The organism is Sphingomonas bacterium (assembly GCF_903642285.1).
In the GTDB taxonomy this organism is placed as follows: domain Bacteria; phylum Pseudomonadota; class Alphaproteobacteria; order Sphingomonadales; family Sphingomonadaceae; genus Sphingomonas.
On sequence record NZ_CAHJWJ010000001.1, the window covers coordinates 57,672 to 237,860 of the forward strand.

At 66.4% G+C, this 180,189-nt stretch carries 179 protein-coding genes, 3 tRNA genes and 1 other RNA gene (1 of these 183 cut by a window edge); 81 read left to right on the top strand and 102 right to left on the bottom strand.

Annotated elements, in window-relative coordinates:
* A protein-coding gene (locus HUU99_RS00280) for an MFS transporter (RefSeq protein WP_254602828.1) crosses the window boundary here: on the top strand, positions 1 to 590 show its end. 601 nt of this gene lie to the left of the window's left edge; the window shows 590 of its 1,191 coding nt (coding positions 602–1,191); the start codon falls outside the window, past its left edge; its stop codon occupies positions 588 to 590.
* A 54-nt stretch (positions 591 to 644) separates the two neighbouring features.
* Here HUU99_RS00280 and HUU99_RS00285 read toward each other — a convergent pair whose 3' ends face one another.
* The 8 genes from HUU99_RS00285 to HUU99_RS00320 form a co-directional block, all read right to left on the bottom strand.
* Positions 645 to 1,181: a YcnI family copper-binding membrane protein gene (locus HUU99_RS00285; RefSeq protein WP_174284573.1), complete on the bottom strand. Its 537-nt coding sequence runs from the start codon at positions 1,179 to 1,181 to the stop codon at positions 645 to 647.
* A gap of 254 nt (positions 1,182 to 1,435) precedes the next feature.
* Positions 1,436 to 2,209 (bottom strand): EAL domain-containing protein, encoded by a 774-nt coding sequence (locus tag HUU99_RS00290; protein ID WP_254602848.1) that lies wholly within the window; start codon positions 2,207 to 2,209, stop codon positions 1,436 to 1,438.
* Between the two features lie 125 nt (positions 2,210 to 2,334).
* Entirely contained in the window at positions 2,335 to 3,213 is an 879-nt protein-coding gene (yghU, locus tag HUU99_RS00295) for a glutathione-dependent disulfide-bond oxidoreductase (RefSeq protein WP_174284574.1), read from the bottom strand.
* Positions 3,214 to 3,277: 64 nt separating this feature from the next.
* Positions 3,278 to 4,276, bottom strand: coding sequence for an NAD-dependent epimerase/dehydratase family protein (locus HUU99_RS00300; protein ID WP_174284575.1), 999 nt, complete (start codon positions 4,274 to 4,276; stop codon positions 3,278 to 3,280).
* A 122-nt stretch (positions 4,277 to 4,398) separates the two neighbouring features.
* On the bottom strand, positions 4,399 to 4,557 hold the full coding sequence (locus HUU99_RS15340) for a hypothetical protein (RefSeq protein WP_217430722.1): 159 nt from the start codon (positions 4,555 to 4,557) through the stop codon (positions 4,399 to 4,401).
* A gap of 137 nt (positions 4,558 to 4,694) precedes the next feature.
* Complete coding sequence (locus tag HUU99_RS00310; protein WP_174284577.1) at positions 4,695 to 6,137, bottom strand: efflux transporter outer membrane subunit; 1,443 nt, start codon at positions 6,135 to 6,137, stop codon at positions 4,695 to 4,697.
* Positions 6,134 to 9,307 (bottom strand): efflux RND transporter permease subunit, encoded by a 3,174-nt coding sequence (locus HUU99_RS00315; RefSeq protein WP_174284578.1) that lies wholly within the window; start codon positions 9,305 to 9,307, stop codon positions 6,134 to 6,136. Before HUU99_RS00315 ends, HUU99_RS00310 begins: the two co-directional genes overlap by 4 nt.
* Before the next feature lie 28 nt (positions 9,308 to 9,335).
* Positions 9,336 to 10,598 (bottom strand): efflux RND transporter periplasmic adaptor subunit, encoded by a 1,263-nt coding sequence (locus HUU99_RS00320; protein ID WP_174284579.1) that lies wholly within the window; start codon positions 10,596 to 10,598, stop codon positions 9,336 to 9,338.
* A gap of 108 nt (positions 10,599 to 10,706) precedes the next feature.
* Between HUU99_RS00320 and HUU99_RS00325 the strand changes: the two genes are divergently transcribed.
* Positions 10,707 to 11,381: a response regulator gene (locus tag HUU99_RS00325; protein WP_174284580.1), complete on the top strand. Its 675-nt coding sequence runs from the start codon at positions 10,707 to 10,709 to the stop codon at positions 11,379 to 11,381.
* Positions 11,378 to 12,748, top strand: coding sequence for a sensor histidine kinase (locus HUU99_RS00330; RefSeq protein WP_254602829.1), 1,371 nt, complete (start codon positions 11,378 to 11,380; stop codon positions 12,746 to 12,748). The genes HUU99_RS00325 and HUU99_RS00330 overlap by 4 nt, the downstream gene beginning before the upstream one ends.
* Here the strand turns inward: HUU99_RS00330 and HUU99_RS00335 are convergent, their stop codons facing one another.
* The 5 genes from HUU99_RS00335 to HUU99_RS00355 form a co-directional block, all read right to left on the bottom strand.
* Complete coding sequence (locus tag HUU99_RS00335) at positions 12,749 to 14,080, bottom strand: sensor histidine kinase (protein ID WP_254602830.1); 1,332 nt, start codon at positions 14,078 to 14,080, stop codon at positions 12,749 to 12,751.
* Positions 14,081 to 14,091: 11 nt separating this feature from the next.
* Positions 14,092 to 14,811 carry a response regulator gene (locus HUU99_RS00340; RefSeq protein ID WP_174284581.1) on the bottom strand — a complete coding sequence of 240 codons (720 nt, stop codon included), beginning with the start codon at positions 14,809 to 14,811 and terminating at the stop codon, positions 14,092 to 14,094.
* An 80-nt stretch (positions 14,812 to 14,891) separates the two neighbouring features.
* On the bottom strand, positions 14,892 to 15,410 hold the full coding sequence (locus HUU99_RS00345; RefSeq protein ID WP_254602831.1) for an EF-hand domain-containing protein: 519 nt from the start codon (positions 15,408 to 15,410) through the stop codon (positions 14,892 to 14,894).
* 107 nt (positions 15,411 to 15,517) lie between these two features.
* Entirely contained in the window at positions 15,518 to 16,291 is a 774-nt protein-coding gene (locus HUU99_RS00350) for a thioesterase family protein (protein ID WP_174284582.1), read from the bottom strand.
* Complete coding sequence (locus HUU99_RS00355; protein ID WP_174284583.1) at positions 16,288 to 17,823, bottom strand: class I adenylate-forming enzyme family protein; 1,536 nt, start codon at positions 17,821 to 17,823, stop codon at positions 16,288 to 16,290. The genes HUU99_RS00350 and HUU99_RS00355 overlap by 4 nt, the downstream gene beginning before the upstream one ends.
* 169 nt (positions 17,824 to 17,992) lie before the next feature.
* On the opposite strand from HUU99_RS00355, the gene HUU99_RS00360 reads away from it, so the two are divergent.
* The 3 genes from HUU99_RS00360 to HUU99_RS00370 all read left to right on the top strand — a co-directional run bounded on the left by HUU99_RS00360 (position 17,993) and on the right by HUU99_RS00370 (position 20,783).
* Positions 17,993 to 18,244 (top strand): SDR family oxidoreductase, encoded by a 252-nt coding sequence (locus HUU99_RS00360; RefSeq protein ID WP_217430723.1) that lies wholly within the window; start codon positions 17,993 to 17,995, stop codon positions 18,242 to 18,244.
* A 196-nt stretch (positions 18,245 to 18,440) separates the two neighbouring features.
* A complete protein-coding gene (locus tag HUU99_RS00365) occupies positions 18,441 to 19,661 on the top strand; it encodes an acyl-CoA dehydrogenase family protein (RefSeq protein WP_174284584.1) in 1,221 nt (406 codons plus the stop codon).
* A 60-nt stretch (positions 19,662 to 19,721) separates the two neighbouring features.
* Entirely contained in the window at positions 19,722 to 20,783 is a 1,062-nt protein-coding gene (locus tag HUU99_RS00370) for an acyl-CoA dehydrogenase family protein (RefSeq protein ID WP_174284585.1), read from the top strand.
* 96 nt (positions 20,784 to 20,879) lie between these two features.
* Here the strand turns inward: HUU99_RS00370 and HUU99_RS00375 are convergent, their stop codons facing one another.
* The 5 genes from HUU99_RS00375 to rfbB form a co-directional block, all read right to left on the bottom strand.
* The gene (locus HUU99_RS00375; protein WP_174284586.1) at positions 20,880 to 23,051 is read right to left on the bottom strand and encodes a sodium-translocating pyrophosphatase; all 2,172 of its coding nucleotides are present in this window, start codon (positions 23,049 to 23,051) and stop codon (positions 20,880 to 20,882) included.
* Between the two features lie 57 nt (positions 23,052 to 23,108).
* On the bottom strand, positions 23,109 to 24,038 hold the full coding sequence (gene thiL, locus HUU99_RS00380; protein ID WP_174284587.1) for a thiamine-phosphate kinase: 930 nt from the start codon (positions 24,036 to 24,038) through the stop codon (positions 23,109 to 23,111).
* A gap of 10 nt (positions 24,039 to 24,048) precedes the next feature.
* The gene (locus HUU99_RS00385) at positions 24,049 to 24,528 is read right to left on the bottom strand and encodes a peroxiredoxin (protein WP_174284588.1); all 480 of its coding nucleotides are present in this window, start codon (positions 24,526 to 24,528) and stop codon (positions 24,049 to 24,051) included.
* Between the two features lie 160 nt (positions 24,529 to 24,688).
* Positions 24,689 to 25,555, bottom strand: coding sequence for a glucose-1-phosphate thymidylyltransferase RfbA (gene rfbA / locus HUU99_RS00390; RefSeq protein ID WP_174284589.1), 867 nt, complete (start codon positions 25,553 to 25,555; stop codon positions 24,689 to 24,691).
* Positions 25,552 to 26,610, bottom strand: a complete 1,059-nt coding sequence (rfbB, locus tag HUU99_RS00395; RefSeq protein ID WP_174284590.1) for a dTDP-glucose 4,6-dehydratase — start codon at positions 26,608 to 26,610, stop codon at positions 25,552 to 25,554. Before rfbB ends, rfbA begins: the two co-directional genes overlap by 4 nt.
* A 190-nt stretch (positions 26,611 to 26,800) precedes the next feature.
* On the opposite strand from rfbB, the gene HUU99_RS00400 reads away from it, so the two are divergent.
* On the top strand, positions 26,801 to 27,760 hold the full coding sequence (locus HUU99_RS00400) for a M48 family metallopeptidase (RefSeq protein ID WP_254602832.1): 960 nt from the start codon (positions 26,801 to 26,803) through the stop codon (positions 27,758 to 27,760).
* Here the strand turns inward: HUU99_RS00400 and cysS are convergent.
* Positions 27,753 to 29,180, bottom strand: coding sequence for a cysteine--tRNA ligase (gene cysS / locus HUU99_RS00405; RefSeq protein ID WP_174284591.1), 1,428 nt, complete (start codon positions 29,178 to 29,180; stop codon positions 27,753 to 27,755). The two genes, HUU99_RS00400 and cysS, sit on opposite strands and share 8 nt — an antisense overlap.
* A 216-nt stretch (positions 29,181 to 29,396) precedes the next feature.
* Here cysS and rpsU point away from each other — a divergent pair, with 216 nt between their 5' ends.
* Together rpsU and HUU99_RS00415 are read left to right on the top strand one after the other, a co-directional pair.
* Positions 29,397 to 29,603 (top strand): 30S ribosomal protein S21, encoded by a 207-nt coding sequence (gene rpsU / locus HUU99_RS00410; RefSeq protein WP_088331195.1) that lies wholly within the window; start codon positions 29,397 to 29,399, stop codon positions 29,601 to 29,603.
* Between the two features lie 101 nt (positions 29,604 to 29,704).
* Positions 29,705 to 30,295, top strand: coding sequence for an FKBP-type peptidyl-prolyl cis-trans isomerase (locus tag HUU99_RS00415; protein ID WP_174284592.1), 591 nt, complete (start codon positions 29,705 to 29,707; stop codon positions 30,293 to 30,295).
* A 221-nt stretch (positions 30,296 to 30,516) separates the two neighbouring features.
* Here HUU99_RS00415 and HUU99_RS00420 read toward each other — a convergent pair whose 3' ends face one another.
* The 4 genes from HUU99_RS00420 to wecB all read right to left on the bottom strand — a co-directional run bounded on the left by HUU99_RS00420 (position 30,517) and on the right by wecB (position 34,255).
* Positions 30,517 to 30,762, bottom strand: a complete 246-nt coding sequence (locus HUU99_RS00420) for a hypothetical protein (protein ID WP_254602833.1) — start codon at positions 30,760 to 30,762, stop codon at positions 30,517 to 30,519.
* Between the two features lie 201 nt (positions 30,763 to 30,963).
* A complete protein-coding gene (locus HUU99_RS00425) occupies positions 30,964 to 31,725 on the bottom strand; it encodes a metallophosphoesterase family protein (protein ID WP_174284593.1) in 762 nt (253 codons plus the stop codon).
* A 71-nt stretch (positions 31,726 to 31,796) separates the two neighbouring features.
* The gene (gene wecC / locus HUU99_RS00430; RefSeq protein ID WP_174284594.1) at positions 31,797 to 33,113 is read right to left on the bottom strand and encodes a UDP-N-acetyl-D-mannosamine dehydrogenase; all 1,317 of its coding nucleotides are present in this window, start codon (positions 33,111 to 33,113) and stop codon (positions 31,797 to 31,799) included.
* Positions 33,110 to 34,255, bottom strand: a complete 1,146-nt coding sequence (gene wecB, locus HUU99_RS00435; RefSeq protein ID WP_174284595.1) for a non-hydrolyzing UDP-N-acetylglucosamine 2-epimerase — start codon at positions 34,253 to 34,255, stop codon at positions 33,110 to 33,112. The genes wecC and wecB overlap by 4 nt, the downstream gene beginning before the upstream one ends.
* A 117-nt stretch (positions 34,256 to 34,372) precedes the next feature.
* Here wecB and galU point away from each other — a divergent pair, with 117 nt between their 5' ends.
* Complete coding sequence (gene galU, locus HUU99_RS00440; protein WP_174284596.1) at positions 34,373 to 35,239, top strand: UTP--glucose-1-phosphate uridylyltransferase GalU; 867 nt, start codon at positions 34,373 to 34,375, stop codon at positions 35,237 to 35,239.
* A 9-nt stretch (positions 35,240 to 35,248) separates the two neighbouring features.
* Here galU and HUU99_RS15445 read toward each other — a convergent pair whose 3' ends face one another.
* The 8 genes from HUU99_RS15445 to HUU99_RS00475 form a co-directional block, all read right to left on the bottom strand.
* Entirely contained in the window at positions 35,249 to 36,691 is a 1,443-nt protein-coding gene (locus HUU99_RS15445; RefSeq protein WP_254602834.1) for a sugar transferase, read from the bottom strand.
* A 90-nt stretch (positions 36,692 to 36,781) separates the two neighbouring features.
* Complete coding sequence (locus tag HUU99_RS00450) at positions 36,782 to 37,537, bottom strand: HesA/MoeB/ThiF family protein (RefSeq protein WP_174284734.1); 756 nt, start codon at positions 37,535 to 37,537, stop codon at positions 36,782 to 36,784.
* Positions 37,538 to 37,548: 11 nt separating this feature from the next.
* Complete coding sequence (locus HUU99_RS00455; RefSeq protein WP_174284597.1) at positions 37,549 to 37,956, bottom strand: hypothetical protein; 408 nt, start codon at positions 37,954 to 37,956, stop codon at positions 37,549 to 37,551.
* Complete coding sequence (gene dut / locus HUU99_RS00460; RefSeq protein WP_174284598.1) at positions 37,953 to 38,396, bottom strand: dUTP diphosphatase; 444 nt, start codon at positions 38,394 to 38,396, stop codon at positions 37,953 to 37,955. Before dut ends, HUU99_RS00455 begins: the two co-directional genes overlap by 4 nt.
* Positions 38,393 to 39,586, bottom strand: a complete 1,194-nt coding sequence (gene coaBC, locus HUU99_RS00465; RefSeq protein ID WP_217430724.1) for a bifunctional phosphopantothenoylcysteine decarboxylase/phosphopantothenate--cysteine ligase CoaBC — start codon at positions 39,584 to 39,586, stop codon at positions 38,393 to 38,395. The genes dut and coaBC overlap by 4 nt, the downstream gene beginning before the upstream one ends.
* The gene (locus HUU99_RS15345; RefSeq protein ID WP_217430725.1) at positions 39,583 to 40,704 is read right to left on the bottom strand and encodes a hypothetical protein; all 1,122 of its coding nucleotides are present in this window, start codon (positions 40,702 to 40,704) and stop codon (positions 39,583 to 39,585) included. The genes coaBC and HUU99_RS15345 overlap by 4 nt, the downstream gene beginning before the upstream one ends.
* Positions 40,705 to 40,715: 11 nt before the next feature.
* Positions 40,716 to 42,251 (bottom strand): 2-polyprenylphenol 6-hydroxylase, encoded by a 1,536-nt coding sequence (ubiB, locus tag HUU99_RS00470; RefSeq protein ID WP_174284600.1) that lies wholly within the window; start codon positions 42,249 to 42,251, stop codon positions 40,716 to 40,718.
* A gap of 19 nt (positions 42,252 to 42,270) precedes the next feature.
* Complete coding sequence (locus HUU99_RS00475) at positions 42,271 to 43,002, bottom strand: class I SAM-dependent methyltransferase (protein ID WP_174284601.1); 732 nt, start codon at positions 43,000 to 43,002, stop codon at positions 42,271 to 42,273.
* Positions 43,003 to 43,061: 59 nt separating this feature from the next.
* Here HUU99_RS00475 and mutM point away from each other — a divergent pair, with 59 nt between their 5' ends.
* From mutM to dnaA, 3 genes are all read left to right on the top strand, one after another.
* Positions 43,062 to 43,877, top strand: coding sequence for a bifunctional DNA-formamidopyrimidine glycosylase/DNA-(apurinic or apyrimidinic site) lyase (gene mutM / locus HUU99_RS00480; RefSeq protein ID WP_174284602.1), 816 nt, complete (start codon positions 43,062 to 43,064; stop codon positions 43,875 to 43,877).
* A 94-nt stretch (positions 43,878 to 43,971) separates the two neighbouring features.
* Positions 43,972 to 44,235, top strand: a complete 264-nt coding sequence (gene rpsT / locus HUU99_RS00485) for a 30S ribosomal protein S20 (protein WP_174284603.1) — start codon at positions 43,972 to 43,974, stop codon at positions 44,233 to 44,235.
* A gap of 445 nt (positions 44,236 to 44,680) precedes the next feature.
* Positions 44,681 to 46,042, top strand: a complete 1,362-nt coding sequence (gene dnaA / locus HUU99_RS00490; protein ID WP_174284735.1) for a chromosomal replication initiator protein DnaA — start codon at positions 44,681 to 44,683, stop codon at positions 46,040 to 46,042.
* Between the two features lie 63 nt (positions 46,043 to 46,105).
* Here dnaA and trpS read toward each other — a convergent pair whose 3' ends face one another.
* From trpS to secB, 3 genes are read right to left on the bottom strand one after another with little or no spacing between them, the layout of a single operon-like run.
* The gene (gene trpS / locus HUU99_RS00495) at positions 46,106 to 47,125 is read right to left on the bottom strand and encodes a tryptophan--tRNA ligase (RefSeq protein ID WP_174284604.1); all 1,020 of its coding nucleotides are present in this window, start codon (positions 47,123 to 47,125) and stop codon (positions 46,106 to 46,108) included.
* Positions 47,122 to 48,711 (bottom strand): murein biosynthesis integral membrane protein MurJ, encoded by a 1,590-nt coding sequence (gene murJ, locus HUU99_RS00500; RefSeq protein ID WP_174284605.1) that lies wholly within the window; start codon positions 48,709 to 48,711, stop codon positions 47,122 to 47,124. The genes trpS and murJ overlap by 4 nt, the downstream gene beginning before the upstream one ends.
* Before the next feature lie 22 nt (positions 48,712 to 48,733).
* Complete coding sequence (secB, locus tag HUU99_RS00505; protein WP_174284606.1) at positions 48,734 to 49,237, bottom strand: protein-export chaperone SecB; 504 nt, start codon at positions 49,235 to 49,237, stop codon at positions 48,734 to 48,736.
* Positions 49,238 to 49,400: 163 nt separating this feature from the next.
* Here secB and HUU99_RS00510 point away from each other — a divergent pair, with 163 nt between their 5' ends.
* From HUU99_RS00510 to HUU99_RS00520, 3 genes are all read left to right on the top strand, one after another.
* Positions 49,401 to 50,045, top strand: a complete 645-nt coding sequence (locus HUU99_RS00510) for a Tim44/TimA family putative adaptor protein (RefSeq protein WP_174284607.1) — start codon at positions 49,401 to 49,403, stop codon at positions 50,043 to 50,045.
* Positions 50,046 to 50,220: 175 nt separating this feature from the next.
* On the top strand, positions 50,221 to 51,486 hold the full coding sequence (gene mltA, locus HUU99_RS00515; RefSeq protein WP_174284736.1) for a murein transglycosylase A: 1,266 nt from the start codon (positions 50,221 to 50,223) through the stop codon (positions 51,484 to 51,486).
* A complete protein-coding gene (locus HUU99_RS00520) occupies positions 51,461 to 51,997 on the top strand; it encodes a Smr/MutS family protein (RefSeq protein WP_254602835.1) in 537 nt (178 codons plus the stop codon). Before mltA ends, HUU99_RS00520 begins: the two co-directional genes overlap by 26 nt.
* Here the strand turns inward: HUU99_RS00520 and dapE are convergent.
* From dapE to HUU99_RS00555, 7 genes are all read right to left on the bottom strand, one after another.
* Positions 51,975 to 53,096 (bottom strand): succinyl-diaminopimelate desuccinylase, encoded by a 1,122-nt coding sequence (gene dapE / locus HUU99_RS00525; protein WP_174284608.1) that lies wholly within the window; start codon positions 53,094 to 53,096, stop codon positions 51,975 to 51,977. The two genes, HUU99_RS00520 and dapE, sit on opposite strands and share 23 nt — an antisense overlap.
* Entirely contained in the window at positions 53,097 to 53,762 is a 666-nt protein-coding gene (locus HUU99_RS00530; protein ID WP_174284609.1) for a glutathione S-transferase family protein, read from the bottom strand.
* 54 nt (positions 53,763 to 53,816) lie between these two features.
* On the bottom strand, positions 53,817 to 54,002 hold the full coding sequence (locus HUU99_RS00535; RefSeq protein WP_174284610.1) for a hypothetical protein: 186 nt from the start codon (positions 54,000 to 54,002) through the stop codon (positions 53,817 to 53,819).
* The gene (locus HUU99_RS00540) at positions 54,002 to 54,442 is read right to left on the bottom strand and encodes an MAPEG family protein (protein ID WP_174284611.1); all 441 of its coding nucleotides are present in this window, start codon (positions 54,440 to 54,442) and stop codon (positions 54,002 to 54,004) included. The genes HUU99_RS00535 and HUU99_RS00540 overlap by 1 nt, the downstream gene beginning before the upstream one ends.
* Positions 54,439 to 55,002 carry an NMCC_0638 family (lipo)protein gene (locus HUU99_RS00545; RefSeq protein ID WP_174284612.1) on the bottom strand — a complete coding sequence of 188 codons (564 nt, stop codon included), beginning with the start codon at positions 55,000 to 55,002 and terminating at the stop codon, positions 54,439 to 54,441. Before HUU99_RS00545 ends, HUU99_RS00540 begins: the two co-directional genes overlap by 4 nt.
* Before the next feature lie 72 nt (positions 55,003 to 55,074).
* Complete coding sequence (locus HUU99_RS00550; protein WP_174284613.1) at positions 55,075 to 56,124, bottom strand: 1,9-bis(guanidino)-5-aza-nonane synthase; 1,050 nt, start codon at positions 56,122 to 56,124, stop codon at positions 55,075 to 55,077.
* Between the two features lie 123 nt (positions 56,125 to 56,247).
* Positions 56,248 to 57,468: a type III PLP-dependent enzyme gene (locus tag HUU99_RS00555; RefSeq protein ID WP_174284614.1), complete on the bottom strand. Its 1,221-nt coding sequence runs from the start codon at positions 57,466 to 57,468 to the stop codon at positions 56,248 to 56,250.
* Positions 57,469 to 57,605: 137 nt separating this feature from the next.
* Here HUU99_RS00555 and HUU99_RS00560 point away from each other — a divergent pair, with 137 nt between their 5' ends.
* From HUU99_RS00560 to HUU99_RS00570, 3 genes are all read left to right on the top strand, one after another.
* The gene (locus HUU99_RS00560; protein ID WP_174284615.1) at positions 57,606 to 58,568 is read left to right on the top strand and encodes a threonine ammonia-lyase; all 963 of its coding nucleotides are present in this window, start codon (positions 57,606 to 57,608) and stop codon (positions 58,566 to 58,568) included.
* Between the two features lie 91 nt (positions 58,569 to 58,659).
* Positions 58,660 to 58,842, top strand: a complete 183-nt coding sequence (locus tag HUU99_RS00565) for a hypothetical protein (RefSeq protein ID WP_174284616.1) — start codon at positions 58,660 to 58,662, stop codon at positions 58,840 to 58,842.
* Position 58,843: 1 nt separating this feature from the next.
* Positions 58,844 to 59,365 carry a DUF5946 family protein gene (locus HUU99_RS00570; RefSeq protein ID WP_174284617.1) on the top strand — a complete coding sequence of 174 codons (522 nt, stop codon included), beginning with the start codon at positions 58,844 to 58,846 and terminating at the stop codon, positions 59,363 to 59,365.
* A gap of 120 nt (positions 59,366 to 59,485) precedes the next feature.
* On the opposite strand, the gene HUU99_RS00575 is transcribed toward HUU99_RS00570, so the two are convergent.
* A complete protein-coding gene (locus HUU99_RS00575; protein WP_174284618.1) occupies positions 59,486 to 60,142 on the bottom strand; it encodes an alpha/beta hydrolase in 657 nt (218 codons plus the stop codon).
* A 99-nt stretch (positions 60,143 to 60,241) separates the two neighbouring features.
* On the opposite strand from HUU99_RS00575, the gene HUU99_RS00580 reads away from it, so the two are divergent.
* The 7 genes from HUU99_RS00580 to HUU99_RS00610 all read left to right on the top strand — a co-directional run bounded on the left by HUU99_RS00580 (position 60,242) and on the right by HUU99_RS00610 (position 65,503).
* On the top strand, positions 60,242 to 61,360 hold the full coding sequence (locus tag HUU99_RS00580) for a cysteine desulfurase family protein (protein ID WP_174284619.1): 1,119 nt from the start codon (positions 60,242 to 60,244) through the stop codon (positions 61,358 to 61,360).
* Positions 61,357 to 62,448 carry a cysteine desulfurase family protein gene (locus HUU99_RS00585; protein WP_174284620.1) on the top strand — a complete coding sequence of 364 codons (1,092 nt, stop codon included), beginning with the start codon at positions 61,357 to 61,359 and terminating at the stop codon, positions 62,446 to 62,448. Before HUU99_RS00580 ends, HUU99_RS00585 begins: the two co-directional genes overlap by 4 nt.
* Positions 62,445 to 62,753, top strand: a complete 309-nt coding sequence (locus HUU99_RS00590; protein ID WP_174284621.1) for a 2Fe-2S iron-sulfur cluster-binding protein — start codon at positions 62,445 to 62,447, stop codon at positions 62,751 to 62,753. The genes HUU99_RS00585 and HUU99_RS00590 overlap by 4 nt, the downstream gene beginning before the upstream one ends.
* Before the next feature lie 107 nt (positions 62,754 to 62,860).
* Positions 62,861 to 63,100, top strand: a complete 240-nt coding sequence (locus tag HUU99_RS00595; protein ID WP_174284622.1) for a hypothetical protein — start codon at positions 62,861 to 62,863, stop codon at positions 63,098 to 63,100.
* A gap of 99 nt (positions 63,101 to 63,199) precedes the next feature.
* Positions 63,200 to 63,294: signal recognition particle sRNA small type (gene ffs, locus HUU99_RS00600), an RNA gene on the top strand.
* Positions 63,295 to 63,548: 254 nt separating this feature from the next.
* Positions 63,549 to 65,183: a DNA polymerase III subunit gamma/tau gene (locus tag HUU99_RS00605; RefSeq protein ID WP_174284623.1), complete on the top strand. Its 1,635-nt coding sequence runs from the start codon at positions 63,549 to 63,551 to the stop codon at positions 65,181 to 65,183.
* Positions 65,180 to 65,503 (top strand): YbaB/EbfC family nucleoid-associated protein, encoded by a 324-nt coding sequence (locus HUU99_RS00610; RefSeq protein ID WP_174284624.1) that lies wholly within the window; start codon positions 65,180 to 65,182, stop codon positions 65,501 to 65,503. Before HUU99_RS00605 ends, HUU99_RS00610 begins: the two co-directional genes overlap by 4 nt.
* A 97-nt stretch (positions 65,504 to 65,600) precedes the next feature.
* Here the strand turns inward: HUU99_RS00610 and tyrS are convergent, their stop codons facing one another.
* From tyrS to serS, 4 genes are all read right to left on the bottom strand, one after another.
* Positions 65,601 to 66,818 carry a tyrosine--tRNA ligase gene (tyrS, locus tag HUU99_RS00615; protein WP_174284625.1) on the bottom strand — a complete coding sequence of 406 codons (1,218 nt, stop codon included), beginning with the start codon at positions 66,816 to 66,818 and terminating at the stop codon, positions 65,601 to 65,603.
* A 65-nt stretch (positions 66,819 to 66,883) separates the two neighbouring features.
* A complete protein-coding gene (locus HUU99_RS00620) occupies positions 66,884 to 68,032 on the bottom strand; it encodes a M23 family metallopeptidase (RefSeq protein WP_254602836.1) in 1,149 nt (382 codons plus the stop codon).
* Between the two features lie 11 nt (positions 68,033 to 68,043).
* Complete coding sequence (surE, locus tag HUU99_RS00625; protein WP_174284626.1) at positions 68,044 to 68,805, bottom strand: 5'/3'-nucleotidase SurE; 762 nt, start codon at positions 68,803 to 68,805, stop codon at positions 68,044 to 68,046.
* The gene (gene serS, locus HUU99_RS00630; protein WP_174284627.1) at positions 68,805 to 70,082 is read right to left on the bottom strand and encodes a serine--tRNA ligase; all 1,278 of its coding nucleotides are present in this window, start codon (positions 70,080 to 70,082) and stop codon (positions 68,805 to 68,807) included. The genes surE and serS overlap by 1 nt, the downstream gene beginning before the upstream one ends.
* A gap of 148 nt (positions 70,083 to 70,230) precedes the next feature.
* Between serS and HUU99_RS00635 the strand changes: the two genes are divergently transcribed.
* From HUU99_RS00635 to HUU99_RS00650, 4 genes are all read left to right on the top strand, one after another.
* Positions 70,231 to 70,422 (top strand): hypothetical protein, encoded by a 192-nt coding sequence (locus tag HUU99_RS00635; RefSeq protein ID WP_174284628.1) that lies wholly within the window; start codon positions 70,231 to 70,233, stop codon positions 70,420 to 70,422.
* Between the two features lie 21 nt (positions 70,423 to 70,443).
* A complete protein-coding gene (locus HUU99_RS00640; protein ID WP_254602837.1) occupies positions 70,444 to 71,136 on the top strand; it encodes a hypothetical protein in 693 nt (230 codons plus the stop codon).
* Positions 71,137 to 71,727: 591 nt separating this feature from the next.
* Entirely contained in the window at positions 71,728 to 72,195 is a 468-nt protein-coding gene (dksA, locus tag HUU99_RS00645; protein ID WP_174284630.1) for an RNA polymerase-binding protein DksA, read from the top strand.
* An 89-nt stretch (positions 72,196 to 72,284) separates the two neighbouring features.
* Entirely contained in the window at positions 72,285 to 72,659 is a 375-nt protein-coding gene (locus HUU99_RS00650; protein ID WP_174284631.1) for a PilZ domain-containing protein, read from the top strand.
* Between the two features lie 81 nt (positions 72,660 to 72,740).
* Here HUU99_RS00650 and HUU99_RS00655 read toward each other — a convergent pair whose 3' ends face one another.
* Positions 72,741 to 72,899: a YdcH family protein gene (locus tag HUU99_RS00655; RefSeq protein ID WP_174284632.1), complete on the bottom strand. Its 159-nt coding sequence runs from the start codon at positions 72,897 to 72,899 to the stop codon at positions 72,741 to 72,743.
* 208 nt (positions 72,900 to 73,107) lie between these two features.
* Between HUU99_RS00655 and HUU99_RS00660 the strand changes: the two genes are divergently transcribed.
* Together HUU99_RS00660 and HUU99_RS00665 are read left to right on the top strand one after the other, a co-directional pair.
* Entirely contained in the window at positions 73,108 to 73,305 is a 198-nt protein-coding gene (locus HUU99_RS00660; RefSeq protein WP_174284739.1) for a YdcH family protein, read from the top strand.
* A gap of 120 nt (positions 73,306 to 73,425) precedes the next feature.
* Positions 73,426 to 73,887, top strand: a complete 462-nt coding sequence (locus HUU99_RS00665) for a DUF1465 family protein (protein ID WP_174284633.1) — start codon at positions 73,426 to 73,428, stop codon at positions 73,885 to 73,887.
* Between the two features lie 22 nt (positions 73,888 to 73,909).
* Here HUU99_RS00665 and HUU99_RS00670 read toward each other — a convergent pair whose 3' ends face one another.
* Positions 73,910 to 74,869: an NAD(P)H-dependent flavin oxidoreductase gene (locus tag HUU99_RS00670; RefSeq protein ID WP_174284634.1), complete on the bottom strand. Its 960-nt coding sequence runs from the start codon at positions 74,867 to 74,869 to the stop codon at positions 73,910 to 73,912.
* 116 nt (positions 74,870 to 74,985) lie between these two features.
* On the opposite strand from HUU99_RS00670, the gene HUU99_RS00675 reads away from it, so the two are divergent.
* The gene (locus HUU99_RS00675) at positions 74,986 to 77,580 is read left to right on the top strand and encodes a M1 family metallopeptidase (RefSeq protein ID WP_174284635.1); all 2,595 of its coding nucleotides are present in this window, start codon (positions 74,986 to 74,988) and stop codon (positions 77,578 to 77,580) included.
* A gap of 91 nt (positions 77,581 to 77,671) precedes the next feature.
* Here the strand turns inward: HUU99_RS00675 and HUU99_RS00680 are convergent, their stop codons facing one another.
* The 6 genes from HUU99_RS00680 to HUU99_RS00705 form a co-directional block, all read right to left on the bottom strand.
* Positions 77,672 to 78,196, bottom strand: coding sequence for a gamma carbonic anhydrase family protein (locus HUU99_RS00680; RefSeq protein WP_174284636.1), 525 nt, complete (start codon positions 78,194 to 78,196; stop codon positions 77,672 to 77,674).
* Positions 78,197 to 78,330: 134 nt separating this feature from the next.
* The gene (locus HUU99_RS00685; RefSeq protein WP_174284637.1) at positions 78,331 to 79,191 is read right to left on the bottom strand and encodes a phosphate ABC transporter ATP-binding protein; all 861 of its coding nucleotides are present in this window, start codon (positions 79,189 to 79,191) and stop codon (positions 78,331 to 78,333) included.
* An 11-nt stretch (positions 79,192 to 79,202) separates the two neighbouring features.
* The gene (pstA, locus tag HUU99_RS00690) at positions 79,203 to 80,060 is read right to left on the bottom strand and encodes a phosphate ABC transporter permease PstA (protein WP_174284638.1); all 858 of its coding nucleotides are present in this window, start codon (positions 80,058 to 80,060) and stop codon (positions 79,203 to 79,205) included.
* 10 nt (positions 80,061 to 80,070) lie between these two features.
* Positions 80,071 to 81,036 carry a phosphate ABC transporter permease subunit PstC gene (gene pstC, locus HUU99_RS00695; RefSeq protein WP_174284639.1) on the bottom strand — a complete coding sequence of 322 codons (966 nt, stop codon included), beginning with the start codon at positions 81,034 to 81,036 and terminating at the stop codon, positions 80,071 to 80,073.
* Positions 81,037 to 81,103: 67 nt separating this feature from the next.
* Positions 81,104 to 82,138 (bottom strand): phosphate ABC transporter substrate-binding protein PstS, encoded by a 1,035-nt coding sequence (gene pstS, locus HUU99_RS00700; RefSeq protein ID WP_174284640.1) that lies wholly within the window; start codon positions 82,136 to 82,138, stop codon positions 81,104 to 81,106.
* A gap of 125 nt (positions 82,139 to 82,263) precedes the next feature.
* Complete coding sequence (locus HUU99_RS00705; protein WP_174284641.1) at positions 82,264 to 83,775, bottom strand: hypothetical protein; 1,512 nt, start codon at positions 83,773 to 83,775, stop codon at positions 82,264 to 82,266.
* Positions 83,776 to 83,973: 198 nt separating this feature from the next.
* Between HUU99_RS00705 and HUU99_RS00710 the strand changes: the two genes are divergently transcribed.
* Entirely contained in the window at positions 83,974 to 86,013 is a 2,040-nt protein-coding gene (locus HUU99_RS00710; protein WP_174284642.1) for a M3 family metallopeptidase, read from the top strand.
* Positions 86,014 to 86,113: 100 nt separating this feature from the next.
* Here the strand turns inward: HUU99_RS00710 and HUU99_RS00715 are convergent, their stop codons facing one another.
* From HUU99_RS00715 to HUU99_RS00750, 8 genes are all read right to left on the bottom strand, one after another.
* Positions 86,114 to 86,845, bottom strand: coding sequence for a 3'(2'),5'-bisphosphate nucleotidase CysQ (locus HUU99_RS00715; protein WP_174284740.1), 732 nt, complete (start codon positions 86,843 to 86,845; stop codon positions 86,114 to 86,116).
* Between the two features lie 41 nt (positions 86,846 to 86,886).
* Positions 86,887 to 87,105 carry a hypothetical protein gene (locus tag HUU99_RS00720; protein ID WP_174284643.1) on the bottom strand — a complete coding sequence of 73 codons (219 nt, stop codon included), beginning with the start codon at positions 87,103 to 87,105 and terminating at the stop codon, positions 86,887 to 86,889.
* Between the two features lie 65 nt (positions 87,106 to 87,170).
* The gene (locus tag HUU99_RS00725; protein ID WP_174284644.1) at positions 87,171 to 88,415 is read right to left on the bottom strand and encodes an N-succinylarginine dihydrolase; all 1,245 of its coding nucleotides are present in this window, start codon (positions 88,413 to 88,415) and stop codon (positions 87,171 to 87,173) included.
* Positions 88,415 to 89,431 (bottom strand): arginine N-succinyltransferase, encoded by a 1,017-nt coding sequence (locus HUU99_RS00730; protein WP_174284645.1) that lies wholly within the window; start codon positions 89,429 to 89,431, stop codon positions 88,415 to 88,417. The genes HUU99_RS00725 and HUU99_RS00730 overlap by 1 nt, the downstream gene beginning before the upstream one ends.
* Positions 89,428 to 90,633, bottom strand: a complete 1,206-nt coding sequence (locus tag HUU99_RS00735) for a hydrolase (RefSeq protein WP_174284646.1) — start codon at positions 90,631 to 90,633, stop codon at positions 89,428 to 89,430. Before HUU99_RS00735 ends, HUU99_RS00730 begins: the two co-directional genes overlap by 4 nt.
* 39 nt (positions 90,634 to 90,672) lie before the next feature.
* Positions 90,673 to 91,605, bottom strand: coding sequence for a DUF481 domain-containing protein (locus tag HUU99_RS00740; protein WP_174284647.1), 933 nt, complete (start codon positions 91,603 to 91,605; stop codon positions 90,673 to 90,675).
* Between the two features lie 15 nt (positions 91,606 to 91,620).
* Positions 91,621 to 92,136, bottom strand: coding sequence for an RNA pyrophosphohydrolase (locus HUU99_RS00745; protein WP_174284648.1), 516 nt, complete (start codon positions 92,134 to 92,136; stop codon positions 91,621 to 91,623).
* Positions 92,133 to 93,161 carry an alpha/beta hydrolase gene (locus HUU99_RS00750; RefSeq protein WP_174284649.1) on the bottom strand — a complete coding sequence of 343 codons (1,029 nt, stop codon included), beginning with the start codon at positions 93,159 to 93,161 and terminating at the stop codon, positions 92,133 to 92,135. Before HUU99_RS00750 ends, HUU99_RS00745 begins: the two co-directional genes overlap by 4 nt.
* A 74-nt stretch (positions 93,162 to 93,235) precedes the next feature.
* Between HUU99_RS00750 and HUU99_RS00755 the strand changes: the two genes are divergently transcribed.
* From HUU99_RS00755 to HUU99_RS00775, 5 genes are all read left to right on the top strand, one after another.
* A complete protein-coding gene (locus tag HUU99_RS00755; protein ID WP_174284650.1) occupies positions 93,236 to 94,240 on the top strand; it encodes a histone deacetylase family protein in 1,005 nt (334 codons plus the stop codon).
* A 2-nt stretch (positions 94,241 to 94,242) separates the two neighbouring features.
* A complete protein-coding gene (locus tag HUU99_RS00760; protein ID WP_174284651.1) occupies positions 94,243 to 96,126 on the top strand; it encodes a 2-oxoacid:acceptor oxidoreductase subunit alpha in 1,884 nt (627 codons plus the stop codon).
* A gap of 59 nt (positions 96,127 to 96,185) precedes the next feature.
* Complete coding sequence (locus HUU99_RS00765; RefSeq protein WP_174284652.1) at positions 96,186 to 97,211, top strand: 2-oxoacid:ferredoxin oxidoreductase subunit beta; 1,026 nt, start codon at positions 96,186 to 96,188, stop codon at positions 97,209 to 97,211.
* A 394-nt stretch (positions 97,212 to 97,605) separates the two neighbouring features.
* A complete protein-coding gene (locus tag HUU99_RS00770) occupies positions 97,606 to 98,958 on the top strand; it encodes a cryptochrome/photolyase family protein (protein WP_254602838.1) in 1,353 nt (450 codons plus the stop codon).
* A 57-nt stretch (positions 98,959 to 99,015) separates the two neighbouring features.
* Positions 99,016 to 100,212, top strand: coding sequence for an SAM-dependent methyltransferase (locus tag HUU99_RS00775; protein WP_174284741.1), 1,197 nt, complete (start codon positions 99,016 to 99,018; stop codon positions 100,210 to 100,212).
* 86 nt (positions 100,213 to 100,298) lie between these two features.
* Here the strand turns inward: HUU99_RS00775 and HUU99_RS00780 are convergent, their stop codons facing one another.
* Complete coding sequence (locus HUU99_RS00780; protein WP_174284654.1) at positions 100,299 to 101,006, bottom strand: SDR family NAD(P)-dependent oxidoreductase; 708 nt, start codon at positions 101,004 to 101,006, stop codon at positions 100,299 to 100,301.
* 7 nt (positions 101,007 to 101,013) lie between these two features.
* Positions 101,014 to 102,471 (bottom strand): amidophosphoribosyltransferase, encoded by a 1,458-nt coding sequence (gene purF, locus HUU99_RS00785; RefSeq protein WP_174284655.1) that lies wholly within the window; start codon positions 102,469 to 102,471, stop codon positions 101,014 to 101,016.
* Between the two features lie 129 nt (positions 102,472 to 102,600).
* Here purF and HUU99_RS00790 point away from each other — a divergent pair, with 129 nt between their 5' ends.
* From HUU99_RS00790 to HUU99_RS00810, 5 genes are all read left to right on the top strand, one after another.
* Positions 102,601 to 102,849 carry a DUF7218 family protein gene (locus HUU99_RS00790; protein WP_174284656.1) on the top strand — a complete coding sequence of 83 codons (249 nt, stop codon included), beginning with the start codon at positions 102,601 to 102,603 and terminating at the stop codon, positions 102,847 to 102,849.
* 79 nt (positions 102,850 to 102,928) lie between these two features.
* Positions 102,929 to 103,285 carry a phosphoribosyl-AMP cyclohydrolase gene (gene hisI / locus HUU99_RS00795; RefSeq protein WP_174284657.1) on the top strand — a complete coding sequence of 119 codons (357 nt, stop codon included), beginning with the start codon at positions 102,929 to 102,931 and terminating at the stop codon, positions 103,283 to 103,285.
* Entirely contained in the window at positions 103,282 to 103,776 is a 495-nt protein-coding gene (locus HUU99_RS00800) for a hypothetical protein (RefSeq protein WP_254602839.1), read from the top strand. The genes hisI and HUU99_RS00800 overlap by 4 nt, the downstream gene beginning before the upstream one ends.
* Before the next feature lie 60 nt (positions 103,777 to 103,836).
* Positions 103,837 to 104,259, top strand: coding sequence for a MerR family transcriptional regulator (locus tag HUU99_RS00805; RefSeq protein ID WP_174284658.1), 423 nt, complete (start codon positions 103,837 to 103,839; stop codon positions 104,257 to 104,259).
* Between the two features lie 4 nt (positions 104,260 to 104,263).
* Positions 104,264 to 106,066, top strand: coding sequence for an acyl-CoA dehydrogenase C-terminal domain-containing protein (locus HUU99_RS00810; RefSeq protein ID WP_174284659.1), 1,803 nt, complete (start codon positions 104,264 to 104,266; stop codon positions 106,064 to 106,066).
* A 79-nt stretch (positions 106,067 to 106,145) separates the two neighbouring features.
* Here the strand turns inward: HUU99_RS00810 and HUU99_RS00815 are convergent, their stop codons facing one another.
* From HUU99_RS00815 to HUU99_RS00825, 3 genes are read right to left on the bottom strand one after another with little or no spacing between them, the layout of a single operon-like run.
* Positions 106,146 to 107,432 carry a cell wall hydrolase gene (locus HUU99_RS00815; protein ID WP_174284660.1) on the bottom strand — a complete coding sequence of 429 codons (1,287 nt, stop codon included), beginning with the start codon at positions 107,430 to 107,432 and terminating at the stop codon, positions 106,146 to 106,148.
* A complete protein-coding gene (cysK, locus tag HUU99_RS00820) occupies positions 107,432 to 108,352 on the bottom strand; it encodes a cysteine synthase A (protein ID WP_174284661.1) in 921 nt (306 codons plus the stop codon). The genes HUU99_RS00815 and cysK overlap by 1 nt, the downstream gene beginning before the upstream one ends.
* Entirely contained in the window at positions 108,352 to 109,626 is a 1,275-nt protein-coding gene (locus HUU99_RS00825; RefSeq protein WP_174284662.1) for an MFS transporter, read from the bottom strand. The genes cysK and HUU99_RS00825 overlap by 1 nt, the downstream gene beginning before the upstream one ends.
* Positions 109,627 to 109,748: 122 nt before the next feature.
* Here HUU99_RS00825 and pdhA point away from each other — a divergent pair, with 122 nt between their 5' ends.
* Both pdhA and HUU99_RS00835 read left to right on the top strand, forming a co-directional pair.
* Complete coding sequence (gene pdhA, locus HUU99_RS00830) at positions 109,749 to 110,789, top strand: pyruvate dehydrogenase (acetyl-transferring) E1 component subunit alpha (RefSeq protein ID WP_174284663.1); 1,041 nt, start codon at positions 109,749 to 109,751, stop codon at positions 110,787 to 110,789.
* Positions 110,789 to 112,207, top strand: coding sequence for a pyruvate dehydrogenase complex E1 component subunit beta (locus HUU99_RS00835; RefSeq protein ID WP_174284664.1), 1,419 nt, complete (start codon positions 110,789 to 110,791; stop codon positions 112,205 to 112,207). The genes pdhA and HUU99_RS00835 overlap by 1 nt, the downstream gene beginning before the upstream one ends.
* Before the next feature lie 34 nt (positions 112,208 to 112,241).
* Here HUU99_RS00835 and HUU99_RS00840 read toward each other — a convergent pair whose 3' ends face one another.
* The 3 genes from HUU99_RS00840 to HUU99_RS00850 are packed head-to-tail and all read right to left on the bottom strand — an operon-like array spanning position 112,242 to position 114,755.
* Positions 112,242 to 113,657 (bottom strand): pilus assembly protein TadG-related protein, encoded by a 1,416-nt coding sequence (locus HUU99_RS00840; RefSeq protein WP_174284665.1) that lies wholly within the window; start codon positions 113,655 to 113,657, stop codon positions 112,242 to 112,244.
* 7 nt (positions 113,658 to 113,664) lie between these two features.
* Positions 113,665 to 114,213, bottom strand: coding sequence for a TadE/TadG family type IV pilus assembly protein (locus tag HUU99_RS00845; RefSeq protein WP_174284666.1), 549 nt, complete (start codon positions 114,211 to 114,213; stop codon positions 113,665 to 113,667).
* A complete protein-coding gene (locus HUU99_RS00850) occupies positions 114,210 to 114,755 on the bottom strand; it encodes a TadE/TadG family type IV pilus assembly protein (protein ID WP_174284667.1) in 546 nt (181 codons plus the stop codon). Before HUU99_RS00850 ends, HUU99_RS00845 begins: the two co-directional genes overlap by 4 nt.
* Positions 114,756 to 114,922: 167 nt before the next feature.
* Here HUU99_RS00850 and HUU99_RS00855 point away from each other — a divergent pair, with 167 nt between their 5' ends.
* The 3 genes from HUU99_RS00855 to HUU99_RS00865 all read left to right on the top strand — a co-directional run bounded on the left by HUU99_RS00855 (position 114,923) and on the right by HUU99_RS00865 (position 117,464).
* Complete coding sequence (locus HUU99_RS00855) at positions 114,923 to 115,615, top strand: squalene/phytoene synthase family protein (protein WP_174284668.1); 693 nt, start codon at positions 114,923 to 114,925, stop codon at positions 115,613 to 115,615.
* A 59-nt stretch (positions 115,616 to 115,674) separates the two neighbouring features.
* The gene (locus tag HUU99_RS00860; RefSeq protein ID WP_174284669.1) at positions 115,675 to 116,157 is read left to right on the top strand and encodes an EF-hand domain-containing protein; all 483 of its coding nucleotides are present in this window, start codon (positions 115,675 to 115,677) and stop codon (positions 116,155 to 116,157) included.
* Positions 116,158 to 116,435: 278 nt separating this feature from the next.
* Positions 116,436 to 117,464 (top strand): heme-binding protein, encoded by a 1,029-nt coding sequence (locus HUU99_RS00865; protein ID WP_174284670.1) that lies wholly within the window; start codon positions 116,436 to 116,438, stop codon positions 117,462 to 117,464.
* A 43-nt stretch (positions 117,465 to 117,507) separates the two neighbouring features.
* Here HUU99_RS00865 and trmFO read toward each other — a convergent pair whose 3' ends face one another.
* Both trmFO and HUU99_RS00875 read right to left on the bottom strand, forming a co-directional pair.
* Entirely contained in the window at positions 117,508 to 118,887 is a 1,380-nt protein-coding gene (trmFO, locus tag HUU99_RS00870) for a methylenetetrahydrofolate--tRNA-(uracil(54)-C(5))-methyltransferase (FADH(2)-oxidizing) TrmFO (RefSeq protein ID WP_174284671.1), read from the bottom strand.
* Positions 118,888 to 118,950: 63 nt separating this feature from the next.
* Positions 118,951 to 119,331, bottom strand: coding sequence for a hypothetical protein (locus tag HUU99_RS00875; protein WP_174284672.1), 381 nt, complete (start codon positions 119,329 to 119,331; stop codon positions 118,951 to 118,953).
* Between the two features lie 113 nt (positions 119,332 to 119,444).
* Here HUU99_RS00875 and HUU99_RS00880 point away from each other — a divergent pair, with 113 nt between their 5' ends.
* Entirely contained in the window at positions 119,445 to 119,888 is a 444-nt protein-coding gene (locus HUU99_RS00880) for a DUF488 domain-containing protein (protein WP_174284673.1), read from the top strand.
* Between the two features lie 62 nt (positions 119,889 to 119,950).
* Here the strand turns inward: HUU99_RS00880 and HUU99_RS00885 are convergent, their stop codons facing one another.
* From HUU99_RS00885 to yaaA, 7 genes are all read right to left on the bottom strand, one after another.
* Positions 119,951 to 120,541: a DUF1989 domain-containing protein gene (locus tag HUU99_RS00885; RefSeq protein ID WP_174284674.1), complete on the bottom strand. Its 591-nt coding sequence runs from the start codon at positions 120,539 to 120,541 to the stop codon at positions 119,951 to 119,953.
* Positions 120,538 to 121,248 carry a guanitoxin biosynthesis heme-dependent pre-guanitoxin N-hydroxylase GntA gene (gntA, locus tag HUU99_RS00890; RefSeq protein WP_174284675.1) on the bottom strand — a complete coding sequence of 237 codons (711 nt, stop codon included), beginning with the start codon at positions 121,246 to 121,248 and terminating at the stop codon, positions 120,538 to 120,540. The genes HUU99_RS00885 and gntA overlap by 4 nt, the downstream gene beginning before the upstream one ends.
* Before the next feature lie 84 nt (positions 121,249 to 121,332).
* A complete protein-coding gene (locus tag HUU99_RS00895) occupies positions 121,333 to 121,701 on the bottom strand; it encodes a DUF952 domain-containing protein (RefSeq protein WP_368039889.1) in 369 nt (122 codons plus the stop codon).
* Positions 121,698 to 124,478 carry a DNA gyrase subunit A gene (gene gyrA, locus HUU99_RS00900; protein WP_174284676.1) on the bottom strand — a complete coding sequence of 927 codons (2,781 nt, stop codon included), beginning with the start codon at positions 124,476 to 124,478 and terminating at the stop codon, positions 121,698 to 121,700. The genes HUU99_RS00895 and gyrA overlap by 4 nt, the downstream gene beginning before the upstream one ends.
* 105 nt (positions 124,479 to 124,583) lie before the next feature.
* Positions 124,584 to 124,991, bottom strand: coding sequence for a hypothetical protein (locus HUU99_RS00905; RefSeq protein ID WP_174284677.1), 408 nt, complete (start codon positions 124,989 to 124,991; stop codon positions 124,584 to 124,586).
* A 95-nt stretch (positions 124,992 to 125,086) separates the two neighbouring features.
* Positions 125,087 to 125,848, bottom strand: a complete 762-nt coding sequence (locus HUU99_RS00910; protein ID WP_174284678.1) for an SDR family oxidoreductase — start codon at positions 125,846 to 125,848, stop codon at positions 125,087 to 125,089.
* On the bottom strand, positions 125,802 to 126,557 hold the full coding sequence (gene yaaA / locus HUU99_RS00915; RefSeq protein WP_174284679.1) for a peroxide stress protein YaaA: 756 nt from the start codon (positions 126,555 to 126,557) through the stop codon (positions 125,802 to 125,804). Before yaaA ends, HUU99_RS00910 begins: the two co-directional genes overlap by 47 nt.
* Before the next feature lie 132 nt (positions 126,558 to 126,689).
* Here yaaA and HUU99_RS00920 point away from each other — a divergent pair, with 132 nt between their 5' ends.
* The gene (locus HUU99_RS00920; RefSeq protein ID WP_174284680.1) at positions 126,690 to 127,979 is read left to right on the top strand and encodes a hypothetical protein; all 1,290 of its coding nucleotides are present in this window, start codon (positions 126,690 to 126,692) and stop codon (positions 127,977 to 127,979) included.
* Positions 127,980 to 128,047: 68 nt separating this feature from the next.
* On the opposite strand, the gene HUU99_RS00925 is transcribed toward HUU99_RS00920, so the two are convergent.
* Entirely contained in the window at positions 128,048 to 128,515 is a 468-nt protein-coding gene (locus tag HUU99_RS00925; RefSeq protein WP_174284681.1) for an Lrp/AsnC family transcriptional regulator, read from the bottom strand.
* Between the two features lie 184 nt (positions 128,516 to 128,699).
* Between HUU99_RS00925 and HUU99_RS00930 the strand changes: the two genes are divergently transcribed.
* Positions 128,700 to 130,454: a HAMP domain-containing histidine kinase gene (locus tag HUU99_RS00930; RefSeq protein WP_174284682.1), complete on the top strand. Its 1,755-nt coding sequence runs from the start codon at positions 128,700 to 128,702 to the stop codon at positions 130,452 to 130,454.
* 1 nt (position 130,455) lies between these two features.
* On the top strand, positions 130,456 to 131,457 hold the full coding sequence (locus HUU99_RS00935; protein ID WP_254602840.1) for a polysaccharide deacetylase family protein: 1,002 nt from the start codon (positions 130,456 to 130,458) through the stop codon (positions 131,455 to 131,457).
* 4 nt (positions 131,458 to 131,461) lie between these two features.
* On the opposite strand, the gene HUU99_RS00940 is transcribed toward HUU99_RS00935, so the two are convergent.
* Complete coding sequence (locus HUU99_RS00940; protein WP_174284683.1) at positions 131,462 to 132,154, bottom strand: hypothetical protein; 693 nt, start codon at positions 132,152 to 132,154, stop codon at positions 131,462 to 131,464.
* A gap of 243 nt (positions 132,155 to 132,397) precedes the next feature.
* On the opposite strand from HUU99_RS00940, the gene HUU99_RS00945 reads away from it, so the two are divergent.
* Positions 132,398 to 132,643, top strand: coding sequence for a hypothetical protein (locus HUU99_RS00945; RefSeq protein ID WP_254602841.1), 246 nt, complete (start codon positions 132,398 to 132,400; stop codon positions 132,641 to 132,643).
* 90 nt (positions 132,644 to 132,733) lie between these two features.
* On the opposite strand, the gene HUU99_RS00950 is transcribed toward HUU99_RS00945, so the two are convergent.
* The 4 genes from HUU99_RS00950 to HUU99_RS00965 form a co-directional block, all read right to left on the bottom strand.
* Positions 132,734 to 132,810, bottom strand: a tRNA-Pro gene (locus HUU99_RS00950).
* A 222-nt stretch (positions 132,811 to 133,032) separates the two neighbouring features.
* Positions 133,033 to 133,109: transfer RNA gene (locus HUU99_RS00955), tRNA-Ile, on the bottom strand.
* A gap of 110 nt (positions 133,110 to 133,219) precedes the next feature.
* Entirely contained in the window at positions 133,220 to 133,486 is a 267-nt protein-coding gene (locus tag HUU99_RS00960; RefSeq protein ID WP_174284684.1) for a hypothetical protein, read from the bottom strand.
* Between the two features lie 130 nt (positions 133,487 to 133,616).
* On the bottom strand, positions 133,617 to 135,029 hold the full coding sequence (locus HUU99_RS00965) for a M20/M25/M40 family metallo-hydrolase (protein ID WP_174284685.1): 1,413 nt from the start codon (positions 135,027 to 135,029) through the stop codon (positions 133,617 to 133,619).
* 159 nt (positions 135,030 to 135,188) lie between these two features.
* Here HUU99_RS00965 and ettA point away from each other — a divergent pair, with 159 nt between their 5' ends.
* Both ettA and HUU99_RS00975 read left to right on the top strand, forming a co-directional pair.
* Positions 135,189 to 136,868: an energy-dependent translational throttle protein EttA gene (gene ettA / locus HUU99_RS00970; protein WP_174284686.1), complete on the top strand. Its 1,680-nt coding sequence runs from the start codon at positions 135,189 to 135,191 to the stop codon at positions 136,866 to 136,868.
* Positions 136,865 to 137,290: a ribose-phosphate pyrophosphokinase gene (locus tag HUU99_RS00975; protein ID WP_254602842.1), complete on the top strand. Its 426-nt coding sequence runs from the start codon at positions 136,865 to 136,867 to the stop codon at positions 137,288 to 137,290. Before ettA ends, HUU99_RS00975 begins: the two co-directional genes overlap by 4 nt.
* Before the next feature lies 1 nt (position 137,291).
* On the opposite strand, the gene HUU99_RS00980 is transcribed toward HUU99_RS00975, so the two are convergent.
* The 4 genes from HUU99_RS00980 to HUU99_RS00995 are packed head-to-tail and all read right to left on the bottom strand — an operon-like array spanning position 137,292 to position 141,155.
* Positions 137,292 to 137,882, bottom strand: a complete 591-nt coding sequence (locus tag HUU99_RS00980; protein ID WP_254602843.1) for a Uma2 family endonuclease — start codon at positions 137,880 to 137,882, stop codon at positions 137,292 to 137,294.
* Positions 137,879 to 138,646: an NYN domain-containing protein gene (locus HUU99_RS00985; protein WP_174284687.1), complete on the bottom strand. Its 768-nt coding sequence runs from the start codon at positions 138,644 to 138,646 to the stop codon at positions 137,879 to 137,881. The genes HUU99_RS00980 and HUU99_RS00985 overlap by 4 nt, the downstream gene beginning before the upstream one ends.
* The gene (locus HUU99_RS00990; protein ID WP_174284748.1) at positions 138,643 to 139,134 is read right to left on the bottom strand and encodes a GreA/GreB family elongation factor; all 492 of its coding nucleotides are present in this window, start codon (positions 139,132 to 139,134) and stop codon (positions 138,643 to 138,645) included. The genes HUU99_RS00985 and HUU99_RS00990 overlap by 4 nt, the downstream gene beginning before the upstream one ends.
* Entirely contained in the window at positions 139,134 to 141,155 is a 2,022-nt protein-coding gene (locus HUU99_RS00995; protein ID WP_174284688.1) for a lytic transglycosylase domain-containing protein, read from the bottom strand. Before HUU99_RS00995 ends, HUU99_RS00990 begins: the two co-directional genes overlap by 1 nt.
* A 76-nt stretch (positions 141,156 to 141,231) precedes the next feature.
* Between HUU99_RS00995 and dapA the strand changes: the two genes are divergently transcribed.
* The 12 genes from dapA to HUU99_RS01055 all read left to right on the top strand — a co-directional run bounded on the left by dapA (position 141,232) and on the right by HUU99_RS01055 (position 155,493).
* Positions 141,232 to 142,116, top strand: coding sequence for a 4-hydroxy-tetrahydrodipicolinate synthase (gene dapA, locus HUU99_RS01000; RefSeq protein WP_174284749.1), 885 nt, complete (start codon positions 141,232 to 141,234; stop codon positions 142,114 to 142,116).
* A 3-nt stretch (positions 142,117 to 142,119) separates the two neighbouring features.
* The gene (locus HUU99_RS01005; protein ID WP_174284689.1) at positions 142,120 to 142,578 is read left to right on the top strand and encodes a hypothetical protein; all 459 of its coding nucleotides are present in this window, start codon (positions 142,120 to 142,122) and stop codon (positions 142,576 to 142,578) included.
* A 205-nt stretch (positions 142,579 to 142,783) separates the two neighbouring features.
* Positions 142,784 to 143,266, top strand: a complete 483-nt coding sequence (gene smpB / locus HUU99_RS01010) for an SsrA-binding protein SmpB (protein ID WP_174284690.1) — start codon at positions 142,784 to 142,786, stop codon at positions 143,264 to 143,266.
* Positions 143,259 to 143,816 carry a DUF2062 domain-containing protein gene (locus tag HUU99_RS01015; protein WP_254602844.1) on the top strand — a complete coding sequence of 186 codons (558 nt, stop codon included), beginning with the start codon at positions 143,259 to 143,261 and terminating at the stop codon, positions 143,814 to 143,816. The genes smpB and HUU99_RS01015 overlap by 8 nt, the downstream gene beginning before the upstream one ends.
* Before the next feature lie 56 nt (positions 143,817 to 143,872).
* On the top strand, positions 143,873 to 145,951 hold the full coding sequence (locus HUU99_RS01020; RefSeq protein WP_174284692.1) for a M13 family metallopeptidase: 2,079 nt from the start codon (positions 143,873 to 143,875) through the stop codon (positions 145,949 to 145,951).
* A 29-nt stretch (positions 145,952 to 145,980) separates the two neighbouring features.
* Positions 145,981 to 147,987, top strand: a complete 2,007-nt coding sequence (locus HUU99_RS01025; protein ID WP_174284693.1) for a M13 family metallopeptidase — start codon at positions 145,981 to 145,983, stop codon at positions 147,985 to 147,987.
* 23 nt (positions 147,988 to 148,010) lie between these two features.
* Positions 148,011 to 150,404, top strand: a complete 2,394-nt coding sequence (locus HUU99_RS01030; protein WP_174284694.1) for a hybrid sensor histidine kinase/response regulator — start codon at positions 148,011 to 148,013, stop codon at positions 150,402 to 150,404.
* Positions 150,405 to 150,465: 61 nt separating this feature from the next.
* Positions 150,466 to 150,822, top strand: coding sequence for a response regulator (locus tag HUU99_RS01035; protein ID WP_174284695.1), 357 nt, complete (start codon positions 150,466 to 150,468; stop codon positions 150,820 to 150,822).
* Positions 150,823 to 150,865: 43 nt separating this feature from the next.
* Positions 150,866 to 152,587: a dihydroxy-acid dehydratase gene (ilvD, locus tag HUU99_RS01040; RefSeq protein WP_174284696.1), complete on the top strand. Its 1,722-nt coding sequence runs from the start codon at positions 150,866 to 150,868 to the stop codon at positions 152,585 to 152,587.
* Positions 152,574 to 152,945 (top strand): hypothetical protein, encoded by a 372-nt coding sequence (locus HUU99_RS01045; RefSeq protein ID WP_375380150.1) that lies wholly within the window; start codon positions 152,574 to 152,576, stop codon positions 152,943 to 152,945. Before ilvD ends, HUU99_RS01045 begins: the two co-directional genes overlap by 14 nt.
* Positions 152,942 to 154,318, top strand: coding sequence for an NAD(P)H-hydrate dehydratase (locus tag HUU99_RS01050; protein WP_174284698.1), 1,377 nt, complete (start codon positions 152,942 to 152,944; stop codon positions 154,316 to 154,318). Before HUU99_RS01045 ends, HUU99_RS01050 begins: the two co-directional genes overlap by 4 nt.
* A complete protein-coding gene (locus tag HUU99_RS01055; protein ID WP_254602845.1) occupies positions 154,315 to 155,493 on the top strand; it encodes a class I SAM-dependent RNA methyltransferase in 1,179 nt (392 codons plus the stop codon). The genes HUU99_RS01050 and HUU99_RS01055 overlap by 4 nt, the downstream gene beginning before the upstream one ends.
* Here the strand turns inward: HUU99_RS01055 and truA are convergent.
* Positions 155,483 to 156,220 carry a tRNA pseudouridine(38-40) synthase TruA gene (truA, locus tag HUU99_RS01060; RefSeq protein WP_174284699.1) on the bottom strand — a complete coding sequence of 246 codons (738 nt, stop codon included), beginning with the start codon at positions 156,218 to 156,220 and terminating at the stop codon, positions 155,483 to 155,485. The genes HUU99_RS01055 and truA overlap by 11 nt on opposite strands.
* On the bottom strand, positions 156,217 to 157,149 hold the full coding sequence (fmt, locus tag HUU99_RS01065; RefSeq protein WP_174284700.1) for a methionyl-tRNA formyltransferase: 933 nt from the start codon (positions 157,147 to 157,149) through the stop codon (positions 156,217 to 156,219). The genes truA and fmt overlap by 4 nt, the downstream gene beginning before the upstream one ends.
* A 77-nt stretch (positions 157,150 to 157,226) precedes the next feature.
* Between fmt and recR the strand changes: the two genes are divergently transcribed.
* From recR to HUU99_RS01090, 5 genes are all read left to right on the top strand, one after another.
* Positions 157,227 to 157,823: a recombination mediator RecR gene (gene recR, locus HUU99_RS01070; RefSeq protein ID WP_174284751.1), complete on the top strand. Its 597-nt coding sequence runs from the start codon at positions 157,227 to 157,229 to the stop codon at positions 157,821 to 157,823.
* A gap of 13 nt (positions 157,824 to 157,836) precedes the next feature.
* A complete protein-coding gene (locus tag HUU99_RS01075; RefSeq protein WP_174284701.1) occupies positions 157,837 to 158,193 on the top strand; it encodes a VOC family protein in 357 nt (118 codons plus the stop codon).
* Between the two features lie 32 nt (positions 158,194 to 158,225).
* A complete protein-coding gene (gene def / locus HUU99_RS01080; RefSeq protein WP_174284702.1) occupies positions 158,226 to 158,747 on the top strand; it encodes a peptide deformylase in 522 nt (173 codons plus the stop codon).
* 57 nt (positions 158,748 to 158,804) lie between these two features.
* On the top strand, positions 158,805 to 160,166 hold the full coding sequence (locus HUU99_RS01085; protein WP_174284703.1) for a DNA recombination protein RmuC: 1,362 nt from the start codon (positions 158,805 to 158,807) through the stop codon (positions 160,164 to 160,166).
* A gap of 71 nt (positions 160,167 to 160,237) precedes the next feature.
* A complete protein-coding gene (locus HUU99_RS01090; protein ID WP_174284704.1) occupies positions 160,238 to 160,939 on the top strand; it encodes a hypothetical protein in 702 nt (233 codons plus the stop codon).
* 20 nt (positions 160,940 to 160,959) lie between these two features.
* On the opposite strand, the gene HUU99_RS01095 is transcribed toward HUU99_RS01090, so the two are convergent.
* From HUU99_RS01095 to HUU99_RS01125, 7 genes are all read right to left on the bottom strand, one after another.
* Positions 160,960 to 161,763 carry a TrmH family RNA methyltransferase gene (locus HUU99_RS01095; protein ID WP_174284705.1) on the bottom strand — a complete coding sequence of 268 codons (804 nt, stop codon included), beginning with the start codon at positions 161,761 to 161,763 and terminating at the stop codon, positions 160,960 to 160,962.
* A 218-nt stretch (positions 161,764 to 161,981) separates the two neighbouring features.
* A complete protein-coding gene (locus HUU99_RS01100; protein WP_174284706.1) occupies positions 161,982 to 162,254 on the bottom strand; it encodes an HPr family phosphocarrier protein in 273 nt (90 codons plus the stop codon).
* The gene (locus HUU99_RS01105; protein WP_174284707.1) at positions 162,251 to 162,658 is read right to left on the bottom strand and encodes a PTS sugar transporter subunit IIA; all 408 of its coding nucleotides are present in this window, start codon (positions 162,656 to 162,658) and stop codon (positions 162,251 to 162,253) included. Before HUU99_RS01105 ends, HUU99_RS01100 begins: the two co-directional genes overlap by 4 nt.
* Positions 162,655 to 163,608 (bottom strand): RNase adapter RapZ, encoded by a 954-nt coding sequence (rapZ, locus tag HUU99_RS01110; protein WP_174284708.1) that lies wholly within the window; start codon positions 163,606 to 163,608, stop codon positions 162,655 to 162,657. Before rapZ ends, HUU99_RS01105 begins: the two co-directional genes overlap by 4 nt.
* Positions 163,605 to 164,036 carry an HPr kinase/phosphorylase gene (locus tag HUU99_RS01115; protein WP_174284709.1) on the bottom strand — a complete coding sequence of 144 codons (432 nt, stop codon included), beginning with the start codon at positions 164,034 to 164,036 and terminating at the stop codon, positions 163,605 to 163,607. The genes rapZ and HUU99_RS01115 overlap by 4 nt, the downstream gene beginning before the upstream one ends.
* 12 nt (positions 164,037 to 164,048) lie before the next feature.
* Positions 164,049 to 165,617, bottom strand: coding sequence for a sensor histidine kinase (locus HUU99_RS01120; RefSeq protein WP_174284710.1), 1,569 nt, complete (start codon positions 165,615 to 165,617; stop codon positions 164,049 to 164,051).
* Positions 165,586 to 166,296 carry a response regulator transcription factor gene (locus HUU99_RS01125; RefSeq protein ID WP_174284711.1) on the bottom strand — a complete coding sequence of 237 codons (711 nt, stop codon included), beginning with the start codon at positions 166,294 to 166,296 and terminating at the stop codon, positions 165,586 to 165,588. Before HUU99_RS01125 ends, HUU99_RS01120 begins: the two co-directional genes overlap by 32 nt.
* 176 nt (positions 166,297 to 166,472) lie before the next feature.
* Here HUU99_RS01125 and HUU99_RS01130 point away from each other — a divergent pair, with 176 nt between their 5' ends.
* Positions 166,473 to 168,080: a phosphoenolpyruvate carboxykinase gene (locus HUU99_RS01130; RefSeq protein WP_174284752.1), complete on the top strand. Its 1,608-nt coding sequence runs from the start codon at positions 166,473 to 166,475 to the stop codon at positions 168,078 to 168,080.
* A gap of 197 nt (positions 168,081 to 168,277) precedes the next feature.
* A tRNA-Pro gene (locus tag HUU99_RS01135) sits at positions 168,278 to 168,354 on the top strand.
* A 24-nt stretch (positions 168,355 to 168,378) separates the two neighbouring features.
* Here HUU99_RS01135 and HUU99_RS01140 read toward each other — a convergent pair.
* Positions 168,379 to 169,677 (bottom strand): FAD-dependent oxidoreductase, encoded by a 1,299-nt coding sequence (locus tag HUU99_RS01140; protein ID WP_174284712.1) that lies wholly within the window; start codon positions 169,675 to 169,677, stop codon positions 168,379 to 168,381.
* Between the two features lie 286 nt (positions 169,678 to 169,963).
* Here HUU99_RS01140 and lepA point away from each other — a divergent pair, with 286 nt between their 5' ends.
* The 3 genes from lepA (at position 169,964) to HUU99_RS01155 (ending at position 175,934) form a co-directional block, all read left to right on the top strand.
* Positions 169,964 to 171,772 carry a translation elongation factor 4 gene (gene lepA, locus HUU99_RS01145; RefSeq protein WP_174284713.1) on the top strand — a complete coding sequence of 603 codons (1,809 nt, stop codon included), beginning with the start codon at positions 169,964 to 169,966 and terminating at the stop codon, positions 171,770 to 171,772.
* Between the two features lie 122 nt (positions 171,773 to 171,894).
* A complete protein-coding gene (locus tag HUU99_RS01150) occupies positions 171,895 to 175,299 on the top strand; it encodes a polysaccharide deacetylase family protein (protein ID WP_174284714.1) in 3,405 nt (1,134 codons plus the stop codon).
* Between the two features lie 98 nt (positions 175,300 to 175,397).
* Complete coding sequence (locus HUU99_RS01155; RefSeq protein ID WP_174284715.1) at positions 175,398 to 175,934, top strand: adenine phosphoribosyltransferase; 537 nt, start codon at positions 175,398 to 175,400, stop codon at positions 175,932 to 175,934.
* Positions 175,935 to 176,196: 262 nt separating this feature from the next.
* Here HUU99_RS01155 and rpsI read toward each other — a convergent pair whose 3' ends face one another.
* The 3 genes from rpsI to HUU99_RS01170 all read right to left on the bottom strand — a co-directional run bounded on the left by rpsI (position 176,197) and on the right by HUU99_RS01170 (position 178,397).
* On the bottom strand, positions 176,197 to 176,751 hold the full coding sequence (gene rpsI / locus HUU99_RS01160) for a 30S ribosomal protein S9 (protein ID WP_174284716.1): 555 nt from the start codon (positions 176,749 to 176,751) through the stop codon (positions 176,197 to 176,199).
* A complete protein-coding gene (gene rplM, locus HUU99_RS01165) occupies positions 176,751 to 177,230 on the bottom strand; it encodes a 50S ribosomal protein L13 (protein WP_174284717.1) in 480 nt (159 codons plus the stop codon). The genes rpsI and rplM overlap by 1 nt, the downstream gene beginning before the upstream one ends.
* Positions 177,231 to 177,320: 90 nt before the next feature.
* A complete protein-coding gene (locus HUU99_RS01170; RefSeq protein ID WP_174284718.1) occupies positions 177,321 to 178,397 on the bottom strand; it encodes a COX15/CtaA family protein in 1,077 nt (358 codons plus the stop codon).
* A 117-nt stretch (positions 178,398 to 178,514) separates the two neighbouring features.
* On the opposite strand from HUU99_RS01170, the gene HUU99_RS01175 reads away from it, so the two are divergent.
* From HUU99_RS01175 to HUU99_RS01185, 3 genes are all read left to right on the top strand, one after another.
* Positions 178,515 to 178,904: a MerC domain-containing protein gene (locus tag HUU99_RS01175; protein ID WP_174284719.1), complete on the top strand. Its 390-nt coding sequence runs from the start codon at positions 178,515 to 178,517 to the stop codon at positions 178,902 to 178,904.
* Between the two features lie 51 nt (positions 178,905 to 178,955).
* Positions 178,956 to 179,426 carry a Fur family transcriptional regulator gene (locus HUU99_RS01180; RefSeq protein ID WP_174284720.1) on the top strand — a complete coding sequence of 157 codons (471 nt, stop codon included), beginning with the start codon at positions 178,956 to 178,958 and terminating at the stop codon, positions 179,424 to 179,426.
* Positions 179,427 to 179,476: 50 nt separating this feature from the next.
* Positions 179,477 to 180,189: 1-deoxy-D-xylulose-5-phosphate synthase N-terminal domain-containing protein (locus tag HUU99_RS01185; RefSeq protein ID WP_254602846.1), on the top strand; the 713-nt coding region annotated here is incomplete at its 3' end.

Here is a 180,189-nt window from a genome sequence, read left to right on the forward strand (position 1 = left end):
CCTTGGCCTCCAGCCTGTCGCTTCTCGTTCGAACGCCGATGGTACGACGGCGCACCGCCTATCAGACGCTGATCTTCGCGACCTTCAACCTGTTCTGGACCGCCGTTCCGCTGCTCCTCGCAAGGCGGTTCGGCCTCGGTCAATTCGGCATCGCGCTGTTCGCGCTGGCCGGTGCGGGCGGGGCGCTTGCCGCGCCGCTGGCCGGGCGGCTTGGGGACCGGGGCTATGTCCGGTTGGGGACGGCCGGCGCGTTGCTCGCCGCGGTGGCCGCGCTGCTGACCAGCCTTTGGGCGGTCGACATGCACATGCTGTTGCTGCTCGGCCTCGCGGCCGTGCTGCTGGATGCGGCGACGCAGTTCAATCAGGTGCTGGGCCAGCGCGTCCTCTTTTCCGTGGTGCCGAAGGCGCGCGGGCGGATCAACGCGAGCTATATGACCGTCGTATTCATCGGGGCAGCCTGCGGCTCGACGCTTGCGTCCTATACATTCTACGAAGGCGGCTGGCCGGCGACGGCCTGGACGGGCGTGGCGATCGCAAGTTCCGCATTCCTGCTCTTCCTTACCGAACCGCGTGAGGCGGTAGCAGGCTGACGGTCGCGTCGATGGGTCCGACCGGCGACATCGGGCTGCCGCCCCGGGCAGGGCCTACATCTTCATCGCATCCGGATGCGGCGTGGCAGGCGTTATCTCCAGGACGGGGGCCGGCGACTTGACCGAATGCCAGGGCTGGCCGGCGGCGGGTATCATGGTCCACGCGTTGCGCCCCGTCGCGCATTGCTGGAGGGTCGGAAAGTACAGCGGACCCGGTGCGGCAGGAAGTTTCAGCATGATCCCGAACTGATCGAACTGATCCGGGTCCAACCGCCCTGACCATGTGATCGCGGCCACCCGTTCGCGCACCTCGCCGTCTTCGCTCCGGACCGGCGCGGGCAGCGGGGCCTTCTCGATCGACAGCGTCCATCCCGGCTTGGGCTGCGGCCGCGCGACGGTGACGCCGACGGGTATCTCGACGCGGATCGCCGTGGTCGGCGAACCGGCACAGCCGTGCGAAACGCGCAGGAAGCCTGCATAATAGCTGCCGGCCATACCCGCCGGGTCGGCGAAGACGATGTGCGCATGCGCCATCGTCGTAGTCAGCGTCGCCGCCAGAGCGGCGCAGTGGCGGGCGATTCTCGAAATCATCTTCGATGCTCCGAAGGAATGGTCGGAGCATCGCTACTCCGGCGTGCGCGCTATGAACAGCGCGACCCCGCCGCAGCAAAGAAAGAAAGGCCTGGATCAATCGTTTTCGAGAAAGCGGTCACGCTGCGTGCGGTGCGAGCGCTGGCGCAGCACGATACCGGTATTGCAAAAGCACCTGGCCACGGCCCAAGCGCTTCAGGCCAGGGGGGCCCTGCACGACCGGTGATGATACGCCGGATGACTGCGGTATCGGATCAGGCGCGGAGCGCCATGGTCGACGGTGGGATTGCGATCGCGGGCAGCCGTCTCAACTGCGGCCGAGCGAAGATATACCCCTGGACATAGCGAACGCCGATGTCCCGCACCGCGCGAAGTTCGGCATCGGTCTCGATCCCTTCCGCGATGACGGTCATGCCCATCGCCGAAGCCAGTTGTACCATCGCGCTCACGATCATCCGCCGAGGCATGCTGGTGTCGATGTCGCGGGTCAGCTCCATATCGAGCTTGATATAATCCGTCTGAAAACGAGCCAGCCGGTTGAGGCCGGCGTGCCCCGCACCGAAATCGTCGAGGGCCGTGCCGAATCCCATCTGCCGGTAACTGGCGACGATATTGGCGGTGTGCGCAGGATCGGCGATCTCTTCGTTTTCGGTGAATTCGAAGATCAGGCGCGATGCCGGTAGACCTACCGTTTTCGCCGTCGCGAGCGTGAGCGCGATACAGGCGGCGGGCGAATAGACCGCGTTCGGCAGGAAGTTGATCGACAGCTTGGCGTCGCCGTCGAGCAGCCCCGCCGCAGTCGCGGTTTCGATCGCCTTGACGCGGCATTTCTGATCGAACGCGTACCGGTTGCCGTCGGTGACCTGCGACAGGATGCTGTGCGCGGGTTCACCGTTCGTGCCCCTTACCAGCGCTTCATAGGCGAATGGCAGATGCGTATCGAGATCGACGATCGGCTGGAACGCCATCGATATCGCGAAGTCGAGCGCGTCACCGTTCCGGCACCCACTGCATTTCACTGGCGACATGGTCATTCGCGGCTGCCCTAAGCGAGCCGCGTCAATGCCAGACGAACGTTAAAAAACAGCAACTTATCGTCTCATGCAAGATTACGGCATTCCGACCGGCGACCGGTCGTATTGCGATCGATGTCTCAGTCGGCATCGTTCGGCGGCGATACCTTGTCCTGCGTGCTGGTATCGAAATCCGACGCGTCGTGGCGTTCGTGCAACTGGCTCGCGGGATCGCCCATGGCGCGGTTGACCATCCGCCCCCGCTTCACCGCCGGCCGCTCGGCGATCGCGTCGGTCCAGCGCCGGACATGCGTGTAACCGTCCACCTGAAGGAACTCGGCGGCATCATAGACCAGCCCCTGTACCAGCGCGCCGTACCAGGGCCACACCGCCATGTCGGCGATCGTATAATCATCGCCGCCGAGATATGCATTGTCGGCCAGCCGGTGGTCGAGGACGTCGAGCTGCCGCTTCACCTCCATCGCGTAACGATCGATCGCATATTCGATCTTCACCGGCGCATAGGCGTAGAAATGGCCGAACCCGCCGCCCAGAAGCGGCCCCGCGCCCATCTGCCAGAACAGCCAGGACAGGCATTCCGCCCGCGCCGGCTGTTCGATCGGCAGGAATGCACCGAATTTCTCCGCGAGGTACAGCAGGATCGATCCCGACTCGAAGACCCGGGCCGGTGCCGGACCGCCATGATCGACGAGCGCGGGAATCTTCGAGTTGGGATTGGCCGCGACGAAGCCGCTTCCGAACTGGTCGCCCTCGTTGATGCGGATGAGCCAGGCATCATATTCCGCGCCGTCATGACCGGCGGCAAGCAGTTCCTCCAGCATCACGGTCACCTTCACGCCGTTGGGGGTGGCGAGAGAATATAGCTGCAGAGGGTGCTTGCCGACCGGCAAGGCCTTGTCGTGAGTCGCCCCGGCGATCGGGCGATTGATGTTGGCGAAGCGGCCGCCGCTTTCCCTGTTCCATTCCCAGATTTTGGGAGGGGTATAGCCGTCGCTCATCGGGGCGCTCCTGTCGTTCGTGCGGGCGATGCGCTCGCCCGCCGGTCGCGTCAACGCCTGCTGGTCAGCGGCGATGATAGGCGCGATACCATTCGACGAACCGCGGCACGCCGACATCGATCGCGGTCGTCGGTGCAAAGCCGAGCGCATCGCGGATCGGATCGATATCCGCGAAGGTCCGCTCGACGTCGCCCGGCTGCATCGGCAGATTGTCGCGCACCGCCGTCCGTCCGATGGCCGCCTCGAGCAGGTCGATGACCGCGCCGAGCCGTTCCGAACGGTTGTTGCCGATGTTGAACAGCCGGTGCGGCGCGCGGCTGCCCCCGGGTTTCTCCGTACCGTCGTCGGCAGGCGGGGTATCGAGACAGGCGACGACCCCGGATACGATGTCGTCGATATAGGTGAAATCGCGCTCCATCCGGCCGTGATTGAACAGCGGGATCGGCTCGCCGGCCAGGATCGCCTTGGTGAAGATCCACATCGCCATGTCGGGGCGACCCCATGGGCCATAGACGGTGAAGAAGCGCAGTCCCGTCATCGGCACGCGGTAGAGATGCGCATAGCTTTCGCTGATCAACTCGTCCGCGCGCTTGGTCGCGGCGTAGAGCGACAGGGGACGCTCGACGCGGTCTTCGACCCGGAAGGGCAGCGACGTGTTGCCGCCATAGACCGACGAGGAGGAGGCATAGACCATCTGTGCGACCCCGGCGTGGCGCGCGATCTCCAGCATGTTGACATGTCCGACGAGGTTCGACTGCGCATAGGCCGCCGGGTTCTCGATCGAATAGCGCACGCCCGCCTGTGCGCCGAGATGGACGATGCGATCGAAGCGCGCGCCATGCAGCACGATGCCGAGCGCCGCCATATCGGCGAAATCGACCGCGGCGAAGACGAAGGCGTCGCCGTATCGCTCGGACAATTGCGTCAGACGGGCATGTTTGAGCGCCGGGTCGTAATAATTGTTGAGATTGTCGATCCCGAATATGTGGTCGCCCCGTGCCAGCAGGCGGTCAGCAACGTGCATGCCGATAAATCCGGCGACGCCGGTGATGAGCGTGGTCATCCGTGATATGTTCGTCTTGCGTTCATTTCGTCATCAAGGACGGCTGGCGTTCCGCTTGTCAACGTGCGGACCGTCCGTGCCGCTCCATATTAGCGACTTCCGCCGATGGCGGTGATGCCGGATCATCGATCGATAATTCGTGAACGAAAATGCATTTTTCGACGATGGCAGGTGCGGCTCGCATTCATCGGCGGCGTCATGTAGGCACGGAGCGCGTTAGGGCGATCAGCGGGGGCGATCATGAAGCTTTTATATGCGATGGCGGCATCGGCCACTTTCACGGTCTTCGCACTCAGCTCCGCGCATGCGGGCCATCATGGCGGTGGCGTGCGCGTGTCGCATCCGGGTCATCCGATCGGATCGTGGAAGGGTAATCACAGCCACTTCCGTTGATGGGACTCGCGGTCGATCGGGGGATCTACCGCGCGCCCGAAGCGGCCGGCGTCGCATCGATGCCGCCGCCGACCGCCTGATACAGCGCGACCGTATCCGTCAGTCGCGCCGCTTGCGCCTGGATCAGGGCGGCGGTGGCCTGCGCGTCGGCCGCGCTGGCGTTCAGCAGTGTCAGCGTCCCGATCCCGCCAAGCGCCAATTGCCGCCGACCATAGATAAGACTGAGATCCGCGGCCTTGCCGGCGCGCGTCGCGGCGTCGAGCACGTCCGCATCGGTCCGCAACCCGGTCAGCGCATCCGACACGTCGGCGAACGCCTGAAGCACGGCGGACCGGTATTGCGCCTTCGCGCCGTCCAATGCGGCAGCGGCGGCGCGCTGCTGATGACGTAGCGTCCCGCCATGGAAGATCGGCTGCGTGATCCCCCCGATCAGCGTCCAGAACGGATTGCCGCTGGCGAACATGTCGGCGAAGTTCGGCGACGCGCCGCCGGCCTGCCCGCTGAGCACGAGATTGGGCAGGCGCGCAGCGATCGCCGCGCCCAGGTCCGCCCCGGCCCCGCGCATCTGCGCATCTGCGGCGCGGATATCGGGGCGGTTGGCGACAATCGCCGCGGGCAGCGCGACGGGCAGGGTCGCGGGAAGCGACAGTTCCGCGAAGGCGGGTAGCGGCGGCAGCGTGCTTCCCGGTGCGATCCCCAGCAATGCGGCGATGACGGTGCGCTGATGCTCGCCCTGGCGGACCAGCGGTGGCAGGCTGCTTTCCGCCGTCGCGAGCGCAGCCTGTTGTGCCGCTATGTCGGCATTACCGATATCGCCCAGCGCCTGCCGCTTCAACAGCATCGCCAGCAAATCCCGGTTGCTCGCGACGGCGGCGTTCGTCGCATCGATCTGGCCGCCGAGCGCGGCAAACTGGATGACCGCGGTGACGAGATTGGCGACGACGGTCTTTCGCGCGGCGCGTAGCCGCTCGCTGGCGACCTCCGCCTGTGCGCGTGCCGAGCGGCTCCGGTTGCGCTGCAGGCCGAACAGGTCGAGCGGATAGGTGACCGACAGCTGCGCGGTGTGCAGCGTGTAGAGCGTTTCGTTTGGGTCGACGAGCGGGGTGGCCAGCGCGTTCGATACGCGGGCATGTTCGACGTTATAATTGACATCGGCCTGCGGCAGAGCGGCCCCGGCGGTCGCGCCCGCCGTCTCGCGCGCCTGGCGTAGCGTCGTTTCGGCGAGCGCCAGATCCTCGTTCTTCGCAAGCGCCAGGTCCACGAGCGCGTCGAGCTTGGCGCTGCCGAACGCGGTCCACCAGTCGGCCTTCGGCGACGCGCCCGCGACGATGTCCTGCGCGGGCCCCGAAATCGGCGCGATCCGTTCGGATGCGGTGGCGGGGGCCAGCGACGGCGTCGTCGTCGGATGCTGCGGGCCGACCGCGCAGCCGGCGAGCGCCAGCGGTGCGAAGGCGATGAGCCGCTTCATTCCGCGGGGGCCGGATGCGCGTGCCCGACATCGCGCCCGTGCGCACCCCGATCGTGCACGCCCACATGCCGGGAGAAGCGGTCGATGAGGACCGGCAGCACCAGCAGGATCAGCAGCGGAGCCAGCGTCATTCCGCCGACGACGACCAACGCGAGCGGTCGCTGGACCTGGCTGCCGATCCCGCTCGATACCGCGGCGGGCAGCAGCCCGATCGCGGCGGCGAGGCAGGTCATGACGACCGGGCGCAGGCTTGTCCGCACCATATGTGCGATCGCATCCTGCCGGTCGTGTCCCTCGTCGATCCGCTGGTTGAAGCTGGTCACCATCAGGATGCCGTCCATGACCGCGATCCCGAACAAGGCGACGAACCCGATCGCCGCCGAAATGCTGAACGCCGTTCCGGTCAGCGCCAGCGCCAGCACGCCGCCGACGACCGCCATCGGGATGACGCTGAACGCCAGCAGCGTGTCCGTCATCGACGAGAAATTGGCGTAGAGCAGGATCACGATCAGCCCGAGGCTGATCGGCACGACGACCTCCAGCCGCGACACCGCACTGGTCAGGTTCGCGAGTTCCCCCGCCCATTCGAGGTGATAGCCCGGCGGCAGCACGACGTCATGCGCGATCCCGCCCTGTGCCTCCGCGATCGCCCCGCCCAGATCGCGATCGCGGACGCTGAACTTGATCGGGACGTAGCGTTCCTGATGCTCGCGGTAGATGAACGACGCGCCGGTGGTCAGCTTGACCGTTGCGACTTCGGCAAGCGGTACCGGGATCGTACCGGTGCCGGTGGGCGAAGGGGCCCCGATCGAAATCCGCCGGATCGCCTCGAGGCTGTCGCGCTGCGTATTCTGCAGCCTTACGATGATCGGGAAATGTCGATCGGTCTTGCGTTCGTACAGATCGCCGCTGCTTTGTCCCCCGATCGCGGCGGCGACGGTGGTGTTGATGTCGTCGGGCGTCAGGCCGTAGCGCGCGGCGGCGGCGCGATCGATGTCGATCCGGACGGTCGGTTGGCCCAGCGAGTCGGATATACCGAGGTCAGCGATCCCGCGAACCTTGGCCATCCGGTCGCGGATCTTGGCGGCCAGCGTTTCCAGCGTGGCGAGATCGGGGCCGAACACCTTCACGGAATTCGCGCCCTTCACGCCCGACGACGCTTCCTCGACATTATCCTCGATATATTGCGAGAATTCGAAATCGACGCCGGGATAACGGGCGTGCAGCCGGCCTTGTATCTCTGCCGTCAAACTGTCCTTGGTGACGCCCGCCGGCCACTGCGACGCGGGCTTCAGCGGCGAATAGAATTCGGCGTTGAAGAACCCGGTGGCGTCGGTGCCGTCGTCGGGGCGACCATGCGTCGAAATGACGCGTTCGAACTCCGGGTAGCTCTGGATGACGTTCCGAATGCCGTTGACCGTCGGCTGCCCCGCCTCGAGCGATATCGATCCCGGCAATGTCGCGCGGATATAGAGGTTGCCCTCCTCCAGATGCGGCAGGAATTCGACGCCGAGCGAGCGCACCGCGACGAACGCGGTCAGAAGCAATATCGCGGTCAGGCCAAGGGTCAGCAACCGGTTGGCGAGCGCGAAAGCGGCGCCGGGTTCATAGGCGCGGCGCAGCTTGCGGACGATCCAGGTCTCCACCTCGTCGAGATCGTCGGGCAGCAGCATCGCCGACAGCACGGGGGAAATCAGGAAGGTGGCGATCAGCCCGCCGCCGATCGCATAGGCATAGGTCTTCGCCATCGGGCCGAAGATGTGTCCCTCGACGCCGGTCAGCGTGAAGAGCGGCAGGAAGCTGGCGATGATGATCGCGGCGGCGAAGAAGATGCCGCGGCTGACATCGCTCGACGCGTGCAGGATCGCGGAGAAGCGGCTGGCATGGTTGGCATGACCGTGTCCCGCCGCGATCCGCTGTCCGCGTTCGACCATATGGCGGAAGATCGCCTCCACCATGATGACGCTGGCGTCCACCACCAGCCCGAAATCCAGCGCGCCGACCGACAGCAGGTTCGCACTTTCGCCCTGGATCGTCAGGATCAGCACCGCGAAGGCGAGCGCGAACGGGATGGTCAGCGAAACGATGACCGCGCTGCGCAGATTGCCGAGGAATATCCACTGGAGGAGAAAGATGAGGCCGATGCCGACGACGAGGTTTTCCATGACGGTATGCGTCGTCAGGTCGATCAGGTTCGACCGGTCGTAGATCGGCGTCAGCTGCACCCCCGGGGGCAGGATGCCGGTCGTGTTGATCGTCTCGATCTCCGCCTTCACCGCCTCGATCGTCGGCATCGACTTCGCACCGCGCTGCATCAGGACGATGCCCATCACGATGTCGTTGTCCTTGCCCTCGCCGGCGATGCCGAGCCGCGGCAGATTGCCGATGCCGATCGTCGCGACGTCCTTGACGAGCACGGGGTTGCCGGCGTTCGTCGCGACCAGCACGTTCTGGATCGCATCGGCCGACTGGATCAGACCCACCCCTCGGACGATCGCCGCCTGCGGCCCGAAATTGATGGTCTGCGCGCCGACATTGCCGTCGCCCTTGCCGATCGCGGACAGCACCTGGCCGACGGTGACGCCGTGCGCGAGCAGCCGGTCCTCGTCGATCACGACCGAATAGTCGCGCAGTTTCCCGCCCCAGCCGGTCACGTCGACGACGCCCGGGATCCGCTTGAACCGGCGTTGCAGGACCCAGTCCTGGATCGTCTTCAGGTCCATCACCGAATAGCCCGGCGGGGCGGTCATCCGGTACCGGAAGATCTCGCCGATCGGGCTGGTAGGGGAGATCGTCGGCTGCGCCCCGCCGGGCAGATTGCCGAGCGTGCTCAACCGCCCGAGAACGCGCTGTTCCGCCTCGCGGAAACCGACATCGTAACTGAACTGGATCTTCACGTCGGACAGCCCGAACAGCGATATCGTGCGTACCGCGGTGATGTTCGGTACGCCGGCGATGGCGACCTCGATCGGGATGGTGACGCCCCGTTCCATCTCCTCCGCGGAAATGCCGTTCGATTGGGTGATGACCTCGACCATCGGCGGGACCGGATCGGGATAGGCCTCGATATTCAGGATCGCGAAGGCAACGCCGCCGGCCAGCACCATGCCGACCAGCACGACCAGCATCAGCACCCGCTGGCGCAGCGCGAATTCGACGACCTTGTTCATGCGCGCCGGCCCGGCGTTCCAGGACGGCTCACTGGCCCGCGCCCGCTTCGTTCACGAACAGCGCCCCGGCGGTCACGATCCGGTCGCCGCGCTTCAGTCCGCCGGCGATCACGGCCATGCCGTCGCTGTCGCCCGAGACGACGACGGTCCGGGCACGCAGCAGCCGATCCGGGCCGAGCACCCAGACCCGCGCGCTGTCGCCTTCGTGGATTACCGCCGCGGCGGGCACGAGGAGAGCCGCGCCGGGCCCGGCGCGTGCGATCTGGAAGCTCGCGAACATCTGCGGCTTCAGCGCCTCGCCAGGATTGACGACCGTCGCGCGCACCGGCAGCCGGTGGGTCGCCGGGTCGAGCGCGGCGGCGACATTGTCGACGACGGCATGGAATGTCCGTCCGGGATAGGCGGGCGTCGTCACCTCCACGGCATCGCCGACATGCACCGAAGCGGCGTCACCCTCGGGCAATTGCGCGATCAGCCAGACATGCCCGAAATCGGCGATCGTCATCACCGGCTTGTCGCCGCCGGCACCGACATATTGGCCGGGTGCGACACCGCGGCTCGCGACGACGCCGGCGACCGGCGATCGATAGGTCGTCTGCGTCGACGTACCGTTGCCGTCGCCGGCCGTCTGCAAACGGGCGACCTCGGCGGGGTCCTTGCCGAACAAGGCGAGCTTGTCGCGTGCCGCGGTCAGCGCGGCGTCGGCGCTGCGTAACGTGGCCCCGGCGGTCACCACGTCGCTTTGCGCCTGGCGATAATCCTTCAGCGCACCACCCGCGGTCTGGTAGATCGCCTGTTGCCGCGCGGCATTGTCGCTCGCGATCTTGAGTTGTGCCGCAGCGGTGGCGCGGGCCGCCGCGGTCGAGGCCAGCGTACCCCGCGCCTCGACGAAATCCGGCGAGGCGATCTTCAGCAGGGGCTGGCCGCGTACGACATGCTGCCCCGCCTGTACGAACACCTCGGTGACCTGCCCCGAATACGGGAGCAGCACGGGCGTGCTGTGATCCTCGTCGACCGAGATCGTCCCGGTCGCATCGACATGGCTGTCCGCGACGCCGTTGCCGACGACGGCGATCTTCATCTGCGCCAGCTGCTCGGGCGTTGCCCGGAAGGTGCCGGCGGGAAGCGGCGGGGCCGGGGTGTCGACCGGTGTCGCGATCCGACGCCACACCATCGTCACCACGAAGACCGCAACGACGACCGCCGCGGCGATCAGCAACCATCGTCCTTGCCCTGCGGTGCCGAGGCGACGCGCCGTCGGCAATGGCGGCTCATGATCGAAATCTATCATGGTGTCCAACCTTGCCTCGGTCCAGATGCGACTTGCGAACGCCTATGGTGCAGCGCAATAGGACTGCGGGCTTACACCAGACTTACGGGGGGAGGGCGCAAGGCAGACATGCGATTGCTGCTGGTCGAGGACGACACCGCGCTCGCCGACGCGTTGCGCAATGCACTCGAACGCCGCGGGATCGCCAGCGACCATGCCGCGAACGCCAGCGACGCCGGTCAGATGCTGACCGTGGCGCGCTATGCTGCCGTCGTCCTCGATATCGGGCTGCCCGACCGAAGCGGGATCGAGGTCTTGCGTGCATTGCGCGGCCGCGACGATCCGATCCCCGTCGTCCTGCTGACCGCGCGCGGCGAGCTTGGCGACCGGATCGAGGGATTGAACGCCGGTGCCGACGATTATCTCGTCAAGCCGTTCGCCGTGGAGGAACTCGTCGCTCGGCTGAAAGCGGTGCGCCGGCGGCAGGGCGCGTTCCAGGGCAGCGTGCTTCGCTTCGCCAATGTCCGGTTCGATACGGACTCACGCGACGTACTGGCCGACGATCGGCCGGTGGCGCTGTCCGCGCGCGAAATGGAACTGCTCGCGCTGCTGATGCGGCGTGGCGGGCAAGTCGTTGCGAAGCGACTGGTCGAGGATCAGCTCTACGGCCTGACCGGGAAACTCGGGTCGAACGCGGTCGAGGTCTACGTCCACCGCCTGCGCCGCAAGATCGAGGACGCGGGCGCGACGGTCAGGATCGAGACGATCCGGGGCGTCGGTTACATGCTGCGCGCTACGTCGTGAAGCCGGGCCTCATCAAACGGTATCTGCCGCGGTCGCTGATCCTGCGGATCTTGCTGGTGGAATTCGTGGCGATCGCCGGGGTCGTGGTGATCGTCGCGGTGCTGCTCGTGTCGATACTCCATCAAACCACCGCGCTGTACCAGGATCGTGCATTGCTGGACCAGGCGCGGACGATCGCGCTTGGCCTGAGCGAAGGGCTTGCCGAACACCGGATCGAGGAGTCGAGCGCGATCCTGCCCGCCTATTCCAGCACCTATGACGGCCGCGCCTTCGTGGTCGTCGATGGTGCCGGACGGGCGGCGATCGCGAGCCGCTACGCCGAACGCGTGCCCTGGCGGCAGGCCCCGCGACGCCCGACCCCGCAGCCGTTCCGCGCTGGGACGTTCGTGGGTGTCAGCCTGCCGGTGTCGATCGGCGGAGAAGCCTTCTGGGTCGTGGTGTCCCAGGACGAGGCACGGCCGGGCGCGATCCTCGACGATGTCGAACGCGCGCTCCTGCTCCGTTATGTCGCGCTGCTGGTACCGATCCTGTTGCTCCTGCCGCTCGTCAACAGCCTGTTGATCCGGCGACTGGTCGCGGCGGTCCGGACCGTATCCGCCCACGCGACGCAGATCGATGCGCGCACGCTCGACATCCGGCTGGACGACACGGATCTGCCCGCCGAGGTGTTGCCGCTGGTCCAGGCCACCAACGCACTGATCGCGCGGCTGGAGGAAAGCTTTGCACAGCAATCGCAATTCATCGCCAATGTCGTTCACGAACTCCGCACGCCGCTGGCGACCTTGCGCATCCGCCTCGACGGGGTGGGCGATGCCGATGTGCGGGAGGCAGCGGTGCGGCAGGTGGATCGGCTGTCGCATGTCGTCGGCCAGCTGAGCGACCTCGCCGCACTGGAACGCGTGCCCGATGGTGCCGTCGAGCGCTTCGATCTCGCCCTGCTGGCGGTCGAGACGATCGCTGCCGTGGTCGAGCAGGAAATGGCGCGGGACCATGAGATCGGGCTGGATGCGCCCGACGAAGCGGTCTTCGTGACCGCGAACCGCGTGCTGATCGGGCTCGCGCTGTCGAATCTGGTCACCAACGCGTTTCGTCATACGCCGGCGGGAACGACGGTCGGCGTTTCGGTCGCGGTCGACGGCACCCTGACCGTCGTCGACGATGGTCCGGGGATAACCGCCAAAAGCCCCGACTTGCTCACGCGCCGTTTCTGGCGCGCCGATCACGGTCGATCGGACAGCGCGGGGCTGGGACTGGCGATCGTCGACCGTGTGGCGCGGGCGCACGGCGCGGCGTTATCGATCCGCAACCGGCCCGGGGGTGGGGCGGCGTTTTCGATCCTTCTGTCGGGTGCGGAACAGCGAGGCTGACTATCGCGGCAGGATGATCGTCGCGTCCAGTCCGCCACCCTCGCGGTTCGTCAGCACGATCCCGCCGCCGGCGTCCTGGACGATGCTGCGCGCGAGGGCCAGGCCGAGCCCGATCCCGCCGGTCTCGCGGTTGCGCGATTGCTCCAGCCGGGTGAACGGATCGAAGACGTCCGCCAGTCGGTCGGGCGGAATGCCCGGCCCCTCGTCGGCAACGACGATCCGGATATCGGTCGACGAGGTTTCGATGCGGACATCCGCACGCTGCCCGTATTTGACGGCATTCTCGATCAGGTTTCGCACCGCGCGCCGCATCAGCGACGGCCGCAACCGGGTGCGCAGCCGGTCGGTGTCGGCGAATTGCACGTCGCAGCCGAGATCGCGGAAGTCCTCGACCACCGCATCGACCAGCGCGGCGAGGTCGACCTCGGTCGGGGCCTCGCTCGGCCGACCGATCCGTGCGAGCGACAGGATATCGTCCAGCGTGCCGTTCATTTCCGCGATCGTCTCCGCCATGCGCGTCCGGTCGGTTTCGTCCTCGACCGATTCGATCCGCACGCGCAGTGCCGCCAACGGCGTCCGCAGGTCATGCCCGATCGCGCCGAGCATCCGGTTCTTTTCGTCGAGCATCGCGGTGACGCGCAACGTCAGTGCGTTGAACGCCGCGATCAGGTGCGCGATGTCGTGCGGGCCGCGCTGCGTCAGCAGCGGTCCCTCCTCGCCGGGCGCGAACCGATCGGCGGCCATCGTCAGGTCGCGTAGCGGACGCGAGATGCGGCGACCGATCCAGATCACCGGCAGCAATACGATGACGTAGAGGATCAGCGTCTGCCCGATCAGCCGCCACAACAGGAACCAGTCGTTTCCCGGCCAAGGCACACGCTGGACCAGCCAGCCCATTCCCGGCTGCTCGACGGCGATGACGAGTTCGCTGCGGATGTGCGTGCGGCGTTCGATGCGCTGTTGCCACGGCGGCGCATCGCGGGGGTCGGCCGGGCGCACGGCCGACGCGATGACGCCCGGCCTGAACCCGCCTTCGATCAAGACGGCACGCAGACGTTCGTCGACATCGGCCTGCGATTTCTCCTGCGCCGTGACGGGGTTCGCGGGCAGGCGGCGGATTCGTCCACGATCGGCGACGGGGCCGCGGCCCTGCGTCGTACGTTCGACGGCGTCCAGCACACGCGCGGCGACGGGGCCGGCGATCTGTTCGAGCCGTGCATGGCCGCGCTCGTGGAGCAGCATGGCGAAGTTGATCGCCTGCGCCACGAACAATGCGATGGCGATCAGCAGCACCATCTGCCCCGCCAGGCTTTGCGGCCAGAACCACCGCATCATGCGGCTCCTCACAACCGCGTCACCTCGGCGGAAAGCGTGTAGCCGCCGCCCCAGACGGTCTTGATGATCTCGGGGGTTTTGGCATCCGCCTCGATCTTGCGGCGCAGGCGGCTGACCTGGTTGTCGATCGCGCGATCGAACGCCGCCGCCTCGCGTCCCTGCGTCAGGTCCAGCAGCTGGTCGCGCGTCAGGACTTGCCGCGGGCGGGTAACGAGCGCGAGCAGCAGGTTGTATTCGCCCGTCGACAGCGGCAGCGACACGCCTTCGCGGTCGACCAGCGCGCGCTCGCCGGTCTTCAATACCCAGCCGGCAAAGGCGTAGGATCCGCTTTCGGGCGCGTGCTGACGCGTGCCGCCCGCCGTCACGCGGCGCAGTACCACCTTTACCCGGGTCGCGAGTTCGCGCGGCGAGAAGGGTTTGACGACATAGTCGTCCGCGCCCATCTCGAGACCGACGATCCGGTCGGTCTCCTCGGTTCGCGCGGTCAGCAGGATGACGGGGATATCGCTCGTCGCCGCGATATGACGGCACAGGCTGAGCCCGTCCTCGCCCGGCATCATCACGTCGAGGATGACCAGATCGATCGCATAGGCCGCCAGCCGCATCCGCGCGCTTTCCGCATCGCCCGCCTGGGTCACGCGGAACCCCTGCTTGGTGAGATATTGCGCAAGCGGTTCGCGGATCGATCGCTCGTCGTCGACGAGCAGGAGGTGGGGACCGTCGGCCATCGGCAGGGCGTACACCAAGAACGGGGAACGGCAAGGACCGGCCGGGCGGGCAGGGGATGCGCGCCCGGCGTCGGCGACGCTTATTGCTGGCCGGAAGGCGGCGGCGGGGTCCCGCCGCTGTTCTGCTCGCGCCGATCGCCCTGCCGCATCTCGCGCATGTTCGCCATTTCGGTACGATCGATCTTGCCGTCGTGGTTCGTATCCATCCGGTCGAACCGTTCGATCTGACGCGCGCGATACTCGTCGCGAGTGACGGTCCGGCCGCCACCGCGGCGTGGCCCGCCTGGCGGGGGCGTCGCTCCGCCGCCGCGTCGTGCCATCGCGGCGTCGCGGTACGCGGTCATCTCGTCGGGCGTGATCGTGCCGTCATGGTTCGCGTCCATCTCGTCGAAGCGGCGGTCCGCCGCCGCCAACGCCTCCTCACGCGTGACGATGCCGTCATGGTTGGCGTCCGCCGCCATCATACCGCCGCCCTGTCCGCCGCCGCGTTGAGGCGGGGGTGGCGGCATCTGACCGGATGGCGGGGCATCGGACTGGCCGTAAGCCGCGCCGCCGATCGCGGTGCTGGCCAGGGCGATGGCGATGAGGACGTTGCGCATGAGCTTCTCCGATATTGGGGACGGGGGCTGATCGGTTGCTTATCGCCGGCCGCTGTCGCCCGAATATGCCGCGGCGCGCGGCGATTGTCGCAATATGTAGCGCCGCCCTATCCGAAGATCGCGACGCTCTGCATCCCTTCCGCCAGCAATAGTCCATCCGCATTCCATACCCGCATCGTCTGGCTGGAACAGCCGTTGGCGGCATAGTCGGCGGTCGCGCCGAGCAGCCACCAGCCATCGGTCGTCGCTGGCCGTGGTTCGAGCATGTTGATCTGCCACGTCAGCGAACTGATCGGCACGAAGTCCTTGCCGAGCAGCTTGAACGCCGCGGGTGGCAACGCATCCGCCATCGTGATCAGTTCGACCAGCGGATCGAGCCCGGCGCGGTCGCGAAGCCGGCCCCAGCGCCGCCATTCCGCAGGCCCGGTGCCGTCCTTGATGTCGAGGAATTCGAAATTGCCGGTGAAGAAATCCGTGGGGCCGACATACAGCGTCGCGTCCGCGGCGGGCGGGGTGTGCCGTTCGGCCACGCGTCCATCATGCGCGATCCGCGAGACCTGGTCCGCCATGAAGACGAAGGTGGCGCGAAAGCCCAGCCCCTTGTCCGACACGATGTCGGCCTGCACGAACGCCGCGTTCCGCCCCCGCCGAAGCAGCGTCGCGGTAACCGCCACTCGCCCCGAAAGCGGGCCGACGAACGACACGATCGCCGATCGAAGCGGGGGCAAGTCGACATCCGAGCTTTGCGCTGCATGAAGCGCCAACGCGGACGACAGACCGCCATAGGCGGTACGCCCCTGCAACCAGTTTGCCGGGATGTCGACTGCGAACCCACCCTCGATCGGCTCGGCGACGGCCAGGATTTGGGGGAGTGACCTCATGCGACCGTTCCCAGCAACCAGTCGCGCAAATCGCGTTTCAGTACCTTGCCGATCGCACTGCGCGGCAGTTCGTCGATCGCGTGGAGTTCCGCGATCCGCTGCGTCTTGCCCAATTGCGCGTTGACCCAAGCACGGATCGCCTCGGGGTCGTCGGTCATGCCGGGCTCGGGCACGTAGAAGCCCACCGGCGTCTCGCCCCAGGCCTGGCTCGGCATGCCGACGACGGTGCAGTCCGCGACCGCGGGGTGGCGCGCCAGCACCGCCTCGAGATCGACCGGATAGATATTGAAGCCGCCCGAAATGATGAGGTCCTTCTTCCGGTCCATCAGCGTCAGGAACCCGTCCGCGTCGAACCGCCCGATATCGCCGTGGCGGATGAAGCGGTTGCCGTCGGCGTCACGCCATTCCGCTTCGCGCGTCGCGCCGTCGCGGCCGAAATAGCCCGTCATCATTGCCGGCGATCTGCCGACGACTTCACCCGTCTGCCCGTGCGCCACCTCGCGGCCCTCGTCGTCGATCAGGCGGATGTCATGGCCCGGCATCGGTTGGCCGACGGTGTGAAGCTTGTCGGGATGGGCGGAGCAGTTCAGCGCGCACGAGCCGCCGCCCTCGGTCATGCCGTAATATTCGACGAGAATGCCGGGCCAACGCGCCAGGACATCGGCTTTCAGCGCGGCGGCGAACGGCGCGCTGGTCGATGTCTTGAAGCGGAATGCGGACAGATCGAACGCCCCGAAATCGGGGAGCGCCATGATCCGCTGATACTGCACCGGTACCAGCATGGTGTGAGTCGCGCGGTGTTCGACGGCGAGTTCCAGGTAACGGCGCGCATCGAACTTCGCCATCAGTACCGCAGTGCCCCCCCAACCAAGGGTCGGCAGGAAACAAACCAGTGTCGTATTCGAATAGAGCGGCGTTGCGACGATGGTCACTGCGCAGTCGAACCCGGCGGCCGCGTTGCGCGATAGATGCTGCCATCGCATCGCATGACTTTGGACGATCCCTTTCGGCTTGCCGGTGGTGCCGGAAGAATAGATGATGTTGAAGCCGTCCGATGGCGCGATCGCGACCGGCATCGGTACCGCCCCTGCCGGAAGCAGCCACCCCTCGAATGCCGCGGGCTCAAGCGCTACCCGGGTCGCGGCGATGCCCGCATCGGTCAGCACGGCCGCATTGACGGTATCGAGGAACGCGATCGGTGCTCCGCAATCCGCGATCATGCCAGCGATCGCATCGGGCGTGGCCGACGGCGCGATCGGCGCGGCGAGTGCGCCGATACGAAGCGCCGCCATGAACACCGCGGCATAATCGACCGACGCGGCGGCGACGATCGCAACCGCCTGGCCCGGACGGACGCCGTGATGCTGGAGCGTCGCGGCGATCCGGTCGATCCGCGCGTCGAACGGACCATAGGCTATCGATTCGGCATCATCCGCCACCGCGGTCTTGTCGGGCTGCCTTGCGGCATGTGCTCGGACAAGATCGGGCAACGTCGCGAAATCGCCGGCGAGCAAGTCGGATGCAGTCTGCATATCGTGCCAAGCGCTAGGCGAAGCCGCCCGCCAATGCCATACGCGTTGTTCGAAAAAGGACGATTGATAGGGCGGATCGAGACTTGACGGGGCGCGTGGCGATCATGACGGGCGGGGGCACGGGGATCGGTGCCGCGGCGGTTCGCCGGCTGGCCGCGCGCGGCGTAGCGTGCGTCATCAACTATGCCAACAGCCGGAACGAGGCGGAAGCGCTGGCGATCGAGGTCGGGGAGGGGGCATCGCGGTCCAGGCGGATGTCTCCGACGATGCAGGCTGCCGCATACTGGCGAAGGCGGCGGCCGATGCGTTCGGGCGGATCGATTTTCTGGTCAACAATGCGGGCACCGGGGAGACGCTGCTGGTGGACGCGGGCGCGCACCTGGATGTCGGTCTGTCGCGACTGCCCGGGCGGGAGGGGTAATTTCGTCATGCCGGGCTCGTCCCGGCATCCAGGGCGTCGAGCGACCATCGACGATGTATGCCGCTACCCTGGATCCCGGCACGAGGCCGGGATGATGAAGGTTGTTCGCAGGCCAACCCGCCTTTGCATCCTGCCGCAGAACATGCGATTGCAAACCCATACCCGATCTTCAGATATCCCACCCGGAGAGACCGATATGGCGACTGCCGCCGAAATCGAAGCACCTGCAGGCTCGCTCGACTCGTTCCGCGCCGAAGCACGCGATTGGCTGGCGGCAAACTTTCCGCCGTCGCTTGCCAACCAGGCGATGACCCTCTCGTCGCTGGAGGCACCCGGCGACGCCTCCGCTGACGAAGCGGCGTGGACGAAGGCGATGGGCGACAAGGGCTGGGGCGTGCCGACCTGGCCCGCGCAATATGGCGGCGGCGGACTCAGCCGGACCCAGACGCGCGTCCTGCAGGAGGAAATGCAGAAGATCGGCGCCTGGAATCCGATCGGCGGCATGGGTGTGATGATGTTCGGGCCGACGCTGCTGGAATATGGCACCGAAGCGCAGAAGCACGAGCATATCCCGAACATCGCCAAGGGCTTGGTGCGCTGGTGCCAGGGCTATTCCGAGCCGGGCGCCGGTTCCGATCTCGCGAGCCTGCAGATGGCCGCGGAGGACAAGGGGGATCACTATCTCGTCAACGGGCAGAAGACCTGGACCTCGGGCGGCCAATGGGCCGACAAATGTTTTGCCCTGGTCCGCACCGACCGGACGAAGAAGCACGAGGGCATCAGCTTCCTGTTGATCGACATGGACGCGCCGGGCGTCGAGGTGAAGCCGATCCGCATGATCTCGGGCGCATCGCCGTTCTGCGAGACGTTCTTCACCAACGTGAAGGTGCCAAAGGAGAACCTCGTCGGCGTCGAGGGGCAGGGGTGGACGATCGGCAAGCGGTTGCTCCAGCACGAACGCTCCAGCCTGTCGGGTGGCGGCGGCAGCGCGGGGCGGATGATGGCGGGCAAGACCGTCAGCGCGCTCGCCAGGGACTATCGCGGCACCGACGACCAGGGCCGGATCGCCGATGCCGATCTGCGGATGCGGATCGTCCGCCACGAAATGGACAGTCGGGCCTTCATGCTGACGCTCCGCCGGGCCGCGCTTGAGTCGAAATCGAACCAGGGGCCATCCGCGGCCAGTTCGATCATGAAGAACGTCGGCGCCCGGGTAACGCAGGATCGCGCCGAGCTCGGTATCGAGATCATGGGGATGAACGGTCTTGGCTGGGAAGGCGAAGGCTTTACCGAGGACGAGACCGCGCAGACCCGCACGTGGCTGTGGGGCAAGGCGGTGTCGATCTATGGCGGGTCGAGCGAGATCCAGAACAACGTCATCGCCAAACAGATCCTGGGCATGCTGGACCACCAGTAACGATCCAATCCGCTACCCCGGCCCGGGCCGGGCGACGTATCTCTACCGAGGACCCGACCGATGGCCGTGCTGAACGACGAACAGACGATGCTGCGCGACATGGCGCGCGAATGGGCAGATAACGAATCGCCGGTGACCGCATTTCGCCGACTGCGCGATTCCGGGGACGCGCTCGACGACGCAGCGTGGCAGGAAATGGGCCAGATGGGGTGGGCCGGTATCGTCGTGCCCGAGGCGCATGGCGGATCGGCGTTCGGCTACCTTTCGCTTGGCCTCGTGATCGAGCAGATGGGACGCAATCTGGCCGCTTCGCCGTTGGCGTCGACCGGTCCGGCGGCGACCGCGATCGACATGGGGTCCGACGACGCGGCGAAGCGCGAATGGCTGCCTAGGATCGCGACCGGCGAAGCGATCGTGACGCTCGCGATCGACGAGGGTCCGGTGCATGATCCGGCGACGTCGGCGACCATGGTCGAGGACGGCATGCTGACCGGCACCAAGCTCTTCGTTGCCGAAGGCGATGTCGCCGTCGCTTTCGTGGTTTCGGCGGTCGACGGTCTGTATCTTGTGGCCGCCGGCGAAGGCGTGACGGTCGCCGCGCGTCATATGGCGGACGGACGCAGCCATGCGCAGGTTACCTTCGCGCGCGCTCCGGCGATCCGTCTTGGTGGCCCGGACCTGACCATAGCGATCGTCGACCGCGCGACCGCGCTCGTCGCCGCCGAGATGCTCGGCCTTGCCGAACAGGCGTTCGCGACGACCAACGATTATCTGAAGACGCGCGTTCAGTTCGGGCAGCCGCTGTCGACCTTCCAGGCGCTGCAGCACCGGATGGCGAAGATGTTCACCGAACTGGAGCTGATGCGCTCCGTCGTCGAGGCGGCGCTGGAGGCGATCGACGCGCGGCGCTCCGACATCGACCAGGCCGTGAGCCTGGCCAAGGCGGTCGGCAGCGAGACGTCGAAGCTGGTTAGCCGCGAGATGGTGCAGCTGCACGGCGGCATCGGCATGACCGACGAACATGACGCGGGGCTGTACCTGAAACGCGCCGCGACGTTGGAGACGATGTGGGGGAACGCCGCGTATCATCGCGAGCGGTTCGCGCGGTTGAACGGGTATTGACTGCTCTGTCCCCTCGGCGGGGGGGGGGCGATTAGAGGCGTTGGTGGTGCCGTCGTAACAGGCGATCCCGATGATGGAGCCACGCGTCGCGCAAACCTACCCCCCGTGCGCCGCCAGTGCCGCCAGCAGCAGCAACGCCACGATGTTGGTGATCTTTATCATCGGGTTGACCGCAGGACCTGCGGTGTCCTTGTAGGGATCGCCGACCGTGTCACCGGTCACCGCGGCCTTGTGCGCTTCGCTTCCCTTGCCGCCGTGGTTGCCGTCCTCGATATATTTCTTCGCATTGTCCCATGCGCCGCCGCCGCTGGTCATCGAGATCGCGACGAACAGTCCCGACACGATCACGCCGAGCAGCATCGCGCCGACCGCGGCGAAGGCGCTGCCCTGGCCGTCCACCGCGCGGATCACGAAATACAGGACGATCGGCGACAACACCGGCAGGAGCGACGGGACGATCATCTCACGGATCGCGGCACGCGTGACGAGATCGACGGTGCGCCCGTAATCAGGCCGGGTCGTGCCAAGCATGATACCCGGATTGTCCCGGAACTGCGCGCGGACTTCCTCGACGACCGCCCCCGCCGCACGGCCCACCGCGGTCATGCCAAACGCGCCGAACAGATAGGGCAGCAGCGCACCGAGCAGCAGTCCGACGATGACATACGGGTTCGACAGCGAGAAATCGACCGGCACGCCGGGGAAGAACTCGCGCAGGTCGGTGGTGTAAGCGCCGAACAGCACGAGTGCGGCGAGCGCGGCGGAGCCGATCGCATAGCCCTTGGTCACCGCCTTCGTCGTATTGCCCACCGCGTCGAGCGCATCGGTGCGGTGGCGGACATCGTCGGGCAAGCCCGCCATCTCCGCAATCCCGCCGGCATTGTCGGTGACGGGGCCGTACGCGTCGAGCGCCACGACCATCCCCGCGAGCGCCAGCATTGCGGTCGCGCCGAACGCGACGCCGATGATCCCGGCGATCTTGAACGCGGCGATGACCGCGATCACGATGACGATCGTGGGCGCGGCGGTCGACTCGAGGCTGATCGCCAGGCCCTGGATGACGTTGGTGCCATGGCCCGTCTCCGATGCCTTCGCGATCGATTTGACCGGGCGGTAGTTGGTGCCGGTGTAATATTCGGTGATCCATACCAGCGCGCCGGTCAGCGCCAGGCCGATCAACATGCACCAGAACAGCCCCATGCCGGTAAACGTCATACCCACCGGGCCGGCCGCGACGAACTGATCGGCGGGAAGCGCCAGCGCCTCGGCGGGATTGATCGACTTCACCGCGATTGGTGCGGTCATGTCGCCCAGCACATATTGCGTAGCGAAATAGATCGCGGGGACGGCGAGGATCGCGGAGGTCCAGAACCCCTTGTAGAGTGCGCCCATGATCGATCCGCCGCCGAGGCGGACCATGTAGGTGCCGATGATCGAGGTAATAATGCACGCCCCGCCGACGATCAGCGGCAGGCTCATCAGCTTCGTCAGCCCAACCGTATCCGCGCTGACGGTCAGCGCGATCGACACCATGGTCAGACCCAGCGTCACGACATAGGTTTCGAACAGATCTGCGGCCATCCCCGCGCAGTCGCCGACGTTATCGCCGACATTGTCCGCGATCGTGGCGGGATTGCGGGGGTCGTCCTCGGGGATACCGGCCTCGACCTTGCCGACCAGATCCGCGCCGACATCCGCTGCCTTGGTGAATATGCCGCCACCGAGCCGCGCGAAGATCGAGATGAGGCTCGCCCCGAACGCCAGCGCGGTCAGCGCCTGGACAACGGTTCGATCCTGGATGTTGGCGACGTCATGCCCCGCGGGTCCGATCAGGTACCAGAACACCACGCTGATCGCGAGCAACCCAAGCCCGGCGACCAGCATGCCCGTCACCGCGCCCGACCGGAACGCGGTCGTGAGGCCGCCCTGCAGCGAGGTCCGCGCGGCCTCCGCGGTACGGACGTTGGCACGAACCGAGATGTTCATCCCCGCGAACCCGGCCGCGCCCGACAGCACCGCGCCGACGACGAAGCCGACGGTGGAAACGAGACCCAGTGTCAGCGCGAGGATGATGGCGACCACGACGCCGACGATCCCGATCGCGGTATATTGGCGGGTCAGGTACGCCCTCGCGCCCTCCTGGATGGCGGCGGCGATGTCCTGCATCCTCGCGTCGCCCGCGGGTAAAGCCAGCAGCTGGCGGCTCGTTACGATGCAATAGACCACCGCGATCACGCCGCAGACCATCGCGATATAGATCGTCGTCATCCGGATCCTTCCCATGCTGGCGTCCGTTCGTGCGGGCCGCCTTTGATGGGCAAGGTATCAGCGTCGCGGCGGAGCGCAACCCGGCGTGACGGCGGCATGTTCGAAGCCGAGCGGGTCGGGCAGGGGTACCGGTTCCCCCGCCGCCTCGATCGATAGCCCGGCACCTGCCGCGAAAGTACCGATGCGGACGGCGGCCAGTGGCGGCACGGTGCCGGGGGCGGCCGCGAACAGCAGCGCATAATCGTCGCCGGCAGTCGCCGCGGCCAGCTTGGCGGCGCGGTCTTCGCCGACGAAACGGCGGTAATCCGGCGACAATGGCACTGCGGCGAGATCGACCGTCACCGCCATCCCGCTGGCCGCCGCCATCCGCCCCGCATCGATCAGCAGCCCGTCGGAGACGTCCATCATCGCATGGACGATCGGGGCCAGCGTGCGGCCTTCCGCCAATAGCGGCTGCGGCCGGCGATAGGCGGCGAGCAGCAAGCGGGGACCCGGTTCGCCGCGCGCGATCCGCAATCCCGCGCCGGCATCGCCGATCGGGCCGACGACCCAAAGCGAATCGCCGGTCTGCGCGCCGCTACGGGGTGGGGCTGGCGAATCCTCGCCGATCGCGGTTAGGGTCAGGAACCGCGGCGCGCCAGCGGGTAGCGAGACGGTATCGCCGCCGATCAGCGGACAGGCGAAAGCCGCGATCGCGGCGGCAAGCCCGGCCAGGAACGCGCGGTCCCAAACATCGTCGGACAGGGGGTAGTTGAGCAGTATCCCCGTCGGTCGCGCGCCCTTGGCAGCCAGATCGGACAAGTTGGTCGCGACCAGCTTCCACGCGACATCGCCGGGGGGATCGCCGGGCAGGAAATGCACGCCCTCGACGATCGTATCGGTCGTCAGGACATGGTCGCCGAGCAAGGCGGTGTCGTCGAGCAGCCCGCGCGCCGCCGCATGAAGCGGCAGCGCGCGCAGCGACTCGAGGAACTCACGCTCGGTCACCGTTCGCGGATCACAATTCGCCGAGCAGATGCTCCGCGGAACTCACCTCGAACGCGCCGGGGGCCTCGACATTGAGTTCCTTGACCACGCCGTCCTCGACCAGCATCGAATACCGCTGACTGCGCGTGCCCAAGCCGAATTTCGAGCCGTCCATGGTCAGCCCCAGCGCCTCCGCGAAGCCGCCATTGCCGTCGGCCAGCATCGTGATGCCGTCCGCATCGTTCGCCTTGCTCCACGCGCCCATCACGAAGGCGTCGTTGACCGAAGTGCAGGCGATTTCATCGACGCCCTTCGCCTTCAAGGCGTCGGCGTTATTGATATAGCCCGGCAGGTGCTTCGCCGAGCAGGTCGGCGTGAACGCCCCCGGCACCGCGAAGAGTGCGACCGTACGGCCAGCGAAATAGTCCGCGGAGTCGACCGCATCGGGACCCTCGGAGGTCACCTTGAGCAGGGTTGCGGAGGGCAGGCGATCGCCTACGCTGATGGTCATTGGAAAGCTCCTCGGGTTCGGATGGCAACGCTTCGCCCATTCCGGCAATGCCGGGCGATTGGCAAGGGCAACGATCTATCGAAAACAAGACGTGCGGCGGTGCGCCGCCGTCGTCATATCGGCCGGGACGGGCAAAACGGATGATCGACCCGGAAGCGCCTCAGTTCTCGATGGCGGATAATATCGCGCGGCCATACGCTGTCTTGGCGAACAACCTTCCCCGCACCGCCGCCTGTTCGCGTGTTATGAAACCCTGGAGATACGCGATCTCTTCCAGGCATGCGATCTGGATACCCTGGCGATGCTGGATCGTGCGGACGAACTCCGAGGCTTCCAACAGCGAGTCATGCGTACCCGTATCGAGCCAGGCATAGCCGCGACCCATTTGCTCGACATGGAGTTCGCCGAGGTCGAGATAGCGGCGCGCCAGATCGACGATTTCCGTCTCTCCGCGCGACGACGGCGTAAGAGCGGCCGCGAAATCGCACACGCGGTGGTCGAAAACGTAAAACCCGGTCACAGCATAATTCGAGGGTGCCACGACGGGCTTTTCGACGATATCGATGACGCGACGTCGATCACCAAACGCGATGACCCCGTAGCGTTCCGGATCCTCCACCCGGTACGCGAAGACGGTCGCGCCGTAGGGCCGCATGACGGCGCGCCGCAACAGGTCGACCAGGCCGTTGCCGAAGAAGATGTTGTCGCCCAGCACCATGGCGACTTTGCCGCCAGCGATGAAATCGCGTCCAATCGTGAATGCCTGCGGTAATCCTTCGGGACGCGCCTGCTCCGCATATTCGATCGAAAGGCCCAGCGTCGATCCATCGCCGAATAGCGCGCGATACTGCGGCAGGAATTCGGGGGTGGAAATGATCAGGACCTCCCGAATCCCCGCCAGCATGAGCGTGGACAGCGGATAATAGACCATCGGCTTGTCGTAGACCGGCAGCAATTGCTTGTTCACGACGAGCGTCGCGGGGTGCAGCCTCGTGCCACTGCCCCCCGCCAGAATGATCCCCTTCATGTGGCGCTTCCCAGACCAAGCCGACGTGTCGCGTTTGCACCAACCAACGGCCGCCACCAGCGCTCGTTTTCCAGATACCAGCGGACCGTTCTTTCGATCCCGGTTTCGAAAGTCTCGTGCGGATGCCAACCGAGTTCGGTGTAGATCCGGTTCGGATCAATCGCGTAGCGCAGGTCGTGGCCGGGTCGGTCCTCGACGAAGCCGATCGCACCGGCATGAGGGCCACGATCTTCGCGCGGCCGTTCGCGGTCGAGAACGGCGCAAAGCGTCCGAACGACGTCGATATTGCGGCGCTCTGCCTCGCCCCCGATATTATATCGCCGTCCCGGCTCGCCGCGTTCGAACACGCAACGAAGCGCTCGAACATGGTCGTGGACATGTAACCAGTCGCGAATATTCTCGCCGCGCCCGTACACGGGAAGCGACTCGCCATTCAGCGCCCGTGCGATCGTCAGCGGAATCAGTTTTTCGGGAAATTGATGGGGGCCGTAATTGTTCGAGCAGTTGGTGAGAAGGATGGGTAGCGCGTAGGTATGCCCCCATGCGCTCACGAGGTGATCCGAACCGGCCTTGGACGCCGAATAAGGCGAGCGCGGATCATAAGGCGTCGCTTCGGTAAAGCGACCTGATGCTCCAAGCGAGCCATAGACCTCGTCGGTCGAGATATGGTGAAAGCGGAACGCATCGCGCCGCGTGCCCGGCAACGCGCGCCAATAGGCCAGCGTCTCGGCCAGCATCGTGTACGTCCCGACGAGATTGGTGCGAATGAAATCGCCCGGTTCGTCGATCGACCGATCGACGTGACTTTCCGCTGCAAGGTGCGTGACGATGTCGGGTCGGAACGCCGTCAGCGCGTCGCGTACCGCTGTCGCGTCGGCGATATCGCCCCGGACAAACCTGTATCGCGGATTGTCCGACACGGTCGCAAGCGTCGAGAGGCTGCCCGCATAGGTCAGCGAGTCGAAGACCAATATCTCGTAATCGCTCTCCGCGATGAGATACCGCACGAGAGCCGAGCCGATGAAGCCCGCACCGCCGGTGACGAATATACGCATGGGAAGCCTTTTGCGGGACGGTCCGTAGGCAGCGATAGTATCAATTGGTTAAAATCAGCCAATCCATGGACGCTTGCGTGCTTTGCGAGCGGCGGTAGGACGGCGGTGCTGGGTCGGCGACCCGTTGAGAGGCTTGTCGATGCCGCCGTTGCTGCAAATACCGTGGTTGGCCGCCGTTGCGGCGTTCGTTGTGACGGTAGCTCAGGGAGCGGAGCCGGTCTCCCCCAGTCAAATTACCCAGTTTGAATCGCTACGCGCCGTCGACCTGCGGCTGGCGACGATCGCCTATCGCCTGACCACCGCCAACGCTGCGCTATGCCGGGATTTGTCGCCGACACCTGGATGGGCAATCCAGTCTCTCGGCCAATATGCACCGGCATCGCGCGCGGCGGCCAGACAGGTGTTCGGCTTCGAGCGGCCCATCGCGGTCGAGGCGGTGGTGTCCGGGGGCCCGGCGGAAAAGGCCGGGATCAGGTCGAACGACTCGCTGGTGTCGGTCGACGGAGCCGCGTTGCCAAGCGGCGATCCGGTGGCGGGACCGGCCAACAGCATCACTCGCGATGTCGCGCTCGCATTGATCGCGGGGAAGCCCATAGATCGGCCGTTGGCGGTGGAACTGGTGCGTGGCGGGACCGCCCGCAAGGTCGCGATCGACGCGCCGGCCGGGTGCCGAAGCAATTTCGAAATCCTCCTGACCCCCGGCATGGACGCGTCGTCGGATGGTGTCGTCGTACAGATCGGCGTTCGTTTCTTCGAACGCTATGGGGATGAGGCCGTCGCCGCCATCGTCGCGCATGAATTGTCGCATACGATACTCCGGCACCGCCAGCGGCTCGACGCGGCGAAGGTCGATCGTGGGTTGTTCGCGGAACTGGGCCGCAACGGGCGCCTGTTCCGGGCAACCGAGGGGGCGGCCGATCAGTTGTCGGTCTCGCTCTTGTACAACGCAGGTTATGACCCGCTGAACGCCGTGCGTTTCTGGCGCGAGCATGGCGGCGATGTCGATGGCGGGCTGTTCCGTAGCCGGACCCATCCATCCGCGAATGCGCGGGCAGCGGCGATCGCGGACGAGGTCGCGCGGATCCCGGCGGGGGCACCGCGGCCTTATGTGCCGGCGGTGCTTGCCACGCGAGACCAGCCGCTCAACTGATCCGCCAGTCCCAGCCGAGCGGATCGCCGTCCATCACCTCCACGCCCACGCCGGCGAGATCGTCGCGGATCGCGTCCGACCGGGGGAAATCCCTTGCCGCGCGCGCTTCGCGGCGTTCGGCCAGACGGGCAGCGACCATCGCCTCGTCGATCGTCGCCGTCGCCGGGCGAACGCGCAGGTCCTCGCGGTGAAGGGTCGTCAGGTCGAGGCCGAGCACCGCGTCGAAATCGACGAGGGCGGCAATGCGATCGGCTGGCGCGATCCGCTTGTCGGCCAGCATCGCATCAAGCACGGGGAGTGACCGCGATGTGTTCAAATCATCCGACATCGCCGCGTCCAGCTGCTCGCGGTAGGACGAGGCGTCGGCGGCCGGTGGGGCAGGGGGGCGATCGCGCAGTGCCGTCACCGTCTGTACCAGACGCTTGAGCCGCGTCGTCGCCGCCGCCAGCCCGTCCCAGCTGAACTCCATCTCCGACCGATAATGTGCCTGAAGGCACATCAGCCGATACGCCAGCGGATGAAAGCCGCGATCCGTCAGGGTTTGCAGGATAATGGAACCGCCACCGGATTTCGACATCTTTCCCGTACGTTCGACGAGGAAGTTGTTGTGCATCCAGAAGGTCGCACCGGTATCGCCGCAGCCGCAATGGGCCTGGTTCTGAGCGATCTCGTTCGGGTGGTGGATCTCGCGGTGATCGATCCCGCCGGTATGAATATCGAACCGCGGCCCTAGATATTTCGCGCTCATGACCGAGCATTCGAGATGCCATCCCGGCGCGCCGCGACCCCATGGCGAGTCCCACTCCATCTGCCGATGCTCGTCCGGACCACTGTTGCGCCAGATCGCGAAATCCGCCGGATTGCGCTTGCCCGCGACCGGATCGATCCGGCTTTCGCCGTCGTCGGCGACCTGCCTGGCGAGCGATCCGTAGTTCGGGACGGTCGTCGTATCGAAATACAGGCCGTCGGGCAGGCGGTAGCAATGCTCGACCTCGATCGCTTTTCCCCAGGCGATCATCTCCGCGATGTGATCGGTCGCGAGGGGGAAGAGACTGGGGGGATGGATGTTGAGGTCGGTCAGATTTTGTTTGAAGGCTTTGGTATAGTATCGCGAGATATCCCAGATATCGCGCCCCGTCGCCTTGGCAGCCGCTTCCATCTTGTCGTCGCCGGCATCGGCGTCGGAGGTCAGGTGGCCGACGTCGGTGATGTTGACGATGTGCGTGACCGGCCACCCCTTCCATGTTAGCGTACGGGAAAGCGTATCGGTGAAAACATAGGCGCGCAGGTTGCCGATATGCGCATAGTTGTAGACCGTAGGACCGCACGAATAGACGCGGACGTCGGTGGGATCGATCGGCGCGAAGGTTTCCGGCGTCCGGGTCAGGCTGTTGTATAGAATGAGCGGTGCCGTGGTCATGGCTTGCCTTTAGCCGGGTGGCCGGTTTCTCGCAAAGAGCGCAAATCGCAGGCGGAGGGCGTCGTGCCTGCGACGCGCGCCGACGATCGGCGGGGGGCCTTCGTTCCAATGGAGCCACGGTCCTTGAAATCTCCGTCGCAGGCTGATAGGCCGCCGGAATACCGTCGCGAAGCGCTTCGCGGCGCCATAGCTATTACGCCGGAGTTTTACGGGTTTATGCAAATCATCGTCCGCGACAACAATGTCGACCAGGCCCTGCGCGCGCTGAAGAAGAAACTGCAGCGCGAGGGTGTGTATCGCGAGATGAAGCTGCGCCGCCATTATGAAAAGCCCAGCGAAAAGCGTGCGCGCGAACGGGCGGCGGCAGTCCGCCGCGCGCGCAAGATGGATCGCAAGCGCGCCGAGCGCGATGGTGCGCGGTAAGACCATGATGTCCGGCTCGGCTCGACCGAGCGCGTTGCCGTAAATATCGTCGAACACGAAGCGGGGGCGGTGTTGGCTGCCACGCAGCGAGGCTACCGATCATGTCGACCGTCACCGCCGTTCCGCTTCGTGCGACCAAGCGGAGTTACCTGATCTATTTGTGGGCCGGCGTGGTTTTGGCCTGCCTCGCTGCGTTCGCGCTGGCGCGGCAGGGCGACGACTTTCTTATGCGCAATTCACGTGCGAGCGGTATCGTGACGACTGCGACGGGGTTGGAATACAAGATCGTTACGCCCGGTCAGCCCGGCGCCCCTCGCCCGACCGATACCGATGTCGCACTCGTGAACTATGAAGGCAAGTTGCTCGACGGCAAGACCTTCGACAAGTCGCAGCAGCCGACGCCGATGCCTGTCGGCAGCGTCGTTCCAGGCTTTTCCGAAGCGCTGAAATTGATGCAGAAGGGCGCGAAATATCGCGTCTGGATCCCGTCCAAGCTGGGATACGGCGCAGCGGGTGCCGGGCCGATCCCGGCGAATGCGACTTTGATGTTCGACATCGAGCTAGTCGATTTCCTCCCGGCGAGCGTCGTCCAGCAGATGCAGGCGCGCGCCGCAATGGCTCGGGGCAATGGTCTCGGCGCTTCGGGACCGGGGATGCAAATGCCGCCGGGCGCGGGCTCTCCGCCGCAGTGATTTGCCGTTGGCTTGGCCTCCTCGCGCCAAGCTTTCGCCGAGATTTTACGTCAGCAGACTGTCTATGCCAGCAGATCGTCTGTGTTCGGCGCGTTAGTCGGTGTAGCACATTCGCGATGCGCTTCACGAAGGCGTCCTAGTCCTGGTTCACGCGATCCGCCGAGCTATGAACAAAAAAATAGCGGCCCGAAGACCGCTATTTCTCTAACGATATCATCAGCTCAGTTGCTGGACGACTTATCGTTGTTCGTCGCGACAACCACGACACCGGCGATAACGCCTGCCGCCGCGATCAAAGCGATAATCAAGCCGGTACCAGCAAGCTTGTTCTTGTGCGACACCGACGTGCCGGCACGAGCCGGTGCCGAGATCGAGAGGCTAGCCGCCGGGTTTGCCGGAGCGGCCATTGCCGGAGCAACCGCCATCGTAGCGACTGCAGCAGCCATGAAATAGTTTCCGAGACGCATATCGAACTCCCTCTTCGTTCGTCGATGAATGCCCTGGCATCGAATACGGACCAAAGCAATCATCAAACGGACCCAGCGTAAAAGCGTTTCACGCTGTTGCGGCGCTGCAACATTTAGCCACCACGATCGTCCTTTATCATTCAGAAAATTGAGCGATAGTTTATAATTAGCCGACCAAGGAGATTTTCGGCGACGCAGCGGTCAGCCGGTCTGCAGACGCCATGAATCGTTCCCCTGGAGACCGACGGCGCTCAGCCGCCCGGTCGCATAGGCCCCGGTATCGACGCCGATGCGGCGCGCGCTTATCTCGATATCGTCTGCGATGGTATGACCGTGGACAATGATCTTCTCGAGCGAGTGGGGATGATCCAGAAAGACATCGCGGATCCACCGGAGGTCGGCCTTTCGCTGGTCGGCCAACGGACGATCAGGACGGACGCCGGCATGAACAAAGGCGTAATCGCCAATTTCGATCAGGTCTTCGAAACCTGCGAGGAATGACCGATGATCGGCGGGGACAACCGATCGCAACGTGGCACATAGCTCGTCGTGATCGGACCGCTCATACGCCTCAGGCGTGACGCCATAGCTAAGCACGGTCTCGCGACCGCCGATCCGGCAGAACAAACGCACAGCCTTTTCGTCCCCGTCGATCGATCCCAGAAAAATTTCCTCATGATTACCCAAAATAAAGCGGGTGGTCGGCCGATCCGCCTTGAGGGCGATCAATCGGTCGATCACCGCCGCCGATTCGGGACCGCGGTCGATCACATCGCCAAGGAAGATAAGGGTGGTTCGCGCCGGGCCGCGCGCATGGTCATCGATGTCGATCTTGCCGAGCAATTGATCGAGAAGGTCGAGGCAACCGTGAATATCGCCGATCGCGTAAACCCGCTCGCCCGCTGGAATCGACCCAGGTGCCTTCGACGGTTTAACCCGCGTTTTGAACATTTTGCGAAGCATGATTGGTGCGGTTCCGGAAGGGCCGCGAATATAGGCACGCGCCGCGCGGTCGGCAACGGCAGATGCAACGGTCAGCTGGCGAGCCGAAGCGACTGCGGGGCAATGCTACGTGTCGGTTGATCGGGCCAGATGCCGCGCGTGTCCAACACCGCCTTGTCGACCCGCTCCGCCAGAGGAACCGATCGGAAGAGATCGTGATCGACCAGCACGACCATTCCGGCACAGGTTTCGATCGCTTCATCGATGTCGATCAGCGTCGCGTCGCGGGCGACGAGCGCGGGGGGCAGCGTGTCCGCATAAGGTTCGACGATTCGAACCCGCCGACCGAATCGGGCGGCAAGTGCAGTCGCGACCTTCAGTGCAGGGCTTTCACGGAAATCGTCGATGTTCGCCTTGAACGCCAGGCCGAGGCACGCGACCGGCGCGCCGTTCGGCAACAAGTCGATCATCGCTGCGGCCTGGGCGATCACATGATCGGTCTTGCCGTCGTTCACTTCGCGGGCGGTGCGGATCAACGGGGTGTTCGCCGGGTCGGCATGAACCAGAAACCATGGATCGACCGCGATGCAATGCCCGCCGACGCCGGGGCCGGGCGACAGGATGTTAACGCGCGGATGCCGATTGGCGAGGCGTATCACTTCCCAGACATCGACGCCCATCGTGTCCGCGACCAGGCTGAGCTCGTTCGCGAAGGCGATGTTGACGTCCCGGAACGCGTTCTCGGTCAGCTTCGTCATCTCGGCGGCGCGCGCAGTCGTCGTGACGCACGCGCCGCGAACGAAACGGCGATAGAAAGTGAGCGCCTTGCGCGCGCATCGTGGCGTGATTCCACCGATGACGCGATCGTTGTCGATCAACTCGACGAGGATCCGGCCGGGCAGGACGCGTTCGGGGCAATAGGCGATGGCGATATCCGCCTGCTCGCCCGCCCCCGGTGCTCTCAGGTGGCCGGGAACGCGCAGATCGGGCCGAAGTTTGGCGATCAGATCGCGAACCTGTTCGGTCGTACCGACGGGCGAGGTCGACTCGAGGATGATGGTGTCGCCGGCCTTCAATACGGTCGCGATCGTCGTCGCGGCCTTCAGGACATAGCCGATATTGGGCGCGTGATCGTCCGCGAACGGGGTCGGTACCGCGATGACGAAGACATCGGCCAGCGCGATCTGCATCGACGCACGCAGCGAACCGCGCGCGACGACGCCGGACACGAGTCCGTCGAGATCGACTTCCTCGATATGCACCTTGCCCGAGTTGATCGTGTCGACGACGCTTTGCGTCACATCCACGCCGAGCACGCTGGCCCCCGTCCGCGCGATCACTGCCGCCGTTGGCAGGCCGATATAGCCAAGGCCCAGAACGACGACTTTCAGTTCCGAGTCCGATATCATCGCGCCATCCTGTCATTTATGATGCGGGCGATTCGTGCGCTCGCCCGGCCGTCGCCGAACGGGTTGTGCGCACGCGCCATCCGCGCATGAGCGGCATTGTCGTCGAGAAGCGTAAAGACTTCCGAAACGATGCGATCCGGGTCGGTGCCGACGAGACGTGCGGTGCCCGCTGCGATCCCTTCGGGCCGCTCGGTCGTTTCGCGCATCACCAACACGGGCTTGCCGAGCGACGGTGCCTCTTCCTGCACGCCCCCCGAATCCGTGAGCGCAAGGTCACACATGCCCAGCGCGCGGATGAAATGCGGATAATCGAGCGGTGCGATCCGCGCGACATTGGCGCGTTCGCCTAGTATCGCGTCCATGACCGCGCCGACATTGGGGTTGGGATGCATTGGAAATATCACCGCGACATCGTCCCGGTCCGCGATCCGCCCGATCGCGCGCGCGATGCCTGCCATGCCGTCGCCGAAATTCTCGCGGCGGTGCGTCGTGACCAGGACTATGCGCTTGTCCGCGAACCGTTTGGCGACCGGGTCCAGTTCCGCGGCGAGCGCGGGCACTGCCGCGATTCGTTCGCGAGTCCAGAGCAGCGCGTCGATGACCGTATTGCCCGTGACATGGACGCCTGCGGTCACGTTCTCACGCGCCAGCGCGGTCGCGGCGGTATCGGTCGGCGCGAAGTGCAGGTCGGCGATCGGCGCGACGATCCGCCGGTTCACCTCCTCGGGCCAGGGGTGGTAGATATCGCCGGAGCGCAGCCCCGCCTCGACATGAGCAACAGGGATCTTGCGGTAATAGGCGGCGAGAGCACCCGTCATTGCGGTCGCCGTGTCGCCTTGCACGATCACCCGGTCGGGCCTGTGCGCGTCCATAACCTCGCCTAGCCCGGTCAGCAGCCGCGCGGTCAGCCGGTCGAGCGTCTGCCCCGGTTCCATCAGGTCGAGGTCGACGTCCGGTACGATCCCCGCGATCGCGAGCACTTGATCGAGCAGCCCGCGGTGCTGCGCGGTCACGCACGTTACGACCTGCATTCCGCCCGCGGCCTGTAGCGCGCGGACGACCGGGAACAGCTTGATCGCTTCGGGCCGCGTGCCGAATATGAGCAGGACCTTGGGCGGCGACGGGGGGGCGTGGTCGGTCATCGCGCGAATACTAGCCGCGGCGACGTTAAACTCACGCTAACCCGCCTGGATGCAACCCGATTGCCGGGTCGTCCGGCGGCGGTTAGGACTTCGTGTTGAACGGGAGCAGGGTGTCGAATGGTGAAGCGGGTGCGCAAGGCGGTGTTTCCGGTGGCGGGGCTTGGAACGCGGTTCCTGCCCGCGACCAAGGCGATGCCCAAGGAAATGCTGACCGTGGTCGACAAGCCTTTGATCCAATATGCGGTCGAGGAGGCGATAGAGGCGGGGATCGAGCAGATCATCTTCGTCACCGGCCGCGGCAAGTCCGCGATCGAGGACCATTTCGACATATCCTATGAACTGGAAGCCACGATGAAGGCGCGCGGCAAGTCGCTCGACCTCATCGCCGGCATTCGCCAGCGTCCGGGTTCGCCCGTTTATATTCGCCAGCAAGAGCCGCTCGGGCTCGGCCACGCGGTCTGGTGCGCGAGAGACGTCGTCGGCGACGAACCGTTCGCGGTGTTGCTTCCCGACGAGCTGATGGTCGGCGAACCCGGTTTCCTGTCGCAGATGATCGAGGCATATGGCCGCGTCGGCGGCAACGTCATCGGCGCGCTTGAGGTTTCGGAAACCGAGACCGATAAATACGGCATCATCGCACCCGGCAAACGCGACGGCCGTTTGACGGAAGTCGTCGCTTTGGTGGAAAAGCCTTCAAGGGGTTCGGCCCCGTCGAACCTGATGATCCCCGGCCGCTACATCCTGCAGCCCGAGGTCATGCGGATACTCGAGCGTGGCGACGCCGGCGCGGGCGGCGAAATCCAGCTGACGGATGCGATGGCAAAGCTGATCGGTACGCAGCCCTTCCACGGGTTCACCTTCAACGGCCAACGCTATGATTGCGGCGACAAGGCGGGGTATATCCAGGCAAATCTGGCGCTGGCGCTGGCACGTGAAGATATCGGTGGCGCGGTACGGAAGTTTGCCCGGAATCTGCTTGATTGAGGCGACGGCTCAGAAGGCGTTCCGGTGCAGCAGCACCCGCGCGGTCAGGAAGATGATCTTCATATCCCGCCAGATCGACCATTTTTCAAGATATTCCAGGTCCGCCTGAAGCCGATTGCGCAAATCGTCCTCCAGGACCGTGGCACCGCGAAACCCGCGGATCTGCGCAAGACCCGTCAGACCGGGCTTGGTTGCGTGGCGGTCCCAGTAACGGTGGTCGACTTCCCAGAACAGCTTGTCCGCGGCACGCGATCCGAGCGCATGCGGGCGGGGGCCGACGATGCTCATCTCGCCGCGAAGTACGTTGAGAAGCTGAGGCAACTCGTCGATGCTCGTGCGGCGAATGAATGCACCGCAGCGGGTGATCCGGTCGTCATCGCGCGCGGTCGATCGGCCTCCATGGTGATCGCCGCTCTTGTCGCGCATGCTACGGAATTTCAGCATCTGGAACATCTGGTTTCCGCGGCCGATCCGGACCTGCCGGAAAAATACCGGGCCGGCGCTGTCGAGCTTCACCCATAAAGCGGTACCTATGAGGATCGGCGACGTGAGCAGAAGACCGATCAGCGCTACGACGACGTCGAACAGGCGCTTGACGCTCCTGTCGAAGAGGTTGAGCGGACCGGTGGCGACGATTACCGAGGGATTGGCGCGATCCGGACCGAGCCCGAGCGGATTGAGCGTCGCCAGTTCGGGAATCGCAATCTCGCCCTGGATATTGGCACCGCGCAACAGCCGTGCCCACGCCTCCCGCCGGTCGGCGGGGCAGCATACCACGACACGGTCTGCTGGTGCGAGCGCGGTGGCGAGCCGATCGTACATGACCGGATCATGATGGTCCGGATCGAGATCGGCTCCCGCGGTCATCACCAGCGAATAGCGACCCGGCGGTACGGGCTGATCGCGATCGTTTATCAGGACGACGCTGAATGGATTGCCGCCGATGATCGCAACCATGTGTCGCGCGAACGAATACCGTGCGACGGCGATCAGCAGGAGCGCGAAGACCGAACCGACCGCGATCGTCAGCCGCTGGAACGTGTCGCTGCTCCTGGAATAGAAGGCGATAAGGATCAGAAATGCAACGGAAGAAAGGAACGCTTGCGCGCCGCGCCGAACCGACCGGAACGGATCCTGCATTTCGCCGGACGCATAGGCGCGAAAGTTGAGCGCTACGACGATATATATCGGCAGCAGCACCAGCGCGAAGATCAGCCAGTTCGTGTCGACGAGGAACGAGCGACGAAAGCTGGCGGCCGCAGCGAAGCCGGCGAGGATCGCGGCGACATCGAATATCAACTGGTAAGTGTAGGCCCTGATCCGCAGCGTCGAGCTACTCGGCCGCCAAACCGTTCGCCGGTTCCGCCGTGACCGTACCGTCGCCGGCTGATGGACGACCGGCGCGTCGCGATCGGAAGCAATGGGATCGTCGCCCTGAAGCCCGTCGGCCATGTCAATCATACTCGCATGGCGTCGTTCGCCGGTTTCGGATCGTGGCGGCCATATTATAATCTCGTGACGGTATAATTTTCAAATCCGCGCTCAATGCTCGCGGCAAGAACGGCACCCCGGGTCTTTCGGCAAGCGAATTGTTCGGAAACGCAGAGACAGCAGGTCGGTCAGAAAAAGCTTGCCCGCCGGATCGGTGCCGAAAGGGTAGACCGCGCGTAGCACTTCCAGCGCGGCCAGGCCGCCGATGACGCCGCTGACGGGACCGAGGATGCCATCCTCGGCGCAGCTCGTCTCCGCCGCATCGGGGGCGTCGCCGACGAAGCAGCGATAGCAGGGCAAATTCGGTTCCCAGCCGCGATAGACGCCCAATTGCCCCTCGAACTGCCCGACCGCGGCGGAGATCAGCGGGATGCGCGCGACGAGGGCGGCATCGGCCACCGCGAAGCGAGTCGCGAAATTGTCGCAGCCATCGAGAACGACATCCGCACCCGCGATCATCGCGGCGGCGTTGGCGCGATCGATACGCACCGATCGTGCTTCCACGACCACATGCGGGTTCAGTCGGTGCGCCGCTTCCGCGGCGGCATCCACCTTCGAACGGCCGGTGTCGTCGCTCGTGAAGATCGTCTGCCGCTGGAGGTTGGACGGTTCGACCCGATCGTCGTCGATCAGGATCAAACGGCCGATCCCGGCAGCAGCGAGATACTGGATCGCAGGCGATCCGATCCCGCCTGCGCCGACGATTACGACCGTCGCGGACTTGAACCGCGCCTGGCCCGCGCCGCCGACTTCTTTCAGAACGATGTGGCGGGCGTAGCGTTCGAGTTCGGCGTCCGCCAGCGCGATCGGAGCGGCAGTCACGGGTCCCAAGCGAAGATCAGTCGCGTCCTGTACCAGCGATCGCCGACGCTGGCCGGCAGATCGACATTGTCGCGCGCGCCACTGAAGACGAGACCGGCAGCATATTGTTCGACGGTCGGGCAATGGATCGCGCGGGGGACGACACGGCGTATCGCGCCGTCCGCGCTCGCCAGCACCGCGATATCGACCGGCAGCGTCCAGCCCGCCGGGGTGCGCGTTGCCGAAGCGCACCGACCCCGCAACACCTCCTGGTGCACATAGGCGGACATCGCCGCCGTCGGATCCGCCGGTCGGCGCAAGGCCAGCTGGGGAAGCGCGGACCAGTCCTGCGGCGGCAGCGCCTCCTGGGGCGCACGTTCGGGCATTGCGACGGCGAGCGTGAACGGCAGGAGAAACGTCATCATCGTCCGGTCGATCCGAAGCCGTCGGCACCGCGTTCCGTATCGTCCAACATTGCGACCGCGTCGAGCGTCGCGCGCTGGACGGAGGCTGGGACGAGTTGGGCAATGCGGTCGCCGCGCGCGATCACGAAGGGTTCGCTACCCAGATTGGCCAGAATAACCTTTATCTCGCCGCGATAGTCGCTGTCGATCGTGCCTGGGGTATTGAGACAGGTGATGCCGTGCTTCAGCGCCAGCCCGGACCGGGGGCGGACTTGCACCTCATATCCTTCCGGAATCGCGATCGCGAAACCGCTCGCGACGGCAGCGCGTGCGCCGGGTGCGAGCGTCAGCGTTTCGGCAGCCACGATGTCCATGCCGGCGGCCCCGGCGGTTGCATAGGCGGGGAGGGGCAAGCCGGCACCATGCGGCAGGCGGCGAAGCGCGATCCGGATCGGGGTCATGACGGCTCCAGCGCGGCTGCGATTCGATCGGCGAGCAGGACCGCGATGTCCGACTTGGCCGCGGCCGGCCATTCCTCGACGCCGTTCGCGGTCACCAGGCGGACGTGGTTTGCATCCGCGCCGAAGACGCCCGCGGAAACGTCGTTGGCGACGATCCAGTCGGCATCCTTGCGCGTCCGTTTCGCGACGGCATTCGCGACGACATTCTCGGTCTCGGCCGCGAAGCCGACGAGGAGGGCCGGGCGCTGCGGACTTTTTGCGACGATCGCGAGGATGTCAGGGTTCTCGATAAGCGTCAGTGCGGGCGGTGCGCCGACCTTCTTCACTTTCTGCGTCACCGCCTCGACTCGCCAGTCGGCGACGGCGGCGACCATGACCGCGATGTGGGCGGGTAGCGCGGCGGTGACCGCCGCCGCCATCTCGCACGCGCTTTCGACGTCGATCCGGTCGACGCCCGCGGGAGTGGGCAGATCGACCGGCCCCGCCACGAGCGTCACGCGGGTGCCCAGCGCGGCGAGCGCGGCTGCGACGGCAAAACCCTGACGGCCCGAGGAGCGATTGGCGATGTACCGGACCGGGTCGATCGGTTCGTGCGTCGGGCCGGCGGTGACGATCGCATGACGGCCGGCGAGCTTTCCGATCGTTTCGAGCGAAGCGCGGGAGAGGGCCGAGTCGATCGCTTCAACGATCACCGCGGGTTCCGGCAGCCGCCCGGGCCCGTATTCGCCGCACGCCATCGCGCCCTCGTCGGGTTCAAGCACGGTGATCCCATCGGCTCGCAGCCGCGCGACGTTGCGCTTCGTCGCGGCGTGTCGCCACATCCGTACGTTCATCGCAGGTGCCGCGAGGACGGGCTTGTCGGTCGCCAGCAGCACAGTCGTCGCCAGATCATTCGCCTGGCCGCCCGCCATACGTGCCAGCAAATCCGCGGTCGCCGGAACGACGACGACGAGATCGGCTTCGCGGCTCAGTTGGATGTGTCCCATCTCGGCCTCATCCTTCAGGTCCCACAGGCTGGTATGGACGTGCTCCTCGCTCAGCGCGGCGAGTGTCATCGGCGTGATGAAATGGCTGCCCCCCTCGGTCAGTACGCACCGTACCGCGTGGCCGCGCTTCTTCAGCAGGCGGATCACCTCGCACGCCTTGTACGCCGCAATGCCGCCGCCGACGATGAGAAGGATGCGCTTCACCGAACGATCCTCTTCACCGTGACCCGCCTCTTGTCGAGCGCGGCGGTGAACAGGTCGCGCAAACCGTCCGGCGCGAATGCCAGGCCGACGAGGATCGTCGGCGCGGCGATCAGCCCCCAATAGAATGTGTCCGTACGTCCGAAAATGCCGAGGATGGCTGCATACGCCGCAAACAGTGCGAGCGCGCGAAGCGCCAGCGCTTCGTTCCAGGCGCTCCAGCCGAACAGCGCGAGGCCGACCAGCGGCGCGGCCAGCCATATCGGCGCGATGCCGAGTACGGTCAGGATCGACATGGTGCGCACGAAATGGCCGAACCCCAAAAGTCCCAGCCAGCCGGGCGAACTCGGGTCGAGTGGTCGGACGACGCGCGCGACAGCGTCCGCATGCAGTGTCAGCGCAATCGCGAGGATTGCCATCGTCACGAACCAAAGCAACGCCTCACGCCGCTGCCCCTCCAGCAGGGCCAGACCGGCCATGATCGCCAGATATGGCGCGGCGGTCTCGCGGATCAGGACCGCGACCAGGCCGAGCGACACCGATTCGACCCAGCGTCCGCGCTGCCGCATCGCGAGGCTGAGCGCGACGAACAATCCTGCCCAGATTTCATGGAAATAGGAAAGATCCGCTTGCGCGTACACAACCAGTCCGCCCGCGAGCAGCGCCATCGCGATGATTAGCGGCGGTCCACGTGCGAAGGCCGGCTTCAGCCTCTGCCACCACGCGATCGCCACCAGCGCGACCAGAAGATATAGTAGCAGCGGCATCGCCCATGGCGGCAGGATCGCCAACGCCATCGCCAGCGTCGGCAGGCGGAACGTGACGAAAGGTTTCAGGGGATAGTCGCCGTGGCGAAGCGCCTCTGCGGCGACGGTGTAGTAGTTGCCGCCGTGGCGGACGCCATCGACGATCGTTTCGTACAGTATCACATCCGCTTGATCCTGCGCGCGTTTGGCGGGGTCGTGGCTGGCGGGCGGCGGGCCCGGGGTCCCGAGGGCCAGGAAGCAGGCGAGGATGAGGGCGGTCAGAAGGACGAGAGCGAGACGGGCGGCGCGAGTCGGCAGCTCGGCGTAGCGCGAGGGTCGGGACAGCCAAAGGGGGGCTAGGGGGCGGCGGATCATCGTCATGCCCCTCACCGCACCGCGAGCCAGACCATGAGCGCGCCCATAGCCGCCGCAAGCACCGCGACCGCTGCATAGCGCCAGCCACCGCCAAGCCGAACGATCTGCACTTCGCGCAGCGGCGGGCTGGGCGGTGCGCCCTCGGGTGCGGGAAATTGCGCCTCGATCCGGCGGACCAGATCGGGCAGCCGCGACAGCGTGCGGAAATCGTTGATGAGCCGATCCGCCAGCGCCGCCTCCGGCCCGAGTTCGTCGCGCAGCCAGCCGCGAACGAACGGTGCCGCGGTGTCCCACATATTGATATCGGGATCGAGCGCGGTCGCGACCCCCTCCACCATCACCATCGTCTTCTGCAGCAGCAGCAGATGCGGCTGTGTCGCCATGTCGAAATCGCGCGTGATCGAGAACAGCCCCTCCAGCATCATGCCGATCGACATGTCCTTGACCGGCAGCCCGCGCATCGGTTCGCCGACCGCGCGGAGCGCGGTCGCGAACTCGGCCACATTATGGTGCGCCGGGACATAGCCCGCCTCGAAATGGATCTCCGCGACCCGTTTGTAGTTGCCGGTGATGAGCCCGTAGAGGATTTCCGCCAGCCACACCCGCGCGCGCCGGTCGATCCGACCCATGATTCCGAAATCGATCGCCGCAATGCGGTTGCCGGGCAGGGCGAACAGATTGCCCTGATGCATGTCGGCGTGGAAGAAGCCTTCCGCGATCGCCTGGCGCAAAAACGCGCCGACCAACGTATCCGCCAGCTTGCGCGTATCGTATCCCGCTGCGATCAGCGCGTCGCGGTTCGACAGCTTGATGCCGTCGATCCACTCCAGCGTCATGACCTTCGTCGCGGATCGTTGCCAATCGATAGCCGGAACGACGTAATCCGGTTCGGCGGTCATCGCCTCGGCGAGTTCGGATGCGGACGCCGCCTCGCGCCGCAGGTTCAGTTCGCGCAGCGTCCAGCGTTTGAACGTCTCGATCACCAGCCGCGGACGAAGCCGCATCGCCTCGCCGCCCATTCCTTCGATCTGCGCCGCGGCCCATTCATAAGTCGCGATCGCGCGGACGAAATCGTCCTCGACACCGGGGCGAAGCACTTTCACCGCGACCTGGCGGCCGTCGGTGGTGATCGCGCGGTGGACTTGCGCGATCGATGCTGCACCCACGGGGATTTGATCGAACCGGGTGAAGAATTTGGCGATCGGAGCACCGAGCCCGGCCTCGACCGCAGCCTCGATCGCGGCGAACGGCACGGGGGGCAGCGCATCCTGCAACCGCATCAGGTCGTGCGCCGCCTGTTCGCCGACGAGATCGGGGCGAGTCGCCAATGTCTGGCCGAGCTTGATCGCGGCTGGGCCGATCGCTTGGAACGCATCGGCGTAGCGCGGCACTTTTGGCACCCGCGCGCCGGTCCGCGCGATCCGTGCGATCCGTCGCACGGCGGTCGGCGTGTTCGGATCACGCTCGATCCCCGTCAGCGCGCCGTGCCGCGCGAGGATGCGGCCCCATTTCAGGAGCCGCCAGAGGTGGGTGGCGGAGGTGGTCATCCCGCCGCGGACCCCCGCATCAAATCTTCCAGCCGCTGTGGATCGCCACCAGCCCGCCAAGCATCGGCTCGACGTTCGTCCGTACGAACCCCGCCTCGCCGATCATCGCGCGGAAGGTCGGCATATCGGGGAAGCGCCGGATCGACTCGATCAAATAGCGATAGCTATCCGCATCCTGCGCGAGCAGTTGGCCAAGCTTCGGGACGAGGCGGTGCGAATAGGCATCGTAGATGTCCCTGAACCCCGGCCACAACGTCGTCGAAAATTCGAGGCAGAAGAACCGCCCGCCCCGGCGCAGCACGCGGTGCGCCTCGCCCAGGGCGGCAGGGATGTCGGTCACGTTCCGGATGCCGAACGCGATCGTATACGCATCGAAGAACTTGTCCGGGAACGTCAGCGTTTCCGCATTGGCTTCCGACCAGACGAGCCCGTCGATGCCGCGCTTCTGCGCACGCTCCATCCCGACTTCCAGCATCGCGGGATTGATGTCCGCCACCGTCACCGCGGCGCCGGATCTCGCCAAACGGAACGCGATATCGCCGGTGCCGCCCGCCATATCGAGGACCTGCTCACCGGCGCGCGGAGCCACCCGGCGGACGAAGCGATCCTTCCATAGTCGATGCATACCGCCCGACATCGCATCGTTCATCAAATCATAGCTGCCCGCCACGCTGGTGAAGACGCCGCCCACGCGTGCGGTCTTGTCGGTGGCGGGGATGTCTTCGTAACCGAAGGAGACGGTATCGTTCATACCCCGCGCTCTAGCCGCGGCTTGTGGCGCGGGCAAACGCAACCTAGCTGGCGGGGAGGATGCCCGAACTCCCCGAAGTGGAAACCACCGTTCGCGGGCTGGCACCCGTACTCGAGGGCCAGTGCCTGACGCGCGTAGAACCGCGACGAGCGGACCTGCGAAAGGCGATTCCCGTCGATCTGCGACAGCGGCTGACGGGTGCGGTCGTGACCCGGCTTCATCGGCGCGCGAAATACGGCCTCGTCGATACCGATCGCGGCGATACGATGGTCTTCCATCTTGGCATGTCGGGGCGTTGGCGGGTCGATCCGAGCGAGATACTGACGCACGATCATTTGCTGCTGGAGACGGCCGCGCGCCGAACGCTGGCACTGAACGATCCGCGGCGGTTCGGTTTTCTCGATTTGTGGAAGACCGAGTCGATCGATGCCTATCCCCCCTTCGTCGCGATGGGCCCCGAGCCGCTGGGGCCGGCCTTAACCGCGGACTATCTGGCGGTGGCGGTCGCGGGTCGTGCCGCACCGATCAAGGCGATGCTGCTCGACCAGCGAATCGTCGCTGGCCTTGGCAATATCTATGTCTGCGAAGCGCTGAACCTCGCCAGGATCGCGCCGAATCGGGCGGCCGGTCGGATCGCGTTGTATCGGCTGGAAAACCTCGTCGAGGCGATCCGTGCGGTGCTGGTCGCTGCCATCGCCGCCGGCGGCTCGACGTTACGAGACTATGCGCGACCTGATGGCGAGCTAGGCTATTTTTCCAAGCAGTGGCGGGTCTATGGTCGCGAGGGGGAAGCATGCAATTGCGGCGCGATCGTCCGCCGCCGGGCCGAGCATGGCCGATCCACCTTCTGGTGCCCGCGGTGCCAGCGCGATTGACGATTCGCTCTATGCGCAGTAGTGACCGCCGCTTCGCGGGCGTAGGACTATTCCGACGCCCCTTTTTATCGACCCGAGATTCCAAGAGGACTTCATGGCGAACACGCCGCAGGCGAAAAAGCGTATCCGTCGCAACGAGCGTCGCGCGGAAGTGAACGGCAATCGCGTTGGCCGCATCCGGACCTTCGTGAAGCGTGTGGAAGCCGCGCTCGCGTCGGGTGACAAGGCGGCCGCGACCACCGCATTGGCGGCGGTGCAGCCCGAGTTGCAGCGCGGCGTGTCCAAGGGCGTACTCCACAAGAACACCGCGAGCCGAAAGTTCGCGCGCCTGACGAAGGCGCTGACCGGGCTCGCCTGAGCCGCGGCCCTTCACCGGTTTAAAAACGCCCGTCGGGACCATCGTCTCGGCGGGCTTTTTGCTGTCGAAATGGGTCGAGAATGTTCCACGGGTACCGCGCTGCGGCAACTGGCTTGATTGCGCGATTCGCGTGTCATCGGGGGCGAGGAAGACGTGAAAAACGCCTGCGAACAGTGATTTATGAGATAATCGACGGGAATGCGCGGCTGGTGGCGAGTCAATCGGAATATTTCGGATTTGTGACTTGCTCGACTCGCCCGCTGGTCCATAACCGAGGCTCTGACGGAGCGACGCGTTCGCTGCCTCACGAAGCATTTGAATGACGAAGGTCGGACGTTCCGGCCTGGGGAAAGCCGTGTCATTGGTATCGGACGGGCCGGCGGATCGACCGCGCGGCCCGAGCGAAGAGGTGTGCGTGGTCGGTTTGCAGGGTTTTGGGACGACAATGGGCGAGGCCGAACGGGCCTGGGCACGCGTGCGTCAGAACCTGCGCGAGTCGGCAGGCGCGCGATTGTTCGACCAATGGCTGAAGCCAATCACGCTGGTGGCGCATGACGACCCCGATACGGTCCGGCTCGCGCTGCCGTCCGCGTTTGTCACCAACTGGGTGCGAAGCCATTACGCCGACCGGCTGACGCTGGAATTCAAGGCGCTCATGCCGCGCGTTCGCAGCGTGTCGATCGAGACGCGCGCGGCGGGCGACGCACCGGTCACGATTGCCGCGCCAGTCGCCGATCCCTCCCCTGCAACGGTCGCGGACGCACCGCGCGCGACGGCGGCGGAGCGGCCGTCGCTCGATCCGCGCTTCACGTTCGACCGGTTCGTGGTCGATTCGTCGAACATGGTGGCGTTCAACGCGGCGCGGGCGCTGGCCGAACCCGGCGCGCCGCGGTTCAGTCCGTTGTTCCTCCATGCCGGCACGGGGCAGGGCAAGACGCACCTGATGCACGCGATCGGCCATGCCTATCTGGCACGGCACCCGCAGGCGCACGTCATCTGCATGTCCGCCGAGCGCTTCATGTACGACTTCGTCCAGGCGATGCGCGCGCGCGATACCTTCGCGTTCAAGCAAAGGTTGCGCGGGGCGGACCTGTTGCTGATCGACGACCTGCAATTCATCGCCGGCAAGGATTCCACACAGGAGGAATTCTTCCACACGATCAACGAGGTCATGGGCGCGAACAAGCGGCTGGTGATCTCCGCCGATCGCTGTCCGCAGGCGCTGGACGGGGTGGAAGCGCGGATCGTCGGGCGGATGGCCGCCGGGCTGGTCGCGGACATCAAGGCCCCCGCGCTGCCGCTGCGCCGCGCGATCCTCGACCGCAAGCTGATAGACGTGCCGGGCGCGCGGGTACCCCCCGATGTGCTCGACCTGCTCGCGCACCGGATCCATGCCAATATCCGCGAGCTGGAAGGCGCGCTGAACCGCGTCATCGCCTATGCGCAGCTGACGGGTCAGGCGATCGACATGGATTTCGCGGTCGCGACGCTGGGCGATGTGCTGCGCGGTGCCCAGCGTCGGGTGACGATCGACGAGATCCAGAAGCTGGTGTCGCAGCATTTCGAACTGAAGCCGCTCGACCTGGTGTCCGCCCGCCGCGCGCGCGCGGTGGCCCGGCCGCGGCAGATCGCGATGTATCTGGCGAAACGCCTGACGACGCGGTCGCTGCCCGAGATCGGACGCAAATTCGGGGGGCGGGATCATTCGACCGTGATCCACGCGGTCAAGCGGATCGAGGAATTGCGCGATACGGACCGGGATGTGGACGATGCGGTTCGGGTGTTGATGCGGGAACTGGAAGGGTAGGGTTCCTTAGGACCCACCATCAATCTTGCCCTCCGCGGCCTTAGCCGGGGAGGGGCTCAAGGCTCAGACCTGCAACCCCACCGCAGCCTGTGCCGCGCGCAACGTCGGCCCGCTCAGCGCCCGCGCCTTCGCGGCACCGTCCTCCAGCGCCTGCGACACCGCGCCACGGTCGGCGAGCAACGCGGTCATCCGGTCGCGGATCGGAGACAATGTCGCGACCGCGAGATCGGCAAGCGCCGGCTTGAACGCGCCGAACCCCTTGCCCGCGAACTCGCCCAGCACCGCGTCCACGCTGGTGTCCGCCAGCGCCGCATAGATCGTCGCCAGGTTGCGCGCCTCCGCTCGCCCCTCCAGACCGTCGGCCGTCTCCGGCAGCGGTTCCGGGTCGGTCTTCGCCTTGCGCAATTTCTGCGCGATCAGGTCGTCGTCATCGATCAGATTGATCCGCGACGCGTCGGACGGATCGCTCTTCGACATCTTCGCCGCACCGTCGCGCAGGCTCATGATCCGGGGCGCAGCCTTGCTGACCAGCGGTTCGGGCAGCGTGAACAGATCGACCGCGAAATCGGTATTGAACTTCGTCGCGATGTCGCGTGCGAGTTCCAGATGCTGTTTCTGATCGTCACCGACGGGGACATGCGTCGCCTGATAAGCAAGCATGTCCGCGGCCTGCAAGACCGGATAGGCAAACAGCCCGACGCTCGCGCCCTCGCGGTTCTTGCCGGCCTTGTCCTTCCACTGCGTCATCCGGTTCAGCCAGCCGATCCGCGCGGTGCCGTTCAATATCCATGCGAGTTCGCTATGCGCCGGCACGCGCGCCTGATTGAACAGGATCGACCGCGCCGGGTCGATTCCGCAGGCGAGCAATGTCGCCGCCATCTCGATCGTGTTCGCCGCCAGTTCGCCGGCGACGACCGGCTGCGTCAGCGCGTGGAGATCGGCGAGGAAGAACAGGCATTGATCGCCGGCAGCCATCGAATCCTGCAACGCCACCCACTGCCGTATCGCTCCCAGATAATTGCCGAGATGCAGATTGCCCGTCGGCTGGATGCCCGAGACGACGCGCTTGTTGGGGGAGGTCATGCGGTTTGCGCCCTGCGTTGGAGGATGGCCCTGACATCGGCGACACCGAAGGCGCCGGTGACGAAACAGGCGAGCGCATAGACCGCCGCACCGCTGCCGACGAGAACGACCAGCGCCGACCCGCGCCTGACGAGCGAGCGGGTGAGATAGGGATCGACCCACGGCGTCACGACGACCAGCGCCGCGCCCATCACCAGCGCCGCCACCGCCAGCCGCGGCGCGCGCCGGCGCAATTGGTCGTCGACCGCGAAATGCCCGCGCTGGCGTAGCGTCCGGTACAGCATCGCGACGTTGACCGTGGAGGCGATCGCGGTCGCGAGCGGTGGTCCGACATGGCCATAGCCGAAATGGCCGAGGGTGGGGATCAGGATGAGATTGCCGATCAGGTTCACCCCCACCGAATATACCGCCAGCCGCAGCGGCGTCCTGGTATCGGCACGGGCGTAGAAGCCGGGGGTGAGGACCTTCACCAGCACATAGGAGGGCAGCCCGATCGAAAACGCGCTGAGCGCCCAGGCGCAGGCGACGCTGTCCGCGGCGCTGAACGCCCCGTGCTGAAACAGCCCGCGCACGATCGGTTCGCTGGCGAAGATGAAGGCGGCGGTGGCCGGCAGGGTCAGAAACAGCGCGAGTTCCATGCCGCGATTCTGCAACTTCATCGCTTCTGCGTCCTTGCCCGAACTTAGCAGGCGGGAGACGACGGGGAGCAGCACGGTTCCGAGACCGATCCCGATCATCCCGAGCGGTAATTGGTTCAGCCGATCGGCATAATAGATGAACGAGATCGACCCGGCGGACAGGAGGTAGCCAGCGAGCGCGGTCGAAATGGCGAGATTGATCTGTGCCGCCCCCGCGCCGGCCGCGGCGGGAACGATGAGCTTCATCAGTCGGCGCACATCGTCGTCCATCCGTGGCCGGCGCAGCTTCAGGCTCGCGCCCGACCGGTGGCAGGCGAACATCAGCCAGCCGAGCTGCAACACCCCGCCGACCGTCACCGAAATCGCCTGCGCACGCGCGGTCTGGTAGGCGTCGTGGCCGTGGAAGAACCACAAGGCGGCGATCATCGCGATGTTGAGCAGTACGGGCGCGGCGGCGTTGACCCAGAACTTCTGCAGCGAATTCAGAATACCGCCGAGCAGCGATGCCAGCGAGATCAGCATCAAATAGGGGATGGTGAAGCGCGACAACGTGACCGCGAAGGCGAACTGCGCCGGCGTCGGGTGCTGACGGTGGAATCCGCCCGACAACCCCCAGGTCAACGGCCATGCCGCCACGATCATCGCGATCGTCAAGACCAGCAGCACCGGGAACAGCACCGCGAGCGTCCGCCCGGCGAAATCCAGCCCGGCGTCAAGATCGTCGTCCGGCCCGACCTTGCGGTTGAACATCGGAATGAACGCCGCCGAAAACGCACCTTCCGCGAATAGCGCGCGAAACATGTTGGGCAGGCGGAATGCGACGAAGAACGCGTCCGACGCGAAACCCGCCCCGACATAGGTCGCCTGCAAGGTATCGCGGACGAGCGCGAGTATCCGGCTGACGAGCGTCAGCCCGCCGACCGATCCAAGCGCCTTGGCGAGGTTCATGCCCGCCCCCCTGGTCGGCCGATCAGGCGTGGCCGACGTCTCCCACGTTCGCCTGCGTGCCCGCCTCGGTCTGCTGCAGGTAAAGCTGCCCGAAATCGATCGGCTCGAGCAGCAGCGGCGGGAAGCCGCCGTCGCGCACGCAATCCGCGAGCACCCGCCGGGCGAACGGGAACAGCAGCCGCGGTGCCTCGCCCAGCAGGAACGGCTGTACGTGCTCGGCGGGGATATTGCGCAGGCCGAACAGCCCGGCATAGGACAGGTCGACGATGAACGCGGTCGTCCCCTCGCTTTCCGCGCGCACCTCGATCTTCAGCACGACCTCATGGACTTCCTCGCCGACCTGCGCGGCGGCGATGTTGAACTGGACGTCGATCCCGGGCGCGGTCTCCTTCTGGTAGATCGCGGGAGCGTTCGGGTTCTCGAACGACAGGTCTTTCACATATTGCGAGATGAGGCCGGCGGCCGGCGTCGTGTCCTCGCCGTTCGCGACCGGCTGGTTCATGTCGCCGCTGATCTGGTCGGCCATATCGGAGGGTCCTTCGTATCAATGGTGGGGGGCCGCGACGCGCCGAGCGGCGGCTGGTCCGGATGATCGTCGCGCCTAGCAGCGGGTTCGGTGCGTTTCAACGGTTTCACGGGTTTGAAACATGACGGTTTTGGCCTATGTTACGACGAAGATCGGAGGCACGGTGTTTTTTCTAGTCCTTCTTGCGATGGTTGCGGGGTTCCTCGGGCTTCGCCTGTACGGCGTGCTCGGCAAACGGACCGGGCACGAGCAGCCTTTGCCGCGCACCGCGGAAGAGCGCCCGGCACCGATATCGGTGCCGCGCACGGTCGATGCGATCCCCGAGGTGCGGGAGCCTGCGAACCGAAACATCGATCCGCGTGCGGAGGCCGGTCTGCGCCAGATCGTGGCGGGCGAGGCGGGATTCGATGTCCCACGTTTCCTGGAAGGTGCGCAGGCTGCGTACCGGATGACGCTCGAGGCGTTCTGGAAGGGCGACGAATCGGCGCTTTCCGATCTCGCGGTGCCCGACGTCGCGCAGGCGTTCATCGACGCGATCGCGGCGCGTACGACTGCGGGTCATGTCCTCGACAACCGGCTGGTGCGGATCGAGAAGGCGATGATCGTCGACGCATCGCTGTCGGGACGCGAGGCGCGGATTACGATGCGGTTCGATGCCGACATCGCCGCGGTGACTCGCGACGCGGAGGGCGTGATGGTCGCCGGATCGATGACCGACGCGGTCGAGACGCACGACGTCTGGACGTTTGCACGGACGTTGAAGAGCAGCGACCCGAACTGGAAACTTGCCGACACCGACGAAGCCTGACGCGGTGGCGGGGCGTGTTGTCGAGGCTGCTCTATTAGATAGCCATGCTGTTCTCCTGCGAAAGTGGGAGCCCAGGGTTATGCCGGACATCGCATGCGGCTCCTGGACCCCCGCGTTCGCGGGGGAACGACAGAAGAAGCATTGGAGAACCGCCCTCGCCCTCGCCGGCGGGCTGATGCTCGCCGCCTGTGGCGGTCGCATCGTGCCCCCCGATGACGCCGCGCGCGCGCCGGTACGAAGCAACCCGGCCTATCCGTCGCAGCCTACCCGCCCGCCGCGGATCGGCTCGATCGTTCCCGCCACCCCGATCCAGGCCACCCCGGCCGCCCCGATCATCGGCGCGACCACCGCCGCGACGATCGGCCTCGTCGCCGGGCCGCCGATCGACACGCTACCGATCGACGAGCGGCAGGCGGAACAGGCGGTCGCCGCCTTTGCGCGCTCCTGTCCGGGACTGATGCGCCGTACCGATACCTCCGGCCTGACGATCGGCACCGACTGGCAAGGCGCGTGCGCAGCGGCCGCGTCGGTACCGCCCGGCGGCGCGACGACGTTCCTGCAGCGCTGGTTCGAGGCGGATCAGGTCGGCGACGGCCGCGCGTTCGCGACCGGATATTACATCCCCGAAATAGCGGCGTCGCGCGACCGTCGGTCGGGGTACGATACACCGATCTATGGCCGGCCCGACGATCTGGTCGATGTCGATCTCGGCCAATTCGCCGTCGATCTCAAGGGTCGCAAGATCCGCGGGCGGGTCGATCGGACGAATTTTGTTCCCTATTACGATCGCACGCAGATCGTCGGCGGCGCGATCGACACGCGCGCGCCCGTCCTTGCCTGGGCCGCCGACCCGGTGGAATTCTTCTTCCTGCAGATACAGGGGTCGGGCGTCCTCCGGCTGACCGACGGGTCGGAGATGCGGATCGGCTACACCACGCAGAACGGCCGCGATTACACCGGCATCGGTGCGTTGATGAAGGCGCGGGGACTGCTCGTTCCTGGTCAGACATCGATGCAGGGGATCGTCGCGTATCTCCATTCGCACCCCGCCGAGGCGGTCGGGTTGATGAACGAGAACAGGAGCTTCGTGTTCTTCCGCGTGCTCGACGGCGATCCGCCGGGCGCGCTCGGCTATCCGGTGATCGGCGGCGTCAGTGCGGCGGTCGATGCGAAGTTCGTACCGCTCGGCGCGCCGATCTTCCTGTCGGGCGACCGCGCGGACGCGACTCGCCTGTGGATCGCGCAGGACACCGGCGGTGCGATCAAGGGCGCGAACCGGATCGACACCTTCTGGGGATCGGGCGCGGAAGCGGGAGGGATCGCAGGCGGCATGGCGGCGCGCGGTACCGCATTCGTCTTGCTGCCGATCGGGACACTGGCGCGGATCGGCGGGAGCCGCGCGAATGGGGGCAATAATGCCGGGACCTACCCTCGACGCTGACTATGCGCAGCTATGGGCACGCGTAATGGCGACGGTCCGGCCGCTCCACGCGGTCGCGGCGGTCGCGGCGAGGCCCATGCCGACCGTCGTCACCGTCACCGCTCTCGCCAAGCCGCGCCCCGCAACCCCGCCGAACATCGTCCCCGCGCCTAAACGGGTAGCGCCGGGCATCACGCTGGACGGCGGCTGGGACCGGCGGATCGCGAAGGGCGGCGTCGCACCCGACGTTTCGATCGACCTGCACGGGCATACGCTCGCCTCGGCACACGCACTGCTCGATACCGGGCTCGACCGCGCGATTCGCCGCGGTGATCGCGTCGTGCTGCTGGTGACGGGCAAACCGCCGCGCCCCGAAAGCGAGCGTCCGCACGCGCGCGGCGCGATCAGGGCAAGCGTCGCGGACTGGCTGGCGTCGTCGCGCCATGCCGGGGCGATCGCGGCGGTCCGCGGCGCGCATCCGCGACATGGCGGGGCCGGCGCGCTCTACATCATCCTGCGACGCGCGCGATGATGTCCGCATAGATATCGGTCAGCGTCAGCAGGTCGGCGACCGCGACCGCCTCGTCCGCCTTGTGCATCGTCGCGTTGACGAGGCCGAATTCGACCGTCGGGCAGAGTTTCGACAGGAAACGAGCGTCCGACGTGCCGCCGGTGGTCGACAATTCGGGCTCGACCCCCGTCCGCGCGCGGATCGCAGCGGCGACGAGCGAGGAGAAATCCCCCGGCGGCGTCAGGAACGCCTCGCCCGACACGCGTCCGACGACCTTCGCGCCGGGCGCATGCCGCGCGGCGATCACGGCAATCCGCGCCACCAGCGCATCGCCCGATTGGTCGTCGTTGAACCGGATCGACAGCCTCGCCGATGCCCGCGCCGGGATGACGTTGGTCGCGCCGCCCGTGACGGACAGATCGGTGATCTCGATATTCGACGGCTGGAACCAGGCATTGCCCGTGTCCAGCGCCAGCGCGTCGATCTCGGCCAGCATCGCGACCAGCTTCGGTGCCGGATTGTCGGCAAGGTGCGGGTAGGCGACATGGCCTTCGCGTCCCGACACTTCGATCCAGATATTGACCGACCCGCGCCGCCCGATCTTGATCATGTCGCCGAGCCGGTGCGCAGAGGTCGGTTCGCCGACGAGGCATAGATCGGGCGCGATCCCGCGTTCGGCCATGCGATCGATTATGGCCCGCGTTCCGTAGGTTGCCGGACCTTCCTCGTCCCCGGTGATCAGCAGCGACAGCGCGCCGCGACTGTGCCCCGCCGCCGCGACGAAAGCCGCGACCGCGCCTTTCATGTCCACCGCGCCGCGTCCGTAGAGCAGCCCGCCACGTATATCAGCCGACCATGGCGAATCGCTCCAGCCCTCGCCCGCGGGCACGACATCGACATGCCCCGCAAAGGCCAGATGCCGTCCCTCACCGCCGCGCGTCGCCAGCAGATTCTCGACCGGCCCATCGGGTGTCTCGCCGATCACGAACCGGTCGACCGTGAACCCGCTACCGGTCAGTGCCGTCTCCAGCACGTCGAACACGGCTCCGCGCGCGGGCGTGACGCTTTCCGCGCGGATCAGCGCCTGCGCCAGCGCCACGGGGTCGACGTCGCGCGTCACCTATCGCGCGACCGGTTGCTCATATTGCTCGATCACCCATTCTTCTTCCTGCGCGCCCGCGATCCAGTCCTGCATGAAGGGGTGGCTCAACACCGCGTCCATATAGGGTGCCGCGAAGCGCGCGATCGGCAATTGATAGGTAACGAAGCGGGTGACCACCGGCGCGAACATGATGTCCGCCGCGCCGAAATCACCGAACAGGAAATGCCCCGCGCCGCCAAACCGCGCGCGCGCCTGCGCCCATAATTCCATGATCCGCAGCAGTTCGCCGCGGACGTCCTCGTCGGGCGCGACCGCCGGGAATATTTGGCGCACGTTCATGCTGTGCTTGCGGCGGAGCGCCGCGAAGCTGGAATGCATCTCCGCCGCCATCGATCGCGCCATCGCGCGCGCGGCATCGTCCTCGGGCCAGAATGTCGCGCGACCGACCTTGTCGGCAAGATAATCGACGATCGCCAGGCTGTCCCATACGACCACGTCGCCGTCCCACAGGATCGGCACCTTGCCCGAAGACGGCGCGAACTCGTCGCCCGCGCGCCGCTTTTCCCAGTCGGCGTCGTACATCGGCACGACCACCTCCTCGAACGGCAGTCCAGACTGCTTGCACGCGAGCCAGCCGCGCAGCGACCAGGAGGAATAGGCCTTGTTGCCGATGATGAGTTTCATGAGGTCGTGCGTAGCGGGCTGAACTAGGGGCCGCAACGCCTCCCCTGCAGCGGGCTATCGCAGCTTCGCGATGTTCAGCCCGTCTTCCTTCGCACGGTCCTTCGTCGACTCCTCGCTGCGTTTCAGCGCCTTCGCGATCGCCTTCAGTGCCATGCCTTTCCTAGCAAACTGGTGCAGCTTCTGGATCTCGTCCGTCGTCCAGGGTTGCCGGTGGCGCTCGAATACCTCGCCCTTCGCCATCAGAACACCATCAGTGCGGCATGGAAGGTCAGCACCACCAGCGCCGCGCTGGACGCGATGAACAGGACGAAGCGCCATAGTACGCGGTTGATCGTCGCCTGAACGATGCTGTGAGCGATCCGCAGGCCGACATAGATCCAGGCGACTCCGGCGTTGATCCCGCTCCCCCAACCGCCGATCGCGAGCACCAGCGCGACGGCGTAGAACAGCGTCGGCTGCTCCATCAGATGATTGTAATTATGCGCCTTCCACTGCGCCGTCGCGGGCAGGCTCCGATCGGCGTCGCTCGCCTTGCTGCCGACCAGCGTGGCGAGATCGGCACCTGCCCGGCGCATTGCGGGCAAGCGGGTCGCAAGCATCCAAGCGAGCATGACGAGCGTCCAGGCGATCAGGACGATAACGGGTTTCGGGATGTCGGCATGCGCGACGGCGGGGATCATTGACTGGTCCTGATCTGATGGACGAAGCGCATGTTCACGCGCGTCGAGCCCGCGGCGCGCTTGGCCGGATCGGTAATATGCTGGTCGAACACGAACAGCGATTCCTCGCCGCCGCCGGGCAGGTCGCGTCGCTCGCCGATGGCATGCACGTGGATCTCGCCGCGGTCGGCGTCATAGGGATTGATCGCGGTGAAATCGGAGTGCGCCTTCTCGAAAGGGTCGGCCACCGCGTGGTAAGCGGACAGGTCGGCAAACCCGGCCACCATGAACCGCCGGACCGAACAGGCATGGAAAGGCGGCAGTTCGAGGAACACCAGCATCTCTTCGTCGCCGTCCTTGACGCTCCAGCCCCGGCCCGGATCGTCGACGAGCGTTACCTTTACTTGCGCTGGGGTCAGCGGCGTCGCGCCGCGCGCGGCCATCGCCTTGTCGACCGCCGCGTCGATCGGGAAGGCCTGCAGGCAGACCTCGTCGTAGAGCGCGACCATGCGCTGTTCGACGGGGTCGGGGGCAGGGGCCATTTGCGCGGCCAGCAACGCGGCGAACGTCAGCATCGGCATGTCGTCATCCTCCCCATCACGGGCAGAACATGCGCGACGGGAGGCAACGCGTCCAGCGCCTCCCGCATTCGGTCAGTCGAACATCTTGCCCCAGGCGCGCTTGGCGCGGTCCTTCCAGTGGCCGCGGTGATAGGCGTCGCTCGCCAGCAGCGGCATCACCGATCCGGCCTCGGCGAACACCATCTGCTCGATACCGGTGTTGACCTTGCCCCAGCTTGCCGCCTCCTGCAGCGTCGAGGACGAGCAGGCGCCGTCGCGGACGTCGGCGACGGTGATCTGCACCGCATATTTGTGCACCTGCACATCGTCGTGACCAAGGATTTCCGCGCAGACGACGGTGTCCTGGATGAAGTTCTTCGGCACGCCGCCGCCGATCATCAGCAGGCCGGTCGTGCCCGCCTTGATCTTGATGTCGGTCAGTTCGCGGAAATCGGCGATCGCGTCGAGGACCATATAGGGCTTGCCCTCTTTCGCGCGGTCGACCTGGTGCTTTACCAGCCCGAACCCTGCCGACGAATCGACGAACGCCGGGCAGAAGATCGGCACGTCGTGCTCATACGCCAGCTTGACGAGGCTGTTGTCCTTCTTGCCGTGCTCGACCAGATATCTGCCCATCTCGCGAATGAAGGCACGGCTCGAATAGGGCTTTGGTTCGAGGGAATTGGCGATCTCGTAGATCGTGTGGTCGCAGTCCTGCAACTGCTCCTCGTCGATATAGGTGTCGTAGATGCGGTCTATGAGCAGCGAGCGCAGCGTGTCGTCGTCGGGCACTTCGAGCGCCTGATAATGTTTGTGGCCGAGCCCTTCGAAGAAATCCATGTCGACGATCGATGCGCCCGTGGCGACGATGCCGTCGACCATGTTGTTGCGCAGCAGCTCGGCATACAGGTCCATGCATCCGCCCGCGGACGTGCTGCCCGCGATGACCAGGAAGATCGTGCAATCGGGATCCGCCAGCATCTGGTTGTAGATCGCGGTCGCGCGGCCGAGGTCGCGGCTGGTGAACGACATCTTCTTCATGGCGTCCACGATCGGCCGCGCATCGAAGCTGGTGATATCGATATGCTCGACCGTGGTGGAGAGTAATTCCGCCTTGCGGTTGGAGAGGGTCGTGTCGGTCATGTCTAACTCCTAAAGCGCAGCCGTTCCCCGGCGAACGCCGGGGTCCAGGGTCGCAAGCGATGCGCTGCGTGGCTCTTGGTTCCGGCTTTCGTCGGAACACGGGTTATGAATTGCGCGCGTCTATTACAGCGTGACGACGTTCGTCGCGACTTCCCGGAAGACATCGCCGTACAACGACACCATCGGCTCGTCTGCGACCACGACGGTCTCGTCGCAGCCGAAGCCGTTGAATGCGGTACGCATCGCCGTGCCGTACGCGCCGAGCATGCCGATCTCGATATAGTCGCCCGCCTGAACGTCCGCGGGTAGCAGGAACGGTCCCGCCATATGGTCCATATCGTCGCATGTCGGGCCGTAGAAGCTGAACGCCATGTCGCGTGCCCGGCTGTCGGGTTCGCGCATCAGTTCGACGGGAAAGCGCCAGCCGAGATGCGCCGCGTCGAACAATGCGCCGTACGCGCCGTCGTTGATGTACAGCTCCGCCCCGCGGCGACGCTCCACGCGCACCACGATCGAGCTGTATTCCGCGCACAGCGCCCGGCCCGGCTCGCACCACAGTTCGGACGAATAGCTGACGGGCAGCGATTCGAACGCGCGGTGGATCGCGTCGAAATAGCGCTCCAGCGGCGGCGGCTCCATGCCGGGATAGCTCGACGGGAAGCCGCCGCCGACATCGATCACGTCGACCATGACCGCCGCCTCGACGATCGCCGCACGGACCCGCTCCAGCGCGCCGGTATAGGCCTCGGGCGTCATCGCCTGCGATCCGACATGGAAGCAGATGCCGAGCGCATCCGCCGCCTGCCGGGCCGCGAAGAGCAATGCCTTGGTCTCGCCCGGAGCCGCACCGAATTTCGAGGCGAGGCTGAGCTTGGAATGTTCGGACGACACGCGCAGGCGCACGCACAATGTCAGGTCGGTCGCTTCGCCGGTCGCGCGGACGATCTTCTTCAGCTCTTCCATGCTGTCGAGACTGAACGTGCGCACGCCGTGCGTGAAATACGCCTCGGCGATCGCTTCCTCGGCCTTGACCGGGTGCATGAAGCAGAGCGTAGCCTCGGGCAGCGTGCGCGCGACGAGCCGCACCTCGGCGATCGAGGCGACGTCGTAATGCGTGATGCCGCTGTCCCACAGGATCCGCAGCAGGTCCGGCGAGGGATTCGCCTTCACCGCATACATCGACCGGCCCGGGAACTTCTCCGCGAAGAACCGGGCGGCCCTGGCGGCCGCATGCGGACGAACCAGCGTCACCGGATTGACCGGACGCTGCCGAGCGATATCGAAACCCGTGAAGGCGTTCGAAGGGGTGCTTGCTAACCCCAGCGCGCGATGATGGTTGTGCAATTCAAGGGACCTCCAATGTCCGTAGACAAGTTCACGAAACACTGCCTTGCGGTTGGAAGTCCCATGGGGCAGCGAGGGTGTGATTTAGGGTCGCATGCCCCCCCTGTAAAGTGATTGATTGCGCAAGGAGACGGGATGTGACGATTTTGCGACAACCGACGCGCGCCGGGGTGCGCGACGCCGCCGCCAAAGTGGCTGCGATCCTGCCGCCGACGCCGGTTTTCGTGCACGACTTCAAGGGGATACCGGTCGCGTTCAAGGCCGAATCGCTGCAACCGATCGGAGCGTTCAAGATCAGGGGCGCATGGCACCGGTTGACCGCGCTGGACGCCGCGGCACAAGCGCGAGGCGTGGTCGCGTTTTCATCGGGCAATCATGCGCAAGGCGTGGCGTGGGCGGCGAAACGGCTTGGGATCGCGGCGACGATCGTGATGCCGACCGACGCGCCGAAGGCGAAGCGCGACGCGACGCTGGCGCTGGGCGCGGAGGTGGTCGATTACGACCGCGCGACGCAGAGCCGCGAGGCGATCGCCGGACAGTTGGCGGAGGCACGCGGGGCGACGCTGGTGCCGAGCTTCGACGATGCCTGGGTGATCGAGGGGCAGGGGACCGTCGGGATCGAGGCGGCGGCGCAGATGCCGGCGCTGGGGCTGGGGACGCCGCTGCGAGTCGTGGTGCCGTGCGGCGGCGGCGGGCTGGCGGCGGGGATCGCGCTCGCGGTGCCGGATGCGCAGATGTTCGTCGTGGAGCCGGAGGGGTGGGACGACATGCGGCGTTCTCTGGAGGCGTCGTGGATCGAACCCGTCGGCCCCAACCCGCCGCCGACCGCCTGCGATTCGCTCCAGACGACCCGGGTGTCGCAGCTGACCTTCGACGTGCTGTCGCGGCGGGATGCGCGCGGCGTCGCGGTCAGCGAGGCGGAGACCGCGGCGGCGCAGCGCTGGGCTGCGACGCATCTGCGGCTGGTGGTCGAGCCGGGCGGCGCGGTCGGTCTGGCGGCACTGCTGGCGGGGAAGGTCGTGGTCGAGGCGGGGACTTTGGTGGTGCTGTCGGGGGGGAATGTAGATTTGGCGGGCTATGCGCGGGCGATGGCAGGCTGACCTCCTCTTTTTCCACCCCCGCGAAGGCCGGGGCCTAGTTGCGAGCGGCCCGGTGCTGGGCCCCCGCCTTCGCGGGGGTGGAGCAGGGAGTATGAACCGCGCGCTGGCTTCCATCGCCGCCGCTGCCCCAGCCATCGCGATACTCGGCGTGTTCGCCTGCCTGATCGGCGGCGGCGCGATGGTCGCGCGGCCGCAGGGGGATACGAAAAAGTGCGTGCTGCTGCTGGTGATGGCGGTGGTATTGCTGGGCAATGTGGTGATTTGGATAGCCTAGGATGTCGACTTTGAACGGGTCAGGCGTTGAGATTTGTCCGGACTGCGGGGTGGCGCTGCCGTTTTGTGATGGCTCGCCCCATCCCTACTTGGGCGCGTCCGCATCGTGCTGGGCCTTGTATGGCCATGTGCTGGCGCGCGAGTACCAGCAGGCGGCGTTGATGACGATTCATCGGCTGACGGTCGATGCATATGCCGCTCAGCATCCGGGTAAACCCGAGCGACGGTCCATTCAGTCGGTGTGGGTTCACCTTGCAGGGTTGTACCTCGTCGTGGACCGAAGCTTGGCACCCGAATTTGCACGGCGAGTGATCGGCGCGCTGGCGACACAGTCTGAACAATTGACATGGTTAACGCCGCCGGCGCAATTAGGTGCGATTACGGTCGCTCATGTCGCTGCTGCCGAGCAGCCCGCAGATCACATTAACATCGTGCAGAATTGGGCTGGAAGCGTCTGGGCAGCATGGAAGATCCATCATCCGGCGATCATTACACTTGTCGATCGTATGGTCAGGCACCTCTAGGCGGAGCAAATATCGGAACCCGCCGCGGCGAAGCCGCGTCGTCGGTCGGCGCGTGCGCGCCGCTGACCGGGCCCGGCGCCGAGACGCGGATTAGCTGCCAATCCGCTGCGCCCGCCCAACTCACCTGATCGGTGAGTTAGGATCGAGCCGCATGTCGAGGTATTTATCGACCGACCCCATCAACTGCGGCATCTCGTGTTCGAAGAAATGGTTCGCCTTCGGGATCGTGTCGTGGTGGATCGTGATGTGCCGCTGGGTGCGGAGCTTGTCGACCAGCTTCTGAGTCGCCGCCGGGGTCACGACCTCGTCGTGCTCGCCCTGGATGATGATCCCGCTCGACGGGCACGGCGCGAGGAAGGTGAAGTCGAACATGTTGGCGGGCGGCGCGATCGAGATGAAGCCGCGCACTTCGGGGCGCCGCATCAGCAACTGCATCCCGATCCACGCGCCGAAGCCGAAGCCGGCGACCCAGGTCGTCGACGCCTCGGGGTGGAAGCTCTGCACCCAGTCGAGCGCGGACGCCGCGTCGGATAGTTCGCCGATGCCGTTGTCGAACACGCCCTGGCTCTTGCCGACCCCGCGGAAATTGAAGCGCAATGTCGCGAAGCCGCGGCGCTGGAACGTCTTGTAGAGTTCCTGCACGATCCTGTTGTTCATCGTGCCGCCCGAAGAGGGATGCGGATGCAGGATCATCGCCACGGGTGCGCGGGGGCGCGGCGCAGGGGCGAAACGGCCTTCGAGACGGCCTTCGGGGCCGGGAAAGATGACTTCGGGCATGGAGAACCTTAAACGAGCGGGCTTGGACGAAATGGGGCGGGGGCTGAACCCGACGCGGTTGCGCGCTATATAGGCAAGGCCCGCCCGATTGGAACATTTTTGACCCCGCGCATCTACCTCGACCACGCCGCGACCACGCCGATGCGGCCCGAGGCGATCGTCGCGGTCGCCGAAGGAATGGCGCGCTGGGCCAATCCCTCCTCGCCGCATGGCGAGGGCCGCGCCGCGCGGCGCGCGCTGGAGGATGCGCGCGCGCGGATCGCGGCGGCGCTGGGCTGGGACGGCGAGGTGATCCTCACGAGCGGGGCGAGCGAGGCGATCCGGCTGGCGATTCGTGGCCGTGCGGGCGCGTATGTCGCAGCGACCGAGCATGACGCGGTCTTGCGGGCGGCGGTGCGGCCGACGATGCTGGCGGTCGATGCGCGGGGGCGCGTAATTTTCCCCCCGTTCGTTCCGCTCGAAACGAACGGACTATGGGCGGTTCAGACGGCCAACAGCGAGACGGGAGTCGTCCAGTCCGCCGACGCGGTTGCGAGGGCTATCCGCGCCGCGAACGGCCGATGGATCGCCGACGCATCGCAGACCGCGGGCAAGCTGCCCTTGCCCGATGCCGACATGATCGTGGTGTCCGCGCACAAGCTGGGCGGCCCGATCGGCATCGGCGCGTTGCTGGTGCGCGATCTTGCGCTGTTGACGCCGACCGGCGGGCAGGAGCGCGGCTATCGCGACGGGACGGAGAACCTGCCCGGCGCGCTGGGCTTCGCCGCCGCGCTTGAGGCACCGCGCGACTGGTTCGACGCCATGACGCCGCTCCGGGCGCGGCTCGATGCGGCGATCGTGGATGCCGGCGGCGAGATCATCGGTTTTCCTGCGAACGCGCGAACCCGGGATCACGAGCGGTACGCCCGGGACCCTGAGCCCCCGCGTCCGCAGGAGCACGGGCATATCCCGACGATCGCGTCCTACCGCATGCCCGGCGTCTCCGCGGGCGCGCAACTGATCCGTTTCGACATGGCGGGCTTCGCGGTATCGGCGGGGAGCGCGTGTTCCTCGGGCAGCATGAAGCCGAGCCATGTCCTGGCCGCGATGGGTATCTCACCCGGTGAGGCAGCAGAAGTGATCCGCGTCAGCTTCGGCTGGCCCACGACCGCGGACGAGGTCGATGCCTTCGCATTGCTGTGGTGCCGGACCGCTGATGCCGCGCGCGTCGCGGCATGACCTATCTGGACTATCAGGCGACGACGCCGCTCGCGCCCGAAGCGCTGGAGGCGATGTTGCCCTGGCTTCGCGACGGCCATGCGAACCCGCATTCCGCGCACCGCGAGGGGCGGCGGGCGCGTGCGGCGGTGGAAGTGACGCGCGCGCGGGTCGCGGCGCTGCTGCCGCATGGCGGCCAGACCGCGTTCACCAGCGGCGCGACCGAGGCGCTGAACTGGGCGATCAAGGGCACGACCGGCCCGATCGTCACGATCGCGACCGAACATGCCGCGGTCCTCGATACCGTCGCCGCCGAGGCGGCGCGGGGGCGGCCGGTCACCGTGCTGCCGGTCGGCGCGGACGGGCTGGTCGATCCGGAGGCCGCGCGCACCGCGATCGTGCCGGGTACCGGGCTGGTCGCGGCGATGCTGGTCAACAACGAGATCGGGGTCGTCCAACCCATCGCCGCGCTGGCGGACCTGGCGCATGCGGCCGGCGCGTCGATGCTGTGCGATGCGGTGCAGGGCTATGGCCGGATGCCCGTTCCCGAAGGCTGCGACCTGGTCGCGATCTCGGCGCACAAGGTCTATGGGCCGAAGGGCATCGGCGCGCTGTGGGTCCGCGACGGCGTCGCGCTTGCACCATTGATGCACGGCGGCGGGCAGGAGGCACCGGGGCGATCGGGGACGCTGTCGCCCGCCCTGTGCGCCGGCTTCGGCGTCGCGGCGGCGCTGATGCGCGACCGGCGATCGGCTGACATGTCTGCGGTCGACCGGATGTGGCGGGCCGCGCTCGACCGGCTCGGGCCGATCTGGAAGGTCAACGGATCGATCGCGGCGCGCTATCACGGCAACCTCAACGTCCGCCGCGACGGGCTCGACGTGAACCGGCTGATGTCGCAATGCCGCGACATCGCCTTTTCCGCGGGTTCGGCCTGTGCGAGCGGATCGGGCCGGTCGAGCCACGTCCTTCGCGCGATCGGATTGACGGAGGCGGCGGTGCGGACCTCGGTTCGGATCGGCTTCGGGCGCTATACGACCGAGGCGGAACTGATCGCCGCGATCGATACCATCGTCGCGGCGGCAGATGCGCAACGGAACGGGATATGAGGATCGTCTTCACCGGGCACGACGGATCGATCGGGGAGGCGGAGGGTCGGCCCGGCCAGCGATTGCTCGACGTGGCGCAGGCGGCCGGCCAGCCGCTGGAAGGCACCTGCGACGGCGATATGGCCTGTGCGACCTGTCACGTGATCGTCGATCCCGCGGATTTCGCGCGACTTCCGGCGGCGAGTGCGGACGAGGAGGATATGCTCGACCTCGCCCCGGGTGCGACGCGGACCAGCCGGCTCGCGTGTCAGATCCGGCTCGAACCGGCGCTCGACGGGTTGCGCGTCCGCATTCCGTCCGGCTGACGAAGCGAGGCTGTCGGTTCGACAACGGCGCATTCAGGCGACGGCCATTGGGACAGGATCATTGTCATGTCCATGCCCGGTTCCCCGGGCGACGAAGAGGAGCATGTATGAAGATGATCGCATTGCTTGGCGCAGCGGCGCTGGCCATCGGCGGGATCGCGGCGACCCCCGCCGCGGCAAAGGAGTATCACGGCGATCGCGGCCACCATGGTTATCACGATCGCGGGTATCGCGGCCATATCGGCTATCGCCATCGTGGATATTGGGGTGGCTATCGCGGCCGGTGGCACGGCTATCATCATCGCCGTGTCGTCTGCAATCGGTTCGGTCGCTGCCACCGTATCTGACGCCCGTCGATACCCGTGACCGGCTGCCCCGCCGGCACCGCCGTCCGCACCGGCGGGTGACGCGGCTTGACCCGCCCCGCGCGTCTGCTCATAGGGCGCGCGGGAGTCGGGCGGGCGTGGTCGTCGCCAACTCGGTCAGGTCCGGAAGGAAGCAGCCGCAACGATTCCGCCACGGGTCGTCCGGCTCCCACCGCGAGGCTTTGCGAAGCAAAGGCGAGCGCGGCCGACGGGCAAAGCCCGTTCGACGACGCGGCTTCGCCGCGGCGCGCCTCGACCGACCCCCCAAACCCCCTGTCCTACACATCAGCGATAGCCCATCTTCGCCAGATGCACCCCGCTCGCACCCCAACCGGACCCTCTTCGCTTTCCGCCCCGAACCCCCTATCTGAAGCGATGATGGCACGCCTCCACTTCCTCCACTTCCACGCTTGCAGAAGCGCGAATCGCGGTGGCTGACGGCCTCGATCTCGGCGAACCGTCCCAACCCGCTGCGAAAGCCGGCGCGTACCGTGTCCTCGCGCGCAAATACCGGCCGCAGACATTTTCCGAACTCATCGGGCAGGACGCGATGGTGCAGACGCTCGGCAATGCGATCAAGCGCGATCGGCTCGCGCATGCGTTCCTGATGACCGGGGTGCGCGGGGTGGGCAAGACGAGCACCGCGCGGCTGATCGCGAAGGCGCTGAACTGCATCGGCGCGGACGGGCAGGGCGGCCCGACGATCGACCCGTGCGGCACCTGCGAACCCTGCCGCGCGATCGCGGAGGGGCGGCATATCGACGTGATCGAGATGGACGCCGCCAGCCATACCGGCGTCGACGACGTCCGCGAGATCATCGATGCGTCGCGCTACGCAGCGGTCAGCGCGCGATTCAAGATCTATATCGTGGACGAGGTCCATATGCTGTCGAAGAACGCGTTCAACGCGCTTCTGAAGACGCTGGAGGAACCGCCGCCGCACGTGAAGTTCCTGTTCGCCACGACCGAGGTGAACAAGGTGCCCGTGACGGTCCTGTCGCGCTGCCAGCGGTTCGACCTGCGGCGCATCCCCGCGGAGACGCTCGCCGAGCATTTCGCGATGGTGGCGGAACAGGAGGGCGTGACCGCCGATCCCGAAGCGCTGATGCTGATCGCGCGCGCCGCGGAAGGGTCTGCGCGCGACGGACTGTCGATCCTCGACCAGGCGATCGCGCATGCCGGGATCGAGGGCGGCAGGGTAAGCGCCGACGCGGTGCGACAGATGCTCGGCCTGTCCGATCGCGGCGCGGTGCGCGATCTGCTCGGCCATGTGCTGGCCGGCGACGGCGTGGGGTCGCTCACGGCGCTCAGGCGGCAATATGATTACGGCGTCGATCCGCTGTCGGTGTTCCAGTCGCTGATGGAGACGGTGCACGGCATCACGCTTGCCAAGCTCGGCACCGCGGCGGACGCCGCGCAAGCGGAGGAGGAACGTGCTGCGCTGGGCGAATGGGCGGGGTCGCTGTCCTATCCCGTGCTGCACCGGCTGTGGCAGCTGTTCCTGAAAGGGCATGACGAGATTGCGCGGGCCGCGCTGCCGATCGAGGCGGCGGAGATGGCGCTGCTCCGCGCGATCCATGCGTCCACCTTGCCCGACCCGGGCGAACTGGTGCGGGCGATCGCGAACGGTACCCCGCCGGTGGCTGTTCCCCCGGCACCGATCGCGCCCGTGCCGGTCGCGGCTCCGGCGTCGCGCTTGCCCGAGACGTTCGATGCGCTGGTGCAGCGGCTGGACGCGGCCGGATCGCTCGCGCTGGCCGCGCGGTTGCACAATGGCGCGCGCGTCGTGCGTTACGCGCCGCCCGAGATCGTCTTCAGCGGCAGCCGGCCGATGGCGACCGACACGCTCGCCGATCTGACGGCGGCGTTGAAGGGGCTCACCGGTACGCCGTGGAAGATCACCTTCGACGACGTGCCCGGCGCGCCGACGCTGAAGGAGCGACAGGAGACATCGGCCGAGGCCGAACGTATCGCCGCCTGGGACTCCCCGATCGTCCGCGCCGCGCGCGATGCCTTCCCCGATGCCGTGCTCGAGGCATGGCCGACCAAGAGGACCAACGCATGAACAATCTCGACGACATCATGGCCATGGCGCAGAACGTCCAGGCCGAACTGGAAAAGGCGCAGGCCGGGCTCGACACCGTGGAGGTCGAGGGTGCGTCCGGCGGCGGTCTGGTGAAGGTCCGCGCCTCTGCCAAGGGGCGGATCATCGGCCTGTCGATCGACGATTCGCTGGTGGTGCCGGCGGAGAAGCAGATGCTCGAGGATCTGGTAGTCGCCGCGTTCAACGATGCACGGGCGCGGGCGGATGCGGCGTCTTCGGCGGCGATGGCGAAGATGACGAGCGGTATTCCGCTGCCGCCGGGGTTCAAGCTGCCGTTTTGAAATCCTTCGTCATCCCGGGCTTGTCCCGGGATCCAGGGGTGCGGGGGGATGATGCTCTTGGCTCTGGATGCCGGGACGAGCCCGGCATGACGAAGCTCTACTCCCCCACCGCCGTGCCGTGCAGCTTCTTCCCGAAACTGATCTTGTCGCCTGCGACCACAACCGCATCGACCCCGCCGACCCTCTCATCATTGACCCGGACCGCGCCCTCTTCGATCTTCCGCTTCGCTTCCTTGTTCGACGAAGCGAAGCCGATCGCGGTCAGCGCCGCAACGATGCTCAGCCCTTCGACCGGCACCACGACGGTCGGCAAGCTATCCCCCGATGTGCCCTCTTCGAACGTCCGCCGCGCGGTCTCCGCCGCCGCCTCGGCCGCCGCCCGGCCGCGGCACATCGCGGTGGCTTCGTTCGCCAGTACGATCTTGGCGGCGTTGATCTCCGCTCCCGACAGCGCCTCCAGCCCGGCGATCTCGTCGAGCGGCAGGTCGGTGAACAGCCGCAGGAACCGGCCGACGTCGCGGTCGTCGGTGTTGCGCCAGAATTGCCAATAGTCGAAATGCGGCAGCTGATCCTCGTGCAGCCACACCGCACCCGCCATCGTCTTGCCCATCTTGCCGCCGTCCGCGGTCGTGATGAGCGGGGTGGTGACGCCGAACACCTCGGTCCCGTCCATCCGCCGCGCGAGTTCGATGCCGTTCACGATATTGCCCCATTGGTCGCTGCCGCCCATCTGGAGGCGACACCCGGCACGCCGCGACAGTTCCAAAAAATCGTAAGCCTGGAGGATCATGTAGTTGAATTCGAGGAAGCTGAGCGACTGCTCGCGGTCGAGCCTCAGCTTGACCGAATCGAAGCTCAGCATCCGGTTGACGCTGAAATGCTGCCCGACCTCGCGCAGGAACGGGATATATTCCAACGCGTCGAGCCACTGCGCATTGTCGAGCATCACCGCATCGGTCGGCCCGTCGCCGAAGGTCAGGAACCGTTCGAAGATGCGGCGGATCGAGGCGATGTTGGTCGCGATGGTGTCGTCGCTCGACAGCTTGCGTGCCTCGTCCTTGAAGCTGGGGTCGCCGATCTTGCCGGTCCCGCCGCCCATCAGGACGATAGGCTTGTGCCCCGCCTGCTGCAGTCGACGCAGCAGCATGATCTGAACGAGGCTGCCGACATGCAGCGACGGTGCGGTTGGGTCGAAGCCGATATAGCCGGGGACGATCTGCTTCGCCGCGAGCGTATCGAGCGCGGCCGCATCGGTCATCTGGTGGATATAGCCGCGTGTCGACAATGTGGTCAGCAGGAGGGACTGGTGGGTCATGCGCGCGCGGTTAGCACCGACGCCTATCGTTCGTCACCCCGAACCGGCGAAGGGCTGGTCCATCGTTAGGTTTGCGGCAATTGTCCCAACGGGTCCACCGGTGTCCGTCCTTTGCGCAGTTCGAAATGCGCCTCGGGCCGGTCCGCGAAGCCGGTATCGCCCGACAGTGCGATCGTCTGCCCACGCTTCACGCTCTGACCGCGCTGGACGAGCAGCTTCGAAGCGTGCCCGTAGACGCTGGTCCAGCCATCGCCGTGCTTGACGATGACCAGGCCGCCCAAGGCCGCGATGCCGTCGCCGACATAGGCGACGACGCCGTCTGCCGTCGCCCGGACCGGGGTCGCCACGGGCACCGCGATCTCGATGCCGTCGTTGCGCTCGCCACTGGCTCCGGGGCCGAAGCGCTTCACGACGTGTCCGTCGACCGGCCACAGGAACCCGCCGGTCAGCCGCGCTGGCGCGACCACCGCGGCGGTGGGGGGCAGGACGCGCGTCGCGGTCGGCGCGGGGCGAACGGGGGTCTCGTTCCGCGCGAGCGCCGGTTCGCCGCCGGTCAGGATGTCGTCGATGTCGAGCCTGAAGGCGGACGCACGTTCGGCCCGGGTGGGGGCCGGTTGGCCCGGCGCGGTGCCGGGGATCAGCACACGCTGTCCGACGCGCAACGTATAGGGGTCCTGCAGATCGTTCGCGGCGACGATCCGCGACCATTCGACGGCATAGGCGCGCGCGATCGCGATGCCGGTCTGGCCGGGGCGGACGAGGTGATAGCGTCCGGCGGGTATCTTCAGCCGCTGTCCGACATGGACCGGATAGGGCGGTTCGATCGCGTTCGCGCGCGCGATCGCGTCCACCCCGGCACCGGTCCGGTCGGCGATCCGGCCGATCGTGTCGCCCGGCTGCACCGTGTAGCTGGCCTGCGCGACCATCGCCGCGTCGGCGGCGACCGGTCGCGCTTCCCATGCGGGGCGGGCGGCGGGCAGCGTGCTCACGCCCTGCGCGTCGGGGCGGTCGGCGGCGGCGTTCCGGTCCTCGTCGTCACGCGGCCGATCGCGCTGGTCGTCCGGTGGGGGCGCATGGCGATAGCGGGGGGTGGCGGTCGACCGGGCGTCGGGTGCCGGCCGGCTCCGGTAGGGCGGATCGGCGCGGGGGATGCAACCGGCAACCGTGATGCCCGTGGCCAATATCGCCATCGCATCGCGCCATGGTCCACGCATCCTCGTCGTTCCTATCCGTATGCTTGCGCGAGCATAGCGAGCGAACCGCGGTGCGTCAGGTCGAGATGCAGCGGCGTGACCGCGATGTGATCCGCCGCGACCGCCTGCAGGTCGGTCGCCACGCCCGCCTCGATCGATTCGCGACGCATCGCCAGCCAGTAATAATCGAATCCGCGCGGGTCGGTGCGGTGATCCATCCGGACCTGGCCATGATCGCGGTGCCCCTGCGCGACGACGCGGATGCCCTTGACCGCATCCGGCGCGGTCACCGGGAAGTTGACGTTGACCAGCGTGCGCGGATCGGACGGGAGGCTCAGGATCGGCCGCAACACCCGCTCGCCCCAAGCCTCGGCGGTCGCGAAGGACATCGCATTGCCGACGCCCTCCTTGTCGTACAGCTGGCTGAGCGCGATCGATCGGATGCCGGCCATCGCCCCCTCCATCGCCGCGGCGACGGTGCCCGAATACAGCACGTCCTCGGCCAGATTGCCGCCGCGATTGACCCCCGACAGGATGAGGTCGGGTTTGGCGTCCATCAACTCGCCGAGCGCCATCAGCACCGCATCGGTCGGCGTGCCCGCGACCGCGAACCGCCGCGCGCCGAACCGCCGCACCCGAAGCGGGCGGCTGAGCGTCAGCGACCGCGCCGCGCCAGACTGCTCGTCCGCGGGCGCGACGATCCAGACATCGTCCGACAATGTGGCCGCGATCGTCTCCAGTGCGGCGAGACCGGGTGCGTGATAGCCGTCGTCGTTGGTCAGCAAAATCCGCATCAGCGCGGCGTCAGTTCGGTCAGGCCGCCCAGATAGGGCACGAGCACCGCCGGCACCGCGACCGATCCATCCACACGCTGATAATTCTCGACGACCGCGACTAAGGTCCGCCCGACCGCGAGCCCGGAGCCGTTGAGGGTGTGGACGAAGCGCGTGCCCTTCTCCCCCTCGGGCCGGTAGCGCGCATTCATCCGCCGCGCCTGAAAGTCGGTGCCGGTCGAGCAGCTGGAAATCTCGCGATAGCGGCCCTGTCCGGGCAGCCAGACCTCTAGGTCGTAGGTCCTCGCCATCGCAAAGCCGAGATCGCCCGTGCACAGCAGCATCCGGCGATAGGGCAGGTCGAGCGCTTCCAGCACGCCTTCCGCTATCCGCGTCATCCGTTCGTTCTCGGCATCCGATCGTTCGGACGTGGTGATCGAAACCATCTCCACCTTCTCGAACTGATGCTGGCGGATCAGGCCGCGCGTGTCGCGACCCGCCGACCCCGCTTCGGAACGGAAACACGGGGTCAGCGCGGCGAAATGGAGCGGCAATTCCTTCTCGGCGAGGATCGTCTCGCGGACCATGTTGGTCAGCGACATCTCGGCAGTGGAGATCAGCCAGCGACCATCGGTGGTCCGGAACAGATCTTCGGCGAACTTCGGCAACTGCCCCGTCCCGAACGCCACTTCGTCGCGCACCAGAAGCGGTGGCGATACTTCCTCGAATCCATGATCGTCCACCAGTCGGTCGAGCATGAATTGGCCGAGTGCGCGGCTTAGCCGCGCCATCCGCCCGCGCAGCAGCGTGAAGCGGGCACCGGCAAGCGCGACGCCTGTGTCGAAGTCCATGCCGAGCGCGGGCGCGATCACGTCGTGTTCCCGCGGCTCAAAATCGAAGGTGCGAGGCTCGCCCCAACTGTGGATGAGCCTGTTGTCGTCCTCATCCGCCCCTTGGGGCACGTCGGGTGCCGGATGATTGGGGATCGCGGCCAGTCGCGTGTCAAGATCGGCGGCCGCGTCGCGCTCCGCGGCTTCCAGCTCCGGCAGCCGGTCCTTCAAGGCGGCGACCGCTGACATCAAATCAGCCGCGCGCGCTTCATCCTTCGCCGCCTTAGCGTGGCCGATCTGCTTCGACAGGTCGTTACGGCTCGCCTGCGCTTCCTGCGCAGCGGCGATCGTCGCGCGACGGCGTTCGTCGATCGCGATCAGTTCGGCCGACTGCGGTGCCAGCCCACGCTTCGCCAGCGCGGCGTCGAAGGCGGCCGGGTCTTCGCGGATCGTACGGATGTCGTGCATGGCCGCGGCTATGGCGAGCGCGGCGAGACCGCGCAACCCGCGCGGTAACGACAAAGGGGCTCCGCCGCGGCGTTGCGGCGGAACCCCTTGTCCTTCGGCGAAAACCGATCAGGCGGTGGCGATGCTCGGCTTCGCGAACCGGCGGCGCATGACGAGCGCCGCTGCGGCGGCACCGAACAGCAGGACCATCGGCGGGGCCGGGACCGGCGCGGGGTTGCCGCCGTTGGAGCCCGAGCTGCTGCCCGATGAGGAGGAGGAGCTGCTGCTCGAAGAACTGCTGGACGAGCTGCTCGACGACGAACTGCCGTTCGAACTCCATCCGTTGCTGCTCGAACTGTAGCCGCTCGACGACACGTTGCCCGTGGAGGACACGTTCCCTGTTGAGGAGACATTGCCGGTCGATGATACGCTGCCGCTGGACGACGAAGACGAGGACACGTTGCCGCTCGACGATCCCGACGACGACACGTTGCCGCTGGAGGAGGACGAGACGTTCCCGCTCGACCCGCCGGACGAGATGTTGCCGCTGGAACTCGAGCCACCCGAACCGCCCGACGAAATGTTGCCGCTGGAGCTGGACCCGCCTGACGAAGAGGACACATTACCGCTCGACCCGCCGGAGGACGAGGTGCTCGATACCGTTGCGCCGCCCGTGCTGCTGGACGATCCGCCGCCGGACGATGTGCTGCTGACATTGCCGCTCGACGAACCGCCCGTCGACGACGTGCTGCTCAGTCCGCCGGTCGACGAGCTGCCGCTCGACGATCCGCCGCTCGACGACGTGCTGCTGACGTTACCGCTGGAGGATGTGCTGCTCAGCCCTCCGGTCGATGACGTGCTGCTGATGTTGCCGCCCGAACTGGAAGTCGATCCGCCGCTGCTGGTCGAGGAGATCACGACGCTGCCGGCCGATCCCCCGCCGCCGAAGCCGCCGCCGAAGCCGCCGCCGAACCCGCCGCCGAAGAACCCGCCGCTACCACCGACGACGAGCGGGACATTGCCACCGCCGCCGATAAAGCCCTCGCTCACCGGCAGCGGAACCGGCGCGGCCTGATTCGCGACCGTGACGGTCGTCGGCCCGCAAGCGCCGCGCGTGGTCGTCGAGGTGACGATCCTCCGCGGGCCGTGCCCGGCGACCTGCGCGGTGGTGACGCGACGGACGATATGCCTTGCATAGGTGTGATGCGGTTTCTCGGCGATGTGAACGGCCCCTCCGCCGATCACGGCCCCGCCGCATGCGCACGCACAAAGTTTCGCCAAGGCCATACGCACCGACATAGCATTCTCTTTCTCGTTGCCGGCGCGATCCCTGCGCCAGATCCGGGTTCAGCAACGCGACATTGCTATGCGACCAAGTGCAAAACAAAGGATTAAGCGCAACCGTATTAACGACGTTATCTGCCCGCCGGGGCGAAATCTTCGGCTATGCCTCACCAATATCAGCGTTAACGTGCCAACGTGGAACAGCTTTGCTCGCCGTCCCGACAAGGCGGTGATCCTGGATCAACCATATCCGCGGTAATGTAGCCCTACGCTCGCTGGCGCTTGTGAGGCGCGAAACCCGCGCGTATAGGCGCGCCTACCATTTTGGGGGGCGGTCTACCGACGCGACGTCTGCCGTGTCGGTGCCGAAGGGGAGAGTGGCATGGCGACGATGGTGAATCGCGTAGAACAAGCGAACGATTTCGAAACGGCACCGGCGAACGATGCCGATACCGGTTATCGTCCGACATCGGACGAACCTTTCATGAGTCTGCGTCAGCAGGCCTATTTCCGCCGCAAGCTGATGGCATGGAAAGAGGCGATTCTCGTCGAGGCGCAGGGTACGCTGTCACAGTTGCAGGTCGATAGTCTGCGCGAAGCGGACCTGACCGACCGCGCGTCGAGCGAGACCGATTGGTCGATCGAGCTGCGCACCCGCGACCGGCAGCGCAAGCTGATCGCGAAGATCGACGCCGCGATCCGCCGGATCGACGAGGGCGAATATGGCTATTGCGAAGTGAGCGGCGAACCGATCAGCCTTGCCCGGCTGGAGGCACGGCCGATCGCGACGATGACGGTCGAAGCGCAGGAGCGCCACGAACGTCAGGAAAAGGTGTCGCGAGAGGATTGAGCGGCTTAACGTTTTCGCTACCGGTCGGCGATACACCCGGTGCGCCGACATATGGGCAACGGCGACGACTGGATGGCGAGACGGGTGGCATGGACAGCATCAACCGCGGCCCGCTGACGGCAGTGAGCGCGGCCGAAGAGGACGGGCAGCGCAAGCGCAAGCGCGACAGCCTGTTCCTGCAGGCCTCGATCACGCTGGCCGACGAGGCGGTCGCGCGCGTGCGAATCCGCAATCTGTCCGAAGGCGGACTGATGGCGGAGTTGCCGCGGGTCGTGAACCCGGGCACACCGGTTGCGATCGATCTTCGCGGGATCCCGGATCTGACGGGCAAGGTCGCCTGGTGCGCAGAGGGGCGGATGGGCATCGTCTTCGATCGCAAGATCGATCCGCAGCTTGCGCGCAAGCCGGTCGGGAAGGGCGCTCAGACCCCGATCTATGCAAAGCCCCCGGTGTCCTTCCGGTAAAGCTACTGACGCCAGGGTCGCGGGACTGACCGCCTGGATACCCCGGCCGCATGCCGGGGTGTCCGTTCGAGGCGGGACATATCAGTCGAGCGCGACGATCTCTTCCTTCAAATGCAGTTTCTGCTTCTTCAGCCCGGCCAGGATCGTCGCATCGGGCATCGGCCGCCGCGATTCCTCCGCAATCCTGCGGTCGATCGTCGCATGCTTGGTTTCCAGCGCGGTCTGGTGAGTCGTCTGCATGGGTCTTGCCTCCTGCATTCGGTTTGGGGGAATGAGTAAACCACCATCGGCACCAAAAGTCGCGCCCCTTGTGCGCGATCGCGACGGGTCGAACGAACGCGTGCGACGATCCGTTCGGCCGAGACCGGCCGGTGTAATTCGCGCTCGCGTCGGGGTGGTCGCGTTTGCTAGAGCGCGAATGCCGATCGACCGCGAAGGGGGTTCGCCGATGGACGAAGCACAGATCGCCGCGCGGCTCGATATCCTCCGCGTGGAGCACCGCGACCTCGACGCCGCGATCGATGCGCTGGCGCTGTCCGCCGCACCCGATCAGCTCCGCACCGCTCGGCTCAAGAAGCGCAAGCTCCGATTGCGCGACGAGATCGCGATGCTGGAGGACGAACTGATCCCCGACATCATCGCCTGACGCAATCGGGCTCGATTAACCGCTGTCGAAAACCGTGTGCCGCGTCATTTCGAGACGAAGCGCGCGAAAATCCGCCGAGTCGTCCTTTGCGCCGCCGTCGTCCTGTGCGAGCGTCCGAGAATGAACGGCGCGTTTACCGAATCGCGGGTGCAGCGGCGACTGCACGACGCGCTGTATGTCGAGGCGATGCTGATCGCCGACGAGGCGAGGAGCTATTTCGACGACGACAGCCGCGTGGAGCGCGAGGCGCTGCCACCGATGGCACGCGTCGCGTTCAGTTGCGAATCGCTGAAGGTCACGACCCGGCTGATGCACGCGATCGCCTGGCTGCTGACCCAGCGCGCGGTCGCGGCGGGCGAACTGCGCGCGTGCGAGGCGCTCGACCCCGCGCGCCGGTTGGGAACGGCACCCATGTCCGACGCGGAATCGCTGGCCGAAATGCCGACGGGTGCCCGCCGCCTGATCGACGCCAGCATCGATCTCCATCGCCGCGTTGCCCGGCTGGACGCGTTGCAGGAACGCGAAATGGCCGCGGTCAGCCCGGCGCGGTCGATGCAGGAGCGACTGGCGCTGGCGTTCTGAGGCTTTACCTGCGCAACGCCCTTCAGACCGCCAACCGCCTCCGCGCCGCCGCATATTCCACCGCCATCCGCGCCACCCGCTCCGCGACCGGCTCGACCCTGTCGACCGATCCGATCCCCTGGCCCGATCCCCAGATGTCGCGCCACGCCTTTGCCTTGGAACCGTTGCCGCCGCCGAAGTCCATCGTCTTCAGATCGCCCTCGGGCAGATTGTCGGGATCCATCCCGGCCGCTTCGATCGAACGGCGCAGGTAATTGCCGTGTACGCCGGTGAAGAGGTTGGAATAGACGACGTCGCTCGCGCGGCCCTCGACGATGCCCTGCTTGTAATTCTCCTCCGCGTTCGCCTCGGTCGTGGCGATGAACGGGGAGCCGATATAAGCCAGGTCCGCGCCCATCGCCTGCGCCGCCAGGATCGCACCGCCGGTCGCGATCGAGCCCGACAAGGCGAGGGGGCCGTCGAACCATTGGCGGATTTCGGCGATCAGCGCGAAGGGCGACAGCCGCCCCGCATGCCCACCCGCGCCCGCCGCCACCGCGATCAGCCCGTCCGCCCCCTTTTCGGCCGCTTTCTGCGCATAGCGGTCGTCGATCACGTCGTGCAGCGTGATCCCGCCCCACCTATGGACCGCCGTGTTGAGGTCCTCGCGCGCGCCGAGCGAGGTGATGACGATCGGCACCTGCCATTTCGCGCAGGTCGCGAGATCGGCTTCCAGCCGGTCGTTCGACTTGTGGACGATCTGGTTGACCGCGAACGGTGCGGCCGGGGCATCAGGGTGCGCACGGTTGTGCGCCGACAGTTCCTCGGTGATGCGGTGCAGCCATTCGTCGAGCAGCGCCTGCGGCCGCGCATTGAGCGCGGGGAAGGAGCCGACGATTCCCGCCTTGCACTGCGCGATCACGAGATCGGGGCCGGAAATGATGAACAGCGGCGATCCGATGACGGGCAGCTGCAGCGACGACAATATGGCGGGAAGGGTCATGGGCCGGTTTCATACCGCAACCCGCCATGCTGTCTAGCGACCGCCCCGCGCAGCGTATTTGCGGTCAGGGGACGTAACGGTTAGGTCTGGGATCGCAACAGGAGAGCCCCCTTCCGATGAAATTCGCCGCGCCGCTGTCGATCATGCTTGCCGCCACCGTTTCCGCGCCCGCGATCGCCGCGAATGGCAGGTTGCCGACCAATGTGGCACCCGTCCTTTACGAGATCGCGGTGACGCCCGATGCGAAGGCGATGACCTTTACCGGTACCGAAACCGCGACGATCGACGTCCGCCAGGCGACGAACACGATCCAGCTGAATGCCGCCGATCTGGTGTTCGGCGACGTCAAGTTCGACGGGGTCACGTCGACCTACAAGCTCGATCCCGCCGCACAGACGCTGACGGTCACGCTGCCCGTCGCCGCGCGTGTCGGCCGCCACACGATGACCTTCGCGTGGAAGGGGACGATCGGCAAGTCCGCGGCCGGGCTGTTCGCGATCGACTATACCAACACCGACGGGTCGAAGGCGCAGATGCTGGCCACGCAGTTCGAGGCACCCGACGCGCGCCGCTTCGCGCCATTGTGGGACGAACCGTCGTTCAAGGCGCGTTTCCGCCTCAGCACGGTCGCCCCGGCCGGTCAGAACGCCTTTTCGAACATGCCCGCGACATCGATCGCCAGGCAGCCGGACGGGACCCAACTGTACCGGTTCGGTGAGACGCCGGTGATGTCGAGCTACCTCCTGTTCCTCGGCATCGGCGACATGGAACGCAAGACGGTAAAGGCCGGCAAGACCGAGATCGGCGTCATCACGCGCCGCGGCGTGTCGGACCAGGGCGATTATGCGCTGTCGCAGGCCAAGCGGGTGCTGGCATACTATAATAATTATTTCGCGCAGCCTTATCCGCTGCCCAAGCTCGACATGATCGCAGGTCCGGGTTCCAGCCAGTTCTTCGGCGCGATGGAGAATTGGGGCGCGATCTTCTATTTCGAGAACGAATTGCTGTTCGATCCCGCCCGCACGACGGAAAGCGGGCGCGAGCGGATCTACACCGTCGTCGCGCATGAGACGGCGCATCAATGGTTCGGCGATCTGGTCACCATGTCGTGGTGGGACGATCTTTGGCTGAACGAGGGGTTCGCCTCCTGGTTGGAGAACAAGACCGCAGGCGTGCTCAATCCCGGCTGGGATTCGGACGCTGCGGCGGTCGCGTCCGCCCGCGAAGGCGCAATGGGAATCGATGCGACCGCGGCCACGCATCCGATCGTCCGTCACGTCGAAACGGTCGATCAGATCGGCGAGGCGTTCGACGGCATCACCTATGCCAAGGGCCAGGCCGTCATCGGCATGATGGAGGCGACGCTGGGGCCGGACGTGTTTCGCGACGGCATCCGCCGGTACATGGCGAAGTACCGGTACGGGAACACCGTTACCGACGAGTTATGGACCGAGCTGTCCGGCGCGGCCGGATTGCCGGTGAACCAGATCGCGCACGACTTCACGTTGCAGGGCGGGGTGCCGCTGGTCATGGAGACGGGCGCGCGGTGCGTGAACGGGAAGACCATGGTGACGCTCGCGCAGGGGCGCTTCGGCCTCGATGCCGCATCGAAGGTTCCGCAAACCTGGCATGTGCCGCTGACCATCGCTGCGATCGGCGGCGGAACGGCCGGCGCGGTGGTGACCGGGCCGGCGACCGACGTCTCGGTCAAGGGTTGCGGGACTCTGGTCCTCAACCACGGCAAGGCCAGCTACATGCGCGCAATGTATGACGATGCCGGTCATGCCGCGATCGTGCGCGATTATGCGAAGCTGGCGCTGACCGACCGGCTGGGCACGCTGGGCGACGATTTCGCGCTGGCGGAGGGCGGCTATCAGGACCTGTCGCGCTATTTCGCGCTGGCGGCGCAGGTCGGGATTTCGGCGCACCCGCTGGAATGGGCGATGGTGGCGGGCGACGTCGGTGGGCTGGCCGGTCTCTACCGTGATACGACGCTAGAGGTGCCGCTGCGCGTAAGGACCAGTTCGATCCTGTCGCCCGAACTGCAACGGATCGGCCTGACCGAACGTAAGGGCGAATCGCCGCAGACGACCAACCTGCGCGAGAGCCTGATCGGTCGGTTGGGGTCGGACGGCGATGCCGCGGTCGTGGCGCAGGCGCGGGCCTATGTCGGCCAGTTGGCGAGCGACCCGACCGCGATCCCGCCAGCGATCCGCGCACCAATCCTGTCGACCTACGCGATCAACGCGACGCCCGCGGAGTGGGACACGCTGCTGGCGCTGACGATGGCGGAGAAGAGCCCGGTCGCGAAGAACCGCTTCGTGTCGCTATTGGGTGTCGCGCGCGATCCGGTACTGGCGCAGCGAGCGCTCGATCTGCTCAAGACCGACCGGATTACGACTCCCCAAAAGGCGTCGCTGCTCCGGTCGGTCGCCGGTCGACATGCCGATATGGCGTTCGGTTGGGCGATCGCGAACAAGGCGCTGGTCGACACCTTCGTGGAGCCGAGCACGATCTCGGGTTACATCGTCGGGCTGGGCGGCGCGTCGAACGATCCGGCGATGCCGGGCAAAATCCGCGCCTGGGGGGAAAAGAACCTGCCGGCGGCGGCACAGGGCGGCATGAAGCGCACGCTCGCCTTCATGGCGGTGCGAAAGGCGACCGCGGATCGGCTGCGGCCCGCGGTGACGACGTGGTTGGGGGCGAAGTGACGGCGTGCTCCTGCGAAAGCAGGAGCCCAGAGTAGTGGAGGTCTAAGCCTGTGATCCTGAGCTCCTGCTTTCGCAGGAGCACAAGACGGCGTTAGTCCAAGCGAACCAACCCAGCCCCACACGCCTTCGCTTTCGCCACATAATGCGCCGCCGACACCGGCAGCATCACGCGCTGTGTCGCATCCAGTTCGCGTACCGCGCGCGCCGGACTGCCGACGATCAGGCTGCCGGGCGGAAACGTCTTGCCCTCGGTCACCAATGCGCCGGCACCAACGATGCAGTCAGCGGCGATCACTGCGCGGTTCAGCACGATCGCGCCCATCCCGATCAGCACACGGTCGGCGATCGTGCACCCGTGCAGGATAGCGTGATGGCCGATGGTGCAATCCTCGCCGATGGTCAGCGGCGCGCCCGGATCGGAATGCAGCATCGCACCCTCCTGCACGTTGGTGCGCGCGCCGATGTCGATCCGCGTGTTGTCCGCGCGGATCACGGCCCCGAACCAGATATTGGCCTCGTCATGCAACACGACGTCGGCGATCAGGTCCGCGCTGGGTGCGACCCAGGCATCGGTGCCGAGTGTGGGGCGTTGTCCGGCGAGTTCGTAGAGTGGCATGGAATGGGTCCTTTCGCCGCCGCGATAGCCGCATTCCCTACCCCCGTCATGCCGGCCTCGTGCCGGCATCCAGGGCCACGGGCGATGTCCTTCGTCGCCCTGGACCCTGGGACAAGCCCGGGGTGACGGCCGGCTCAGCCGAACCGCCCGGTCACATAATCCCGCGTCCGCTTCAGCCGCGGGTTCGCGAAGAAATCGGCGGTGGGGCCGAATTCGACCATCCGCCCGAGGAACATGAATCCGGTATGGTCCGACAGCCGCGCCGCCTGCTGCAGATTGTGCGTGACGATCACGATCGTCAGTTCGCGCTTCAGCTCGGTCAGCGTCTCCTCCAGCTTCGCGGTGGAGATGGGGTCGAGCGCGGACGCCGGTTCGTCGAGCAGCAGGATTTCGGGATCGATCGCGATCCCCCGCGCGACGCACAGCCGCTGCTGCTGGCCTCCCGACAGACCGAGGCCGGAGGTGTTGAGCTTGTCCTTCACCTCTTCCCACAACGCCGCACGCTTCAATGCCCGCTCGACGATGCCGTCCATCTCGGACCGCGAAGGCTTGCGGTACAGCTTCACGCCGAACGCGATATTGTCGTAGATCGACATCGGGAACGGTGTCGGCTTCTGGAACACCATGCCGATCCGCGCGCGCAGATGCGCGAGATCGAGCTTCGACTGGGTGACCTCGACCTCGCCGTCGCGTGCCTTCAACCGCGCGATGCTGGCACGGTCCGCCATCACGTCGATGCCGTCGAGCAGGATCCGGCCCGTCGCATGCTGCTTGGGATAGAGCTCGTAGATCCGGTTGATCGCGCGAAGCAGTGTCGATTTGCCGCATCCCGACGGACCGATCAGCGCGGTGATCTTGTTGCATTCGACGGGCAGGTCGACGCCGAACAGCGACTGTGTCTTGCCGTAGAAGAAGTCGAGCTTGCGCGCCTCCAGGATCAGGCTTTCCTTCGACGGCACCGTCATCGCCTGTTCGGAGGCGGTGGGATCGGTCATCATATCCATGATCAGCGGCTTTCCCGTGCCAGCACGCGGCCGGCGATGTTGATGGCGAGGACGAACGCCGCGATCAGCAGCGCACCCGACCAGGCGAGCTGCTGCCAATCGTCATAGGCGCTCAGCGCGAACTGGAAGATCGTCGTCGGCAGGCTGGCGATCGGCTTCGTCAGGCTGGTGCTGTAGAACTGGTTGCCGAGCGAGGTGAAGAGGAGCGGCGCGGTTTCGCCCGAAATGCGTGCGAAGCCCAGAAGCCCCGCGGTGACGAGCCCTGCGAGCCCGGCGCGCCATACGATCTTGCGCGTTACGAACGCGCGAGTCGCGCCGAGCGCCATCCCGGCTTCACGTAGCGCGGTCGGCTGAAGCGACAATATGTCCTCGGTCGTGCGCGTGACGACGGGCATCGCGAGGATGCCGAGCGCGACCGCCCCGGCCAGCGCAGAAAAATGGCCGACCACATGCGCGACCATGATCTGGTAGACGAACAACCCGATCAGGATCGACGGCGCGGACAGCAGCACGTCGTTCAGGAAGCGGACGGTGTGCCCGTATCGCGTACGGCCGCCATATTCGCTGAGCCAGGTGCCGGCCAGAATGCCGATGACCAGCGCGATGACCATGCCGAGCCCGCACAGCAGCAGCGATCCGACGATCGCGTTGCCCAGGCCGCCTTGCGAGCCCGGGGCGGGCTGGGTCATCGTAAAGAGCTGGAGGTCGATCCCGCCGATACCCTTCAACACCAGCGACCACAGGATGAACGCGAGCATCAGAAGCGCGATGGCGGCCGCGCCGCCGCACGCGACGACGAACACGCCGTTTACGAAGCGACGCCGCTGCGAGCGCGCGGTGCGTGCGGAGGGCTGGGCCATGTCGCGGCTCCTATCGATCGTTGCGCGCGAGGAGCGCGCGTGCCGTGGCGAGCACCGCGAAGGTGATGAGGAACAGGACAAGCCCGAGCGCGATGAGCGCCGACGTATGCATCTCGCCGGTCGCCTCGGCGAATTCGTTGGCGATCGTCGATGCGATCGTCGAGCCGCTGTCGAACAGCCCGTGCGGGAAGCCGTGCGAATTGCCGATGATGAACGTCACCGCCATCGTCTCGCCGAGCGCGCGGCCGAGGCCGAGCATGATGACGCCGATCATCCCCTTGCCGACATAGGGGATCGCGATCGAGCGCATGACCTCGAACGGGGTGCAGCCAAGCCCATAGCCGGCCTCTCGCACCTGCGGTGGGACGGTCAGCAGCAATTCGCGGAAGACCGCCGCCATATAAGGCAGGATCATGATCGCCAGGATGATCGACGCGGTCATGATGTTCGCGCCGTTGGGTGTGCCCTGGACGATCTTTTCCAGCCACGATCCCGGCGCGGCGCTCATGATGAGCGGCAACTGGACATGCTGCGCGAACCAGGGCGCGAGGACGAAGAGCCCCCACATGCCGTAGACGATCGAGGGAATGCCGGCGAGCAGTTCGATGGCGATCGCGATCGGTCGCGCCGCGCGCTTGGGGCAGAATTCGACGAGGAATACCGCGATCCCCGTCGCCAGCGGCAGCGCCATCAGCAGCGACAGGAACGCGGTCACCAGCGTGCCGACGATCGGACCCGCCGCGCCATAGACGTCGCCTACCGGATCCCAGGTCGTGCTGGTCAGGAACCCGAAGCCGAATCTCCGGATGATCGGCCAGCCGCCTATGATCAGGCTTATGATCACCCCGCCAAGCGTCGCGAGCAGCAGTGTCGCCGCGGTGGCGCACAGCGTGCGGAATATCGCCTCCTGGGCAGCGCCGCGATCGGCGACTTCGCGGGGAGCGGGGCCGCCAGCGGCGGTGGATGCGACGGCCACGATTACCTCTTTGTCAGGCGCAGACAACGGGCGGTCCGAAAGACCGCCCGCATTCGTCAGGGCAGGATCAACGCGAGACGTAGACCGGTTTGCCGCCCGACTGGATCATCGCCGCCCACTGATGCCGCACGAGCGCCTTCACCGATGCCGGCAGCGGGACGTAATCGAGCTTCGCGGCTTCGGCGTCGCCGCTCTTGTACGCCCAGTCGAAGAACTTCAGGACGGCTTCGCCATTGGCGGGGTTGGCCTGATTGCGATAGACGAGGATGAACGTCGCGCCCGTGATCGGCCACGAATTCGCACCCGGCTGATTGAGCAGCAGCAGGTAGTTGCCGGGTGCCTTGCTCCACTGCGCGCCGGCAGCGGCGGCCGAGAACGCCGCGGCGTCGGGCACGGGGCACTTGCCCATCTTGTTGCAGACCAGCGCATAGGCGGCATGGTTCTGCTTGGCATAGGCGTATTCGACATAGCCGATCGATCCGACCGTCTGCTTCACGAAGGCCGAGACGCCGTCATTGCCCTTGCCGCCAAGACCCGTCGGCCACTGGACCGAGTCGCTCGCGCCGACCTTGGACGCCCATTCCGGGTTCGTCATGGTGAGGAACGACGTATAGAGAAACGACGTACCCGACCCGTCCGAGCGGTGGACGACGGTGATCGGCGTGCCCGGCAGCTTCAGCTGCGGGTTGACGCCCTGGATCTCGGGATCGTTCCAGCGATTGACCTTGCCGATGTAGATGTCGCCCAGGATCTTGCCGTTCAGCTTGATCCGGCCGGCGGCGAGGCCGGGCAGGTTGATGATCGGCACGACGCCGCCGACGACGGTCGGGAACTGGTACAGCCCCGCTGCCGACAGTTCCTCTGGCTTCAGCGGCTTGTCGCTGGCACCGAAATCGACCGTCTTCGCCTTGATCTGCTTGATGCCGCCGCCCGAGCCGATCGCCTGATAGTTCAGCGCCTGGCCGGTTTGAGCCTTGTAGATTTCTGCCCACTTCGCATAGACCGGGGCGGGGAAGGTCGCGCCTGCGCCCGAGATATCGGTCGCCATAGCAGCGCCGGTGATCGCGACGCCTGCGAGCGCCAGGGTGAGTTTCCTGTACATAGCCGAACTCCGTCTGGGACGCGGTCGAGCGCCCCGGGTGATGATTTGTTCATGACGTGTGGATGTTACAACTCGAAGACTCGCGGGACTTTCCTCGCGAGCCTTCGAGCGTTTGGCGCTTGAACCTAGAAGCGCAGCTGGCCGAACAGGCCGATTTCGTCGTAGGTGCCACGCCCGCCGGTCAGCAGGCCCGCCGCATTGGCCCCGCCGATCGTGCCGTTCTGCGTGGCGAGCAGGCCGTTGTCGACCGCCTCGCGCTTGTAGACCAGCGCCAGATCGACGATCTTCACCGGCTCATATTGCAGGCCCATGTTGAAATAATGGTCGCGCAGCGCGTTGTCGGTCAGCTCGGTGGGCTTGACCCAGTCGAAGCGACCGAAGGCGCTCCACTTGGGGATCGGAGCGACGCTGGCGAACAGCGAATAGCCGCTCGTCTTGTCTTCCGCGACGGTCGCGACGTTGTTCCAGTCCTTGGCGTGGAAATATTCGCCCGACACGGTCAGCAGCGCGACCTTGTAGCCGACCATCGCGTCAAGCCGGGTCGCGGTGTGGAGATTGGTCAGCCCGGCGGGCAGGACCAGACCCTGGACGTTGGTCGCCCGCTTGCCGCTATAGCCGCCGACCGCACCGAAGAAGCCGTCATACTGCGCCGACAAACGGCCTTCGAAATCGACCGAGTTCGTAACCTTCACGTTGCGATAGCCGCCGCCGTCGATCACCGACACCTGGTACGACACGATCTTGTCGAACATGTCGCCGAGGACGTGGATGCCCCAATCGGCCGAGGTACCGTAGCCGGTACGGTCGATCAGCGAATTCTCGATGTGGCGATAGCCGGTCTGGTTGTCGACGTAAGGCACCCATGGCGTGTCCGCCGAACCCGCGCGGATGATCAGCGCAGGCGACAGCTTCGCCTCGAGATACGCCTTCTTGATGTAGAAGCCGCGGCCGACGAGCGCGAGGTTGTTGTTGATCGTCTGGGCGGGCACGGTGACGGTGCACGCAACGGTGCCGGTCACGCAGGTGGCGGGCACCGTGATGCTGGTCGCTGCGTTCGACTGCGCGCCGGGGAAGTTGTAGTTCGACGTGTTGCCGACGACGTTGGAGACATCCATCGTCAGGTTGGCGGCGAAGACGTTGTTGAACTTGTGATCGACGCCGAAATAGAAGCGCTTGATATCGAACCCGGTGCCGTCATTGCCCTGACGGGCACCGTTGTTCAGCTGGTTGATGTTGCTGAAGTTGAAATACATGCGGCCCGACAGCACGGTCGAATCGGCCCAGCTCGGCTTGGGCTTGGGCAGCTTGCCGATCGCAGCGGCGACCTGAGCAGGCGCGGCCTGCTGCGCGGCGAGCGCGGTCGACTGCGCGGTATCCGCCTTCACGGTCGCGTCGGCGGCCTGGGTCTGGGCGACCGACGCCTGGGCCTGGGTCGCGCGCTGCGCCTCTTCCTGCGCGTCGAGCCGCGCGGTGAGTTCGGCGACCTGCGCCTTCAGCGCATCGATCTCGCTCTTGTTGGCGGCGGGCCGGGCGGCAGCGTGGTGCGCGTGGTGACGAACGGGTGCCGCCTCTGCGCCAGCAGCGCCGGTGAGCGCGAGCACGGCGGCTCCGGCGAGCAGAGAAGTCTTCACGGTCATGGGGTCCCCCTTGGATGCCGGCCCGTCGCCGGTCGATTGAGCCGCTAGTCGGGCCTTGTGACTCTTCTCGGACAGTTATGTGAAAGTTTTAAGTCAGCAAAACTATGTGTCTCTTAAGCCGCACTTGCCGTGTCCGCGACCTCGCACCGCGCCGTCCGCTCCCCTACATTCCGGCACGAACACGATTCGAGGACACCGATGACCGACGCCCCGATTGGCAATCCGCTGCTGACCGATACCGACCTGCCCGATTTCGCCGCGATCAGACCGGAGCACGTCGTTCCCGCGGTCACGGCACTGGTCGACGATCACCGCGCAGCGGTCGATCGCATCACGACTTCGGGTGCGAGCGGCTTTGGCGATGTCGTGCTCGCAAGCGAACGCGCGGATTTCACGCTCAGCCGCGGGTGGTCGCCGGTCGGGCATCTCCACGGCGTCGCGGATACGCCGGACCTTCGCGCCGCGCATGCGCAGGCGCAGGCGATGCTGTCCGAATATTTCGCCGTCGCCGGTCAGAATCGCGATTTGTACGCCGCGCTGATTCGCGTTGCCGATGGTGCCGGTTTTCCGGACCTGCCCGCGGCCGATCGTCGCGCCGTCGAACTCGGTATCCGCGGATTTCGGTTGTCGGGTGTCGCGCTGGAAGGTGACGCACAGGCGCGGTTCCGCGAGATCGGGACGACGCTCAGCCGGCTCGGCACCGAATTCGGCAATGCGGTGCTGGACGCGACCGAGGCCTGGAGCGAGCATGTGATCGACGATGCCGCGCTTGCCGGGGTGCCACCCTCGGCGCTTGCCATCCTGAGAAGCTACGCCGTCGAGAAGGGACTGGACGGCTGGCTGGTGACGCTTCGTCAGCCAAGCGTTCAGGCAATACTGACCTATGCGACCGACCGCGATCTGCGCGCGCGGGTCTACCGCGCGTACAACACGCGGGCATCGGACCAGTCCGACAGCCCGCAATTCGATAACGCGGCGCGAATCGCGCAGATCGTGGCGCTTCGTCACGAATCCGCGCAGCTGCTCGGCTTTAGCGATGCCGCCGCACGCTCGGTCGAGACCAAGATGGCGCAGTCCGCGGACGAGGCGCTGGCGTTCCTCGCCGATCTCGCCCGACGTGCGCGCCCGTTGGCGGAGGCGGATCTGGCGGACGCGCGTGCGTTCGCGAAGACGGAATTCGAAATCGACACGCTGATGCCCTGGGACATGGGCTTCGTGGCCGAAGCCCTTCGCCGCCAGCGCCATGGCCTCGATGAGGAAGCGATCAAGGCGTATTTCCCGTTGCCGCATGTCCTGTCGGGCGTCCGGTCGCTGGTCGAGCGGCTGTATGGCGTGCGTCTGATCGCACGCGAAGGCGTTTCGGTCTGGAACGCCAGCGTCTTATATTATGACCTGGTCGGCGTGTCCGGCGTGCCGTTCGCGGGGGTCTATCTCGATCTGCATGCGCGCGGCGGCAAGCGGGGCGGGGCGTGGATGGACGTCTGCCGACCGCGTTTCCGTGACGCCGACCGGACTCATACGCCGGTCGCCTATCTGACGTGCAACTTCGCGCCGCCGACACCCGATCGGCCGGCCTTGCTGAGCCACAACGACGTGCTGACGTTGTTGCACGAATTCGGCCACGTGCTTCACCACGTGCTGACCGAGGTCGACCTGCCGTCGATCGGCGGCATATCGTCGGTGGAATGGGATGCGGTCGAATTGCCGAGCCAGTTCATGGAGAATTTCGGCTGGGACAAGGCGACGCTTGCCGAAGTGTCGAGACATGTCGACACCGGCGCGGCGCTGCCCGACGATCTGTACGACAGGATGCTCGGCGCGCGGCGGTTCCAGGCGGGTCTGTTTCTGCTTCGCCAGATCGAATTCGCGACCTTCGACCTGCGCCTTCACCGCGATTTCGACCCCGCGGTCGGCGCGCAAGTCGAGCAGACGCTCGCCAAAGTTCGGGCGGAGGTGTCGGTGATGGCACCGCCTGAATGGTCGCGCTTCGCCAATGCGTTCGGCCACGTGTTCGCCGGCGGCTATGCGGCGGGCTATTACAGTTACCTGTGGGCGGAATTGCTGTCGGCGGACGCGTACGAGGGGTTCGCGGAGGCCGGCCCGGCGGCGGGTGACGTGTTTCGGCGCGAGATCCTGTCGCGCGGCGCGAGTCGACCGGCGGCGGACAGTTTTGCGGCCTATCGGGGGCGTGCCGCCAAGCCGGATGCGCTGCTCAGGCATTACGGGCTGGCGGCCTAGTCGTTGGTACCATGTTTTGCTGCGAAAGCAGGAACCCAGGTGTCGAGGCGAAACGCTTTTGGCCCCGGGCTCCTGCGTTCGCAGGAGAAGGGACCTCGCGCTATCCCTCCCGCACCGCCGCCAGCACCGCGTCCGCGAATTCCGCGCGGCAGATCAGCAGATCCGGCAGCAACGGGTCGCGGCAATTATAGACGAGCGGCGATCCGTCGATCCGCGATGCGTGAAGCCCCGCCGCGACCGCCACCGCGGCGGGCGCGCAATTGTCCCATTCATATTGGCCGCCGTCGTGCAGATAGATGTCCGCATCCCCCGAAACGACCGCCATCGCCTTCGCGCCTGCCGATCCCATCGCGATCATGTCCGCCCCCAGCCGTTCGGCGACGGCCAACGCGATCGCGGGCGGGCGGGTGCGGCTGAGGACCATCCGCGGGCGTCCCTCCGCTCCCCGCCCGGCGCGAGCGTCGTCGGTCGCATAGCTTCGCCCCATCGCCGGCAGCGCGACCGCGCCCACCACGGCGACGCCATCGATCGCCAGCCCGACATGCACCGCCCAGTCGTCGCGTCCGCCCGCATATTCGCGCGTCCCGTCCAGCGGATCGACTATCCACACCCGCCGCGCCGCGCAGCGCGCCGAGTCGTCGCGTGCTTCTTCGGACAAGACGAAGTCGTCGGGCCGCAAGGCGCGAAGCCGGCCGAGGATCAACGCGTTCGCCGCATGATCCCCCGCATCGCCCAGCGCCTTGCCCGACCCGCCGCGCGCGCGCAGGTCGAGCAGCAACGCCCCCGCTTCGTCGGCGATCATGCGGGCGATGGCGGCGTCCGTCGGTTCCATGTCGGCGATCATGCCACGACCGGCCGCGCCGGGCGAGAGGGTCAATCCGCCCCCGCGCGTTCGATCGAGTCGAGGATACGCGCGCCCGCCATGAACACCGCGATCGGGCAGGCGGCAAACAGCATGCGTCCGCCCCAGCCGGGATATTGCTGCATATAGTGAAACCCGCGTTCCACCGCCCCGGCACCAAGCCCGTAGATCACGAGGAAGGCCTCGAACTTGGTCTTGATGACGAACAGCCTGGCGAGTTTGATCCACATGACGGAGGCTCAGCAAAGCGCGTGCCGATTGCGGATTTCCGCCGATCCGGGATTGAAGGATATGGTTAGCTGTCAATTAACCCGACAAGGTCCAGCGCCTCGAGCAACGCCGCCCGCGCCCGTTCGATCCGCGCGATGAGCGCCGCGTCGCCGATCGCGGACGGGTCGATGGCGTCGGGCCAATGCGCCTCGACGATCCGCATGATCCGGCCGATCTTCGCCTCGTCGACCAGGAAGCGCCGATCGATCGTCGCCGGGTCGGCGGCGACTCGCAGGCGCAGGCACGCCGGGCCGCCGCCATTCGCCATCGATTCGCGAACGTCGATCGTCCGCAGCCGGCGGATCGGGCCGTTCCCGGCGACCATCGTCCCCAGCCAGCGCCAGACGCGCGGGTTCTCGCGCGCTTCGTCGGGCAGCAACAGCGTCGTTCCGCGATCGGTCGACAGCAATTGCGCGTTGAATAGATACGATCGGATCGCATCGTCGAGCGATACCGCGGAGGCCGGAACCTCGACGATCGCGACGGCCGGATACGCACTCTTGAGATCGGCGTAGAAACGCACCCGGTCGGCAAACGCGTGTTCATGCGCGAAGATCACATCGCCGTCCGACACCGCGACCACGTCGTTGTGGAACGCCCCTGCCGCGATCGCCTCGATGGATTGCTGGACGAACAGCGCCGTTTTCACGCCGTGGGCGCGGGCGACCGCCGCGCTCGCCTCGCGGTGCTGGCGTACGGGGAAGACGCCGCCGGACGCGCCGTAGACGAAGATCTCCACGCCCGCCGCACCCGGCGCGCCGAGCCGCATGTGGTTGGCCGCCCCTTCGTCGCCGAACGGCGCGGGCACCGGCGGATGCACGACGAACGCCGGGTCGGCAAAGGCGAGCCGCAACTGCGCTAGCGTCGCCGGCCATTCGTGGCTGCGATGCGGCATCGTCATCAGGTTCGCGACCGTCAGGTGGCAGCGGCCGTCCACGGTATCCGCCGCCGGGGATACCGTTGCTGCATTCGCCGCCCACATCGCCGATGCGGACAGCGCCTGCGCGCGCAGATGTGCGCTCGCGGCATCGTAATCGGTCGACAGCGACGTCAGCCAGCGATGGTTCGGGCGCGGGTGCGGCAGCAGGATGCCCTGAACCTGCCCGAGGTCGATCGCCGCGCGCATCTTGGTCAGCCCCTGCAGCGCTGCCGCCTTCGGACGCGAGATCGCGCCGGCATTTTGCGTGGCGGCGATATTGCCCGGTGCCAGCCCGGCATAATTATGGCTCGGACCGACGATCCCGTCGAAATTGATCTCCACCATCGCCATCACAACCGGCCGATATGCAGGACGACATCGCCGGTGCCGACGCTCAACGCCGCCGCACCCTCCGCGTCGATCGCGATCCCGTCGCCGGCCACCTGCACCTTGCCGTAGGCGCAGCGGAAATCCTGCAGCCGGCCGGTCGCGACCAGCGATTCGGTGCCGCCTTCGCCATCCACCGCCAGGATCGTGCGCTCGTGCGCATTGGCGATCGTCGCGACGCGATCGGTGCGTGCGGTCATGGTCGGGCCGCCATCGAAGATGTCGACATAATTCTCGAACGCGAACCCCTCGTTCTCCAGCATCCGCATCGCCGCCCGACCCGATGGATGCGGCAAACCGATCGCAGCGCGCGCATGGTCGGACAGCATCGCGGTATAGATCGGGTGCTTGGGCATAAGGTCGGCGATGAACTGGTGGCCGTTCATGGCGTTGAAGCTGTCGGCATCCTGGAAATTCATCGCGAAGAACCGGCCCGCCAGCCCGTCCCAGAAGGGCGACCCGCCGGTTTCGTCCATCACCCCGCGCAGCTCCGCCAATATGCGATCGGCAAAACGCGCGCGGTGAATTCGAATGAAGAGATAGCGCGCGCGCGCCAGCAAAAGCCCTAATCCGCCCGCGCGCTCCCCCGGGTGAAGGAACAGCCCGCCGACCTCGCTCGACCCTTCCAGATCGGTGGCAAGGGTGAGCATCTCGGCCCGGAACGTGCGATCGAGCGCGCAGCTGTGCTGCGTCAATATGCCGATGCGGTAGCTGTAGAAGGGGTGCGTCTGCCCGACCTGGGTGAAGATCTGGCACGTGCCGCGCACTTCGCGCGTCGCCATGTCCTCCAGCACCAGCACGAACAATTCGTCGGCGATGGTATCGCCGTCGCGCGCGAACGCCTCGCGGCTGCGGTCCAGCTTGGCCTCCAGCGCTCGCCGGTCCGCCGGCAGGTTGGTGAAACCACCGCCGGTCAGTTTCGCCATCTCGTACAGATGCGCCAGATCGCGGTCCTTCGCGGCACGGATCCGGAAGCTCACAACCGGCCCCGCTCGGCGAGGCGGCAGATGGTGATCGCGGACAAGGCGGCGCGTTCGGCCAGGCTGTCGATCAGCATGAATTCGTCGGGCGAATGGATCGCGCCGCCACGGACGCCCATCGTGTCGATGACCGGTATGCCGGCCGCGGCGATGTTGTTGCCGTCGCACACCCCGCCCGTCGCGCGCCAGCCGATGTCGAGACCCAGATCCGCGCCCGCATCCTTCACCAGCGCGAAAAGCCGCGCGGCGTCGGCGTCGATCGACTTGGGTGGCCGGTTGAAGCCGCCATGGACGGTGACGGCAACGTCGTGGTCCGCCGCGACCGCGCCGACGGCGGCGTCGAGCAGCGCGCGTGCACGGTCGATCGCGGCGGCGTCCGCGGGGCGGAAATTGATCCGAAGCACCGCATGGTCGGGCACGACGTTGTTCGGCCCGCCGCCATCGATCCGTGCCGGGTTGACCGTCAGCCCAGCGCCCGCCATCCTGCTCGACCGCAGCGCCAGATCGGCCGCGGCGACGAGCGCGTTACGACCGTCTTCCGGGTTGCGCCCGGCATGCGCGCTGCGGCCCCGGACCAGGATCGAGAAATTCCCCGTTCCGCCGCGGGCACCGGCAAGCGTGCCGTCGGGCAAGGCCGGTTCGTAGGTCAGCGCGGCCAGTCTGCCGCGCGCGGATTCGGCCAGCAGCGCGGCGGAGGACAGCGACCCCGTCTCCTCGTCCGAATTGACGACGACGGTATAACCGATCCGCGCCGCCAGCGGCGTCGTCTCCACGGCGCGCAATGCCGCAAGCATCACCGCCAACCCGCCCTTCATATCGGCGACGCCGGGACCGCCCAACGTCGCCTGGTCGATCCGTGCGACCGTCCGGAACGCGTGATCCGCCGGGTACACCGTGTCCATATGCCCCGTGAGCAGCAGCTGCACCGGCGCGTCCGGGCGAACCGACAGCGTCAGGTGCCGGCCATGGTCGAGCGCCACGGCGCGTCCGTCCGCAGCGATGGTTTCGACGGGCACTGGATCGACCAGCCGTATCTCTCCCGGGAGCATAGCGAACGAGTCCCCCAACATCGCCGCCATCGTCGCCAGCCCGGACAGGTTGCCCGTGCCGCTGTTGATCGCCGCCCATGTCTCGACCTGAGCCAGCATCGCTTCGGCGTCGAGCGCGGCGACGGCGTCGGTCTCGGTGGCGGAAAGCGTCATCGCCGGACCCTATCGTCCGCGACGCGCGCGCGCAAAGCGTCAGAAGCTGTAGACCAGCCCGGCGCGTGTCGTGGTGTTGGTGCCGGACGACCCCACCGGCGGCTCGCTTTCATACTGGATATTGTATGACAGCTGCCCCGACAACGGCCCGATCAGTTTCGCGGTGAGCGCCGTCGTACCGCCCAGCGTGCTGTCGAAGCGCTGGACATAGGCGGATGCCGCCTGGCTGACCGTCACGCCCGACAGCGGATGCCATTTGAAATCCAGCGTCCCGCGGGCGGCGATGCTGCTCTGGCGCGTGTCGTCGGTGAAGCCGGTGTCGCGGTAGCCGGGGCCGAGTTCGATATCGAGCGACATGGCAGGTTTCTTGATCGCGCTGTAACCAAGCCCGACCGATCCGGAGTAACGATCGTAGAATCCCAGGGTCCGATCGCTCTCATAACTGAACGCGCCGTAGACATAGGCCCGCTCGTCCAGCTTGTAGTTCGGCTCGTACGAGGCAAGAAAATGCTCGCGCGTCGTGATGCCGAGGCTTTCCTGATAATCGATCTGCGCATGGAATTTCTGGCGCCAGAGAATGCCCTCGCGCGTGGCGGACAAGGCACCGGTCAGCCCCTTGGTATCCGACGTGCCCGTGGTCAGGAAACCGCCCAGCTCGGCCTTGCCGGTCCATAGATCGACGAACCGCGCCTCACGGATCCGGTCGGCGCGCTGGCGGTCGCGGTCGGTCCGCCATGCCTGCGCGATGGCGGACACCGCGTCGCCGCTCAGCGGGTCGGCGGTACGGGCATATTTGACGATCGTCGCAACGTCGGTGTCGTTGCCCGATGCGATCGCCGCATCCAGCATCGCGCGGATCGCCTCCGGGATCGGCACGTCGGTCTGATCCGGCGCGCCGCCCGGATTATGCGCGGTCGCCGCCGGGATCGGCGCGGCGGCAATCAGGACCAGCGCAGGCAAGGACAGCGACACGTGCCGGCCTTACCGTCAGCCGCCGCGGTTGGGAACCGTCCCGGCGGCGGCTGCGTCGAGATGGGGCCGAAAGACGGCCAGTACCTGTTGGTACAGATCGCGCTTGAAGGGCACGATCATGTGCGGAAGGTCGTCCGGATCGATCCAGCGCCACGCGCGAAACTCCGGGTGCGCGGTCGCGATATCGACGTCCGTGTCGGTGCCCAGGAACCGGAACAGGAACCACCGCTGCCGCTGGCCGCGATATCGGCCCTTCCAGACCTTGCCGACCATCTCGGACGGCAGGTCGTAGCTCAGATCCGCGGGCGCGGTCGCGATCAGTTCGACATGTTCGGGCGCGATCCCCGTTTCCTCGCGCAGTTCGCGCACCGCGGTATCGCGTGCGTCCTCGCCCGGATCGATCCCGCCCTGCGGCATCTGCCACGCCTCGGGCGTCGAATCGATCCGCTGCCCGACGAAAACCTGCCCCTGCCGGTTGAGGAGCATGATGCCCGCGCAGGGGCGGTAGGGCAGGGTGGCGGGGTCGATCATGTGCCGATCCCGCCTGCGGCCTGCGCCGATACCCGCGCGCCTTCGACCTCGGCGACCATCGCCTTGACCGCCGCCAGGAAGCCGGCGACGTCGCCCTGGCTCGACGGGATCGCCTGCCGCAGACTGAGGAAGCCATGCACGTTGCCCGCCGCCTCGCGGTACACCACGGGCACGCCGTGCCGGATCAGCGCGGCGGCATAGGCGCGGCCCTGGTCGCGGATCGGGTCGAGGCTGGCGGTAACGATGACGGCGGGTGGCAAGCCGGTCAGATCACCCGACAAGGGCGATGCGCGCCAGTGCGTCGCATCGGGTCGATACGCCGCCATGAACCATTCCATGCCGGCGCGCGTGAGAAGATGATCCTCCGCGAACTGCGCATAGGACGGATATTCCTTGATCGCATCGGCGGCGGGATACAGCGGGGCCTGGACGATGACGGGTACCGCGGCGGGTTCGTCGCGTAATGCCATGGCGGTCGTGATCGCCAGCGTGCCCCCGGCGCTGTCGCCGCACAGGACGAGGCCCGTCACGGTCCGTCCGAGCGCAGCCGGGCTTCCCGCGACCCAGCGCGATGCCGCCTCGCAATCCTCGGGCGCGGCGGGCCAGGGGCATTCGGGTGCCAGGCGATAATCGACCGAGATCACCGGCATGCCCAGCCCGCGCGATATCGCCGCGCAGGCGCTGGCATGCGTGTCGATATCGCCGATCACGAATCCGCCGCCATGGAAGAACATCATCGCCGGCCCGGGCACCCGAGTCGCCGCGACATCGAACAGTCGCGCGCGGATCGCGCCTGCGGGGCCGGGAATATTCAGATCGACGATCGCGCCGAGTTCGCCGACCGGCAAATCGGCGACGTCCTTCATCGCCCGATACACCTGCCGGGCCGCCGGTGCCTCCATCTCGTGCATCTTGGGGCCGGGCACGCTGTTGAGATACGCTAGGAAGCCGCGCACATCCGGCCGCACATAGGGCGTGGTTTCGGCAGGCTTCGTTGTGGGGACATCGATCAGCGTATCCGTCATGCGCACTCTCCTTTTGCCGTCGCTCTTGATGTCGGTTGCTTGGGCGATCGGTCCTTCATCGCTACCTATGCTCCGTGATCCCTATCGTCCATCACCCCGATTACGTGTTCGAGACCCCGGTGCGATCGAGCTATCGCTGGGGCAAGAACGGCGCGATCCGCGATCTGTTGCGTGACGAGGGAGATCGGATCGCGTGGCACGAACCCGAACCGATGCCGCGCCGCTGGCTGGAGGCGGTGCACGACGCGGACTATGTCGGCGAAGTGCTGTCCGCGCAGGTGCCGCGCGAAAAGGAACGGCGGATCGGCTTCGCGGTGACCGATACGGTCGCGCGCCGTGCACAGGTCGTGCCGGGCGGCACGTGGCTCGCGGCGCAGCTGGCGCTCGAGCGTGGCTTCGCGGCGAACAGCGCAGGCGGCAGCCACCATGCGCTGGCTGCGACGGGGGCGGGCTATTGCGTGTTCAACGATCTCGCGATCGCGGCGGTGCGTCTGATCGAGGAGGGCGTCGTGGCGCGTGTCGCGGTCGTCGATGTCGATGTCCATCAGGGCGACGGCACGGCCTCGCTGCTCGCCGGCCGCACAGGGATCGCGACCTATTCGATCCATGCGGCGAAGAATTTTCCCGCGCGAAAGGCGCGATCGACGCTGGACGTGCCGTTGGCGGACGGCGTGGAAGACGCCACCTACCTCATCACGCTGGAGGAAACGCTGGTGCCGTTCCTCGACGAATTGCGGCCCGAGATCATCCTGTACCAGGCCGGAGTGGACCCGTTCGGAGGCGATCGGCTGGGGCGGTTGGCGTTGACGCTGGATGGACTGGCGCAGCGCGAACATCTGGTGGCACGGCTGGTCCGCGAGCGTGGCATTCCGCTCGCCAGCACGGTCGGCGGCGGCTATGGCGACGACACGCTGGAGGTCGCGCGGCGGCACGTCGCGGCGATCCTGACATTGGGCGAGGCGCTCGCGGTCGATACCCGACCCCAACCCCCGCTTGTCTCCCACCCGGATCATTCTAACTTGGTTCCCGTGCATCCCGGGCATAGAGGGTGTGCGAATTCGATAGTCTCACAGGAATAATGATGGCCACCGCCGCCCATGAAGTGACGCCCGCCGAGGCGTCAGCCCATCCGCCGTCCGAGTCGATCGTGGTCCGTTTCGCGGGCGACAGCGGCGACGGCATGCAGCTGACCGGCGGGCAGTTCACGCTCTCCACGGCGCTCGCAGGCAACGATCTGGCGACCTTCCCCGATTTCCCTGCCGAGATCCGCGCGCCGCTGGGCACGCTGTTCGGCGTGTCGGCGTTCCAGATCAACTTCGGCTCGACCGCGATCGAGACCGCAGGCGACGAACTCGACGTGCTGGTCGCGATGAACCCGGCGGCGCTGAAGACCAATGTCGATGCGCTCCGCCCCGGCGGCCTCATCATCGCCGACGAGGGCGAATTCGGCGACCGCAACCTCGCCAAGGCCAGGTACGACGCCAACCCGCTGACCGACGGCTCGCTCGGCAAGTGGCAGTTGATGAGCTTCGACATCAGCCAGTTGACGCTCGACGCGGTCAAGCCGTTCGGTCTCGGCAACAAGGAAGCGCTTCGCTGCAAGAACATGTGGACGCTCGGGCTCGCGCTCTGGATGTTCGACCGTGACCGACAGCCGATCGTCGACTGGCTGACCGCCAAGTTCGCCAAGGCACCGACGCTGGCGGAGGCGAACATCGCGGCCCTGAACGCTGGCCATGCTTACGGCGAGACCGCCGAGCTGACCGGCCCGATGAAGCAGCACCATGTCGGTGTCGCACCCGTCGAGGCGGGGCTGTGGCGGACGGTGACGGGGGCGGATTCGATCAGCCTGGGCCTCGTCGCGGGCGCACAGCTCGCCGGGCTGCCGATGTTCTTCGGCGGCTATCCGATCACACCGGCGTCCGCGATCCTGCACAGCCTGTCGCGGCTGAAGGAATTCGGCGTCACCACCTTCCAGGCGGAGGACGAGATCGCCGCGATCGCGTCCGCGATCGGCGCATCCTATGCGGGGCAGCTGGGAGTCACCTCGTCCTCGGGTCCGGGCATCGCGCTGAAGGGCGAGGCGATGGGGCTGGCGATCATGACCGAATTGCCGCTGGTGATCGTCAACTCGCAGCGTGGTGGCCCGTCGACCGGGCTTCCCACCAAGACCGAGCAATCGGACCTGTATCAGGCGGTGTACGGACGGAACGGCGACGCGCCGATGCCGGTCATCGCCGCGCGGTCGGCGGCGGATTGCTTCGACGTGGCGATCGAGGCGGTGCGGATCGCGACGCAATACATGACCCCCGTGATGATCCTGACCGACGGCTATATCGCGAACGCCGCCGAGCCCTGGAAGGTGCCCGACATGAGCACTTACGTGCCGTTTCCCGTGACCTTCGCGACCGAAAAGCCCGCGGGCGGGTTTCTTCCCTATGCGCGCGACGCCGACACGCTCAAGCGTCCCTGGGCGAAGCCGGGCACGCCGGGGCTGCTCCACCGTATCGGCGGGATCGAGAAGAAGAACGGCACCGGCAATATCGATTATGCCCCGGCCAACCACCAGGAAATGACCGACATCCGCAAGGCCAAGGTCGACAATATCGTCGTGCCCGACCAGCAGGTCGAACTGGGCGAGACGTCGGGCGCGCTCGCGATCGTCGGCTGGGGATCGACCTTCGGGCCGATCCACCAGGCGGTGCGGCGCGCGCGCAAGCGGGGCCTCGACGTCCACCACATCCACATCCGCCATATCTGGCCGATGCCGCACAATATGGCTGTCCTACTGCGCGGATATGAGCATATCCTCGTCCCCGAAATGAATACGGGGCAATTGAAGACCGTGCTGCGCGACCAGTATCTCGTCGATGCGAAGCCGCTGAACAAGGTCAGCGGCCAGCCGTTCAAGATCGCCGAGATCGAGGCGGCGATCGACGGTTTCTTCGACGGTGCGGGGGCGTAGATTTTGCGTACTACCGTAAACTTCGTAAACTTTGGACGGCCGCGTGCCGGGAACCTGCCATGAACGACATGACGCCGATCACGACCAAGCTCAAGGATTGGGAGACCGACCAGGAGGTGCGCTGGTGCCCCGGGTGCGGCGACTATGCGATCCTGAAGGCAGTGCAGCGCACCATGCCCGAGATCGGCGCGCGGCCTGAGAACACCGTGTTCGTCAGCGGCATCGGCTGCTCGTCGCGCTTCCCCTACTACATGGAGACCTACGGGTTCCACACCATCCACGGCCGCGCGCCCGCGGTGGCGACGGGGGTGAAGCTCGCCAATCCCGACCTCGACGTGTGGATCATCACCGGCGACGGCGACGCGCTGTCGATCGGCGGCAACCACACGATGCACCTGCTCCGCAGGAACCTGAACTGCCAGGTACTGCTGTTCAACAACGAGATCTACGGGCTGACCAAGGGGCAATATTCGCCGACGTCGCGGGTCGGTACGCGCTCGCCCTCGACTCCGCTCGGCTCGGTCGATCGCCCCGCCAACCCGTGCGCCTTCGCGCTCGGCAGCGGCGCGCGGTTCGTGGCGCGCGGGATCGACGTGCACAAGAACCTCGTGAGCGTCCTGAAGGCGGCGTACGCGCATCAGGGCACGGCGTTCTGCGAAATCTTCCAGAACTGCATCGTCTATAATGACGACGTGTTCGCGCCGTTCACCGAGAAGGCGAACGCGGCGGGTGCGCAGATGTGGGTCGAACATGGCAAGCCGCTGGTATTCGCCGGCGGGACCAAGGGCCTGACGCTCAACACCCAGGCGCTGACGCTCGACGTGGTGGATGTCGTTGATGGCGACGTGTCGGCGCTCGTCGTCCACGACCAGACCAACCGCAGCCTCGCGCACATGCTGGTCGAGATGCCGTTCGGCAGCCACCCGATGGCGCTGGGCGTGCTCTACGACGACCCCGCCCCGACGTTCGAAAGCGCCGTGATCGCGCAGAACGCGCAGGCGAGCGCGGGCAAGATGCCGGACCTCCAGAAGCTGCTGAGCAAGGGGCAGACCTGGCAGGTCGAAAAGGAACCGCATGCGTTATGACTTGGTTCGTAGCTTTGGTGTTGGCCGCTGGGCAGGCCGCGCCTCCGCCTGTAATCGTGGCACCGCTACCGCATCCGCCAACAACAATGAATCAGGCTGCTCGCTTGCGTTCCATGGGTCTATCCTCGTCTGCGGTTGAAATCATCCAGCGAGATCGGCACCAACTATCGAAGATTCCAGCTTGTTCTGAGCCGTTAGGGAGGCAGAGCCTTTACCGTTTGATCGGTGCTGCATCGGCAAAACCCTTCGACGCCAATCGATTTGCGGAAGCGGCACGCCTAAATAAAGCCCGCGTAGATCAATGCAGTGCCGCTCAACTAGAGGCGACCATAACGACTTTGCGGTCACTTTCGGCCAGCGATCAACCAATCTTCGCAAAATCTATTTTATCCTTTTGAACGGCACAACCCTCCTCTGGCTCCGCCAGGACTTGCGCCTGCACGACCACCCCGCGCTCGTCGCCGCGGCGAAGGATGGCCCGGTGATTCCGGTCTACGTCCTCGACGACGATGCCCCCGGCGAATGGGCGATGGGCGGCGCGCAGCGATGGTGGCTTCACCATAGCCTGGAATCGCATGGCAAAGCGCTGAAGGCCAAGGGCAGCCGTCTGATCCTTCGCCGCGGCGATGCCGTCACCATCCTGAAGGAACTGCTGGCCGAGACCGGCGCGACGCGGATCCATGCCATCCGCCACTACGAGCCGTGGTGGCGCAAGGCTGAGGATGCTCTCGGCGATGCGCTGTGTCTCCATGACGGCAACCATCTGGCGCGGATCGAGAGCGTTACCACCGGTTCGGGTAACCAGTTCAGGGTCTATTCCTCGTTCTGGAAGGCATTGTCGCAGCGGATGCCGCCCAACCGGCCGCTGCCCATGCCGGATCGGATCGCAGCGCCCGATGCCTGGCCGAAAAGCGACGCGCTCGCCGACTGGGCGTTGCTGCCGACCAGGCCCGACTGGTCGGCGGGCTTCAGGGACTGGACGCCGGGCGAAGCGGATGCGCGCCGCGCGGTCGAGCGGTTCGCGAAGAGCACCGCCGGTTACGACACCGATCGCAACCTGCCCGCCGTCGAGGGTACGTCGCGTCTGTCGCCGCATCTGCATTTCGGCGAGGTCAGCGCGCGGCATGTCTGGCACGCCCTGGATGGGCAGGGGGTGGGGCTGCAGACGTTCCGCAAGGAACTGGCCTGGCGCGATTTCACCGACGGCGTGGTCCTCGAAATGCCCGATTACGGCGAGATCAACGGCCGTTCGCGCTACGACAATCTGCCCTGGCGGAACAGCCCGCAGGACCTGAAGGCGTGGGAGCAGGGACGCACCGGCTATCCGATCGTCGACGCCGGGATGCGGCAACTCTGGACGAGCGGCTGGATGCACAACCGCGTCCGGATGATCACCGCGAGTTTCCTGGTGAAGCATTTGCTGATCGACTGGCGCGAAGGGGAACGCTGGTTCTGGAACTGTCTGGTCGATGCCGATTACGGCAACAACAGCGTCAACTGGCAATGGGTCGCGGGCACCGGCGTCGATTCGAACATGTTCGGGCGGATCATGGCACCGCTCGGCCAGTCGGAGAAGTTCGACGCGGGCGACTATATCCGGACATGGGTGCCCGAACTGGCGGGAGTGACCGGCACCGCTATCCACGATCCGGACGAGGCGGGATGCCGTCCGCACGACTATCCAGCGAAGATCATCGGTCATCGCGAGGGGCGCGAGCGGGCATTGTCGGCGAACGCCAAGGTCTGACCTTTCCTACACCGCTCCGCTGCGGCATGAACGGCCGCGATGAACGTGCAGGGCAGGATGGCGAAGGAGCGCAGCGGCACCGTGGTAGCACGGGCGGTCGCGCCCATCTTCCACCGTCTGCTCGACCGGATCGACGCGGGACTGGTCGAAGGGGGGATCGAGTCGCGCCTGCCGGACGGAACGCGCCGGTTGCTGGGCGGGCGGCGGGAGGGTCCGTTGCCAATCGTGGTCGTCCACCGCTGGCGCGCGCTTGTCCGGCTCGCGACCGCAGGATCGGTCGGCTGGTACGAGGGCTGGGCGGCGGGCGACTGGTCGAGCCCCGATCCGGTGCCTTTGTTCGATCTGTTCATGCGCAATCGCGTATCGCTAGGGGTATCGGCGCGGGCGGGCGGATGGCAGCGCCTGGCGCTCCGCGGCTGGCACGGGCTTCGCCGCAACCACCGCGCGGGGGCAAGACGCAATATCGCCGAGCATTACGATCTCGGCAACGATTTCTACCGCGAATGGCTCGATCCGGGGATGACCTATTCCAGCGCGATCTTCGGCGACGGCGATACGCTGGCGGCTGCGCAGGATCGCAAGCTCGCCGCGATCCTCGACCGCACTGGAACCCGTACCGGCGACACCATCCTGGAGATCGGCTGCGGCTGGGGCTCGTTCGCGCAAGTCGCGGTAGCGGCGGGGCGGCGCGTCCATGCACTGACGCTTTCGACCGAGCAGAAGGCGACGGTCGAGGCGCGGATACCCGACGGCATGACCGTCGCGCTGACCGATTACCGCGATGTCGACGGCACTTACGATGCGGTGGCGAGCATCGAAATGGTCGAGGCGGTCGGTCAGCATTATTGGGGCGCGTATCTCGACACGATCGCTCGCGTCCTGAAACCGGGCGGCCGCGCCGCGATCCAGTATATCGCGATCGCCGACGACATATTCCCCGCCTATGCGACCGGGGTCGATTTCATCCAGCGCTACGTCTTTCCTGGCGGGATGCTGCTGTCCGAAAGCCGGTTCCACGTGCTGGCGGCGGAGCGCGGGCTGGCGTGGACGGATCATGTCGCGTTCGGGTCGGACTATGCCGAAACCCTGCGTCGGTGGCGGATGGCGTTCGATGCGGCGGTGGCCGAGGGGCGGTTGCCCGCGCGGTTCGACACGCGGTTCGTCGCGATGTGGCGCTATTACCTGATGTATTGCGAGGGCGGGTTTCGCGGCGGCGGGATCACGGTGGCGCAAGTGACGTTGGTGAAGGGGTAGCCGTGCTCGTGCGAAGGCAGGAGCCCAGGATGACCAAGGGTGTCGCTTGTGACTCTAGGCTCCTGCGTTCGCAGGGGCACGGCCGCTCACCCAACCCACTCGAAATGCCCCTGCGCGAACCCGTCCACCATCAAGGCCCCGATCCGCACCGCGACGACCTGCGGGTCCTTGACCGATGCCGGGTCCTCCCCCGGATAGGCCCTTGCCCGCATCGCCGTCCGGGTGGCACCCGGATCGACGATTGCGGTGCGGATGCCGCTGATCCCCCCCATCTCATCGCCATACGCCTGCACGATCGTCTCGAACGCCGCCTTGGATGCGCCGTAGGCCCCCCAGAAGGCGCGCGGTTTGCGACCGACGCTGGAGGTCACGCCGACCACCCGCGCCGCCTTCGCCTTTTGCAACATCGGGTCGAACGCCGCGATCAGCGCGACTTGCGCGCTGACGTTCAGCGTCAGCAGATGCGCGAATTCCTTCGCATCGATCGCCGGGATCGCAGCCAGCGAGCCAAGCGTCGCCGCGTTCAGCACCAGCATGTCGAGCGCCTGCCACCGCTCACCGATCGCCGCGCCAAGCCGTGCGATGCTGTCGGCTTGTGTCAAATCGACGGGAGCGATCGTCGCGGAGCCGCCCGCGGCGTGGATCGCCTCCTCCACCGCCTCCAGCCCTCCCGCCGTCCGCGCGGTGAGCACGACATGTGCGCCCATGGTGCCCAAAGCGATCGCGGTCGCGGCCCCGATGCCGCGGCTGGCCCCCGTCACCAGGGCGAGTTGGTCCTGCAATGGCTTCGTCATCGACGCCTCAGTTCATCCGCTCGGCAAGCAGCGCGAACTGGTCGACCTGGACGCTGTCGTCCTGGTCGGTCAGCGCAGTCGGATAGTCCCCGGTGAAGCACGCGTCGCAATATTTCGGGCGGATGTCGGCGCGCCTCGCCTCGCCCAATGCCTTGTACAGCCCGTCGATCGACACGAACGCCAGGCTGTCGGCATGAATGAATTCGGTCATCCCGCCGACATCGTGTTTCGCCGCGAGCAGCTTGGCGCGTTCGGGCGTGTCGACGCCGTAGAAACAGCTGTGCCGGGTCGGCGGGCTGGCGATCCGCATATGGACCTCCGCCGCGCCCGCATCGCGCATCATCTGCACGATCTTGAGGCTGGTCGTACCGCGGACAATCGAATCGTCGACCAGGATGACTCGCTGGCCCTTGATGAGCGCGCGGTTGGCATTGTGCTTCAGCTTGACGCCGAGATGCCGGACCTTGTCGCCGGGCGAAATGAACGTACGGCCGACATAATGCGACCGGATGATCCCGAGTTCGAACGGAATGCCCGACGCCTGCGCATAGCCGATGGCGGCGGGCACGCCCGAATCGGGAACGGGAATGACGATATCCGCCGCCACCGGCGATTCTTCCGCCAATTGCGCGCCGATGTTCTTCCGCACCGAATAGACCGAATGATCGTCGACGATCGAATCGGGGCGCGAGAAATAGACCCACTCGAAGATGCACGGCCGCGATGCGACGGGTGCGAACGGATGGATCGAACGGATGTCGGACCCTTGTACGATGATGAGTTCGCCGGGTTCCACCGCGCGCTCGAACGTCGCGCCGACGACGTCGAGCGCCACCGTCTCGCTCGCGAAGATGATCGATTCGTCGAGCCGCCCCATGACGAGCGGCCGGATGCCGAGCGGATCGCGGCAGGCGATCATTCCCTCCGGCGTCATGACGATCAGCGAATAGGCCCCCTCGATCTGCTTCAGCGCATCGATGAACCGATCCATCAGCGTGCGGTAGTTCGAGGTCGCGACCAGGTGTATGATCGTCTCCGTATCGCTGGTCGACTGGAAGATCGACCCGCGCCGGACGAGATCGCGCCGCAACTTCATCGCGTTCGAGATATTGCCGTTGTGCGCGATCGCAAAGCCGCCGGTCGAAAGGTCGGCATAAAGCGGCTGTACGTTGCGAAGCGCGGTTTCGCCGGTCGTCGAATAGCGGACATGGCCCGACGCGACGGTGCCCGGCAGCGCGCGGATGACATCGTCACGGTCGAAATTGCCCGCGACATGCCCCATCGCGCGGTGCGTATGGAAGTTCGACCCGTCGAAGCTGGTAATCCCCGCGGCCTCCTGACCCCGGTGCTGAAGCGCATGGAGCCCGAGCGCGACGAGCGCCGCCGCGCCCTCGCTACCCGACACGCCGAAGATGCCGCACTCCTCGTGCAGCGTGTCGTCATCGAACGGATGGGTCGTCAGCATGGGTTGGGGGTCCACTTGCGAAGCGACCGCCATATAGGTCCGCCATCCGCGTTTGTCGCGCTTTTGTCATGATCGAAGGAGCGATCCGTCGCATCGCTCGTTCGGAACGCTTCGGAAAGGAGCTTTCAGATGGCGACGGATCATGGCCCGTCCGTGAAGGACGACACGCTGTACGACGACCTGCGCAAGCAAGGTGCATCGAAGGCAAAGGCGGCGCGGATCGCCAATGCGAAAGCCGCCGGTACGCTCGATCGACGGGCGACCAGGCTGGAGGATCGCACCAAGGTCGATATACTGAGGGAGGCGCGGGAGATCGGCGTTGCGGGACGATCGGCGATGTCGAAAGCCGCGTTGATAAAGGCCATCCGCAAGGATTGAGCCGAGTGGTATCTGCGTGCGGCCACCGTCCAACCGACACCAGCTTTCGCTTGGCCGGTCGGAAGGCTAGAACAGCGGCATGCCCGATCCCCGCGAAACCTCGTTGATGCTCGACCCGAAATACGATGCTTCCGGCCTCGTCACTGCGGTAGTTACTGATCGTGCCGGGGCGCTGCTGATGGTCGCGCACATGAATGCCGATGCGCTCGCGGCGACCCAGGGAAGCGGCGAGGCGGTTTTCTGGTCGCGCAGCCGGGGGCGGTTGTGGAAGAAGGGCGAAACCTCGGGCAACGTCATGCGCGTCGTCGAGATGCGGATCGACTGCGACCAGGATGCACTGTGGCTGATCGTCGATCCTGCCGGCCCGGCATGCCATACCGGTGCCGACAGCTGTTTCTATCGCCGTATCGAGGACAAACGGCTGATCGCGCTGTGAGGTTTGCCGTCCTTGCTGTGCTGCTGCTTGTCGGATGCTCGCGACACGATGCCGCGGTCGGCAATACCGATACGCCCGGCGGCAGGCTGGAAGCCGCAGCTCTGGCTCGCGGTCTCGTCCCCGACCCCGGCTCTTCCATCCTCGGTGCCTGGGCGCGGGATACCGACCGCCTGTGCATCGTTCCGGGGCAGCCGGGCGGCAACGAGCGGATTGGTGCGCTGGTCGATTACGGCGAGGGTCAGGGGTGTGCGGCGTCGGGAACGGTGGTGCGGACGGGTGGCCAGCTCGACATACGGTTCGATGCGTGCCGGATGACCGCGATCTTCGACGGCGAACGGATCATCTTCCCGCCCGAAGTGCCGGGTGCCTGCGACCGATCGTGCGTCGGCCGCGCGTCGTTCGCCGCGCTTGCGGTCGATCGGCAAAGCGGATCGGTGTCGGAGGCCGCAACGCTTCGCACGCCAAGCGGGCGATCGCTCTGCGCCGGTTGACGTTTACGTAAGGCATGCCTATTTTGACGCTTCATGCCAAAAGCCGCCCGATCTTCGACAATGTCCGTTGCCCAGGCGGCGGTGCCGTTACGACCCGATCAGGATCAATTCTCGATCTCGGACTTGTCCGCGGAATTCGACGTCACCGCGCGCGCCCTTCGCTTCTACGAGGACGAGGGGCTTATCGCGCCGCAGCGTCGGGGGACGCAGCGGCTCTATTCGCACCGGGATCGCGCACGGCTGGCCTGGATCCTGCGCGGCAAGAGGGTCGGTTTTTCGCTCGGCGAAATTCGCGAGATGATCGACCTTTACGATATAGGCGACGGTCGCCGTCTTCAGCGCCAGGTCGCGATCGATCGTGGCCGGACACGGATCGAGCTGCTCGAGGTACAGAAGCGCGATATCGACGCCGCCATCGCCGAACTCACCGATTTCGTCGCGCTGCTGGAAGCCGGTCGCGCGCAGGATACCAAAGGACACTGATTCCATGCCACAGTACACGCCACCCGTCCGCGACACGCGCTTCGTGCTGGAGCACGTCGTCGGGCTGCAGGGCCATGCGAACGTCCCCGGTTTCCAGAACGCGACTCCCGACATGGTCGATGCGGTGCTGGACGAGGGCGGCAAATTCGTCGCCGAGGTCCTGTTCCCGATCAACTATTCCGGCGATCAGCAGGGCTGCACCCGGCACGACGACGGATCGGTGACGACGCCCGACGGCTTCAAATCGGCCTATGCGCAGTTCGTCGGATCGGGCTGGGGCACGCTCAGCGCGCCGGAGGCCTATGGCGGCCAGGGTATGCCCCACGTGATCGCGACCGCATTCCAGGAATACATGATCTCCGCGAACATGGCGTTCGCGATGTACCCCGGCCTGTCGCACGGCGCGATCGCCGCGCTGCTGGCGAAGGGCAGCCCGGAACAGCAGGCGAAATACGTACCGAAGATGGTGTCGGGCGAATGGGGCGGCACGATGAACCTGACCGAGCCGCAATGCGGCACCGATCTGGGCCTGATCCGTACCCGCGCGGAGCCGCAGGCGGACGGGTCCTACAGGATCACGGGGACCAAGATCTTCATCTCGTCGGGCGAGCATGACCTGACCGACAACATCATCCACCTCGTCCTCGCCAAGACGCCGGGTGCGCCGGACTCGTCGAAGGGCATCTCGCTGTTCGTCGTGCCCAAGGTGATGGTCGAGGACGACGGATCGCTCGGCGCGCGCAATGCGGTGTCGTGCGGGTCGATCGAACACAAGATGGGGATCCACGCCAATTCGACCTGCGTGATGAATTACGACGGCGCGACCGGCTGGCTGGTCGGCGAAGAGATGAAGGGCCTTGCCGCGATGTTCATAATGATGAACGCCGCGCGGCTCGGCGTCGGGTTGCAGGGGCTGGGCGTGGCCGAGACCGCGTACCAGAACGCGGTCCAGTACGCGCATGACCGTCGCCAGGGCCGTGCACTCACCGGCCCCAGCGAGCCTGCGGAAAAGGCCGACCCGCTGTTCGTCCATCCCGATATCCGCCGCATGCTGATGGAAGCGAAGGCGCTCACCGAGGGCTTGCGCGCGCTGTGCCTGTGGGGCGCGCTCCAGGTCGATCTGGAACATGCCGCGCCGGTCGATGCCGATCGCCAGATGGCGGCCGACCTGATCGGGCTGCTGACCCCGGTCATCAAGGGGTATGGCACCGACAAGGGCTATGAGATCGCGACCAATGCGCAGCAGGTTTACGGCGGGCATGGCTACATCGCCGAATGGGGGATGGAGCAATATGTCCGCGATGCGCGGATCGCGATGATCTACGAAGGCACCAACGGCGTTCAGGCGATGGACCTGGTCGGGCGGAAGCTGGCGCAGAATGGCGGCCGTGCGGTGCAGGCGTTCTTCGCGCTGGTGGCGAGCGAAGTTGCTTCGGCGAAGCAGCACGGCGCGACGGCGGACTTCGCGACTCGGCTGGAAAAGGCGCTGGGCGATCTGCAGGCGTCGACGATGTGGTTCATGGCGAACGGCCTGAAGAACCCCGACAATGTCGGTGCCGGTGCCTATTCGTACATGACGCTGATGGGGCATGTCGCGGTCGGGCTGATGTGGTTGCGGATGGCGGTCGCGGCGACGCGGCTGAAGGCGGCGGGGGAGGGTGATGCCGCGTTCCTCGACGCCAAGCTCGTGACCGCGCGCTTTTTCGCCGAGCGGGTGTTGCCCGAGACCGGGGCCTTGCGTCGGAAGATCGAGGGCGGGGCGGAGTCGCTGATGGCGTTGAGCCCCGAGATGTTCATGGCGGCTTAGGGTTAACCCGCCGCCTCGATACACGACGTCATCCCCGCAAGAGCGAGGATGATGAAGGTGGGTGTTCGCACCGATAGGTCTACCGAACCGGTTTGTTCGCTGCATCGGTCGTGGGCACCTCCACGGACGCCGTCGGCTGCCCGGCGGTCAGACCCGTTTTTCGCCGCACCCCGCCCAGCTCCGCTGCAACCGGTGTCGGCACCGGTGCCGGTGACGCGACCCGCACCACCGGCCGCTTCATGCACTGCGCCGGATCGGTGCGCGGCGTCTGCACGCAGTTCCACGCCATCGTCTCGTACGCCAGCGTCCGGTCGCGCGAATAGCTGAACGCGAGCGCCGTGATCTGCGCGTCGGTCAGCGGCAGCGTCGCCGCCGCCTTCGTCCGGTCGGTCCAGACGAGGTAACGGCAGCTCGTCCGATCGCCGCACGCCTTGGCGGCAAGTGCGGGATAGGTGTCGGGCAGGTCGGCGCGGCCCAGCGTCACCAGAATATTCTCCGTCTGGTCACTTGCCGCCGCCACGGGAGCGGCGTCCGGGTCGGCCCCGAAGCCCAAGGCGCGCCAGGCGTCGGCCAGCACCGCGTCGTCGGTCACGCCGACCCCGCCCGGCCGATGCGCATCGGAGATCGGTGCAAGCTGCGCGATCATCGGCTCGTGCCCGTCCGGGCGGCGGTCGAAGGCGGGCGGCGTCCCCCACCAGCCGCTCCAGCGGAAGAACAGATGCGTGTTGACCGCGGCGATCTTGTCGAGGCTCGACTGCCAGTACGGCACCACCCAGTCGGTATGATAATGCGTGGCATAGCCGACCGGCCGGTACACCGCGCCGGATAGCGCGGCCGTCGCGACGTCGCGCGCACGGGTCCACGCCTCGCCGGTCGGGTACCAGCGCTGCACCGCGCCGTCGCAGGTGAACGAGAATTGGCAACCGGTGCTTCGCTCCTGCCCCTCGAACACCACGCCGCAGACCGTCTTGGGAAAGGCGGGATGGCGCAACCGGTTGAGCACGACCTGCGCGACCGCCTTTTCCCCCAACGTGTCGTCACCCGCCTCGTACAGCGTCCCCGCCGCCATGCAGTCGATCGCCCGCGCGCGGTCCTCCGCGCTGCCCGCAAAGCGGAACGGCCGCGCTGCGGGATTGGCTTCGGTCGAGAACGGCACGTCCGCGTTGTACGCGCGTGCCTCGTCGGGGCTCAGGTCCACGAAGCGGACGGGTTCGACCGCAGGCAGCTCGGCCTGCGGCACGATCCGCGGCGAGGGCAGGGCAGCGATCGTGCGGTGCCGGATGCGCGGCGGGCGCGTGACGACGAACGCCGGCACCGCCACTGCGACGATCGCCACCGCGGCCGTGGCCGCGTCGATTGGCCGCATCAGCTTTCGGGCAGGAAATCGGGCACCGACAGATAACGCTCGCCGGTATCGTAGTTGAAGCCGAGCACCCGGGCGTCGTCCGGCAGGTCGGGCAGCTTCTGCAGGATCGCCGCCAGGGTCGCCCCCGACGAGATGCCGACCAGCATCCCCTCCTCGGTGGCGGACCGGCGCGCCATGTCCTTGGCGACCGCGGCATCCACCTCGATCACGCCGTCCAGCACCTGGGTGTGAAGATTGGCCGGAATGAAGCCCGCGCCGATCCCCTGGATCGGATGCGGCCCCGGCTGCCCGCCCGCGATGACGGGCGAGGCCGCCGGCTCGACCGCGAAGACCTTCAGCTTCGGCCAGGCCTTTTTCAGCGTCTCCGCGACCCCGGTGATGTGGCCGCCGGTGCCGACGCCGGTAATCAGGACGTCGATCGGCGTATCCGCGAAATCGGCCAGGATTTCCTGCGACGTCGTTCGGACGTGCACGTCGATGTTCGCCGGATTTTCGAATTGCTGCGGCATCCAGGACCCGGGCGTCCGTTCGACCAGCTCCAGCGCGCGTTCGATCGCGCCCTTCATGCCCTTCTCGCGCGGGGTAAGATCGAAGCTCGCGCCATAGGCCAGCATCAGGCGGCGACGCTCCAGCGACATGCTTTCGGGCATGACGAGGATCAGCTTGTAGCCCTTGACCGCGGCGACCATCGCCAGGCCGACGCCGGTATTGCCGCTGGTCGGTTCGATGATCGTCCCGCCGGGTGTCAGATGGCCGTCGGCTTCCGCCGCCTCGATCATCGCCAGCGCGATCCGGTCCTTGATCGATCCGCCGGGGTTCGACCGTTCGGATTTCACCCACACCTCGCTGTCGGGGAACAGCTTCGACAATCGGATGTGCGGCGTATGACCGATCGTATCGAGAATGGTGTTGGCCTTCATCACACGGTCTCCATGGCAGTCGATCGGTCGGGCATGTCGGGCGGATCGAACGTCCGTGCAAGCCTCAGTTCCGGGAAAAGCCGTGCCCAGGCGATCGTGATCGCGATCGCGCTGACCCCCCCGAAGACGACCGCACCGACGGGACCGAGCAGCGACGCCATGAGGCCGCTTTCCGCTTCGCCGAGCTCGTTCGAGGCGGAAATCGTCAGCTGCGAGACGGCGCTGACGCGGCCACGCATGGCGTCGGGCGTGTGAAGCTGGATCAGTGAAGAACGGACATAGACCGATACCATATCCGCGCCGCCCGCCACGATCAGCGCCGCCAGGCTGAGCGGGAACCAGGTCGAAAGGCCGAAGGTGAGGATCGCGACGCCGAAGACGACGACCGCGACCAGCATCTTCACGCCGACGTCGCGCGCCATCGGCCGGAACGAGAACCAGATGGCGGTCGTCGCCGCGCCTATGCCCATCCCCGCCGCCAATATGCCGAGCCCGCTGGCCCCGACATGCAGGATGTCGCGCGCATAGATGGGCAGAAGCGACGTCGCGCCCGCCAGCAGCACCGCGAACAGGTCGAGCGTGATCGTCGCGAGGACGAGCCGGTTGCGACGGACGTAGGAAAAGCCATCCAGGATACGCGCCAATGGCTTGCGATCGGTTTGGGCCGGCGGCTGCGGAACGGGCCCGATCGCGAACATGGTCGCCAGCGCGATCGCCAGCAGGACGGAGATCGTCGCATAGGCGAAGTCGGGGTGGATGGCGTAGAGGATGCCGCCGATACTGGGTCCGGCGATCGTCCCCACCTGCCAGGCGATCGACGAGATCGCGATCGCGGTCGGCAGGCTTTCGCGCGGCACGAGGTTGGGCGCCAGCGCCGAATAGGCCGGCCCGGAAAAGGCACGTGCGACACCGACGAACGCCGCCGCGCCGAACAGGGCGGGCAACCCCAGCAGGTCCATCCGTGTCAGGATGCCCAGCGTCGCCGCGACGATCGTCAGCAGCGCTGTCGTCCCGCGCACGATCCAGCGCCGGTCGACGCTGTCCGCTATGAGTCCCACGACCGGGGTCAGCAGGAACAGCGGTACGAACTGCGCCGCGCCCATCATGCCCAGCAGGAACGCCGCGTGCCGGATGTCCATCGTCTGCCGCGCGATGCCATAGACTTGCCAGCCGAGGATGATCGCCTGCGCGCTAATTCCCAGCGTACCGGCGAAACGGGACAACCAATAGGCGCGGAAATTACCGATCCGCAGCGGGTGTAGGGGTTTAGGCATTGCGGCATCCTGTAGGCATGCCGGCACGGGATCGGCAACCCGTTGGGGCGGCGATTGATGTCCGCGCGTTACCGGGACTATAGGCGTTGCTCCTCCCCCAGGAACATGAAGGTTTTCCATCCGTGGCCAAAGCCCCCGCATCCCTCACCGCGCCGCCGCTACCCAATCGCGAGCGGCCGGCGGAACCGACCTCGTACGAGGCGTCGACCGAGGAATTGCTGCAGTTCTACAAGGATATGCTGCTGATCCGCCGGTTCGAGGAGAAGGCGGGACAGCTGTACGGCCTGGGGCTCATCGGCGGATTCTGTCATCTCTACATCGGCCAGGAAGCGGTCGCGGTCGGGCTGCAGTCCGCGCTGTCCGGGAAAGACAGCGTCATCACCGGCTACCGCGACCATGGTCACATGCTGCTGTGCGGTATCCCGCCCAAGGACGTGATGGCGGAGCTGACCGGGCGTCAGGCCGGCATCTCGAAGGGCAAGGGGGGCTCGATGCACATGTTCAGCGTCGAGCATAAATTCTATGGTGGGCACGGCATCGTCGGCGCGCAGGTGTCGCTCGGCACCGGTCTCGCCTTCAGTCATAAATACACGAACGACGGCGGCGTCTGCCTCGCCTATTTCGGCGACGGCGCGTCGAACCAGGGCCAGGTGTACGAAAGCTTCAACATGGCGGAGCTGTGGAAGCTGCCGATCGTGTACGTGATCGAAAACAACCAATATGCGATGGGGACCAGCGTCAACCGATCGTCCGCGGAGGATCAGTTGTACCGCCGCGGCGAGAGTTTTCGTATCCCCGGTATCCAGGTCGACGGCATGGACGTGCTGGCGTGTCGCGGGGCCGCCGAGGAAGCGCTCGCCTGGGTGCGCGCCGGCAAGGGGCCGATCATTCTGGAGATGAAGACCTACCGCTACCGCGGCCATTCGATGTCGGACCCGGCCAAATATCGCAGCCGCGAGGAGGTGCAGGCGGTCCGCGACAAATCCGATCCGATCGAGCACGCCAAGAAATTGCTCGAGGAGCGCGGCGTCGGGGAGGATGTACTGAAGACCATCGAACAGGACATGCGAAAAACGGTGAACGCCGCCGCCGACTTCGCCGAGAGCGCGCCCGAACCCGATCCGGCCGAACTCTATACCGATGTGCTGGTGGAGCGTTACTGATGGCGATCGAGATCAAGATGCCCGCGCTGTCCCCAACGATGGAGGAGGGCACGCTCGCCAAATGGCTGATCAAGGAGGGCGACAGCGTCAAGTCCGGCGACATCATGGCGGAGATCGAGACCGATAAGGCGACGATGGAATTCGAGGCCGTCGACGAAGGCACCGTGACGAAGATCCTCGTCGCGGAGGGGACCGATAACGTAAAGGTGGGCACCGTCATCATGACGTTGGCGGGTGAGGATGCTTCGGACAACGATGGCGAGCGCGCGGGCGATGCCGCCAATGCCGAGCCGAAGGAAGACCAGCCCGCCGACAAGGCACCCCCCGCACCCGAGAGCAACACCCCGCACCAGGTCGAAACCGGCGTGCGGCAAATGTTCGAAGCGGCGAAACACGATGCCGAGGTCGCCGATCCCGCGATCCCCGCCGGCACCGAGATGGTCAAGATCACCCTTCGCGAAGCACTCCGCGATGCGATGGCGGAGGAAATGCGACGCGACGACCGCGTATTCGTGATCGGGGAGGAGGTCGCGCAATATCAGGGCGCCTACAAGGTGACGCAGGGGTTGCTCGACGAGTTCGGGGATACCCGGGTCGTCGATACGCCGATCACCGAATATGGCTTTGCCGGTGTCGGCACCGGTGCTGCGATGGGGGGCTTGCGGCCCATCGTCGAGTTCATGACCTTCAACTTCGCGATGCAGGCGATCGACCACATCGTCAATTCGGCGGCGAAGACGAACTACATGTCCGGCGGGCAGATGCGCTGTCCGATCGTGTTCCGCGGCCCCAATGGCGCGGCGAGCCGGGTCGGCGCGCAGCATTCGCAGAACTACGCGCCCTGGTACGCGAGCGTCCCGGGCCTGATCGTGATCGCGCCGTACGACGCGGCGGATGCGAAGGGCCTGTTGAAGGCAGCGATCCGTACCGAGGATCCGGTCGTGTTCCTGGAAAACGAACTGCTCTACGGCCGCAGCTTCGAGGTGCCCAAGCTCGACGATCACGTCCTGCCGATCGGCAGGGCGCGGATCATGCGTGGGGGCAAGGACGTGACGATCGTCAGTTATTCGATCGGCGTCGGGCTGTCGCTCGAAGCCGCCGAGACCCTGGCGGCGGAGGGGATCGACGCCGAGGTCGTCGACCTGCGCACGCTGCGCCCGCTCGACAAGGCGACCGTCCTGAAGTCACTCGCCAAGACCAACCGTCTGGTCGTCGCCGAGGAAGGTTGGCCGACCTGCGGCATCGCATCGGAGATCATCGCACTCTGCATGACTGAGGGCTTCGACGATCTCGACGCGCCGGTGCTGCGCGTCACTGATGAGGACGTACCGCTACCTTATGCTGCGAACCTGGAAAAGCTGGCGCTGATCGATGCGTCGCGGATCGTCGAGGCGGTAAAGAGAGTGTGCTATCGCTGACGAACCGCTCCGGTGCGGTTCGTCAGCGACCCGATCAATGCGCGATGTGCGCGGTGGCGACGGCCGCCTGGAACAGCTGGTTCAGGGCAGTCGAGATATCATCGTTGGTCGATACCTTATAGTATAGACCCGAGGATGCGCAATTTTGCAGGGCGGGCTCCACCTGCGGCAAGTACGGCACGACGTTCACCTGCGACCAACCCGTCGGATCGGTGTTGATCGCGCTAGGAAGATACTCGGTGTAGATAATACCGATCCTTATGCCGCGCGCCTTGATCGTGTCGCACAGCGTGGTGTCGAAGGCCACCTCCGGACGCCCACCCGGGCGATATTCGTCGCGCATCCCGTCGGTGATGATGAACATAATCTGCTGAGGCTTGTCGCCAGCCTGATTGGTACCGTTTCCGGGGGCAGGCATCAGGGAGTTTATCCGCGTGAAGGCATCGCTGCTCCAAGTATCGGTATCGTTGCTAGGGTAGGTGCTTGTGGCCTGATTTTCAGAATAATAATTCGTTACTTGCGCTCCGTTTGCAGCAGCCGACACGCTCGACAGAGCAGCCGTTACCGGAAACAGTAATTTGTTGAACGGATTGGGTGCCCGCGAGTCACCCGAGCCGAAGCTGGCAAGCGCTGCCCGATATTGCGCATTGTTGTTCTGTTCCGTCTGGGTAGCTGTCGTCATCATCGATTGAACGGCAAGACGTGCCTGGTCTACCCGAAGCGGAATGCCATAGGATAGTGCGACGCTATAATAGTCGCCCTTCGTGCCATCCTTTTTGGTCGCTTGCGTGTAGTTGGTGTTGTGACAGGCGAAGGTGCATCCGCCAGTTAAACTGCCAAGCTGATTGATGCCTGCCGTCGTGGTCGGAAAAGCCATCGAGCTTGACGTATCGAGCAGCACATAGAAATCGATGTTCGGTGCCTGCTTGGCGTTCGTCGTCGAGGTGCCGTTCAGCTCGATCTGCGCCATGGCGAGCAGATTGCCGAACGCGTTATGAGATGCCGCGTGCCAGCTCACCGTCGTCGTCCGCGTATGTCCCGTCGTGTTGGTGTCGGTGACGCTGATCAGCAGCGTTCCGTCCCCGCCGTTGACCGTGTTGCTCGTCTGATTGATGACGCAGCAGCCCGTGAAATACGGGGTGACCAGCCCCGCGGTGGCATCGGCCTGCTGGTGCCACATATTATAGGCGGTGACCGCCGCGTTATACGGCGTCTGTTGCATCATCGGGGCCGTCACGGTCGCCAGCGCGGCGGCGTCGGCGATGGCGTTCAGCCGGGTCTGTATGCGCGCGGCACGTGCGTAATCGATGCCGATACCCACCGATAACGTCAGCGGTATCAATGCGAAGCCCAGGATCATGAACACGCTGCCGCGTCTGTCGGCGCGCAGCGCGGTCCATGCATGGGCGATGCGACTTACGACCCGAAGAAAGGGATATCGCGATTTCATCATCGTATCAGCAATCGGCACAGGGGACGGATGCGCTATTGCGCGGGGACATATACAGCGTGTCGCGGAGCGGGATCGGGCCGAGCATGTTCGAGGCGATACCCGGCAGATATTGGTAATTGATTTCCGCGTAGATCAGGTAGGTCCCCGGAACGATCAGCCCCACCGGTAACGGTACAGTCGATCCCTTCGTGTAACCGGTACCATTGACCGCCTGGCTCCAGTCGATCGTGGACTTACCGGTGATGTCGATCTTGACCTGGCTGATCCGCAATACGGCATTGCTGGTCGAATATGGTACCATCACTTGTTGCGAGGCCGCGAGAAACTGCTGCGCGCCCGCCTGCGTGGTCGACGTGCTTTGGGTCGTAAGGTCGGCAAGCGTGCGAACGGTCGTCGTGACCTTTCGATAGGCCGAAACCGCATCCATCGTCTGATATCCGCCGACGAACAGGATCGCGAGGATCGGCACGGCGAAGGCGAACTCGATCAGCGCGATCCCGCGACGATCGCGCTTCAATCGTCCGAGCCGACGAAGAACGGTTCCCATGGTCATGACGCGGAAGGTTCCGTCTTGAACACCGCCGTCGCGATCAGCAGGCGATTGCCGCCCGACATGGTCGATAGATCGAACCCGAGCGGCCCCTTGCTGGTCGCCCAGATATACATGACCTTGACCGTCGTGATCTGACCCGATCCACCGGGCGAATAGGCAAAGGGATTTTCCGCACCGGTCTGGGCATTGTAGGTGATCGTCGGCGCACTGGTGTTCGCCGACGAGAAACTTGTCGTCGACTGCACGTCCACCCGCACGTTCGCGCATTTCATGAACCCCGGCAGCTGGTTGCAGACTGCGGTCAGAAATCCCGCCTGTGACATCCCGGCGGATTGATCCACTCCTGTCATCAGCTGGCGGCTCGCTTTGAGCGTTGCGGTTTCGAGCGTCTGCTGAGCAAAAAAGGTGAGCGATACCTGCAGGATCGCGATGATCAGCGCGAACAACGGGCCGGCGACGAACGCGAATTCGATGACCGTCACGCCGCGTTCGTCGCGCGCCAGCCGCGCGAGGCTGCCGTCTCGCTCTAGGCGAGAAGCCATCGCGGTTCTGATCGCCCTCGGTATCATTGCGTCGTCGGTTCTTCCGTTGATCGGACGCGTGTGGCGCAAACAGGTAAAGATGGGGTAAAGCCGGTCCGGCTAGGCCCGCAATCCGTGGGACAAGAGGGGATCCGCCGATCGTGCCGCCCTCCAGTTCGGCTGCGTCGATGCCGCCGCCATCCGGCGAGCCGAGCATCGCCGGCGCGCGCCTCGCCGAACGCGGGGTGGTGTGCGGATATGTCCCCACCGATCGGCGTGCGGGATTCGTCGCGTTGCTCGCGCTCGACGATGCGCTGGCGGGGATCGTCCGGACGACGCGCGAACCGATCGTCGGGCAGATGCGGCTGACCTGGTGGTATGAGGCGCTCGAAGCGCTCGACCGGGCGGGCGCACCCGTCGGCGAACCGATATTGACGGCGCTGGCGGGGGAAGTGGCGCCGCGCGGCGTGGCGGGCCGGATGCTGGCCGCGATGATCGACGGCTGGGAAATGCTGCTCGACCCCGATCCGCTTGAGGCCGCCGGCATGCGCACATTTGCGCGAGCCCGCGGCGAGGCCTTGTTCGGCGCATTGGCGGTCGTGCTGGGCGCACCGATCGATGCCGGCACGGCGCGGGCGGGCGAGGGGTGGGCGCTGACCGATCTGGCGACCCATCTCCGCGATCCTGGGCAGGCGGCGCTCGCCCGCACGATGGCGATCGATGCTTTCGCGAGTGGGTCGCGGCACGCCTGGCCGCGGCAGCTGCGGCCGATCGGCATGCTTTCCCTGCTCGCCCGGGCAGACCTCGCCGTCCCGCAGCCCCGTCCCGGATCGCCGCACCGTCTAGCCCGACTGCTAATGCATCGGATTTGGGGGCGTTAGCTTCCGCCGGACGCGGCGGATCGATAGCATCGCGACAAAGGGGCAGAGGGATATATCCGATGTGGCGCTATATATTGGGGGGAGCGGCGGCGCTCCTGATGGCAGCGGCGGGCGTGCTGTGGTTCAACGCGCGGGCGCGGACCAGTGCGACGCCGCTTCTGGCAACGGCACCGGCCGCCATGGCATCCGCCGCGGCGGCGACCGGCGATGCGCTGCCGACATCGGTTCCCGAGGCGACCGACCAGACGCGCGAGCAGAAGCGGTTCGCGCGTTACGACAAGGATCGCGACGGGATCGTGTCGCGCGAGGAATATCTGGCGTCGCGGCGCAAGGCGTTCGCCAAGCTGGATACCAACCATGACGGCCAATTGTCGTTCGACGAATGGTCTGCGAAGACGATCGCGAAATTCGTGGCGGCGGATCACGATCGGTCCGGCGGCCTGATCCCGGCGGAGTTTGCGGCGACCGCGCCCAAGCGGTCCGCACATCCGCGCAAATGTCCGCCGACGCAGGTCGCGAGGGAGGATGATCGCGGCGAATGACGGCACCGACAATCGGCATCGTTTCGGATGCAGTACGGGATTGACGGCAAGAACTCCGCGTATTCGCAATGGTTTGTCTCCGCTAACGTCGATTTGACGGATCGTCGGGTCGTACCGATACTGACCCCAGAGGCGACGGACGGTATCCGCCAACCCGGATAGCGGCCCGCGTGTCGTCGGATCGTTTGCGCACCATCATCATAACCCGACGCGTCGAAACGCGCGCGGCGCCCCCATGCGCCGTGCCGGTGGCGACTTGCGTCGCTAGCGGAAAGGGCATGCTCATGGACCTCAAGGCGAATTTTTCCTTCCGACCGCTCCCGCCGATCGCGGCACCGATCCATCTGCCCTTTCCGGGGATCCTCGATCCGCTCGGTCCGCTGAAGGATCTGCCGGGGACGTGGGTCGGCACCGGCTTCAACACGATCTGGCGTCCGTTCTTTCCCAAGGGTCCGGGCGGCGAGGACGAGTTCCTCGAACTCAACCTGACCAGCGAGCAGATCGAATTCGCGGCGATCAGCGGGCCGATCCCCAATCGCGGATTCCTGCAGCCCGACATCAACATGTTCGGTCTGACTTATCTCCAGCAGATCAGCGACGCGGTCGTCGGCGGCGGGCTGCACATCGAACCGGGTATCTGGGCCACGGTGCCGCAAACGACCAATCCGGCCGAGCCGCCGACCGTCGTCCGGATGGCGTCTATCCCGCACGGTACGACGATTCTGGCGCAGGGCACCGCGACCGCCGTGCCGAGTGGCCCGCAGTTCCAGCCGGTCAACATCAATCCGATCCCGGTCCACGGCCCCGCGGTGCCGTTCGAGCAGCAGAACCTGTCGCAACCGTCCGCGTTCCGATCGCCGCCGGCGCAGATCGTCGGGATCACGCAGGCGATGGTGAACAACCCCAATTCGGTCCTCGCCACCGCGATCCAGGGGCAGACGATCACGTCGATGACCGTCCTGCAGGTCTCCACCACCGCACCGCCGCCGCCGACCATCGGGGGCGGGACGAGCAATACCGCCTTCCTTGCAGGCGGCCCGGCGGGCCCCAACGCCGATGCCGTGACCGTCAGCGCGACGTTCTGGATCGAGAACGTGAAGGGCGCCAACGGTGCGCCCGATTTCCTCCAGCTGCAATATACCCAGACGGTGATGCTGGTGTTCGACGAAGGCATCAAATGGCCGCACGTCACCGTTGGGACGCTGCGCAAGAAAGTGCCGTCGATCGTGCCCGCCGCCTTCGTCGATCCGCAAATGCCCGCCGAGCTGCTGGCTCGGATCCACGCGGATCAGGCTCCGAAGGTCTAGCGGAATCATCCGATCGACTCGCTTTCGTACAGCACGGAATGGCCTAGGGCTCGACAAGGGCGTCGCGTGCGGCCAGTGCGACGCCCCCGATCGACGATCCTGCGATCCATGCCGCGAGCGCGGCACGCGCGCGATCGGTATACATGCGCTTGCGGTCAGCCTTCCTAGTCCGGCCGGGGATCGGCGGGAACAGTCCGAAATTGACGTTCATCGGCTGATATGTTTCCGTGGTCGCGGCACCGGTGATGTGACCCAGCAGCGCACCGAGCGCGGTATCGACCGGCGGCGGGGTTAGCGTGCGCCCTGCCAGTTCGGCCGCAGCGAAACGGCCTGCCATCAGGCCGATGCCCGCGCTTTCGATATAGCCCTCGCATCCCGTGATCTGCCCCGCGAAGCGAAGCGAAGGCCGCGATTTCAGCCGCAGCGTCTCGTCGAGCAGGTCGGGCGACCGGATGAACGTGTTGCGGTGAAGCCCACCCAATCGCGCGAACTCCGCATGCTCCAGCCCGGGAATGGTGCGGAACAGTCGCACCTGATCGGCATGTTTCAGCTTGGTCTGGAAGCCGACCATGTTCCACAGCGTGCCGAGCGCGTTGTCCTGCCGCAACTGGACGACCGCGTACGGCCAGCGTCCGGTCTTCGGATCGTCGAGCCCCACGGGTTTCATCGGGCCGTAGCGAAGCGTATCGACCCCGCGTTCCGCCATCACCTCGATCGGCATGCACCCCTCGAAATAGGGCGTATCCCGCTCCCAGTCCTTGAACGGCGTCTTCTCGCCTTCGATCAGGCCGGCGTGGAAGGCCAGATACTGGTCCTTCGTCATCGGGCAGTTGATGTAATCCTTGGTCTCGCCCTTGTCCCAGCGGCTGGCGAACCAGGCGACGTCCATGTCGATGCTGTCGCGGTGGACGATGGGGGCGAGCGCATCGAAGAACGCGAGCGCCTCCGCCCCCGTCGCCGCGCCGATCCCCTCGGCAAGCGCAGCGGCGGTCAGCGGCCCGGTCGCGACGATCGCGGGCCCGTCGGGCAGCGTATCGATCCGTTCGCGGACGAGATCGACATTGGGATGCGCGGCCAGCGCGGCGGTGACGCCGGCGGCATAGCCTTCGCGGTCGACCGCAAGCGCCGAGCCGGCTGGCACGCGGTGCTTGTCCGCCTCGCGCAGGATCAGCGAGCCGAGCATACGCATCTCCTGGTGCAGCAACCCGACCGCATTCGCCTCGGCATCGTCCGAGCGGAAGCTGTTCGAACAGACGAGTTCGGCCAGATCGTCGGTCTGGTGCGCCGGCGTCGCCTCGCCCCCCCTTGTCGGATCTGCGCCGCGCATCTCCGACAGGCGGACCCGGAAGCCGCTTTCGGCCAGCTGCCATGCGGCTTCGGAACCGGCGAGACCGCCGCCGACGACGTGAATGTCGTACTTCATCGCGCTCGGTTCGGTCGAAAGGTCATAAAAGTCACGGGAAAACGCGTTTCTCCTCTACATCCATCACGAGCGCGGCATTGGTTGGGCGTAGCACGCAGCATAGGCGAGACGGTTGTCGTAGCGATGACGGTGACCGACGAGCCGGCCGCCGCGATAGATGGGCATCACATAACCATTGATCCCGCGGTCCACCGCCCGGTCGAAGCTTCGTGCACGGCCCTCGTCCAGCGCAGCGTCCCAGGCTGTGGCGAACGCGGCCGACCGGTGGCGCAGGCGATACGCGGACTTGGCACTGATGCCGACCGCCTTCGCCGCCGCGGCCACGCCGCCGAACTGCGACAAATGGGCAAGGAATTGCGCCTGTCGCCCGATCGTCCAGCCATCGTGGCGGCGGGATGCGGCAAGCGGCTGGGCGGACGGATCGGGTATGGGCTGGTCGGTCATCCGCCAAGGCTGCCCCGGTTTTTCCAACATTGCCAGCGGAAATGTATCTGCTTTGTTCCCGGGCGCGTACCGGTTCGCTGGCGTCGCGACACGCCCGCGCCCATATCGACATCATGAAAATCTATACGATCGGCTACGAAGCCACCACGATGGCCGACTTCCTCGCGGCCTTGACGATGGCGGACGTGAAGCGGGTGATCGACGTCCGCGCGTTGCCGCTGTCGCGTCGTCCGGGCTTTTCCAAATCCTCGCTTGCCGCTTCGTTGGCGGAGGCGGGGATCGGCTATGTCCATCTGAAGGCGCTGGGCACGCCCAAGCCCGGGCGCGACGCCGCGAAAAAGGGCGATGTCGCGACGTTGCGCACGGTCTATGCCGGACAGCTGGAACTGCCCGACGCGCAGGCGCAGGCGGCGGTCATGATGGACCTCGCCGCCGAGATGCCCAGCGCGCTGCTATGCTACGAACGCGACCCGTGCCATTGCCATCGGACACTGCTGCTGGCCGCGGTGGGCGAGGGGGCGGAGGTGGTCGATCTATATGCCCAAGCGGCGGCCTAGTTGTTCCTGTTATCCCACGAAAGCGGTCGCCCAGGGTTGCGACAACCGGAAGGACAGTCGCCCTATCGCCCGCCGATCGCGTAATGAATCGGCTTGAACGTCCCGCCATTGGAGTCCGGCGCGGAGCAGGCGGTCAGGCCGACGATCAGGTCCATCGCCGCGCGAAACGCGATCCGGTCGCCCGCCCTGCTGATCGGCGGCAGGACGCGAAGCGTGCCGGTCGCGCCGTCTACGGCCACGTTCATGAAGCAATTGAACGCCGTCGGGATCCGGTCGGGCAGGACACCATATGGCGCGAGCGCCGCCGTCAGATTGCCGAAACAGCCCCGATGCGGCGGGAGCGTCGGGTAGAAATGGTGGAACGTGTCGTAGGAACAGGGCGTCAGCAGGAAGTCGTGGCGACCTACATCGTCGCGTACGATCTCCAGCATCGGCTGCGACCGGTTGGAATACAGGATATGGCCGGTGGTGAGATAGATCGTTTCGGCATAGTCGAGCGTCCGGCCCGACGAAACGACTTCACCGATATCGTCCGCGTTGAACGCCAGCAGGTCGGCCACCTGTTCGCCGCGCGGATCGATGACATCGAGCGTCTCGCCGCGCGCCAGCCGGAACGCGGTGCCGCTGCGCTCCGATATCTCGACGACCGTCACGGCGTCGCGCCACCGCCATAGGAAAACGGGCAGCGCCAGACATCGTCGACCGCACGGCCGCTATATTGGCGCGCCTCGCTGACTTCGCCGTGCCGGTCGAGCATCGGGTTGCGCGATCCGGCGACCGCCTCGTCGCGCACCATGATCTTTTCGCGCATCGTCTCGTACCGACCCTGCGCGCGCAGCGTGGTGAACTGGTCGTGTAGGTTGAAGACCATGGTCGGCTTCGCGAAACGTCGCGCCGGGCGGCTGGCGCGTGCGTGGAGGCCGACGACGAAGAACGCCTCGCCACCGAAGCTGAGCGAGAAATGCGGACTGTCCGGATCGGCGCTGACCCGCTCGTCATAATCCTGACCGCGCCACACGTCCTTGTCCGACAGCGATTGGATACGCGCCCACAATGCCCGTTCGAAATCGCGTTCCTCCATCACATCGGGTGCATCGAACACGATCGCCAGGCTGCGGAAAAGCGTGGGATCGGCGCGGTAGGCCCCGGCGAACTGGAGCAGCTTGTCGTGTATCCGCAGATCGTCCCAGGCGCTGTCGATCCGCCTGCACGACAGCAGTTCAAGCGTCCCGCGAGCGACCGCGGCCTTCGCCCCGACGCAAGGGAAATCCGCCGCCGCGATGTGATCGCGGAGCAGGTCTTCATGGTGGTCCTGGTATTCTAGGTGCCAGGGAAACAGCGGCGAATGATTGAAAGGCATATCCCGGACGACGTTTGTCCGGCCCGTCTGTTCCTCGAACTACCGCAGGTTAGGATGTTCTCGAACGGGACGGTCCGACGCGATCTACCCCGCGATCGGCAGTTTCACCGCTCCGTCACGCGTACGTTCCAGCGGGCCATAGGCAATGACCGTTTCCAGCAGCAGCGGGCCGTAGAGATGCGGGAACAGCTGCCCGCCGCGGCTTTCCTCCCAGCGTAGCGTGGTGTCGAACGATCCCAGATCGACCGCCGCGAGGTGCAAGTCTGTCTGTCCCGCGAAATGCTTGTCCACCGTCTCGGTCAGCTGCCCGGCGGTCGACAGATGGATATAGCCGTCCGCCAGATCGACGGCCGCGCCGGCGAAGATGCCGGTCGTCTCCAGCGTCGCCATCTGATCCGCGGTCAGGACCTTGTACGCGGTCTGGGGCCGCGCGATATTCTCTCCGGTACTCACTCGCCGTCCGCCGGCCCTTCGGCCAAGTCGTCGCCGATGACGGCATCGGGGATCGGCGCACCGGTCGCGGGTGCCTCATCGGTCAGTATCGCCTCGGCGTCGCCCTCGGTTTCCTCGATCCGCGCCGCGCTGACGACATGTTCGTCCTTCGCGACGTCGAACAGCCTGACGCCTGCGGAATTGCGGCTGATGACCCGCAGCGAACCGAGCGAGGTGCGGATCAGCTTCGCCTGGTCGGTGACCAGCATCAACTGGTGGCCCTTCGACGCCGGGAAGCTGGCGACCACGGGGCCGTTGCGGCCGATATTGTCGATATTCGTGATGCCCTGCCCGCCGCGGTTGGTGCGGCGATAGTCGTATGCGGAGGACAGCTTGCCGTAACCGTTGGCGCAGACGGTCAGGATGAACTGTTCGCGCGCCATCATATCCTCGAATATCGCCGCGTCCATATCCGGGCTGCCCTCGCGTTCGGCCTTCCACGGCGCGAACTTCAGATAATCCTCGCGCTGTTCGGACGAGGCGTCGACCCGGTGGAGGACGGACAGCGAGATGACCGCGTCGTCGTCCCGCAATGCGATACCGCGGACGCCCGTCGAATTGCGGCTCTGGAATTCGCGGACGTCGTCGGCGGCGAAGCGGATCGCCTTGCCCGTACGCGTCGCCAGCAGCACGTCGTCGTCCGCGTCCAGCAGCGCGACGCCGATCAGCCGGTCGTCGTCGTCCTCGCCCTCGAACTTCATCGCGATCTTGCCCGCGGTCGGCACGTTGGTGAACGCGTCCATCGAATTGCGGCGGACGGAACCCTTCGCGGTACCGAACATGACGTGAAGCTTGCCCCATTCCGCTTCGTCCTCGGGCAGCGGCAGCACCGTCGAGATCGTTTCCCCCGCCGCCAGCGGCAACAGGTTCACCATCGGCCGGCCGCGCGTCGCCGGTCCGCCCTCGGGCAGGCGCCAGACCTTCATCCGATAGACGCGGCCGAGCGTCGAGAAGAACAGCACGGGGGTGTGCGTGCTCGTCACGAACAACGCGGTGACGACGTCCTCGTCCTTGGTCGCCATCCCCGACCGGCCCTTGCCGCCGCGTGCCTGTGCGCGGAAGGTGTCGAGGGGGGTGCGCTTGATATACCCCTGGTGCGTGACGGTGACGACCATGTCCTCGCGCTCGATCAGGTCCTCGTCGTCGATGCCGTCGGCGGCGTTGGCGATCTCGGACCTGCGCGGGGTCGCGAATTCGGCGCGGATCGCGACCAGTTCCTCGCGCAGCACCGCGTACAGCTTCGCCCTGTCCGCGAGGATCGCGAGCAATTCGGTGATGGCACCCGCCAGCCCTTCCAGTTCGTTGCCGATCTCGTCGCGGCCGAGCGCCGTGAGGCGGTGGAGGCGCAGGTCGAGGATTGCGCGGACCTGGATGTCGGACAGCCGGTACGTCGCGCCCGCGACCTCGGCATCCAGCGCCTCGACCAGGCGGATATAGGGCGCGATCTCCGCGATCGGCCATTCGCGCATCAGCAGCGCGGTGCGCGCCGCGGTGGCGTTGGCGGACCCGCGGATGATCTTCACGACGTCGTCGAGGTTGGTGACCGCGATGACGAGGCCGAGCAACACGTGCGCCCGGTCGCGCGCCTTGGCGAGTTCGAACTTCGACCGGCGGGTGATGACCTGTTCGCGGAACTGCACGAACGCCTGGATGATGTCGCGCAGGTTGAGCAGCTCGGGCCGGCCGCCGCGGATCGCCAGCATGTTGGCTGGGAACGACCCTTGCGCCGGCGTGTGCCGCCACAACTGGTTCAGCACGACCTCGGGCGTCGCGTCGCGCTTCAGCTCGATGACGATGCGGACGCCCTCGCGGTTCGATTCGTCGCGGATGTCGCTGACGCCCTCGACCTGCTTTTCCTTCACCGCCTCAGCGATCCTCTCGACCAGGCCGTTCTTGCCGATCTGGTAGGGAATTTCGGTCAGTACGATCGATCGCCGGTCGCCGCGATTTTCCTCGATCACGTGGCGCGACCGGACGATGATAGATCCGCGGCCGGTGTGATAGGCCGCCCGCGCCCCCGCCTTTCCCAGGATGATCGCGCCCGTCGGGAAGTCGGGGCCGGGGACGATCGCGATCAGCTCGTCGGTCGTGATCGCGCCCCCATTCATTTTGGCGTCGATATAGGCGAGGCAAGCATCGACGACTTCGCCGAGATTGTGCGGCGGGATGTTGGTCGCCATGCCGACCGCGATGCCGCCGGCACCATTGACCAGCAGATTGGGGAAACGCGCGGGAAGGACCGATGGCTCGCGTTCCGAACCGTCGTAGTTGGGAATGAAATCGACCGTGTCCTTGTCGAGATCGTCGAGCAGCGCATTCGTCACCCGCGCCAGCCGCGCCTCGGTGTAGCGCATCGCGGCCGGCTTGTCGGGATCCATCGATCCGAAATTGCCCTGACCGTCGATCAGCGGCACGCGCATCGACCAGTCCTGCGCCATGCGGGCCAGCGCCTCGTAGATCGAGCTGTCGCCGTGCGGATGGTATTTACCCATCACTTCACCGACGATGCGTGCGGACTTGCGGTAGGGCTTGCCGGCGACGAAGCCGCTTTCGTGCGCGCTGAACAGGATGCGGCGGTGGACGGGCTTCAGACCGTCACGGACATCGGGCAGCGCGCGCGCAACGATGACGCTCATCGCATAGTCGAGATAGCTCGACTTCATCTCGTCGACGATCGAGATCGTGGAGATGTCGCCAGATTCGGGCGGGGGTTCGGCGAGCAGCGTCTCGTCGGCCAATTTTCACGCTTTCGGGTTATGTCGGTTCAGTGACAACCCTAGCCTACGAGGCGTCGCCTGACCACCCCCGCGCAGGGCAGCGCGGGGGTAGAACGCACGTTACGCCTACTTGCAGGCCTTCTTGTCGGCGTTGCCCGCGAGCGAGCAATTATACGTGACGGTCTTGCCGTTCGCGAGCTTCGCCTGGACCATGCGACCCGACGCGGCGGGCTTCGGCTTGGTCTTCGTCACGATGGCAGGGGTCGTCGTCGTTTTCGAGGTCGATACGGTCTTCGCGGTCATGGTCGCCTTGGGCGCGGGCGCGGGCGCGGGCGCAGGCGCGGTCTTCGGTGCGGTCGTGGTCTTGGACACCGTCACGGTCTTCGGCGCCGCGGCGGTCTTCGGTGTGACGACCGTCGTCTTGGTCTTGGTCGTCGCCTTGGGCGTCGGCTTCGCGGCCTGGGCGTCGGCGATGGTCGCGGTGGACAGCATCGCGGCACCGGCCAGCAAGGCGGCGGACAGGAATCTGGTCATGGGAACGCTCCTCTCGTTACACGCCCCCCGGGGGCGTTATGCGCAAGCTGCGACACAATCGCGCGGCGTGCAACATGCGAATAAAGACAGGTCGATTACGGCGCGATCTCGGACCCGTCCCAAGCGAACATCCGGCCGCTGTCGGGCGGCTTCAACCCGTCGATCACATCGAGCAGCTGCACGGCCGCGCGGTCGGGCGCAAAGAGACGACCGGGGCCGACATTGCCGCGGAAGGGTTTCGACAAGGCGGTGTCGACCGTACCCGGGTGCAACGCCACGACGATCCCGCGGTCGTTGCGGCGCTTGTCGCCGATCGCGATCGTCCGGATCAACTGGTTGAGCGCCGCTTTCGACGCGCGATAGGCGTGCCAGCCGCCCAGATTGTTGTCCGCGATGCTGCCGATCCGCGCGGACAGCACCGCGAACACGGTTCGGCCGGTGCGCGGCATGATCGGCAGGACGTGCTTCGCGATCACTGCGGGCCCGATCGCGTTGATCGCCAGGTTCCGCGCCATCCAGGCCGGGTCGAGCTCGGCCAGCGCCTTTTCAGGCCCGCGGTCGGCGTCGTGGAGCAGCCCGGTCGCGACGATGACGAGCGTCGGCGGCGGCCCCTTCGCCACCAGCGCGGCGGCCGCCGCGATGCTCGCCTCGTCGGTCACGTCCAGGTGTCGATCGCCTGCGAACGACCGCGCGAAGGCGTGGACGACATCGAACGCCGCCTCGTCGCGGATCGCCTCGACCAGCGCCGCGCCGATCCCGCCCGAAGCACCGATGACCACCGCGCTCGCCACCACCGTCAGTTCCCCACCATCATCGCCGCATGAACTGCCAGCGATCGTCGTCGCTGGCGTTGGCATCGAACGCGTAGCCGTCGGTGTCGAAATCCTTCATGCCGTCGATCCGGTCGATCCGGTGTTCGACCAGATAGCGTGCCATCATCCCCCGTGCTTTCTTGGCGTGGAAGCTGACGAAGCGCGGGCCGTCGGGGCCGGGTTCGCGGAAATCGACGTCGATCACGCGGACATCGCGGGGCAGGCGGCCGGCGACCGCTGCCCAATATTCCTGGCTGGCGAGGTTCAGCACCGTGCCGGACCCCTCCTCCGCGACATCGGCGGCGAGGCAATCGGCGATCCGGCCGCCCCACCAGTCGGTCAGCTTGGTTCGGCGCGGTGCCCAGTGCGTTCCCATCTCCAGCCTGTAAGGCCGCATCGCGTCGAGCGGGCGGAGCAGCCCGTAAAGCCCGGAGAGCATACGGACATGATCCTGCGCATAGTCGATCGCGGGCGCGTCCAGCGTTGCGGCCTCCAGCCCGGTATAGACGTCGCCGGCAAAGGCGAAGAGGGCGGGGCGCTGGGGCGCGGCGGCGAAATCGCGGAACCGGTCCGCGTTCAGCTTCGCGAGCGCCGGCGATATCTTCATCAGCGCGGACAGTTTCTTCCGGCTGAGGTGCGATGCGGCCTTCGCCAGCGTCGCCGCCTCGGCGGCGAACCGCGGGGTCGTCGGCGTCAGCGCGGGCAGCGGCGTGTCATAGTCGAGCGTCTTGGCGGGGGAGAGCGTTGCGATCATGCGCCCGTCGCTAGCCGTGGAGCCTTCCGCGTTCAATCGGCGTTCACCCGGGCATCGCTTGAACGTGCCCGACCCGCACGGTAGAGCGACGCGGTTATCAAGGCGCTGGCGCCCGACAAGGAGAGTTCCCGGATGAAGACGTTCTCGAAGCTGGCGTTTGCATTTGCGCTTACCGGTAGCGCGGGTGCGCTGGTCGCCATGCCGGCGGTCGCCAAGGACAAGAAGGAAGAGGCGAAGCCCGGCCTGAAACTGAGCCCCGACATCATCAAGGCCGCACAGGCCGCGCAGACCGCGCTCGCCGCGAAGGACGTCGCGACCGCCACGCCGCTGGTCGCGCAGGTCGAAGCCGGCGCGAAGACGCCCGACGACAAATATCTCGCGGCGAATTTCCGGTTGAACCTGGAACAGCTGAAGCTGCAGGCGGCGTCGGCGGCGAACCCCAACGCGCCGCAGGACAACACCCCGCTGATCGCCCCGCTCGATACGCTGATCGCCAGCCCGAACGTACCGCCCGAGGCGCGCGGTCAACTGCTCTACCAGCGCGGCGCGATCGCCTATAATGCGCGCCAATTCGCGCAGGCTTCGCAGTTCTTCGCGCAGGCGAAGGCGGCCGGCTACGCCAACGAAAATCTCGACATGCTGATCGTCAAGGCAAAGATGGACGGCGGCGATACCACCGGCGGCGTCGCCGATCTGAACGGCGTGATCGACAAGGCGACCGCCGCCGGCCAGAAAGCGCCCGAGGAATATTATCGCTACGCACTGTCGAAGGAACTGGCGGCGAAGGACAACGCCGGGTCGTTCGGGCTGATGCGGAAATATCTGACCGCGTATCCGACCGCGAAGAACTGGCGCGACATGATCGTGATCTACGGTTTGCAGAACGGCAGCATCGCGACGCTCGACAACGGGCAGAAACTCGACCTCTTCCGCCTGATGCGGTCGACCAAGTCGCTCGCCGATCAGGTCGATTACGGCGATTACGCGCAAAAGGCCTATGATCGCGGTCTGCCGGCGGAAACGTTGACGGTGCTCAGCGAAGGCGCGGCGACGGGCAAGATGCCCGCGACGAACAGCGCGTCGAAACTGCTCCGTTCGACGGCGACGGAAGCCTTGAAGAACCAGGGCTCGCTGGCGGGGCTGGCGGCGAAGGCGCAGGCTTCACCCAACGGCAAGCTCGCGCAGCAGACCGCGGATGCGTATCTCGGCGCGGACGACAATGCCAAGGCAGCCGACCTCTACCGCGCCGCGCTGCAGAAAGGCGGTGTCGATGCCGATGTGGTGAACCTGCGCCTCGGGATCGCGCTCGCGCGGTCCGGGGACAAGGCGGGCGCGAAGACCGCATTTGCGTCGGTAAACGGGGCGGAAATGGGCGTGGCCCAGCTATGGACGGTCTATGTCGATGCGCCGCCGACGGCCTGACGCGCGACGGTGTCGGGAGCGGGGCGGGGCGTCGGAGACCGCGCCCCGGTCCTACGTACCGCGCGGTATCATTCGAGCGTGACGGGGACGCCGGATACCGATTTCGCGGTTCGGATCGTGAGCGACGTCTTGACGCCCGCGACATTGGGCGCGGTGGTCAGATGCGTGGTCAGGATCTCCTGGAACCCGCGCAGGTCGCTCGCAACGATCTTCAGGATGAAATCGATCTCGCCGTTCAGCATGTGGCATTCGCGGACCTCGGGGATCGCGGCGACATGCGCCTCGAACGCGGCCAGGTCGGTTTCGGCCTGGCTGCGCAGGCTGACCATCGCGAACACCGTGATCGGAAATCCCATGCGTGCCGAGTCCAGGTCCGCGTGGTAGCCCCGGATCACGCCCTCCTCCTCCAGCGCCCGTACCCGCCGCAGGCACGGCGGCGCGGTCAAGCCTACGCGATCGGCGAGATCGACATTGGTCATCCGGCCATCGGCTTGCAGATGACCCAGAATCTGCCGATCGATACGGTCGAACCCCATGCGAATCGCTTTCCAAAACGGGACATTTCGACCCCCAGATCGCCCTCGAACGTAGGATAATTGCGGACAAACGCAATTGTCCCACATTGCGACGCGTCCAATAAGCCTGTTCCGATTGCTCCCGGAAGGCGTTAATGAGTCGTTACGACCGGCGCAGCGCCGCGTCGATCCGAGGATCGTCCATTTGCGTTTCGACGATAGCCTGAAGACGATCCTGTCGGCGGATGCGACCACCGGGTTCGGCGCGCAATCGGCTTGGCGGCAACTGGTCGACCTGGCGGGACGGCGGCGCATCGCGGACATCGACGCGGCGATCGCCCGGCTCGGCATGTTGCGGGGATCGGTGCCGGTCGCGGTACGTGCCGCGAGCGGTCGGGCGCTCGCCTTCGCCAATCCGCCCGCCTTGCTCGTCGGCTTCTTCGCGGAGGATGATCTGGCGATCGCCGCGCCGGTGCTTCGTACCGCGACGCTGGCGGCGGACGACTGGGTCGCGCTGTTGCCGCGGCTGAGCCCCGCCGGGCGATCGGTGCTCCGCCATCGCCGCGATCTGCCGGCCCCCGTCGTGCGCGCGCTCGAGAGTTTCGGGTCGACCGATTTCGTCATCCATCATCAACCCGGTGCGGATGCAAGCGTTGCACCTGCAGCCGCACCGGTCGTAGCGCCGCCGATCCCGGCAAACGATGCGGTGCCGGTGCGCCCCGATGCGCCGCTCAGCGAAACCCCGTTCGTGCCGCTCGGCACCGTCACGCGCGGTCTGCCGGTGGTGGCCGAGGCGCTTCGCCGCCACGAGGCCGGCTCGCCACCGACGCCGGGTGCGAACGGCTTCGTGATCTCGGACCTCGTCGCGCGGATCGACGCGTTCAACCGGACGCGGCCCGAGCCGGGGGAGGCCGCGCCCGTCGTCTCGCCGCCGGCGGAGGGTTTCCGCTTCGAAACCGACGCCGCCGGGGTGATCCGGTGGGTGGAGGGCGGCGGTCGCGCCGCCCTTGTCGGGGTTGGCCTGGCGCGCGCATCGTCCTACGGACCCGTCCGGATCGATGCGACCGCCGGTGGCGCGCTCCGCCGTCGCGCCGATTTCGACGATGCGCGGCTGGAGGTCGACGGGCAAAGCGATGCCGCCGGATCGTGGCGGCTGTCGGGCACCGCGACGTTCGAACCCCGCACCGGTCGGTTCAGCGGTTTTCGCGGCGTGGGCCGCCGCCCGCGCCGCGATCAGAGCGCGACCCCGCCGGTTCCCGTGCCCGCCGGTGGTGCCGATTCGCTTCGGCAGCTCGTCCACGAACTGCGTACCCCGACCAACGCCATCGCCGGTTTCGCCGAATTGATCGGCAGCGAACTGCTCGGCCCGGTTTCGCCCGCTTACCGCGAGCGCGCGCAGTCGATCCACGCACAGGCGACCGACCTGATCGGCGCGATCGAAGATCTGGACACCGCCGCGCGGATCGAAAGCGGTGCGCTGGAATTGCGACCGACGACGATCGATCTCGTGCCGCTGATCGCGCGTATCGTCGCCGACCTGGCGCCGCTGGCGGCGATCCGCGGGGTTGCGCTCGCGGTCGAGCCCGTGACACAACCATTGCAGATCGTCGGCGACGACCGCGCGGTCGAGCGGCTGCTGTCGCGGCTCGCCGCCGCGCTCGTCGCTGCCGGCGGTAATGGCGAGCGGATCGGGGTGACGATGCTGGCCGATCCGCCTGTCGTCGCGATCCGGTTCGACCGGCCGCACGCGCTTCGCGTCGCCGACGATGCGGCGCTGCTCAGCCTCGACGGCGACGGCGACGCGGCGGGCGCGCCGTTGCTCGGCACCGGTTTCGCGCTTCGCCTCGCCCGCAACCTGGCGGCGGAGCTTGGCGGCGGGCTGTCGATCGCGGCGGACGGCTTGACATTGCGGCTTCCGATGGCCGTAGATCGAAGCGTGGGGCAGGCATCGATCAACTGACGTGACGAGGGGCGGACCGCGACCTTACCGTGTGCCGCCACCGCTGCCCGCGCAGCAGATCGACTGGCCCGCCACCTTCGGCACGCGCTTCACGCTGTTCGTCGATGTCGAGGAGGAGTTCGACTGGTCCGCCCCGCCCGCGCGCGAGCACCGCGCCACGACCGCGATGGCGGCATTCCCCGCCGCGCACCGGCGTTTCGCGGACCGGGGCGTCGCGCTGACCTGCATGGTCGACCATCCGATCGCAACCGATCCGCGATCGGTCGACATCCTGACGCAGATCCTTCGCGATCGCCGTTCGACGATCGGGGTTCAGCTCCACGCTTGGGTCACGCCGCCGTTCGACGAATCGTTGACCAGCGTCAACAGCTATGCCGGCAATCTGCCGCCGGCGATGGAGGCGGCGAAGATCGATGCGATGACCCATGCGATCCAGATCGCGTTCGGACGTACGCCGCTGGCCTATCGCGCCGGCCGCTACGGGATCGGCCCGGCAACGCTCGGACTGCTGGCGGCGCGGGGGTACCGCATCGATAGTTCGGTTCGGGCGCGCTACGATTACGCCGCCGACGGTGGTCCGGACTTCGGCGCGATCGGCACCGCCGCCTACCGCGACGGGGCGATGATCGAACTGCCGCTCACGACCATTTTCACCGGCGCGGCGCGGCGCGGCGGTGCGCGACTGTACCGCGCGCTCGGCGGCATCCCGCATGCTCGCGGGCTGTTCGCGCGTGCCGGGTTGTTATCCCGGATCGCGCTGACGCCGGAGGACATGCCGATCGCCGATGCGCTGGAGGCGATCGAGATCGCGGTGGGGGAGGGCGTTCGGCTGCTCAATCTCTCCTTCCACTCGCCCTCGCTGGTGCCGGGGCATACCCCGTATGTCCGCGATGCCGCGGCGCTGCGCCGGTTCCACCATTGGTGGGATGCCGTCCTCGACCGGCTCGACCGGATGGGGGTAGCCAACGCGTCGCTCGCCGAAATCCTGGCAGCGGCCGGGTGAGCGATCAGGGTATTCCGGCGACCTGACCGAAGGGAAGCAATTGCGCCGCCGCGAGCTTGGTGGCGCGGCCGTCATGCGCGCGCAGCGGGGTCAGGATCGCGACCGCGGATCGCTGCATGATCCGGTCGAGCGGCGTCGGCGTCGCCTCGTGGCTGGCGAGTTCGGCCAGTTGCACCCCGCGCGGATCGGACGGGTCCAGTTCCAGCCGGAGCAGCGCCGACAATCCCGCGAACAACGCCCGGTTGCCCCCCAGCGCCACCGCACGGTCGAGCGCCGCGAGCCCGACCGATTTCTGTGCGCCGAGCGCGGCGCGGCCGAGAAAGCGGCCGAGCTTGAACACGACGCCGACATGCCATGCGCCGAGCGCGAGCTGCGCTTCGGCATTTTGCGGTTCGCGCGCGATCAACGTCTCGAACGCCGTGCGTGCGGCGATCGCCTGCGACCGGCTGCCGGTCAGCTTCGCATCATAACCGATCGCCGTCGCCCGCATCAGCGCCGCTTCGCTATTTTGCGGGGTTCGCTGGAGGATCGCGGTGGCCCCCTGTGCAGCACTTTCGACATGACGCTGCGCGCTGACCAGGTCGCGATCGAAAAACGATGCCTGCGTCAGCAGATCACGCGGCGTTTCCGCCAGCGCCTGCGTGCAGACGCAGGACATGCCGATCGCGAGGATTGGCCGGAGACCGGATCGGATCATCCATCGACGATGCCGCAACGGGCCGGTCGGGCGCAACCCCCGTCGAACACATCACCACGCACAAACGCTTTCGTTTCAACATTCTGGCGCGAAAACCCGCGATCGGATCGCCCGCGACCGGGCCCTTGGGCGTTCGACATGTCTGTAACGCACTCGACCGTCGTATACTCTGAAGCAATCAAACAAAACTGGTAAACCGGGGTCATCATGTGTACGGTTCCAGAGAATCAACGGGAGGTCTTGATGAAACTTGCGCATTTGATGATGGCGGCAGCGGCAATGGGCATGGCTGCGACGCCGGCTTTGGCGGCACCGGCTGGTATTGCAGCTTCGTCGCTTTCCATCGGGGGAGCACGAGTGGCGACATCTTCGCCCCACAAAAGCAAACTTGCGGGCGGCGGTGCCCTCATCGCGCTGATCGGGGCTATTGTAGTGATCGGCGGCATTGTGGTGGTAGCAAAGAACAGCGACAAACCCGCCAGCCCGTAACAGGCGGTCGCTTCAATGTCGAAGAAAAGGGGGGCTTCGGCTTCCCTTTTTTTTGGCCATGTTGTCGGATAGCTGCGGTGTTCTGAAGGATGGTCGGGGAGACAGGATTCGAACCTGCGACATCCTGCTCCCAAAGCAGGCGCGCTACCGGACTGCGCCACTCCCCGGTGAAGCGCGCAGTCGATCAGCGTAGCTAATCGTCAGACGCGCATACCCGGACGGCGCGCCAAAGCGCGACCGACGGCGCGGCTTTGCCGCGACGGGGGGCCGATAGCAAGGGCGAAGTGCGACGCACAAACCCGGACGGCGCTCTACGCGCCGCCTGCCGTTCGCGCCTTGAGGCGCGTTGTAGCTCCGTTACAGCTTGCCCGGCGCGAACCGGCGCGAAATGGTGGGCCCGGCAGGACTTGAACCCGCAACCTATCCGTTATGAGCGGACAGCTCTAACCAGTTGAGCTACAGGCCCACGCGCGCCCGTTCCTAGCCGAGCGAGCGTCCGCTGCAACGAAAAAGGGCGCCCCCGTCTGGAGACGCCCTTTCCGGCAGCAGCGACCGGGCGCGGACGCCCGATCGGGCTTATTGCATGTTCTTCGTCGTCGCCTTGGCATCGTCGCGGACGTTGCTGGCCGCGGCGTTCATGTTGTCGGCGGCATTCGACATCACGGCAGCGGTCGTGACGTTCGACGTGTTGTCGGCAACCGCGTCCATGTTGTCGGCCTGCATTTCCATGTTGTCGGCCAGCATGTCTGCGTTGTTTTCGACTGCGGCGGCTTCGGGCGACTTGTGGCAGGCAGCCACGGTCATCAGGCCGGCGGCAGCGAGAACAAAGGCGATCTTCTTCATTCGTATGCTCCCAAGCATAAATTCGCGGCCGACCCGATTGCCGTCGCGAGGCGTTTTTCATAGCCGAGCTTCCGCACGCGTCAAACCCAATTCATCGTCCGCTAATGTTCGGGTCGCCTGCCGATACCGTTCAGGGACGTCCACCGCGCGGTGCGACCGAACCGATATCCTCCGGCGCGTCGGCGACGATCGCCAGCATCGCGGTCCAGGCGGCGACGTTCTGGCGCAGTTGTTCGGGATCGACCCGGTCCAGCGTATCTTCCGGCGTATGATGCCAGTCGAAATAGCGCAGACCCGACTGGTTGAGATCGATCGCGGCCACCCCCGTCGCCAGCGTGGGTTCGACATCGGTGCCGTCCCCTGCCTTTTCTTGCCCGCGCACGACGCCGATCGGGGCCAGCGCCGCGGCCAGCCGATCACCGACCGCCACCGCGCTTTCGGGCAGGTTGAGGTTCATCCGCCATACCCGGTCGGCCCCGAAATCGGACTCGCTGGCGGTCGCGTGGCGTTCGCCGGCATGCGCCTTGGCATAGGCCACGCCGCCGAAGCCGCCCGTCTCCTCGTCGCCGAACCAGACCACGCGGATGGTGCGGCGCTGCCGGCCGGGGGCATCCATCACCAGCTTGGCCGCCGCGGTCGTGATCGCGATACCGGTGCCGTCGTCGATCGCGCCCGTACCCAGGTCCCAGCTGTCGAGATGACCGCCGATCAGCACGATCCCCGCCTTCGGATCGCTACCCGGGACTTCGGCGACGACGTTGCCGGACGTGCGGGGTCCGACAACGGTCGGCGTCAGGGTCAGGTGCAGTGTAACGGGCTTGCCGAGGAGCAGCATCCGTTCGAGATTTTCCGCATCGGCGACCGACAGCGCGGCGGCAGGGATCGGCGCGACGCCGGCGGGAAAGTTCGTGACACCCGCATGCGGCCCGCGGCCATGGTCGGTACCGATCGACCGGATCACGATCGCCGCCGCCCCCTTCTTCGCGGCGATGGCGGGGCCGACGAAACGCGCGGCACCCTGGCTGCCATAGCTCGAACCGTCCTGCGTCGGGGCCATCTGGTTCGACACGAAAGCGATCCGACCGCCCAGGCTGCCGTCGGGCACCGCCATCAAATCGGACAGCGTGTGGAAATAGGCGACCGGCAGCGTCAGGCCCGCCGCGGGGGTCGCGCCCGAATTGCCGAGCGCGGCCAGGCGCAGCGTCTGCGGGTAGGGGGCGATCACCTCCGCACTTCCCTCTCCGCGCAGCCAGACCGTGTCGAGCTGATAGGGTTCGACATGCACGTTTCTGAACCCCAGCGCCTTCAACTTGGCGACCGCCCAGGTCCGTGCGCGCTCTTCCGCTTCGGTGCCGTCCAGCCGCGGACCGACTTCGGTCGTCAGTCCCTCGACGATCTTGAAGGCGGTGTCGTCGCCCATCGCCTTGTCGCGCAGCGCGGCCACCTTCGGATCGACGGGGACGGCGGTGGGTGCGGTACGTTGCGCGACAGCAGGTATCGCAACCGCCACGATCGTCAGCAAGGCGAGGTTGAGGCGCTTCATCGGTCACTCCCGTCGGATGGATGTCACCCCTTGGTAGGAGCCAAAGGCCCGATCCGGCAAGCGGTCCGAGCGGTGCTGCGTCAGGGTGGCGTTCGTCATGGCGGGACGCTAGAGGGAACGGCAATCTCCAGCCCAGTCCTCAGGAGCGCGAGCCCCCACATGGCCGTCCAATATACCTATGTCATGAAGGGTCTATCCAAGACCTTCCCGGGCGCGAACAAGCCCGTGCTTAACAACATCCACCTGCAATTCATTCCCAGCGCAAAAATCGCCATCATCGGCCCCAACGGGTCCGGCAAATCGACGCTGATGAAGATCATGGCCGGCATGGACCCCGATTTCGTCGGCGAGGCCTGGGCCGCGGAAGGGATCAAGGTCGGGTATCTGGCGCAGGAGCCGCAGCTCGACGCGTCGAAGGACGTGATGGGCAACGTCAAGGACGGGGTGCGGCCGGTGGCCGATCTGGTCGACCGGTTCAATGCGATCTCCGCGGAGATGGGCGATCCGCAGGACGACACCGATTTCGACGCGCTGATGGAGGAAATGGGCGACCTGCAGGCGAAGATCGACGCGGTCGACGGCTGGGCGCTCGACAGTCAGCTCGAACAGGCGATGGAAGCACTGCGCTGCCCGCCCGGCGATTCGGCGGTGACCAATTTGTCGGGTGGCGAGAAACGCCGGGTGGCGCTGTGCAAGCTGTTGCTGGAAAAGCCCGACATCCTGCTGCTCGACGAACCGACCAACCATCTCGACGCCGAAAGCGTCGCGTGGCTGGAAAACTACCTGAAGGAATATGTCGGCAACGTCATCCTCGTGACTCACGACCGCTACTTTCTGGATAACGTCGTCAACTGGGTCCTCGAACTCGATCGCGGGCGCTATTATACGTACGAGAGCAATTATTCCGGCTATCTGGAGAAGAAGGCCAAACGCCTGGAGCAGGAAGAGCGCGAGGAACAGGGCAAGCAGAAGGCGATCGCCGACGAACTCGCCTGGATGCGCCAGACCCCCAAAGCCCGCCAGACCAAGAGCAAGGCGCGCATCCGGGCGTTCGACGAGCTGATGGAGAAGCAGGAGAACCGCGTCGCCGGCAAGGCTGCGATCCTGATCCAGCTGCCCGCACGGCTCGGCGGCAAGGTGATCGAGGCGAAGGGTCTGACCAAGGCGTATGGCGACAAATTGCTGTTCGACGGACTCGACTTCACGCTGCCGCCCGGTGGTATCGTCGGCGTGATCGGCCCCAACGGCGCGGGCAAATCGACGCTGTTCAAGCTCATCACCGGGCAGGAAACGCCCGATACCGGCACGATCGAGGTCGGGTCGACCGTAAAGCTCGGCTATGTCGACCAGAGCCGCGACGATCTCGATCCAAACAAGAATGTCTGGCAGGAAATTTCCGACGAACTGGAGATCTTCCGCTTCGGCAAGCAGGAGATGGGGACGCGCGCGTATGTCGGCGCGTTCAACTTCCGTGGGCCCGACCAGCAGAAGAAGGTCGGGCAATTGTCCGGCGGCGAGCGCAACCGCGTCCATATGGCGAAGATGCTGAAGGAGGGCGGCAACGTCCTGCTGCTCGACGAGCCGACCAACGATCTCGACGTCGAGACGCTGCGCGCGCTGGAAGAAGCACTGGAGACGTTCGCCGGCTGCGCGGTGGTCATCAGCCACGACCGCTTCTTCCTCGATCGCCTGTGCACGCACATCCTGGCGTTCGAGGGCGACAGCCATGTCGAATGGTTCGAGGGGAATTACGAGAGCTACGAGGAGGACAAGCGCCGCCGCCTGGGCGACGCGGCGGATCGCCCGACGCGGCTGGCGTACAAGAAGCTGACGCGGTGACTCGCGCGGCCTCCGGCTTCGGCGGCACCTTGTCGCAGTGGCTGGAGGCCGAGGGGATCGTGTCCGCCGACGCACATGATCTGGGCGACGTCGTGCATGTCAGGGCGCTACTGGTCGAGGCGGCGCGGGAGGGGCGGGCGCTCAGCTATTCGGAACTGCTCGGCAAGCTTGGCCACCGCTTCACCCGACCGCGGATGCGCGCAGTCTGTCGGACGCTCGACGCGATCGACCGTGCTGGCGCGGCGGCGGGGGAACCCGGATTGGCGGTATTGGTGGTGCGCGAAGGCGACCGGCTGCCGGGGCAGGGCTGGTGGGTGGGGCGGGATGCGCCGACGTGGGAAGGATCGGTAGCGCGCGCCTATGTCGACCGGCTCCAGCAAGCGGCGTTCGATTATTGGGCGGGTAGGACCGATAGGTCTTAGGTCAAAGATCGCTGGTTTCGACCTTCAGCCCGGGGATGGTCGATGCTTCGATCGGATCGCCAAATGCCACGTCATGCCGACTGGCATAAGTGTCTCCGGCTACATTCCACATTTGATGGATCACGCGGGCGTTCACGTCTACCACCCAATATTCGGCGATCCCAGCGTGAGCGTAGATCGCTACCTTGTCCGCGGTATCGCGCCGCAGCGTCGTCGACGATATCTCCACGACCAATGCGACCGAGGCTAGTGGTATTGCGCCTTGGCCGCGCGGCTCACGCGTCAGCGTGATATCCGGCATTGGCATATCATGACCGGACGCATGAACGCTCCCGCTCGTTGCCGTAAGATCGCTGCCCAACAGTTCCAACGCACGTCGCAAGCGGTAGGCAAGTTCGTCGCGCGCCCAACCATGAGGACGATATTCGGCATTCATGACGATGATATCCCCGTCGAGCAATTCGGTGCGATGAGGCCCGAAGACACCGGTTTCATCGAGATGTAGATAGTCGTCGACGGTCAGCTTGTATTTTCCGGGTGCGAGGTTTTCATGAAGCGTCACGCAAGCAAAATAACCTGCTCCGCCAATCACCGCAACCGCTTCACGAACACCCGCCCGCCGTCGCGGCGTTCGGTCTGGAAGTTCGGGACCGTTTCGATCAGGTCGCTCAGCCGGTTGAACCCGTAGTTGCGCGCGTCGAAGCTCGACCGGTTACCCGCCAGCTGTCCCATCTCGGTCAGGCTGACATAGCCGCGTTCGTCGCGCTTTACCGCGTTATAGGCGTCGATCAGGAGCTTCAGCAATTCCGGGCCGATCTCTTTCACCTGCTTGGCGCGAACCGCGGCTTTGATCGGCGCGACGGTCCGCTCGCCGCCGATCGACGGGGGCAGGGGCAGCGGCGCAGCTTCTTCCGCTTCGTCGAGCGCGCTGACGTCGATGAAGCGGGTGCAGGCCTGGCGGAACCCCTCGGGCGTACGGCTGGTGCCGAACCCGTAGACGGGAACGCCGTCCTGACGGATCCGCATCGCCAGCGGCATGAAATCGCTGTCCGACGACATGATGCCGAACCCGTCGATGCGCCCGCGGAACAGCAGGTCCATCGCGTCGATCGTCATCTTCATGTCGGTCGCGTTCTTGCCCTTGGTGAGGTCGAACTGCTGCTGGGGTTCGATGCCATGCTTGATCGACATTTCCTGCCAAGGCTTCAGCCCGGGCTTCGTCCAATTGCCATAGACGCGGCGGACATTGACCGTGCCGAGTTCGGCCAGGACCGTCAGCACGGGGTCGAGCGTGGCGGCGGAGGCGTTGTCTGCATCGATCAAGAGCGCGACGTTGCGTGCGGAAATGTCGGTCATCGGTCGGCTCCGGGATAATCGATCGCGACGATCTCGTAATCGCGTGTGCCCGCCGGTAGCACGACGCGGCGGACATCGCCCAGCCCCGCGCCGCGCAGCGCCCGTGCGATCGGCGCGTGCCAGCCGATGCGGCCGGCCCCCGCGTCGGTTTCGTCGTCGCCGACCAGCGTCAGGAGGCGAACATTGTCATCATCGTCCACGACGCGGACGGTCGCGCCGAACCAGATGCGGGTGCGATCGGGTTGCGCGGCGGGGTCTATCACTTTTGCCGCTTTCATCCGTTTCGACAGCCAGCCGAGCCGCCGGTCGATCTCACGCAGGCGCTTGCGACCGTAGATATAGTCGCCATTCTCCGACCGGTCGCCATTGCCTGCGGCCCAGGCGATCGTCTCGACCAGAGCGGGCCGTTCCGTCGCGAACAGCAACTCGTATTCGGCACGCAACGCCGCATAGCCCGCCGGCGTGATGTAATTCGGACGGTCGTCGATCAGCCCGGCCGCCCCTTGCCAAGATACCAGGACAGCGGCGCGGCGGAGGCCCTGCTCTTGGCGCGCGGCGCGTTCATCAGGTCGTACACGACGGCATTTTCCAGCACACGCTCGACATAATTGCGCGTCTCGCCGAACGGGATCGCCTCGATCCAGTCGACCATCTCGACTTGCCCCGTCCGCGGATCGCCGTTTGCCGCCAGCCAACGGTTCACATTGCCGCCGCCGGCATTATAGGCAGCGATCGCAAGCGGATAGCTGCCGTAAAGCAGGTAGATCCGCTGGAAATAACTCGCGCCGATCTGGATCGAAAGATTCGGATCGGCGGTCAGCGCATCGGTGGAATAAGGCAGGCCGAGCTTGCCCGATTGTTCGCGCGCGGTGCCGGGCATCAGCTGCATCAGCCCGCGCGCCCCGGCATGGCTGACCGCCATCCGGTCGAACTGGCTTTCCTGTCGCGCGATCGCATGGACCATCGTCCAGCTATCTTCATAGCCCGCAGGCACGTTGACGGTCGGGAAGCCCGAGGCGGAATAATTTCCCAGACCGTTCGCCGCAGCACTGCGCCCGACCATCACGCCGAGATCAGGGCGGTGGATCTCCAGCGCCAACTGCGTCGCGAGCAGGTGATCGGTGGCCGTCTTCGCGTCCAGCGCGATCTGCTTCACGAACGGCGTCTGGTCCTGCCAGTCGCCGATCCCGCCCAGGAACCGCGTCACACGCACAACCTCGCGCCCGTCGAACGCCGCACGATCCGCCGGTGCTATGGCGACGAGGCCGACGGGCGGCGGCGGCACGAGACGGCGGCCGAGCCGTTCGGTCGCCAGCTGGCCGTAGAATTGATCCCGGTAGGTCGCGGCACGTTCGAGGAATTGCGTCGCCTCGGTCGACCGCCCCGCAGCCTCCGCCGCGCGTGCCGCCCAGTAGAAGCCCTTGGCGCGCGTCTGCGGCGATTGCGATCCGCGGCCATAGCGATCGAACATCGTGAACGCATCCGCCGGACGCCCGAGCTTCTTCAGCGCGACCTGCCCCGCCAGCCAGACGAGATCGGTATAGGCATCGCGCTCCGCATAGGATTTCAGCGAGACGTCGGTACCGGCGGGATAGGCATCGTCGACCTGCCGCGCGATGTCGTACGCCAGCTGATACTGGCCGTCGGCATTCGCGCCCTGCGCGTTGGTCAGCAGCACCTGATACCATTTCGCCGGATCGCCCGGCGGGGTCGCGAAGCTGTGCGGCCGGGCGAGCCAGCTGCGCGCGGTCGGACCGCCATTGTTGTTGCGCAGCCAGATCGCGCGGTCGGCGACGAAGCCCGGATCGCCGGCATAGAGAGCCGCATCGCTCGTCGCGACCATCGCGGCATCCGCGCCGTTGCTGCGCAGCGACAGCCGCGCGGCGAAGACACCCTGTCGCGCCGGGCCGACCAGCAGCAACTGGCGCGCGGCCATGCCGGTCTGGCCAGACCAGAGCAGCGCGTCCATCCGCGCATCCTGATCGGAGGGGGTGAAGGCGGTGCCGAAGCTCGCCTGCAGATACGCCTCGTCCGTCGGCGAAAGGGCACCGCGTCGCCAGGCGTTCCGCGCGGCTTCCACCGCCTCGGCATGCGCGCCGGTCGCGTCGAGCGCACGGGCGAACGCGACACCCCCCGCGCCGGTCTGCGGCGGGAAGCGGCGGAAATAGGCGACGACGCCGCCCGGCGATCCCGTACCCGCCTGCTTTTCCGCGGCGCGGCGTGTGGCGGCCTCGCCCGGCCAGCCGGGATGCGCGGTCAGGAAACCGGCATAGCTGTCGAACGACAGCGCGTCGGTCTGCTGCAACGCGCGCCACTGCGCGATCGTCGCGGCGATACCCGCGTCGGTCGGCGTCGCGGCGGCGGGCGCGACCGGCGCGCCCTGATTGGCCATCTGCGTGCGATACCGGTCGAGCTGGTCCTGATCGACACCGTTCGACGCCGACACGCTCGCCATCGCGGCCAGCAGGATACCCGTCTTGCCGCCAAGTCTGGTCAGTGCCGCTATCATGTGGACAGGATACCGGGCGAACCCTTATCTGTCCTGAACAAAGTGCGACGCGCGCATGCAGTGGCAGAATAATGCGATGTTTTCCGGATCGATCCCCGCGCTCGTCACGCCGTTCGCCGCCGACGGGTCCTTCGATGAGCCGGCCTATCGCGACCTCGTGGAGTGGCAGATCGTGGAAGGGTCGTCCGGGCTGGTGCCCTGCGGGACGACGGGCGAGGCGGCGACCCTGACATCCGCAGAGCATTTCCAGATCGTGCGCGCATGCGTCGATCAGGCGAAAGGGCGGGTGCCGGTGATCGCGGGCGCCGGATCGAACGACACCCGCGTCGCCGCGATAAACCTGCGCGCGGCGAAGGAGGCGGGTGCGGATGCCGCGCTGATGGTGCCGCCTTATTACAACCGGCCGTCGCAGGAGGGCATCTTCCGCCACTTCGAGGCGCTCGGCCGGGACGCTCCGCTGCCGATCATGTTGTACAATGTGCCGTCGCGGACGGTGACGGATATCCAGCCGCAGACGCTGGCGCGGATCGTTGGGGCGTTCCCTGCGATCTTCGTGGCGGTGAAGGATGCGAGCGGGGTGTTGCAACGCGTATCGCAGACCCGGGCGCTGGTCGGCGATGCGTTCTGCCAGCTGTCGGGGAACGACGATCTCGCGCTCGGCTTCAATGCGATCGGCGGGGTGGGGTGCATCTCCGTCACCGCCAATATCGCCCCGCGGCTGTGTGCGGATTTTCAAGCGGCCTGCGCGCGCGGTGACTATGCGGGCGCACGGGCGCTGCACGACCGGCTGTTCCCGCTCCACGAAGCGATGTTCGGCGACGCATCGCCGGGGCCGGTGAAATATGCGATGACGAAGGTGCGGGCAGGGTTTCCGGATGGGATACGGTTGCCGATGACGTGGCCTAGCGAGGCGGCGCGAGCGGCGGTGGATGCGGCGCTGGCGAAAGCGGGCATAGTATAAGCCATGCCCACATGGTTCTGGTGGGGGTCGGCAGTGGCCGTAGCGGGACTGGCGGTAGGCGGCTTTGGCTTGCGGGAATTGAACCGCCAATTCGTCGCGCCCGCGCCCGCGCCACCGCTGCCGCCATTGCTGATAGGTGCAACGGCCCGAGGCGGGAGGTTCTACGGCTGCGAGGCGACCGAACGCATCCAGTCCAATCCGCAATCGCCCGAAATCGCGGATCGTCTGAAATCACTCGCGCCGATCGGTTCATCGTCGATCGAACTGCAAGCGGCACTGCGTGTCCAGGGATTTTCCGACGGAATCCCCTGCACGAATGCGCCAGATATTTTTCATGCGGATTTTCGGCAGAAACGGGGCGGCGGTCTCACCTATGCGGCCGCCGCCACGATTTGGTGGGCGGTCGATGACGATGGGCGGATCCTTTGGACGAACGGCAGAATTTTTTATTCCGGCCTGTAATCACATCCTCCGTCACGCCGGGCTCGTCCCGGCATCCATCGTGCCGCGCGTCCCTCACGCTTCCGGTTTTGCGGCACGATGGACGCCGGGACAGGCCCGGCGTGACGGGACAGCGGGAACCCTCATTCGGCCAGACGGATAGCGAGCGTCAGCACATGAAGTCGCCTTCCCCTCCCGCCCCCGATCCTCTACATCCCCGCCTTCCATGCCGCGTCCCAAACCCGCCACCTTCGAGAAGACGAAGATCGTCGCCGAGAACCGCCGTGCGCGGTTCGATTATTCGATCGATACGATCTACGAGGCGGGCATCGTGCTGACGGGTACCGAGGTGAAAAGCTTGCGCGACGGCACCGGGTCGATCGCCGAAAGCTATGCCGAGGTGAAGAGCGGCGAGGTGTGGCTCGTCAATTCGAACGTCCCCGAGTTCAGTCATGGCAACCGGTTCAACCATGAGCCCAAACGTCCACGCAAACTGCTGCTGAACGGGCGCGAGATCGGGAAGATGCACGCGGCGGTGTCGCGCGACGGCATGACGCTGGTGCCGTTGACGGTGTATTTCAATTCGACGGGCCGGGCGAAGATCGAACTCGCGCTCGCCAAGGGCCGCCAGGCGCATGACAAGCGCGAGGCGAGCAAGGAGCGCGACTGGAAGCGCGAGCAGGGGCGGATCCTGCGCGACCGTGGCTGAACCCGTGCGGTCCGGGATAGCGGCGTGGGTCTGGAACCATGTGCCGACACGCGACAGCTTCGAGCGCAATCGCTGGCTTCGGCCGGTCGCGCATCTGGTGCTGGCCCCCGCCTTGTGGCGCTTCACGCGGCGGTCGGTGCCGCGCGGGGTCGCGCTGGGGCTGGTGATCGGTACGCTGCTGCCGATCGCGCACATGCCGCTCGCCGCGATATTGTGCTTGCCGCTGAAGGCCAATGTGCCGGTGGCGGTGGGGACGACGCTGCTCAACAATCCGGTGACGGTGCCGATCCTGTGGGTTGCGGCCTACAGGATCGGCCGCTGGGTGCTCAGGCTCGATGCGACGGTGCCGGGTCGTCCGATCATCCACGAAGTCGAGGCGAATGCGGGCTGGATGCATTGGCTGATGGTCGAGGTGGGTCCGGCCACGATGATCGGGCTGCTGATCATCGCGGCGGCGCTCGGCGTCGCCGGCTATGCCGCGAGTGCGATCGGATGGCGGGTCTGGATCGCGCGGAAATGGCGTAACCGCCACGTCATGAAGCATAATTGACGATGGCAGCGCATGGCGTAGAACCGCGTATCTTCCGTCCCGATCGAGGATCATCGATGCGCAAACCGGTTCTCGTCGCCCTGTTGCTCGCCTCAACCATGTCCGGCGTCGTCGTCGCGCAATCCACGCGCAAGACCGGCACGGTCGCCAATGCCGCGGCGGGACCGGTCGCGCCAGCGTCGGCGGGGGGCCCGCAGATCGGCGCGTTCGGCTTCGACATGGCGGGCCGCGACCTGTCGGTGGCGCCGGGGACCGATTTCTACGATCATGCCGACGGCGCATGGTTCAACGCGACGCAAATCCCTGCGGACCGATCGTCCTACGGCATGTTCCACGTCCTGCAGGACCTGTCGCTGACGCGCACGCGCGGCATCCTGGAAGACGCGGCCAGGACGCCGGGCGACAAGGTCGGCGATTTCTATTCGAGCTTCATGGACGAGGCCGCGGTGAACGCGAGGGGGCTGGAGCCGGTCAAGCCCTGGCTCGCCGCCATCGCCGCCGCGCCCGACCGCGACGCGCTGCTGCTGGAAATGGCGACGCTGCAGCGGCAGGGGGTCGGCGGGATGATCGGCATGGGGGTCGGGCAGGACGACAAGGACCCCGAGACCTATGTCGCCAGTTTCCAGCAGGGCGGCCTCGGCCTGCCGGACCGCGATTTCTACCTGAAGCAGGATGCGCCGATCGTCGCGGTGCGGATCGCCTATCTGGCCTATCTGACCAAGATGCTGACCCTGTCGGGAGTGGACTCCGATCGCGCAGGCCCGCGCGCCGCGGCGGTGATGGCGTTCGAGACGGACATCGCCAGGGCGCATTGGGACTCGATCCGCAACCGCGACGCGGACCAGACCTACAACAAATGGACCGCCGCCGATTTCGCGACGAAGGCACCGGGAATGCCCTGGGCGCGCTACATGACGGCGCTCGGGATAGCCGGGCGACCCTATTATCTGGTCGCGCAACCGAGTGCGGTGAGCGGCGAGGCGAAGCTTTTCGCCGCCGCATCGCTGCCGGTGCTGCGCGATTATGCCACGCTGAAGCTGCTGCGTGCCTATGCGCCGTATCTGCCCAGCGACATCGACAAGACGAACTTCGCCTTCTACGGGACCGCGCTATCCGGGACGCCCGAGCAGCAGGTCCGCTGGAAACGCGGCGTGTCGGCGACCAGCGGCGCGCTGGGCGAGGCGATCGGGCAGGTCTATGTCCAGAAATACTTCCCGCCCGATGCGAAGGCGGCGGCCGACCAGCTGGTCGGGAACGTCATCGCCGCGATGGGCGAGCGGTTGCGCGATCTGGAATGGATGGCCCCCGAGACGAAGGTGAAGGCGCAGGCGAAGCTCGCCGCGTTCACGCCGAAGATCGGCTATCCCAAAAAATGGCGCGATTATTCCGCGCTGGTGGTGACGCGCGGCGATCTGGTGGGGAATGTCGCGCGGGCGAACGCGTTCGAATATGATCGCGGACTTCGCAAGCTCGGCAGCCCGCTCGACCGGGGCGAATGGTTCATGACGCCGATGACGATCAACGCCTACGCCAACCCGACGATGAACGAGATCGTCTTCCCGGCGGCGATCCTGCAGCCGCCCTTCTTCGATCCGAAGGCGGACCCGGCGATCAACTATGGCGGGATCGGCGCGGTGATCGGCCACGAGATCAGCCATCATTTCGACGACCAAGGCCGTAAATACGATCTGACCGGCAAGCTCACCGACTGGTGGACGCCGCAGGACGTGGCCAGGTTCAAGACCTTCACCGACGCGCTGGTGAAGCAATATGACGCGTACGAACCGCTGGCGGGCCAGCATATCCAGGGCGGGCTTACGCTTGGCGAGAACATCGCCGATCTGGCCGGGCTGACCGTGGCGCTCGACGCATATCACAAGTCGCTGGGCCGGCAGCCGGCACCGGTGATCGGCGGGCTGACCGGCGACCAGCGTTTCTATTATGGCTGGGCGCAGGTGTGGCGGATCAAGTACCGCGATCCCGCGCTTCGCCAGGCGCTGCTCAGCGATCCGCATTCGCCCGGCCATTACCGCGCGCTGACGACGCGCAACCTCGACCCGTGGTATGCCGCGTTCGGCGTGAAGCCGGGGCAGGCGATGTACCTCGCGCCCGAAGCGCGCGTGCGGATCTGGTAAGACATAAAATGGAACGGGGAAGACCACGGATGAAGACGATGATCCTAACGAGCCTGCTCGCAGCGTCGGCGCTGGCCGGCGTCGCGGCGGTGCAGGCGCAGTCCGCCAAGCCGCAAATCGGCGATTTCGGGTTCGATACCGCCGGCATGGACCGCGCCGTCGCGCCGGGCGACGATTTCTACGCTTTCGCCGGCGGCACTTGGAGCAAGCAGACCGCGATCCCGGCCGACAAGTCCAGCTTCGGCGCGTTCGACGTGCTGGCGGACCTGTCCCGCTCGCGCACACACGACATCCTGGAGGCGCAGAAGGCGACGGGGTCGAAGATCGGCACGGCCTATGCCACCTATCTCGACACCGCGGCGATCGACGCGAAAGGCCTCGCGCCGATCAAGCCGTGGATGACGAAGATCGCCGGGCTGACCGACAAGGCGGGCTATCCGGCGTTGCTGGCGGAGGCGGACCGGATGGGCGTTCGCGGTCCGTTCGGCGGCGGCGTGGGGCAGGATGCGAAGCAGCCGTCGATCTATGCGCTCGGCCTGCGTCAGGGCGGGCTCGGCCTGCCCGACCGCGATTATTATCTCGATGCGAAGTTCGCGCCCCAGAAGGCGGCGTATCAGGCGCATATCGCGAAGATGTTCGCGCTGGCGGGCGAAGCGAATGCCGAGGCGCGCGCGAAGGCGATCGTCGATTACGAGACCGGCATCGCCACCGTCAGCTGGACCCGCGTCGAGAGCCGCGACGCGAACAAGACGTACAACAAGATGACCGTGGCCGAGCTGGAGAAGAGCGCGCCGGGCTTCGCCTTCGCGACCTGGTTCAAGGACATCGGCACGCCGGTCGATACGGTGATCGTAGGTCAGCCGACCGCGATCGCCGGCATCGCCAAGGCGATCGCCGACGCGCCGATCGCCGTGCTACGCGACCAGTTGCTGATGCGGTCGCTCGACGCCTATGCCGACGTGTTGCCGACCGCGTTCGACCAGGAGAATTTCGCCTTCTACGGCACGACGCTGTCGGGCACGCCGCAACAGGCGGTGCGCTGGAAGCGCGCGGTCGACTTCACCTCCGGCGCGCTGTCGGACGACGTATCGCAATTATATGTGAAGCAATATTTCCCGCCCGAGACGAAGGCCGCCGCCGACCAGCTGGTGAAGAACATCATCACCGCGATGAACGCACGGATCGAAAAGCTGAGCTGGATGGCACCCGAGACGAAGGCGAAGGCGCACGCCAAGCTGGCCGCGTTCACGCCGAAGATCGGCTATCCGTCGCAGTGGCATGACTATAGCGCGCTGACGATCACGCCGGGCGATGCCTATGGCAACCAGATGCGCGCCAATGGCTGGCAGCATGACTGGAACGTCGCGAAGCTGGGCAAGCCGCTGATGAAGTGGGAATGGGGCATGACGCCGATGACGGTGAATGCCTATGCCAACCCGGTAATGGTGGAGATCGTCTTCCCCGCCGCGATCCTGCAACCGCCCTTCTTCGATCCCAAGGCCGACCTGGCGGTCAATTACGGCGGGATCGGTGCGGTCATCGGCCACGAGATGAGCCATCATTTCGACGACCAGGGTGCGAAGTTCAACGCACGCGGCGAACTCGCCGATTGGTGGACGCCCACCGACGTCGCGAACTTCAAGGGCCTGACCGAGAAGCTGGCGGCGCAGTACGACGCGTATGAGCCGCTGCCGGGGGTGCACGTCAACGGCCACCTGACGCTCGGCGAGAACATGGCGGATCTGGCCGGTCTGACCGTGGCCTATGACGCGTACCACAAGGCGCTGGGCGGCAAGGCGGCCCCCATGATCGACGGCTTCACCGGCGATCAGCGCTTCTACCTCGGCTGGTCGCAGGTGTGGCGGCGCAACTACCGCGAGGCGCAGCTGAAGAAGCAGCTCGTCACCGATCCGCATTCGCCGTCGCAGCAGCGCGCGGATATCGTTCGCGACATGGACCCATGGTACGCCGCCTTCTCGCCAGCACCGACGGGCAAGCTGTACCTCGCGTCCGATGCGCGCGTCCGCGTCTGGTAGCGGCAGACGGGGACATCGATCCGATGGCGACGAGCGTCCCCGTATCGGCCGGCCATGATGCCGTCCGCAACGCCGCGATCGTGGCCGGCGCGGCGGCGCTGGTCGCGGCGTTGCTCGTCCTGTGGCTGGTCCATGACGTCGCCGCCGCGGCGGGGTTTCTCGCCGGCGGCGTGATCGCGATCGGCATGGTGGTCGTCTGGCGGCTGCTGGCACCGGTACCGGCGGAGCCGAATGCCGGTGCGATCGACTGGGGCTTCATTCGCTCGGTCGCCGCCGCCAGCGCGGATGCGGTCGCGATCACCGACCGGGCGGGCCGACTGGTGTGCGCGAACGACGCATACTCGGCGCTGTTCGACGGCTTCCCGACGCCGCCCGGGCTCCCCATCGCCGAAGCCGCGGTGACCGAACTCGGCAAGGTCGGGCGGATCGCGTGGCGCGACGGGCAGGCGCGGTTCGATTCTTTGCCGGTCGCGGGCGGCAAGCTGGCGGTCGCGATCGAGCGAACCGGCGAAGAGGCGGACATGCTCGTCTGGCGCTTCGCGATCGTCGACAGGCGGGATGCCCCGGACACGATCGATGCTGCGATCGCGGACGCTGCCGGCGACCGGCTCGGCACCGCCGGGATCATGGCGGCGACGATCGAGGCCGACGGCCGGGTCCGCGTCGCCAATCGCGTGTTGCGAAAGCGCGCGACGGGCAGCGCGGACGGTGCGATCGAGGGGCAGGATTTCGCCCGGTTCCTCATCACCGACAGCCGCGGGCTGGTGCGGTTCGAGCGCGAAGGGCTGGAGGGGACGCCGCTTCGCGTGCTGCAGATACCCTTTGGCGAGGGCGACGACGACGGGTCGCTGGTCGCCTTGCTCGACGAGGAGGACGACGCACCCGCGATCGGGGCCAGCGCCTCGGCGCATGTCCGCAGCCTCGTCAGCCTGATGCCCTTCGGCATGGCGCTGGTCGACCGCGACGGGCGGTTCCTGCAGATGAACGACTCGTTCGTCCGCGCCGCCGCGGTCGATCGCGCCGCGCCGCCGCTCTACCCGGGCGATCTGGTGGTGCGCGAGGACAAGACCGCGGTCGCCGACGCGATCCGCCGTTTCGCCGGCGGGGCGACGCATTCGACCGACATGGCGGTGCGGCTGAAGGATCACCCCGACGAACCCGTCGCGCTGACGATCGCCGGCGCGCGGGGGCTTGGCGATGCCGCGGTGTTGCTGAGCCTGAAGGACAATAGCGAGGAAAGCCGGTTGAAGCGCGAGGTCGCGCAGGCGACCAAGATGCAGGCGGTGGGGCAGCTTGCGGGCGGCGTCGCGCATGATTTCAATAATATCCTGACTGCGATCATCGGACACTGCGACCTGATGATGATGCGCCATTCGCCCGGCGACAGCGATTATGACGACATCCAGCAGATCCGCACCAATTCGAACCGCGCCGCGGGATTGACTCGGCAATTGCTGGCGTTCAGCCGCCAGCAGACGCTCCGTCCGCAGATCCTGCAGCTGCCCGACGTCGTGTCCGAAGTATCGAACCTGCTCAAGCGGCTGATGGGCGAGACGGTGCGGCTCGACGTGCAGCATGGCCGCGATCTGGGGCCGGTGCGTGCCGATCCCGGGCAATTGGAGCAGGTCGTCGTCAATCTGGCGGTCAATGCCCGCGACGCGATGCTCGGCGGCCCGCAAAAGGGCGGGATCAACGTCCTGTCGATCACGACACGCACGGTGACCGCGGCGGAGGTGCGGCAGATGGCGTCGGACATCCTGCCGATCGCCGACTACACCGCGCTGGTGGTGGCCGACACCGGCACCGGCATCCCGCCCGATATCCTGCCCAAGATCTTCGAACCGTTCTTCACCACCAAGGAAGTCGGGAAGGGCACCGGGCTCGGTCTCTCAACCGTCTACGGCATCGTCAAGCAATCGGGCGGCTATATCTTCGCCGAGACGCCGCCGGGTAAGGGCGCGGTATTCACGATCTATCTGCCGGTCCACGCCGCCGGCGGGGTGGCGCGCGCCCAGCCGGCGCGGCCCGCCCGACGGCCTGCGGAGATCTGGGGTACGGGCACGATCCTGCTGGTCGAGGACGAGGACATGGTCCGCGCCGTCGCCGAACGCGCGCTGACCCGGCAGGGCTATAGCGTGCTGACCGCGGAAAATGGCGAGGCGGCGCTGGAAGTATTGGAAACGAGCGGCCGGCCCGACCTGCTCATCAGCGACGTCGTCATGCCGACCATGGACGGCCCGACGATGGTCCGCATCGTACGCGAACGCTATCCTGATCTGCCGATCCTGTTCATGTCGGGCTATGCCGAGGAGCAGTTGCGCAAGTCGATCGACCTCGACAATGTTTCGTTTCTTCCCAAACCCTTTTCGGTGCAGCAGCTCGCCGAGGCGGCGCGGGATGTGCTGGCGGGGCATTAGGCTCCGCACCTAACGATCATGCCCCTTTGACGTTCTCGTGCGCATCGTTACAGGGGCATCGATGACCTCGCCGAAGCGTATTCTCGTCGTCGAAGACGAACCGTTGATCGCCATGATGCTGGAGGATTTTCTCGAGATCCTGGACAAGGATGTCGCGGGTACCGCCGACAGCGTCGCGAGCGCCTTGGCATTGATCCAGACCGGCAACGTCGACGCCGCGATCCTCGACGTGAATCTGCGCGGCGGCGAGAAGAGTGCACCCGTGGCGGACGCGCTGGCCGCGCGCGGCATCCCCTTCGTCTTCGCGACCGGCGGCAGCGCGGACAGCGAGCTCGGTTTGCATTCCGATCGGCCCCGGCTGCAGAAGCCGTTCACGATGGACGGCGTCGCACAGGCGCTGGACGCGCTCGGCGCGTAACGGACTTGCGCAGGCCGGTCGTCTCGCGACATAGGCGGTCGTCATGAGCAACCGTTTCGACAAATCGCGTCTTCCCAGCCGTCACGTCTCGGTCGGCCCCGAGCGCGCGCCGCATCGCAGCTATTATTATGCGATGGGGATAGCCGAGGAGGATATCGCCAAGCCCTTCGTCGGCGTCGCCAGCGCGGGCAATGACAGCGCGCCGTGCAACATCACGCTCGACGCGCAGGCGGCGGTCGCGACCCGGGGTGTCGTCGAGGGTGGCGGGATGCCGCGCCGGTTCAACACGATCACCGTCACCGACGGCATCGCGATGGGGCATCAGGGCATGAAGTCCTCGCTCGTCAGCCGCGAGGTCATCGCCGACTCGGTCGAACTCAGCGTCCGCGGGCATTGCTACGACGCGCTGATCGGCTTTGCGGGGTGCGACAAGTCGTTGCCGGGCATGATGATGGCGATGCTCCGGCTGAACGTGCCGTCGATCTTCGTCTATGGCGGCTCGATCCTGCCCGGGCGGTTCCACGACAAGGACGTGACCGTCGTCGACGTGTTCGAGATCGTCGGCAAATATGCGGCGGGCGCGTGCCCGTTGTCGGAGGTGCACGACCTGGAGAAGGTCGCCTGTCCCAGCGCCGGTGCCTGCGGGGGCCAGTTCACCGCCAACACCATGGCCTGCGTCGCCGAGGCGATCGGATTGTCCATCCCCAACAGCAACATGGCACCGGCTCCTTACAGCAGCCGCGAACAGATCGCGCATGCGGCAGGCGTGCAGATCATGGAGCTGATCGAACGCAATCTGCGCCCGCGCGACATCTGCACGCGCGACGCCTTCATCAACGCGGCGCGCGTAGTGGCGGCGACCGGCGGTTCGACCAACGCCGCGCTGCACCTGCCCGCGATGGCGCACGAGGCGGGGATCGCGTTCGATCTGTTCGACGTCGCCGAGATCTTCAAGACCACGCCGTACATCGCCGACCTGAAGCCCGGCGGCCGCTATGTCGCGAAGGACATGTACGAGGCGGGCGGCGTCTACATGCTGATGAAGACGCTGATGGAAGGCGGTTTCCTGAAAGGCGACTGTATGACCGTCAGCGGGCGCACGCTCGCCGAGAATATCGACGAGGTGACGTGGAATCCGGACCAGAAAGTGATCTACGACGTGAAGACGCCGCTGTCCCCAACCGGCGGCGTGGTCGGTCTGCGCGGCAGCCTGGCACCCGATGGCGCGATCGTGAAGGTCGCCGGGATGCACCGCCTGGTGTTCGAGGGGCCGGCGCGGGTGTTCGACTGCGAGGAGGATTGCTTCGCCGCGGTCGAGGCGCGGGGGATCAATGAGGGCGAGGTCATCGTCATCCGCTACGAAGGCCCCAAGGGCGGCCCCGGCATGCGCGAGATGCTGTCGACGACCGCGGCCTTGTACGGGCTGGGGCTGGGCGAGAAGGTCGCGCTAATTACCGACGGGCGTTTCTCGGGCGGGACGCGCGGGTTCTGCATCGGCCATGTCGGGCCGGAAGCGGCCGATGGCGGGCCGATCGCGCTGGTCGAGGATGGCGATACGATCCGGATCGATGCGGACGCGGGAACGATCGACCTGCTCGTCGCGGACGACGTACTGGCCGATCGCCGCGCGCGCTGGACGCCGCGGGCGACCGATTACGGCTCGGGTGCGCTGTGGCGCTATGCGAAGACGGTCGGGCCCGCTTACAGCGGCGCGGTGACGCACCCCGGAGCCTCCGCCGAAACGCATGTCTATGCGGATATCTAGCGCGGCGGTGCTGGCACTGCTCGCCGGCTGCCATGGACCGGCCACCGTGACGAACGACGCGGGTCCGGCGGCGGCGGACGACGAACGGATCGAATGCGCGCGCGGCGATGCCCCGATGGCGCGCGTCTGCACGGTCGACCGGCTGGCGGGCGAGGGTGGGCTGGTGCTGATCGTCCGCCACCCCGATGGCGCGTTCCACCGGTTGCTGGTGACGAAGGACGGCCGCGGCGTGATCGCGGCGGACGGCGCGCAGCGCGCGCTGGTGACGATCGTCATGCCGGAGACCATCGACGTCGCCATCGGCGGCGATCGCTATCGTTTGCCGGCAACGGTGAAGGCGAAGTCCGCGGCGTCATGATCGCGGTCGAAGGCCGGCCGATCCTGACCGCGGCGGAGATGCGTGCGGCCGAAATTGCGGCGATGACCGCCGACGTCACGGTCGATACGCTGATGGCGCGGGCGGGCGGCGCGGTCGCGACCGCGGTCCGGCGGTTGGCGGCGGGCGGTCCCGTGCTGGTCCTGTGCGGTCCCGGCAACAATGGCGGCGACGGCTACATCGCCGCGGCTCGGCTGAAGGCGGCGGGTGTCCCGGTGCGCGTGGCGGCATCGGCCGCCCCCGGCAGCGACGCGTTCCGGACGGCGGCGGCGGGCTGGGACGGACCGGTCGAAGCGCTCGGCGACGTCGCGCCCGCCCCCGTGCTGGTCGATGCGCTGTTCGGTACCGGCCTGTCGCGGCCGATCGACGACGCCGTTGCGACGCGGTTACGGGACCTGGCGGCCGCGGCGCGGCTGACGATCGCGGTCGATCTGCCGAGCGGTGTGTCGACCGACGATGGCGCGGTGCTGTCGCTGCCGCCGGTGTTCGATGTCGTGCTGGCTTTGGGTGCGGTGAAACCGGCGCATGTTCTTCAGCCAGCGGCGCGATACGCGCGGTCGGTGCGGCTGCTCGATATCGGGGTCGCGATGGATAGCGATGCGGCTGTCCTCGATCGGCCGTCCTTGCCGACGCCGGGGCCGGACGCGCAGAAATATACCCGCGGGATGGTCGCGGTCGTCGCCGGTTCGATGGCGGGCGCGGCCGAACTCGCCAGCGTCGCCGCGATGCGCGCGGGGGCGGGCTATGTGCTGCTGCTGGGCAAGACGGCGGGACCGCCGCACGCGCTGGTCCGCAAGCCGCTGGATGCGAAGACGATCGGCGACACGCGGATCGGCGCGCTGCTGGTCGGCCCCGGGCTCGGCCGCGACGACGAGGCGCGGGCGAAGCTCGATCTCGCGTTCGCCAGCGGTCGGCTGATGGTGATCGACGGCGATGCGCTGCATCTGGTCGATCCTGCCAGGATCGCCGCCCGCGCGCCCGGTGCGATCCTGACTCCGCATGGCGGCGAGTTCGACGCGCTGTTCGGCAAATCGGATGCGGACAAGATCGCCCGCACGCGCGATGCCGCGCGACGGTCGGGCGCGGTGGTCGTCTTCAAGGGTGCGGATACGGTGATCGCGTCGCCGACCGGTCGCGTCTGCGTGGCGGGAGGTACGAGCGACTGGCTCTCGACCGCCGGCACCGGCGACGTGCTGGCGGGAACGATCGCGGCTACCCGTGCGTCGGGGATGACGCCATTCGATGCCGCCTGCGCCGGCGTCTGGCTCCACGGCGAAGCGGCGCGGCGCGCGGGGCCGGCGTTCATCGCGGACGATCTGGCCGATGCGCTGACTGCGGCGCGAGCGTCGCTGTGAGCCTGATTACCCGCGTATCGGCGCGCGGTGAGGGTGTGGCGGAAGACGGCCGGCACGCCCCTTTTGCCGCGCCGGGCGACATGCTGACCCCGACGGGCGCGCTGGGCTGGGGGCCGCATCACCAGGTGCCGCCATGCCGCCACTTCCCGGTGTGCGGCGGGTGCCGGCTCCAGCAGCTCGACGACGAAAGTTACGCCGCGTTCGTCATCGACCGGATCGCCGACGCATTGGACGGGCAGGGACTCACCGCGCCGATCGCGCTCGCCTCGGTGTCGCCGCCGAAAAGCCGTCGTCGCGCGACGCTGCATGCGGAGGCGAAGGGCGGGCGGGTCACGCTCGGCTTCGCGGCGGCGGCGAGCCATGCGATCGTCGACATCCAGGAATGCCATATCCTGTCGCCGCAGCTGTTCGCGCTCGTCGCGCCGCTGCGCGGGCTGCTCCGGCGATTGCAGCTGAAACGGCGGAGCGACGTCCATCTGACGCTTGCCGATCAGGGGCCGGATATCCTCGTTACTAACGTCGCTGCGGACGGGTTGCCGGCGGCGGAGGCGATCACCGCCTTTTGCGAGCGCCACGGCGTCGCGCGGTTCGCGATCGACGACGGATCGGGGCCGGAGACGCGGTGGGAACCGGATGCGGCGACGATCACCCTCGGGGGCGTTGCGGTGCCGTTGCCGCATGCCGCGTTCCTGCAGGCGACCGCGGAGGGCGAGGCCGCGCTGGTCGCCGCGGTGCGCGACGCGGTGGCGGGGGCGGCGACGGTCGCCGACCTGTTCGCCGGGCTCGGCACGTTCGCGCTGTCGTTATCGGCGAAGGTCTATGCCGCGGAAGGATCGCGCGACGCGGTGACGGCGTTGAAAGGCGCGGCGCATCTGGCGCGTCGCCCGGTGTTCGCGGAATATCGCGACCTGTATCGACGGCCGCTGACGGTGGCGGAACTCGACCGGTTCGGCGCGGTCGTGCTCGATCCCCCGCGGGCCGGCGCGCGCGAGCAGATGGCGGCGCTGGCGGCTTGCCGGGTCGGATCGATCGCCTATGTCTCCTGCGATCCCAGCAGCTTCGCGCGGGATGCGAAGATCCTGTGCGAATCGGGATGGCGGATCGACTGGGTGCGGCCGGTCGGCCAGTTCCGCTGGTCGACGCATGTCGAGCTGGCGGCGCGGTTCAGTAGGTAGCCGACACGAAATACAGCCCGTCGGGCGGTGCGTTCAGCCCGAGCCGCGCCCGGTCGCGGGCCTCCAGCGCCAGGCGAAGGTCGTCCCGGGTCCAGCGCCCCATCCCGACGAGCGCGAGGCAGCCGACCATCGATCGTACCTGATGATGGAGGAACGACCGTGCCGCCGCCCTGACGACGACCGCGTCACCGTCGCGCGCGACGTCCAGCCGGTCGAGCGTGCGGAGCGGGCTGTCCGCCTGGCAATGCGCGGAGCGGAAAGTGGTGAAGTCATGCCGCCCGACGAGCGTCGCCGCACCCTCCGCCATCGCCGTCGCGTCGAGCGGCTGCGGCACTTGCCACGCCAGGCCGTTGCCGACCGTCAGCGGTGCGCGGCGGTTGACGATGCGGTATGCATAGGCGCGGCCAAGGCAGGAGAAGCGCGCATGCCAGTCGTCCGTGACCGCTTCGCAGGCCAATATCGCGACGGGGGCCGGGCGGGCGAGCGCGTTGAGCGCCTCCATCAGCCGGAACGGCACGACATCGGCGGCAAGATCGAGATGCGCGCGCATCGCCAGCGCGTGGACGCCGGCATCGGTGCGCCCGGCGGCATGGACCGCGACCCGCTCACCGGTCATCGCGAACACGGCGTCCTCCAGCGTCTGCTGCACGGTCGCACCATGTGCCTGGCGCTGCCAGCCCATGAACGGTCGACCGTCATATTCGATCGTCAACGCGTAGCGCGTCAAAGCTTGGTGCCCGGCGGAATCGGGAAGCCGCGGAGAAATTCTTGAACACTCATTGGTCCGCGGCCAGCGCGCTGAAGCGTGTCGGGACGGATGGCACCATTTCCGCAACCGATGCCAAGCTGATCGTCGAGAACCATGCCCGCCGTCGTCGGGAAATTGGTGCCGTAATCCGTCGGCCCAGCGCTCAGGATATTGGCGGTGTGTATCTTTATCCTCTCGCCATGGTGCTCAAACCAGGCCGATGGTGACGGACTAAAGGCACGGATTTGACGAGAAACTTGAGCTGCACCGATCGACCAGTCGATTCGCGCCTCCGCCTTGTCGATCTTTGCGGCATAGGTCGTGTCCGCGTCCGGTTGGTCTATTGGCGGGTAATGGTCGATATCGTCTAGCACCTCCACCATCGCCGCCGCGCCCAGCAACGCCAGTTCGTGAGTCAGATCGCCCGCGGTCTTGCCGCCGACGGACGTTCGGGCCTCAAGCCGCACCGGTCCGGTATCCAGCCCGGCCGCCATCTGCATGATCGCGACGCCGGTCTGCGCATCGCCCGCCAGGATCGCGCGCTGGATCGGTGCAGCCCCCCGCCAGCGCGGCAGCAACGAGGCGTGGACGTTGAGGCACCCGAGCCGCGGCATGTCCAGCACCGCCTGCGGGAGGATCAGGCCATAGGCCGCGACCACGCCGACATCGGCATCGAGCGCGGCGAGGCCCGCCTGCGCGTCCGGACCCCGCAGCGATACCGGCGACCGCACCGGAATGCCCAGCGCCTCCGCGCGGCGCTGCACCGGCGATGGCACCAGTTCGCGCCCGCGCCGCCCGCCCGGCCGCGGCGGCTGGGTATAGGCAGCGATCACATCATGTCCCGCGGCGACGAGCGTGTCCAGCACGGGCACCGCGAAGTCGGGGGTTCCCATGAAGACGATCTTCATCGTTCGCTTCGCCGTGGCCGCATCGCCGCCGCTTCAACGCGCTGGCGATGCGCGGCGCAACCCCCTATCGCCGCGTCATGGCATCCCCCGAGATCGAAGCGCTGACTCAGGCGTTGGCAAGGTTGCCCGGACTGGGACCGCGGTCCGCGCGACGTGCCGTGCTGCATCTGCTCAAGAAACGCGAAGGCGCGCTCGCGCCTTTGCTGTCGGCGCTCGTCGCGGTGGAGGCGCGGCTGGTGACGTGCGCGACCTGCGGCAATGTCGACACGCACGACCCGTGCAGCGTCTGTGTCGATCCGCGCCGCGACCAGCGATCGTTATGCGTGGTCGAGGAGGTAGCCGATCTTTGGGCGCTCGATCGGTCGCGGCTGTTCGCGGGGCGGTTCCATGTGCTGGGCGGCCGGCTGTCCGCGCTGGAGGGCGTGCGGCCGGAGGATCTGTCGATCGACCTGCTCGTCCGCCGGATCGAGGCGGGGGGGATCGACGAAGTGGTGCTGGCGACGAATGCGACGCTGGAGGGGCAGACGACCGCGCATTACATCGCCGACCGGATCGAACGGTTTCCGGTACGAGTCACCGAACTCGCGCATGGGTTGCCGGTCGGCGGCGAACTGGATTATCTTGACGAGGGAACGCTGGCGCAAGCGCTGCGTGCACGGCGGCCGGTGGCTTGAGGGGGGAATTGCGATGGCGGTGACGGGCATTGGCGGCATCTTCGTCCGGGCGAAAGACCCCAAGGCGCTCGCGACCTGGTACCGCGAGCATCTGGGCGTGGGTGCCGGCAAATATGGCAAGTGGACGCCGGAGACCGGCCCCAGCGTTTTCACCACCTTCGCGCACGACAGCGATTATTTTCCGGTCGATCGCCAGTACATGCTCAACTTCCGCGTCACCGATCTCGACGCGATGCTGGCTACCCTTTCCAGCGGGGGCATCGCGGTCGTTACGAAGCCCGAATGGGACGTACCCGGCGTCGGGAGGTTCGCCCGCATCCACGATCCGGAGGGGAACCCCATCGAACTATGGGAACCGCCGGTCGCTTGACGCACGCGCGCCGCTTTCTTAGCTGACGCGCCATGTCCGTCCTCCCTATCGTCGAAGTTCCCGATGCCCGCCTGCGCGTGCTATCCGCGCCCGTCGAGACGGTCGACGACGATATCCGTCGGCTGATCGCTGACATGACCGAAACGATGTATGCCGCGAAGGGGATCGGCCTCGCCGCGATCCAGGTCGGTGTCGCCAAGCGGGTCGTCGTCATCGATCTTCAGGAGGAGGACGAGGACGGCAAGCCGATCCGCGACCCGCACGCCTATGTGAACCCCGAGGTGATCGAGGCGAGCGACGAGGTATCGGCCTATAATGAGGGTTGCCTGTCGATCCCGGAGCAATATGCCGAGGTCACGCGTCCCTCGCGCTGCCGGGTGCGCTGGCTGGACGAAGAAGGCGCCCTGCACGAGGAGGATCTGGACGGGCTTCTGTCGACCTGCATGCAGCATGAGATCGATCACTGCGACGGGATATTGTTCATCGACCATGTCTCGCGATTGAAACGCGATATGTTGCTCAAGAAACTCGCCAAGGCGCGCAAGGCCGCCTGAGGAAAGCGCTGGCCGCTCGGCTTCGTTCGATCTATGTTCCCGTCAGAGGGAGCTGACATGGTCGAACTGGTTATCGTCGCCATATTGGGAGCCGCCGCCGGCCTGGCGCTTGGCTGGCTGATCGCGAGCCGGCGCTCCGGTGGACTGGCGAGCGACCTGGCCGTCGCGCGGAGCCGGGCGGCGGATGGCGACCTCGTTCGCCAAGCACGCGACGCGGTCGAACGTGAGCGCAACGAGGCGATGCAGGAGGTCGCCCGGTTGCGCGCGCAAGTGGACGAACGGCAGGCCGCGCATCTCGCGACGTTGCAGCAGCTGAAAGAAGCCGAAGTTGCGATGACCGCGCAATTCGGGGCCGCTGCCGCCAGGGCGCTGGAGACCGCGCAGGCGCAGTTCCTGGAACGCGCCGATGCGCGCTTCCGCCAGTCCGAAGAGGCGGCGGGGCAGAATCTGAAATCGATGTTGCAGCCCGTCAGCGACCGGTTGCTGAAATACGAGGAGACCGTCGCCAAGGTGGAGACCGAACGCCGAAGCGCGTTCGATCAGCTCGAAGGACAGCTGAAGGACTTGCGGATCGGCCAGGACAAGGTGTCGAGCGAGGCGGCGAAATTGGTCAATTCGCTTCGCAACGCGCCCAAGTCGCGCGGGCGATGGGGCGAGCAACAGCTGAAGAACGTGCTGGAGACCTGTGGCCTCAGCGAACACACCGATTTCCAGACCGAGGTCAGCGTCGCGCACGAGGATGGCGGGCGTCTGCGGCCCGATGCGATCGTGCGCGTCCCCGGCGGCCGCAGCCTGGTGATCGACGCCAAGGTGTCGCTCAACGCCTATCAGGATGCCTTCGGTGCGGTCGACGAGGCGGAACGCGACCGCGGACTCGCCGCGCATGCCGGATCGATGCGCGCGCATGTCAACGGGCTGGGCAACAAGGCGTATTGGAGCCAGTTCGCCGATGCGCCCGACTATGTCATCATGTTCGTACCCGGCGAGCATTTCCTGTCCGCCGCGCTGGAACATGATCCGACCTTGTGGGACTTCGCGTTCGAGAAGCGGGTGCTGCTCGCGACGCCGACCAATCTCATCGCGATCGCGCGGACCGTCGATGCGGTCTGGCGGCAGGAGAAGATGGCCAAGCAGGCGCAGGATATCGGTGCGCTCGGCAAGGAATTGTACGACCGGCTGGCCAAGGCGGCAGGGGATCTGCGCAAGGTCGGTGGTGGCCTGACCACCGCGGTCAACAACTACAACGCTTTCGTCACCAGTTTCGAGACGCGCACGCTCGTGACCGCGCGCAAGTTCCGCGATTTGAACATCGAAACGGGCGCTCGCGAGATCGAGGATGTCGCTCCCGTCGAAGCGCTGGCTCGCTACGGGGATATGCCGGCGCTGACCGACGCCGCCGCGATCGGCGACGAGCGATAGGTCGCGACCTCCGATTTCGCGTCGCGCCCATTGGTTTCAACGTTTGGTCGATAATTTAGAACGGTCTGCCGATGATCCGCGAGGTGAACTGCGGGTTAACGACGGCCGCATTGTCTATGTCAGGAATGCGGGATGGCAACGGGCCGGACCGATCGACTGAGGTAACGGTCATGCGGATCGCAGTTTCGGCAACGGCAGCGGCAGTGGTAATGGTTTTGGGGCTGGTGTCCCCGGCTATGGCCGCGGATGCGCCGGTCCCTTTCGGCGGAACGGCGATGTCGATGCACGACGCCGTCGCCAACGGGCCGCTGATCGAAGCGCGTTTCGGTGACGACGACAAGGTGCAGTTCCAGCAATTCCGGGCACTCGTCGGCGACCAGTTCACCGCCGATGCACCCTTCCGCCACCGGCTCGGCAGCAAGATGATGGAATATTATCCGGTCGCGAATAGCGGTTTTCATCTTTCGACCGGCGTGCATTACTTCAACACCACCAACTTCAGCCGTGAAGCCGAAAAACTGAGCCCCGTGCTCTGGTCACCGTCCAACCGCGGTTTCGGCAGCATCCGCACGGGCTTCAAGCGCAAGACTCCGGCGATGACGGCAGGCTACACGCAGACGGTGGCGAACAAGCTGGCGTTCGGACTCGAAGCGGGCACGCTGTTCGGACGGGTCAATTCGAACATGCCGCACTTCGGTCAGAACTTCAGCGAGTCGGGCATGAGCATGCGGCTGAACCCGGTCGCGGCATTCACGATGGCGATGAAGTTCTGATCGCCGGAGAATTCCGATTATCAGGCGCGTTCGCCGCGGGCGAGCACCTCGTACGCCATCACCGCAGTCGCAACCGCCGCGTTGAGGCTGTCGGCCTTGCCGAGCATCGGGATCTTCACCAGCAGGTCGCACGCCGCGGCGTAGTCCGCAGGCATGCCGTGCGCCTCGTTTCCCGTCAGGAGGAAGGTCGGCGCGGTGTAGGTCGCAGCGCGATAGTCGGTGTCGGTGTCGAGGCTGAGCCCTACCAATTGCCCCGGTCCCGCCCGCAGCCAGTCCAGAAACGAGGGCCATTCGCTGCGCACGACGGGGATCGTGAACAGCGCCCCCATGCTGGCGCGGACGGCCTCCACCGAAAACGCATCGACGCATTCGCCGATCAGGATCAGCCCACCCGCACCGACCGCGTCCGCGGTACGCAGGATGGTGCCGAGATTGCCGGGATCGCGCAGCCGCTCCGCCACCAGCCAGATCGCCGCGCGCGTTCGGTCGAGATCGGTGAGCGTCCGTTCGAATTCGTCGAAGATTCCCACAACCGCTTGCGGGTTGTCCTTGCCCGACAGCTTGGACAGGATGTCGGGCGTCGTCTGGATCGACTCGCCGCCCGCCGCTTCGACATCCACCGACAACGCATGGACGAGTGGATGGTCCGCGCTGGCCGCGGCGTAGAACAGGGTAGCGGGCAGGCGTCCGCTGTCGCGCGCCTCGGTCAGGATACGCAATCCCTCCGCCAGGAACTGCCGCGCCGCCCGGCGATGCCGCTTGTCGCGCAAATCGCGGGCGTATTTGACGAGCGGGTTCGAAAAGGCGGTGATTTCGCGGGGCATGGCGCGGCTGCCGTAACCCTAGCCGAAGGCTAGGGGAAGGCGCGAAGCCGCACCGGCCGGCGGGGCCAGCAGCCTCGACCGACGACGCGGCTTCGCCGCGGCGCGACACCCTCGCGAGCGAGCGGCGCGGCAAAGCCACGCCGTCGGTCGTCGCCAGGCGACGCCGTCCGTAGCGGCGGAAAGGTCGACGAGATCGCGTGGCGATCCCGTCGGTGCCGCTAGTCTTCCCCGAACTTCCCCTCGACCAGCGCGCAAACCGCCCCGACCGCCGCGTCCGCACCATCGCCGGTGGCACTGATCGTGATCGCGTCACCCATCGCCGCGCCGAGCATCATCAATCCCATGATCGACGTGCCGGTGACGCTGCCCGACCCATCCTTCGCGACGTGCAATTCGCACGGCAGCGTCGATGCCAACGTCACGAACTTGGCGCTGGCCCGCGCGTGGAGGCCGCGACGGTTGGTGATGACGACGGTCCGCGACACGCTCACGCCGCGGCCGACCCCAGAACCTCGGACGCGACCGAGATGTATTTGCGCCCCGCCTCGCGCGCGGCGGCGACCGCGTCGACGACCTTCATCGACTTGCGCGCGGACCCGAGCCGGATCAGCATCGGCAAGTTCATCCCGGCGATCACCTCGACCTGGCCGCGCTCCATCAGGGATATCGCGAGGTTCGACGGCGTGCCGCCGAACAGGTCGGTCAGCAGGATGACGCCGCGGCCGGCATCCGTTGCGGCGATCGCGGCTGCGATATCCGCGCGGCGTTCCTCCATATCGTCGTCCGCACCGATCGCGATCGTCGCGACGCGCTCTTGCGGGCCGACGACATGAATCATCGCGGTAAGGAATTCTTCCGCGAGCCGGCCATGCGTCACCAGTACGAGGCCGATCATCGCGCTTGCTTGTCCCGCATTTGCTGTTCAGACGTCATGTCGCCGACCGATGATCCTTCAAGCGCGTCCTGCGGTGCCGCCGCCAGATCACGGTGTGCGATGGTGAGCGAAAAACCCGCTTCGTGCAACCGGCGAGCGATCCGGTCCGCGACATGGACCGATCGGTGTCTCCCCCCGGTACAGCCGATCGCGACGGTAACGTAGGATTTCCCCTCCGCCGCATAGCGCGGGACCAGCAGCAGCAGCAGGTCCTCGATCCGCGACACCGCCGCTTCATAGGCCGGGTCCGCCGCGACATAGGCGGCGACGTCGGCGTCCAGCCCCGTACCGGGGCGCAGCACCGGGTCCCAATGCGGATTGCGTAGGAAGCGCATGTCGAAGACCAGATCGGCACCGCGGGGAATGCCGCGCGAAAAGCCGAACGACATGACCGACAATGTCGGCTGGCCGTGCGCCTCGTCGCCGAAGGTCGTGCGGACCTGTTGCGCCAGTTCGTTGGCAGTCAGCATAGTGGTGTCGATCAGTCGATTGGCGAAATCGCGGAGCGGTGCCAGCAATTCGCGTTCGCGGGCGATGCCGTCGGCCGCCGGATGATCGGGGGCAAGCGGATGCCGGCGACGCGTTTCGGAATAACGCCGTTCGAGTTCGCCGTCCGCGCAGTCCAGGAACAGCGTCCCGATCTCGACCGTGCCGGACGTCTGCAGCGTGCGGATACGGCCGATGATCCGCGCCGGATCGAAATCGCGCGTTCTCGCACCGATACCGATCGCCAGCGGCTGCGAGCGTCCGGCCGCCGCGGCCGGTAGCGGCGCGTCGAGCAACCGGTCGAGCAACGCGAGCGGCAGGTTGTCGACGACTTCCCAGCCGAGATCTTCCAGCGTCTTCAGCACCGTGGACTTCCCCGCCCCCGAAAGCCCGGTGACGAGGAGGATCGGCGTGCCGTCGCTCATTCGATCGTCTCGCCCCGGAGCGCGAGTTCGAGCTTGATGGTAGCCGACGCGGGGCGGGGATCGAGCACGAACTGGCGGATATCGATTCCCGCGATCTTGCGCAGCCGACGTTCGGGCATCCGCTCGGGCGTCGGATCGAGCCGTACGAGGAGCGCGACGGGGATGTCGTCGGCATGCGGCATCGCGACGATGCCGAGCCCGCGGACTTCGATCCGGCCGGCGATCGTCATCGCCGGTACCCGCGCGTGCAGGTTCGTGCCGACGCGAACGCACAGCGTGTAGTCGTCGCTGATAAGCACCGCACCGCGATCGATCAGCCGAAGCGCCAGGTCCGACTTGCCGGCCCCGGACGGCCCCTCGATCATCACCGCGCGCCCGCCGACCGCGACGCAGGTGGCGTGAATCGTTTCGGAGGAGATCGTGGCCATGAGGCTTTCCGTTCAGTCGGGATCGGCGAGCGGCAATCGGACGACGAAGCGCGCGCCGCTCAGCCTGTCCTCGCGCGATTCGACCATGATCGCGCCCTGATGCCCGTCGACGATGGTGCGCGCAATGGCGAGGCCCAGCCCGGAATGGCGACCAAAGGCCTCGCTTTGCGGACGGATCGACTGGAAGCGGCGGAAGATCGCATCGCGCGCCTCCTCCGGTACGCCCGGGCCGTCGTCCTCGACCCGAACGACCATGTCGCGTCGTTCGCGCAGCGCGGCGATCGCCACGATGCTGTCCTGCGGCGAAAAGGACAGCGCGTTGTCGATCAGGTTTTCGAACACGCGCTCCAGCCGCGCGCCTTCGCCGAGCGCCACGAGCGGCACATCGGGATCGTGATCGAACACGATCCGGATGCCGCGTTCGATCCCCCGGGTTACGCGCTGCGCCACCAATCCGTCGATCATGATACCGATATCCACCGGCTCGAACTTGGCGCGGCTGAGCTGCGCATCGAGCCGCGACGCTTCGGAAATATCGGTGATCAGCCGGTCCAGTCGGTGGACGTCGTCCCGGACGATCGCGAACAGCTGGTCACGAAGCGCCGAATCGCGGACCGTCGTCAGCCCCTCGACCGCGGACCGAAGCGACGCGAGCGGGTTCTTCAGTTCGTGCGTCACATCCGCCGCGAACGCCTCGGTGGCATCGATCCGGGCCCGCAGCGCAAGGCTCATGTCCGACAGCGCACGGGCCAGCATGCCGAGTTCGTCGCGGCGCGAGGGCAGGCGGGGCACCACCACTTCGCGTGCCCGCCCCAGCCGGACGCGGACCGCGGCGCGGGCGAGGCGTCGCAGCGGGCGGACGATGGTGCGGGCAAGGAACAACGACAACAGGATCGATACGACCGACACTGCCGCCAGCACGATGCCGAGACGAAACCGTTCGATCCGCACCGTTTCCGTGATGTCGCGGGCGTTGACCGTGGACATCACGACGCCGCCCCCGGGCAGTGGCGCGGCGGCGGTGATGACGGGGGTGCGGTCGGGCGCGCGCCAGACCGTCGTCGATACCGCATCGGTCGCGCGCGCCGCGGTGACGTCGGGCCACGGATCGCCGGCTGCGCGTTCGCGGTACAGGGGCGGTCGCGGTGCCATGACGACCGTATCGATCATCGCATCGAGCAGTCGCGCCGCGACCTGGCCGCGGCCTTGCCGATCGGGATCGAGCAGCACGAAATTGCGCGTGCCGAGCAACCGGCTATCCGCCGCGACGCCGCCGCTGGCATCGATCAGGCGGATGCGCGATCCGGTATCCTCCGCCAGCCGGACGATCAGCGCGCTACGTTCCCCCGGATCGACCGACGCGATCGCCTCCCCGACCAGCCGCACTTCGCGCCCGGCCTGCGCGACCCGGCTGTCGACGATCCGGCTACGGTATGAATCGAGATAGAAGAACCCGCCCGCCAGCAACGCCAGTGCGAAGATGTTGACCGCCAGGATGCGCCGGGTCAGCGAGATCTGACCCGACCAGCGAAGCGTCAGATCGCGGTCTTCATTCGTCCGAAAAACGGTACCCGGCCCCATAAAGCGTTTCGATGGCATCGAACGAGTCGTCGATCTCCCGGAACTTGCGCCGCAGCCGCTTGATATGGCTGTCGATCGTGCGATCGTCGACATAGATGTCGTCCTGATAGGCGGCATCCATCAGCTGGTTGCGCGTCTTCACGATGCCCGGCCGCTGCGCCAGCGTTTCGAGGATCATGAATTCGGTGACGGTCAGCGTGACGGGCCGATCGTTCCAGAAGGTGCGATGGCGGGCCGGGTCCATCGTCAGCCGGCCGCGGACGATCGGGCCGGTCGCTCCCTCGATTTCGGGCTCGCCGCTGCTCGGCTGCGCGCTTTCGGAACGGCGCAGGATGGCTCTGATGCGGGCGATCAGCAGACGTTGCGAGAACGGCTTGGCGATGTAATCGTCCGCACCCATCGCAAGGCCAAGCGCCTCGTCCAGTTCATCGTCCTTGCTGGTCAGGAAGATGACCGGGATCTGGCTTTTCTCGCGAAGCCGGCGGAGAAGCTCCAGCCCGTCCATCCGTGGCATCTTGATGTCGAAGATCGCCAGATCGGGCGGGTTGTCGACCAGCGCCTTCAGCGCCGTTTCGCCGTCCGAATAGACGCGGGTCAGAAATCCCTCGGTCTGCAACGCGATCGACACCGAGGTCAGGATGTTGCGATCGTCATCGACGAGCGCGATCGAAGCCGTCATCGCGGTGGGGCGACCTTGTCTCGTTGCCCTTGCGGGCTATACCAGGAATGCAGAACGCTCAACCGGCTATATCCCCGTCATTTGACCGACCGTCGCCCTGCGATTATGCGCTTTTCCGGGAAATGCATATGTGCACGGCGTCGACCGTGTCCGATGCCAGGTTTGAGAGGATGTCGATGAACGAGCGGATACCGACCCTAGGACTGGAAGCGCAGGGGATCGAGACCCGCGCCGACCTGCACTGGAACCTGACGACCGCACGGCTGGTCGAGATCGCCGTCGCCCGCGGCGAGGGCAAGCTGTCCGCTGACGGGCCGCTGGTCGTCGAGACCGGCCCGCATACCGGACGGTCCGCACAGGACAAGTTCATCGTCAAGAATGCCGAGACGGAAGGCAGCGTGTGGTGGGGCAAGTCGAACAAGGCGATGAGCCCGGACGATTTCGCGGCGCTGAAAGCCGACTTCTTCGCCGCGCTCGTCGACAAGGAGGACCTCTACGTCCAGGATCTGTACGGCGGGTCGCAGCCGGAAAACCGCGTCCGCGTCCGGGTCGTGACGGAATTCGCCTGGCATAACCTGTTCATCCGTACGATGCTGGTTCGCCCCGAAGAACCCGATCTTCGGGACTTCGCGGCGGATTACACGATCATCGACCTGCCCAGCTTCCGCGCCGATCCGGCGCGCCACGGCAGCCGGACCGAGACGGTGATCGCGGTCAATTTCACCGAGAAGCTGATCCTGATCGGCGGCACGCGCTATGCCGGCGAGATGAAGAAATCGGTGTTCGGTATTCTCAATTACCTGTTGCCGCCGACGGGTGTCATGCCGATGCATTGTTCGGCCAACATGGGACCGGACGGCGACACGGCGATATTCTTCGGCTTGTCGGGGACGGGCAAGACGACCTTGTCCGCCGACCCGGCGCGCACGCTGATCGGGGATGACGAGCATGGCTGGTCCGACACCGCGATCTTCAATCTCGAGGGCGGCTGCTATGCCAAGATGATCCGGCTTTCGGCCGACGCCGAGCCCGAGATCTTCGCGACCACCAAGCGGTTCGGCACCGTGCTGGAGAACGTCGTGATGGACCCCGTCACGCGCCAGCTGGATCTCGACGACGCCCGTCTGGCCGAGAACAGCCGCGGCGCCTATCCGCTCGACTTCATCCCCAATACCTCGATCGAGAATATGGGGCCGGTGCCGCGCAACATCGTGATGCTCACAGCGGATGCTTACGGTATCCTGCCGCCGATCGCGAAGCTGACGCCCGATCAGGCGATGTACCATTTCCTGTCGGGCTATACCGCGCGGGTAGCCGGGACGGAGATCGGGGTGACCGAGCCCGATGCGACCTTCTCGACCTGTTTCGGGGCGCCGTTCATGCCGCGGCATCCGTCGGTCTACGGCAATCTGCTGAAGGCGCGGATCGCGAAGGGCGGGGTGGATTGCTGGCTGGTCAACACCGGCTGGACCGGGGGCAAATACGGCGTCGGCAGCCGGATGCCGATCAAGGCGACGCGAGCGCTGCTCAACGCCGCACTCGACGGCAGCCTGAACGATGCCGAATTCCGCACCGATCCGTATTTCGGGTTCGCGGTGCCGGTATCGGTGCCGGGGGTGGATACCGCGATCCTCGATCCGCGCGGTACCTGGTCCGACAAGGGAGCGTACGACGCCGCGGCAGCGAGGCTGGTGGATCAGTTCGTCGAGAATTTCGCGCAGTTCGCGGAGCATGTCGACGAGGGCGTCCGCCGGGCGGCACCGAGGGTGATGCAGCACGCCTGACGTGTTGGCTGTCACAAGAACTCCGTCGCCCGGTCCTTGAGCCGGGGTCCCGCTTCTTCTTACGCCCGAAGAAGCGGGACCCCGGGTCGAGCCCGGGGTGACGAAGGGAAGAATGGTGTCGCGCACGGCGTCTCCTATCCCTTCTTTTCGCTTGATAGCCATCGGCCGCCCCGCTACGCGCAGCGCCTGCAATGTGTCGGGGCGTGGCGCAGTCCGGTAGCGCACTGGTCTCGGGGTCCAGGGGTCGTAGGTTCGAATCCTATCGCCCCGACCATTGCAGGGCCCGACCATTGCCGGGCTATCGATCCCGCGCCGCAAGCATCGCCTCCACCGCGACGAATTTCTCGCGCGGTGCGCCGACGCGCGCATTGGCGATCTCCGCGCGTTCGATCGCCTGCCAGTCGCGGAACGTGACGATGTCGACGTTCCGCGACGCGAGCAGCATATCAAGTCCGTCGCGCCCGGCCTTGGTACTGTCCGCGACCGTATCGGCGGCGATATGCTCCGCGATCAGGAAGCCGTCGGGGCGATTGGTGCCGATCGTCCCGGTCGGCCCGCGTCGCGCCCAGCCGACCGCGTAGAGACCGGGCGCGATCCGTCCCTCGACATTCGCGAACCGGCCGAGCTTCGTGTCGTACGGCACGCCCTCGATCGGCGGCGTGCGGTAGCCGATGCAGGCGACGACCATCGCCGCGGGGATCGCATAGGTCTCGCCCGTCCCGACAGTACGCCCATCGGGTTCGATTCGGGTGCGCTCGACGATCACGCGTTCGACATGCGCCCCGCCCTCGATCCGGATCGGCATCGCGTAGAAATCGAACGCCACCGTGATCGGCTTGTCGTCGCTGCGATCGGCGAAGGCGCGCAGGTGCGCGACCGATTTGCGCACGCCGGGGTCGAGCGCGGCGTCCGTCTCCTCCGGCGGCAGGTCGGCGGGATCGACGACGGGTACGGCGCGCGACAAACCGCCGAGTTCGTCCAGTTCCTTTGGCGTCATCGCGATCTGGTGCGGGCCGCGCCGCGCGAGGATCGTGACGGTCTCGATCGCATGCTCGCCAAGCTGCCCGAGCGCATGCGCGACGATGTCCGAACCGGCGAACTCGTCGCCGGTCTTGGCGAGGATACGCGCCACGTCCAGCGCGACATTACCCGCACCGACGACGACCGCACCGGGACCATGAAGCGGTGGCGCGAGCCCGGCGAAATCGGGGTGGCCGTTATACCAGCCGACGAACGCCGCGGAGCCGATGACGCCGGGCAGATCGTCGCCGGGAATAGCGAGCGCCCGGTCCGACGGCGCACCCGTCGCCAACACGACCGCGTCGTAAAGGTCGGTCAACTCGGCGATCGTCACATCGCGCCCGACCTTCACATTGCCGACGAAGCGGATATTGTCCGAAAGCGCGGTCGCTTCGTACCGGCGGCTGACACCCTTGATCGACTGATGATCGGGCGCGACGCCGCTACGGATCAGGCCGTAGGGGACGGGGAGGCGATCGACGATGTCGACGCGCACGGCGTCGCCGAACTGCCTTAGGCATCCTTCGGCGGTGTAATAGCCCGCCGGGCCCGAGCCGATCACCGCGATATGACGCATTGGGCGTTCCGATTCGCTTGGGTCTGGGCGCTGGAAGTGGACGAACCACACGCTACGTCAGCGTCGAAACCGCCCCCCGCACTGCCGATCTTGCCGAAAGCGGCGACCGCGGCGGGATGGATCGAGCAGTGCATCGAGCGAAGCTGCCACAGTCGAACGAAGTAGGACAGGGGGAGGGGGAGGTATACAGCTGTTCCCTGCGCGGATCGTTTTGAAAGTTGCTGGGCCGAAAGCCATCGGAGCCAACCCTTTGGCATCGCGGCCACTGCCTGCTAGGGGCGCGGAGATGACTCCCCTTTCCACGATCCGCAATTTCTCGATCATCGCGCATATCGACCATGGCAAGTCGACGCTGGCCGATCGGCTGATCCAGGCGACGGGCGGGCTGACGGACCGCGAGATGTCCGAGCAAGTGCTCGACAATATGGATATCGAGAAGGAGCGCGGAATCACGATCAAGGCGCAGACGGTGCGCCTGGCCTACAAGGCGAAGGACGGCGTCGACTATGTCCTGAACCTGATGGACACGCCGGGGCATGTCGACTTCGCGTACGAAGTCTCACGCAGCCTCGCGGCATGCGAGGGCGCGTTGCTGGTGGTGGACGCCGCGCAGGGGGTCGAGGCGCAGACGCTGGCCAACGTGTACCAGTCGATCGAGCACGACCATGAGATCGTCCCCGTCATCAACAAGATCGACCTGCCCGCCGCCGAACCCGAAAAGGTGCGCAAGGAAATCGAGGACGTCATCGGCCTCGACGCGTCGGAGGCGGTGCTGGCCTCGGCCAAGTCCGGGATCGGCATCGCCGAGATTTTGGAAGCCATCGTCACCAAGATCCCGCCGCCCAAGGGCGATATCGACGCGCCGCTGAAGGCGATGCTCGTCGACAGCTGGTACGACCCGTATCTGGGCGTCGTCATCCTGATCCGCGTGATCGACGGCGTCCTGAAGCGGGGCCAGCAGATCAAGTTCATGAACGCCGGGACGGTCCATCTGGTCGACCGCGTCGGGTGTTTCCGTCCGAAGATCGAGCAACTGCCGGACCTCGGCCCGGGCGAGATCGGCTTCATCACCGCGCAGATCAAGGACGTGGCGCAGGCGCGCGTCGGCGATACGCTGACCGATGCGAAGCGGCCCGCGATGCAGGCGCTGGAGGGGTTCAAGGAAGTCCAGCCGGTCGTGTTCTGCGGCCTGTTCCCGGTCGATGCCAACGACTTCGACAAACTGCGCGAAAGTATCTCGAAACTGCGGCTCAACGATGCGTCGTTCAGTTTCGAGATGGAGACGTCCGCCGCGCTCGGCTTCGGGTTCCGCTGCGGGTTCCTTGGCCTGCTACATCTGGAGATCATCCAGGAGCGGCTGACTCGCGAATATGATCTCGACCTCATCACCACCGCGCCTTCGGTGGTGTACGAGATCGAGCTGAGCCACGGCGAGGGTCATCTGGAACTGCACAACCCCGCCGACATGCCCGACCCCAGCGCGATCGCGTCGATCAGCGAGCCGTGGATTCTGGCGACGATCTACGTTCCCGACGAATACCTCGGCTCGATCCTCAAATTGTGCCAGGATCGGCGCGGCATCCAGCAGAACCTCACCTATGTCGGCGGTCGTGCGCAGGCGACCTACGAGCTGCCGCTCAACGAGGTGGTGTTCGATTTCTACGACCGGCTGAAATCGCTGTCGAAGGGCTATGCGAGCTTCGACTACAGCCAGATCGGCTACCGCGAGGGCGATCTCGTCAAGATGGGAATCCTGGTCAACGAGGAACCGGTCGATGCGCTCAGTATGATCGTCCACCGCGGCACGGCGGAGGTGCGCGGCCGCGGCATGGTCGAGCGGTTGAAGGACCTGATCCCGCGCCATTTGTTCAAGATTCCGATTCAGGCGGCGATCGGCGGCAAGGTCATCGCGCGCGAAACGATCAGCGCGATGCGCAAGGACGTAACCGCGAAATGCTATGGCGGCGACGCGAGCCGCAAGAAGAAGCTGCTGGAAAAGCAGAAGAAGGGCAAGGCGAAGATGCGCGAGTACGGCTCGGTCAGCATCCCGCAAGAGGCCTTTATCGCGGCGCTTCGAATGGGGGACGACGCCTGAGCCCGAGCGCAGCGAGGCCGTTCTTCGAGGTTGACCTCGGTTGACCCCGTAAACCGCATTTGCCATGCCTCGTGCCCGACGTCGCCACCGATCCGAGCCCGACGAACGAACGAGCGAACGCCATGGCCGAACGTCCCATTTTCTATGACGCGAGCGGTCGGCGCAGACGCCGGTTCGCGCTTGGCATCGCGGCGTTCGTCGCGTTGCTGGTGCTGGCGGTGGCGGTCTTCGGGGTGTCGATCGGCGCGGTGCCGGCGGCACCGCTGCTGCCCGTCACCGCCGAACATCCCGCCTTGAAGAGCCTGCCGGCACCGCGCGGCGGTCTGCTGAGCCGGACCACGCGAAGCATCAACTACTATGCCGCGCAATTGTTCGGCACGCCGAGCGGTGCGCCACGGGGGCACGCGGCCGCGCCGTCGACGGCGGCACCGATCAACCCCTCGCTCGCCATCGCCTTCCACGCGCCGTGGGACGAATCGAGCGGGGCCAGCCTGAAGCGGCATGTCGAACAGCTGGACTGGCTGATTCCCGGCTGGGTATCGGTGACCGGACCCGATCACCGGATCACCGTGTTCCGCGATACCGAGGGGCGCACGATCCTCAATCATGCGACGCATCGCCCCGCGATCCTGCCGATGGTCCAGAACGCGCTGAACGGGGTCTGGGACGGCAAGGGGATCGCGGCGATGATGGCCGATCCGAAGCTGCGGGCGGCATTCCTCGACCGTTTGGTGCCGTTTCTGGTGACGAACAATGCCGCGGGCGCGTTCTTCGATTTCGAGGAACTGCCTGCGAGCGCGCAGCCGAATTATCGTATATTCCTGGCCGAGACGAAGGCCCGCTTCACGCCGCGCGGCTGGGTCGTCGCGATCGCTGCACCCGTCGGCAACGAGGAATGGGACCTGCCGGCCTATGCCAAGGTGACCGACAAGGTCTTTCTGATGGCGTATGACGAGCACGAGTCCGGCGGCGCGCCGGGACCGATCGCATCGCAAGCCTGGTTCGCGCGTGCGGTGGCGGATTCGGCGCGGGGCATCCCGGCGTCGAAGCTGGTCGTCGCGATCGGGTCCTATGCCTATGACTGGCACGACGGCGCGGCGGACCCGCTCGACGTCGAGGAAGCGTGGCAGGCCGCGCGCGATTCCGGCACGATCCCGACCTTCGACAAGGCGAGCCTGAATTCCAGCTTCGCCTATCAGGACGGCAGCACCCGCCACCAGGTCTGGCTGCTCGATGCTGCGTCCGCGTTCAACCAGATCGCGTTCCTGAACAAGGCGGGGCTGTACAGCATCGCGCTGTGGCGACTGGGGTCCGAGGATCCCGGCGTCTGGACGATCTTCGGGCGCGACCATCGCAAGCTGCCGATCCCCGATTCGATCGACGATATCCCGGCGGGCACCAACACCGATATCGAGGGTGCGGGCGAAATCCTGAAGATCGGCGGCGAACCGCTGACCGGCCTGCGCGACGCCGTCCCGGCGGCGGACGGAACGATCGCCGGCGTGACCTTCACGCGTCTGCCTGCCCCCTATGTGATCTTTCGTACCGGCTTCAAACCCAAGCAGATCGCGCTGACGTTCGACGATGGGCCGGATGCGCAATGGACGCCCAAGATTCTCGATATCCTGAAGGAGAAGGCGGTCCCCGCGACCTTTTTCGTCATCGGCGAGAATGCGCTGACGGAGCGTGGGCTGCTCGAACGGATGATCTCCGAAGGGCATGAGGTCGGCAGCCATACCTACACGCATCCCAATCTGGCGAACGTGTCGCCGCGGCAGGTGATGTTCGAACTGAACACGACGCAGCGGCTGTTCCAGGCCTTCACCGGCCGCTCGCTGCGTTTCTTCCGAGCGCCCTATTTCGGTGACGCCGAACCGACCACCGCGGACGAGATCGTCCCGGCGCTGCAGGCGCAGCAGCGGGGTTATATATCGGTCGGGCTCCATGTCGATCCGGGCGACTGGAAGCGTCCGGGCGTACAGCAGATCATCGACGCGACAATCCAGGAGGCGACGACCGGCCCAGGCAATTGCGATGCGGTCGGCTCGTCGAACAGTTGCAGCCGCAACGTCGTCCTGCTCCACGATGCGGGCGGCAACCGCGCGGAGACGGTCGCGGCGCTGCCCGTCATCATCGATCGGCTGCGCGCGATGGGATACAGCTTCGTGCCGGTATCGGAACTGGCGAACATTCCACAAGCCGACGCCAACCCCGCGATCTCGTCGAGCGACCGCGTCGCCGCGCTGGCCGATCTGGCGCTGTTTACCGCGCTCGGCTGGCTCGTCATCGGACTCCACTGGCTGTTCGGGATCGCGATCACGGTAGGCATCCTGCGCGCACTGGCGCTGTCGGCGCTGGCGTTGATCCAGGCGCGGCGCGAGAACCAGACGATCTTCCCGCCGATCGATCCGGCGCGGTTCGTCACCGTAATGATCCCCGCCTTCAACGAGGAGCAGGTGATCGAACGCGCGGTCCGCGGCGTGCTGGCGTCCACCGAAGTCGAGATCGAAGTCATCGTGATCGACGACGGCTCGCGGGATGCGACGAGCCGGATCATACGCGATGCCTTTTCGGACGACGACCGGGTCCGGCTGCTGACGCTGCCCAATGGCGGCAAGGCGCGCGCGCTGAACCGCGGGCTGGAGATCGCGCGCGGCGAGATCGTCATCGCGCTCGATGCCGACACCCAGTTCGAACCGACGACGATCGCACGCCTCGCCCGCTGGTTCGTCGATCCGGCGCTCGGCGCGGTCGCCGGCAATGCGAAGGTCGGCAACCGGGTCAATATCGTCACCAAATGGCAGGCGCTGGAATATATCACCGCGCAAAATCTCGAACGCCGCGCACTCGCCCGGTTGAACGCGATGACGGTGGTGCCCGGTGCGGTCGGCGCGTGGCGGCGGTCGGCGATCGCGTCGGTCGGCGGCTATCCCAACGATACGCTGGCCGAGGACCAGGACCTGACGATCGCGATCCAGCGCGCGGGGTGGGGGGTCAAGTACGACCAGTTCGCGGTCGCCTGGACCGAGGCGCCGGAGACGCTCAAGGCGCTCGCCAAGCAGCGTTTCCGTTGGGCGTTCGGGACGCTGCAATGCCTGTGGAAGCATCAGTCGGCGATCTTCGGTTCGCGCCCCAGGGGGCTGGGCTGGATCGGTCTGCCGCAGGCGATCCTGTTCCAGATCGTGCTGGCGGCGATCTCGCCGATCATCGACCTGGCGCTCGTCGTCAGCTTCTTCCTGACCTATGTCGCGATCGTCGCGCATGGCTGGGCGCAGACCAGCCACGATGTCGAGACGATGCTGCTCTACTGGCTGATCTTCACCGCGATCGATTTGCTGGCCGCGACCATCGCGTTCGCACTGGAACGCAAGGAGAAATGGAGTCTGTTATGGCTGCTGATCCCGCAGCGGATCGGGTACCGGCAGGTGATGTATTATGTCGTGCTGAAGGCAATCGCGCAGGCGCTGCGCGGGCCGATGGTCGGGTGGGGCAAGCTGCAGCGAACCGGGCGGGTAACGGCCGGGTAGGGCCTTACGCCACGAAGCGGGGCTGGTCGTCGATAACCACGTTGGCCGCCCGGCTTACGTCATCCGTGTCTTCTTCCGCTCCTGTCTCGGAATTCCGCATGCCCACAAACGACGATTTGAAATCCCTCATCCGCACCATTCCGGACTTTCCCAAGCCCGGCATCCAGTTCCGCGACATCACGACGTTGCTGCTCGATCCGCGCGGGTTGTCGGAGGCGGTGGTGCGGCTTGCGGCGTTGCAGGCGGGGCCGTTCGATCTGGTCGCGGGGATCGAAGCGCGGGGATTCGTATTCGGGGCGGCGGTGGCGCGCGAGCTCGAGGTCGGGCTGTTGCTCATCCGCAAGGACGGCAAGCTGCCCGGGGCGACGATCGGCGAGGATTATGCGCTGGAATACGGCACCGACCGGATCGTGCTGCACGAGGATGCACTGGTCCCCGGGCAGCGCGTGCTGCTGATCGACGACCTGATCGCGACCGGCGGCACCGCGCGCGCCGCGGTCCGGCTGATCCGCAAGGCGGGCGGGACGGTCGGCGCGGCAGCGTTCGTGATCGACCTGCCCGATCTGGGCGGTGCGGATGCGCTGCGCGGCGATGGGGTCGATGTCGGCGCTTTGATGGCGTTCGGGGGCCATTGAGACTTCTCGTCCCAGTCTCCCGTCATGCCGGGCTCTACCCGGCATCCATCGTGCCGCGGGCGATGGACTTGCGGCTATCGACCTCCATTCTGCGCCCGGACGACGTACGAAAAAGGGCGACCCGTCTCCGGATCGCCCTTTCTGCATGGTTTGGCGGCGCGCTGTCACGGCGTGAATCCGTGATGTCGAACGGAGCGGGCGAGCCGCTCCGCCGGCCGGCTCGATGCGAATCCTCGGATAGCGTCCGCTATCCGAGGCCGCATCAGCGCTTGGAGAACTGGAAGCTGCGGCGGGCCTTCGCCTTGCCGTACTTCTTGCGCTCGACCGTGCGGCTGTCGCGGGTCAGGAAGCCCGCGGCCTTGACCGGCGCGCGCAGGATCGGTTCATACTTCGTGATCGCCTGGCTGATGCCGTGCTTCACCGCACCTGCCTGGCCCGACAGGCCGCCGCCCTTGACCGTGCAGACGACGTCATACTGGCCTTCGCGCTCGGTCACGCCGAACACCTGGTTCAGGACGAGGCGAAGCGTCGGGCGCGCGAAATACACTTCCTGGTCGCGGCCGTTGATCGTGATCTTGCCCGAACCGGGCTTCAGCCAGACGCGCGCGACCGCATCCTTGCGGCGACCGGTGGCATAGGCGCGGCCCTGCTTGTCGAGGATCTGCTCGCGCAGTGGCATCGGCTCGGGCGCGGGACCCGAATTGTTCACCGGCTCCGCATCACCGGTCGTGTATGCGGGCGCATCGGCCTGCGCGGCGGGGGCCGGCGCATTGGTCAGGTTCGCGAGATCGGAGAGCGATTGGCGGTTGTCGGACATTATGCACCCACCTTGTTCTTGCGGTTCATGCCCGCGATATCGAGTGTCTCGGGGCTCTGCGCCTCGTGCGGGTGCTCGGTGCCCTTGAAGATGCGCAGGTTGCGCATCTGCTGGCGACCAAGCGGCCCGCGCGGGATCATCCGCTCGACGGCTTTCTCCAGAACGCGCTCGGGAAAGCGGCCCTCGAGCACCTTGGCCGCGGTCACGCCCTTGATGCCGCCGGCATAGCCGGTGTGCTTGTAATAGACCTTCTTCGCGGCCTTGTTGCCGGTGAAGCGGATCTTGTCGGCGTTGATGACGACGACATTGTCACCGCAATCGACATGCGGGGTGAAGCTGGTCTTGTGCTTGCCGCGCAGGACGTTGGCGATCACCACCGCCGCGCGACCGACGACCAGGCCGTCGGCGTCGACGATATGCCATTTCTTCTCCACCTCGTGCGGCTTGGCCGACTTGGTGGTCTTCATGAGCGCCTTCATGGGGCCGGGACCTTTTCGGTTTGAAACGAAGCGCGCCGCCCGGCTAGGGGCGGCGCGAATGGGTCCGCACTACTGCCGACGATCAAATTGTCAAGCAAAGTGCCGCTTTGCTGACGGGTAATATGATACCCGCGACTGCGTTCCCACCGCGTGCGCCGCGACTATGGCGGCGATCGTCAGCAGGGCAGCGTTCGCCTGATGCGCGACGGCGACATCGATTTGCACCCCGGTCATCAGCGTCGCGATGCCCAATATGATCTGCAGGGTGACGAGCGCGATGATCGCGAACCCTGCGCGCGAACCCGCCGTCGTCGCGCGGATCGCCAGCCACATCAGCGCGGCGGCGGCGGCAAAGGCGAACCAGCGGTGGATGAACTGGACGATCAGCGGGTCGTCGACGACCGCGTCGAGAAACGACCGGCCGGTCTGGCTGGGACCAGGGAAGAAACGGCCATACATCAGCGGCCATTCCGGCGTGGCCTTTCCCGCGCGAAGCCCCGCGGTGAACGCGCCGTACATCAACTGCGTGAACAGGACGATGCCGACGATCACCGACATCCGCCGCAGCCGCGCCGGCCGGGCATAGGGATTGCGCGCCAGATCGAGCAGGTCGAGGGCGGTCCACACCATCCCCGCCAGCGTGAACAACGCGGTGAGCAGATGCGCGGCCAGCCAGCCATGCCCGACCTCGACCTGCCCCGGCCGAAGCCCCGATCGCACCATCAGCCAGCCGAGCGCGCCTTGCAGCGCACCCAGCGCGAGCAGTGCGACGAGCCGCCGGCCATAGCCCTTGGGAATGCGTCGACGCAGCGCGAACCAGATGAGCGGCAGTGCAAAGGCCAGTCCGATCGTCCGCCCGATCATGCGGTGGATATATTCCCAGAAGAACAGGCCCTTGAACGCGGCGAGCGCGATGCCGGCATGGACCGTACGCGACTGATCGATCGTCCGGTAATTGGCGAGCTCCGCCTGCCACTGCGCATCGTTCAGCGGCGGCAGGATGCCGCTAAGCGGTTTCCAGGTGGTGATCGACAAACCGGACTCGGTCAGCCGCGTGATCCCGCCGACCACCACGATGCCGACGATCATCACCGCTACGAAAAACAGCCAGATCGCGACCGCGCGGGGGCGCGCTTTCGACGTGAAGGCGGCGCTGGTTTGAAGCATGCTTCCGCCTACACCTTCCGCGGTGTGCCGCCAAGCAGTGGGATCGTCGACGATAATCTCGATTGTTCGTGCGATGTGACATTGTATCCCGTTCGTAATCGGCGTATCTCCCTCGACATGCCGATAACGAACGTCACCGCCCGATTTCCGCGCCTTCCCGGCATCGACCGGCTGGCGATCGGGCTGTCGGGGCTGTGCGTCGTCCACTGCGTGGCGAGTTCGGTGCTGCTGGTCATGCTGTCGGCGGCGGACGGCGTGCTGCTGAACCCGATCTTCCACGAGGTCGGGCTGACCTTCGCCATCCTGCTCGGCGCGGTGGCGCTCGGGCGGGGGGCGCTTCGCCACGGCTATGTCATGCCGATCTGCATGGGATCGCTGGGGCTCGGCATCATGGCGGGTGCGATGACGCTGCCGCATGACGGGACGGGGGCGGAGGCGGTGTGGACGATCGTCGGAGTCGGGCTGCTCGCGTTCGGGCATGATCTCAACCACCGCGCGGTGCATTGATCCGGCGGGTCGCGCCTTGCCGAGGGCGGTTGCGAGGCCTAGCTGTAGGCGATGGCCAGCCACGCGCACGAGCACCACGAACCCGAAGGCCCCGCGCTCGCGCGGGCGGCGCAGGGCGTGCTGGAACAGGCGGGCGAACAATGGACCGCGATGCGCGCCAGCGTCTTCGCGGCGCTCGCCGGGTTCGAAAAGCCCGCCAGTGCATACGACATCGCCGACGCGGTTTCCAACGCGCTCGGTCGGCGGATCGCGGCCAACAGCGTGTACCGGATCCTCGACCTGTTCGTCGGCACCAATCTCGCGCGCAAGGTCGAAAGCGTGAATGCCTATGTCGCGAACGCGCATCCCGATTGTCTCCACGATTGCATCTTTCTGGTGTGCGACGCGTGTGGTCAGACGACTCACCTCGACGACGACCGGGTGACGAACGGGGTCCGCGATGCCGCACAGGCGGCGGGGTTCGTGCCGCAGCGGCCGGTGATCGAAGTGCGCGGGCGATGCGCCGATTGCGTCGGCTCCTGAGCGAAATGCGGGCAATCGACACCGCTTATCGCGCGCGCTAGACCGCATCGATGACTGATCGTCCTCTCGGCCTGGTGCCCCCGACCCCCCTCTTAGACCGGATCGCGATCCCCGCCGATCTTCGCGGGTTGCCGCAGTCCGACCTGCGGCAATTGGCGGACGAGTTGCGGCTGGAGACGATCTCGGCGGTCGGGACGACGGGGGGGCATCTGGGCTCGGGGTTGGGCGTGGTCGAGCTGACGACGGCGATCCATTACGTGTTCGACACGCCGCGGGACCGGCTGGTGTGGGACGTCGGGCATCAATGCTATCCGCACAAGATCCTGACCGGCAGGCGGGACCGGATCCGCACGCTCAGGCAGGGCGGCGGGCTGAGCGGGTTCACCAGGCGCAGCGAGAGCGAGTATGACCCGTTCGGGGCGGCGCATTCGTCGACCTCGATCTCGGCGGCGTTGGGGTTTGCGGTGGCGAACAAGCTGAGCGGTGCGCCGGGGAAAGCGATCGCGGTGATCGGCGACGGCGCGATGTCGGCGGGGATGGCCTATGAGGCGATGAACAATGCAGGCGCGGCCGGCAATCGGCTGGTGGTGATCCTGAACGACAACGACATGTCGATCGCGCCGCCGGTCGGGGGGCTTAGCGCCTATCTCAGCCGCATGGTGTCGAGCCGCGAGTTCCTGGGGCTTCGCGAGCTGTTGAAGAAGGTGGCGCGCGCGCTGCCGCGGCCGCTGCACGAGGCGGCGAAGAAGACCGACACCTATGC

Bases quoted from the DNA above. Each gene is read 5' to 3' on its own strand.
- HUU99_RS00635 (WP_174284628.1), top strand. From the start codon at position 70,231: ATGACGAGCGCCGCTGCGGCGGCACCGAACAGCAGGACCATCGGCGGG.
- galU (WP_174284596.1), top strand. From the start codon at position 34,373: ATGGTGAAGCGGGTGCGCAAGGCGGTGTTTCCGGTGGCGGGGCTTGGA.
- HUU99_RS00715 (WP_174284740.1), bottom strand. From the start codon at position 86,845: ATGGAACCGACGGACGCCGCCATCGCCCGCATGATCGCCGACGAAGCG.
- HUU99_RS00985 (WP_174284687.1), bottom strand. From the start codon at position 138,646: ATGACCGACATTTCCGCACGCAACGTCGCGCTCTTGATCGATGCAGAC.
- HUU99_RS00965 (WP_174284685.1), bottom strand. From the start codon at position 135,029: ATGAAGCGCCTCAACCTCGCCTTGCTGACGATCGTGGCGGTTGCGATA.
- rpsI (WP_174284716.1), bottom strand. From the start codon at position 176,751: ATGTCCGACAACCGCCAATCGCTCTCCGATCTCGCGAACCTGACCAAT.
- HUU99_RS01130 (WP_174284752.1), top strand. From the start codon at position 166,473: ATGAACGAGCGGATACCGACCCTAGGACTGGAAGCGCAGGGGATCGAG.
- HUU99_RS00585 (WP_174284620.1), top strand. From the start codon at position 61,357: ATGACCTATCTGGACTATCAGGCGACGACGCCGCTCGCGCCCGAAGCG.
- HUU99_RS01090 (WP_174284704.1), top strand. From the start codon at position 160,238: ATGATCCGCGAGGTGAACTGCGGGTTAACGACGGCCGCATTGTCTATG.
- HUU99_RS00650 (WP_174284631.1), top strand. From the start codon at position 72,285: ATGGACAGCATCAACCGCGGCCCGCTGACGGCAGTGAGCGCGGCCGAA.
- HUU99_RS00875 (WP_174284672.1), bottom strand. From the start codon at position 119,331: ATGACCGACCAGCCCATACCCGATCCGTCCGCCCAGCCGCTTGCCGCA.
- HUU99_RS01175 (WP_174284719.1), top strand. From the start codon at position 178,515: ATGCCGATAACGAACGTCACCGCCCGATTTCCGCGCCTTCCCGGCATC.
- HUU99_RS00610 (WP_174284624.1), top strand. From the start codon at position 65,180: ATGAACAATCTCGACGACATCATGGCCATGGCGCAGAACGTCCAGGCC.
- HUU99_RS00310 (WP_174284577.1), bottom strand. From the start codon at position 6,137: ATGAAGCGGCTCATCGCCTTCGCACCGCTGGCGCTCGCCGGCTGCGCG.
- HUU99_RS00995 (WP_174284688.1), bottom strand. From the start codon at position 141,155: ATGATAGCGGCACTGACCAGACTTGGCGGCAAGACGGGTATCCTGCTG.
- HUU99_RS00420 (WP_254602833.1), bottom strand. From the start codon at position 30,762: ATGCGTCTCGGAAACTATTTCATGGCTGCTGCAGTCGCTACGATGGCG.
- HUU99_RS00805 (WP_174284658.1), top strand. From the start codon at position 103,837: ATGTCCGTTGCCCAGGCGGCGGTGCCGTTACGACCCGATCAGGATCAA.
- HUU99_RS00775 (WP_174284741.1), top strand. From the start codon at position 99,016: ATGGCGAAGGAGCGCAGCGGCACCGTGGTAGCACGGGCGGTCGCGCCC.
- HUU99_RS00840 (WP_174284665.1), bottom strand. From the start codon at position 113,657: ATGAAATCGCGATATCCCTTTCTTCGGGTCGTAAGTCGCATCGCCCAT.
- HUU99_RS00290 (WP_254602848.1), bottom strand. From the start codon at position 2,209: ATGTCGCCAGTGAAATGCAGTGGGTGCCGGAACGGTGACGCGCTCGAC.
- HUU99_RS00710 (WP_174284642.1), top strand. From the start codon at position 83,974: ATGACCGACGCCCCGATTGGCAATCCGCTGCTGACCGATACCGACCTG.
- dksA (WP_174284630.1), top strand. From the start codon at position 71,728: ATGGCGACGATGGTGAATCGCGTAGAACAAGCGAACGATTTCGAAACG.
- HUU99_RS00865 (WP_174284670.1), top strand. From the start codon at position 116,436: ATGCTCATGGACCTCAAGGCGAATTTTTCCTTCCGACCGCTCCCGCCG.
- HUU99_RS00595 (WP_174284622.1), top strand. From the start codon at position 62,861: ATGAAGATGATCGCATTGCTTGGCGCAGCGGCGCTGGCCATCGGCGGG.
- HUU99_RS00300 (WP_174284575.1), bottom strand. From the start codon at position 4,276: ATGACCACGCTCATCACCGGCGTCGCCGGATTTATCGGCATGCACGTT.
- fmt (WP_174284700.1), bottom strand. From the start codon at position 157,149: ATGAAGATCGTCTTCATGGGAACCCCCGACTTCGCGGTGCCCGTGCTG.
- HUU99_RS00920 (WP_174284680.1), top strand. From the start codon at position 126,690: ATGAAGACGTTCTCGAAGCTGGCGTTTGCATTTGCGCTTACCGGTAGC.
- HUU99_RS01115 (WP_174284709.1), bottom strand. From the start codon at position 164,036: ATGGCCACGATCTCCTCCGAAACGATTCACGCCACCTGCGTCGCGGTC.
- HUU99_RS00535 (WP_174284610.1), bottom strand. From the start codon at position 54,002: ATGGCGAAGGGCGAGGTATTCGAGCGCCACCGGCAACCCTGGACGACG.
- HUU99_RS00340 (WP_174284581.1), bottom strand. From the start codon at position 14,811: ATGGCCGACGGTCCCCACCTCCTGCTCGTCGACGACGAGCGATCGATC.
- gntA (WP_174284675.1), bottom strand. From the start codon at position 121,248: ATGCCTTTCAATCATTCGCCGCTGTTTCCCTGGCACCTAGAATACCAG.
- HUU99_RS00705 (WP_174284641.1), bottom strand. From the start codon at position 83,775: ATGACCGTGAAGACTTCTCTGCTCGCCGGAGCCGCCGTGCTCGCGCTC.
- HUU99_RS00590 (WP_174284621.1), top strand. From the start codon at position 62,445: ATGAGGATCGTCTTCACCGGGCACGACGGATCGATCGGGGAGGCGGAG.
- HUU99_RS00940 (WP_174284683.1), bottom strand. From the start codon at position 132,154: ATGATCCGATCCGGTCTCCGGCCAATCCTCGCGATCGGCATGTCCTGC.
- serS (WP_174284627.1), bottom strand. From the start codon at position 70,082: ATGCACGACATCCGTACGATCCGCGAAGACCCGGCCGCCTTCGACGCC.
- cysS (WP_174284591.1), bottom strand. From the start codon at position 29,180: ATGACCACGGCACCGCTCATTCTATACAACAGCCTGACCCGGACGCCG.
- HUU99_RS00285 (WP_174284573.1), bottom strand. From the start codon at position 1,181: ATGATTTCGAGAATCGCCCGCCACTGCGCCGCTCTGGCGGCGACGCTG.
- rfbB (WP_174284590.1), bottom strand. From the start codon at position 26,610: ATGCGTATATTCGTCACCGGCGGTGCGGGCTTCATCGGCTCGGCTCTC.
- HUU99_RS00355 (WP_174284583.1), bottom strand. From the start codon at position 17,823: ATGCAGACTGCATCCGACTTGCTCGCCGGCGATTTCGCGACGTTGCCC.
- HUU99_RS00720 (WP_174284643.1), bottom strand. From the start codon at position 87,105: ATGTGGATCAAACTCGCCAGGCTGTTCGTCATCAAGACCAAGTTCGAG.
- HUU99_RS00315 (WP_174284578.1), bottom strand. From the start codon at position 9,307: ATGAACAAGGTCGTCGAATTCGCGCTGCGCCAGCGGGTGCTGATGCTG.
- HUU99_RS00780 (WP_174284654.1), bottom strand. From the start codon at position 101,006: ATGACGAAGCCATTGCAGGACCAACTCGCCCTGGTGACGGGGGCCAGC.
- dut (WP_174284598.1), bottom strand. From the start codon at position 38,396: ATGACCCCGATCCGGATCGCGCTTCGCCGCCTGCCGCATGGTGCCGGC.
- HUU99_RS00425 (WP_174284593.1), bottom strand. From the start codon at position 31,725: ATGCTTCGCAAAATGTTCAAAACGCGGGTTAAACCGTCGAAGGCACCT.
- lepA (WP_174284713.1), top strand. From the start codon at position 169,964: ATGACTCCCCTTTCCACGATCCGCAATTTCTCGATCATCGCGCATATC.
- dnaA (WP_174284735.1), top strand. From the start codon at position 44,681: ATGGGCGAGGCCGAACGGGCCTGGGCACGCGTGCGTCAGAACCTGCGC.
- HUU99_RS00790 (WP_174284656.1), top strand. From the start codon at position 102,601: ATGGCGACGGATCATGGCCCGTCCGTGAAGGACGACACGCTGTACGAC.
- rpsU (WP_088331195.1), top strand. From the start codon at position 29,397: ATGCAAATCATCGTCCGCGACAACAATGTCGACCAGGCCCTGCGCGCG.
- smpB (WP_174284690.1), top strand. From the start codon at position 142,784: ATGCCGCGTCCCAAACCCGCCACCTTCGAGAAGACGAAGATCGTCGCC.
- HUU99_RS00530 (WP_174284609.1), bottom strand. From the start codon at position 53,762: ATGAAACTCATCATCGGCAACAAGGCCTATTCCTCCTGGTCGCTGCGC.
- yghU (WP_174284574.1), bottom strand. From the start codon at position 3,213: ATGAGCGACGGCTATACCCCTCCCAAAATCTGGGAATGGAACAGGGAA.
- HUU99_RS00365 (WP_174284584.1), top strand. From the start codon at position 18,441: ATGGCGACTGCCGCCGAAATCGAAGCACCTGCAGGCTCGCTCGACTCG.
- HUU99_RS01035 (WP_174284695.1), top strand. From the start codon at position 150,466: ATGACCTCGCCGAAGCGTATTCTCGTCGTCGAAGACGAACCGTTGATC.
- rfbA (WP_174284589.1), bottom strand. From the start codon at position 25,555: ATGAAGGGGATCATTCTGGCGGGGGGCAGTGGCACGAGGCTGCACCCC.
- HUU99_RS00745 (WP_174284648.1), bottom strand. From the start codon at position 92,136: ATGATCGACCCCGCCACCCTGCCCTACCGCCCCTGCGCGGGCATCATG.
- HUU99_RS00735 (WP_174284646.1), bottom strand. From the start codon at position 90,633: ATGACGCTTTCCGCCACCGAGACCGACGCCGTCGCCGCGCTCGACGCC.
- HUU99_RS00335 (WP_254602830.1), bottom strand. From the start codon at position 14,080: ATGCGGTGGTTCTGGCCGCAAAGCCTGGCGGGGCAGATGGTGCTGCTG.
- mutM (WP_174284602.1), top strand. From the start codon at position 43,062: ATGCCCGAACTCCCCGAAGTGGAAACCACCGTTCGCGGGCTGGCACCC.
- HUU99_RS00385 (WP_174284588.1), bottom strand. From the start codon at position 24,528: ATGACCATCAGCGTAGGCGATCGCCTGCCCTCCGCAACCCTGCTCAAG.
- HUU99_RS00545 (WP_174284612.1), bottom strand. From the start codon at position 55,002: ATGCCGATGCTGACGTTCGCCGCGTTGCTGGCCGCGCAAATGGCCCCT.
- HUU99_RS00670 (WP_174284634.1), bottom strand. From the start codon at position 74,869: ATGACCCTTCCCGCCATATTGTCGTCGCTGCAGCTGCCCGTCATCGGA.
- HUU99_RS01095 (WP_174284705.1), bottom strand. From the start codon at position 161,763: ATGCCCCGCGAAATCACCGCCTTTTCGAACCCGCTCGTCAAATACGCC.
- HUU99_RS00620 (WP_254602836.1), bottom strand. From the start codon at position 68,032: ATGCGTGGACCATGGCGCGATGCGATGGCGATATTGGCCACGGGCATC.
- HUU99_RS00925 (WP_174284681.1), bottom strand. From the start codon at position 128,515: ATGGGGTTCGACCGTATCGATCGGCAGATTCTGGGTCATCTGCAAGCC.
- HUU99_RS01020 (WP_174284692.1), top strand. From the start codon at position 143,873: ATGCGCAAACCGGTTCTCGTCGCCCTGTTGCTCGCCTCAACCATGTCC.
- HUU99_RS00375 (WP_174284586.1), bottom strand. From the start codon at position 23,051: ATGACGACGATCTATATCGCGATGGTCTGCGGCGTGATCGCGGTGGTC.
- HUU99_RS01085 (WP_174284703.1), top strand. From the start codon at position 158,805: ATGGTCGAACTGGTTATCGTCGCCATATTGGGAGCCGCCGCCGGCCTG.
- HUU99_RS01045 (WP_375380150.1), top strand. From the start codon at position 152,574: ATGCGGATATCTAGCGCGGCGGTGCTGGCACTGCTCGCCGGCTGCCAT.
- HUU99_RS00655 (WP_174284632.1), bottom strand. From the start codon at position 72,899: ATGCAGACGACTCACCAGACCGCGCTGGAAACCAAGCATGCGACGATC.
- HUU99_RS00575 (WP_174284618.1), bottom strand. From the start codon at position 60,142: ATGCCCGAAGTCATCTTTCCCGGCCCCGAAGGCCGTCTCGAAGGCCGT.
- hisI (WP_174284657.1), top strand. From the start codon at position 102,929: ATGCCCGATCCCCGCGAAACCTCGTTGATGCTCGACCCGAAATACGAT.
- HUU99_RS01170 (WP_174284718.1), bottom strand. From the start codon at position 178,397: ATGCTTCAAACCAGCGCCGCCTTCACGTCGAAAGCGCGCCCCCGCGCG.
- rpsT (WP_174284603.1), top strand. From the start codon at position 43,972: ATGGCGAACACGCCGCAGGCGAAAAAGCGTATCCGTCGCAACGAGCGT.
- secB (WP_174284606.1), bottom strand. From the start codon at position 49,237: ATGGCCGACCAGATCAGCGGCGACATGAACCAGCCGGTCGCGAACGGC.
- HUU99_RS01155 (WP_174284715.1), top strand. From the start codon at position 175,398: ATGCCCACAAACGACGATTTGAAATCCCTCATCCGCACCATTCCGGAC.
- HUU99_RS00325 (WP_174284580.1), top strand. From the start codon at position 10,707: ATGCGATTGCTGCTGGTCGAGGACGACACCGCGCTCGCCGACGCGTTG.
- HUU99_RS00845 (WP_174284666.1), bottom strand. From the start codon at position 114,213: ATGACCATGGGAACCGTTCTTCGTCGGCTCGGACGATTGAAGCGCGAT.
- mltA (WP_174284736.1), top strand. From the start codon at position 50,221: ATGCTCGCCGCCTGTGGCGGTCGCATCGTGCCCCCCGATGACGCCGCG.
- ubiB (WP_174284600.1), bottom strand. From the start codon at position 42,251: ATGACCACCTCCGCCACCCACCTCTGGCGGCTCCTGAAATGGGGCCGC.
- HUU99_RS00680 (WP_174284636.1), bottom strand. From the start codon at position 78,196: ATGCCACTCTACGAACTCGCCGGACAACGCCCCACACTCGGCACCGAT.
- HUU99_RS01125 (WP_174284711.1), bottom strand. From the start codon at position 166,296: ATGACGGCTTCGATCGCGCTCGTCGATGACGATCGCAACATCCTGACC.
- HUU99_RS00855 (WP_174284668.1), top strand. From the start codon at position 114,923: ATGCCGCCGCCATCCGGCGAGCCGAGCATCGCCGGCGCGCGCCTCGCC.
- HUU99_RS00565 (WP_174284616.1), top strand. From the start codon at position 58,660: ATGAACCGCGCGCTGGCTTCCATCGCCGCCGCTGCCCCAGCCATCGCG.
- HUU99_RS00685 (WP_174284637.1), bottom strand. From the start codon at position 79,191: ATGACCGATCCCACCGCCTCCGAACAGGCGATGACGGTGCCGTCGAAG.
- HUU99_RS01050 (WP_174284698.1), top strand. From the start codon at position 152,942: ATGATCGCGGTCGAAGGCCGGCCGATCCTGACCGCGGCGGAGATGCGT.
- HUU99_RS00860 (WP_174284669.1), top strand. From the start codon at position 115,675: ATGTGGCGCTATATATTGGGGGGAGCGGCGGCGCTCCTGATGGCAGCG.
- HUU99_RS00570 (WP_174284617.1), top strand. From the start codon at position 58,844: ATGTCGACTTTGAACGGGTCAGGCGTTGAGATTTGTCCGGACTGCGGG.
- HUU99_RS00835 (WP_174284664.1), top strand. From the start codon at position 110,789: ATGGCGATCGAGATCAAGATGCCCGCGCTGTCCCCAACGATGGAGGAG.
- pstA (WP_174284638.1), bottom strand. From the start codon at position 80,060: ATGGCCCAGCCCTCCGCACGCACCGCGCGCTCGCAGCGGCGTCGCTTC.
- HUU99_RS00825 (WP_174284662.1), bottom strand. From the start codon at position 109,626: ATGCCTAAACCCCTACACCCGCTGCGGATCGGTAATTTCCGCGCCTAT.
- trpS (WP_174284604.1), bottom strand. From the start codon at position 47,125: ATGACCTCCCCCAACAAGCGCGTCGTCTCGGGCATCCAGCCGACGGGC.
- HUU99_RS00880 (WP_174284673.1), top strand. From the start codon at position 119,445: ATGAAAATCTATACGATCGGCTACGAAGCCACCACGATGGCCGACTTC.
- yaaA (WP_174284679.1), bottom strand. From the start codon at position 126,557: ATGATCGCAACGCTCTCCCCCGCCAAGACGCTCGACTATGACACGCCG.
- HUU99_RS00665 (WP_174284633.1), top strand. From the start codon at position 73,426: ATGAACGGCGCGTTTACCGAATCGCGGGTGCAGCGGCGACTGCACGAC.
- HUU99_RS01030 (WP_174284694.1), top strand. From the start codon at position 148,011: ATGGCGACGAGCGTCCCCGTATCGGCCGGCCATGATGCCGTCCGCAAC.
- tyrS (WP_174284625.1), bottom strand. From the start codon at position 66,818: ATGACCCACCAGTCCCTCCTGCTGACCACATTGTCGACACGCGGCTAT.
- dapA (WP_174284749.1), top strand. From the start codon at position 141,232: ATGTTTTCCGGATCGATCCCCGCGCTCGTCACGCCGTTCGCCGCCGAC.
- recR (WP_174284751.1), top strand. From the start codon at position 157,227: ATGGCATCCCCCGAGATCGAAGCGCTGACTCAGGCGTTGGCAAGGTTG.
- HUU99_RS00850 (WP_174284667.1), bottom strand. From the start codon at position 114,755: ATGGCTTCTCGCCTAGAGCGAGACGGCAGCCTCGCGCGGCTGGCGCGC.
- HUU99_RS00550 (WP_174284613.1), bottom strand. From the start codon at position 56,124: ATGACCGACACGACCCTCTCCAACCGCAAGGCGGAATTACTCTCCACC.
- HUU99_RS01150 (WP_174284714.1), top strand. From the start codon at position 171,895: ATGGCCGAACGTCCCATTTTCTATGACGCGAGCGGTCGGCGCAGACGC.
- pstS (WP_174284640.1), bottom strand. From the start codon at position 82,138: ATGTACAGGAAACTCACCCTGGCGCTCGCAGGCGTCGCGATCACCGGC.
- HUU99_RS00540 (WP_174284611.1), bottom strand. From the start codon at position 54,442: ATGATCCCCGCCGTCGCGCATGCCGACATCCCGAAACCCGTTATCGTC.
- trmFO (WP_174284671.1), bottom strand. From the start codon at position 118,887: ATGAAGTACGACATTCACGTCGTCGGCGGCGGTCTCGCCGGTTCCGAA.
- HUU99_RS00725 (WP_174284644.1), bottom strand. From the start codon at position 88,415: ATGGCGATGGTGGAGATCAATTTCGACGGGATCGTCGGTCCGAGCCAT.
- surE (WP_174284626.1), bottom strand. From the start codon at position 68,805: ATGCGGATTTTGCTGACCAACGACGACGGCTATCACGCACCCGGTCTC.
- HUU99_RS15445 (WP_254602834.1), bottom strand. From the start codon at position 36,691: ATGGCCGACGGGCTTCAGGGCGACGATCCCATTGCTTCCGATCGCGAC.
- HUU99_RS00320 (WP_174284579.1), bottom strand. From the start codon at position 10,598: ATGATAGATTTCGATCATGAGCCGCCATTGCCGACGGCGCGTCGCCTC.
- HUU99_RS00345 (WP_254602831.1), bottom strand. From the start codon at position 15,410: ATGCGCAACGTCCTCATCGCCATCGCCCTGGCCAGCACCGCGATCGGC.
- rapZ (WP_174284708.1), bottom strand. From the start codon at position 163,608: ATGAGCGACGGCACGCCGATCCTCCTCGTCACCGGGCTTTCGGGGGCG.
- wecC (WP_174284594.1), bottom strand. From the start codon at position 33,113: ATGATATCGGACTCGGAACTGAAAGTCGTCGTTCTGGGCCTTGGCTAT.
- HUU99_RS00945 (WP_254602841.1), top strand. From the start codon at position 132,398: ATGAAACTTGCGCATTTGATGATGGCGGCAGCGGCAATGGGCATGGCT.
- HUU99_RS00475 (WP_174284601.1), bottom strand. From the start codon at position 43,002: ATGAACGATACCGTCTCCTTCGGTTACGAAGACATCCCCGCCACCGAC.
- cysK (WP_174284661.1), bottom strand. From the start codon at position 108,352: ATGAAGGCCAACACCATTCTCGATACGATCGGTCATACGCCGCACATC.
- HUU99_RS00765 (WP_174284652.1), top strand. From the start codon at position 96,186: ATGAACGACATGACGCCGATCACGACCAAGCTCAAGGATTGGGAGACC.
- HUU99_RS00760 (WP_174284651.1), top strand. From the start codon at position 94,243: ATGGCCACCGCCGCCCATGAAGTGACGCCCGCCGAGGCGTCAGCCCAT.
- HUU99_RS01025 (WP_174284693.1), top strand. From the start codon at position 145,981: ATGAAGACGATGATCCTAACGAGCCTGCTCGCAGCGTCGGCGCTGGCC.
- HUU99_RS00660 (WP_174284739.1), top strand. From the start codon at position 73,108: ATGGACGAAGCACAGATCGCCGCGCGGCTCGATATCCTCCGCGTGGAG.
- HUU99_RS01180 (WP_174284720.1), top strand. From the start codon at position 178,956: ATGGCCAGCCACGCGCACGAGCACCACGAACCCGAAGGCCCCGCGCTC.
- HUU99_RS01005 (WP_174284689.1), top strand. From the start codon at position 142,120: ATGCCCACATGGTTCTGGTGGGGGTCGGCAGTGGCCGTAGCGGGACTG.
- HUU99_RS01105 (WP_174284707.1), bottom strand. From the start codon at position 162,658: ATGATCGGCCTCGTACTGGTGACGCATGGCCGGCTCGCGGAAGAATTC.
- HUU99_RS00675 (WP_174284635.1), top strand. From the start codon at position 74,986: ATGAAATTCGCCGCGCCGCTGTCGATCATGCTTGCCGCCACCGTTTCC.
- def (WP_174284702.1), top strand. From the start codon at position 158,226: ATGTCCGTCCTCCCTATCGTCGAAGTTCCCGATGCCCGCCTGCGCGTG.
- HUU99_RS00455 (WP_174284597.1), bottom strand. From the start codon at position 37,956: ATGATGACGTTTCTCCTGCCGTTCACGCTCGCCGTCGCAATGCCCGAA.
- HUU99_RS00905 (WP_174284677.1), bottom strand. From the start codon at position 124,991: ATGACCAGATTCCTGTCCGCCGCCTTGCTGGCCGGTGCCGCGATGCTG.
- HUU99_RS00370 (WP_174284585.1), top strand. From the start codon at position 19,722: ATGGCCGTGCTGAACGACGAACAGACGATGCTGCGCGACATGGCGCGC.
- ettA (WP_174284686.1), top strand. From the start codon at position 135,189: ATGGCCGTCCAATATACCTATGTCATGAAGGGTCTATCCAAGACCTTC.
- HUU99_RS01120 (WP_174284710.1), bottom strand. From the start codon at position 165,617: ATGGGGCCGGGTACCGTTTTTCGGACGAATGAAGACCGCGATCTGACG.
- HUU99_RS00520 (WP_254602835.1), top strand. From the start codon at position 51,461: ATGCCGGGACCTACCCTCGACGCTGACTATGCGCAGCTATGGGCACGC.
- ilvD (WP_174284696.1), top strand. From the start codon at position 150,866: ATGAGCAACCGTTTCGACAAATCGCGTCTTCCCAGCCGTCACGTCTCG.
- HUU99_RS00960 (WP_174284684.1), bottom strand. From the start codon at position 133,486: ATGAAGAAGATCGCCTTTGTTCTCGCTGCCGCCGGCCTGATGACCGTG.
- HUU99_RS00750 (WP_174284649.1), bottom strand. From the start codon at position 93,161: ATGACGGATACGCTGATCGATGTCCCCACAACGAAGCCTGCCGAAACC.
- HUU99_RS00810 (WP_174284659.1), top strand. From the start codon at position 104,264: ATGCCACAGTACACGCCACCCGTCCGCGACACGCGCTTCGTGCTGGAG.
- HUU99_RS00910 (WP_174284678.1), bottom strand. From the start codon at position 125,848: ATGCCAACGCCAGCGACGACGATCGCTGGCAGTTCATGCGGCGATGAT.
- murJ (WP_174284605.1), bottom strand. From the start codon at position 48,711: ATGAACCTCGCCAAGGCGCTTGGATCGGTCGGCGGGCTGACGCTCGTC.
- HUU99_RS00350 (WP_174284582.1), bottom strand. From the start codon at position 16,291: ATGAGGTCACTCCCCCAAATCCTGGCCGTCGCCGAGCCGATCGAGGGT.
- HUU99_RS00815 (WP_174284660.1), bottom strand. From the start codon at position 107,432: ATGCGGCCAATCGACGCGGCCACGGCCGCGGTGGCGATCGTCGCAGTG.
- purF (WP_174284655.1), bottom strand. From the start codon at position 102,471: ATGCTGACGACCCATCCGTTCGATGACGACACGCTGCACGAGGAGTGC.
- HUU99_RS01140 (WP_174284712.1), bottom strand. From the start codon at position 169,677: ATGCGTCATATCGCGGTGATCGGCTCGGGCCCGGCGGGCTATTACACC.
- HUU99_RS15345 (WP_217430725.1), bottom strand. From the start codon at position 40,704: ATGATCCGCCGCCCCCTAGCCCCCCTTTGGCTGTCCCGACCCTCGCGC.
- wecB (WP_174284595.1), bottom strand. From the start codon at position 34,255: ATGACCGACCACGCCCCCCCGTCGCCGCCCAAGGTCCTGCTCATATTC.
- HUU99_RS01075 (WP_174284701.1), top strand. From the start codon at position 157,837: ATGGCGGTGACGGGCATTGGCGGCATCTTCGTCCGGGCGAAAGACCCC.
- rplM (WP_174284717.1), bottom strand. From the start codon at position 177,230: ATGAAGGCGCTCATGAAGACCACCAAGTCGGCCAAGCCGCACGAGGTG.
- HUU99_RS00415 (WP_174284592.1), top strand. From the start codon at position 29,705: ATGTCGACCGTCACCGCCGTTCCGCTTCGTGCGACCAAGCGGAGTTAC.